The sequence below is a fragment of the Agromyces sp. H66 genome (genome assembly GCF_004959775.1).
GTDB lineage: Bacteria > Actinomycetota > Actinomycetes > Actinomycetales > Microbacteriaceae > Agromyces.
Window position 1 is genome coordinate 504,942 of record NZ_SJZG01000001.1, and the last position, 177,162, is coordinate 682,103.

A 177,162-nucleotide genomic window follows, 5' to 3' on the forward strand; every position below is an offset into this window, starting at 1 on the left:
CGCGGATCGCGCCGCGACCAGACTTCGACTCCACGACGACCGCGTCGATGGCGGCGTCGTCGGCCTTGACGAGGCCGACCACCGAGGTGTGGAAGAGCAGCTCGGCACCGCCGGCCAGCACGAGCTCGTCGGCGGCGATCTTGAGAGCCGAGATGTCGTACGACAGCGCCGCGATGCGGTCGTCGACCGAGAGGTGCGGCCGGTTCAGGCCATCCATCGCGGCCATGCGGTCGAGGAGTTCATCGACGTAGCCGTGCACCGACTGGATGTCGGTGCCATAGTGGCGGGCGTGCATGCCGCAGAACGTGGCGAGCCCGCCCATGGTTCCGGCGCCGCCGAGGAAGCCGTACTTCTCGATCAGCAGGGTGGAGCGCCCGGCCCTCGAGGCCGCGGTCGCCGCGAGCAGGCCGGCCGGCCCTCCGCCGCAGACGACGACGTCGTACTCGCCGATCACCGGCAGGTCACGGGCCGGCTCGTGGACGGTGGCGGTGCTCATCGGGTCCCTTCCGGGGTCGGGGTGGTCACGAGATGCCGCGGCGCTGCTGCGCCGGGTTCGGGATGCCGCGTCTCGGCTCGTTCGCAGAGGCCCGCGCACAGCACCGCGCCGCAGCTCAGGGGCTGCACGAGCTGCTCGTACTGGTCGAGGTAGCCGCCGCCGCTGTCCCGGTCGGCGGGGGGTTCGTACGGCGGACGGGCGGCGAGCTCGGCGGCGTCGACGAGCAGGTCGACCGTGCCGCGCTCGAGATCGATGTCGATGCGGTCGTCGTCGCGCACGAGCCCGAGCGGCGCGCCGGGCGCGGCCGCCTCGGGGGAGACCTCGCCCACGGTCATCCCCTGGTTGACCAGGCCGCTGAATTGGCCGTCGGTGACGAGCGCGACCTTCTGTGCGAGGCCGCGGGCGTGCAGGGCGAAGATGAACGCGCTGGTCATGCCCATGCCGGGCGCTCCCGACACCCCGATGCCGCGGATGACGGCCACGTCGCCCTCCCGCAGACGACCGCTGGCGATGCTCGCGATCGCCTCCTCGCGGTCGGCGAAGACCCGGGCCGGGCCGGTGAACCTGCGCGGCCCCGGGTCGGGCACGGGCCGCTTGGCGACGGCGCCGCCGGGGGCGAGGGTGCCCTTGAGCACGCTGATCGCCGGATCGGTGCCGAAGGGGTCTCGGATGCCTCGGATGACGTCGCCGTCGGCCGGTGCGGCGAGGGAGGCGTTCTCGGCGACGGTTCTGCCGCTGACGGTGAGCTGGTCGCCGTCGAGCAGCGGCAGGAGCTCGCGGATGACGGTGGCTCCGCCGCCGGCGTCCTCGAACTCCTCGGTGAGGCGCGGTCCGTTGGGCCGAACCGAGCACAGCAGCGGAGTCTCGCGGCCGAGCTGCCGGTAGACCTCCCACACGTCGACGTCGAGGCCGGCCTCGACGGCGATCGCCTGCAGGTGCTTGATGGTGTTGATCGAGCCGCCGACGGCGAGCACCGTACGGGCGGCGTTCATCACGGAGCCCTCAGTGATGATGGCACGGGGTCGGATGTCGCGCTCGATGAGGTCGGCGAGGGCGACGGCCGACCGGCGCACGTTGTCCCACATCCGCTCGCTGAGCGCCCGGACCGGCGCGGCGCCCGGCAGGGCCATGCCGATGGCTTCGGCGAGGATGTGCATCGAGTTCGCGGTGGCCAGCCCCGCGCACACGCCCGGACCGAGGATCGCGTCTTCGGCGAGCGTCTCGAGCTCACCGGTCGGCTCCCCGGTGACCGCGGCCTTGGAGGCGAGCAGGAAGATCTCCTCGATGTCGGCTTCACGGCCCTCGGCGAGGCCGCTGTGCTGGTAGCCGCACGGCACGATGATCGTGGGGATGTCGAGGCGTCCGGCCGCCATGAGGTGCGCGGGCGTGGTCTTGTCGCACGAGCTCAGGCAGATCATGGCGTCGAGCTTGGCACCCTCCACGGCCGCCTCGATGTCGTCGACGATGAGGTCGCGGCTCGGCAGGATGTAGCGTCCGGCGCGGCCGGCGCTCGTGACGAAGTCGGACGGCGCCGTCGTGCGGATCTCGAACGGCAGGAGTCCTGCGGCGCGCAGCTCGCCCTTGAGCACGGCCGCGATCTCGTCGAGGTGCGAGTAGCACGCCGCGAGCTCCGACGATGTGTTGACGATGGCCACCTTCGGCTTCGTCCAGTCTGCTTTCGGGATGCCGAGGGCCGTGTAGTGGGCTCGACGTGCGATCGCCAGGGCGGAGGTGGGTGGAAGGTTGCTGCGGAGTTCGGGCATCGTCGTCCTCGTCTTCATCGGCCGCGGGCGGCGGACATCGCTGTGCGCCATCGCGACTCCCAATTGTACGCATTGCGGGCGATATGTCGCAATGCGTAGTCTAGGAAGCTGCGGGCGTGGCCCGCCCACACCGATGTGGGCGACTGCCTCCCCGGCGAGGAGGTGCCCTGTGGTCGATACCCGCCGCGTTCCCGGCACGGGCGTCGCGCCCGAGTTGAACGCCGCCCTCCTGATCGTGCTGTGCGCGATCATGATCCTCAATCCGATCGTCGCCAACATGTACCTGCCCGCGCTCGGGATCATGGCCGACGACCTCAGCACGACGATCGCCGGCATCCAGGTCGCCCTGACGGCCTTCCTGGTCGGAGTGGCCGTCGGGCAGCTCGTCGTCGGCGCGCTCTCCGACGCGCTCGGCCGGCGCCGCATCGTCGTGATCGGGTTCGCCGTGCTCACCGCCGCGGGCGTCCTCGTCGCCGCAGCGCCGAACCTGGAGCTGCTGGTGGTGGGCAGGGTCTTCCAGGGACTCGGCGCCTCCGCCGGCGTGGTCGTGATCCGCGCCATCATCGCCGACGTGGGCGTCGGCCCGCAGGTCGCGCGGGCCTACAGCCTGCTCACGGGCACGCTCGCCATCGGGCCGCTCGTCGCCTCGTTCCTCGGCACCCTGCTCCTCGAGGTCGGCGGCTGGCGGCTCATCCTCGTCGGCATCACGGTCATCAGCGCGCTCTTCCTGCTGCTCGCGGTCTGGCGGGTGCCCGAGACGCTCGCACCCGCACGCCGGGCGTCGCTGCACCCCCGAAGGATGGCCGCGAGCTACGGCCGGCTGCTCACGGACCCCGCGTACCTCGGCAACGCCCTGACCATGGCCTTCGCCCTCGGCGGCATCATGGCGCACGTGAGCTCCTCGTCGTTCGTCGCGCAGGACGTGCTCGGGGCGGACGTGTGGGGATTCTGGGGCATGTTCACGGTCTACGGACTGTCGGTGCTCGTGGGCGGGATGGTCAACGCGCCGCTCTCGGCACGCTTCGGGCCGGCGCGGGTGCAGGCCGTCGAGCTGGCGATCGCGATCGCGAGCTCGGCGGCGCTCATGGTGCTGAGCGCGGGCGGATGGTTGGGCGTCGGGTCGTACCTGCCCCTCATCGCGCTCGCCTGCGGGAGCGCGACGGGGATCATGGCCAACGCGACCACCCTGACGCTGGCCAGGGCCGCGTTCGCAGCGGGATCCGGCGCGGCGCTCATGGGGAGCATCCAGTTCGCCACCGGTGCGGTCGCCTCGCCGATCGGCGGGCTCTGGGGGCCGTACACTGCCGTGCCGATGGCGGCCACGATGCTCGCGTGCTTCGCCCTGAGCCTCGCGGCACGCCTCTTCGCCCGGTACTGGGAGCGTCGCCTGTCCACGTCTCCGCGCTGACCCGATCGCCGCGCCGGAATCAGGCGCGCGCCGGCGACTCCGCGCCCTCCCGGATGCTCGGGTTGCGCAGCATCATCCACGACGGGTACCGCACGATCTTCGCTTCGATGACGAGCGGGCGGTCGCGCGGGCGCTCCAGCCAGGCGGTCACCGGAGCGAGGTCGTCGAACCCACGCACGGTGACGGCGTCGCAGCCGAAGCCGCGAGCGATGGCGGCGAGGTCGGTCTCGGGGAACCGCACCGTGTCGAGGTGCGCGGTGTCGCGCTGGAAGAGGTTCACCTCGGCGCCGTACGCCTCGTCGTTGAAGACGACGACGACCATGCCGAGGCCGAGCCGCACGGCCGTATCGAGTTCGACGAGCGACATCATGAACGCGCCGTCGCCCGTGCCGACGACCGCCAGGCGGTTCGGCTGGGCGACGCCGGCGCCGATTCCCGCCGCGAGCCCCATGCCGATCGCCTGGAAGGAGAGCGGGATGCAGTACCCCCGCTGCGCGTCGAGTGCGTTGACGAGGGCCTGCGCGTCGATGCGCCCCGGTTCGACGTGCGCCTCGAACGGCTGGTCCTTCCAGTGGCGCGCGGCCCGCACCCGCTCGCGCATCTCGTGTCGGCGGTAGCCGGTGCGGGGGCCGGTGCCGTCGAGTGCATCGGATGCCGCAGCTGCAACCAGCGCCGCATCGCCCGGCACCGCCACGTCGACCCGACGATGCAGGCCGATCGCCTCCTCGCGGTCGTCGACCTGCGCTACCGTCGCACGCTCGAGGAGCGCGCCGTTGCGGGTCGTCCACGTGTTGAACGCGACGCCGAAGCCCACGATCACGTCGGCGTCGGCGATGAGCCGCGCCGCGGCCTCGGTCGAGAAGCCGCCCATGACGTCGAGCGCCCACTCGTCGCCGACGAAGAGCCCACGGGCCGCCGCCGAGGTGGCGAGCAGCGCGCCGCTCGCCGCGGCGAGCCGGCGCAGTTCCGCCTTCGCGCCCCTGGCGCCGCGGCCGCCGACGATCACTGGTCGCTCCGCGCTCGCGAGGAGGTCGACGAGTCGGGCGATCTCGTCGGCGTCGGGCACGCGCGGCATCCGCTCACCGACAGCGGGAACGGACGCGGCATCCCACTCGATGAGCTCGTCCTGCACGTCCACCGGCATCGACAGCACGACCGTGCGGCGCTCGTGCAGGGCCAGGCGGAACGCCTCGGCGGTGTCGGCGACCGCGGTCGCGGCCGAGCGGACCCGGGCGGGCGTCGCGCCGATCGCGAGCACCGCGGCATCCTGGTCGATGTGGAAGTTCGACGTCGTGTCGCCGGCGGCGGTGTCGCCGGCCAGCACGAGGATCGGCGTGTGGCACTTCGCGGCCTCGGTGATGCCCGTGAGCGCGTTGGTGAGCCCGCAGCCCTGATGCACCGAGACGATCGAGACCCGGCCGGTCGCGCGGCTGAACGCGTCGGCCATGGTCGCGGCGCCCATCTCGTGCCGACTGGCGGTGAACGGCACGCCCGCGGCGATCGCCGCGTTGGTGGCGTGGAAGTTGCCGCTGCCGACCACCCCGAAGATGTGTGCAGCGCCGAGCGCGGCGACCGTGCGTCCGATCGCGTCGGCGACCGTGATGCGTGCTCCCATGTCGTGCAGACCTCCTCGTCCGTCGCCGGCGGCAGGTGCGCGGCGTGCGCCGTGCGCGGCGGTGCAGCACGTTACCGGCGCGCGGTGTCCGGTGGAAGGAGCTGTTCAGTGAGTGGAACGGGTCGGAAGGGCGGTCGAATCCGGATCGGGCCGAGAGCCGAGTGCAGTGACCGCCCGGCGGACCGCGTCGGCGGGTGAGATCTCGCGCTCTGCCGTGGCCCACCAGGTGAGCGCGGTCATGATGGCCGCCTGCGCGGCGGCGGCCGTGCTCTGCGTCAGGAGGTCGTCGGTGGTCGCGCCGGTGCGCGCGGCGACGAACTCCGAGATCTGGCGTCGCCATTCCCGGAACGGCCCGGAATTGTTGGAGTGGAGCTCGGGCGTGGTCGCGATGAGGCGGAGCCGGGCGCGGTCGGTCTCGGGATCACCGCTCCCGTCGGCGATCGTCCGCACGATCGCCTCGGCGAGCGCGGGCATCAGCGGCAGGCCGGGGTCGGCCCGCTCGAGGTTGCGGTGGAGCTCCTGGAACGACGAGTCGATGGCGCCCCACACGATCGACGCCTTCGTCGGGTAGTACCGCTGCAGGGTGCGACCGCTGACGCCGAGCTCCGCCGCGATGTGCTCCATGGGGGCGGCGAAGCCGAGTCGGTCGAGTACCGCGATCGCGCGCCGATCGAGCTCCGCCGGCTCGAGGCTGGGGGGTCGCCCTCGTCGGGCCTGGGCCTTCGTCACGCCGCCACTGTACTCGGGTCGGTCCGACTCGGGTATGATTTCTGACGTAGGACGACAAAAATCGACCGAGGACAAGGAAGTCTGGATGTCTGAGACCAATGAGTACGACGTCATCATCGTGGGTTATGGGGACGCGGGAGCGGCCGCGGCGATCGAAGCCGCCGGCAACGGGGCACGGGTACTCGTGCTCGATCGCAGCTACGGCGGAGGTGCGAGCGCGCTGAGCGGCGGGGTCGTCTACGCGGGCGGTGGCACGAGGTACCAGAAGCAGGCCGGATACGAGGACACCGTCGAGAACCTCTACCGCTACCTGAAGCTCGAGGTGGAAGGTGCGGTCGACGACGAGACCCTTCGACGCTTCTGCGAGCAGAGCCCGGGCATGATCCCATGGCTCGAGGAGCAGGGGGCGACGTTCGCGAGCTCGCTCGCCCCGTACAAGACCTCGTACCCGACGGATGCCCACTACCTCTACTTCTCGGGCAACGAGAAGGCGTGGCCGTACACCGAGCATGCCGAACCGGCGCCGCGGGGGCATCGAACGGTCGCCAAGGGTCTTGCCTCGGGCAAGGTGCTGTGGCAGGCGCTCGCCGGGGCCGCGGCACGCAAGGGGGTCACCTTCGTACCGCTCGCGAACGTGAGCGAACTGCTCGTCGAGGATGGCGCCGTCGTCGGCGTGAAGTACCGAGTCCTCGAGGCAGACCACCCGAACGCCGCACGGCACCGGCGGCTCACCAGATCGAGCGCCAAGCTCGGCAACTGGTCGCCCGACCTCGTGAAGGGGACCGTATCGAAGATCAACCGCCTGTGGGAGGAGGGTGCCGTCGAGCGGGAAGCCCGCGCGAGCGCGGTCGTCCTCGCCGCGGGCGGCTTCATCTACAACCCCGACTGGGTTGCGCAGTACGCACCCGAGTTCACCGAGATCTCTCCGCTGGGCACCCCGGGCGACGACGGCGCCGGCATCCGCCTGGGAATGGAGGCCGGGGGCACCGTCGACCGGATGGGCCGGATCACCGCCTGGCGCTTCCTGTCTCCGCCGAGCGCGTGGATCGAGGGCGTCACCGTGGGCCTCGACGGTCGGCGGATCGCGAACGAGGACCTGTACGGCGCCACCCACGGCGACGTGCTGATGCGAGAGTTCGGCGGCAAGGGCTGGGCGGTCTACGACTCGGACACCTGGAAGGAGGCCCGCAGCCAGTTCTGGAGCCAGACCCCGCTGCTCAGCAAGCTGCAGGCCGCGTACCTGATGACGGTCGGCCATACGAAGGCCCGCACGCTCGACGCGCTCGCCGCGAAGATCGGTGTCGACCCGGCTGGGCTGCGCGCCACCGTCGAGGCGTACAACCGCGGGCTCGCGGACGGAAGCGGAGACCCGGCGCACAAGCAACCCGACGTGTCGATGCCGGTGGCCAAGGCGCCGTTCTACGCCTTCGACATCTCTGTCGACGCCTCCCCGTTCTATCCCATCCCGGGTCTCACGCTCGGTGGTCTCGTCGTCGACGGCGAGACCGGCGGGGTCGCGCGCGAGGACGGCAGCGTCATCCCGGGCCTGTACGCGGCGGGCCGCACCGCGGTCGGGGTGTGTTCGAACAGCTACCTGAGCGGACTCTCCCTCGCCGACTGCATCTTCAGTGGCCGGCGCGCGGGGCGCGACGCCGCGGTCACGGCGAAGCGGGGCGCTCTCGAGCAGGCGTGACGGGGTCCTCGGAGGGCTGCGCCGAGCGGATGCGCCCGCCGTCGCCTCGAGTCCGACTGCCGTGCTGCGTGGCGATCGTCAAGGGGGCGCGGCAGGAGCGGGTCGCGACCTATTCTGGGCGCAATCATCCGGCGATGATCGCCGGACGCAGACCGACGGAGGCGCGGTGGGCAAGGCGACGGGCGGTCGACGCTCTGGATCCATCCGACGGTGCCCCTCCACTTCAAGTACGCGGGCGGGCGCCAGCCGTCCATCAACCGCGCGTGGATCGACCTCCTGATGAGCTCCGCCAACTCCCCGAGTGGTTTGCACCTCATGCCCGAGCCCGAAGACACCGGCACGGGCGGAGAGCGGGAGCCATGAAGCGCATCGGGATCGTCTACGGCGGACGAGAGTTCTCGATCGGCCAGGAGGGCTTCGACCGGCTGAAGTCGGAGATCGAGGCGGCGCACCGCGACGGTCGCGCGGTCTGGATCCGCGTGAACCACGGCGAGGGGAGGCCGCAACCGGCCGACCTCCTCGTCGGGCCCGGCATCCCCATCGCGCTCCTGCCCATCCCCGACGAACCGCCGACCCCGGCCGACCGGGCCGACGACTCGGCCGACCACCGCGCGGATCTCGATTCGGCCTCGATCGACGGCTCCGGGCCCGGCGCCGACGCGGCGACCCCGGCAGGCTAGACCTCGTCCGTCCAGTCGTACCCGACTGGTCCCTCGGCGTCGGGAACGCCGTGGTTCGTCACGGGGTGCATAGGCGCCAGCTCGGCGGTCAACGCCCGCAGCCGCTCCACGAGTTGCTCATCCCGGATCTCGTCGTCCTCGTCCGTGTCGACGCGCTCGGTCACGATCTGGCTCGCGGGACCGACGAGGAAGTTCACCACGCCCTGTCGGCCGTCCTCCGGATGACGGACCGGGATCTCGATCGCGCCCGTCGTGCCGCGGCGGCCAAGGGCGGCCGCGTAGGACACGAGGGCCTTCGCGATGTCGGTACCCGTGAGGAACTGGTCGCCGGCGTAGTAGATGCGCTCCATACTCCACGACTAATCGCTGGGCCCGTTCCGATCAATCCCTTGACTCGGAGCGGAGGATGGAGTCGCCCCGTCGCGCGGTCGCCCCGTCGCGCGGTCGCCCGGCGTCATCCGGTCGCGAGCGGCGCCCGTGCGCACGGCTCCGACGATAGGCTTCCGGGCATGACGGATCGACTGCGCTGGGGCATCCTGGCCACGGGCGGCATCGCCCGACTGTTCACGAACGACCTCAAGCTCAACGGCTTCACGGTGCAGGCGGTGGGGTCTCGGTCGCGCGAGGGTGCCCAGGCGTTCGCGGAGAAGTTCGACATCCCGACCGCGCACGACAGCTACGAGGCGCTCGTCGCCGACCCCGAGGTCGACGTGATCTACGTCTCGACCCCGCACCCCCTGCACGCCGCGAATGCCCGCCTCGCGCTCGAGGCGGGCAAGCACGTGCTCGTGGAGAAGCCGTTCACCGTGAACGCCCGCGAGGCGCAGGAGCTGGCCGACCTCGCCGCCGAACGCGGCCTCCTCATCCTCGAGGCCATGTGGACGCGGTACCTGCCGCACATGGTGCGCATCCGCGAGATCATCGCCGACGGCATGCTCGGCGAACTGCGCTCGCTCATCGCCGACCACACGCAACTGCTCCCAGACGACCCCGAGCACCGCATCAATGCACTCGAACTCGGCGGCGGCGCGCTGCTCGACCTCGGGATCTACCCGATCTCGTTCGCGTGGGACCTGTTCGGCGCACCGCTCACGATCCAGACGACCGCGACGTTCAAGACCACGGGCGCCGACGCCCAGGTCGCCACGATCTTCGGATACGACGGCGACCGGCTCGCCACGACCCTCTCCGCGAGCCACACGCTCGGGCCGAACACCGCCAGCGTGCTCGGCACTCGCGGCCGCATCGAGATCGATCGGGTCTGGTACACGCCGACGATCTTCCGCGTGATCGGGATCGACGGCTCCGTGCACGAGGAGTACCGTTCCGAGGTGACCGGCCGCGGCATGCACTTCCAGGCGGAGGCCGTCGAGCGGCTGGTCGCCGAGGGGAACCTCACCGGCGACGTGCTGCCGATCGACGAGACCGTCGCGATCATGGGCACGCTCGACGCGATCCGCGAGCAGATCGGGCTCCGCTACCCCGGCGAGTGATTCCGTCGCATGGATGTCGCTGCACTCGCACGCCGGCTCGTGGCGATCGACGCCGCCAATCCGTCGCTCGTGCCCGGCGCTGCCGGCGAGCGCGAGATCGCCGAGTTCGTGGCCGAGTGGCTCGCCGCTCGAGCGTTCGACGTGCGGCTCGTCGGGTCCGATCCGGCCAGGGCGAGTGTGCTCGCCCGGCGACGGGGGACCGGGGGCGGAGGCACGCTCCTGTTGGCCGGGCACCTCGACACGGTGGGCGGCGCCGGGTCTGGAAGCGGGGTGGCAGGTGACGTGGCGATCCCCGATGACCGAATCGTCGGCCGCGGCGCCTACGACATGGCCGGCGGACTCGCCGCGGCCATGGTCGCGGCGGCCTCGGCGCCCGATGATCTTGCGGGCGACGTGGTGCTGGCGTTCGCGGCCGACGAGGAGTTCGGTTCGATCGGCATGGAGGAGCTGCTGGCCGCGCTCGACGAGGACGCCGCGATGCCAGGGGCCCGCAGCCCGCGCCCTGACGCGGCCATCGTGCTGGAGCCCACCGATCTCGAGGTGACGCTCGCGCACCGCGGATTCGCGTGGTATCGGGTCGAGTACGAGGGCCTCGCCGCCCACGGGTCGCAGCCTCGGCTCGGCGTCGACGCGATCGACCGAGCGCTCGACGGTCTCGTCGCGTTGCGTGCGTTGGCGGCCGGGCTCGACGCTCGAGCGCGGCATCCGTTGCTCGGTTCCGGCAGCGTGCGGGTCGCCACCATCGAGGGCGGCACGGATGCTGCGACCGTCGCCGACCGGTGCGTGCTCGTCGTCGAGCGCCGCACGCTGCCGGGCGATCCCGACCCCGGTGCGGAGCTGGAACGTGTCCTCGCCCCGTCCCGTCCGGCGCGCATCATCCCACTCGTCGCCCGTCCGGCGATGGAGGCCGACGCGGATGCGCCGATCGCGCGGGCGGTGCTCGCCGCGGTCGAACGAGTCACGGGTGCGCCGGCCGTGCGCCGAGGCGATCCGTGGTGGACCGACGCGGGACTCATCGCGGATGCGGGCATCCCGGTCGTGCTCGTCGGCCCGAGCGGGGGCGGCGCGCACGCCGACGAGGAGTGGGTGTCGGTGCCGTCGCTCGTCGCCCTCGTGCGGGTGCTCGACGGCGTCATCGCCGAGGTGTGCCGAGCGAGCGCCGATCCAGGCTCTGGGGGATCCTCAGGAACCGCCCGAGGCCGCCGCGTATGATTCCCGGGTGATCGACGAGACGCCGTTCCCCGAGCGGCCCGAAGGGGCCGCGGGCGAGCCCACGACGTCCGGCGACCCCGTGAACCCGGCGAGCGCCGCCGCGAAACGAGGGCTCGCGGCATCCGTCGTCGCCTTCGCTCGCACGCACCGGCTCGCGGTCGCGGCCACCGGCGGCGTGCTCGCGCTCGCGCTGCTCGGCACCGGCGCGCTCGCCGCGGGGGCCGCCGTCAACGCCCCGCGCGACACCGTCGCCGCGACGACGTCGACGCCCACGCCCGCTGCCGAGCCGGCGCGGCCGGCGCCCGCGGCCGCAGCGACGCCGAGCCGCATCCGCACCTGCTCGGTCGCCGATCGCGCCGCCGACGGACGCCTCGCGAACCTGCAGGCGCAGGTCGTGAACGCGGCGACCGGCGAGGTGCTCTACGATCGCGGCGGCACCACCGCCTCCCGCACCGCCAGCGTCATGAAGGTGCTCACCTCGGCCGCCGCGCTCTCGGTGCTCGGACCCGAGTACCGCGCGGCGACGACGGTGGTGAAGGGGGCGGAGCCCGGATCGGTCGTGCTCGTGGGCGGCGGCGACGTCACCCTGAGCCGCACCCCCAGCGGCACCGAGACGGTGTACCCGGGTGCCGCCCACCTCGACGAACTCGCGACCCAGGTGCGCGACGCGTGGGACGCCGATCCGGCGAACCCGCCGCTCACGAAGCTCGTGCTCGACCCCTCGTACTTCGGCGGCGACGAGTGGGAACCGAGCTGGGACCTCGTCGAGCGCGAGTACGGGTACATGTCGAACATCACCGCGCTGCAGGTCGACGGGGACCGCGACGATCCGTTCGCGAACACCTCGTGGCGCAGCGGCGACCCGATCGGCCGGGCCGGCGACGCGTTCGCGGCCGAGCTCGGCGGCATCTCCGTGATCGAGCGCGGCACCGCACCGGCGGACGCCGCCCAGCTCGGCCAGGTGTTCTCGCCGACGGTCGCGCAGCTCGTCGACAAGGCGCTCGTCGTCTCAGACAACACGGTCGCCGAGATGCTCGCGCGGCTGGTGGCGATCGAGACGGGCGCGGGAAACACGTTCGGCGCGATCAACCAGGGCGTGCTGCAGGGGCTCGCGGCGTACGGCCTCGACACGACCGGCATCACCGTGGTCGACGGGTCGGGACTCAGCGACGACAACGCCGTGCCGCCGTCGTACCTCACCCAGCTGTTCGTGAAGATCAACGCCCGCGAGGGCCACCTCGGCGTCATCATGGACGGGCTGCCCGTGTCGGGACAGCGCGGCTCGCTGTCGTACAGCGATCGCTTCGCCGGCGACAACGGCGTGGCCCACGGCGCCGTTTCGGCGAAGACCGGCTGGATCGAGACGGGCTACACGCTCGCGGGCGTGGTGCGCGCACAGGACGGGGCGACCCTCACGTTCGCGATCTACGCCCTGGGCGACGTCTCGGATGACACCAAGCAGGCCATCGACACGCTCACGACCGGCTTCTTCCTCTGCGGTGACAACCTCTCGAACCAGTGACCGCGACCGCCGTCGAGTGACCGCGCCGGCGCGGGCTGGAAGAATGGGAGCACGACGGCACGCGACCGCGTGACCGGCGCGTGAACGACGAGCGAAGGAGCACACCATGACCCGGGCGCTGTTCATCATCGACGTGCAGAACGACTTCACCGAGGGGGGTGCGCTCGGCGTCGACGGGGGAGCGGCGGTGGCCGCCGGGGTGACCGAGTTCCTCGGCCGGCATCGTGACGACTACAGCGTGGTCGTGGCATCCCGCGACTGGCACTCGAGCGAGAACGACAACGGCGGTCACTTCGCCCTCGGCGACATGGACCCCGACTTCGTGGACTCGTGGCCGCCGCACTGCGTCGAGGGCACCGAGGGTGCGGAGTACCACCCCGCGCTCGATACCGGCCTCGTCGACGTGCACATCCGGAAGGGGCAGGGCGTGCCCGCGTACTCGATCTTCGAGGGCACGGATGACGCGGGGAGCACGGTGAGCGAACTGCTCACGTCGCGCGGCATCACCGACGTCGACGTCGTCGGACTCGCGACCGACTACTGCGTGCGGGCGAGCGCGCTCGACGCCCTCGAGCACGGGCAGCACGTGCGCGTGTTCACCGACCTCGTGGCCGGGGTCGCGTCCGAGACCTCCGACGCGGCGCTCGCCGAACTCGGGCACGCGGGCGCCGTCATCACCGAGTCGGGCGCGCTCGAGAGGCGCGAGGCGTGAACCGCGCCGCAGCCGCCTCGCCGACGCTGCACGCGGAGTCGCCCGACGGCGTACTCATCGCCTACCGGGTGCACGAGGAGGGCGACTCGGATGCCTCGCTGCCGCCCATGCTGCTCGTGCACGGGTTCGCCTCCGACTCGCGGGTCACCTGGGAGGGCACCGGCTGGGTGCGTGCGCTGCTCGACGCGGATCGGACGGTCATCACCGTCGACCTGCGCGGTCACGGCGAGAGCGACAAGCCGACGGACGCCGACTCGTACACGCCCGAGCGCCAGGGCGCCGATCTCGTCGCGGTGCTCGACTCGGCCGGGGCGTCGCGCGTCGACGTCGTCGGCTACTCCATGGGCAACCGGGTCGTCTCGGGCCTGGCCGAGCTCGCGCCCGAGCGCGTCCGCCGCGTCGTGATCGGCGGGGCGGGGCCGCGGGAGTGGTTCGCCACCTGGGACCTCGACGAGGCCCGGCGCGTGCTGCTGCGCGGCGAGCCCTCGAGCGACCCGCAACTCGAGCAGGTGCTGCGGCCGGCGATCGCGGCGGGCGCCGACCGCCAGGCGCTGATGGCCTGCATCGAGGGGGTGCGGGGAGCCCCACTGTCGATCCCGGGGAGCACCCCCACCCTCTTCGTCGCCGGCGAGCAGGATCCGGTTCCCGAGGGGGTGCAGGAACTCGCGCTCGAATGGGACAGCGACCTGGTCACGATCCCGGGCCGCGACCACGTGTCCACGCTCACGTCGCGCGCGTTCAAGGACTCGGCGATCGCGTTCCTGGCTGCGGCGTCGGCGTCCCACGACTGAGGGTTCGACGGCCGCTCAGCCGCCGGGTCGCGCAACTGAGGTGATCCCGCTGCCCGAGGTCGCTCGCGCCCGAAGCGACCTCGGCAGCCGCGATCCCCTCAGTTGCGTCGAGAGTTGGTCGCGGGCACTCGGGGTGGAGGCGTCGGGCCGCGTGGGAGAGCTGCCTCAGAGCCCCAGGCGGCGGAAGATCCGCTTCACCCACCCGGGCAGTCGGCGCCCGACCACGCGTCGCCACAGGTGGCCGGTGAGGCGGGCCTTCGCCAGGGGGCCGAGGCTGCTCCTGCGGATCTCGGCGATGCCCGACCTCCGCAGCGCCAGCAGCTGCGTCTCGTCGTGCGGCCAGCGCTTCGAGAGACTCCCCGCCGTGTAGTACTTCTCGCAGAGCAGTTCGGGCACGCGCACGAACTCGCCGATGAGCGAGAGCCCGAGGAGCCAGGTCCAGTCTGCGGAGTACTCGCCCTGCTCGTTCGGATGGATGCCGCCCACCGCCCGGTAGGCCGATGACCGGAAGAGGCCGCGATTGGGCACCCACCAGTTGCCGGGGCGGCGAACCATCACCCGGCCGCGCTCGACGCTCGACCGGAGCCCCTCGAGTTCGTCGAACACGTGCAGGCGGCCCGGTCCGCCGACCTCGTGCACGTTCATGTCGCTGAACGCCAGCACGGCGCGATCGTTCGCGAGCAGCGCCTCCGCGAGCCGCTCGACGTACGTCGGGGCGACGACGTCGTCGTGGAACGCGAAGAACATGAGCCCCCCGCGGGCGCGGGCCATCAGGTCGTTCGAGTTGCCCAGCCACCCGAGATTGGACTCGCGTTCGACGATCCGGACGTTCGGGTGCTGCTCCGCGAACCGTCGCACGATGTCGAGGGTGTCGTCGGTCGAGCGGTCGTCGCCGATGAGGATCTCGAGGTTCGACCAGGTCTGGGCGGCGAGGCTGTCGAGCGTCCGCTGGATGAACCGGGAGCCGTTGTAGGTCGGCACCAGTGCCGTCACCAGCGGGCTCGAGTCGCGGGCGTCCATGGTTCTCCGTCCTCCGGGTCGACTGGTGTTCAGCCGGCGATCTCGTCGGCGAGCGCCCGGGCGAGCCACGGTGCCGTCGAGTACTTGCCGGTGTCGATCGAGAAGTAGGCGCCGCGTCGCGCCACTCCGTACCGGTCGCGGCGGTGCAGCCCCGAGCCCGGGTCGTCGAGCGACCCTCGGCCGCGGGCGTAGACGAAGCCCCCGTGCACGATCGTGGACTCGGCATCGTCGAACACCCGCCCCGTCCACGGCATGACGTGCTCGAGCGCGGAGCGGACGCGGGCGACGAACGCGTCGGCCTCGGCGCCGCGCGGGGTGCGCGGCGCGACCAACTCGAGATCCGAGCTCTCGGCTTGGAGCCCCACGGGGTACCACGAGAGGTAGAAGTCGCGGCCGTTGTAGTTCTTGACGTCGCCGAACGGACCGGTCGCGACGATCGCACTCGGCAGGTCGAGCTCCCTGCGCGTGCGGACGAACACGCACAGGCGGTGGCGGTGGGTCCACGGCGGCTCCGGCGCCAGGCCGGCCGTGACGTCGATGGGCAGCCGCCCTCCCCACAGGGCGTTCACCACGAGGTCGAAGGGCTCCTCGTACCCGTCGGAACCGCGCACGCGCCAGCGTCCGTCGACCGCCTCCACCGGTTCCGCCGCCGTCACCCGAGTGCTCATCCTGAGCTCCACGCCCGGTTCGGATGCCGCGGCGCCGGCCAATCGGGCCGCGAACCACCGCGTGTCGACCGATCGCTCGGGCACCCGGAAGCCGGCCACGATGTCGGCACCCGAGAGGGCGCGCAGCTCGTCGGAGCCGAGTTCGGTCGCCCGCGCATTTGAGACGTCCACGAGATAGCGGGAGGCATCGGGATGCTCCCGGATCAGCTCGCTGACCGCGGCGAAGCGCTCCCGCAGCTGCTCGGGCGAGGCCACCGAGTCGCGGTGGATGAGGTAGACGTCGTCGGTGGTGGTCGTGTGACCGGCGAGGTCGCCGCCGATGAGTTCGCGAGCGAGCTCGGCGAACCGCAGGCTGCCGGGGAGGATGTGCTGCGCGGTCGCGAGCGTGGGGTCGGCGCCGTACAGGTAGCCGAGGTGGATCTTGCCCTCGTTCCATCGGCTCGTGGCGGCCATCGGCGCCGACTCCTGGTCGATGAGCGTCACGTCGAGACCGCGGCGGGCGAGTCCGATCGCCACGGCGCTGCCCATGATGCCGGCCCCCAGGACGGCGACTCGACGATCCCTCATGAGGCGATCACGTCGGCGGCGTCGGCGGCGTCGGAGGCGTCGGAGGCGTCGGCGCCGTCGACGTACTCGGCGGCGTCATACGGTCCGTCGGCGAAGACGATGAGCGTCGAATGGTCGTCGAGGTAGACCTGCTGCGCCCAGACACCCGCTTCCACCAGTACGGCCGGGCACTCCTCGTCGAGCCTGATGGTGGCGTTCTCGCCGCGATGGCTGACGTGGACGTCGATCGCGCCGCTCGCCCGGAAGAGCACCTGGCGCACACGGCGATGGGCGTGACCGCCTCGCACCATGCCCTGCGGGGCGCTCACCACGAAGGTGCGCGCAACGCTGAATCGCGCGTCGTCGAACGTCACGGGCGTGAGCGAACCCCGCTCGTCGCGGAAGCAGTCGAGTTCGAGGACTCGCACCATTCCGTCGAGGAGCGGGGTCCGTTCGGTCGGCATGGTCAGCACTGTAGCCTGCCCGCGGTCTCGGGGGCAGCGGTCGGGAGGCGCGATGCGCGCCTCCCGACGGAGGGTCAGAGCTGGTGGCCGAGCTTGTACTCGCCCTGCTTCCACTCCGGCATCGAGGACTCGCCCTCCTCGGGGCGCGTGTAGGAGAACCCGTCGGCACCGATGGTCACGGCCATCTCGCTGGCGTCGGTGCGGGCGACGACCTCCTTCGGGTTGCCGTCGAGGTCGAGCACGAGCGAGGCCTCGGTGTACCACGAGGGCACGACCGGGTTGCCCCACCAGTCACGGCGCTGGTTGTCGTGCACGTCCCACGTGACGACGGGGTTGTCGGGGTCGCCCGTGTAGTAGTCCTGCGTGTAGATCTCGACGCGGTGGCCGTCGGGGTCGCGCAGGTAGAGGTAGAACGCGTTCGAGACGCCGTGGCGCCCGGGACCGCGCTCGATGCGGTCGCTCTGGCGCAGCGCGCCGAGCTTGTCGCAGATCGCGAGGATGTTGTGCTTCTCGTGCGTCGAGAACGCGACGTGGTGCATGCGGGGGCCGTCGCCGCCGGTCATGGCCGTGTCGTGCACGGTCGGCTTGCGGCGCATCCACGCGGCGTACACGGTGCCCTCGTCGTCCTGGATGTCCTCGGTGACGCGGAAGCCGAGGTCCTGCATGAACTTCGTCGCGCGCGGCACGTCGGGGGTGACCTGGTTGAAGTGGTCGAGGCGCACGAGTGCGCCCGGAGTGTAGAGGTCGTAGCGCCACGCGAGGCGCTCGACGTGCTCGACGTCGTGGAAGAACTCGTAGGGGAAGCCCAGCGGGTCCTCCACGCGCACCGACTCGCCGATGCCCTTGGTGAAGCCCTCGGCGCGACGCTCGACGCGGCATCCGAGCTCCTCGTAGAAGGCCACGGCCCTGTCGAGGTCCTCCGGCGTGCGCACGCGGTAGGAGAACGCGGCCACGGCGGCGACCGGCCCCTTGCGCAGCACGAGGTTGTGGTGGATGAACTCCTCGAGCGACCGGAGGTAGACGACGTTCTCGTCCTCCTCGGTCACGGTGAGGCCGAGCACGTCGACGTAGAACTCGCGCGAGCGAGCCAGGTCGGTGACGACGAGCTCCATGTACGCGCAGCGCAGGATGTCGGGGGCGGGCGCCGACGGCGTCGGGATCGGGTTGTCGGTGTGGATCGGAGCCTCCTGCGAAACGTAGAAGCCCGAAGAGGTGAGGGTCTTGTCTTCCTTGGCGGTCATGTCAGCGTCCTTGCCTGGTATCGGTTGTCAGTGAACGGATGTCTCGGGCCGGCGCTCAGCGCGGGTCCGGGTCGTCGAGGTCGGTCTCGTCGTGGTGCTCCTGCTTGCCGAACGTGGGGTTGTGCACGGCACCGAGCGTGATGTGCACCGCCTGCTGGTCGGTGTAGAAGTCGATCGAGCGGTAGCCGCCCTCATGGCCGAGGCCCGAGGCCTTGACGCCGCCGAACGGCGTGCGGAGGTCGCGGACGTTGTTCGAGTTGAGCCACACCATGCCGGCCTCGACCGCCTGCGAGAAGTTGTGCGCACGCTTGAGGTCGTTGGTCCAGATGTAGGCGGCGAGCCCGTACTTCACGCCGTTCGCGAGCTCGAGCGCCTCCTCCTCGGAGTCGAAGGGCGTGATCGCGACGACCGGCCCGAAGATCTCCTCCTGGAAGATGCGGGCGTCCTTCGGGACATCCGCGAACACCGTCGGCGCGACGTAGTTGCCCGTCGGGAAGCCCTCGGGCCGGCCGCCGCCGGCGACGAGTCGGCCCTCGGTCTTGCCGATCTCGACGTAGCTCATGACCTTCTCGTAGTGCTCGGGGTGCACGAGCGCGCCGACCTCGGTCTTCGGGTCGTGCGGGTCGCCCACGATGACGCGCTTGGCCTGTGCGGCGTACCGCTCGACGAACTCGTCGTAGATGGCACGCTCGACGAGGATGCGGCTTCCGGCCGTGCAGCGCTCGCCGTTCAGCGAGAACACGCCGAAGATGGTCGCGTCAACGGCCGCGTCGAGGTCGGCGTCGGCGAAGACGACGGCCGGGCTCTTGCCGCCGAGCTCCATCGAGAGGCCCTTGAGGTAGGGCGCGGCGTTGCCGAAGATGATCTGCCCGGTTCGGCTCTCGCCGGTGAAGGAGATGAGCGGGACATCCGGATGCTTCACCAGCGCGTCGCCCGCCTCCTCGCCGAGGCCGTTGACGAGGTTGAAGACGCCCTTCGGGAGGCCCGCCTCCTCGAAGATGCCGGCCCACAGCGACGCCGACAACGGTGTGAACTCAGCCGGCTTCAGCACGACCGTGTTGCCGGTGGCGAGGGCCGGACCGAGCTTCCACGACTCGAGCATGAACGGCGTGTTCCACGGCGTGATCAGGCCGGCGACGCCGATCGGCTTGCGGTTCACGTAGTTGATCTGGCGGCCGGGCACCTTGTACGTGTCGTCGGCCTGCGCGACGATCAGGTCGGCGAAGAACCGGAAGTTCTCGGCGGCCCGGCGGGCCTGCCCGAGCGCCTGGGTGATCGGCAGGCCCGAGTCGAACGACTCCAGCTCGGCGAGCTGCGCGTCGCGCGACTCGACGAGGTCGGCGATCCGGTGCAGCACGCGCGAACGCTCGCGCGGCAGCATCCGCGGCCACGGGCCCTCCGTGAAGGCGCGCTTCGCGGCGGCCACGGCGCGATCGATGTCGGCCTTCTGGCCGGCGGCCGCCTGCACGTACGTCTCGTTCGACACGGGGTCGAGCACGTCGAACGTCTCGCCGCCGATCGAGTCGACGGACTCGCCGTCGATGTAGTGACGGATGCGGTCGGGGAGCCCCTCGGGGATGTGATGCGTCATGTCTTCCTCGTTCGATGGGTCAGTCGGTGGTGGAGGCGAGCGCCGGTTCGGCGGTCGCGGATGCCGCCGGGGAGGGATGCTTGTGCTCGGCGGTGAACGCGAGCACCGCGTCGAGGGTGGCGGTGCGGTGCGCACGCGCCGCGAGTTCGATCTCGAGCGGCTCGGCGCCCGACTCGATGAGCTCGACGATGTGCTCGTGCTCGGCCACGGACTCGGCGGCGCGTCCGGGCACGAAGCTGAACGACGTGTCGCGCAGCAGCTTCAGCCGGCTCCAGCCGCGATGCACGAGGTCGAGGATGTGCGGGTTCGGGCACGCCTCGTAGAGCGCCGCGTGGAACTCGATGTTCAGCGCGGTGAAGCGGTGGGGGTCGAAGTCGTCGAGCAGCCGCCGCATCCGCTCGTTGATGCGTCGGGCGTCCTGCAGCTGCTCAGCGGTGAGGTACGGCGCCGAGAGCGAGGTGGCCGCACCCTCGACGATCGAGAGCGTCTGCATGGTGTGCAGGTACTCGGTCTCCTTGATGAGCGCGACCTGGGCGCCCACGTTGCGCTCGAACGTGACGTATCCCTCGGCCTCGAGGCGGCGGATCGCCTCGCGCACGGGAACGACCGAGACGTCGAGCTCGCGCGCGATCTGGCCGAGCACGAGCCGGTAGCCCGGCACGAACCGGCCGTCGTCGATGCGCTCGCGGAGGTAGTCGTAGGCCTGCTGCGACTTGCTCGTGGCGGTCATGAGTTCCGCCCCTGCGCCTGCTCGTAGCGGGCCCGCCACTCGGCGTTCATGGGGAACAGCCCGTCGACGGATGCCCCGGACGCGACCTGGTCGGCAACCCAGGCGTCCTCCCGCTCCTGCGTCTCCGCCTCGGCGAGCACCTCCTCGACGAGGGCGGGCGGGATCACGATGACGCCGTCGCCGTCGCCCACGATGACATCACCGGGCTGCACGGCGGCGCCGCCGCACGCGACCGTCACGTCGGTCTCCCACGGAACGTGCCGCCGGCCGAGCACCGAGGGGTGGGCGCCCTGCGAGAACACGGGGATCTCGAAGCCGCGCACGGCGTCGAAGTCCCGCACGCCGCCGTCGGTCACGATGCCGGCGGCGCCGCGCACCTGGGCGCGGAGCGCGAGCACGTCGCCCACGGTGCCGGTGCCGCGCTCGCCGCGTGCCTCGACCACGAGCACCTCGCCGGGCAGCACGGTGTCGAACGCCCGCTTCTGCGCGTTGAACCCGCCGCCGTGGGACGCGAAGAGATCGGGGCGGAAGGGGATGAACCGCAGCGTCTTCGCGCGGCCGACGAGGCGGTCGCCGTCGTGGTTCGCCGAGACGCCCTCGATGAAGATGTCGTGATAGCCGCGCTTGCGGAGCGCGACCGAGAGCGTCGCGACGCCGACGCCGGCGAGGCGTTCGCGCAGGTCGTCGGTGAGCTCGAATCCGGGTTCGGCGGCGGGCAGGCCCGCGGCCTCTCGCGAGCCCCACGCCTCCTCGCGCTGCAGGTCGTCGACCGCCGGCTTCGTGCCGAAGTCGCCGAACGACACGGTGCCCTCGGTGATGGTGGTCACGAGCCGGCCGCTCGACGGCGTGCCCGGGGCATCCGGTGCGTCCACCTCGACCTCGACGACGTCGCCGGGCACGACGACCGACGAGCCTGCCGGCGTGCCGGTGAGGATGACGTCGCCGGTCTCGAGGGTCATCAGCTGCGAGAGGTCGGCGATCAACTGGCCGAACGGGAACAGCAGCGTGTCGCTGGTGTCGTCCTGCACGAGTGCGCCGTTGACCCACGTGCGCACGCGCAGGCCCGCCGGGTCGACGGCTGCTGCGGGGATCGCGCGCGGTCCGAGGGGCGTGAAGCCGTCGCCGCCCTTCGAGCGCACGTTCGAGCCCTTGTCGGCCGCCCGCAGGTCGTAGAGGCCGAAGTCGTTGGCGGCGGTGACGGATGCCACGTGCGTCCAGCCGTCGTCGGGGGAGACGCGCCGCGCGGGCTCGCCGATGACGAGCGCGATCTCGCCCTCGAAGGCGAGCAGTTCGGTGCCGGCGGGGCGCTCGAGGGTGCCGCCGGTGGCGGCGACCGATGACGACGGCTTCAGGAAGTAGCTCGGTGCGGCGGGCGTGCGGCCGCGTTGCGCCGCGCGCGACCGGTAGTTGAGGTGCACGGCGATGATCTTGCCGGGGGTGGCGATCTCGTCGGTGGTCATTGACGTCCTCGTCTCGTTGTATCCGAAATCATATACGATCCTGCACGGGTGGGGAAGCGCCGGCTCAGTAGCTCGCGCGCGGCGCGGTGGCGGGCCCAGCCGCACCGCCGTCCGCACCATCGCCGCGCCGGGCGATGAAGCGATCGGCGAGCGCCTCGGAGGCCCTGGCCAGCATCGCGACATCCGCTCCGACGAGCACGAAGGCGGTGCCGGCATCGAGGTACCGGTCGGCGACCGCGGGCGCGAAGGCGTTCACGCCGGCGGGCTTGCCGGCGGCCGCGGCCGCGCGGATGCAGTGCTCGACGGCGGCCACGACGTCGGGATGCTCCTGTTGGCCGAGGAACCCCATCGAGGCCGCGAGGTCCGACGGGCCGACGAAGATCGCGTCGACGCCGTCGACCGCGAGGATCTCCTCGACGTGCTCGACCGCGGCCACGGACTCGATCTGCACCGTGAGCGAGATCGTGCCCGAGGCATCCGCCAGGTAGTCGGGCACCCGGTTCCAGCGCGACGCACGCGCGAGCGCACTGCCCACGCCGCGCACGCCGGCCGGCGGGTAGCGCACGGCGCGCACCATCTCGGCGGCGTGCTCGGCCGAGTCGACCATGGGCACGAGCAGGTTCTGCACGCCGAGATCGAGGTACTGCTTGATCGTCACCACGTCGCCGTACGGCGGGCGCACGAGCGGCGTGGCCGGGTAGGCGGCCACCGCCTGGAGCTGGGCGAGGATCGACTCGAGCGAGTTGGGGGAGTGCTCGCCGTCGATGAGCAGCCAGTCCAGGCCGCTGCCCGCGGTGATCTCGGCGATGAGCGGGCTGCCGGAGCACACCCACATGCCGATGAGGGGACGGTCGGATGTCGCGAGCCGCTCGCCGAACGTCGGCGGCAGGGTCAATCGAATCGGCATGTGATCGCCCCCAGCTGTCCGTAGTCGGCGTGCACCGTGTCGCCCCGCTCGACCCACATGGGCCGCGTGAACGACCCCGCGAGGATGATCTCGCCGGCGCCGAGCGACTGCCCGTGCTGCGCGAGCTTGTTCGCGAGCCACGCGACGCCCATCGCGGGGTGGCCGAGCACCGCGGCCGCGACGCCGGACTCCTCGATGGTCTGGTTGCGATAGAGGAGGGCGGAGACCCAGCGGAGGTCGACGGCGTCGACCTTCACGGGATTGCCGCCGACGACCATGGCGCCCATGGCCGCGTTGTCGGAGATGGTGTCGACGATCGTGCGCCCGGCCATCTCGATGTGCGAGTTCAGGATCTCGAGCGCGGGCACGACGTAGGCGGTGGCGTCGAGCACGTCGAAGATGGTGGTGTCGGGCCCGGCGAGCGGCTTCGCGAGCACGAACGCGAGCTCGACCTCGATGCGCACGTTCGAGAACCGGTCGAACTCGACGGTGGCGCCCGACTCGATGACCATGTCGTCGAAGATCACGCCGTAGTCGGGTTCGGTGATGCCCGTGGCGACCTGCATGACCTTCGAGGTGAGGCCGATCTTGCGGCCCACGAGGCGCGCGCCCCGCGCGGCGCGGCGCTCCGCCCAGAGCTGCTGCACGGCGTAGGCATCCTCGACCGTCATCTCGGGGTGCCGGGCCGTGAGCAGGGGGACGATGGATCGATCCCGATCGGCGGCGACGAGTTCGTCGGCGATCGCGGCGATGCGTGCTGGTTCGAGCAAGCGTTGGCTCCACTTCGTTGTCGAGGACTCGCCTCGATCGTATTCGATCTGGTCGTCAGATGTGGTATCTGAAATCATATATAATGATGCTCGCGCTCATCCGGACCTGCGATGAGCGGTCCCCGACAGCGACACGACAGAGGAGTCGACGCGCCATGACGACGACGTCCACCACCGCACCATCAACCGAAGCCAGGCAACGCGAACTCCGTCGCGTCGCCTTCGCGACCGTGATCGGCACCACCATCGAGTGGTACGACTTCTTCCTGTACGCGAGCGCCGCCGGACTCGTCTTCGGTGCGCTCTTCTTCGCCCCGGCCGGCCCCGAGTTCGCGACCATCCTCTCGTTCGCGACGGTCGGCGTGAGCTTCCTCTTCCGCCCGCTCGGCGCGTTTCTCGCCGGGCACTTCGGCGACAAGATCGGCCGCAAGGCGATGCTCGTCGTCACGCTCATCCTGATGGGCGCCGCGACCACCCTCATCGGCGTCCTGCCCACGTACCAGCAGATCGGCATGGCCGCGCCCATGCTGCTCGTCCTGCTCCGCATCCTGCAGGGCCTGTCGACCGGTGGCGAGTGGGGCGGCGCCGTGCTCATGGCCGTCGAGCACGCCCCCGACGGCAAGCGCGGGCGCTACGGCGCGTTCCCCCAGATCGGCGTGCCGATCGGCCTGCTCCTGGCCTCGGGGGTGCTCGCGCTCATGACCGGCGTCGTCTCGCCCGGCGACGCGTTCCTCGAGTGGGGCTGGCGCATCCCGTTCCTGCTGAGCTTCGTGCTCATCATCGTCGGCATCATCGTGCGCCGCGCGGTCGACGAGAGCCCGGTCTTCAAGGAGATCTCCGAGAAGAAGGAGAAGGCGAAGACCCCGATCCTCACCCTGTTCCGCAAGCACTGGCTGCTGGTCGTGCTCGCAGCGCTCACCTTCGCCGGCAACAACGCCGCCGGCTACATGACCACGGGCGGATACCTGCAGAACTACGCCACGACGCCGATCGCCGACGGCGGGCACGTCGGCATGGAGCGCACGCCCGTGCTCCTCGCCGTCGCCGGGGCATCGGTGGTGTGGCTCATCGTGACGTTCGCCGCGGGCGTGGTCTCCGACCGCATCGGCCGGCGCAACACCTACGTCATCGGCTGGATCGCCTTCCTCGCGACCGTGTTCCTGCTCTTCCCGCTGGCCGACACCGGCAACCCGTGGCTCCTCTTCCTCGGCGTCTCCCTGTTCGCCATCGGCAACGGCTTCACCTACGGCCAGCAGGCCGCGTACTTCACCGAGCTGTTCCCGGCCTCGATCCGGTACTCGGGCGTCTCGATCACCTACGCGATCGGCGCCATCATCGGCGGCGCCTTCGCGCCCACCATCGCGGCGTGGCTCGTGCAGTCCACCGGCACCGCGACCTCGGTCGCGTTCTACATCGCCGGAATCATGGTGGTCGCCTTCGCCGCGACCCTGCTGCTCCGCGACCGCACGGGCATCCCGCTCGGTCCCGACCACGAAGCGGAGCAGTCGGTGCGGCACTTCGCCTGGCAGAAGTAGGGTCCAGCGCCGACCCGATGCGGGGGCGGATGTCGCGAGCACGCGACATCCGCCCCCGCGTCGTATCCGCGGCTCGGCAGTCAGCGGCCGCGATTGACCGCGATCACCTCGTGCTGATAGGGCGCGATGACCCGCCCCGAGATGCGGCAGTCGAGCAGCAGGAACCGGCGCTCGGCGACCGGCTCGGCCGCCCAGGACGCGAGCCGGTCGAGGTCGGCGAGTTCGCGCACCACCACGCCCTCGGCACCGACGGCGTTCGCGAGCCCCGCGAAGTCGACCTCGGGGATGAGCATGGGCTCCTCGGCGTATCCCTTGAGCCCGTAGAGGTTCACCTCGGCGCCGTAGGCCGCGTCGTTCCACACCACGGCGATGCCGCGACCGGCGGCCGTGCGCACGGCGCTCTCGAGGTCGGCGAGCGCCATCAGGCCCCCACCGTCGCCCGTCGTGAGCACGATGGCCGCGTCGGGCTTCGCGGCGGCCGCGCCCGGCACGCTCGGCAGCCCGAGCCCGATGGACTGGAACGCGGTGCCGACCATGAGCATCCGGTCGGGCGCCGCCACCGGCCAGTACATGTTCGCCCACCCGATGAAGTGCCCGCCGTCGGAGACGACGACGCGGTCCTCGGGCAGCAGTTCGCCGAGGCGGGCCGCGACGCGGCGTGGGTCGAGGCGACCGTCGGGGGCGACGTCGTCACCCGGGTGGAGCCGGCGCAGTGGGGCGAAGTCGACGGACTCGCGCCATCCGCTGGGCGCGGCGCCGGTGCGCTCGAGCCGGTCGGCGATCCCGGATGCCGCGAGTCGCGCGTCGCCGGCCACGAAGTCGGTGACCGCGGGGTTCGTCGCCTCGGGGGCCAGATCGACCTGCACGACCCGCGTACCCGGCGCGAACAGCTGCCCGAACCGCGTCGTGAACTGGTTGAGTCCGGCGCCGAAGACGACCGCGACATCCGCCTCGTGCACGAGCGCCATCGCGTCCTCCTGGCCGAACCCTCCGGTGACGCCGAGATCGAAGCCCCGGTCGGGGAAGATCCCGCGCGCGAGCGCGGTCGAGGCCGTGACCGCGCCGGTCAGCCCGGCGAGCCGGGCGAGCGCGTCGCCCGCGCCCGCGAGCCAGGCGCCGCGACCGGCGAGGAGGAACGGTCGGCGGGCGACGGCGAGCAACTCCGCGACCGCATCGAGGCGGGCCGAGTCGGGCTCCAGCGGCGCAAGCAACGTCACCGTACGCAGTTCGTCGGCCGACGGGAGCTCACCGGCGTCGGCCGTGGCGAGGTCGTACGGAACGGCGAGCACGACGGGGGTTCGGTGGGCGAGCGCGTGCTCGATCGCCCGCACGGTCGTGGCCGCGGCATCCTCGCGCCCCGCCGTGAGCGTCGGCACGCCCGCGGCGGCGGCCATGGCCGCCTGGTCGACGTCCCAGGGGCGGACACCCGTCGTGGGCGCGTCGCCGACGACGAGCACGACCGGGATCCGTGCCTGGGCCGACTCGGCGAGCGCGGTCAACGAGTTGGTGAATCCGGCGCCGTACGTCGCGGTCGCCGCCGCGAGCCGGCCCGAGGCGCGGTAGTGCGCGTCGGCGGCCACCACGCCGCCGGCCTCGTGGCGGAGCGCGGTGTACCGGGCCGAGGTGCGGTCGAGGGCGTCGAGGAGGGCGGCGTTGCCGTTGCCCATGACGCCGAAGACGTGGTCGACGTGGGCGGAGAGGGCGTGCGCGACATGCGCGGAGACCGAGGCCATGGAAGTCCTTCGAGACGGTGACGGAGCTGGGGAATCCGTGTGTGTCTCGCTCGAGCCCGCTCGTGGCGGTTCGGCTTCGTGCCCATTTTTCGAGCACCGGCGCTCACGGCGCCTGGACATCACGATTCTACCGGCTCCACCGGCGACGGCGGCCGGGTCGAGGACTCCCACCCCGTCCCGGCCGCCGTCGGCGATCGCCCGATCAGCCGTTGACGACCTGCGGAACGCCCAGCGCCTTCAGCCCCTCGACCCCGAACTCGAGGCCGTACCCCGACTGCTTCGCGCCGCCGAACGGCACCATCGGGTGCACGCCGCCGTGCGAGTTGATCCACACCGTGCCTGCCTCGATGCGCGCGGCGACCTCGCGCGCGCGGTCGCGGTCGCTCGACCTCGTCGACGCCGACGCCCATTGGCACGTTGCCCGCCACCTCGACGAGCGCGTCGCACACGGCGTCGTAGACGTCGTCGTGCACGTACAGGCGCTTGAGGGCGGCGCAGGTCTGCCCCGTGTTGATGAACGCGCCCCAGAAGACGCCCTCGGCGATCGCCTTCGGGTCGACGTCGGGCAGCACGATGCCGGCGTCGTTGCCGTCGAGCTCGAGGGTGAGTCGCTTGACGGTGTCGGCGGAGCTGCGGATGATCGCCTTGCCCGTCGCCGTCGACCCGGTGAACATCACCTTGCCGACGTCGGGGTGGCTCGAGAGGGCGGCTCCGACATCCCGCCCGCCCGAGCGGGATCGAGGATCTCGCGGCGCTCGCCGTCCTGGGGCGTGATCTCGTCGAGAAGACGCGCGTAGGTCTCCTCGAGGACTGGGGTCAGGCTGTCCATAGCTCCTCCGCGTTGAGTCTGGGACTCCAACGCCAGGCAGCCGTGCGACAGCCCACTTGCCCGTCGGCGCGGGGGGCTTGACCCACCGCGCACGAACCGGGATCGATCGCGTCAGACTCGACGGCTGCCCGTCAGCATCCGCACCAGCCACACGATGACCGCGATGACCAGCAGGACGATGCCGACCCACAGGAGGAAGTTGAGCGACTCGACGAACCCGCCCGTGAAGAGCAGGATGACGGCGATGATGGCGACGATGATCAGGAGGATGTTCACGGATCTTCCCTTCGACGGATGGTCCTTCGTTCCACGGGTTCGCGGAGTGCGACCATGGGGCCACTCGACCACCGAACGCCACGTCTGTCCAGCCGCTTGCGCGGCGGTCGCAGGTCCGCTATGCGGGCGCGATCGTCCAGAATGGACCGGTGAAGACGATCCAGCTCCGCAGGTACACCCTCGTCGACGGCGCGTACGACGCATTCGTCGAGTGGTGGCACGAGGCGATGCCGGCCGTCCGGCCCCCTGCCGGGTTCACGATCGAGTTCGCCTACGGGCTGCGCGAGTCGAACGAGTTCGTGTGGGCCGTGAGCGTGGCGGGCGACCGCGACGAGTTCCGGCGGCTCGAGGAGGCGTACCTGGCCTCGGACGCCCGTGCGGCTGTGTTCGAGGGCGTGCCGCAGCGGGTCGTGCGCTCCGACGTCGGCTTCGTCGACGACATCGCGGCGTAGTCTCAGCCGAGTTCGGCGTCAGCTGAGCTCGGCACGGATGCCGCGCGCCGCCTGTGCCAGGCGTGCCCCGATCTCGTCGGGCCGGGTCGTGAGGCCGATGTAGACGACGGCGAGGGCGGCGAGCGGCTGGCCGGGCACCGCGAGCGGCACGGCGACCGACGACATGCCGGGGATGACCTCGTCGCGGCTGACCGCATAGCCCTGCTCGTGCGCCTCGGTGATGCGGTCGTCGCCGAGATCGGGCCGCACGTCCGCGGGAAGGGCGCGGCGACGCTGCTCGCGTGTGAGGAGCGTCTGGATCGCGACGCCGGGAGCGCCGACCGCGAGCGAGTGCCGAGTGCCCGGCCGTTGGGCGACGGTGGCGTGCGCATGACGCGGCTCGACGCTCACGAGGGTGACGACCTCGCCGTGGTCGAGGATGCCGACGAAGGCCGTCATGCCGAGTTCGTTCGCGACCGCCGTGAGCTCTGGGAGCGCGGCGGACTGCAGGTCTCTCGAAACACTCCTGGCGAGCGCCGCGAGGCGCGCCCCGAGCTCGATGCTGCCCGCGGCGGTGCGCCCGACGAGGCCGTGGTCCTCGAGCGTGCGCAACAGCCGGTAGACGATCGAGCGGTGCACGCCAAGGGCGGTGGCGAGTTCCGCGATGGTGAGCGGACCGTCGGCCTCCGCCAGCACCTCGAGCACCCGGATGCCCCGGGAGAGCGTCTGCGAGTGCGGCGCCTTCTCGCGCTCGGCCGACGTCTCGGCATCCGCTCGATCGGCGGCGGTCATCGGAGCCCTTCGGTGCTCAATAGTCGAACTGGAATTTCGATAATAGAATGGCCCGAGCATGGCCCGCAACCGCGCATGACGCCGAGGGCATGAGCATTCCGTAGAATCGAAGCATCCCCCACCACGACGAGGCCGACGCCAGGCGCGCTCGGTCGAGGAGGAACCACGTGACCCACGAGTTCGACGCCCGACGCGAGGAATGGATCGCCCGAGAGGAGCTCGCCGAGCGGATGATCCCGCTCATCGGCGGACTCTATCGAGATCACGGGGTGGTGACCTCGATCCACGGCCGGCGACTCATCAACCGCTCGGCGATCGAACTGTTGAAAGCGCACCGCTTCGCGCGTCAGGCCGGCGACGAGGAGCTGCCGCTCGCCGACACCATGCGCGTGCTCGAGGCCCTGCGCGAGCTCGGACCCGGACCGGCGTCGGTCGACGTGGCCCGTCTCGTGGCGCGCTTCCGCGCATCGGGTGAGCAGGCGCCGCTGGTCGACTTCCTGCGCAGCGAGCTCGCTCCCGTCCTCGTCGACCCCGAGGCCGAGCCCGCGCGGGGCACCGACGTCGTGCTCTACGGCTTCGGCCGCATCGGACGGCTGCTCGCGCGCATCCTCATCGCGCACGCCGGCCACGGGCAGGGCCTGCGCCTGCGCGCCATCGTGGTGCGCAAGGGCGCCGAGAACGACCTGGTGAAGCGCGCGAGCCTGCTGCGCCGCGACTCGGTGCACGGCCCGTTCGCCGGCACGATCGAGGTCGACGAGGAGGCGAACACCATCCTCGCCAACGGCACCCTCATCCAGGTCATCTACTCGAACGACCCGGCCTCGATCGACTACACGCAGTACGGCATCGAGGACGCCATCGTCGTCGACAACACCGGCCGCTGGCGCGACGAGGAAGGGCTCAGCCAGCACCTGCGCTCGACGGGCGTGGCGCGCGTGCTCCTCACGGCACCCGGCAAGGGCGCCCTGAAGAACATCGTGCACGGCATCAACCACACCGACATCTCGCCCGACGACCGCATCCTCTCGGCGGCGTCGTGCACGACGAACGCCATCACGCCGGTGCTCAAAGCGGTGAACGACGCGTACGGAGTCGTACGGGGGCACGTCGAGACCGTGCACTCGTACACCAACGACCAGAACCTCATCGACAACTTCCACAAGGGCGACCGCCGCGGGCGCTCGGCCGCGCTCAACATGGTCATCACCGAGACGGGTGCCGCCAAGGCCGTCGCCAAGGCGCTGCCGGAGCTCGCCGGGAAGCTCACCGGATCGTCCATCCGGGTGCCCACGCCCGACGTGTCGCTCGCGATCCTGAACCTGCAGCTCGAGCGCCCCACGTCGAAGGCCGAGCTCAACCGCTACCTCCGTCAGGTGTCGCTCACCTCGCCGTTGCGCCAGGAGATCGACTACATCGAGTCGCCCGAGGTCGTCTCCACCGACTTCGTCGGCTCGAACCGCGCCGGCATCGTCGACGGCCTCGCGACCATCGCCGACGGCACCGACGCCGTGCTCTACGTCTGGTACGACAACGAGTACGGCTACAGCTGCCAGGTCGTGCGCGTCATCGAGGCGATGGCCGGGACGCACCCGGTGGTGCTGCCCGAGCGCGAGCCGGTCGTGCTCGAGCGCTCGGTGGAGCCGGTCACCGCCGGCTGAGCCCGCGCGGGCTCGTCGCTCCGCCTAGGCTGGAACACATGAGCACCGAAGCCGTCATCGTCGACGTGATCCGGACGCCCGTCGGGCGCGGCAAGCCCGGAGGCATCCTCTCGGGTATCCATCCCGTCGACCTGCTCGCGGGCGTCCTCGACGCCCTCGTGTCCCGCAACGACCTCGATCCGGCGCTGATCGATGACGTCATCGGCGGATGCGTCAGCCAGATCGGCGAGCAGAGCTACAACATCACGCGCAACGCCGTGCTCGCTGCTGGCTTCCCCGAGACGGTGCCCGGCACGACCATCGACCGCCAGTGCGGGTCGAGCCAGCAGGCGGCGACGTTCGCGGCCCAGGCCGTGCTCGCCGGGCACGCCGACATCGTCATCGCGTGCGGGGTGGAGTCGATGAGCCGCGTGCCGCTCGGCTCGAGCGCCGCCGGCGCCGACCCGTACGGCTCCCGCCTGCGCACCCGGTACCCCGACGGACTCGTCAACCAGGGGGTCTCCGCCGAGCTCATCGCCGCGAAGTGGGGCTTCTCGCGCGAGGAGCTCGACGCGTTCTCGGCTCGTTCGCATCAGCTCGCCGCGGCGGCGGGGGAGTCGGGCGCGTTCGCGACCGAGCTCGTGCCCGTGCCCGGCGTCGACTCGCTGGTCGACGAGACCGTGCGACCCGCCACGACGGTGGAGTCGCTCGCGGGCCTCAATCCCGCCTTCCGCACCGACGCGGTCGCCGAGCGGTTCCCCGAGATCGACTGGCGGATCACGCCCGGCAATTCGTCACCGCTCACCGACGGGGCATCCGCCGCACTGATCATGAGCGCCGAGGCCGCCGCGAAGCTCGATCTCAGGCCCCGGGCCCGGTTCCGGTCGTTCTCGGTCGTCGGGAGCGACCCGCTGTACATGCTCACGGGCGTCATCCCGGCGACCGAGAAGGCGCTCGCACGCGCGGGGCTCGTGCATGCCGACATCGACGCGTACGAGGTCAACGAGGCGTTCGCGTCGGTGCCGCTCGCGTGGCTTCGGGAGACCGGAGCGGATGCCGCGAAGCTCAACCCGCGCGGCGGTGCCATCGCCCTCGGTCACGCGCTCGGCTCGAGCGGCACCCGCCTGCTCACGACCCTCGTGAACCACCTCGAGGCCACGGGCGGTCGACTCGGCCTGCAGACGATGTGCGAGGGCGGCGGCATGGCCAACGCCACCGTCATCGAGCGGCTCTGACCGACTCCCGGCCAGCCGTCTCCGAATGATGGCGTTCGCCGCCGAGTGATACCGGCGGCACGGTCCAACCCGGTTCGAACGTCATCATTCGGCGGCGAACGTCGTCACTCGGCGAACCAGATCGCACCACGAAAGGACACACCAGATGGAACTCGACGGCACCTCCGCGATCGTGACCGGCGGGGCATCCGGCCTCGGCAAGGCCACCGCTCGCGCACTCATCGACGGCGGGGCATCCGTCGTGCTCGTCGACCTGCCCGGCCCCCGGGGCGAGGAGGCCGCGGCCGAGCTCGGCGAGCGCGCGAGCTTCGTCGGGGCGGATGTCGCGGACGAGGCGCAGGTGCGGGCCGCCGTGGACGCCGCATCCGCGATCGCGCCGCTCCGCGTCGCCGTGAACTGCGCCGGCATCGTCACCGCGAACCGCACGGTCGGGCGCGACGGGCCGGCGCCGCTCGACGCGTTCGAGCGCACGATCCGGGTGAACCTCATCGGCACGTTCAACGTGATCCGGCTCGCCGCGACCGCCATGGCCGCGACCGAGCCGGTGTCGGCGGGCGTGCCGGGCGGCCCGTCCACGGCCGAGCGCGGAGTCATCGTCAATACCGCATCGGTCGCCGCGTTCGACGGCCAGATCGGCCAGGCGGCCTACTCGGCGTCGAAGGGCGGCGTCGTGGGCATGACGCTGCCGATCGCGCGCGACCTGTCGAAGCTCCTCATCCGCGTCGTCACGATCGCGCCCGGCATCTTCGAGACGCCCATGATGGCGGGAATGCCCGACGACGTTCGCGCGTCGCTCGAGGCGCAGGTGCCGCACCCGTCGCGTCTCGGTCACCCCACCGAGTACGCGGCGCTGGTGCGCTCGATCATCGCGAACCCGATGCTGAACGGCGAGACGATCCGGCTCGACGGTGCGATCCGCATGCAGCCGAAGTAGGAGACGCGCTGCGCGTCGCTATCCGACCACCGAGGCCACGGGCATGCTGCGGTTGGCGGCGGCCTTGCGGAACCCGTCGATGATGTCCCAGACGGCGATGCCGACGAACACGAACGTGAGGATGACGACCACGGGCCCGCCGCTCGGCCACGGCCATGAGATCGCGTCGAGGAACTCGGGGGCGAGCAGTCGCCCGCTGAGGAAGAGCCAGACCGCCGGAACCGTGAAGGCGGCGTTCAGCAGCACGTTGACGCCGGCCATCGTCCACGTCCAGCCGCGGAGGTAGATGACCACGGCGAAGGCCACCTCGAGGGCGAGGAGGACCAGGAAGTAGGGGATCCAGAACGACCACAGGTCCGGATCCAGCACGGGGATCGGGAGGCGCTCGCCGTCGACGAAGATCGCCCCGGCCTGCTGCCACACGATGGCCCCCGCGAAGATCGCGAGGAACACGACCGAGCCGATGAGGTCGCCGAGTCGGCCCGCCCTGGCGTCGTCGCGTACCTGTGGGAGTTGCTCGGGCGTCCACGTGGCGACCGGCATCGCGGTGGCGCTGCGTTCGGCGATCGCGAAGACGAGCGTCGTCCAGAAGCCGACGTGCACCGCCACCGAGAGTGCGACGGTGATCGGCTCGGCGATGATCTCGCCGATCGGAGCGCCCGAGAGCACCTGTCCCAGCAGAACGCCGACCGCTGAGAGGGGTACCAGGATGACGAGCAGAAGCTTCACGAGGCGCCACCACGCCGCGAAGTAGCGAGGCCCGATGAGGTGCAGCGGCCGGTCCACGTAACGGGCGGCGAGCTGCCACGGGTCGCCCAGCTCGACGAGTGCGGCGTGCTCGGCGTCGGCCGCGGCGGCGCCGCGCGCGATGTGCGCATCGATCGCGTCGCCGATGCGCTCGCGCAACTCGCGTTGGAACTCGGGTCGCTGCGCCTCGGGGACGCTGCGTGCGGCGGCCCAGACATAGCGGTCGGTGAGGCTGGCGGTCATGATTCGTCTCCGGTCGTGAGTCGGGTGAGGGCGTCGTCGAGGCGTCGCCAGTCGGCGGTGAGTTCGGCGGCGAGCGCCTCGCCGGCCGGACTCGTGCGATAGAACTTGCGCGGGCGGGATTCGTCGGTGTTCCACTCGCTGGTGAGCAGGCCCTGCTTCTCGAGCCGGCGCAGTAGCGGGTAGAGCGTGTTCGCGTCCACGGTGATGCCGCGCGCGTTGAGCGACTCGAGCAGCGCGTACCCGTAGTCGGCCGTGCGCAGGCGCACGAGGCAGGCGAGCACGACGGTGCCACGACGCAGCTCCTGGAGGTGCCCGATGGTGAGGTCGTCGTCCTGCATGCTCCACACGATACTGTGTGATGCACACTATCGCAACCGTCACGTCATCGTGCGTGCACGGCACCCTCGGGGCCGAAACGCCGAATGGCGGGATCAGTGGTCGGCGTGCGCCTCGAGGAACTCGTAGACCTCGGCGTCGTCGACGCCCGGGAACGTGCCCGACGGCAGCGGCGAGAGCACGTGCGCATGCAGGCGGGCGCTCGGCCACGCCTTCCCGGCCCAGCGCTCGGCGAGACCGTCGGGCGCCCGACGGCAGCAAGCCTCGTCGGGACACGTCGAGACGGCGCGCACGGTCGTCTCGCGCCCGCGGAACCACTTGGCCTGGTTGAACGGCACGCCGACCGTGATCGAGAACTCCGCGGCATCCGTGCGTCCGGTCTGCGTGGCGTCCCAGAAGGTGCCCGCCGGGGTGTCGGTGTACTGGTAGTTCTCCGTCGTGCGGTTGGTGTGCTCGAACGCCCGTCGGGCGCTCCACTGCTTGCACACCCACTGGCCCTCGATCGATCCCGTGACGTCGGTCGGCAGCGGCAGGCCGTCGTTCTCGTAGCCCTTCAGCAGCGCGCCGTCACCGGCCACCCGCAGGAAGTGCACGGTCATGTCGAGCTGGCTCGTCGCCAGGTTCGTGAAGCGCAGTGCCGCGGCCTCGTGCGTCACGCCGAACGCGTCCCGGAAGTCCTCGATGGCGAGCCGCTTCTCCTTCTTCGCGGCCTGCAGGAACGCGACGGACGCCTCCTGCGGCATCAGGCAGGCGGCGGCGAAGTAGTTGATCTCCAACCGCTGCCAGAGGAATTCGTCGTAGCTGGCCGGCGGCGTGTGCCCGAGGAGCCGATGCGCCATGGCCTGCAGGGCCATGGACCGCAGGCCGTGGCCGCCGGGGATCGACGCCGGCGGCAGGTAGATGCGACCGTTGGCGAGGTCGGTGATGGAGCGCGTCGAGTCGGGCAGGTCGTTGACGTAGATGAGCTGGAAGCCGAGCCGCTCGGCCATGACGCTCACCTCGCGGTGCGTGAGGGCGCCCGTGCGGTGGCCGGACGCGCGCACCTGCTCCTCGGCGAGCAGTTCGATGTCGGGCAGGTAGTTGGCCCGCTCGCGCATGCGCTCGCGCAGGTCGGTGTTCGCGCGCCGCGCCTCCTCGGGGGTCGCGATGGCCTCGCTCGCGCGCCGTTGCAGCTCGCGATGCAGGCCGACGATGGCCTCGAGCGACTCGTCGCTGATGCCGCGGCCCGGTCGGATCGGCGGAAGGCCGAGGCTCGCGTACAGCGGGCTCGACTGCGCGCGCCCGAGTTCGAGCTCGAGGGCGGCGCGCCGGCTCGGCGCCTCCCGCGCGAGGAGCTCGGCCAGCTCGACGTCGAGGGCGAGGGCGAGGGCGTCGAGGGTGGAGAGCTTGGGTTCGCGCTTGCCGTTCTCGATGAGCGAGAGCTGGCTGCCCGCGAGCCCCACCATCTCGCCGACCTGGTCGAGCGTGAGTCCGCGCTCGCCGCGGAAGTGACGGATGCGCTGGCCCAGGATGGCCAGGTCGGGGGTGCCTGCCTTCATGGCTTAAGGATAGCGAAAGATTCTTGGTTCTTAACACGCGCTCGGGTCGAACAACCGCGTGAAGGAGGCGCATCCTTGAAGTACCGAGGTGAACAGCGACCGACGGTCGACCACATGAAAGGGACGAAGATGACGATCTCAGACTTCTCGATCGGCACCGACGCATCCGCTGCGGCCGGCGGTACCCGACGCGGCACCACGGATCCCGACCTGATCGCCTGGGTCAACGAGATCGCGGCGCTGACCAAGCCCGACGAGATCGTCTGGTGCGACGGCTCCCAGCAGGAGGCCGACCTCATCACCAAGCAGATGCTCGCCGAGGGCAAGCTCATCAAGCTGAACCCCGAGTGGCGGCCGAACAGCTTCCTGGCGCGCACCGACCCGGGCGACGTCGCGCGCGTCGAAGACCGCACGTTCATCTGCTCGACGTACGAGGAGGACGCCGGACCCACGAACAACTGGCGCGACCCGCACGCGATGCGCGAGGAGCTCACGCACGTGTTCGACGGTTCGATGAAGGGCCGCACGATGTACGTCGTGCCGTTCTCGATGGGTCCCCTCGGCGGCCACATCTCGCAGCTCGGCGTCGAGATCACCGACTCGCCCTACGTCGTGCTCTCCATGGGCATCATGACCCGCATGGGCGACGCGGTGTACCGCCTCATCGAGGCGGGAGAGCCGTGGGTGCACACCGTGCACTCGGTCGGCTACCCGCTCGTCGACGGCGTCGGCCACCGACGCGCCGACGTCGAGTGGCCCTGCAACGAGACGAAGTACATCGTGCAGTTCCCCGACTCCCGCGAGATCTGGTCGTACGGCTCCGGATACGGCGGCAACGCCCTGCTCGCGAAGAAGTCGTTCGCGCTGCGCATCGCATCGGTCATGGCGCGCGACGAGGGCTGGCTCGCCGAGCACATGCTCCTCATCAAGATCACCTCGCCCGAGGGCCGGGCCTACCACGTGGCCGCGGCGTTCCCGTCGGCGTGCGGCAAGACGAACCTCGCGATGCTGCGCCCGACCATCCCCGGCTGGAAGGTCGAGACGATCGGCGACGACATCGCCTGGATGCGCCCCGGCGACGACGGCCGCCTCTACGCCATCAACCCCGAGGCGGGCTTCTTCGGCGTCGCGCCCGGCACCGGCGAGAGCACCAACCCGACCGCCGTGCAGACGCTCTGGGGAAACACGATCTTCACCAACGTCGCGCTCCGCGACGACGGCGACGTCTGGTGGGAGGGTCTCACCGACGAGGTGCCCGAGCACCTCGTCGACTGGCAGGGCAACGACTGGACGCCGGCATCCGGACGTCCGGCGGCGCACCCCAACTCACGGTTCACGGTCGCGGCGGCCCAGTGCCCGCAGATCGCCGACGACTGGGAGGCGCACGACGGCGTGCCGATCGACGCCATCCTGTTCGGCGGCCGTCGCGCGACGAACGTGCCGCTGGTCGCCGAAGCGCGCAGCTGGAAGCACGGCGTGTTCATGGGCGCGACGATCTCGTCGGAGCAGACCGCGGCCGCCGAGGGCACGGTGGGCGAGCTCCGCCGCGACCCGTTCGCGATGCTCCCCTTCTGCGGCTACAACATGGCCGACTACTGGGGCCACTGGGTCAAGATGGGCCGCATCCTCGGCGAGAAGGCGCCGAAGATCTACCAGGTGAACTGGTTCCGCAAGGGTCACGACGGCTCGTTCCTGTGGCCCGGGTTCGGCGAGAACTCGCGCGTGCTCGAGTGGATCGTGCGCCGCGTCGAGGGTGCCGCCGAGGCCGTCGAGACGCCCATCGGCCTGCTGCCCGCGCCCGGCTCGCTCGACATCGACGGGCTCGACCTCGCCGACGACACGGTCGAGCAGCTGTTCGAGGTCGACCACGAGACGTGGCTGGCCGAGTGCGACCTCACCGAGGAGTACTTCGCCCAGTTCGGCGACCGCGTCCCGGCGGCGCTGAACGCCGAGCTCGCGAGCCTGCGCTACCACCTGCAGCACCAGGGCGACTAGCGCCATCCGAGGTGCGCCCCGAGCGGGCGCACCTCGGCATGTCGACGACGGATGCCGCGAGCCGGCGTGCACGGGAAGGTGCGCCGGCTCGCGGCATCCGTCGTTCCGCGGCATCCGTCGCTCCCGTCTCCGGCAGGTCGCACCGCGCCGAGCGCGTCGCGGCGCTAGCCTGTGCCCCGAGGAGGCGGCATGGATTTCGGCGAGATCATCGAGCGGGTCGGCGAGATCATCGACGTCGTCGGCGTCGTGGCGATCGTCGTCGGGGTGGTCTATGCGACAGCAGACGCGGCATTCCGCGGCCTCCGGCGGCGGAGTCCCGTGTACACGCGCTTCCGCCGGGTGCTGGGTCGCGCGATCCTCCTCGGCCTCGAGCTGCTCGTCGCCGCCGACATCATCAAGACCGTCGCGGTGACCCCGACCCTCGAGTCGGTCGTCGTGCTCGGCATCATCGTGCTCATCCGCACGTTCCTGAGCTTCTCGCTCGAGCTCGAGATCACGGGACGCTGGCCGTGGCAGAAGCGCATCGTCGACGACGGCGATGACATGGCGCGAACCGCCGCCGCCCGGGCCGACACCGCCTGATTCAGCCGGCCGCGTCGGGAGCGCTCGACCCGCCCAGCCGCCAGGAACCCACGATGCGGCCGTGGTGCGACGTCTCGGGCGGACGCAGCCTGACGAGGGCGAGGGTGTCGAGCGTCAGCCGGTCGCCCTGGCGCACGCGGCCGTGCTGCTTGGCGGTGATGTGCGGGCGGTAGTCCTCGCGGATGTGGCCGAGATCGACGGCCCGGTCACGGAGCGCGGCCGCCGAGACGGCGCGCAGCGCGAGGAGGGCGCGGCCGTCGTCTCGCACGAGTGACACGAGGATGTTCTTCCGCGGGCCGAACATCGCGTCCTCGCCGATGTCGACGGGGATCGCCTGCGCGCCGGCCGCGACCGGGGCGAGCGCGGCGTTCAGCGTCTCGACCTCGACGTCGGTCTCGAACGGCTCGACGAGCGTGAGGTGCAGCGGCCACTGCGCCACGGTGAACTCGTCGTTCACGACGAGCGGCTCGAGCGGCAGCACGAGGACGAAGCGCGCCATCCCGCGAGTCTAGCCGCGCTCCGTCGGTGTACGCGGGGTGCGGGGCCGGCTCAGACGAGCAGCTGGTGCGCCGCGAGGTCGCGGTACAGGGGAACGGATGCCACGAGCTCGCCGTGCGTGCCGTCGCCGATGACCCGGCCGGCGTCGACGACGAAGATCCGGTCGGAGTCGACGACCGTCGAGAGGCGATGCGCGATGACGATGAGCGTGCGCCCCGCCGACACGGCGTCGATGGCCTCGCGCATCATGCGCTCGTTGACCCCGTCGAGCGACGAGGTCGACTCGTCGAGGAGCAGGATCGGGGGCGCGGCGAGGAGCGCTCGGGCGATCGCGAGGCGCTGACGCTCGCCGCCCGAGAGCATGATGCCGTCCTCGCCGACCGCCGCGTCGAGGCCCGCCGGGTCGCGGTCGAGCACGCCGCCGAGGTTCACGGCACGCAGCACCTGCTCGCACTGCGCGTCGGTCGCGTCGGGGCTGCCGAGTCTCAGGTTGTCGCGCAGCGAGCCGGCGAGCACGGGCGCGTCCTGCTCGACGTAGCCGATCTGGGCGCGCAACTCGGTGCGGTCGAGCGAGCGCAGGTCGAGGCCGCCCATGCGCACCGCGCCGACCGAGGGGTCGTAGAACCGCTCGATGAGGGCGAGGATCGTCGACTTGCCGGCACCCGACGGGCCCACGAGCGCGACGCGCTGCCCGCGGGGCACCCGGAACGAGACGCCGCGCAGCACGGGCTGGCGCTCCGTGACGTTCGGCTCGGGGAGATGCTCGTCGGCGGAGTCGTTGTCGGGGTCGGCCGGGTCCTGGCGGGTCGTCGCATAGGCGAAGTGCACGTCGTCGAACTCGATGGCCGGGGCATCCGGGAGCACGCCGGCGTTCGCCTCGCCGACCACGAGCGCGAGCGGGGCGAGCTCGCGATCGTGCGCGTCCTCGTCGGGCAGGTCGAGGATCTCCTGGATGCGGCCGAGCGCGCCGAGCGCCTGGTTGACCGAGGTGATCGCCCCGAACGCCTGGCCGAGCGGCAGGATCATCATGAACAGGAACAGGATGAACGCGACGAGGTTCGCGACCGTGATGGCGCCGCTCGCCACCCGGAAGCCGCCGACGCCGAGCACCACGAGGAACGACACCTGCATCGCGATGCCCGCGATGGGCACGATGAGGGCCGAGATCTTCGCGACCTTGACGCCCATCTCCCACGCGCCCTCGGCCTCGCCCTCGACCGCGCGGATCTCGCGCTCGGTGGCGCCGGCGGCACGGATCGTGCGCACCGAGCTGATCGCGCGCTCCACGGCCGCGGCGACGTCGCCGATCTTCTCCTGCGCCCGGTGCGACGCCTCGCGCACGCGTCGAGAGAGGAGGGTCACGGTGGTGATGGCGATCGCCACGACGAGCACCGTGAGCCCGAGCAGCACGGGGTCGATGATGAGCATCGCGATGAGCGCGCCGACGAACGTGACGGTGCCGCCGATCGCCTCGACGAGACCCTGGGTGAGCACGGCGCGCAGCATCGTCGTGTCGCTGCCGACCCGCGAGACGAGGTCGCCCGTGCGACGCGTGTCGAATTCGGCGATCGGCAGGCGCAGGAGCTTGGCCACGAGTCGCTTGCGGCTCGAGAGCACGACGCCCTCGCCCGTGCGCTGCAGCAGGTAGTGCTGGTAGCCCGAGATGACGCCGCTCACGACGACGAGGGCGATGAGCCCCCACACGATCCAGCCGAGCGGCTCGGCGGCTTCGACGATCGAGATGACCTGGCTGACGAGCAGCGGCTGGGCGAGGCTCGCGAGCGCGCCGACGACCGAGAGCCCGGCGACCCAGACGAGCACCGGGCGATGCTCGAAGATGAACGGCAGCAGCTGCCCGAAGGTGGCGCGTGGTCCGGTGCCGGTGTCGCGCCGCGCGAAGGGGCTGCGTCGTCCGCGGGTGGTGGTCTCGCTCATGTCCTCTTCCTGTCCGCGCGGTGAGCGGCGCGGTCGCAAGCCGTCGAAGGGATGCCGCATCCGCTCGGATGCCGCGCCGTCGCCGCCTTGCAGCATACGTGTCCCGGCTGCGACGAAGATGTGGCCGGCTACCCCCGGCCGTACTTCTTGTGCACCGCCTGCTTCGACACCTCGAGCGCGAGCGCGATGATCTGCCAGCTGGCGCCGGCGGCGCGAGCGCGCCGGACGGCCACCGCCTCGGCCCGGTCGAGCTCGCGATTGACCTCGATGCGGGCATGGTGCAGGTCGCGCAGCGCCCGATTCGGGTCGTCGCCGTCGGCCGCGGCGATCGCGGTGCGAAGGGTTCCGTCGTCCAGGTCGTCAACCGTAGTTGACGTAGGTCGAGCCGTCAACCCACGTTGACGAGGCGCGACGGGTGCGTCACGCGGACCCCGTGTCGCCGAGGACCTGCCAGCCGAGGCGCCCGGCAGCCGCGCGGTCGAACGTCACCGTCTCGGCGACGCCGAAGAGCTCCATCGTGCCCTCGATGAGCGCATCCGCGAAGTCCGCGCCGTCCTCGGCGAGGGTGAGCGCGCGCACGACGCTCTCGCCGTCGTCGAACTCGAGCACCTCGGTCCCGACGAGCGCACGGATGACCGTGAGGCATGCCGCACGCGGCATCCGGACCGATCGCGCGAGCACCCAATAGGTCTCGACGAGAGACACCTGGGTGATGAAACCGGGCGTCTCGCCGGTCAGGTCCCGGAACAGGCGCTTGGCCACGGGCGACTGGATCGGGTCGTCGTCGAGAACCGCACGCAGGATCACGTTCGTATCGATTCCGACCAGCCGTGTGTCGGAACCGATCACGCCATGCCCCTCAGTCCGCTCTCGGCGCCGCCCTCCGCGATGGCGTCGTTGATCTCCTCGATCGTCATCGGCTTGCGCCGGGGATCATGCAGGAGGCCGATGAAGTCCTCGACGGTTCCCGTCCGTGCGACGATTCGGTACTGCCCATTCGGGAGCTTGACGAACATGACCTTCGAGCCTGCGGTGAGGTGGAGGTCATCCCTGACCTCCTTGGGCACGGTGATCTGACCTTTGCTGGTCATCGTGGCGACGGGCACTCCAGAATCCTTTCGATATCCATTCCAGATTACCGTATGGCGGACCGTAAGGATATGCGCGCGCTACCGCGACCTGGCTCCCGGGCTCGTGAGCACGGATGCCGCGCTCGCATGTCCGGCCCGGCACGCCGCCGCGACATCCGCCCCCTGCAGGGTGGCCGCGAGGAACCCGGCCGCGAACGCGTCGCCCGCACCCGTGGTGTCGCGGATGCCCGCAACGGGCGGCACGTCCACGCGAGTTGCGAGCCGGCCGCCCGTGATCACGTCGGTCGGCAGCGGCCCGTGCTTCACGACGACGGTGGGGGCGACGGATGCCGCGAGGGCACCGCCGCCCGCGAGGCCGAGGAGCGCCGCCTCGTCCTCGTTCGCGAACACTACGTCGGGGGCGAACGCGCGGACGAGTTCGAGCGCGGCCTCGACGCCGAGGCCCGAGATGAGGCCCGTCGAGGAGGCGTCGAGCGAGGTGCGCGCGCCCGCGTCGCGGGCGATCGCCGCGAGCCGCAGGAGCTCGCCGCGCATCGGCTCCCGCTCGAATCCGTAGGCAGGCGCGTGCAGCCAGGCGACGCCGTCGAGCCAGGCGGGGTCCACTCCGACGAGCTCGGCGGAGGCTCCGCGGTCGGGGAACATCGTGCGCTCGCCCCCGGCGTCGACGAGGAGGACGATCGTGCCGGTGCGGCCCTCGCGCTGCACGCGCACGTCGACGCCGTGCGACGCGAGCTCGGCGACGAGCGCGTCGCCCGCGGCATCCGCGCCCACCCGCCCGATGAACCCGGTCGGCACGAGCCCGGCCGCGAGCGCCGCGACGTTCGCCGCGCTTCCGCCGCGCGACCGGAACACCTGCGCGGCCGTGTCGGTCGCGGTGCGCACGGGCTCGCCCGCCCAGACGACGATGTCCTCGACGAGGTCGCCGACGACCGCGAGCACGCCGGGTGCGGCCCCTGAGCTCGTCGAAGGGGCTGCGTGGCTCGCCTCGACGGGCTCAGCGAACGGCGAGCGCTCAGCGCGCGGCGACGGCACGTGCGATCTCCGCCCCGAGCGCGACGTTGCCTCGGTACACCTCGAGGTTGACCTCGAGGCTGCGCCCGCCGGTGGCGCGCTGCACGAAGTCGAGCAGGAAGGGCGTCGTGTCGTGCCCCGTGATGCCGGCATCGGATGCCGCGGCCAGCGCCTCGGCGAGCACGCGGTCGTGGAAGGCGGGGTCGAGCTGCTCCGCCTCGGCGACCGGGTTCGCCACGAGCACCGCGGCGGTCAGGCCGAGTTCGTCCCGGGCATGCGCCAGCGCCGCGGCCTCCGTGGGGTTCTCGATGCGGTAGTCGAGGGAGAAGCCCGAATCGGCCACGTAGAAGCCGGGGTAGCGGTTCGTGCGATAGCCAACGACCGGGATGTTGAGCGTCTCGAGGCGTTCGAGGGTGGCGCCGATGTCGAGGATCGACTTCACGCCCGCGCTCACCAGCGTGATGGGCGTCGTCGCGAGCGTGGTGAGGTCGGCCGACTCGTCGAACGTCTCGCCGGCGCCGCGGTGCACGCCGCCGAGGCCGCCCGTCGACATGACCCGGATGCCGGCGCGGTGCGCGAGCCACGCGGTCGCCGCGACCGTCGTGCCGCCGTCGAGCCCCTTGGCCCGGGCGATCGGCAGGTCGCGCACGCTCACCTTGACGACGGCGTCGGCCGTGCAGAGCCGTTCGATCTCGGCGCGGCCCAGGCCCACCGTGGCGACGCCGTCGATGACGCCGATGGTCGCGGGCAGCACGCCGGCCGATCGCACCTGCTCCTCGGACTCGAGGCCGACCTCGAGGTTGCGGGGGCTCGGCAGGCCGTGGCTCAGGATGGTCGACTCGAGGGCGAGCACCGGGGCGCCGGCTCGGAGCGCGTCGCGAACCTCGTCGGCGATGCGGATGCCGGGTGGGGGAGTCTGCATGCTGTCAGCGTACGAGGTCCCGGCGTCGGTCGGACCGACTGTACGGATGTCGGTGCCCGGGTCTATCGTGGTGGCTTGTGCCGGAACCAGTGATCGTCGCCCAGGGACTCGTCAAGCGCTACGGTGCCTTCGCCGCGGTCGACGGCATCTCGTTCGAGGTCGCGCCGGGCGAGTCGTTCGGGCTGCTCGGCCCCAACGGTGCGGGCAAGTCGACCACGATGCGCATGGTGGGAGCGGTCTCATCCCGAAGCGGCGGGGAACTGAAGATCCTCGGGCTCGATCCCGACCGGCACGGTCCCGACATCCGCTCGCAGCTCGGCGTGGTGCCGCAGGCCGACAACCTCGACACCGAGTTGCGCGTGCGCGAGAACCTCCTGGTGTACGGACGCTACTTCGGCCTGCCCCGCCGCGTCGTCGCCGAGCGGGCCGATGAGCTCCTCTCCTTCGCCCAGCTGGAGGACCGGGCCGCCGCGAAGGTCGACGCGCTGTCGGGCGGCATGAAGCGTCGCCTCACCATCGCGCGGGCGCTGATCAACGACCCGCGCATCCTGCTGCTCGACGAGCCGACGACCGGGCTCGACCCGCAGGCCCGCCACATCCTGTGGGACCGGCTGTTCCGGCTCAAGGAGCAGGGCAAGACCCTCGTGCTCACCACGCACTACATGGACGAGGCCGAGCAGCTCTGCGACCGCATCGTCGTGGTCGACAAGGGCAGCATCATGGCGGAGGGCACGCCGGCGGAGCTGATCCGCCGGTACTCGTCGCGCGAGGTGCTCGAACTGCGTTTCGGCTCCGACCGCAACCACGAGGTCGCGCAGGCCCTGCAGGGGCGGGGCGACCGCATCGAGGTGCTGCCCGACCGCATCCTCGTCTACACCGCCGACGGGGAGCAGGAGCTCGAGCGCGTCTCCGAGGCGGGTCTGCATCCGATCACGAGCCTGGTGCGCCGATCGAGCCTGGAGGACGTGTTCCTCCGCCTCACCGGACGGAGCCTGATCGAATGAGCGATCCCCGCTGGTCGAAAAGCGGCGACGTCGCGTCTCGAGACCGCTCCGCGGCATCCGCCTACGCGACCGATGACGCGCGCCTCGCGCTCGCCGCCGGCGCGCGTCCTCGGCGGTTCGGCGCCTGGTACGTGGCCGAGCACCGGCTGCGCGTCATGTGGTCGTACGCGCAGACGATCATCTCCACCGGGTTCGGCGAGCCGCTCGTCTACCTCTACGCGATGGGCGTCGGCCTCGCCACGCTCGTCGATCGCAACCTCGACGCCGGCGGCGTCGGCTACCTCGTCTTCGTGGCCCCCGCCCTGCTCTGCAGCGCCGGACTCACCGCCGCGATGATCGAGTTCTCGTACCCCGTGATGGTCGGCTACAAGTGGAATCCCACGTTCAGCGGCATGCACGCGGGGCCGATCCGTCCCGGTCAGATCGTCGACGGCCTCGTGATCTCGGTCGTCATCCGCCTCGCGGCGACGATGGTCGTCTACTACGCCTTCATGGTGCTCTTCGGCGCCGTGCCGTCGCCGACCGGGTGGATCGCGATCCCCGTCGCGGTCCTCACTGGCATGGCGTTCGGCACGTTGCTCATGGCGTACGCCTCGACCATCCGAGAGGACACCGGCCAGCTGGCCATGGTCCAGCGGCTCGTGGTGCTGCCGCTCACGCTGTTCTCGGGCACCTTCTTCCCGCTCACGCAGCTGCCGTGGTTCCTGCAGTGGATCGGCTGGATCTCGCCCCTCTGGCACGGCACGGAACTGTCCAGGGTGGCGACGTTCGGATACGCGGAGCCGATCTGGCTCACCGCCGTGCACGTGGTCGTCCTCGTCGCCATGACCGCGGTCGGATGGCTCTGGTCGCGGCGCATCGCGGTGCGGAGGCTGACCGCATGACCCTCGTCGATCACGCGGCCGAGCACCGCACCGGCCGGGGTGGCGTCGCAGCCCTCTACGCCGGCAACGCCAGGGCCGTGATGTACCGCGGCTGGCGTGCCACCCGCTCCACGAACTGGCTCGTGATGATGAGCGGACTGTTCGAGCCGATCTTCTACCTGCTCTCGCTCGGCGTCGGGCTCGGCGCGCTCGTCGGCACGGTCACGGTCGACGGCCGGGAGGTCGAGTACGCGGCGTACATCGCGCCGGCCCTGCTCGCGGTCGCGGCGATGAACGGCGCGATCTACGACTCCACGTGGAACGTGTTCTTCAAGATCCGCTTCGCCAAGCTCTACGAGGGCATGCTCGCCACCTCGCTCGGACCGCTCGACGTGGCACTCGGCGAGATCTCGCTCGCGCTGCTGCGCGGCGGACTCTACGCGGCGGGCTTCATGGTCGTCATGCAGGCGCTCGGACTCGCCCTGTCGTGGTGGGCGCTGCTCGCCATCCCCGCGGTGCTGCTCATCGCCTTCGGGTTCGCGAGCTTCGGCATGGCGGTCACGAGCTACATGAAGTCGTTCCAGCAGATGGACTGGATCAACTTCGTGCTGCTGCCGATGTTCCTGTTCTCGGCGACCTTCTACCCGCTCTCGGTCTACCCCGAGTGGCTGCAGGTCGTGATCCAGGCGTTGCCGCTCTGGCACGGCGTCGAACTCGTGCGCGGACTCACCACGGGCGCCGTGGATCCGGGGATGCTGTGGCACGTGCTGTACTACGCGGTGATGATCGCGGTCGGACTGGTGTTCACGACGAAGCGGTTGCGGGCGCTCTTCCTCGATTGAGCCGCGCGCCCCGTCAGTCCACCATGTCGTCGGGCGGAAGCACCCCGGCATCCTCGAGGAGGATGCGCTCGGGCGGGCGGGCGTACCAGCGCCCGTCGGGGTCGTCGTGCGCCGCGACCTCCAGCAGCCCAGGCCGGGCCGCCTCCCAGTGCGCCCGCGATTCCCAGACGGCGATGGCCACGATGCGGTCGCCGCCGTCCTCGCGCCACGGGCCGATCTGCACCAGCCCCGGCGTGCCGAGCGCAGCGAGGCGCACCCGGTTCATCGCGTCGAGCACCTCCTGCTCCGAGCCCGGATTCGGCACGAGGAACGACATCTCGATGAACATGGGCCCACCGTAGCGAGTGTTTCCGCGTGTGACGACCCCACGCGGCATCCATGATCCCCGGCGTATCGTGGCGGCATCGAAGATTGCCGCGATGACCTCGCGCAATCGAGGAGATCCCGCCGATCGAGGTCGATCTCGCTCGATCGGACCTCGTTCGTCGGGATCTCCTCAGTTGCAGCGGGCGGATGCCGCGATCAGCGCCAGGCGACCGCCACGATGACGTTGGCGAGCGTGAGCCCGCCGACGGCCCACAGCGCCCAGCTCGGCGCCGGGTTCTTCTTGCGGTAGACGAAGACGAGCACGGTGATGATGACCGCGATCACGAGCTTGACCGCGATCTTCCAGTTGTTCACGTCGTAGAGGTCGCCCATCTCGATGGTCGCCACCAGCAGCAGGCCGGTGATCAGCTGCGTCAGCGCCCCGTCGATCATGGCCCGCACCACGGTGCCCTTGCCCTGCCCGATCGATTTCACCTGTACCAGGAATCCGCCGAGCAGCATGGCGAGGCCGACGAAGTGCAGGATGACGAGGATGATGCGCAGGATTTCCATGGTTCGAGCCTAGGAGCCCGGCGACCCTCGGCGCCACCGGAGCACGCTCGCTGCCGCGGAAACCAACCGAAAGTCGGATGGGCTCAGCGCGCGAGCGACCGGATGGCGCGCACCGTGGCGATCACGGCCTCCGCGGCCTCGCGGCCCTTGTCCTCCTTCGACCCGGGGAGCCCCGCCCGGTCGAGTCCCTGCTGCTCGTCGTCGAGGGTGAGCACGCCGAAGCCCACGGGCTTGCCGGTGTCGAGGGCGACGCGCGTGAGTCCGTCGGTGGCGGCCGACGAGACGTACTCGAAGTGCGGGGTCCCACCGCGGATGATGACGCCGAGCGCGACCACCGCGTCCGCGCCGAGGTCGAGCGCGGCCTTCGCGACCACGGGCAGCTCGAAGCTGCCGGGCACGCGCACGAGCTCGAAGGCGGCGCCGGATGCCTCGAGCGTGCGCGTCGCGCCGTCGATGAGCCCGTTCGTGATCTCCTCGTGCCAACTGCCGGCGACGATCACGACCCTCAGGCCGGTGCCGTCGACGTCGAGTTCGGGGGATCCCTGTCCACTCATGATGCGTGTCCTTCCAGGAGGGCCTCAGCCGCGGCATCCGTCAGCTGCTGGTCGTCGATCGTGTGTCCCATGCGGTGTCGCTTCGTGTCGAGGTACGCCGCGTTGCCCGCGCCGACGCCGACGACGAGCGGCAGGCGCTCGACCACCCGGATGCCCCGCGCCTCGAGCTGGCGGACCTTCTCGGGGTTGTTGGTGAGCAGGCGCACGCGGTCGATGCCGAGGTCGGCGAGGATCGCCGTCGCCGCGCCGTAGTCGCGCGCGTCGATCGGCAGGCCGAGCGCGAGGTTCGCATCGAGGGTGTCGAGGCCGTCCTCCTGCAGGCGGTACGCGCGCAGCTTGTTGATGAGGCCGATGCCGCGGCCCTCGTGGCCGCGAAGGTACACGACGACGCCGCCGCGCTCCTCGATCGCATCGAGCGCGGCGTCGAGCTGCGGGCCGCACTCGCACTTCAACGAACCGAACGCCTCACCGGTCAGGCACTCGGAGTGCACTCGCACGACGGCGCCCTCGGGGTCGCGCGACGGGTCGCCGGAGACGATCGCCACGTGGTCGGCGCCGGTTCCGCGGTCGCGGTACGCGCGCACGCGGAAGACGCCGTGCTCGGTGGGCAGCGAGGTCTCGACCTCGAAGGCGACGCGCGACGACTCGGGCACCACCATGCGCTCGCCGGTTCCGAGGTCGTAGCCGGCGTGCCACTCGTACATCCATTCGATGAGCGCCGCGACCGTGGTCACCGGCAGCCCGTCGCGTGCGCCGAGTTCGAGGAGCCCGGGCAGGCGCATCATCTCGCCGTCGTCCTGCACCAACTCGCCGATGACGGCCACGGGCTCCAGCCCGGCGAGCCGCATGAGGTCGACGGCCGCCTCGGTGTGCCCCGCGCGCTGGCGCACGCCGCCGTCGACGGCGCGGAGGGGCAGCACGTGCCCCGGCCGGATGAGCATCTCGGGCGTCGATGCGGGGTCGGCCAGGACGCGCAGCGTGTGCGCGCGGTCGGCGGCGCTGATGCCGGTCGACACGCGATCGGCCGCGTCGACCGAGATGGTGTAGGCCGTGCCGCGGATGTCCTCGTTGCGTTCCGTCATGAGCGGCAGCTCGAGTCGGTCGGCGACGGCGTTCGGCATCGGCGCGCACAGGTAGCCGCTCGTGTGGCGGATCATCCAGGCGAGCCACTCCTGGGTGGCGAACTCCGCGGCCATGATGGCGTCGCCCTCGTTCTCGCGGGCCTCGTCGTCGGCGACGATCACGGGTTTGCCCGCACGCAGCGCGTCGAGCACGTCGGGGATGCTGGCGAGGCTCATGCGAGGCTCCCGGTCGAAATGGGCGCCGGTTCGGCGAGCGACGAGGGCAGCGTGCGATGCGCGTCGAGGCGCAGCATCCGCTCGACGTGACGCGCGAGGATGTCGGTCTCGATGTTCACGCGATCGCCGACCTCGACCCGGCCGAGCGTGGTCGCGGTGAGGGTCTCGGGGATGAGCGACACCTCGAACCACGAGCCGTCGGGCTCGTCGCCGAGGTCGCTCACCGTCAGCGAGACGCCGTCGACCGCGATCGAGCCCTTGTCGACGACGAGCGGCGCGTGCGCCTCGTCGAGGGAGAAGCGGATGACGCGCCACGCCTCGCCGGGGCGGATCTCGAGCACCCTCGCGGTGCCGTCGATGTGCCCCTGCACGATGTGCCCGCCGAGGCGGTCGCCCACGAGCGCGGCGCGCTCGAGGTTCACGGGCCGACCCTCCTGCACGTCGTCGAGGGTCGACATGGCGAGCGTCTGGGCCATGACGTCGGCCGTGAACGATTCGTCGTCGGAGTCCACCACGGTGAGGCACACTCCCGACACGGAGATGGAGTCGCCGTGCCGCGCGCCTTCCACGGCCTTCGGTCCGCGAACGGTGAGTCGCGCCGCATCGGCGCTGCGCTCGACGCGCGTGACCGTGCCGAGCTCCTCGATGATTCCGGTGAACATGTCAGTTCCCTTCTCTGACGCTGGTCGAGGCGCGCGAGGTGCCCTCGGAGTCGGTGGTCGTGTCGGCCGGGGGCCGGGTCTGGACCGGGTGGGCGACGACGAGCAGGTCGTCGCCGAGCCGCTCGACGGCGGCGAAGTGGAAGTGCCGGGCCTCGGCGATGGTCGTCACGCCGAGGTCGCCGACCGCGACACGCGGGCCGCCGAGCAGCACCGGCGCCACGTAGACGAGGAGCTCGTCGACGAGCCCGGCCGCGAGGAACGCGCTCGCGAGCGTGGGGCCGCCCTCGACGAAGAGCGAGCGGATGCCGCGGCGCTGGAGTTCGAGCAGGTCGCTCGCGAGGTCGGCGCCTCGCATGGTGATCGGCGCATGCGGGTGCCGGGTGATCGCGGCGCCGGCCGGGAGCGGTCGCCGCCCGAAGACGACCGGAACGGGCTGCGCGTCGAGGAGTTCGCCGGCCGGCGTGCGGGCCGTGAGCGACGGGTCGTCGGCGAGCACGGTGCCGGTGCCCACGGCGATCGCGTCGACCGCGGCCCGGCGGCGGTGCACGTCGGCGCGGGCGGCGGGCCCGGTGATCCAGCGGCTCGTCCCGTCGGATGCCGCGGCGCGGCCGTCGAGGCTCGCCGCCCACTTGACGGTGACGTGGGGGCGGCGGTGGCGGGTGGCGAACAACCAGTCGTCGAGGAATGCCTCGACCTCATCGACGAGCACGCCAGCGGCCACCTCGATGCCCGCCGACCGGAGGCGGTCGGCCCCGCCCGCGGAGCGGTCGCCCGGGTCCGCGACGGCATAGACGACTCGTGCGATGCCGGCGTCGATGAGGGCGACCGCGCACGGCCCGGTGCGCCCCGTGTGATTGCACGGCTCGAGGGTCACGACGGCGGTCGCGCCCTGGGCGGCGCCGGGGGCGAGCTTCGACAGCGCGTCCACCTCGGCGTGCGCCGTGCCCGCGCCTCGATGCCATCCCTCGGCGAGCACGTCGCCATGAGCGGAGAGGATGACGCAGCCGACGCGCGGGTTCACGCCCCTGGCCGGTCCGCGGGTGGCGAGCTCCAGCGCACGGCGCATGGCAGCGGCATCCGCCATGGTCCGCTCGTCGGTGATCATCCTCGTGCCGTTCTCTCAGGCTCCGGGGATGCATCGGCGATGCCGATGACGTCGACGACGCAGTGCGCCGCCGACACGTGCCGCCTCCCATCCGGACTTTCACCGTCGGTACCGGAATTCCACCGGTTCAACCGTTCGCCCGAGACCATTCGGCCTCGCGCTCGCGGCTCGCGGACTGTCACCGCCGGTTCGGACTTACACCGACCCCGGAGCACGTTGTCGTGTCGATTCTATGTCAACGCGACGACGTCCGACGTATTCCCCGGGTCGAGGCCCGCCGTTCCGGGGTCGTGGCGGCCGTACGGTGAACGATCCCGACGTCGACGGCCCGACGCGTCAGCGGCACTGTGCGGCCGCGGCGATCTGCGCGTCCGACGGCCGGCCGTACGCCTCGATGCCCGCACCCGGCAGGTCGTATCCAATGCCGATCGCCCAGGCCGTGGCCCACGTCTCGTGGTCGCCGCTGAAGGGATCGGCCGTGAAGATGGCGTAGCACTCGTCGCGGAGGACCTGCGTGTGGCCGACCTCGTGCACCACGACCGCCTTCGCGTTCTCGTCGGAGTACCAGTCCCGCTCGATGCTCTCGGTCAGCGAGATGAGGCCCCAGCCGACGCCGTCGGGCTTGAACTCGGCGGTTCCCGAGTACCAGACGTCGCTGGAGCGGCCGGCGACCTCGTAGGCCCAGGCGAACTCGAGTTCGACGCCCGACGCGATCGATCGCGCGAACGACTCGATCTCGGCTCGCACGGGGTGGGCGTTCCGGCGCTCCTCCTCCGCGGCGTGCGATGCGCGGACGTCCGCGATGGCGGTGGCGAGCGCGGTGAAGCGGTCGGCGTCGCCCGACGATGTGGTCGGCGAGTGGCGGAGGCCGTCGAGCGCCGCCTCGGCCGCGTGCCGGAAGCGATAGGTCGCCGAGGGGCTCGCGTCGAGGGCGACGGTCGCGAGTTCCTCGGTGCCCGAGATCAGCGTCTCGGACGCCTCCGCGAGCGCGCCGGTTCCGTCCGCGACGCGATCGACCGCCGCCTCGAATCGCTCCGCGGCCGCGTGGCGCGACGGGACGAGTTCGAGGAGGCGCCAGAGGTCGGCGTATCGCTCCCAGGCGGGGGCCGGCGTCGCCGGGTCGCCGAGCTCCACGATGCCGGCGGGGCCGGCGGGGGAATCCGCGAGGATGCCCCGGGCCGACTCGATGCGCTCGGCCAGGGCCTCTCGATCTTCGGGCCGGACCAGGTCGCCGGTGGCCATGCCCAAGAGGTACTCCGCGCGCGCGATGGCGGCGTCACCGCGATCGGCCGTCGCCTCGTAGTCGGCGCGCGCCTCGTCGAAGCGTCCGTCGGCGGCCGTCCAGGTCGGCCAGGCCTGTGCGTGCGCTGTCGTGGCGACGACGTGATGGCCGGCCAGCCCGAACGCGAACAGGCCGGCGAGCGCGGCGACCGCGACGACGCCGCCGTGGCGGCGTCGGGCGACGGGGCGTGCGGATGCGTCGGACGGGCGCATGGGATCCTCTCGTGCTCGGACGACCGGGATTCACGTTACCCGCCGGCGCCGGGGCGCTCGATCACGATCTCGTCGCGGAGCGTCGCGGCAGGTACGGTGAGACGACGGGCCGGGCGCATGGGGGTGCGTTCCGGCCCGTTCCCGGCTCCGCCCGCCCTCAGGACCAGCGCGCGCCGAGCAGGTCCGCGAGCTCGCCGAGTCCACGCACCTCGAGCACGCCGGCCGCACGAGCCGCCGCGGCATCCTCGGGCGAGGGGGACTCGCCGCGACGGTTCAGCCACACGCCGACCAGGCCCGCGTTCGCGGCACCCACGGCATCGGTGTGCAGGCGGTCGCCGACGTAGGCCGCGGCCGAGACCGGAGCCGTCGCACGGAACCGGTCGAGTGCGACGGCGAAGATCGCCGAGTCGGGCTTGGCGACGCCGACCGCCCCGGAGGCGACCACGTGCTCCACGCGGCCTCCGAGCGCGAGCCGGGCGATCTTCGCCGACTGGTACTCGAGCTCGCCGTTGGTGATGATGCCGAAACGGACGCCGGGCAGCCGGGCGGCGAGCGCGTCGAGTGCCGGGGCGACGTCGTCGTGCAGCGCCCACGATTCGCGGTAGCGCTCGAAGTACTCGGCGAACCACCGGCTGGCGCCGTGCTCGTCGAGTTCCTCGCCGAAGAGCCGGGCGAACTCGGCCGCGCGAGCCCGGCGCTGGCCCTCGAACGTGAGCGCACCCGCGAGGTACGCGAGGTAGTGCTCCTCCTCGAGCTCGTGCCATCGGCGCATCGCGTCGGACTCGTCGCCGCGATACGCGCGGGCGCGCATGTGCAGCACGATGCCGGCGGCGACCGCCTCGCGGTGCGCCATCAACGTGTCGTCGAGGTCGAACAGCACCACGGGTCGGCTCGTCGGTGCCACCGGCTCGGGCTCCGAGGGCGGGGTCACGCGGCGGCCCCGAGCACGGCGTCCCAGCTCGCGTGCGCAGCCGGATCGACGGATGCCTCACGCACCGCGTACCACGCGGGCAACGTGACCGTGCCGTCGCGCGTGGGCACCGTGGCATCCGCAGGTTCGATCCGCCGGAACCCCACCGCCCTGGCGACCCTCGCGGATGCGACGTTGCCTTCCACGGCACGCCAGAGGACCGTCGTGGCGCCGCGGATGCCGCCATCGAGCGTCCAGTCGACGACCGCCGTCGCGGCTTCGCTCATGAGCCCCTCGCCGCGATGCTCGGCGCCCATCCAGAAGCCGAGCTCGTGCTGGGTGTCGCGCACGCTGATCACTCCGAGGAGGGGACCGCCCTCGACCCGACGGAGCGCCCAGGTGAGCTCCGTGCCGCTCGCCCAGGACTCGGGCACGTGCTCGCTGAGGAACGCACGGGCGTCGGCCCGTGTGTACGGCCACGGCGTCGTGAGGTACCGCTCGAACAACGGGTCCTGGCAGTACCGGGTCACCAGCTCGGCGTCGGCCGGCACGGGCAGGTCGAGCACGAGTCGCGTCGTGCGGATGCCGACGGGTCGCACGTCAGCCCCGGCGAACGAAACCGACGCGGTCGTACACCGTGCGGAGCATCCGCTCGGCCCGCTCGGATGCGCGCCCGGCGCCGATCGCGAGCAGGCGGTCGAGCTCGGCCGGGTCCTCCATGAGCTCGAGCGTGCGCGCCCGGATGGGCGCGACGCGCTCGACGACGGCGTCGGCCACGTCCTTCTTGAAGTCGCCGTAGCCGCGGCCCTCGTACTCGGTCTCGAGCTCGGGGATGGTGCGGCCGGTGACGGCGGCGAGGATGTCGAGGAGGTTCGAGATGCCGGGCTTCTCGGCCGGGTCGTAGCGCACCTCGCGCCCGGTGTCGGTGACCGCGCTGCGGAACTTCTTCGCGGTGACCGCTGGGTCGTCGAGGAGCTTCACGAGACCGGCCTCGGACGCCGCCGACTTCGACATCTTCGCGGTGGGCTCCTGCAGGTCGTAGATGCGGGCCGACTCCTTCGGGATGAGCGCCTCGGGCACGATGAACGTGTCGCCGAACCGGGTGTTGAATCGGTGCGCCAGGTCGCGGGTGAGCTCGAGGTGCTGGCGCTGGTCGTCGCCGACGGGCACCAGCTGCGTGCCGTACAGCAGGATGTCGGCGGCCATCAGCACGGGGTAGGTGAACAGGCCGACCGTGGTGCCCTCGGCGCCCTGCTTCGCCGACTTGTCCTTGAACTGGGTCATGCGGCTCGCCTCGCCGAAGCCCGTGATCGAGCCGAGCACCCAGGCGAGCTCGGTGTGCGCCGGCACGTGGGACTGCACGAACAGGGTGGTCCGTTCGACGTCGACGCCGGCGGCCAGGTACTGCGCGGCCGTGCGGCGCGTGCTCTCGTGCAGGGCCTTCGGGTCCTGGGGCACCGTGATGGCGTGCAGGTCGACGACGCAGTAGATGGGGTCGGCCTCGTCCTGCAGGGCGACCCAGTTCACGAGCGCGCCGAGGTAGTTGCCGAGGTGCAGCGAGTCGCTCGAGGGCTGCATGCCCGAGAAGACGACGGGGCGGTTGGGAGTGTCCATTCGGTGGGGTTCCTTGTCAGCGGGGGAGTCAGATGGCGTAGTCGACGACCACGGGAGCGTGGTCGGACCATCGCGAGTCGTAGGTGGCGGCGCGGTCGACCGCGTACGCGACGGCGGCGTCGGCGAGCGTCGGCGTGGCGAGCTGGTAGTCGATGCGCCAGCCGGTGTCGTTGTCGAACGCCTTGCCGCGCCACGACCACCACGAGTACGGCCCGTCGACCTCGCCCGCGAACCGGCGGCCGACATCGATCCAGCCGAGCCCGCCGCCCCGGTTGTAGCCGTCGTCGCCCTCGGCGCCGAGGAAGCGGTCGAAGTAGGCGCGCTCGTCGGGCAGGAAGCCGGCCCGCTTCACGTTGCCCTTCCAGTTGCGGATGTCGAGCGTGCGGTGACCGACGTTGAGGTCGCCGACGACGAGGGCGAGCTCGGAGTGGGCGGCCAGCTCGGGCAGCCGCGCCTCCATCGCGTCGAGGAACCGGTACTTCTCCACCTGCTTCTGGGTGTCGGCCTCACCCGAGTGCACGTAGGCGCTCACGACCGTGACCACGCGGTCGCCGACCTCGTAGTCGGCCTCGAGCCAGCGGCCCGCGGTGTCGAAGTCGGCGGCGCCGAACTCGATGCGGTGGATGCTCGCGCGGTTGCGGCTCGCGATCGCGACGCCCGCGCGGCCCTTCGCCGTCGCCGGATCGTGCAGGATGTCCCACTCCTCGCCGAGGAGCGACTGCAGGTCTTCGGTCGTCGCCCGCACCTCCTGCATGGCGAGGATGTCGACGTCGCGCCCGGCCAGCCACTCGCCCATGCCCCGTCGGAATGCGGCGCGCACCCCGTTCACGTTGACGCTGGCGACACGGAGGGGTTTCGCGGGGGGCATGACTCCGATCCTACGGGAGCCGTCCGACGTCGCTTCCCGTCGGGCCGGCCGCGGACGCCTCGGCGCGGGCGAGTTCCGCCTCGGCCCGGGCGAGGTGTCGGCGGGCCAGGGGCCGACCGAACCAGTTCGCCTCGGCGAGCTCCCGCCGAGCCTCTCGCACGCGCACGCCGGCGGCGGTGACGAGGGCGCGCTGCTCCTTCGCCCGCTGCTCGGCGATGAGCTGCTCGGAGGTGACCTGCCGGAGCGTCTCGTGGTTGTCGGCGGCCTCCACCGCGATCCAGCTCGCGGCCACGAGCATCACGATGCTCGTGAGCCGGAACCAGAGGAGGAGCGCGATGAAGACCGCGAAGGTGGCGAGCAGCGGATTGCTGCTCGTCTCCGATACGAGGAATCCGCTGAGGAACTGCAGCACGGAGATCGCCGCGGATCCGAGCAGGGAGCCGACCCACATGCGGCGCCAGGGCATCGCCGCGCCCGACAGGAACCGGAACAGCACCGCGAGCGCGAGCGTGTCGATGACGAAGACCACGAGGACCGCGCCCGACTGCAGGAGGCCGGCCTGCCATCCTCGGTCGCCCGCGAGGCCGATCAGGTTGAGGAGCCAGCCGAAGAACGACGTCGCCACGACGGACAGCACGGTGGCGACGAGGATGATCGTGCCGAACGCGAGCCCCGCGAGCAGATCGCGCGCCTTGAGGTAGAGGTAGGCACGGTTGTCCTTCGGGAGTCCGAAGATGCTTCGCACCGCCATCCGCGAGAGCGTGATCCACGCGATCGCGGTCCAGATCAAGCCGGCGAGCGCGACCGCGCCCGTCCAGCCGAACAGGCTCGTGCTCGTGGAGGCGATCGCGGTGAGCTCGTCGGTCGAGATCACGCCGTGCTCGCCGATGAGGCCGGGCGCGTAGGTGTTGAGGAGCAGGACGAACGCCTCGAGGGTCCTCTCGTTGCCGGTGAGCCAGATGCCGGCGACGGCGAACACCACGTAGACGGCCGCGAAGATCGCGAACAGGGCTTGGTAGCTCATGCCCGCCGACAGGAGGAACCCGTTGCGGGCGAGGAAGTGACGCCACACCCGCACGGGGAACAGCGCCAGCGTCTTGTTCGTGAGCGTGGTGACCCGTTCGATCGGCTCCTCGAGCCGGTCACGGATCCGATGGCGGTCGCTCACGCCCTCAGACTAACGAGGCCGCGGGCAACGCCCGCGGCCTCGTGCATGTCGAGTGGTCGACGCGTCACGGCCTGCCGCGCATGATCGCCTGCTTCACCTCGGCGATCGCCTTCGTCACCTCGATGCCACGCGGGCACGCCTCGGTGCAGTTGAAGGTGGTGCGGCAGCGCCACACGCCCTCCTTGTCGTTCAGGATGTCGAGGCGCACGTTCGCGGCGTCGTCGCGGTCGTCGAAGATGAACCGGTGCGCATTCACGATGGCCGCGGGGCCGAAGTACTGGCCGTCGGTCCAGAACACGGGGCACGACGAGGTGCACGCCGCGCACAGGATGCACTTCGTGGTGTCATCGAAGATCTCGCGCTTGGCGATCGACTGGATGCGCTCCTTGCCGGCTTCGGGCCGCGAGTTCGCGATGAGGAACGGCTGCACCTCGCGGTAGCTCGCGAAGAACGGCTCCATGTCGACGATGAGGTCCTTCTCGAGGGGGAGGCCCTTGATCGCCTCGACGTAGATGGGCTTCGAGATGTCGAGGTCCTTGATCAGCGTCTTGCAGGCGAGGCGGTTGCGACCGTTGATGCGCATGGCGTCGGAGCCGCAGATGCCGTGCGCGCACGAACGGCGGAACGTCAGCGAGCCGTCCTGCTCCCACTTGATCTTGTGCAGGGCGTCGAGCACGCGGTCGGTCGCGTACATCTCGACGTCGAAGTCCTGCCAGCGCGGCTCGGTGTCGACGTCGGGGTCGAACCGGCGGATCAGGAAGGTGACGGTGAACGACTGGATCGCGGCATCCGTCGACGTGGTCTCGAGCGTGGCGGTGGACACGTCAGTACTTCCTTTCCATCGGCTGGTAGCGGGTGACGGTCACGGGTTTCCAATCGAGCCGGATGTGGTCGTCGGCGAGCGAGGACTGCGGGTCGCCCGAGAGATAGGCCATGGTGTGCCGCATGTACTGCTCGTCGTCGCGGTTGGGGAAGTCGTCGCGCATGTGCCCGCCCCGGCTCTCCTTGCGGTTGCGCGCCGAGAACACCACGACCTCGGCGAGGTCGAGGAGGAATCCGAGCTCGACGGCCTCGAGCAGGTCGGTGTTGAAGCGCTTGCCCTTGTCCTGGACGGCGACGTTGCGGTAGCGCTCGCGGAGGCGCGCGATGACCTCGGTGACGTGGGCGAGGGACTCGTCGGTGCGGAACACCTGGGCGTTCTTGTCCATCTCGTCCTGCAGTTCCTTGCGGATCGCGGCGATCCGCTCGGTGCCGTTCGAGTTGCGGAGCTCGTCGAGCATGCGCCGCACCGCACCGGCCGGGTCGTCGGGCAGCGGCGTGAAGTCGACGCCCTTGGCGTATTCGACCGCGTTGCGGCCCGCCCGCTTGCCGAACACGTTGATGTCGAGCAGCGAGTTGGTGCCGAGGCGGTTGGAGCCGTGCACCGAGACGCACGCGCACTCGCCGGCCGCGTAGAGCCCGGGCACGACGGTCGTGTTGTCGCGGAGCACCTCGGCGGCGACGTTGGTGGGGATGCCGCCCATGGCGTAGTGCGCGGTCGGCATGACCGGCACCGGCTCGTACACCGGGTCGACGCCGAGGTAGGTGCGGGCGAACTCGGTGATGTCGGGCAGCTTCGTCTCGAGCACCTCGGCGCCGAGGTGCGTGCAGTCGAGGAGGACGTAGTCCTTGTGAGGACCGGCGCCACGCCCCTCGGCGACCTCCTGCTGCATGCAGCGGCTCACGATGTCACGCGGGGCGAGGTCCTTGATGGTGGGCGCGTACCGCTCCATGAAGCGCTCGCCGCTCGCGTTGCGCAGGATGGCGCCCTCGCCGCGCGCGCCCTCGGTGAGCAGGATGCCGAGGCCCGCGAGGCCGGTCGGGTGGAACTGGAAGAACTCCATGTCCTCGAGCGGAAGGCCCTTGCGCCAGACGATGCCGACGCCGTCGCCGGTGAGGGTGTGGGCGTTCGAGGTGGTCTTGAAGATCTTGCCGAAGCCGCCGGTCGCGAAGATGATCGCCTTCGCCTGGAACACGTGCAGTTCGCCCGTGGCGAGCTCGTAGGCGACGACGCCCGAGGGCTGCTGGACGCCGTCGACCTCGCTCATGACGAGGTCGAGCGCGTAGAACTCGTTGTAGAACTCGATGCCGAGCTTCACGCAGTTCTGGAAGAGGGTCTGCAGGATCATGTGGCCGGTGCGGTCGGCCGCGTAGCACGCGCGTCGCACCGGCGCCTTGCCATGGTCGCGCGTGTGGCCGCCGAAGCGGCGCTGGTCGATCTTGCCCTCGGGCGTGCGGTTGAACGGCAGGCCCATGTTCTCGAGGTCGATGACCGCGTCGATGGCCTCCCTGGCGAGGATCTCGGCCGCGTCCTGGTCGACGAGGTAGTCGCCGCCCTTGACCGTGTCGAAGGTGTGCCACTCCCAGGTGTCCTCCTCGACGTTCGCGAGGGCGGCGGCCATGCCGCCCTGCGCGGCGCCCGTGTGCGAGCGGGTCGGGTACAGCTTCGAGATCACCGCGGTCCGCGCACCGGGCCTGGCCTCGATCGCCGCGCGCATCCCGGCGCCGCCGGCGCCGACGATGACGACGTCGTACTGGTGGTGGTGGACACCGTCGACGACCTTCGTCTCGACGGGGGCGCTCTCAGGATTCACGTTTCTCCTAGACGGCGGGGCAGAACGAGGGAAGCAGGTCGGCAGGGGCGCCGGCGGGGCAGGGGTCGAAGGTGAACACGACGAGCGTGCCGAGCACGATGAGCACCACCGCGGCGGCCAGGAGCGCGCCCTTCAGCACCTTCTGCACGACGCCGGGGCTCGTGTAGTCGTTGACGAGCGTGCGCATGCCGTTGGCGCCGTGGATGAGGGCGAGCCAGAGCATCAGCACGTCCCACCACTGCCAGAACGGGTCGGCCCACTTGCCGCCCACGAATCCGAAGTCGATGGCCTTCACGCCCTCGCCGACCATGAGGTTCACGAAGAGGTGGCCGAAGATGAGCACGATGAGCACGACGCCGGAGGCGCGCATGTAGATCCAGCCCCACTTCTCCCAGTTCATGCCGCGCCGGGGGGCGGGGCGCACCGGGCTGCGAGGCGCTTCGATGGCAGTCATGTCGCAGGCCTCCTCTAGTGGCTGAAGACGTTGATCAGGTGGCGGGGCACGAAGGCGAGCATCGTGACGATCCAGAGGGCGATGACGACGTAGAACAGCACGCGCTGGTGCCGCGTCGCCCAGGTCCAGAAGTCGACCAGGATGATCCGCAGGCCGTTGAAGGCGTGGAAGACGATGGCACCCACGAGCGCGACCTCGCCGAGGCCCATGATGGGCGTCTGGTAGGTGCCGATCACCGCGTTGTACGCCTCGGGGCTCACCCGCACGAGGGCCGTGTCGAGCACGTGCACCAGGAGGAAGAAGAAGATCGCGACACCGGTGATCCGGTGCAGCACCCACGACCACATTCCCTCGCGGCCGCGATACAGCGTGCCGCCCGGCTTCTGCTTCGCCGGCTTGGCGGGTGCGGTCAGGGTTCCTGCCGAGTTCTCTGGCATGAACAACCCTCCCTGGCTGTGTGAGATGGCCCGTGACATGCGGGCGCGACGGGCCGGAAGCCCGGTTCAGAGTCTAGTCCCGCGTCGCGAGCGGCGTTGCGGCGGGGCGCCCGACTCTCTCGACGTCGAGATATCTCGGTGAGGATGCCCCGAGCGGCACGCACATCGTCGGAACCGAGTCGGTGCATGGCCGCTATCCTCGAACGCATGTCCGACGCACCCCTCCCGCTCGACGGCTTCTACGCCGTCATCCCAGCCGGCGGCGTCGGCTCACGGCTCTGGCCGCTGTCCCGCGCCGACGCGCCCAAGTTCCTGCATGACCTCACCGGGTCGGGCCAGACGCTGCTCAAGGACACGTGGGACCGACTCGCGCCCATCGCCGGCGAGCAGCGCATCATGATCGTGACCGGCCGGGCGCACCGGGCCGCCGTCGAGCGGCAGCTCCCGGACCTCGCCGACGCCAACATCGTGCTCGAGTCGGAGCCGCGCGACTCCACGGCGGCGATCGGCCTGGCCGCCGCCATCCTCGAGCGGCGCGAGCCGGGGGTCGTGATCGGCTCGTTCGCCGCAGACCACGTGATCTCGGGCGAGGCCCTGTTCCGCTCGGCGGTCGTCGACGCGGTCGCCGCCGCGCGGGCCGGCTACATCGTGACCATCGGCATCACGCCCACCGAGCCCGCCGTCGGCTTCGGCTACATCGAGTGCGGCGGCCCGGTCGCCGTGCCCGGGGCCAAGCTCGTCGAAAAGGTGGCGGACTTCGTCGAGAAGCCCGACCTCGAGTCGGCGCGGCGCTACCTCGAGGGCGGTCGCCACCTCTGGAACGCCGGCATGTTCATCGCGAAGGCCTCGACCCTGCTCGACGAGCTCGCGCGCACGAAGCCCGACCTGCATGCGGGCCTCGTCGAGCTCGCCGCGGCGTGGGACGACCCGGCCACCCGCGGACCTGCGGTCGACCGCATCTGGCCGAAGCTCGAGAAGATCGCCATCGACTACTCGATCGCGGAGCCCGCCGCTGAGGAGGGGCGACTCGCCGTCGTCCGCGGCCACTTCCAGTGGGACGACGTGGGCGACTTCGCATCCCTCGCCAAGCTCAACACGGCGGGCCGGTCGGGCGAGCTCGCGATCCTCGGCGAGCACGCCCGCGTCCTGGCCGACGCGTCGAGCGGCATCGTCGTGAGCCGGTCGAATCGGGTGATCAGCCTGATCGGCGTGCACGATATCGTCGTGGTGGACACGCCCGACGCACTCCTCGTGACCACGAGCGAGCACGCCCAGCGGGTCAAGGCGGTCGTCGACGCCCTCCGGCTCGGCGGATCGAACGACGTGCTCTGAGCACGCGAGAGGAAGGGGCAGCGGATGTCGGTGCGTCGATGGGTCGGCCTCGGGGCGACGGTGGTCGCGGCATCCGTGGCCCTGGCGGCGTGCGCCCCCGCGCCCGAGTCCGGCGGTGAGGATGCCGCGAGCGAGTCGTGCGTGCGGATGGTCACGAACTCGGGCGGTCTCGAGGACCGCTCGTTCAACCAGGCGAGCTGGGAGGGCCTGCAGCGCGCCGAGGCCGAGCACGACATCGACGCGGAGGCGATCGTCTCGACAGGCGAGACCGACCTGGCGCCGAACGTGCAGCAGGCGGTCGACTCGGGCTGCGAGCTCATCGTGACGGTCGGCTGGGAGCTCGCCGACGCCACGCTCACGCAGGCGGAGGCCAACCCCGACCTCGCCTTCGCCATCGTCGACGAGACCGTCGACGCCCAGAACGTCAAGCCGGTCGTGTTCGACACCGCGCAGGCGTCGTTCCTCGCGGGCTACCTCGCCGCGGGCGTGTCGAAGACCGGCGTCGTGGCGACGTTCGGCGGGGGCAACCAGCCGCCGGTGACCCTCTTCATGGACGGCTACGTCGACGGCGTCGCGGAGTACAACCGGGCGCACGGCACGGCGGTGCGCGTCCTCGGCTGGGACAAGGCCGCGCAGGACGGCGCGTTCACGGGCGACTTCGAGGACATCAACAAGGGCAAGGCGCTCTCCGAGAGCCTCATCGACCAGGGGGCGGACGTGATCCTTCCGGTCGCCGGCCAGGTCGGTGAGGGCGCGACGTCGGCCGCGCTCGAGCGCGGCGGCGTCTCGGTGATCTGGGTCGACAGCGACGGCTACGAGTCGCTCGCGGCGGAGTTCCGGCCGGTGCTGCTCACGAGCGTGCTGAAGAACACGCAGGACGCCATGGTCGAGATCGTCGGAGCCGTGCTCGACGACACCTTCACGAGCGAGCCCTACGTCGGCACGCTCGAGAACGGCGGCGTCGAGATCGCGCCGTACCACGACCTGGCGCCGCTCGTGAGCGCCGAGCTCGACGCCGAGATCGATGAGCTGCGCGGGCGGATCATCTCGGGCGACCTCGTCGTGGAGTCCCCGAGCGCGCCCTGATCGACGGTCGCCCGGCGATGACCGGGCTTTTCTGCTCATATGAGCAGAATGTCGCGTCTTCATAACCATTGCGTGTCCGCCGCCCCGGGGGCCTGAGCGCTCGGCGCAACATTCGGTAACGTGACTGCACGAGTCCCACGGAGGTTGGGGCCGAAGTCTTTGGAGGACACAGTGAAGATCACGACCAGGAAGGCCGCCCTCAGCGGCCTTGCCATCTTCGGCGCAGCCGTGCTGCTCGCCGGCTGCGCATCCGCTCCCGAGGACACCGACGGCGGCGATGGGGGCGAGGCCATCGACTTCCTGCCCTGCATGGTCTCCGACGCGGGCGGCTTCGACGACAAGTCCTTCAACCAGTTGAGCTTCGAGGGCCTGCAGCAGGCGGCCGAGGAACTCGGCGTCGACACGATCGAGGTCGAGTCGCAGTCCGAGACCGACTACGCGCCGAACCTCACGAGCCTCGTCGACCAGGGCTGCGACCTCATCGTCACCGTCGGCTTCGCGCTCTCGGCCGCGACGGTCGAGTCGGCCCTGGCGAACCCCGACATCGAGTACGTCATCATCGACGACGCCGCCGACAACGACTTCGACGGCACCATCGACGCCGAGAACATCAAGCCGATCCTCTTCGACACCGCGCAGGCGGCGTTCCTCGCCGGCTACGCGGCGGCCGACTTCACGACCACCAACACGGTCGGCACCTTCGGCGGCATGAACTTCCCGACCGTCTCGATCTTCATGGACGGCTTCAAGCAGGGCGTCGACCACTACAACACGGAGAAGGGCAAGGGCGTCACGGTCCTCGGCTGGGACGGCACCGACGGCCTGTTCACCGGTGGCTTCGAGGCCAACGACACGGCCCGCCAGACCGCGCAGAGCCTGATCGACCAGAACGTCGACGTGCTCCTGCCCGTCGGTGGCCCGATCTACCAGTCGGCCGCCGCCGCCATCCGCGAGGCCGGCCGTGACATCGCCATGATCGGCGTGGACGCCGACTTCACCGAGACCGACCCGTCGGTCGCCGACCTGATGCTGACCTCGATCCTCAAGGGCATCGACGTCGGTACCTACGAGGCGGTCCTCGCCGCGGGCGAGGGCAACTTCGACCCGACGCCGTTCATCGGCACGCTCGAGAACGAAGGCGTCGGCATCGCACCGTTCCACGACTACGAGTCGCTGGTCTCCGACACGCTGCAGGGCGAGCTCGACGACCTGAAGGCCGCGATCATCGCGGGCGACATCGAGGTGACGTCCTACCTCGCCGGATAACCCTTCGGCAGGCTCAGGGACCATTTCAATCGGGGAGGTCGGCGGTCGCCGGCCTCCCCGATCCGCGTCCGGACGCGCACCGGTGCGCTCACGCCAACATCTGAGCGCGCGCCATCCGGGCCGTTCAACATTCGCGCAGCATCTCCAACGGATGCAGCCATCTCAGTAGGATCGGGGACATGAAGCTCGAACTTCGCGGCATCACGAAGCGATTCGGCAGCCTGGTCGCCAACGACCACATCGACCTCACCGTGGAGGCCGGCGAGATCCACGCCCTCCTCGGCGAGAACGGTGCCGGCAAGTCGACGCTCATGAACGTGCTCTACGGCCTCTACCAGGCCGACGAGGGCGAGGTGCTCCTCGACGGCGAGGTGCAGCACTTCCAGGGTCCCGGCGATGCGATGGCGGCGGGCATCGGCATGGTGCATCAGCACTTCATGCTCATCCCGGTGTTCACGGTCGCCGAGAACGTCATGCTGGGCCACGAGTCGACGAAGGCCGGCGGTGTGCTCGACCTCGCGGCCGCACGTGAGAAGGTCGATGAGATCTCCCGGCGGTTCGGGTTCCACGTCGATCCCGACGCGGTCGTCGAAGACCTGCCGGTCGGCCTCCAGCAGCGCGTCGAGATCATCAAGGCGCTCTCCCGCGATGCCCGCGTGCTCGTGTTCGACGAGCCGACCGCGGTGCTCACGCCGCAGGAGACCGATGAGCTGATGGGCATGATGCGCCAACTGAAGGAGACGGGCACCTCGATCGTCTTCATCACGCACAAGCTCCGCGAGGTCCGCGAGGTGGCCGACCGCATCACGGTCATCCGCCTGGGCAAGGTCGTGGGCGAGGCTGCGCCGACGGCCTCCAATGCCGAGTTGGCATCCATGATGGTCGGACGCGCGGTCGAACTCACGGTGCACAAGGACGAGCCGAAGCTCGGCGATGAGGCCCTCGTGGTCGACCATCTCAGCGTCATCGACCATCTCGGCCATCTCGTCGTGAACGACCTGAGCTTCACCGTTCGGCGGGGCGAGATCCTCGCCGTCGCCGGCGTGCAGGGCAACGGGCAGACCGAGCTCACCGAGGCGCTCCTCGGCCTGCATCCGCGGGTGCAGGGCTCGGTCACGCTCGACGGGCAGGAGCTCGTCGGCTCGAGCGTGCGCAGGATCCTCGACGCGGGCGTCGGGTTCGTTCCCGAGGACCGCACCGAGGACGGCCTCGTCGGCGAGTTCACGATCGCCGAGAACCTGATGCTCGACCGGAGCTCGGGTCCGCCGTTCGTCCGCGCGGGCAACCTGCAGCGCGGCGCGCTCGCCGAGTTCGCGCGCGAGAAGGTGGAGGAGTTCGACATCCGCACGCAGGGCATCGACGAGTGGGCGAACCGGCTGTCGGGCGGCAACCAGCAGAAGGTGGTGCTCGCCCGCGAACTGAGCCGCGAGCTGCGCCTCCTCGTCGCGGCGCAGCCGACGCGCGGCGTCGACGTCGGCTCGATCGAGTTCATCCACAAGCGCATCGTCGCGGCGCGCGACTCGGGGGTCCCCGTGGTCGTGGTCTCGACCGAACTCGACGAGGTCGCCGCCCTCGCCGACCGGATCATGGTGATGTATCGCGGGCGCATCGTCGGCATCGTGCCGGGCGACACGCCGCGCGAGGTGCTCGGCCTGATGATGGCCGGGGAAACCCCCGCAGAAGGAGCCGCCGCATGAGCGACCCCACCGAGCCGCGGGGCGACGCCCCCGGCGTGAACGAGCCCGACGCCGACGTCGCCCTCGAGGAGTCCGTGGCCGCGTCGCCCGACAAGGGCACGGCCGCACAGGACGCCGAGGCCGCCGGATCCGGCCCCGGCCCCAGGGCGGCGGGCGGAGCCGACGTGCCGCCGCCGTCGAAGTGGCACACGATGCTCAACCAGATCGCCACCGGCAACGCGATCATCTCGGTCTTGGCGGTGCTGCTGGCACTGATCGTCGGTGCGATCATGATCGCGTTCACCGACGAGCGGGTCCAGGAGACGATCGGCTACTTCTTCGCGCGGCCGGGTGACACCTTCGCGGCCATCTGGGATTCGGTCGCCGGCGCGTACTCGGCCCTGTTCCAGGGTGCGATCTACAACTTCCGGCGCGACACGTTCGCCGCCGGCATCCGGCCGCTCACCGAGACGCTGACGTTCGCGACGCCGCTGATCGCCGGCGGCCTCGGCGTCACGCTCGCGTTCCGTGTCGGCATGTTCAACATCGGCGGTCGCGGCCAGATGCTGATCGCGGCATCCGTCGCCGGCTGGATCGCGTTCGGCTTCGACCTGCCGTGGGGCATCCACATGCTCGTCGCCCTCGTCGGCGGCCTCGTCGGCGGTGCGCTCTGGGCCGGCATCGCGGGTGTCCTGAAGGCTCGCACCGGTGCGCATGAGGTCATCGTGACCATCATGCTGAACTACGTCGCGTTCTACCTGGTCTCGTGGATGCTGCGAACCCCCGGCCTGCTGCAGGCGCCCGGGTCGTCGAACCCGAAGACGCCGCCCATGAAGGAGACGGCGATCTTCCCCGAACTGCTCGGGCCGCAGTACAACCTCCACTTCGGCTTCGTGCTCGCGGTGCTCGCGACCCTCGTCGTGTGGTGGATCCTCAACCGGTCCAGCCTCGGGTTCAAGTTCCGCGCTGTCGGCATCAACCCGAACGCCGCGCGCGTGGCCGGCATCGACGTGAAGGGCGTGTACGTCTGGGCGATGCTCATCGCCGGCGCCCTGCTCGGCCTCGCGGGTGTCAGCCAGGTGCTCGGCACCGTCACCAGCGGATTCACGGCCGGCATCGACGCGGGTATCGGCTTCGACGCGATCACCGTGGCGCTCCTCGGCCGATCCACGCCGTGGGGCACGTTCATCGCCGGCATCCTGTTCGGCGCATTCAAGGCCGGCGGCTTCTCGATGCAGGCCGCCGAGGGCGTGCCGATCGAGATCGTGCTCGTCGTGCAGTCGCTCATCGTCCTGTTCATCGCGGCGCCGCCGCTCGTGCGCACGATCTTCGGGTTGCCCGATCCCGAGCGCAAGAAGAAGCGAGCACGCAAGAAGGCCATGAAGGAGGTGGCGGCGAAGTGAGCACCACCGCCGACCAGCGGCCCATCGCGCCGCAACCCGCCGCACTCGACACGACCACCGTGACGAGCTGGAAGGCGCCGATCGCCCTCGGCGTCTTCACCCTCCTCGGCCTCGCGCTCGCGGTGTTCGCGCCGCGACCGGGCGATACCACGTACCGGCTCTCGCTGGCGAGGGACGTCATCCAACTGCCCGAGCTCGTCGTGCCGACGATGCCCGCGCTGTGGTCCGTCATCGTGCTGCTCGCCCTCGCGACCGCGTACTCGGCCTACCTCGTCAGCCGGAAGCGCCGGGTGCCGCTGTGGCTCATCGTGGTCTTCGCGCTCCTGGCGGTCTTCGGCTTCCTCACCTGGGCCGGAGCCGGGGCATCCCTCCCCATGATCGGCCTCCTGTTCGGGTCGCTGAGCCTCGCCGTGCCGCTCATCTTCGGTTCGCTCGCCGGCGTCATCGGCGAACGATCGGGCGTCGTCAACATCGCGATCGAGGGCCAGCTGCTCGCCGGCGCGTTCACCGCCGCGGTCGTCGCTTCGGTGACCGGCCAGCCGCTGCTCGGGCTCGTCGCGGCCATGGTCGCGGGAATGCTCGTCGGCATGGTGCTCGCCGCGTTCGCGATCAAGTACTTCGTCGACCAGATCATCGTCGGTGTCGTGCTCAACGTGCTCGTCGTCGGCCTCACGAGCTTCTTCTTCTCGCAGGTTCTCGCACCGAACGCGGCCATCCTGAACACCCCGCCCCGGTTCGATCGCCTCCCGATCCCGATCCTCAGCGAGATCCCGATCATCGGACCGGTGCTGTTCCGCCAGACCCTCGTCGTGTACCTGATGTACATCGCGGTCGCGCTCGTCTGGTTCGGGCTCTTCAAGACCAGGTGGGGCCTGCGGACCCGCGCGGTCGGCGAGCACCCGCAGGCGGCCGACACCGTCGGCATCAACGTCAACCGCACGCGGTTCTGGAACGTCGCCCTCGCGGGCGCGATCGCCGGCCTCGGCGGCACGTTCTTCACGATCGGGTCGGGCATCGCGTTCAACCGCGAGATGACCGCGGGCGCGGGCTTCATCGCCCTCGCGGCCGTCATCTTCGGCCAATGGGACCCGATCAAGGCGACCCTCGCCGCGCTCCTGTTCGGCTTCGCCTCGAACCTGCAGAACACGCTCTCGGTGATCGGCTCGCCCGTGCCCAGCGAGTTCATGCTCATGCTGCCGTACGTCGTGACGATCTTCGCCGTCGCCGGGTTCGTCGGGAAGTCCCGCGCACCCGCGGCCGACGGCAAGCCGTACATCAAGTCCTGATCGGCGACGGACGTCTCCGATCTACCACGAACCGACTCATCCTGAACGGGGGAGCACCATGACCGCAACGGATGCGATCGACTGGGACTCGCTGCGCGAACGTGCGCGCGAGGCGATGGCGAAGGCCTACGTGCCGTACTCCGAGTTCCCCGTCGGCGCTGCCGCGATCGTCGACGACGGCCGCGTCGTCAGCGGCTGCAACGTGGAGAACGCGTCGTACGGGGTGACGCTCTGCGCCGAGTGCGGGCTCGTCTCGGCGCTCATCATGTCGGGCGGCGGCAAGCTCGTCGCCTTCACGTGCGTCGACGGCCACGGGGCCACGCTGATGCCCTGCGGCCGCTGCCGGCAGCTGCTCTACGAGCACTCCGCCGAGGGGATGCTCCTCGAGACGGTGTCGGGCCTGAAGACCATCGACCAGGTGCTTCCCGACGCCTTCGGCCCGCGCCAGCTCGCGGAGTTCCACGGGGCTCGGTCGTGACCGCCGTCGAGCGATTCGACGCCGTCGACCTGATCCGCGCCAAGCGCGACGGCCATGAGCTCGAGACCGCGGAGATCGACTGGCTGATCGACGCGTACACCCGGGGCTACGTCGCCGACGAGCAGATGTCGGCCATGACGATGGCGATCTTCCTCAACGGCATGACGCGCCGTGAGATCCGCGACCTGACCATGGCCATGATCGCCTCGGGCGAGCGCATGGACTTCTCGAAGCTCGGCAAGCCGACGACCGACAAGCACTCCACCGGCGGCGTCGGCGACAAGATCACACTCCCGCTCATGCCGCTCGTCGCGACCTTCGGCGTCGCGGTGCCGCAGCTCTCGGGCCGCGGCCTCGGCCACACCGGCGGCACGCTCGACAAGCTCGAGTCGATCCCCGGATGGCGCGCCGACCTCACGAACGACGAGATGTTCGCGCAGCTGCGAGACGTCGGCGGCGTCATCTGCGCCGCCGGTTCGGGGCTCGCGCCGGCCGACAAGAAGCTGTACGCGTTGCGCGACATCACGGGAACCGTCGAGGCGATCCCGCTCATCGCCTCGTCGATCATGTCGAAGAAGATCGCCGAGGGCACCGGAGCGCTGGTGCTCGACGTGAAGTTCGGTTCGGGGGCGTTCCTCCAGGACATCGAACGCTCTCGGGAGCTGGCCCGCACGATGGTCGAGCTCGGCGAGGACGCCGGCGTCGCGACATCCGCCCTCCTCACGAACATGAACGTGCCGCTCGGGCGCACCATCGGCAACGCGAACGAGGTGCGGGAGTCGGTCGAGGTGCTCGCCGGCGGGGGGCCGTCCGATGTCCGCGCGCTCACGGTCGCGCTCGCCCGGGAGATGCTGGAGCTCGCCGGCGTGCACGACGCCGATGTCGAGTCCGCGCTCGACGACGGCTGCGCGATGGACACCTGGCGCCGGGCCATCTCCGCGCAGGGGGGAGACCCCGACGCGGCACTGCCGATCGCCCGGGAGCGGCACGTCGTGACCGCCGACCGCGACGGCGTGCTCGTGGCCCAGCAGGCGCTGCCGTTCGGCATCGCCGCGTGGCGTCTCGGTGCCGGGCGCGCCCGCAAGCAGGATCCCGTGCAGCACGCCGCCGGCATCGACCTGCACGCGAAGCCGGGCGACGCGGTGCGGAAGGGCGAGCCGCTCTTCACCCTGCACGCCGACGAACCCGAGCGCTTCGCCCGTGCGCTCGAGGCCGTCGAGGGTGCGTATCGCATCGGCGACGCCGGCGACCCGATCGAGGACGGCGGCCCACTCATCGCCGACCGCATCGGCCGATGACGTCGCCGCCGGCGCTCGCTCGCCGATCACGGATGGCGCGCGGCGTGGCTTCGAGAATGCCGAGACTTCGCGGCGGGCGCGCCGCTATCGTTGAGTCGTGAACACGATTCCGACGGAGTATCGCCTCGAGGGCGACGGCACGAGCATCCAGGAGCTGCCGAAGATCTCGCTGCACGACCACCTCGATGGCGGTCTGCGTCCGCAGACCCTCCTCGAGCTCGCCGACGAGCTCGGGCTCGAGCTGCCCGCGTCCGACGCCGAGGGGCTCGGGGCCTGGTTCTCGGAGCAGTCCAACTCCGGCTCCCTCGTCGAGTACCTGAAGACGTTCGACCTCACGACCGCCGTCATGCAGACGCGCGAGGGCCTCACGCGCGTCGCACGCGAGTTCGTGCAGGACCTCACGGCCGACGGCGTGATCTACGGCGAGATCCGGTGGGCGCCCGAGCAGCACCTCGCACGCGGGCTCTCGCTCGACGAGGTCGTCGAGGCCGTGCAGGCCGGCATCGAGCAGGGCATCGACGACGCGCGTCACCAGGGCCGCGGCATCCGTGCCGGACAGCTCGTCACGGCCATGCGCCACCACGACCGCGGACTCGAGATCGCCGAGCTCGCGGTTCGCCACCGCGACCGCGGCGTCGTCGGCTTCGACATCGCAGGTCCCGAGGCGGGGTTCCTGCCCAGCCGCCACCGCACCGCGTTCGACTTCCTCGCCGGGCAGTTCGTTCCGGTCACGGTGCACGCGGGCGAGGCCGATGGGCTCGACTCGATCCGCAGCGCGCTGTTCGACGGCCGGGCGCTCCGGCTCGGCCACGGGGTGCGGATCGCCGAGGACCTCACCATCGAGCGGCAGGACGACGAGAACACGTACGTGTCGCTCGGGCCGGTGGCGCAGTGGATCCGCGACCGCGAGATCGCCCTCGAGCTGAGCCCCTCCTCGAACCTGCAGACCGGTGCCATCGCGGCGTGGGGCGACGAGCTCGTCGACCACCCGTTCGACCTGCTCTACCAGCTCGGCTTCCGGGTGACGGTGAACACCGACAACCGCCTGCAGAGCGGCACCAGCCTCACGCGCGAGCTCGCCCTGTTGAGCGATGCGTTTGGATACGACCTCGAGGACTTCGAGACGTTCCAGCTGAATGCCGCCGCGGCATCCTTCCTGCCGCTCGACGATCGGGAAGAGCTCGTCGAACTCATCCAGGACGGCTTCGACCGAGCCTGAACGCCCCCACCGGTCTTCCCCTCTCCGCCGCCCCGATCGGACCAGCATGACCCCGCTCCCGCCGCTTCCCGACACCGCCGTGGTGCTCGGCGCGCAGGTCTCCGACTGGCGCGCCGCCGTGCGCGAGGCGGGCCGGGCGCTCGCCCGCTCGGGCGCCGCCCGGGTGGAGTACGCCGATCGCATGATCGCCGTGATCGAGGAGTTCGGCGCCTACGTGGTCATCGCCCCCGGGCTGGCGCTCGCGCACGCGCGACCCGGTCCCGACGTCCGTCGCGAGGGACTCGCGGTGGTCACGCTGGCCGACCCGGTGGCGTTCGGCCATCCGCACAACGACCCGGTGCGGGTCGTCATAGGTCTCGCCGCCTCCAGTGCGGAGGAGCATGTGGCTTCGGTCGCGCAGCTCGCGAATGCGTTCAACGACCAGCGCATCGTCGGTCGCATCGCCCGCGCCGCCTCGCCAGCCGAGGTGCGCGACCTGCTGGGCCTCGCGGCGCCCGCCGTCGACGGCGCGGTCGGCGCATGAGGATCGTCGCCGTCTGCGGGGTCGGCATCGGCACCTCGGCGATCCTGCAGGTGAACGCCGAGCGTGCGCTGTCCCGGCTCGGGCTCACGGCCGACGTCAGCGCGAGCGACCTCGCGAACGTGGCGGATGCCGCGGCCGACGCCCAGGTGATCCTCACGTCGACCGAACTCGCCGACGCGGTACGCGCGGCCATCGGCCGCAGCTACGCCGAGATCATCGAGGTCGTCAACTACTTCGACGTGGAGGAGATCGCGGGCAAGCTCGAGGCGTCGCTCGGCTGAGGTTGAGGCCGCTCGCGACCGCCGCGCTCGCGCCTCAACCCGCGATGAGCTCGCGCATGCCGGCCTCGATGCGGGCGACCGCGTCGGTTGCCGCCGCGCGACGCTCGGCGACCGAGCCCTCGGTGCCGACCGCGTCGATGTAGACCTTGAGCTTCGGCTCGGTCCCGCTCGGACGCACCATGACGCGACCGCCGCCCTCGAGCACGATGCGCAGCACGTCCGACGGAGGAAGCGCCCCGAACCCGTCGACGAGATCCTCGATCCGCTCCACCCGGATGCCGTCGACGGCGGCGGGCGGCTCGGCGCGCAGGCGTGCCATGATCTCGCCGATGCGAGAGAGGTCGGTGACGCGCAGTGAGATCTGCGCGGAGGCGTGGCATCCGAACCGCTCGATGAACTCGTCGAGATGGTCGGCGACCGTCTTCCCGGCCGCCTTCAGGTCGGCGGCGAGCGAGAGGAACGCGAGCGCGGCCGAGATGCCGTCCTTGTCGCGCACGGTCTCGGGGTTCACGAGATAGCCGAGTGCCTCCTCGAAGCCGAACACGAGCCCCGGTGCGCGTGAGATCCACTTGAATCCCGTGAGGGTGGCCTGGAAGTCCAGGCCGTACGCCTTCGCGACGGCCTCGAGGCCCGGCGACGACACGATCGAGCAGGCGAGCGTGCCGTTCGGCCCGCCCTCGCCGGGAGCCGCCGCGGCGGCGCGTCGCGCCGCCCGCCAGCCGAGGAGCAGGCCCACCTCGTTGCCGGTGAGACGGCGGTAGCCCTCGGTCGACGCCGCGTCGGGGATCGCGACGGCGAGCCGGTCGGCGTCGGGGTCGTTCGCGATGACGAGCTCCGCATCGGCCTCGCGGGCGCGCGCGAAGCTGAGATCCATCGCACCGGGCTCCTCGGGGTTCGGGAACGCGACGGTCGGGAACGCGGGATCGGGCGAGATCTGGTCGTCGACGACGGCGGGCGCGTCGAAGCCGGCGACCGCGAGCACGCGGGCGGTCGTCTCCCATCCGACGCCGTGCATGGCCGTGTACACCACGCGAGGCTGCGCCGACGGGGCGTCGGCGACGAGCGCGGTCTGACGCACGTACTCGTCGATGACCGATTCGGGCGCGGTCTCGAACTCGCCACGGGGCAGTTCGGGCACCGTCGTCGACTCGGCGACGCGGAGGATGTGCGCGGCGATCTCGGCGTCGGCGGGAGCCACGATCTGCGAGCCGTGGTCGGCGCCGCCGAGGTAGACCTTGTAGCCGTTGTCGTTCGGCGGGTTGTGCGATGCGGTGACCATGACGCCCGCCGAGGTGTCGAGGTGGCGCACCGCGAAGGCGAGCACGGGCGTCGGCAGCATCTGCGGCAGAAGCACGGCACGCACGCCGGCGCCCGCCATGATCGCCGCCGAGTCTCGGGCGAACACGGCCGAGTTCTTGCGGCCGTCGTAGCCGACCACGACCGACGGCGTCGTGCCCGGCTCGGCGTGCTCGAGGAGGTAGGCGGCGAGCCCCGCCGCGGCCTGCGACACGAGCACCCGGTTCATCCGGTTCGGGCCCGCGGCGATCTCGCCGCGAAGGCCCGCGGTGCCGAACGCGAGACGCGTGTCGAATCGGTCGGCGAGGTCGGCGGATGCCGCGGGGTCGCCCGAGCGGGCGGTTTCCACGATCGCCGAGAGCTCGGCGCGGGTCTCGGGGTCGGGGTCTTGCGCGATCCATGCCTCGGCGAGGGCGAGGCGCTCGGCGTCGACGGGGTTCAGCTGCGACATCCGGTGCCTCCTAGAGTTCTCCGACGATCTTCGCGAGCAGGGCCGAGATCACGGGCTCGGCGGCGCGGCCGGCCTCGAGCACCTCCTCGTGGCTGAGCGGGGTCTGCTGGATGCCGGCGGCGAGGTTGGTCACGAGCGACATGCCGAGCACCTCCATGCCGGCCTGGCGCGCCGCGATCGCCTCGAGCGCGGTGGACATGCCCACGATGTGGCCGCCGATGGTCTTGGCCATCTGCACCTCGGCCGGGGTCTCGTAGTGCGGGCCGCGGAACTGCACGTACACGCCCTCGTCGAGGCTCGGGTCGATCGAATGGGCGAGGTCGCGCAGTCGCTTCGAGTACAGGTCCGTGAGGTCGACGAACGTGGCGCCCTCGAGCGGCGAGGCGGCGGTGAGGTTGATGTGGTCGCTGATGAGCACGGGCGTGCCGGGAGTCCAGTGCTCCTTGATGCCGCCGGCGCCGTTGGTGAGGATCATCGTCGTCGCCCCGGCGGCGGCCGCGGTGCGCACCGAGTGCACCACGCGGCGAACACCGTGTCCCTCGTAGAAGTGGGTGCGAGCACCGATGACGAGCGCGCGCTTGCCGCTCGGCAGGGCGACCGACCGGAGCGTGCCGCCGTGGCCCTCGAGCGCGGGCGCCGAGAAGCCGGGCACCTCCGTGGCCGGGAACGTGTGCGTCGTCTCGCCGATGAGGTCGGCGGCCCGGGCCCAGCCGCTGCCGAGGGTGAGTGCGAGATCGTGATGGGCGACGCCCGTGAGCTCGGCGATCTTCGCGGCGGCCTCGGCGGCGATGGCGAAGGGATCGGCGGCGGGGTCGTCGAGAGGGTTCGCAGCATGCATCCCACCACTCTAATGAGCGGGCGGATGCCGCGGCGGCGGGTGCTCGTGTGCGGGCGTCCGGCGGGGATGCGACAGAATGTGAGCATGGCCTACGAGTTCGAGCGCACGCAACGCATCGCCGTCCTCGGGGGTGGTCCGGGCGGGTACGAGGCCGCACTCGCGGGCGCGCAGCTCGGCGCCGAGGTCACCCTCGTCGAGCGGGCGGGCGTCGGCGGCTCGGCGGTGCTCACCGACGTGGTGCCGTCGAAGTCGCTCATCGCGACCGCCGAGGCGTCGAACGCGGTCAAGGAGGCCGCCGACCTCGGCGTGCAGTTCTACGCCAGGGGCGCCGGCGACAAGGCGGTGAAGCCCGATGTCGCGATCAACCTGGCCGCCGTCAACAAGCGGCTCCTCGGACTCGCCGCCCAGCAATCGGAGGACATGCGGTCGAACCTGATCGACGCGGGCGTGCGCCTCGTGCAGGGGGAGGGGCGGCTCGACGGCTCGAACGCCATCATCGTGTCGACGGCCAAGGGCGGCACCGACTTCGATCGCATCGAGGCCGACACGCTCGTGCTCTCGGTCGGCGCGACCCCGCGGGTGCTGCCGACCGCCGTGCCCGACGGCGAGCGGATCCTCACGTGGAAGCAGGTGTACGACCTCCCCGAGATCCCCGAGCACCTCATCGTCGTCGGGTCGGGTGTCACGGGCGCGGAGTTCGCCTCGGCGTATCGGGCCCTCGGCGCGAAGGTCACGCTCATCTCGAGCCGCGACCAGGTGCTGCCCGGCGAGGATGCGGACGCGGCATCCGTCATCGAGAAGGTCTTCAAGCGCAACGGCATGAAGGTGATGAGCAAGTCGCGTGCGGCGTCGGTGGTGCGCGACGGCGACTCGGTCGTGGCCACCCTCTCGGACGGCCGGGAGGTGCGCGGCAGCCACTGCCTGATGGCGGTCGGCTCGGTCCCGAACACGCGCGACATCGGCCTCGAGGAGGCCGGCGTGCAGCTGTCGGACAGCGGGCACATCCGCGTGAACCGCGTCGCGCGCACGTCGATGCCGAACATCTACGCGGCCGGCGACTGCACCACCTACGTCCCCCTCGCGTCGGTCGCGTCGATGCAGGGACGCACGGCGGTGTTCCACGCGATGGGTGACATCGTGAATCCGCCCGAGGAGCGCAACATCACCTCGAACATCTTCACCCAGCCCGAGATCGCGACCGTCGGCTGGACGCAGAAGGACATCGAGGAGGGCGTGGTGCCCGGCGTCATCTACAAGCTGCCACTCGCCTCGAACCCGCGGGCGAAGATGATGGAGATCCGTGACGGCTTCGTGAAGCTCTTCGCGTCGAACGGCTCGGGCGCGATCATCGGCGGCGTCATCGTGGCGCCGAAGGCGTCGGAGCTCATCTTCCCGCTCGCGCTGGCGATCGAGCACCGCCTCACCGTCGACCAGTTCGCCGAGGCGTTCCCCGTGTACCCGTCGCTCACGGGTTCGCTGACGGATGCCGCGCGCGCCATGCACATCGTGCGCTGACCTCGGGGGCCTGCGCTGGGGCCGGTCGCCCGCTCGGTCGGCTTCGCCGGCCGTGCGGCGACGCGTATGACGCCGCCGCCCACGACCTGCTCAGAATTCAGGAACTGGCGGCTGGTGCCCGTCGCTTTCGTGCACAGAATTCAGGTACCCGCCGCGCGGAAGGCGCGGTCGCTCGCTGGAATCACCGGCTGATCACGCGCGACACGTGGTTGCGTCCTGAATAATGAACGCGGCGATCGGATGTCGCGGGGTTGCCCTCCAGAATTCTGGGCATCGAGTTCTCCTCCACATGGTGGGAATCGGGGAGGGCGCTCACCGGCGGCGATTCCGACGCCCACGCGGGCGTCGACTCGTTCGATGATCCCGGAATGTCACGTCTTCCTGAGGTCCTCGATGAGTTGTCCAGTATTCAGGAACCCGAGTTCCGGGGCATCCGCACGGTTGTGCAGAATTCAGGCAGGGATGCACGGAGCACGGGTTCAGCTCGCGCGAACGCTGCGGAATGACGAACACGAGGTCGGGTGCTCCTGAATTCTGCGACCGTGGGACGGCGGGCGCTCCTGAATTCTGGACGTGGGAGGTGGCGCCGCGTGCGGCGGATCCGCGCGGTGACGCGCCCGCTACGCGTCGTTGATGGCGAGCAGCAGGTGCCCGCTCGAGACGGTCGAGCCGGCCTCGGCGTTCACGAGGCCGATCACGCCGTCTTTATGGGCGACGATGGGCTGCTCCATCTTCATGGCCTCGAGCACGAGCACGAGGTCGCCCTTGACGACCTTGTCGCCCTCGGCGACGGCCACCTTCACGACGGTCGCCTGCATGGGCGCCTTCACGGCGTCGCCCGTCGCGGTGTCGACCGCGTGGTGCAGGGCGCGGCGACGCGGCGCGGGGCCCGCCGTGTGGTTGCCGGATGCCCCGCCGACGAGCCGCTTCGGCAGCGTCACCTCGATGCGGCGGCCGCCCACCTCGACGACGACCCCGGTGCGGGCTGCCGGACCGCTCGTCTCGGCGATCTCGCCCGTCCACGGCTCGAGGCCGTTGTCGTACTCGGTCTCGATCCAGCGCGTGTACACCGAGAAGGGCTCGTCGCCGTCGGGCGCGAACGCCGGGTTCCGCACGATGTCCCGGTGGAACGGCAGCACGGTCGGCAGCCCCGCGATCTCGAACTCGTCGAGCGCGCGGCGGGCCCGCTCGAGCGCATCGCGACGCGTCGAACCGGTCACGATGAGCTTCGCGAGGAGCGAGTCGAACGCGCCCGAGATCTCGTCGCCGGTGGTCACGCCGGAATCGATGCGGATGCCGGGGCCACCCGGGAAGCGCAGCTGGTGCACCGGACCGGGGGCCGGCAGGAAGCCCCGCCCCGGGTCCTCCCCGTTGATGCGGAACTCGATCGAGTGCCCCGTGGTCACGGGGTCGGGGTAGTCGAGCACGCCGCCCTCGGCGAGTCGGAACTGCTCGCGCACGAGGTCGAGGCCCGTGACCTCCTCGGAGACCGGGTGCTCGACCTGGAGTCGCGTGTTCACCTCGAGGAACGAGACCGTGCCGTCCTGGCCGACGAGGAACTCGCACGTTCCCGCGCCGACGTAGCCCACCTCGCGCAGGATCGCCTTGGACGCGTCGTAGAGCAGGCGGTTCTGCTCCTCGGTGAGGAAGGGCGCGGGCGCCTCCTCGACGAGCTTCTGGTGCCGCCGCTGCAACGAGCAGTCGCGCGTGGAGACGACGACCACGTTGCCGTGCTCGTCGGCGAGGCACTGGGTCTCGACGTGCCGGGGCTTGTCGAGGTACTTCTCGACGAAGCACTCGCCGCGGCCGAAGGCGGCGACCGCCTCGCGGGTCGCCGAGTCGAAGAGCTCCGGCACCTCGTCGCGGGTGCGGGCGACCTTGAGGCCGCGGCCGCCGCCGCCGAAGGCGGCCTTGATCGCCACCGGCAGGCCGTGCACGTCGACGAAGTCGAGCACCTCCGAGGCATCCGCCACCGGGTTCAGGGTGCCCGGCGCGAGCGGGGCGCCGACCTTCTCGGCGACGTGACGGGCCGAGACCTTGTCGCCGAGGCGCTCGATGGCCTCGGGGGAGGGTCCGATCCAGATGAGGCCGGCGTCGATGACGGCGCGGGCGAAGTCGGCGTTCTCGGCGAGGAAGCCGTAACCGGGGTGCACGGCGTCGGCGCCGGAGCGGCGCGCGACCGAGAGCAGCTTGTCGACCACCAGGTAGGTCTCGGCGCTCGTGGAGCCGTCGAGCGCGTACGCCTCGTCGGCGAGCTTCGCGTGCCGGGCGTCGCGGTCCTGGTCGGCGTACACCGCGACCGACCCGATCCCGGCGTCGCGGGCGGCGCGGATGACGCGTACGGCGATCTCTCCACGGTTGGCGATGAGGACCTTGGTGATGCGCGGCATAATGCTCCAGCCTATTGGGATGCCGCGACCGCCCTTTGGGATGCATCCACAAAAAAGACCCGCGACCCTTGCGGACGCCGACAATGGCTTCGGCGGTCGGGGTGTCCCCTCAGCGCCGGTTCCAGAGCGAGGGCCAGTCCACGCCGAGCTCCCGCACGAGGTCGCGGAGGGTCGACAGCGAGAGACCCACGACGGTCGACGGGTCGCCCTCGACGCGGCGGATGAACGGCCCGCCCAGGCTGTCGATCGTGAAGGCGCCCGCGACGAGCAGCGGCTCCTCGGTCGCGATGTAGGCGTCGATCTCGGCCTCGTCGAGCGCGGCGAAGCGCACGGTCGCGACATCCGGACGCCCGACCGCGCCCCGCGCGACCCCGCCGCGGTGATCGATGAGCCAGTGGCCCGACCAGAGATCGCCGTGTCCGCCGTTCTGGGCGAGCCAGCGCGCCTTCGCGACGTCGGGCCGGTACGGCTTGCCGTGCAGCTCGCCGCCGGTGAGGAACGCCGAATCGCCGCCGAGGACGAGTCCGTCGATGGGTTCGCCGTCGACGGTCGCGCCGACGATCGCCTCGGCCTTCGCGCGGGCGAGCAGCTGCACCAGGTCGGCGGGCGCGAGCGGGCCGGATGCCGCCTCCCGAGCCGCGACGAGCGCCTCCTCGTCGACGCCGGGGGCGATCGCGACCGGCTCGATCCCCGCCGCCCGGAGCGTCTGCAGGCGGGCGGGGGAGGTCGACGCGAGGTAGAGGCGCATCCTCCCATCCTGCCGTCTGCCGTGCGGGCTGTGGAATGCTCGAAGCATGGCTGAGCCCCGTCGACCCCGCCGCCCCGAAGCACGGAGGCGCGGGGCGACCCGCGGTCCGGCGCGGAAGGCGCCCGCACCCCGGCCGCAGGAGGCCGCCGACGGGCCCGTCATCGAGCTCGAGGTCGAGCGCGTCGCCCACGGCGGCGTCTTCGTCGCCCACCACGAGGGCCGCGTCGTGTTCGTCGCCGACGCCGTCCCCGGCGAGCGGGTGGTCGCGCGGGTCACCGACCGGCAGCACGACCGGTACTGGCGGGCCGAGACGCTCGAGGTGCTGCGCGCGTCGCCCGACCGGCGGCCGCACGTCTGGCCCGAGGCATCCGTCGACCGGCCACCCGGGCAGCGCGCGGGCGGCGCCGAGCTCGGGCACATCCGGACGGAACGCCAGCGCGACCTCAAGGCCGAGGTGCTGCGCGACGCGCTCGCGCGCATGGGCGGGGTGGAGGTCGATACCCCCGTGCGTCCCGTCGATGCGTCGCTCGCGCCGGGGGCGTCGCTCGAGCTCGGCACCGGCTGGCGCACGCGCGTGCGGCTGCACGTGGCGGACGACGGCACGGTCGGCCCCTACGCGGCCCGCAGCCACACGGTCGTCCCCGTGGCATCCGTGCCGCTCGCCGTGCCCGAGCTCGCCGCGATCGCGCCGCTGGCCGAGCGATTCCCCGGAGCGCGGGCGATCGACCTCCTGGCGCCGAGCGTGGGCGACCCCGAGGTCGTGGTCGTCACGGGCGAGCGGATGCCGCGAGCCGCCCGCCCGAGGATCGAGGAGCGCGTCGGCGACCGACGGTTCCGCCTCGACCGCGACGGATTCTGGCAGGTGCACCGCGGCGCGGCGGCCACGCTGACGCGTGCCGTGCAGGAGCTCGTCGACCCCGACCTGTTCGATCCGCGCGCCGCGAACCTCGACCTGTACGGCGGCGTGGGCCTGCTGGCGGCCGCGATCGGCGACCGGTTCGGCGACGCCGTGCGCATCACGTCGGTCGAGTCCGACGTGCGCGCGACGGAGCACGCGGGCGCGAACCTGGCGGACTGGGTCGGCGCCCGGGCGGTCACCGCCCGGGTGGACCGCTTCCTCGACGACCTGGCCGCCGAGCCGGGAGCGGGCGGCGGCCCGACCGAGCGCGCCCGGCTCCGGGGGGCGACGGTCGTACTCGACCCGCCCCGATCGGGCGCCGGACGCCACGTCGTCGATCGGCTCGCCGAGCTGGGCCCGCGCCAGCTCGTCTACGTCGCGTGCGACCCGGTGGCGCTCGCGCGCGACGTCGGGCTGCTGGGCGAACGCGGCTACGAGCTCGTGGAGGTGCGGGCGTTCGACCTGTTCCCGAACACGCACCACGTCGAGGCCGTGGCGAGACTCACCGCTATCGTGTGACTGACGGAAGGGGGACACGTGTCGGGAGCTGACGGGACGGACGCCGCCGCGACCGTGGCGATCGTCGACGATCACGAGGCCGTGCGCCTCGGGTTGCGCGCGGCCTGCCGTGACGCCGGCTACGAGGTCGTGGCCGAGACGGCCGACGTGCCCGAACTGCTCGAGGCGCTCGGGGGGTCGTCCTGCGATGTCGTCGTGCTCGACCTGTCGCTCGGCGACGGTTCCTCCGTCACCGAGAACGTGCGCGCCGTGCTCGACACGGGCAGTGCCGTGCTCGTGCACAGCATCGCCGACCGCGTCGCCGCGGTGCGGGAGGCACTCGCGGCCGGAGCCGCCGGCGTCATCCCGAAGGACTCGCCCATGGCGACCGTGATCGCCGCGATCGCCACGGTCGCGAAGGGCGAGGTGCTGAACAACGTGGAGTGGGCGAGCGCGATCGAGGCCGATCGCGAGTTCGCCAAGGCGCAACTCGGCCGCCGCGAACGCGACGTGCTGCACCTCTACGCGTCGGGGCTGCCGCTCAAGCTCGTCGCCATGCAGCTGGGCATCGCGCATTCGACGGCGCGTGAGTACCTCGATCGCATCAGGGCGAAGTACATCGAGGTCGGACGCCCGGCGCCCACGAAGGTCGACCTCCTGCGAAGGGCGGTGGAGGACGGCATCCTGCCGGGTCTCGACGGCGAAGGCGGGGATGCCCGCCGCTGAGTGGCGGGTCCCGCGGCTCAGCACGAAGCGAGCCGCCGTCACCCGCGCGCAGGTCGAGACGGTCACGGGTCGCGCACTCGGGTTGTTCGGCCTGGTGTTCGGTGCGCAGACCATGCCGGTCGCGATGGAGCAGTCGTCGGCGCTCGTCGACGGCGCGGGCGCGGCGTTGATGGCGATCCTCTACGGCGCGCTGGTGGTGCTCGCCGTCGCGAGCGTCGCGAAGGTCGCCGTGCGCGGCGCGGCGCTCACGTTCGCCGTGCTGTACGCGGTCGCCCTCGCGGCGTGGCCGTTCCTCGTGGAGGATCCGGCCGTGCTCCACGGCGGGACGCCGTGGCTCTACTACATCTGCACCGTCGCGACGACCGCCGCCGTCGTGGCCGTGCCCGCCCCGGTGGCCACGGCGTACACCATCGTCGTGCCCGCCACGTACGGCGTCATCAGGCTGCTGCCCGCGGGCGGTGGCGCGGTGCCGCTGCTCGCCGTGCTCGACGCGATGTACGCGGTGATCCTGGGCGTCGTGGTGCTCATCATCGTCACGATGCTGCGCCAGGCCGCGGAAGCCGTGGACGGCGCGCAGGAGGCGGCCCTGCAGCGCTACGACGTCGCCGCACGCCAGCATGCCACCGAGAGCGAGCGTGTGAAGGTCGACGCGCTCGTGCACGACAGCGTGCTCACGACCCTCCTCTCGGCCGCGGCGGCGGACTCGCCCGACGAGCGGGAACTCGCGGCGCGGATGGCGCGCGACGCGATCAAGCGGCTCGACGAGGCCGGCGCCTCGGGCCCGCGGGCGCTGGAACGGGTCGGGTTGCCCGTGCTCGTGCGGCGCCTGCGGGCGGCGCTCACGACGTTCGCCGCACCGTTCACCGTGCGAGTCGTGAACGCCGGCGGCGTGGAGCTTCCCGTGGAGGCGGTCGACGCGCTCTACTCGGCGGCGGTGCAGGCGATGGTCAACAGCATGCAGCACGCCGACGAGCCCGGGCGCGGCACGCGGCGGGAGCTGCGCATCCGCGGCGTGCGTGCGGGCGGGTGCGTCATCGAGATCGCCGACAACGGCGTCGGCTTCGACCGTCACGACGTGCCGGTGGAGCGCCTCGGGTTGCGGGTCTCGATCGAGGAGCGCATGGCCAATGCGGGCGGCGGCGCCGAGATCGAGTCGACCCCCGGGCACGGCACGACGATCACGGTCGCGTGGCCCGCCGGAGCGCTGGGGGGCGACGCATGATCGGCGTGCCCCGGTGGCTCCTCCTCGTGCTGGGGGCGCTCTTCTCGACGTACCACGTGGTGCTGGGGATCTACTCGCTCGACGTGCCGAGCTCCCCGTGGCCGACCGTCGTGGCACTCGCGCTCTACTCGATCGCGACGATCGCGAGCCTGTGGCCGGTCGAGCGGCTGCGCATGCCCGACTGGCTCGCGGCGTTCGACCTGGCCGTCTGCATCGTGCTGCCCCTGCTCGTGACGAGCCAGCTCGACGCCGACGCCGACAACGGGTACGCGACGTGGTACGTCGCGGCCGTCGGCACCCTCATGACGATCGCCGCGGCCAGGCGCCAGCTCACCGCCGCCTGGCTCGGCGTCGTCGCGCTCGCCGTGCAGAGCGTGGCGTGGGCCGGGCCGCTCTCGCTCGGCACGATCGGCGTCATCGGCAGCATCGTGTGGGTCGGCATCGCGCACATGCTGACGTCGGCGCTCACGGCTGCGGCGCGCGAGACGCGTCGCTACGCGCAGGCCGAGCGGGAGGCGGCGGCGTGGCAGGCCGCGCAGGACGCGCACCTGTTCGAGGGGCGCATGCGACTCGCGCAGACGAACCGCATCGCCGCCCCGATGCTGCGTCGCATCGCCGACCGGGGCGGCGCGCTCACCGAGGCGCAACGCCAGGAGTGCCGCCTGCTCGAGGCGGCCATCCGCGACGAGATCCGGGGGCGGATGCTGCTCACCGACGCCGTGCGCACCGAGGTGCAGCGCGCTCGCGAGCGCGGCACCATCGTCATGCTCCTCGACGAGGGCGGCATCGACGACCTCGACGAACCGACGCGCGACCGCGTGCTGTCCCGCCTGGCCGAGGCGGTCGCGGACTCGAAGGCGGATCGGATCATCGCGCGCACGGCCGCCGAGGGATCGCCCGTCGCGGTGACGGTCGTGGGACTTCGCGAGCCCGAGGGCGACGGCCTGCCGTCCGATGACACCGACGAGCTCGAGGTCGAGTTCTGGCTGGAGATCCCCCGGACATGAAGGTGGGGGACCGATCGATGATCGGCCCCCCAACAAGCCCGAGCCACGGCGACAACCCGAATATCGCCCTGACTCGCCCCCAACGGTCACCGGTTACCCGACCGGTGACGGTGGCGACTCCTGCGGAGTCTGCAGTACCCATCCTGACGTACCGTCCAGCGTCGCGCAGTCGTCATTTCGGGGGACATCCGTGGTCCCCCTCCACTATGGCCATCGCGGAGAGACGAGTGTTCTTCACGTAACTCGGGGGACAGGCGGTGCGAAACGGGGGACACGCCCGGCGCTCAGCGCAGGGACCGGCTCCAGCTTCCCGGCCCCACGGTGATGGGCGAGCGCAGCGCGTGGCCGCTCTGCACCCACGGGTGCCGGGGCGGTTCCTCGACGGATGCCTCGACGGACTGCTCATCCATCGCCGCGAGGATCACGGCGGTCACCGCGGCGGCCTCCTCGTGGCTCACGCCGCGCGTGATGAAGCGGAGGTCGGCGGCGCGAGCGTCGGCCTCGGGGTCTGTCGGGGTCCCGTTGTTCCCGGAGGGGTTCGTGTCGTCCATGGTCGCCCTACAGGGGGATGTTCCCGTGCTTCTTCGGCGGCAGGCTCGCCCGCTTGGTGCGGAGTGCGCGCAGCGCCTTGGTCACGGCGACGCGCGTGGCGGCCGGTTCGATGACGCCGTCGAGCTCGCCCCGCTCGGCGGCGAGGAACGGCGACGCGACGTTGTAGGTGTACTCGTTGGCGAGCTTCGTGCGCACCGCCGCGACATCCTCGCCGGCCTCCTCGGCGCGCTTGATCTCACCGCGGTAGAGGATGTTGACGGCGCCCTGGCCGCCCATCACCGCGATCTCGGCGGTCGGCCAGGCGAGGTTGATGTCGGCGCCGAGCTGCTTGGAGCCCATCACGATGTAGGCGCCGCCGTAGGCCTTGCGCGTGATCACCGTGACGAGCGGCACCGTCGCCTCGGCGTAGGCGTAGAGCAGCTTCGCGCCGCGACGGATGACGCCCGTCCACTCCTGGTCGGTGCCGGGCAGGTAGCCGGGCACGTCGACGAGCGTGAGGATCGGGATCGAGAACGCGTCGCAGAACCGCACGAAGCGCGACGCCTTCTCGCCGGCGGCGATGTTGAGCGTGCCCGCCATCTGGCTGGGCTGGTTCGCGATGATCCCGACGGAGCGACCCTCGACGCGCGCGAAGCCGATCACGATGTTCGGCGCGAACAGCGGCTGCACCTCGAGGAAGTCGCCGTGGTCGACGATGCCCTCGATCACGGTGTGCATGTCGTACGGCTGGTTCGGCGAGTCGGGGATGATCGCGTTGAGCCGGCGGTCGTCGTCGGTGATCTCGAGCTCGACCTCGGCGTCGTACACCGGGGCATCCGTCATGTTGTTGTCGGGAAGGAACGCCACGAGCGTGCGCGCGTAGTCGAGGGCGTCGGACTCATCGCTCGCGAGGTAGTGCGCCACGCCCGAGATCGTGTTGTGCGTGAGTGCGCCGCCGAGCTCCTCCATGCCGACGTCCTCGCCCGTGACGGTCTTGATGACGTCGGGGCCGGTGACGAACATCTGGCTCGTCTTGTCGACCATGATCACGAAGTCGGTGAGCGCGGGGGAGTACACCGCACCGCCCGCGGCCGGGCCGCACACGATCGAGATCTGTGGGATGACGCCGGAGGCCTGCGTGTTGCGGCGGAAGATCTCGCCGTACTTGCCGAGCGCGACCACACCCTCCTGGATGCGCGCGCCACCCGAGTCGAGGATGCCGATGATGGGCACGCCCGTCTTCAGGGCGAGCTCCATGACCTTGATGATCTTCTCGCCGGCGACCTCGCCGAGCGAGCCCCCGAAGATCGTGAAGTCCTGCGAGTACACGGCCACCTGGCGGCCGTGGATGGTGCCGGTGCCCGTGACCACGGCGTCGCCGTACGGGCGCTTGGCGTCCATGCCGAACGCATGCGTGCGGTGCCGCACGAACTCGTCGAGCTCGACGAACGAGCCCGGATCGAGGAGCTCGGCGATGCGCTCCCGCGCCGTCATCTTGCCCTTGGCGTGCTGCTTCTCGATGGCCGCCTCGCCCGATGCGGTCACGGCCTCGTGATAGCGCTGCTTGAGGTCGGCGAGCTTGCCGGCGGTCGTGGAGAGGTCTGGGCCGTCAGTCGCTTCGGTCACGCCGTTCACTCTACCGGCGAGCCTTGCGCCAACTTCGTTGAGGGATTCCTACAAATCCCGCCGCCGACGTGGTGCCTTCCACCGACGCACGGAACTGGGAGACTGTCGGCATGGACCTCCCGCTGAGCCGCGCCGCGGTGCCGCGCCTGGAATTCGTCGCGAGCACCGGTTCGACCAACGACGACCTGCGCGAGGCCGCCACCGGGCCCGAGGCGGCGGCGTGGCCGCACGGATCGGTCATCGTCACCGACGACCAGACCCGCGGCCGCGGACGCATGGGGCGCACCTGGCTCGCCCCGACGGGCAAGACCCTCGCGATCTCGGTGCTTCTGCGGCCCGAGCTTCCGGGTGGGGCGTCGTTGCCGCCCGAGGCGTACGGGTGGATCCCGCTGATGGCCGGGGCCGCCATGACGGAGGCCGTTCGCCGGGCCGTCGACGCCGCGGCATCCGCGAAGGCCGATCTCGAGGACGACGACGACACGGGCGGCGTCGAGGTCGTGCTGAAGTGGCCCAACGACGTGCTCGTCTCGGGCTACAAGATCTGCGGCATCCTCTCGGAACTGCTGCCGGTCGCCGAGCCCGTCGCTGAGCCCGTCGAAGCGGCCCCGTCGACGGGCTCCCGTCGTCAGGCTCGGGGACCGTCGGTCGTGGTGGGCGCCGGCCTCAACCTGACACTCGACGAGCACGACCTGCCGACGCTCACGTCGACCTCGCTCCTGCTCGCCACGGGCGTGCGACCCGACGCGGACGCGGTGCTCTCGGACTACCTCTCGGGCTTCCTCGGACTCGTGCGCGCGTTCGCGGAGCACGGCGGGGACGCCGAGGCGAGCGGGATCGCCGACCGGGTCGCGACCCTCTGCGGCACGCTGGGCTCCGAGGTGCGGGTGGAGCTGCCCGGCGATCGCGAGCTCATCGGCGTGGCCGAGCGCATCGACCGGGACGGTCGCCTCGTGGTGCGCGACCGGAACGGCGAGGCCCAGTCTGTCGCCGCGGGCGACGTCACGCACCTGCGGTATTAATGGGCGTATGAGCCCAGCTGCGAGCCAGGATGCCCCGCGGCCCGCGGCATCCGCTGAGCGGGTCGTCGCCCGGCTGCGGCGGCACGCCCGCGTGCTCATCCTGCCGGCCCTGCTGCTGATCGTCGTGGCCGGCGCCTCCGCCTACGCGGTCGTCGTGGTCGCCGAGTGGTGGCAGCGGCTCGCCGTGGTCGGCATCGCCCTGCTCGTCGTGGTCACCGGATGCCTCGTGCCGTTCCTCGCGTGGCTCACGCGTCGCACCACGATCACGACGCGTCGCATCATCCTTCGCCGCGGCGTGTTCGTGCGCGTCCGGCAGGAACTGCTCCATGCCCGCGGCTACGACGTGATGGTGCGCCGCACCTGGGCGCAGCGCGCGTTCGGCTCGGGCGACGTGCGCATCGACACCGGTCACGAGCATCCGGTCGTGCTCCACGACGTGCCGAACCCGAACCTCGTGCAGTCGGCCCTGCACGAGCTCATGGAGCACGAGCACGGCCGGATCGCCGACCAGCGACGGGCCGAGCCGTCCATCGCCGACGGGGACACCTACGTGTGGGGCGCGCGCTGAGCGTCCCGTGAGGTGCCGCGGCATCCACTCGGAGCGCGTAACGTAGAAGTTCGGTCTCGTGCGCCCCCGGCGCGAGCCGAGCGATGAAGGGTTCCACGTGGCCGACGAATGCATCCACGGTTTCGACGACGGCCTCTGCGCCATCTGCTTCCCCCCGCCTGAGCCCGAGCCGAAGAAGGTGGTCGCCCCGCCACGCCCGAGCCGCTCCACCGGACCGCGGTCGTCTCGGCCCGCCCGGCAGGCGGCGCGGGTCGCCGGAGCCGCGAGCGCGCGGACGCTCCACGAGGCGCCGGTCGACCCCAAGACCGTTCGCATCTACCACGTCACGCACGTCGACAACCTCGCATCGATCCTCGGCGAGGGCGCGCTCCTCGCCGATCGCGCGGGTGCCGAGCCCGTCGTCGACGTGTCCGCGCCGTCGGCGCGCGAGTTCCGCCGCTCCGCCCCGGTGCCCGGCGGCGACGCGGTGGTCGCCGACTACGTCCCGTTCCTCCTCTCCACCGACGCGCACGTGTGGAACGCCGTGCGCACCGGCACCCCCGACCCCCGGCTCGCGGTCGACGCGGTCGAGCGCCAGCCCGCCGACCACGTCATCCTGGTGAGCTCGGTGGCGAGTGCCGTGGGGGCGCGCACCGAGGTCCAGGGCGCGGTCGCCGTCACCGACGCGGATGCCGCGGCCGGCGGCGTCGACGCGGCATCCGCGTGGCCCGACGTGCTCCGCATGCTGCAGCGGCTCCACCGCGACGACGAGGGGTCGCGTCTGCGCTCGGCCGAGTTCCTCGTGCACGAGTCGTTGCCGCTCGAGCGGGTGCTGCTCATCGCGGTCGGCAACGACCGGGTGCGAGACCGGGTGCGCGCCGCGCTCGACGCGGTCGGTCTCAGGACGCGGGTGGCGGTGTATCCGCCGTGGTTCCAGCCGACCCCCGACGAGCCGGGGGAGTAGCGGCCGGGACATCCGACCGGCGAGCCTCGGGCTCCTCGATCGGCTCGGGCTCCTCGAAGAGGGAGCGCTGCGCCTCCTCGACGCGGTCGAGGTTCGAGAGTCCGTCGGCGCGGTGGTGCCCGTAGACCCAGAAGCGGTACAGGAGGAACCGGAACGCCGTGCCGAGCGCGAGCCCCACCACGTTGGTCGCGATGTTGTCGGCGACGAGGCTCGTGTAGCCCAGCACGTGGTGGCTCACCCAGAGGCAGAGCAGGGCGATCGCCATGCCGCCGAGCGAGACGACGACGTACTCGGCGAACTCGCGCACGTAGTTGCGGCGACGGTGCCGGCGGAACGTCCAATAGCGGTTGCCCAGCCAGTTGAAGACGATCGCGACGCTCGTGGAGATCGTCTTCGCGCCGATCGCCGACTGCGCCCAATGCCCTTCGCCGAAGACCCCGAGCCGGAGCAGGTTGAACAGCGTCACGTCGATGACCAGGCCGACCAGACCCACGATGCCGAATTTCACGGCGTACGCGAGCAGCCCGTGCCAGATCCGGGCGAGCACCCTGCCGGCTGCGATGGTCACCGGCACATCCTATGCCGCGGGGTCCCGCCTAGACTGAACGGGGCGTCCGTCGGGGCGCAGACGGCTTCAGGCGGACGGAGGGCACGGGTGCGGGTCGGAGTGATCGGCGGCGGGCAGCTCGCACGGATGATGATCCCAGCGGCGATCGAGCTCGGAGTCGACCTCCGGGTGCTCGCCGAGACCGAGGGCATGTCGGCGGCGCTCGCCGCGCAGCGGGTCGGCGACTACACGGACGCCGAGACCGTGCTCGCGTTCGCGCGTGAGGTCGACGTCGTGACGTTCGACCACGAACACGTGCCGCAGGACGTGCTGCACGCGATGATCGACGCGGGCGTGACGGTGCGCCCCGGTCCCGAGGCGCTCAAGGTCGCGCAGGACAAGCTGCTCATGCGCCGACGCCTGTCGGAGCTGGGCCTCCCGGTGCCCGACTGGGCGCGCGTCGAGTCGGCGGCCGAGCTCGACGACTTCATCGCCGAGCACGGCGGCGCGGCGGTCGTGAAGACCCCGCGCGGGGGCTACGACGGCAAGGGCGTGCGCATGGTGCGCTCCGCGGCCGAGGTCGGCGAGTGGTTCGCGACCATCGCGGAGGACGGCCGCGGCGGGGCGCTCCTCGTCGAGGAACTCGTCGACTTCCGTCGTGAGTTGGCCCAGGTGGTGGCGCGCCGCCCGTCGGGCGAGGTGGCGGCGTGGCCCGTCGTCGAGACCGTGCAGGTCGGCGGAATCTGCAGCGAGGTCATCGCACCCGCACCGCGATCGGCCGGGCGGCTCGCGGATGTCGCGGCCGACGTCGCGATCTCGATCGCCGAGGGCCTCGACGTCACGGGCGTGCTCGCCGTCGAGTTGTTCGAGACGAGCGACGACCGTATCCTCGTGAACGAGCTCGCGATGCGTCCGCACAACAGCGGCCACTGGTCGATGGACGGGTCGACGACCAGCCAGTTCGAGCAGCACCTCCGCGCCGTGCTCGACCTGCCGCTCGGCGGCACCGGATGCCACGCCGACTGGGCCGTGATGGTGAACATCCTCGGCGGCCCCGAGGAGGGCACCCTCGCCGAGCGCTACGACGAGGCACTCGCGGGACATCCGACCGTGAAGCTGCACAACTACGGCAAGGAGCCCCGCCCCGGCCGCAAGGTGGGACACGTCACGGCCATCGGCGACGACCTCGACGACGTCGTGTACGAGGCGCGGGCCGCGGCGGCGGTGTTCCAGGACTGATCTGCAGCTGCTCGCGGGCGGCCTCCTCGATCCGCGGGCGCTGCGCGCCCTCCCGGCTTCTCACAGGGCCCGGCCCTAAGATCGTCGGGTGACCGAAGCAACCACCCCGCTCGTCGGCGTCGTCATGGGATCGGACTCCGACTGGAACGTCATGCGCGAGGCATCCGAACTGCTCGACGAGTTCGGCGTCGCGCACGAGGTCGAGGTCGTCTCCGCGCACCGCACGCCCGAGAAGATGATCGCCTACGGCAAGCAGGCGGCCGACCGCGGCCTCAAGGTGATCATCGCCGGGGCCGGCGGCGCCGCGCACCTGCCCGGCATGCTCGCCTCGGTCACGACGCTGCCCGTCGTGGGCGTGCCCGTGCCGCTGTCGCGGCTCGACGGGCTCGATTCATTGCTCTCCATCGTGCAGATGCCCGCCGGCGTGCCCGTCGCGACGGTCTCGATCGGCGGCGCGAAGAACGCCGGGCTCATCGCCGTCAAGATCCTCGCGACATCGGATGCCGCGCTGAGCTCCGCGCTCGCCGACTACGCCACCGCCCTCGCCGACCTGGTCGAGGAGAAGAACGAGCGCCTCAAGTCGAACCGATGAGCCTCGCCGCCAGCCCGATCCGCTTCCCCGACGCCACCTCGCGCCCGCTCATGACGCGCCGCGCCTGGTGGCTCGTCGTGCTCAACCTCCTCATCCCGGGCTCCGCGCAGGTGCTCGCGGGCGACCGCCGGCTGGGTCGCTTCGGCCTGGGCGCCACGCTCACGCTCTGGACCCTGGCGATCGTGGCGTTCGTCGTGTGGCTGCTCTGGCCCGCGGTGGTCTACACGGTGATCTCGACGACCGTCACGCTGTGGGTGATCGCCGCCGTGCTCGTGTTCTACGCGGTGCTCTGGGTGATCCTGACGCTCGACACGCTGCGGCTGGTGCGGTTCGTGAAGACCACGCCGTCGGCCCGGGCCTGGGTCGCCGCGTTCGCGGTCGTCGTGATGGCGACCGTGTCGGGCACGGCCGCCTACGGCGCCTACCTCGCCACTGCGGCGAGCGGCTTCCTCTCGTCGGTGTTCGTCGCGGGTCCGAGCGAGCCGCCGATCGACGGGCGCTACAACATCCTGCTGCTCGGTGGCGACTCGGGTCCCGATCGGGAGGGCATGCGTCCCGACAGCATGCGGGTGATCAGCGTCGATGCCGAGACCGGTCAGGCGGTGACGATCGGACTGCCCCGCGACCTGGAGTACGTGCCGTTCCCTGACGGTTCGCCGCTCGCCGCGGCATACCCCGAGGGCTACGGCGCGATCGACGGCTGCGAGGTCGATGTCTGCCAGCTGAACTCGATCTACACCGAGGTGGAGCTGAAGAGTCCCGAGATGTACCCGAACGCGGTCGCCGAGGGAAGCGAGCCCGGTATCGAGGGCATGCGCGACGCAGCCGAGGGCGTGACGGGCCTGGAGATCCAGTACTACGTGCTCATCGACATGCAGGGATTCGAGCAGCTGATCGACGCGCTCGGCGGCGTCGACATCAATGTGGAGACCCCCATCCCGATCGGCGGCGACGAGAACAACGAGAACGTCGACAGCTGGATCGAGCCCGGCCAGCACCACCTGAACGGCTACCACGCACTGTGGTACGGCCGCGCCAGGTACGGGGTGGCCGGCGGCGACTACGAACGCATGGAGCGGCAGCGCATCCTGCAGGAGGCGATCCTCCAGCAGTTCACGCCCGTCAACGTGCTGACCAAGTTCCAGGAGGTCGCCTCCGCGGGTGCCGACACCGTGAAGACCGACATCCCCCAGTCGATGCTGGGCTACTTCGTGGACCTCGCCTCGAAGACGAGGGAGCTGCCGGTCACGTCCGTCGACCTCGTGCCCGAGAACGGCGTCGATCCGACGGAGCCCGATTGGGCGTACATCCGCTCGCTCATCGACGGCGCGCTCGTGCCGCCGACGGAGGCTCCCGCCGAGGGCTGAGGCGCGGGGCCGTCGGCGCGGCCGACGTGCCGCGTCAGATCTCGGCGTGCAACTGCCAGACGCGCTGGCCGGCCTCGAGCCAGCTGAACGCCTTCGCCCGGTCGGTGCCCGACACCGAGAGCCGATCGGCGAGGGCGTCGTTCTCGACGACGGAGGTGACGGCCGCGGCGAGGCGGTTGACGTATCCGACGGTGCCGACGGGCACCGTGAGACCGGCGTCGGCCGACACCTCGACGTAGGCCGGGGCGTCGGAGTGGATCACCGGTACGCCGAGGCTGAACGCCTCGATGATCGAGGTGCCGGCGCCGTCGTCGTGGCTCGGCGCGACGAACGCGGTCGCCGCCGACAGGACCGTCGCGAGGTCGGCGGGATCGTCCACCTGGAGGGCGCGCACCCGCGCGGGAGGCACGCCCGCCTCCTCGGCGGCGTTGGCGAGGTGCACCTCGCCCCACGACTCCGGCCCCAGCACGATCACCCGGATGTCGGGGACCCCGGGGCGGCCGAGGGCCTCGAGCAGGTCGACGATGCCCGTTCGGGGTTCCAGCGTGCCCGCGGTGAGGAGGTAGTCGGAGGGGAGGCCGAGGCGGCGGGCGCGGTCGGCTGCGTCGGCGGGAAGGTGGAGGCCGGGCCGGGGCGCCGTGCCGATCACGCGCACGCGGTCGCCGAAGTCGGCCACCGTCGAGAGCCGTTCGGCCAGGGCATGGGTCGGGACCACGATCGCGTCGGCGTGCTTGCGTGCGCGCTTCATCATCGCTCGATGCCACGCGGCCGTCGTCGCGGTGAGCGACTCGGGGTGCGTCCAGGGGAGGAGGTCGTGGACGGTGACGACGACCTGGTCGCCCGCGGCGTGGTCATGGCGGCGCAACGGCGCGAAGAGGCTCGGCGCGTGGATCATGCCCGGGCCGGGAGAGGTCGTGAGCCCGAGCTGCCAGGCCGCGGCGAGTTCGCGCCTCGCGAGCGAGGTCTTGTAGATGCCGGAGAGCCCCGGGAACATCTGGAGCACGCGGTCGTAGTCCTCTGGGAGGGAGGACGAGACGATGCCCTCGACCTGGCAGCCCGGGGGAGTGCTCTCGATGACGGCGCTCGTGAGGGCCTGCGTGTAGATGCCCAGCGGACCCGGTACCGGAGCGACGACCTGGTCGACGATCATCCGGAGGGTCGTGGGCATGTTGCTCCTTCGTGCGAGGTGGGGCTCGGCAACCGAACCAATCTACCGTCGGCTCGCCCCGAATCAGGCGGAAAACGACCACCTGTGGAGGGAGCCGCCTCGCGGACAGGGCAAGATGGTGTGGTCCCCGTCACCGATTCCGAGAGCCGATGAGTCCGTCACCTGTGCGCCCCCGCGTCGTCGCCGTCGTCGTCGCGTACAACCGACGAGACCTCCTCGCCGAGGTCCTGCACGCGCTCGCCGCCCAGCGGGCTCCCCTCGCCCGGGTCGTCGTCGTCGACAACGCGTCGACGGATGACTCGGCCGACGTCGCCCGCTCGGCCGGCCGACTCGTCGACCTGGTGTCCCTGCCGAGGAACACCGGCGGCGCCGGCGGCTTCGCCGCCGGCATGGCGGTCGCGCTCGACCGGCACGACCCCGACTGGCTCTGGCTCATGGACGATGACACGGTGCCGGAGCCCGGCGCGCTCGAGGCGCTGCTGGCCGCCGTCGACGGCACCGACCTCGTGGCGGCCGGATCCAGGGTCGTGTGGACCGACGGCACCGAGCATCCGATGAACACGCCTCGCCCGAAGCCGTTCGCCTCGCGGCGTGAGCGTGCCGCCGCGGCGAGGGCCGGAGGCATCCCGATCAGGAGCACCTCGTTCGTGTCGATGCTGGTTCGTGCCGATGTCGTGCGCGAGGTGGGCCTCCCCATCGCCGACTACTTCATCTGGAACGACGATTTCGAGTACTCCACGAGGGTGCTCCGCGGCCGACGAGGGGTGCACGTGCCGGCATCCGTGGTCGTGCACAAGACGAAGGTGCTGGGCTCCACCGACGCCGACCCGGGACCCCGGTTCTACTACGAGGTGCGCAACAAGCTCTGGATGTTCCGGCGTTCGACGAGCCTCAGCCCGTTCGAGAAGGTCGTCTACGGCGGGTCCAGCGTGCGCCGCTGGGTGCGGACCTTCCTTCGCTCCGCCGACCGCGACGTGCTGCGCGACGGATGGCGGCGCGGACGGCGCGACGGCATGCGCACGAGGCCGCGACCGAACGCGATGTCGCTCGCCGACCTCGGGGAGGCGGCCGACGCGGTGGCCCGGGTGGAGGCATGATGGGCGAGCCGTTCACGCTCCTCATGCCCGTCTATCGCGGAGACGACGCGGCCCACTTCACGAAGGCGTTCTCGTCGAGCGTGACCGCTCAGTCCAGGCGCCCCGACCAGGTCGTGCTCGTGCAGGACGGCCCGGTGCCCCCGCAGCTGGACGACGCGATCCGGGCCGCCGTCGAGGGGTCGGTCGTGCCCGTCTTGCATCACCGGATCCCCGAGAACGTGGGGTTGGCGGAGGCGCTCACGCAGGGCCTGTCGCTCAGCGACCACGACATCGTCGCTCGCATGGATGCCGACGACATCTCGCTTCCCGAGCGGTTCGCGAAGCAGGTCCCGCTCATCGAGGGCGGGCTCGACCTCGTCGGCACCGGCATGCTCGAGTTCCTCGACGACGTCGGCTCGATCGTGGGCCAGCGCGTGCCGCGCACCGAGCAGGCCGACATCGTGCGGTACGCGAGATTCCACGATCCGTTCAGCCATCCGACCGTCGTGTACCGGCGTGCCGCGGTGGAACGCGCGGGCGGCTACCAGCCGCTCGGGCTCATGGAGGACTACTGGCTCTTCGCGCGGATGATCGACAGCGGCGCCAGGGTCGGCAATCTCGCGGAACCCCTCGTCATGTACCGGGTCGGCGCGGGGGCCTACGCGCGGCGCGGGGGGAGCGCGCAATGGCGCAGCGAGCTGCGGTTGCAGCGGGCCATGCGGGACATCCGCTTCACGACCCGGGCGGAGTACGTTCGCAACGTCGTCGTGCGGGGCCTGTACCGGTTCGTGCCGGAGCGGCTGCGCAAGGTCGCGTATCGGCGGCTGGTCGCCGGTGGGCCGACCCCGAAGGCGGAGGCGAACCCGTGACCGTGCTCGTGACCGGCGGCGCCGGGTACATCGGCGCCCACGTCGTGCGCCTGCTCGTCGAGCGCGGAACCCGGGTCGTGGTGGTCGACGACGTCTCGACCGGTGCGCGCGACCGGGTGAGCGGAGCCCCGCTCGAGGCCCTCGACCTCACGGATGTGCGGGCGGCCGACCGACTGGTGGACATCGCAGAGAGGCACGACGTGGATGCGATCATCCACCTCGCCGCCAAGAAGCAGGTCGGCGAATCGATGCTGCGGCCGACGTGGTACTACCGGCAGAACGTCGGCGGGCTGGCCAACGTGCTCGACGCGGTCGAGCGCGCCGGCATCGAGCGATTCGTGTTCTCGTCGTCGGCCGCGGTCTACGGCGCGCCCGATCGGGCGGTGGTCGACGAGACGGTCGACACCGCGCCGATCAACCCCTACGGCGAGACGAAGCTCATCGGCGAATGGATGCTGCGCGACGTGACCCGCGTCTGCGGGCTGCGAGCCGTGAGCCTCCGCTACTTCAACGTCGCCGGAGCAGGCTGGCCCGAGTTGGGTGACCCGAAGGCGCTCAACCTCGTCACGATCGTGCTCGACCGCATGGAGCGCGGTGAGCGTCCGATCGTCTTCGGCCGCGATTTCGACACCCCCGACGGCACCGGGATCCGCGACTACGTGCACGTGCTCGACCTCGCCGAGGCGCACCTCGCCGCACTCGATCACCTCCGTCACGATGGCCCCGGCTTCGACGTGTTCAACGTCGGGACCGGCGCGTCGGCGTCGGTGCTCGAGGTGATCGGCCAGATCGAGCTGGCGAGCGGGCGTCGACTGCAGGCCGAGTTCGTCGAGCGGCGGGAGGGGGATCCCGCCGCGCTGATCGCGGATCCCACGCGGATCAACGCCGAGCTCGGTTGGCGCGGTCGCAGGAACCTCCCCGAGGTCGTGGCGTCGGCATGGCAGGCGCACCGGTATCGGATCGATCGGGACCGAGCCGCTGGCGCCCGGGCGTGACGAGGCGAGCGGCTACACTTTACGGCGTGCTGTCCCCCCGCGTCCCTGAAGCCTCGACCGAAACGATCCTGACGCGCGGTCGAGCCGCATGAGCTGGCTCGAACTCGTCCCGGCCGTGCTCGTCGCGATCGGCTGGCTCGCCGTGCCCGGCATCGCGGCACTGTGGCTGATCGGGGTCCGGGGCCTGCCGCTCGCCGCGGGCGCCGGCGCGGTCTCGGTGGCCTTCATCGGCGGTGTGGCGATCCTCTTCGGCATGCTCGGCGTGCCGTGGAATCCGCTCACCGTCTTGGCGGCTGTCGTGGCGGCCGCAGCGGTGCTGGGCGTCATCCGTCTGCTTCTGCGTCGACGGTGGCCGTTCTCGCCGCCGCAGCGTGAAGCCGGCGCGGTCCCGGCGTGGACGACCATCGGCGCGTGGGCGCTTGCCGCCGTCGTCATCTCGGTGCAGTTGGCCATCGGGATCGGCGGGCCGGATGCGATCTCGCAGACGTTCGACAACGGGTTCCACCTGAACGCGGTGCGTCACATCCTCGACACGGGGAACGCGTCGACCTTCGCCATCAGCGGCGTCATCAACGGCAGTGGCGCGTACCCCGCGGCCTGGCACGACCTCACGTCGCTCGTGGTCATGAGCAGCGGTGCGGGCATCCCGGCCGCCGCGAACGCCGTGAGCATCGCGGTCTCGGCGTTCGTGTGGCCGGGCGCGGTGCTCCTGCTCGCGCGCGTGCTGTTCCCCAAGCGCCGAGCCGCCGTCTGGATCTCGGCGGTGCTCAGTGCGGGATTGCCGTGGTTCCCGCTCCTCATGCTCACGTTCGGCGTGCTGTTCCCGTTCTTCCTGGCCGTCGCCTTCCTGCCGCTGGCATTCGGGCTCATCGTCTCGCTCCTGCGCAAGGGTTCGTCGCTCGGGGAGCCGGTCGCGGCCAGGCTGGTGATGCTGGTGAGCACGGTGGCGGCGATGGCGCTCGCGCAGCCCGCGGTGGCGCTGGGACTCCTCGCGTTCGCGTTGCCGGTCGGGGTCTCGGCGGTGGTCGACCTCGTGCGGCGTGCGCCCGGTGTCGGCCGGAGGGCGGCGATCATCGTGGGCGCGGTCGTGGCCATCGGCGTGATCGCGTTCGTCTGGCGTCGTGTGGGTGCGATCGGATTCAACGCTCCGTGGGGCCAGCAGGTGGAGGCGTGGGAGGGCGTCTTCGAGGTGCTCCTCTACTTCGTCGAGGGGGATCCGCCCACGGTCGCGTTCGCGATCCTGGTGCTCGTCGGCCTGATCGTCACGACGATGCGACCCGGACGCAGGTGGATGGCCGGCACCTGGCTCGTCGGCGCCGGGCTCCTCTTCGTCGCGGAGGTGATCCCGCACTCGGATCTCCGCAACCTCACGATCGGCCTCTTCTACAAGGACCCGCCCCGCCTGGCGACCCTCTTCATGGTGATGAGCCTGCCGGTCGCCATCGCCGGGGCGCTCTTCGCCTGGAAGCAGGTGCAGCGTCTCGTCGCCCGACTGCGACCCGAGGCGGGCTCGCGCGTCGGCCTCGTCGCCGGGGCGATCGGCGTCGCCCTGCTGTTGGTCGCGCTGCAGGGCGTGGCCATGCGCGCGGCCATCGACCATGCTCGTGCCGCCTACCGGATGAGTGCGACCTCGCCCATCCTGACATTCGACGAGCTCGCCCTTATCGAGCGACTCCCCGCGACGACCGGGCTCGAGGGTCGCGCCGCCGGCAATCCTTGGACGGGCAGCAACCTCGCGTACGCGCTCGCCGGACAGCCGGTGCTCAACCCGCACTTCAATGCGCCGTGGCAGCCCGAGATCGCCCTGCTGAACCACGAACTCAACGAGGCGGCCTCGAGTCCCGAGGTCTGCGATGCGGTGCGCGCGCTCGACGTCAGGTGGGTGCTCGACTTCGGCTCGTACTTTCGGGACGCTGCCGACGAACTGTCGTTCGACAGCACGGCCGGCTACGAGGGCCTGCTCGACCTCGAGGAGGCACCCGGCTTCGTCGAGGTCGACCGCGAGGGTGGGGCCGTGCTCTACCGCGTGGATGCCTGCAACTGACGGATGGCGTCGCTCCGGACGACCGCAACGCGGCTCGCCGGACAGCGATGGTCCCCACATGACACTTGCGACGTAGCATGTCGCGGGGGATGAGCACGTGTTGGGGGTTCCATGCGACAGAAGGTGTTGCGGGTGACCGCGACGCTCGCGGCGGCGGCCTTGGTGGGAACGCTGCTGGCCGCTTCCGCCATGGGCGATGGAGCTGAGCGGGCCGAGGCGGCGAACGGAGCGGACTTCGATCCCGGCATGATCATGTCCGATGAGGTCTTCTACAACTCGGCGACGATGGGGGTCGACGATATCCAGGCATTCCTCAACGCGCGAGTGCCGACCTGCAGCGCGGGGTACACGTGCCTGAAGGACTACTGGCAGACGACGAGCAGCCAGCCGGCTCGCGCGGAGGGGTGCGCACCGTATGCAGGCCAGTGGGAGTCCGCGGCACGCATCATCTACAAGGTCGCAGTCGCGTGCGGCATCAACCCGCAGGCGCTCGTCGTGCTTCTCGAGAAGGAGCAGGGGCTCGTTTCCGATTCGTCTCCGGGCACGTATCAGTATCGGTCGGCCACCGGCTATGGATGCCCCGACACCGCGGATTGCGACGCGAACTACTACGGCTTCTTCAACCAGGTCTACAACGCGGCCTGGCAGTTCAAGAAGTATCGGGCGAATCCCTCGATCCGGGCGTACCAGGCGGGCCGGCTCAACACGATCCTCTGGCATCCGAACACCGCATGCGGTTCGTCGCAGGTGTACATCCAGAACCAGGCGACAGCCGGCCTCTACATCTACACGCCGTATCGGCCGAACGCGGCCGCCCTGAAGAACCTCTACGGTACCGGCGACGCCTGTTCGAGCTACGGCAATCGGAACTTCTGGCGTATGTTCACGGACTGGTTCGGGCCGACGACCGCACCGGCGGCCCCGCCCGCAGCGCCCCTGGATTCCGTGCCGCTCCTCTATGCGTTCGAACCGGACGGGGACCTTCACGTGTATCCGGGCGATGGCCGTGGTGGCTGGAGACCGCCGATGCAGAGCGGAGTGGGCTGGACCTCCATGCGACTGGTCACCGGTGCCGGAGACCTCGATGGGGACGGGCACCGAGATCTCCTGGCCATCGACGGGGACGGCGTGCTCTGGAACTACCCGACCAACGGGTTGGGAGGCTTCAACGACCGAATCAGAGTCGGTGACGGGTTCGGTGCGGTCACGGCCGTGGTCGGCGCGGGCGACTTCAACACGGATGGCACGCAGGACTTCTTCGTACGGGCATCCGATGGATCGCTGGTGCTGCATGCGAACAACGGAACCGGCCAGTTCACTGCGAGGCGCGTCGGAATCGGTTGGGGAGCCTTCACCAGCCTCACCGGCGGGATCGACGTCGACGGGGACGACTTCGTGGATCTTGTGGCGCGTGCCCCGAGCGGCGATCTCTGGTTGTACCCGGGTGACGGTCGCGCCGGCTGGGGTCCAGCGACGCGCGTCGGACATGGCTGGAACATGATGGCCGGCATCGTCTCACCCGGGGACTTCGACGGCGACGGGATCGACGACCTGCTCGCACGTACCGTGAGCGGCGAGATGTGGCTGTACACGGGCACCGGCAGGGCTGGGTGGCTCGCACCGCGGCTGGTGGGTTCCGGGTGGTCGTCGATGGTCTCGGTTGCAGGACCTGGTCGACCGGCGACCGCGCCCGTGCCGCTCACCGGGGGCTTGGGCGATGTCACCGGAAACGGGAGTGGCGACGTCCTTGCCCGCGCGAGCGACGGGGCGTTGTGGCTCTATCCCACAGACGGCCGCGGCAGTTGGCTGACACCGTCACGATTGGCCGAGGGGTGGTCGGCGATGACCGCGATCTTCCCGGGCGGTGACTTCGACCGGAACGGTCGACGGGACGTCTTCGCACGCGATGGCGCAGGAGATCTTTGGCGCTATGAAGTGGACGGTTCGGGTCGCCTCACGACAGGCATCAAGTCCGGCATCGGGTGGGGTTCATTCACCGCGCTCGTCGGAGGCCTCGATGCGGACAACGATCGCCGATCGGATGTGCTCGCGCGGGATGCCGCCGGTCGGCTCTGGTTCTATCCCGGGAACGGCGCAGGGGGGTTCGGGAACCCGCAGCAGATCGGGTCCGGCTGGGCGGGCATGACCCGGATCATCAGCCCTGGTGATTTCGACGGCGACGGCCTCAGCGATCTCATCGCCATTTCCTCGAGCGGCGACGCGCTGCTCTATGCGGGAAACGGTGCCAAGGGTTTCGCGGCGGCGCGGAAGATCGGTCACGGGTGGGGCGCCATGGAGCTCGTGTTCAGCCCCGGCGACTTCGATGGCGATCTCCATCCCGATGTGGTGGCGCGCGGCCCGGATGGTGCGCTGTGGCTCTACCCGGGCGATGGTGCGGGCGGTTGGAAGCTGCCGAAGCAGATCGGATCGGGCTGGGGCTCGATGAACGTGATCGACTGAGGGCGTGATCCGAGTGTCGCCTCGGACGCAACTCGATCATGTCGACCGGGCGACGGTCTCCGAGCGTCAGTGAGCCGCGTCGTCGTTCGAAGTCCCCTCATGCGGCCGGTGGATCGACGCCGAATCCTCGGTCGCGGCCTGAGCCAGCGTGATCTGGCGCGCGAGCAATGTCAGTTTCCGGTTCGTGGCCACGTTCCGGCGGTATGTCGTGGCCACGAAGACGAGGAACGCGAGGACGAGCGCGTACAGGAGCAGGTCCGCCCCCCGACCGACACCGATGAGGTTCGCGAGCCAGCTCAGCCACTGAGGGAAGAGAATCGACAGTATCGCCACGATCACGAAGGCCGCCATGAACAGCCGGCGGAGTGCGAGGTGGCTGTCGCCCCCGGTCGGGCGCGCGAGGAAGAGGCCGACGGTGATGACGCCGACGACGAGCAGGAGCTGGATCCACATGACGTTCATCGCACCAACAGGTCCACGAGGATGTTGACCGAGTTCAGGACCGACTGGCCCTTCGCCCTCGAGTAGTCCGTGTAGAGGAGTTCCACGGGGTATTCCCTCCAGGGCAGCTTGGTGCGCCCGAGCTTCAGCACGATCTCGGTGGCGTGCGCCATGCGATCCTGCTCCAGATGGATCGCACGCGCGGCATCCGCCCTGATGACGCGGAGCCCGTTGTGCGCATCGGTCAGCCGAAGTCCGGTGGTGAGATTCGTGACCCAGACCACGGTCTTCAACATCACCCGCTTCAGCCAGCCGGGATCGGTGCGATCATCGAGGAAGCGCGACCCGAACACGATGGCGAGATCCTGGCTCTTCGCGAGGTCGAGCATCTCCAGTGCATCCTCGACGCGGTGCTGTCCATCCGCGTCGAAGGTCACGATGTAGTCCGCCTCGTTGCGTCCGACGACGTACTCGAAACCCGTCTGCAACGCCGCACCCTGCCCGAGGTTGATGGGGTGACGCAGCACTCGAGCTCCGGCCGCTTCCGCGGATGCCGCGCTCCCATCGGCGCTTCCATCGTCGATGCAGACGATGTGATCGAAGTAGGCCGCGAGCTCGCCGACGACGCGCGCGATGACCGAAATCTCGTTGTAGAGCGGGATGACGACCCATGTGTCCGCGGCGTGCCGGCGGGGGTCGGTCGCCGGCTCCGGCGCGGGTACCTGCATCTGACCATTGTTGCAGAACGCGATAAGCTTGCCGACAGTGCCCGGATCCACCCCACCTTCCACCCCGACCGCCAGGAGCCCGCTTGTGACGACAATTCCCGGTGTCCGGATCGCGGATTCGGCCGACGTCGCCGGCGCCGCCCGAATCGGAGAGGGCAGCTCCATCTGGCACCTCGCCCAGGTTCGGGAGCACGCCGTCCTCGGCAGGAACTGCATCGTCGGGCGAGGCGCCTACGTCGGCACCGGCGTGGTCATGGGCGACAACTGCAAGATTCAGAATTACGCCCTGGTATACGAACCTGCGGTGCTCGCCGACGGGGTCTTCATCGGCCCGGCAGTCGTGCTGACGAACGACACGTACCCGCGTGCGGTCAATCCCGATGGGTCCCTGAAGAGTGCGCACGACTGGAAGCCGGTGGGCGTGACGATCGGGCCGGGCGCTTCCGTCGGCGCTCGTGCGGTCTGCGTGGCGCCGGTCTCGATCGGCGCGTGGGCCACGATCGCGGCCGGTGCGGTCGTGACGAGAGACGTGCCGGACCATGCGCTGATGGCCGGTGTGCCGGCGCGCAGGCTTGGTTGGGTGGGCAAGTCCGGCCAGCCGCTCGTTCGGAGGGACGACGAGTGGGTATGCCCGGAGACCGGCGCGCGCTATCGGGAGACCGACGGACAGCTTGAGGAGCTGGAGGAAGCATGACAGACCGTTTCATCCCCGCGGCGAAGCCGATCATCGGCGATGAGGAGCGAGAAGCCGTCGACCGTGTGCTGCGGTCCGGGATGGTCGCACAGGGTCCAGAGGTCGCCGAGTTCGAACGCGAGTTCGCGGCGTCGCTCGTCGAGGGGCGTACGAGTGTCGCCGTGAACTCCGGTACCTCGGGCCTGCATCTCGGATTGCTCGCTGCGGGTGTGGGTGCCGGCGATGAGGTCATCGTGCCCTCGTTCACGTTCGCAGCCACCGGCAACTCCGTCGCGCTGACGGGCGCGACGCCCGTGTTCGCGGACATCGAACCTGATTACTTCACCCTCGACCCCGACGCCGTCGAGGCGGCGATCACCCCTCGCATCAAGGGGATCATGCCCGTGCACCTCTACGGCCACCCGGCGCTCATGGGTCGGCTGCGGGGCGTGGCCGATGCGCACGGTATCGCGCTCTACGAGGATGCCGCGCAGGCACACGGTGCCGAAATCGACGGACATCGCGTGGGAACGTTCGGCGCGTTCGCGATGTTCAGTCTCTACCCGACGAAGAACATGACCAGCGGCGAGGGCGGCATGGTCGCCTGCGCCGACGAGGGCATCGCCCGGGCGGTGAGATTGCTGCGGAATCAGGGGATGGAACGCCAGTACGAGAACGAGGTCATCGGGTTCAACAACCGGATGACCGACATCCACGCCGCCATCGGTCGCGTGCAGCTTCGCAAGGTTGACGCGTGGACGGAGACGCGTCGTGCCAACGCCGCATTCTTCGACGAGCACTTGAACGGTGTCGTGGTCCCGCCCGTCGCACCCGGCGCCCGACACGTGTACCACCAGTACACGATTCGCGTGCCCGAGGACCGCGACGGTTTCGTGGCAGCGCTCCGCGACGAGTACGAGATCGGGTCGGGCGTCTACTACCCGATCCCGAATCATCGGCTTCCCTCGCTTGCCGGATTCGCCCCCGGGCTCGATCTGCCCGAGACGGAGCGAGCCGCCCGGGAGGTGGTTTCGCTCCCGGTGCATCCGTCGCTGTCGGCGGGTGACCGCGAGCGCATCGTCGACGCCGTCAACACCCTCGCGAAGGCGGGTTCGTGATGTCGGAACTGCGCGCCGGGCTGCTCGGCGTCGGCGCCATGGGTCGACACCACGCGCGCGTGCTTCGCGAGGTGGAGGGCGTCGAACTCGTTGCGATCGCCGATCCCGGCGGAGACCCGCATGGGGTGGCCGGCGGGCTCGACGTGCTGCCCGACCTCGACGCTCTCCTCGACGTCGGCATCGACATGGCCGTCGTCGCCGTACCGACGCAGTTCCACGAGGATGCTGCGCTCAAGCTCGCAGCGGCGGGCGTGCACGTGCTCGTGGAGAAGCCCATCGCCCATTCGATCGAGGCGGGCGAGCGGATGGTCGAGGCGTTCTCCGAACGCGGTCTCGTGGGCGCCGTCGGCCACGTCGAACGCTTCAACCCGGCATTGCAGGAGCTGCGCCGTCGTCTCGCCTCGGGAGACCTGGGCGAGGTCTACCAGATCGCGACCCGCCGGCAGAGCAACTTCCCGGCGCGCATCGCCGATGTCGGCGTGGCCAAGGACCTCGCCTCGCATGACATCGACCTCACCGCATGGGTCGCGCAGAGCGAGTACGCGTCGGTGTTCGCGCAGACGACCTTCAAGAGCGGTCGCAACCACGAGGACATGATCGCCGTCACCGGGCGGCTCACGAACGACGTCATCGTCAGTCACCTCGTGAACTGGCTGAGTCCCATGAAGGAGCGCGTCACCGTGGTCTCCGGCGACCGCGGCGCGTACGTCGCCGATACGGCGACGGGTGACCTGACCTTCTTCGCCAACGGCACGATCCCGCTGGAGTGGGAGTCGGTTTCGACCTTCCGTGGTGTCTCCGAGGGCGACGTGACCCGCTACTCGTTCGCGAAGCGCGAGCCGCTTCGCGTCGAGCACGAGGCATTCCGTGACGCGGTGCTCGGAAGTCCGAGCGACATCGTGTCGCTCCAGCAGGGCCTGCGCACGCTGGTCGTGGTCGAGGGCGCCCTCGAGTCCGCTCGCAGTGGGCTCCCGATCCGCTTCTCATGATCCGGGTCGTGCTGGTCACGCGGATCTTCGCACCCGAGGCCGCGGCGGCGTCGTTCCGTCTGGACGCGCTCGCCACGGCGCTCGGATCGGCGGTGGGGCCGGTCACCGTGCTGACCGCCGTCGCGCCCCCGGGGCTCCGCACCAGGTTCGTCCCTGCCCGCAAGGGCGTGGAGGTCCGACGTGCCCCCGTGCTTCGCGACCGCTCGGGCTACGTGCGGGGGTACTTGCAGTACCTCAGCTTCGACGTGCCCGCATTCTTCCGGCTGCTGTTCGCGGGCCGCGCCGACGTGGTGGTCGTCGAGCCGCCCCCCACCACCGGACTGTCGGTGCGTGTCGCCTGTGGCCTGCGCCGCATCCCGTACGTGTACTACGCAGCGGACATCTGGTCGGATGCGACGGAGTCCACTGGGGCGCCCGCGCTGGTCGCCCGCATGGTCCGCTGGGTGGAGCGGCGTGCCCTCGTGGGCGCTCGAGCAGTGATCGCAGTGAGCGACGGTGTGCGGGATCGGGTACTCGAGCTGGCTCCCGGCGCCGAAGTCGCGGTGGTGACGAACGGGATCGACGCAACGGTGTTCGCGCCCGACGGTGAACGCATCGAACCGGCGCCCTGGGCGGTCTACGCGGGCACCGCGAGCGAATGGCAGGGCGCCGATGTGTTCGTTCGCGCGATGCCCGCGGTGCTCGCGCAGTTCCCCGACGCGCGAATCGCATTCATCGGCCAGGGGAGCGCATGGGAGGCCCTGCGCGCCCTTGCGGAACGCCTCGCGCCGCACGCCGTCGAATTCCACGACACCCTCCCGCCCGAGATCGCGGCCCGTTACCTGCGATCTTCGCGGGCAGGGCTGGTCAGCCTCGTACCCGGCCAGGGATACGACTTCGCCATCCCGACGAAGATCTTCGCCACCGCCGCGGCCGGCACGCCCGTCATCTTCGCCGGTGTCGGCCCGTCACGCGACGTCATCGCACGCGGTGGGCTCGGAGTGGCGGTCGACCATGACGCCGACGCCGTTGCGGCCGCGATGATCGAACTGTTCCGGGCGGCCGACGATGGCGGCCGCGAAATGCGAGCGGCGTGGGTCGCGGCGAACGCGTCGAGCGCATCCAGAGCGCGGGATGCCGCGGAGGTCGTGCGTCGTGCGGCGAAGGGCGGGCGATCATGACCGAGCGACTGCTCATCCTCTCGTTCTCGCCGATCGCGAACGACGCGCGCGTGCTCAAGCAGGTCGAGGCGTTCCGAGACGAGTACGAGGTGACCACGTGCGGGTACGGCGACGCACCCGACGGAGTGGCCCGTCACATCCGGATCCCCGACGACGTGCTGCACAATGTCCTGAACGACCGATACATCCGGACGCGCGCGTACCGTCTGGCCTACTGGACGCTCTGGTCGGTCGCCTGGGTGCGCAGGCATGTGCCGCGGCGGACCTTCGACATCGTCCTCGCCAACGACGTCGAGGCCGTTCCGATCGCCCTTGCGCTGAAGCCCGCGAAGGGCGTGCACGCCGACCTGCACGAGTACTCGCCGCTGGTGAACGAGCATTGGCAGGGATGGCGGGAGAAGATCACACCCTATGTGGAATGGCTCTGCCGCCGATACGTCACGAGGGCATCGTCGTGGTCGACCGTCAGTGGTGGTCTCGCCCGGGAGTACGAACGCAACTTCGGATTCCGCGCGGAACTGGTCACGAACGCTGCTCCGTACCAAGAGGCGGTTCCCACCCCGGTCGCCGACCCCGTGCGGCTCGTGCATTCGGGCGCCGCACTCGGAGAGCGCAGGATCGAGGACATGATCGACGGGGTCATCAGATCGCGTTCGGGCTGCACCCTCGACCTGTATCTGACGCCCAACCAGCCCGCGTACGTCGACGAGTTGAAACGCCAGGCGGACGGTTCAGGCGGTCGCGTGCGAATGCTGGACCCCGTTCCCTATGCCGACCTGGCCGCAACCCTTCGCGGCTACGATGTGGGTCTCTCGGTGATCCCGCCGACCACGTTCAACAGCGCCTGGGCGCTCCCCAACAAGATCTTCGACTACGTGCAGGCGCGCCTCGGCGTGATCGTCGGCCCCTCTCCGGAGATGTCCGACACGGTCGAGCGTTTCGGCATCGGCGTTGCGACCGCCGGCTTCACGCCGGAGGACCTTGCGGCCACCCTCGACGCCATGACGGCCCAGGACGTCTCGGCGTGGAAGCGGGCATCGCACGCGAATGCGAGAACGCTTTCCGCGGAGTCGCAGGTCGCCGTGTGGAAGCGCGCGATCGCGGCGCTCGCCGCGACGTGAGATTCGCCCCGGCTGCCGGTCATCCGGCCGATGATAAGGTCAGTCCCCGATGAAGCTCCTCTGGAACACCCTGCGCGACCTCCTCCCGCTGCTCCCTGCGGGCGCCCGACGGTTCTTCGTCGTGTACATCGTCATCACGAGTGCGCTCACGCTGCTGGACGTCGGCGCCATGGCACTGCTGGCACTCATCATCTCGCCCATCGTCACGGGTGCGCCGATCAATCTCCCGGTCATCGGCGAACTGCCGTCCTCGGCTGCGCCGGCTCTCGTCCTAGTCGCGTGCATCCTCATCATTCTGAAGAGCGCGCTCTCCGTCGGCCTCCATTGGGTCGCGACCCGCCGGTTCGCCCGCTACGAACTGCAGATCGGGCAGCGACTGTTCAGCGCGTACATCCACTCGTCGTGGGAGGAGCGCTCGAAGCGCAGCGTCGCGGAGATCACGCGCATCGCCGACGCCGGGATCGCGAACACCGTGCAGGGATTCATCCTCCCTCTTGCGCTCATCCCCGGCAGTCTGCTCACCTTCGTGCTCATCCTCGTGGTGCTCATCGTGGCGCAGCCGCTCACCGCCGTCATCGCCCTGCTCTACCTCGGTCTCATCGCGTTCATCGTCAACAACTTCGTGACCAAGCGCGCGCTCGTCGCGGGACGGGTCAACCGCGACGCGAGCTACCGTGTCGCGAGGTTCATGACCGAGATGGTCGAGGCGCTCAAGGAGATCACCCTCCGGAACAGGCTCGAACAGGTGATGGGCGTCGTGACCGTGGAGCGCCACCGAGCGGTCAAGGCGCGCGCGAACGGATCGTTCCTCAGCATCATCCCGAAATACGCGTTCGAGGCGGCGCTCGTCGGCGGGTTCCTCCTCGTCGGCGGCACGGCGTTCATCTTCGCCGGCCCCGAGCAGGCCATCGTCTCGGTGGCCCTCTTCGCGATCACGGGCTTCCGCCTGATCCCCGCGATCAACGGCGTGCAGAGCAGCATCGTCGCCTCGACCGCGAGCATCCCGAGCGCACAGGACGTCATCGGCGACATCCGCCGTGCCGAGGCGGACGTCGATGCCACCGATACCGGTCGGGACCGTCGAGCACTGCCCGCCGAGCCGGCAGTGCTCTCGCTGCGTGATGTGCATTTCCAATACCCGGGTAGCGGCGAGCCGGTGCTGCGCGGCGTCGACATCGACATCCCGTTCGGGAGCTCCCTCGGCATCGTCGGCCCGTCGGGCGCCGGGAAGTCGACCCTGATCGACATCCTGCTCGGCCTCAGCACGCCCACGAGCGGGAGCCTGACCATCGACGGGATGCCGCTGGTCGACGTGCTCCGCGCCTGGCGGGGGCGCGTCGGGTACGTCCCGCAGAAGGTCGCGTTGTTCGACGGTTCGATCGCCCAGAACGTCGCCCTGACGTGGGACGACGATTTCGACCCCGACCGCGTGACGAAAGCGATCGAGATGGCCCAGTTGGCCGGGATGGTGGCGCAGCGGGCCGACGGCATCCACTCCAGGATCGGCGAGCGCGGCTACGCCCTCTCGGGCGGCCAGCAGCAGCGACTCGGCATCGCGCGCGCCCTGTACGCCGACCCGCTGGTCCTCGTGCTCGACGAGGCCACGAGCTCGCTCGACACGAAGACCGAGGACGATGTCTCGCGAGCGATCCGCGGTCTGCAGGGAGAGCTCACGATCGTGTCTGTGGCGCATCGACTCTCGACGATCAAGGACTACGACCGGATCTGCTACCTCGACGACGGCATCGTGCTCGGACTCGACTCGTTCTACGAGCTCGCGCACGCGCTCCCGGCGTTCGGGGAGCAGGTCGCCCTCGCTGGGCTCGCCCGTCCCGGGACCGTACGGTGAACCCGGTCGTCGACCTCATCATCGCCGCGCACGATCCCGGACGACGCGTCGATCGTGCCGTGTCATCCGTCCTCGACGGCACGGCGACGCGTGTTCGGGTCACCGTCGTGGCGCACGGGATCGACGCGACGGCGTTCGACGCGCAATTGGCTCCGTTCCTCCACGACGAGCGTCTACGCGTCGTCGAGTTCTCCGACGGCGCCCACTCACCGGCCGGGCCGTTCCAGCACGGCCTCGATCTTGCCGACGCTGAGTTCGTGTCGATCATGGGATCGGACGACTTCCTCGAACCAGGTGCGGTCGACGCGTGGACCGCACATGCGACGCACCATGGGACGGACTACCTGATCGCCGGTCTCCGCGACCAGGATGGTGCCGTCTGGCGGGATCCGCTCACACGTCCGCTGCGCCGGAACAGACTCGATCCCGTCCGGGACCGACTGAATTACCGGGCGGCCCCGCTGGGGCTCATCCGTCGCGAGTATCTCGCCCGCGTCGGGATCGGGTTGACCCGGGGACTCGCCACAGGGGAGGACATCGAACTCGGACTCGCGCTCCTGAACCTCGGCGGTCGCATCGACGTCGCCGACCGCCCCTCGTACGTCATCGGGGGCGACGCGCCGCAGCGGGTCACGCTCCTCGGCCGCTCCGCAGCGGCGGAGTCGGAAGCGCTCCTGCTCCTCGCGGAGCGAGCATGGATCACTCGGCTCGATCCCGGCCGTCGCCGGGCGGTCGCGATCAAGCTCTGGCGAATGAACGTCGTGCCCGCGATGCTCATCCGTCCGGAGCCCACCGATTGGTCGGGCCGCGACCTCGACGCGCTCGCGACGGTCGCCGACTGGTTGCAGGACCTCTCACCCGAAGCGCTCCGCTCGCTCTCGCGGACCGAGGCCGCGCTCGCCGATGCCGCGGCACGCCGCGACGCGTCGGCCGTGGCCGAGGCCGTTGCGTTCGCCAGGCAGGCGAGCCGAGCCGACCGCACGCTCACCCGGCGCCTGGCCGACGCATTCGGCAGTGACACGATTCTGCGCCGCGTCGTTCGTCTCCGTATGGGTCGCTGAGGCAAGGCCACTGAACGAAGGAATGAGCGCACCATGGGCATCCTGAACCGCGTCGCGAGTCTTCCTCGCGGTGTCGTCGATCGGATGCTGCGCGACCGCACGCGCCTCCCGTCGTGGCTGAACCGACTGATCGACCACGTCGCCGACCACCCCGACGGACTCCTCGGGCGCATCGCCGCTCGCTCGCTCGGGTCATTCCGCCCCGACGACGTTCCCGCGCCCACCGCGGCGCCGGAGACGGCGACGAGGGTCTACATCGGTCCGACCAACTACGCCGCGCAGGGCTGGCTCTGGGCGCGCGCCCTCGACCGCGCGCCCGGCGACGTGGGCGCGAGGAACATGGCGGTCGACGTCCCCGGCGGATTCTCGTTCCCCGCGGACACCGAGGTCCCCGTCCCCGTCTACACGCGGTCCCGGGAATGGCAGGAGGCGGAGCTCGCCGCCGTCTCCCGATTCACCCACGTGCTCTTCGAGGCCGAGCGCGCGCTCTTCGGGCGGCTGTTCTCGCGTGACATCGCCGAGGAGGAGCGGATTCTGCGAACGAGGGGGCTGTCCACCGCCTTCATGTGCCACGGCTCGGACATCCGCCTTCCGAGTGCGCATCTCGCGTTCACGCCATGGTCGCCGTTCGCCGATGCGGGCACCTACACCGACAAGCTCGAGCGCGACGCGCGACGCAATCGCGCCGTCCTCGACTCGGCGGCCCGGCCGACGTTCGTGTCCACGCCCGATCTGCTCGTGGACGTGCCGTACGCGGCATGGTGCCCCGTCGTCGTCGACCTCGAGCGGTGGCGTGAGCCCGAGTTGACCGGCACGCGGTCCCGCCCGATCGTCGTGCACGTGCCGAGCAAGTCCCACATCAAGGGCACTCACCTGATCGAGCCGGCCATGCGCGCGCTGCACGAGGACGGTGTCATCGAATTCCGCTCGATCAGCGGGATTCCTTCGGCGCAGATGCCGGAGATCTACCGGAATGCCGACCTCGTGCTCGACCAGTTCCGGCTCGGTTCGTACGGCGTCGCCGCCTGCGAGGCGATGGCTGCAGGACGTGTCGTGCTCGGCCATGTCGTCGACCAGGTGAGGGACACAGTCCGGCGAGAGACCGGCCACGACCTGCCGATCGTCGAGGCGACACCCGACACCATCGGCGACGTGGTCGCGGGCCTCGTGGACGATCGCGATCGCATGCGCGCCGCAGCGGCATCCGGCGTCGCCTTCGTCGGCGAGGTCCACGACGGACGCACGAGCGCCCGCGTGCTCCTGGAGGATTGGATCACCGCATCGTGAGACCACCGTCGCTGCTCGAGCTGTGGCGCCGACTGCCGTCCTGGATCCAGGACCCGCTGTCGGTCGCGATCGCGTGGGCCCGCGGCGAGCGGGTACCGCCGCCGCCGCGCCCGAAGAGCCGACCCATCAGGCTCATGATCGCTCCGGCGAACTACGCCGGACAGGGCTACCGGTGGGCGCGGGCCGTCGAGGAGAACCCCGAGATCGCCGCCATGAACATGGTGTACGACTCGATCAACCCGTTCGGGTATCCCGTGGACTATCCGGTACCCGGGCGCATCGCCGGTCATTCGCGGAAGTGGCAGAAGGCGCAGCTGCGTGCGCTCGCCGAGCACTTCACGCACATGCTGATCGAGGCAGAGATGCAGCCGCTCGGTAGCCTCCTCGGCGGCGACGTGCTCGAGCAGGCGCGCGCGATCCAGCGCTCGGGCGTGCGCGTGGCGATGCTGTGCCACGGCTCGGACATCAGGCTCCCATCCCGGCACGCGGCATCCGACCCGTGGTCGCCCTTCCACAACGACGACTGGGTGCCGGTCGCCAAGCTCGAGGAGGTCGTGCTCGGCAATCTCGCGGTGCTCGACGCCCTCGAAGTCCCCACGTTCGTGTCGACACCGGGCCTCATGCTCGATGTGCCGACCGCGCACCTGCTGCCCGTCGTGATCGACGTCGGGATGTGGCATCCGCTCGAACCGGTGCTCGAACGAGCGCGACCGCGCGTGCTGCATGTGCCGTCGAACCCGCTCGTGAAGGGCACCGCCGAGATCGCGCCGGTGCTCGAGCGGCTCGACAGCGAGGGTGTCATCGAGTACGTCACGGTGAGTGGCGTCGACCACGCGAGCATGCCCGACATCTACGGTTCGGCCGACCTCGTACTCGACCAGTTCCGCCTGGGCGACTACGGTGTCGCCGCGTGCGAGGCGATGGCCGCCGGCCGCGTGGTCGTCTCGCACGTGAGCGACCACGCCCGCGGGACGGTCCTCGATGAGACCGGGCACGAGCTGCCCATCGTGGAGGCGAACCTGGACAACCTCGAGACGGTGATCCGCGACGTCCTCGGGAACCGGGAACGGTACCGCGCGGTCGCGGCGACGGGGCCGGTCTTCGTCTCGGCGGTGCACGATGGTCGGATGTCTCGCCGCGTGCTCGAGGAGCGTTTCCTGCTCTCCTGACCGCGGTCCGACCCCGCTTCGGACGACTCGGTCAGCGCCGCCGTCGGGGGAGATCGATCAGGGCCGCAGCCGAGGCTGCGCTGAAGCGGAGCGGACCCTCGCGGTGCAGCCACGAGCCGAGCTCGCGCGTCGTCAGAGACGCGGCGGCGACTCGCCGCCGGCGGCGACGTTCGGCGGCGAGCAGTGACTCGACCGGCACATCGGGATCGAGGATCGCGTCGAGCAGGTTCCGATCAGCACGCGACAGCGCACGCTCGACCCCGCCGCCTGCGGCGATCACCGCAGCCGCGCGGGCCGCGAGGGCTGAACGTTCCCCGACCGTCCAGCGGTCGACCTCGGGCCGGTTGCGCACCGCGCCGAACAGGTTGATCCGGATCAGCTTCACGGCGACCGCCGAGCGTTGCGCGGGCGACATCCGCACGAACTGTTCGGAATCGATGACCGCGGAGAGATACGCGAACTCGTCGTCGATGGCCATCGCCGCGTGCGTGACGCGGTCTCGAGCATCGGCGTGGGCGAGGTACGGCGGCCCCGTGCGGTCGAGCGAGATCGGATGCCCCGAGAACCACACCGTCGTGACATACGGGATGTCCTCACCGCTGGCCAGCCCGGTCGGGAACCGCAGATCCGCGAAGTGGGCGCGCGAGATGAGCCCGAGCGGGGCACTGCGATAGCTCAACCGATCGCGGACGGGGTCGAGGTGCCGCCGGCGCAGGGGGCGAGCGGGGGGAGTCGGCACCGCGGGACCCCCTGCGTGGCGCAGGCGCGCGATCACGCCGGCGGCCCGATCTCGGCGGGCAATGCGCAGCCATGAGTCCACGGCGCCCGGCGCGAACTCGTCGTCCGACCCGAGAACGGACGTGAAGGACCCCGTCGCCTCCTCGAGGCCGAGGTTGAACGGTCCCGACGGGCTGCGGATCCCGTCGTCGAGATGCAGGATGCGTATGTCGTCGCGGTGCACCAGCGTGCCGAGTCGTGCCGCGATGCCCTCGGGATCGGTGTTGTGCGCGACGACCGTGATGCGAACGCGTGCGTGCTCGTTCACCAACGCGGAGGCCACGGCCCGCTCGACGGGCCGCTGCGGCGTGTGCACGGCGACGATCACGTCGACGTCGGGAGCTCGGGTGCTCACGCCGCCGTCACCACTCGCATGATCTCAACGCTAGCAGGACGCCGGCTCCCGGCCCGGCTGCTCCGGGGCGGCCCGATACACTGGGGCACCGTGAAGATCCTCAGCGTCGTCGGCGCGCGCCCCCAGTTCGTGAAGCTCGCCCCGATCGCGAGGGCTGCGGCATCCGCCGGCGTGGAGCACACGATCGTGCACACCGGCCAGCACTACGACCCGATGCTGTCCGACGTGTTCTTCTCCGAACTCGGCATCTCGGCGCCCGACGTGCACCTCGGGGTCGGCTCGGGGTCGCACGGGGTGCAGACGGGCGCGATGCTGGGTGCGCTCGACGCGGTCTTCGACGAGCACCGGCCCGATTGGGTGCTCGTGTACGGCGACACCAACTCCACGCTCGCCGCCGCGCTCTCGGCCGTGAAGCTGCACCTGCCGGTGGCGCACCTGGAGGCCGGGCTCAGATCGTTCAACAGGCGGATGCCGGAAGAGCACAACCGCGTGCTCACCGACCACGCCGCGGACCTCCTGCTCGCCCCGACCGCGACCGCCGTGGAGCATCTCCGCGACGAGGGCCTCGCCGAGCGCACCGTTCTCGTGGGCGACGTGATGACGGACGTGCTGTATCAGGTGCGCGACGCCATCGGCGACACGCCCTCCGCGTTGATCGACCGGTTGGGGCTGGAACCACACGGGTACTACTTGGCCACGATCCACCGGGCGGACAACACCGACGAGGCCGACCGCCTCCGCGACATCGTGGCCGGCCTCGCGGCCTGCGACCGGCCGGTCGTGCTGCTCGCCCACCCGCGTCTGGTCGCCAAGGCAGCGGAGCACGGGATCACGCTGTCCTCGGGCGCGCTCGTCGAGCACCCGCCGTTGGCGTATGCGGACCTCCTTTCCGCCGCTATGGGCAGCCGCGGCGTCATCACCGACTCGGGCGGCCTGCAGAAGGAAGCGTTTCTGCTCAGGGTTCCATGCACGACGGTGCGCACCGAGACGGAATGGGTCGAAACCGTCGACCTCGGGTGGAACGTGCTCGTGCCCGAAGCCCGGCGGATCCCGGCCGCGGCGGCGCGTCCTACGCCGTCACCGACCGATGTGACCCCGTACGGTGACGGACGCGCTGCCGAGCGCGTGATCCGAGAGTTGCTCGACCGCGCCTGAGCGCCCGACGAGTCGGCGAGCCCGACGCCTCACTCGGGGAGGTCGGCGTGCTCCCGTGCGCGGCGCGCATCGACCTTGGCCTGCTGCCAGCGACGGAGGCGGCGCTCGAGAGGCTTCTCGACCCAGAGGTGGAGGGCCGCGGCGGCAGCGGTCGCGACCACGAGCAACGCTGCAGTCCAGCCGAGGTTCGCCCACCGCGTCGGCTGCTGCCCGAACAGCTCGAGCGCCGTGTAGATGAGCGTGGCGTGGATGAGGTAGAAGGCGAAGGACCACTCGCCGAGCGCCACGATCGGTCGCGCCGTCATCCAACCGGCTCGGCCCCTGAGCTCGCGGGAGGCGGTGGCCACGATCAATGCCCCGCAGAGCACGGTCACGATCTCGCTCGAGTAGGGGGAGACCACGACCTCGACCGGCCGGAACGGCGCGAAGCCCTCGGCGCCGACGATCACCACGAAATAGGCCAGGATCGCCGCGAACGGGATCGCCGGGTGCCAGCGCGGCCGCCAACCTTGGCGGAACGCCCACGCGAGGAGCATGCCGAGCGCGAACTCGTTGAGACGGAGCACCGGCCAAGGCAGCGTCGCAAGCCAGCTGGTCGGGGCGAGCTGGATCACGACCCTGGTCGCCGTGGCGAAGGCCACGACGCCGAGCGCTCCCCACAGCGCCGCGCGCTTGGAGAAGCGACGCACCACGGCGGCCACGAACGGATGCACCGCGTAGAAGAACATCTCCGCGGTGAGGGTCCACGCGGCAGGGTTGCCTGAGAAGAGGATCGCAGGGTCCCGCGACCAGCCCTGGAGGAGGAACACCGAGAGCAGCAGGACACCGATCGAGAACGGCTTCACCCACCACTCCGACGGGTCGGGATCGAAGCTGTAGAACACCGGGATCGCGAGGAGCAGCGTGACGAAGTGAAGCGGGTAGATGCGAGCGAAGCGCCGCCAGTAGAACGTGCTCTTCGGCGTGCCCGCTCGCATCGACCACGTGAGCACGAATCCCGAGAGCACGAAGAAGAACGTCACGCCGAAGTGCCCGAACTGGAGGAAGCCCGAGACGACCCCCGGAAGCGGCGCGAAGACGAGGATGTGATACCCGAAGACGACGAACGCCGCCCACCAGCGGAGGCCGGTGATCGCGTCGAGTCGCGCGGCTTGCGCGGACGGGGCAGGCTGGGTCACGAGCGCCCAGTCTACCGGTGACCATGGGAGATACTCCGTCGCGCCGTCGGCCCATCCGGGCGCACTTAGACTTGCACGGTGCGTATCGCAGTCATAGCCCTCGGCAAGATCGGCCTCCCCCTCGCAGCACAGTTCGCGGAACGCGGGCACGAGGTGACGGGCGTCGACGTGAACTCCGACCTCGTCGCTCAGGTGAACGACGGCCACGAGCCGTTCCCGGGTGAAGCCGGCCTGCAGGAACGCCTCGATCGGCTGGTTCCGAGCGGTCGCCTTCGGGCGACCACGGACTATGCCCAGGCGGTGCCCGAGGCGGACGCCGTGGTCGTGGTGGTGCCGCTCGTCGTCGACAACGAGACGTGGGAGCCCGACTTCGGCTGGATGGACGCCGCGACCCGGTCCCTCGCCCAGCACCTCACGCCGGGCACGCTCGTGTCCTATGAGACCACCCTCCCGGTGGGCACGACTCGCACGCGATGGAAGCCCATGCTCGAAGTAGGCTCCGGTCTCGTGGAGGGCGAGGACTTCGACCTCGTGTTCTCGCCCGAACGAGTGCTGAGCGGGCGCATCTTCGCCGACCTGCGCCGATACCCGAAGCTCATCGGCGCGCTCGGCGACCGCGGCGCCGCCCGTGCGCGCGAGTTCTACGAGGCCGTGCTCGAGTTCGACCATCGCGACGATCTCCCCCGTGCGAACGGGGTGTGGGACCTCGGCAGCGCAGAGGCGGCTGAGTTCGCCAAGCTCGCCGAGACCACCTACCGCGACGTGAACATCGGCCTCGCGAACGAGTTCGCCCTGTTCGCTGACCAGGTGGGCGTCGACGTCTACGGCATCATCGAGGCCTGCAACTCGCAACCGTACAGCCACATCCACCGCCCTGGCATCGCCGTCGGCGGACACTGCATCCCGGTCTACCCCCGCCTCTACCTCGCGACCGACCCCGACGCCGACATCGTGCGCACCGCCCGGATCCTCAACGCGGCGATGCCGTCTCGTACCGTGGCGCAGGCGGCATCCATACTCGGCGACCTCGACGGGCTCACCTCCGTGGTGCTCGGCGCCGCCTATCGAGGCGGCGTCAAGGAGACCGCGTTCTCCGGGGTGTTCTCGACCGTCGAAGCCCTCCGCGAACGCGGCGCACGGGTGCTCGTGCACGATCCCCTCTACTCCGATGACGAACTGCGGGCGCTCGGGTGGGAGCCGTACCGGCCGGGCGACGCCGTGGACCTCGCGGTCCTCCAGGCGGACCACGCCGAATACCGCTCGCTCACGCCGGCCGACCTGCCCGGCGTGCGCCTCCTCGTCGATGGCCGCAATGTCACCGACGCCGCGTTGTGGAAGGGCGTGCCGAGGCTGCTCGTCGGCGGTGGCGGGGTACGTTGAGCCCGTCCCTCCGCGGCATCGCCGGCCGGTTGGCCGCCCGGCTGCCGGAACCGGTGCAGATGCGCCTGAACCCGCGAAAGTACGGGTTCAGGGAGACGGATGTCCCCGCGCCCGTGCAGGCGCCCGACACGCCGATACGGCTCTACATCGCACCCGTGAACTTCGCCGGACAGGGATACGAGTGGGCTCGGGCGGCCGAGCGGGTACCCGGCGTCGGAGCGGTCGACATGCAGTACCGCAACGCCGACGACCTCGGATTCCCGAGCGACTACGCGCTTCCGACCATCGTCTTCAGCAGATCGCGGCGATGGCAGCGGGCTCAGTTCGAGGCGGTCGCACGCGGATTCACCCACGTGATCATCGAGGCGGAGCGTCCGATCTTCGGAACGCTCTTCGACGGCGATGTCGACCTCGAGGTGGCGGCGCTTCGCGACCATGGCGTCAGTGTGGCGATGCTCTCGCATGGCAGCGACCTCAGACTCCCGAGCCGCCATCGGCAGATCGACCGATGGTCGCCGTTCGTCGATGAGGACTGGGATCTCGTCGACATCCTCGAGGAGCAGTCGGCAGGGCATCTCCGACTGCTCGGGCGGCTCGGCGCTCCGGTGTTCGTCTCCACGCCCGACCTGCTCCTCGACTGGCCCACCGCCACGTGGCTCCCGCTCGTGGTGCCCCCCGAGCCGTGGCGCGGCGGCCCTGAGCCGCTCGCCCGGGACGTGCCGATCGTCGTCCATGCGCCGAGCAACGCCAGGATCAAGGGGTCCGCCCTCATCGACGGGACCATGCAGTCGCTACACGATCGTGGTCTCGTGGAGTACCGCCGAATCGAGCGGGTCACCGCGTCGGAGATGCCTGCGCTGTATCGGGATGCGGATGTCGTCCTCGAGCAGTTCCGGATCGGCACGTACTCGCGGGCGGCGGTCGAGGCGATGTGCGCCGGTCGGGTGGTCGTAGCGCATGTTCATGACCAGGTCCGTGAGCACGTCCGCACGGCGACCGGTTTGGATGCTCCCGTGGTCGAGGCGACGCCGGATTCTCTCGAGCGGCTCATACGCGACCTGCTCGATCGACGTGCCCACTACCGGGAGGTCGCCCGAGCCGGCGTCGAGTTCGCCGCCGCAGTGCATGACGGCCGATTGTCTGCGGAGGTGCTGCGCCCCTTCCTCCTCGGCGACGCGCGGTGACGCCCGTCAGGGGCGCCGGTCGCGGCGAGGCTCGGCGAACCGGCGCCCCGACTCGCGCCGAGCCGGACTCGACGGCTGACACGGCGCGACCCGGTCGTTAGTGTGGATCGCGGATCCCTACATCCGCTTGACGACGCCACGGCCCGACGCCGTGGGCGTCGGGTGGGGGAGCGCGCGACTTGGGGGTTGCACCGGTGAAGAAGCTCATGGTCGGACTCGTCGCCGGACTCCTCGTGGGATCCACGCTCGTGGTTCCCGCGTATGCGGCGAACGAGGGTGCCGACACGGTCGACGAGTCGTCGCAGTATGCGGCGCACCTGCACGAGCAGGCGGATTCGGCGGATGACCCGGTACCCGGTGACGCCGCGGGCGAAGCGGCGGCCGAGCGACGCGCCGAGGAGGACCAGGCGATCGCCGAGGCGCGGTCCGCCGACGGCACGATCGGCGCCGCGGTTGCGGGAAGCGACTTCACGGCGGGCAACCTCATCGCCGACGCGAACTTCTACGACAAGGCCGCGATGTCGGAGAGCCAGATCCAGGCCTTCCTGGTCAAGATGGTCGGCAGCTGCGCCAATTCGCTGTGCCTCGCGAACTACACGACCACCACGCCCGATCGCACGTGGAGCTACGGCACCTGTGCGCCGTACGATGGCGCAGCCAACGAGTCAGCGGCCCGCATCATCTACAAGGTGCAGGTGGCGTGCGGCCTCAGCGCGAAGGTGATCCTCGTCACGCTGCAGAAGGAGCAGTCGCTGCTCACGAACCCGGCGCCGTCGACCGGCACCATGCAGAAGGCGATGGGCTACGCATGTCCGGATAGCGCGCCCTGCGACTCGACGTACTACGGGTTCTTCAACCAGGTGTTCGCCGCGGCACGCCAGCTCACCTGGTACGGCAACCCCTCCGGCTCGTTCACCTGGCTGAAGGTCGGACAGGCGAACCACATCCTCTATCACCCCGATGCCGATCGTTGCGGCGGCTCGAACGTGATGATCGTGAACAAGGCGACGGCGGCGCTCTACTACTACACGCCGTACCAGCCGAACAGCGCGGCGCTCGCGAACCTCTACGGCACGGGCGACTCGTGCTCCGCCTACGGCAACCGCAACTTCTGGCGCATGTACCGGGATTGGTTCGGCGACCCGCGCACGGTCGTGGCGCTCTCGATGAAGCGACTGGCCGGCGCGGATCGCTACGAGACGGCGGCCAAGATATCGCTGGACACCCATCCCACTCCCGGGGTTCCCGTCGCGTACGTCGCCTCGGGCGCCGATTTCGCCGATGCCCTCGCAGCGGCGCCGGCCGCGGCGCTCCTCGGCGGGCCGATGCTGCTCGTGGCACGGGACGCGATCCCCGGCGTGACCCTGACCGAGCTCAAGCGACTCGCGCCGCAGCGGATCCTCATCGCGGGTGGCGAGGGCGTGGTCGGGGCATCCGTGATGGAGATGCTCCAGCAGATCGCCCCGACGGAACGGGTCGGCGGCGCGGACCGCTACGAGACATCGCGCACCATCGTGGCGAAGGAATTCGGAGCGACGAAGGTCGCCTACCTGGCGACCGGACGCGACTTCCCCGACGGGCTGAGTGCCGGGGCGGTGGCCGGGGGCATCGGGGCCCCGGTGGTGCTCGTCGACGGGCAGGCGGGCAGCGTCGACGCCGAAACGATCGCACTGCTCACGAGCAAGGGCGTCACCGAGGTGCGAATCGCCGGAGGCATCGGCGCGGTCTCGTCGGGCATCCAGTCGAGCCTTGCCGCGTTCACGGTCACGCGATACGCAGGCGCCGATCGCTACGAGACCAGCGTGGCGATCAATGCGGCGGCGTTCACGACGAGCACGAACGCGTTCGTCGCCACCGGACTCGACTTCCCCGACGCGCTCACCGGGTCGGTCGCCGCGGGCGCTGCGCACGATCCGCTCTATCTCGGCAGACCGACCTGCGTGCCCGGCGTGGTCCGCAGTGCGGCACTCGGCCAGGGCGTCACCTCGGTGACGCTGCTCGGCGGTGACAGCGTGCTGGAGGATGCGGTCGGCCGTCTTCAGCCCTGCTGACGGCTCGTCCGCCTCACGGCTCGAGCGATGGCTCGATGCCGTCGACGGGTCCGTCCGCGGGGCGGCCGGGCAGACGCTCCGGATGCCGGAACACGGTGCGTAGTGCGAACAGCTGCACCCCGAGCACCGCGATCTCCGAGATCGCGAGTCCCCATGCGAGGCCGACGACGCCGAACCACAGCGTGAGCGGGATCATCAGCGCGGTCCCGACGATCGCCCCGACGATGGTGCTGCGGGCGAGCACCTTGGCGAGGCCGAGCGCGGTCAGGCACGCGAACCCGGTGAGCTGGGAGGCGAGGAGGGCCGCGAGGTTCACTGCCATGGCGGCGGCGAGCGCCCACGGCAGCACCAGTGCGCCTCCGGAGAGGAGTCCGCTCACCCATGGGCTCAGCAGTCCGAAGGCGAGCCCGCCGGCGACGGCGAGCACCAACGCGAGGAGGGTGACCCGGCGCGCTCGCGTGAGCAGCCGCTCGATCTCGGGAGCGGGGACGTAGCCCTGCGCCACCTGCACCACGGGCCTGGTCGCGTAGAGCGAGAGGCGTACCATCCGCTCGGCGAGCGCGTACACGGCGGTGGCGCTCGGGATGAAGATCTGCACGATGACCACGGGCACGTTGACGTAGAGCGACGCCGTTGCAGCCATCGTCACGGGTGCAGACTGGCCGCGGAGATTTCGGGCGGCGCGCACCGGTGAGAGGGTGAACGCCCACCCCCCGTGGCGGCGGAGGATGTCGGCCCCCGAGACGACCGCGGCGATGATGACGCCCAGCAGCTGGAGTCCGGCGAACCAGCGTGCGTCACCGGTCCCCACGAGCACGAGGGCGCCGGCGACCGTCCCTGCGACGCGGGGCATGGAATCGAGCAGCAGGAACCGCATCGGACTTTTCTCGCCGACGTAGAACCATCCCGAGCCGAGCGACACGAGGATGCCGCTCGTCACCGTGAGGGCGGCGAGCCAGGGGTCGCCGCGCGAGAGCGCGATGGCGAGCGGGATCGCGACGATGAGCACGGCGGCGTTGAGCCAGACCCGGCTGAGCACCGAGTCGAAGAAGTAGCGGCCGCGCGCCGAGACGGGCCGACCGGCCACGTCGGTCGGTCCGGTCACGCCCCACCCGAAGGCGGCGATGACGAACGCGAAGCCGGCCACGGCCTGGGACACGGCGATGGTGGTCCACGCGGTCTCGCCCGCGGCGATGATCACGGCCGGGATCACCGCGATGCTCACGAGGCCGCTCACGATCACGGAGAGGCCGTACCCGCCCGTGGCGCGGAACAGCCGTCTGGAGCCGATCACCCTTGATGCCTCCCACTCACCGCGGCCGCGCCGCCGCCGGAACCCGGCGCAACTGTACCGGAAAGACGAGGGTTTCCATCACGCAGTTGCCGTTCGCGTCAGCGTGCCGAGAGCGCGCCGGCCGAGACCGCGGCCTCGAGAGCCTCGTTCCACCCCCGAATTGGGGAGAGGCCCGCATCGAGCCATGCTCCGTGATCGAGCACGGAGTACGCGGGCCGAGGCGCCGGCCGCACGAACGCGGAGCTGTCGGTGGGCGTGATCCGGTCGGGGTCGAGGCCGGATGCCGCGAGCACGGCCCGCGCGAACCCGTACCAGGTCGTCTCGCCCGAACTGGTGCCGTGGTAGACGCCGGCCGGGGCGTCGGCGTCGATGAGCGACACGATCGCGTGCGCGAGGTCGAGCGTCCAGGTCGGCTGGCCTCGCTGGTCGTCGACGACCGACCACGTGTCCTTCGTGGCCGCGAGCGCGAGCATGGTGCGGGCGAAGTTCGGGCCGTGCGCGCCGTACAGCCACGCGGTTCGCACGATGTAGGAGCGGTCGGGCAGGAGCTGCTCGACGAACTCCTCGCCCGCCGCCTTCGTGCGTCCGTAGGCCGAGATCGGATGCCGCGGCGCGTCCTCCGGGTACGGAGAAGTCGCTCGGCCGTCGAAGACATAGTCGGTCGACACCTGCACCAGTCGCGCACCGTGACGAGCGGCCGCGGCGGCGAGGTTGCGCGCGCCGGTCGCGTTGACGGCGAATGCGGTCGTCTCGTCGGACTCGGCCTCGTCGACCCTCGTGTACGCGGCCGCGTTGATGATGACGTCGTGGCCGGCGGCGGCCTCGAGCACGGCGGCTTCGTCGGTGACATCGAGGTCGGCACGCCCCGCCGCGGTCACCTCGCGGTCGCGGAGCGCCGAGCGCAGGTCGGTGCCGAGCATGCCCCCAGCGCCGACGACCAGGGTCCGTGCTGCGGCCGTCACCCCAGCGCCGCCCGGGCCTTGAGCGGTTCCCACCATGAGCGGTGATCGCGGTACCACTGCACGACGTCGGCGAGTCCCTGTTCGAAGGGGACGAGCGGCCGGTAGCCGAGCTCCGCCTCGACCTTCGAGATGTCCACGGAGTAGCGCAGGTCGTGGCCCTTGCGGTCCTCGACGTGGTCGACGTAGCTCCAGTCACGACCGGTCGCGGCGAGGAGCATCTCGGTGAGCTCGCGGTTGCTGAGTTCCGTGCCGCCGCCGATGTTGTAGATCTCGCCTGCGCGCCCGCGCGTGAAGACGGCTGCGATCCCGCGGGTGTGGTCGTCGACGTGCAGCCAGTCGCGGATGTTCGCCCCGTCGCCGTAGAGCGGCACGTGCTCGCCGTCGATCAGGTTGGTGACGAACAGCGGGATGACCTTCTCGGGGAAGTGGTACGGGCCGTAGTTGTTGGAGCACCGTGTGATCGACACGTCGAGGCCGTGGGTGCGATGGTAGGCGCGGGCGAGCAGGTCGCTTCCGGCCTTCGACGCGGAGTACGGCGAGTTCGGCTCGAGAATGTGATCCTCACGCCACGAACCCTCGCTGATCGAGCCGTACACCTCGTCGGTCGAGACGTGCACGAATCGGGGCACGCCGGCACGCACGGCCGCGTCGAGCAGCCGTTGCGTGCCGCCGACGTTCGTGTCGACGAAGATCGACGCATCGCGCACGGAGCGGTCGACGTGGCTCTCGGCGGCGAAGTGCACGACGCCGTCGAGACCCGGGAAGAGCTCGTCGAGCAGGGCGGAGTCGCGGATGTCGCCGTGCACGAACGTGTACCGGGGTGAGCCGGCGACCGGGGCGAGATTCTCGAGATTGCCCGAGTAGGTCAGCGCGTCGAGCACCACGAGGTCGGCGCCTTCGAGACCCTCGTAGGTGTCCTCGAGCACCCGGCGCACGAAGTTCGAGCCGATGAACCCGGCGCCGCCGGTCACGAGGATCTTCAAGGGCATCGATGGTTCCGTTTCTCGAGGGGGATGCGGACGCGAGTCTACCGGGAGCCGATTGGTACGCTGCTCTGATGCAGATCCGTGAACTCGCGATTCCCGACGCGTACGAGCTCACGCCCAGGCAGTTCGCCGACGACCGCGGGCTCTTCCTCGAGTGGTACCGCTTCGACGTGCTCGAGCAGGCGATCGGCCACTCGCTCGACCTCAAGCAGGCGAACCTCTCGGTCTCCCGCCGCGGGGTGCTGCGCGGCATCCACTTCGCGGCGATCCCCGGCCAGGCGAAGCTCGTCACGGCCGCGGCGGGCGCGGTGCTCGACTTCGTCGTCGACATCCGGCTGGGCTCGCCCACGTTCGGCCGGTGGGACACGGTGCTGCTCGACTCCGCCGATCGCCGGGTGGTCTACCTGGCCGAGGGCCTCGGGCACGCGTTCGTCGCCCTCACCGACGACGCCACGGTCACCTACCTCGTCAACGACGTGTTCCGGCCCGACCGGGAGTTCGGCGTGAACCCCCTCGACCCCGCGATCGGCCTCGAGATCCCGCACGAGGCAGGTGAGCCGATCCTCTCGCCGAAGGATGCCGCGGCCCCGAGCCTCGCCGAGGCCGAGCGGCTGGGCACCCTTCCCGCCTGGGATGACGCCCGCCAGCTGTACGCCTCGCTCGCGGCTGGAGCCTGACATGCGTGGAATCATCCTTGCGGGCGGCACCGGCACCCGGCTGTGGCCGATCACCAAGGGCATCTCGAAGCAGCTCATGCCCATCTTCGACAAGCCGATGGTCTACTACCCGCTGTCGACCCTCATGATGGCGGACATCCGCGAGATCCTCGTGATCACGACGCCCGAGTACCACGACCAGTTCCGGGCGCTCCTCGGCGACGGCTCCTCGCTCGGCATCCGCCTCGAGTACGCCGTGCAGCCGTCGCCCGACGGGCTGGCGCAGGCGTTCCTCATCGGCGAGGACTTCATCGGCGACGAGTCGGTCGCGCTGGTGCTCGGCGACAACATCTTCCACGGTGCGGGGCTCGGCACCTCCCTGCGCCGGAACACGACCATCGACGGCGCGCGGATCTTCGCGTACCACGTGAGCAACCCGGGCGACTACGGCGTCGTCGAGTTCGACCACGAGTTCCGGGCCGTCTCGATCGAGGAGAAGCCGCGGCATCCGAAGAGCAACTACGCGGTGCCCGGACTCTACTTCTACGAGAACTCGGTCGTCGAGGTCGCCAAGGGCATCCGGCCCAGCGCACGTGGCGAGCTGGAGATCACGGCCGTGAACGAGCATTACCTCGCCGAGGGGCGGCTCCAGGTGCAGGTCCTCGACCGTGGAACCGCATGGCTCGACACCGGCACGTTCGAGTCGATGATGCAGGCCAGCGATTACGTGCGCGTGATCGAGGAGCGACAGGGCTTCAAGATCGGATGCATCGAAGAGGTCGCCTGGCGCGCCGGCTGGATCGACGACGCCCGCCTCGCCGCGCTCGCCGCGCCGCTCGCCAAGAGCGGCTACGGCGACTACCTCACGCGGCTCATCGCCGAGCGCTGAGCGTCGCCGACCGCGGGTTCAGGTGCGGACGGCTACAATCGACCCTTGGCTCGCCAGCCGCATCCGTCGGCTCCGATCGAAGCGTCGAGCCGATCACAGGAAGAGGACTGGTACATGGCGGACGTGGATCTCGTAGTCGTCGGATCCGGATTCTTCGGACTGACGGTGGCAGAACGCGCCGCACGAGACCTCGGTCGCCGCGTCCTCGTGATCGACCGGCGCGACCACATCGGCGGCAACGCGTACAGCGCGCCCGAGCCGCAGACCGGCATCGAGGTGCACCGGTACGGCGCGCACCTCTTCCACACGTCGAACCCGTCGGTGTGGGAGTACGTCAATCGGTTCACCACGTTCACCGACTACGTGCACCGCGTGTACACGACGCATCGCGGCGAGGTGTACCCTCTGCCCATCAACCTGGGCACCCTGAACCAGTTCTTCCGTTCTGCGCACGGTCCCGCGGCTGCACGCGAGCTCGTCGCGTCACAGGCCGCGGAGGTGGATGCCGCGTCGGTGCAGAACCTCGAGGAGAAGGCGATCTCGCTGATCGGACGCCCGCTGTACGAGGCGTTCATCCGCGACTACACGGCGAAGCAGTGGCAGACCGACCCGAAGGAGCTGCCGGCCGAGGTCATCAGCCGGCTCCCGGTGCGGTACACGTACGACAACCGCTACTTCAACGACACCAACGAGGGCCTGCCGACCGACGGCTACACCGCCTGGATCGAGCGCATGGCAGACCACCCGAACATCGAGGTTCGCCTGTCGACGGACTTCTTCGACGAGACGCAGCCGGTGAACCGGGCCGCCGTCGTGGGCAACGTGCCCGTCGTCTATACGGGCCCCGTCGACCGCTACTTCGACTACGCCGAGGGCGAGCTCTCGTGGCGCACGCTCGACTTCGAGCAGGAGGTGCTCGACGTCGGCGACTTCCAGGGCACCTCCGTCATGAACTACGCCGACCTCGACGTGCCGTACACGCGCATCCACGAGTTCCGCCACTTCCACCCCGAGCGGGAGTATCCCGCCGACCGCACGGTCATCATGCGCGAGTTCTCCCGGTTCGCCACCCGGGGCGACGAACCCTACTACCCCGTCAACACCCCCGAGGACCGCGCCCGGCTGCTCGCATACCGGGAGCTCGCCAAGGGCGAGCCCGACGTGCTCTTCGGCGGCCGTCTCGGCACCTACCAGTACCTCGACATGCACATGGCGATCGGCTCGGCGCTGTCGATGTACGAGAACAAGCTGAAGCCCGCCCTCGGCTGAGTGCCGACCGATCACCGAGGACTCACAGATGACTGACTCGACCACGGACGAGCACGGGACCATCCTGCAGCGGGTGGTCTTCCCGGTGCACGGCGACCCGCAGGCGTTGCCGCTGTACCTGGATGCCGAGACGTGGAGCGGCGTCGACCGGTCGGATGAGGGCGTCGAGGTGCTCGCGCGCGCCCGCGGGCTCGACGTCGGCGACGGTGGGCGCCGGCCGCTGCGGCTCTCGTCGTACACCGGCCTCACGCTCCTCGACGGGCGTCGCGGGCTCACCGTGCCCGGGGGCCGGTCGATCTCGCTGGCGACCTATTTCAGCGCGTTCCCGGCGAGCTACTGGAACACCTGGACGACGCTCGACGGCGTCGTGCTGCGCGTGTCGACCCGCGGCCCGGGACGCGTGATCGTCTTCCGGTCCAACGCTCGCGGCGTCGTGCAGCAGGTCGACGGCGTGGAGGTGTCGGGCGAGGCGACGACCGAGTTCGAGTTGCCGTTCTCGTCGTTCATCGACGGCGGCTGGCTCTGGTTCGACCTCGTCGCCGGCGACGATCCGTTCTCCCTCGTCGAGGCGGACTGGCTCGCCCCGCGTGGCGCGGCGCCCCGCGTGCCAGGCACGGCCACCGTGTCGATCACGACCCTGAACCGCGGCGACTACTGCACCCGGCTCCTTCGGGAGATCGGCGACGACGCCGCCGCGGTCGCCCTGCTCGACCGCGTGCTCGTCGTCGACCAGGGCTCCGAGCGGATCGTCGAGAACGCGGGCTTCGCCGCGGCCGAGCAGAGCCTCGGCGGGCGCCTGCAGGTCATCGAGCAGGCGAACCTCGGCGGCTCGGGCGGCTTCTCCCGCGGCATGCTCGAGACGGTCCGCGACGGACGCTCGGACTACATCCTGCTGCTCGACGACGACGTCGAGATCGAGCCCGAGAGCGTTCGCCGTGCGGTCACCTTCGCCAACTACTGCAACCGCCCGACCATCGTCGGCGGCCACATGCTCGACATGTACGACAAGTCGAAGCTGCACGCGTATGCCGAGGGAATCCGCTGGAGCCCGTTCATGTGGGGCCCGTTCACGCCCGACCGGCATGACTTCACCGACTCGAACCTGCGCCAGACGAAGTGGATGCACCGACGGTTCGACGTCGACTACAACGGATGGTGGATGTCGCTCATCCCCGTCGAGACGATCCGCACGATCGGCCTCTCGTTGCCGGTGTTCATCAAGTGGGACGACGCGGAGTACTCGCTCCGTGCCCGCGAGCACGGGTACGCGACGGTGAGCCTTCCGGGCGCGGCGGTATGGCACGTCTCGTGGGTCGACAAGGACGACTCGCACGACTGGCAGGCGTTCTTCCACGCCCGCAACCGTCTCGTCGCGGCACTGCTGCACTCACCCATGAAGCGCGGGGGCAAGCTCTGGCGTGCCAACCTCGCGAGCGACGTCAAGAACCTGCTCACGATGGACTACTACACGGTCGCCATGAAGCACGAGGCCATCCGCAGCGTGTTCGACGGTCCCGAGCAGCTCCACACCGACATGGTCGACCGGCTCGCACGGGTCCGCGCGCTCGGTGCGGACTTCACCGAGGCGAAGGTCATGCGCGTCGCCGAGGACCTGCCCAGGTTCCCGGCGCGCGAGATCCGCAGCGTGGCGACCGGGATGGTCGACCCCGGGCCCACGGGCGTCGCCTTCGTGCGGTGGATGCTCCGCACGATATGGCGGCACGCCGTGCGCCAGCCGGTCGGGACGGATGCGCCGCGCGCGCACCTCTCCTACCAGGACGCCCGCTGGTTCCAGGTGCCCGAGCACGACAGCCTGCTCATCACGAATGCCGAGGGCTCGGGCGTCACCTGGCATGTGCGCGACCGGCGCCGGTTCCGGCGCATGCTCATCGATTCGATCCGGCTGAACCTGCGCTACCGTCGGCAGTGGGATGCACTCCGTCGCCGGTACCGCGCGGCGCTGCCCGACATCACGTCGCTCGAGACCTGGGCGCGGTCGCTCGGACGGGACGAGTGACCGGCTGGGAGGCCGCGCTGCCGGCGGCGTTGGCAGCACTCGCGCTGCTCGTCGTTCCCGGCGCCGCCGTCTCCGTCGCGTTCGGGTTGCGCGGCGTCATGCTCGTGGGCGTCGTCCCGCTCGCATCCGTGTCGGTGATCGGCCTTGCGACGCTCGCCAATCACGTGCTGCCGTTCCAGTGGGGCGTGATCCCGGTGGTCGTCGCGACGCTCGTGCTCACGGCACTCGTGGTCGCGGTTCGGTGGCTGCTCCGCACGCGCTGGCAGACCACGCTCGTCCCGGTCGGTCGCGCCGGGGCCTGGATCGCCGGGGCCGCGATCCTCGTCGCGTTCACGCTCATCGCGGTCCGGTTCGCGGCCATCTTCGGCGCGCCCGATCACATCTCGCAGACGTTCGACAACGTGTTCCACCTGAATGCGGTGCGATACATCATGGACGTCGGCGATGCGTCGCCGCTGCGCCTCGGCAGCCTCACCTACGACCTCGACGGCGTGCCGTCGTTCTACCCGGGCACGTGGCATGCGCTCGTGGCGGTCGTCGCCGAGCTGTCCGCGGCATCCGTGCCGGTGGCCGTGAACGCCACGAACATCGTCATCGGCGGCCTCGTCTGGCCGGCCGGAGCCGTGCTCCTTTCTCGGGTCGCGTTCGGGCCGCGCGTCTTCCCGGTGCTCGCGACCGGCGTCCTCGCCGCCGCGTTCGGGGCGTTCCCGTACCTCATGATCCAGTTCGGCGTGCTGTACCCGAACCTGCTCTCGATCGCGCTGCTGCCGGGTGCGCTCGCGGCGGCGGCGCTCGCCGCGGGCCTGGGCACCGAGTCCGAGCTCGGCGCGGTGCCGCGATGGATGCTCCTCGTCGTGGTCATCCCGGGTCTCGCACTCGCGCATCCGAGCACGCTCGTCGCATTCGTCGGCTTCGCCGTGCCGATCGCGCTGGTGGGGCTCTTCCGGCACGTGCGTGCGCTCAGGGCCGAGCACGCGCCGCGCTCCCGATACTGGCGAGCCGCGGCCCTGGCCACGCTCGGGTTCGTCGCCGGCGCGGCGCTGTTCCTCGTCGCGCGGCCGCCGAGGGGCGCCGCGTTCTGGGGCCCGTGGGCAGATCCCCTCGCCGGTGCCTGGGCCGCCCTCACCTCGAGTCCCATGAACACGGCCGTCGACTGGTCGATCGTGGTGCTGACGGCGCTGGGCATCGTCGGCATCATCGTGACCCGTCGCAACCTCTGGCTGCTCGGGATGTTCGCGATCGGCCTCATCCTGTACGTCCTCGCGGTGAGCGCGCCGTCGGGACTCTTCCGGTACCTGATGGTCGGCACCTGGTACAACGACACCAATCGACTCGCGGCGCTCCTGCCCGTCGTCGCGCTGCCGGTGGCGGTCGCGGGCGGCGTGTGGCTGCTCGACCTGATCCGCACCGCCCTCACACGCCTCGGGCCGTCGAGCCCCGAGCGGCGCCGCGTAGCTTCCGTCGCGGCCGTCGCGGCCGTCCTGCTGGTCGTCATCGGCGTCCTCACCCAGACGGGACCGCAACTCGACCAGCGCACCCGGTGGGCCCAGCGGCTCTACGTGCTCGCCCCCGACTCGCCGCTGCTGTCGAGCGACGAGGCCGCGCTGCTCGACCGCGTCGACGACGTGGTACCCGAGGATGTCGTCGTCGCCGGCAGCCCGTGGACCGGAGCCTCGCTCGTGTACGCGATCTCCGATCGTCGGCCGCTGCTCCCCGCGATCTTCGGCGACCGTCGAGGCCCGACGGTCGTGCTCATGGAGTCCCTGCGCGATGCGGGCGACGATCCCGAGGTGTGCGATGCCCTGCGCGAGGCGAACGTCGGCTTCGTACTCGACTTCGGCGCGCGCGAGGTGCACCCCGGCGAGCATCCGATCGCGGGCTTCGCCGACCTCGAGGCATCCGACGCCGTGCGACTGGTCGACCAGGAGGGCGAAGCGCGCCTCTACGAGGTGACCGCATGCCGATAGGCGGTCGTCGTCGCACCGGGGGAGTCACGTCGATCCTGGTGGCGACCGCCGTCGCCGGCGGCTCGGGATACCTCGCCACCGCGATCGTCGGCGCGACCCGCCCTCCGACCGACTACGCCGCGTTCGGCGTGTTCTGGGCGACCATCTACCTCGTGATCGCGGTGCTCTCGGGCATCCAGCAGGAGGTGACCCGCGCGACGGCGCCGGTGGAGCCGGGCACGCAGGCCAGGAGTCACCTCGCGTTCCGCTTCGGGGCGGCCACCGCACTCGTGACCGCCGTGGCGCTCGCGGCCGGCGCCGTGTTCTGGGCCGCTCCGGTGTTCGGCGCCGACGGCGCGGACCTCGTGCCGCCCATCGTGCTGGGCGCCGCCGGATACGTCGTCGTCGCCGTGATCAGCGGCACGCTCTCGGGGCTCCGCGCGTGGACGGCCGTCGCGTTCATGATCGGCGTCGACGGGGTGCTCCGCCTCGCCGCGATCCTCACGGTGCTCGCGGTGGGCGGCGACGTGGTCGCGCTCGCGTGGGCGATCGCCGTGCCGTTCCCGCTCACCCCGCTCGTGCTGTGGTGGTTCTTCCGGCGGGCGGTCGTCGGCCGCTCGACCCTCGACGTCGGGGCGAAGACCCTCGTCTGGAACTCCGCCCGCACCGTCGCGGCCTCGGTCGCCATCGGTGCCCTCGTCAGCGGGTACCCGTTGCTGCTCAAGCTCGCGCGTCCCGACGCTCCCGACGCGGAGCTCGGCTCGGTGATCTTCGCCGTCAATCTCGTGCGCGCCCCGCTCGTCATCGTCGTGCTGGCGCTGCAGGGTTACCTCGTCGTCGCGTTCCGCACCGCGGGGCCGCGTTCGTGGCGGCTGTTCGGCCGGATCGCCGCCGCACTCGCCGGGGCGACCGTGGTGCTGGCCGCGGCGGCCGGCCTGGCCGGGCCGCCGATCCTCGAGGCCTGGTGGCCCGAGTACGTGCTGAGCGACTGGTTCCTCGCCGCGCTCGTGGCGAGCTCGGGGCTGCTCGGGCTGTTGTGCGTGAGCGGTCCGCTCGTGCTCGCGCGCGCCGAGCACGGCATCTACACGACCGGTTGGGTCGTCGCGGCGCTGACGACGCTCGCCTGCCTCATCGCCGTGCCCGGCGGTCTGGCCATGGCGATGATCGTGTCGTTGGTCGCCGGGCCGGTGGTCGGCGTCGCCGCGCATCTCGCCGGGCTCGCCGTGCGGCGTCGGCAGGCGAGGGCAGCGGATGCCGCGGAGGCCGACACGCAGCCCTAGTCGGTCTTGGGCCGATCGGGCCGCGCCGACGGCTCCTCGGTCTGCTCGAGGCGCCGCTCCAGGGACTCGACGCGCAGGCGCAGCAGCGACAGTTCCTCGGCGAGCGTCTGCGACTCGGCCTCGAGGGTCGTGAGTTCGGAGCTGTGCTGGAGGCCGACGAGGAAGAGCACGGCCGCACTCAGGAAGAAGACGAGGTTGGTCGGCACCTCGACGCCGATGAGCTGGGCCGCCCACCCCAGCAGCTGCGGGAAGATGCCGACGACGAGTGCGATGATGCCCGCGGCCAGCCACCACACGGCGTGCCGTTCGCGGAGGCGGCGTTGACGCAGCATCTCGATCACGACGATCAGCACGAAGAGCGCGGCGACGATGCCGAGGATGTAGGTCGCGAGGCTCATGGGGCCGTCACCATCGATTCGTGCAGGGGGACGGGCGGCCGCATGAGGGCGAAGAGCAGGGCGATCATCGCGCGCCCCAGGTACGCCGCGGCCTTGAACGGGTCGTGCGACGGCGTGCCGCCCGCGCGCGGGCGCATCGCCACGGGGATCTGGCGCACGCGGCATCCGGCCCGCACCGCGATCACGAGGGACTCGATGGTGTCGCCGAGGTATTCCGACGGGTAGTGGTCGGCGAAGAGCCGAACGGCGCGCGGTCCGCTCGCGCGGAACCCCGAGGTAGTGTCGGTGAGCGTCGTTCCCGAGAGCCGGCTGAGGATGGAGCTCAGCATCCGCATCGCCCACCGACGCGGGCCCTTCACGGTGTAGTCGCCCTCGCCCGCGAACCGCGCGCCGAGCACGATGTCGGCCTCGCCGAGCGCCTCGACGAGCGCGGCGACGCCGGCCGGGTCGTGCTGGCCGTCGGCGTCGACCTGCACCACGTTGTCGTAGCCGTGCTCGATGGCGTAGTTGAACCCGAGCCGCATGGCGCCGCCGACCCCGACGTTGAACGGAAGGCGGGCGACGCGCGCGCCGGCCGCCCGGGCCTCGGCAGCCGTGGCATCCGTCGATCCGTCGTCGACGACCAGGCACGCGGCAGCGGGGACCTTCGCGAGCACCTCGCGGACCACCGCGCCCACCGAGGCCTCCTCGTTGAGCGCGGGCATCACGACGAGCGTGCGAGCGAGCTCCGAGGTCATGGCACCCATCCTAAACGGCGGGGCGGCGGGTCCCGGACGGGGCCGGGACCGTGCCCGGGTATACTCGATGCGCGCCGCGGGGCCCCGGAATCGGAAAGGGCCGACCTCCATTTCCGTCCCGCCCGTTCTTGTCGCCGCCGGTGCGACGCACACCCGAGGAGAGGCCGTTCATGTGTCGATGCGCCGCTCCGCGCCCCGTCGGGGCGGCGTCGCTCGGGGCAGCGTCCCTCGGGGGAGCGCCGTGAGCGTCCGTCCGGCACCCGCCGACGACCGCGTGCGGTCGGCGGCCGGTCTCGACTTCCGCGCCGCCATGCGCGGTCGGTCCAACGCCCTCGGCGTGCTCCGGCTCGTGCTCGCCTCGGCGGTGATCGTCTCGCACGCGTTCCCGCTCGGCGGGTGGGGCGACGACCCGTTCTTCAGCTGGAGCCACGGACAGGAGAACCTCGGCGGGGTCGCCGTGCTCGGATTCTTCGCGATCAGCGGCTACCTCATCACGAAGAGCGGCGTGAACTCGGGCGTGGTCCCGTTCCTGTGGCGCCGGGTGCTGCGCATCTTCCCCGCGTTCTGGGCGGTGCTCCTCGTCGGCATCCTCGTCGTGGGCCCCATCGCGTGGTTCGCCGAGGGCCGCACGCTCGACGGCTACGCGAGCCGCTGGCCGGGCGGGCCGCTCTGGTACTTCATCGGCAACATGACCCTCGTCATCAACCAGTGGGGCATCCACGACATCTTCGTGGAGTCGACGCCGTACGGGCAGGCGGTGGGCTACAGCGTCTTCAACGGATCGCTCTGGACGCTCGCCTACGAGTTCGGCTGCTACCTGATGATCGGCGCACTCGTGCTCTTCGGGCTCCTGCGCCGCGCGCCGTTCGTGGTGCCGCTGCTCACCGGCGTGTTCCTCGTGCTGCAGGGACTGCGGTTCCTCGCGCCCGAGGTGTTCGCCCTCCTGCCCGGCTGGTTCGGCGACCCGCTGGCCGTGAACCTCTCGCTCGCGTTCCTGTGGGGGGCCGTGATCGCGGTCTATTCGCATCGGGTACGGGTGTCGGATGTCGCGGGCGTGATCTCGATCGCGGTGGCCGCGGCGAGCTACGCCACCTACGGGTTCGGCTTCGTCGGCCTGCCCGCGCTCGCCTACGCGCTGCTCTGGGCGGCCGTGCGCCTGCCCGAGCGCGTCAAGCGCATCGGCAGTCGCAACGACTACTCGTACGGCATCTACCTGTACGGCTTCCTCGTGCAGCAGTTGTTCGCCTCGTTCGGCTGGCACGCGCTGGGTTACGTGCCGTACGTGCTCATCAGCCTCGCCGCCGCCACCGCGTTCGCCATGGCGAGCTGGCACCTGCTCGAGAAGCCGGCGCTGTCGCTCAAGGACCGCGGCCCCGGTCGCGGCGTCGCCTACTGGGTGGATCGAGCCCGAAATCGTGAGCGGAAGGCGACCCTGCCGGCCGCGGGAAAGGAATCTGCATGACCCGGCAACAGCTCGGCACGGTGCTCGTCACCGGCGGCGCGGGATTCATCGGCTGCGCGCTCTCGGAGCGACTCGCGCCCGACGCCGCGCGCTGGGTGGTCGTCGACTCGCTGCACCCGCAGGTGCACGCCACGCAGTCACGGCCCGCGGCGCTCGCCGACGCGGCCGAGCTCGTGGTCGGCGACGTCACCGAGCCCGAACTGTGGGACCGCGTCCTGGCGGATGTGCGGCCCGACCTCGTCATCCATCTGGCGGCCGAGACGGGCACCGCGCAGTCGCTGTCGGAGGCCAGCCGGCACGCGCGCGTGAACGTCGTGGGCACCACGGAGCTGCTCGACGGGCTCGGGCGTGCCGGCATCGTGCCGAGCGGGTTCCTGCTCTCGAGCAGCCGCGCGGTATACGGCGAGGGAAGCTGGCAGCGCGCCGACGGCACGTCGTTCGTGCCGGGGCAGCGCTCGCACGCCCAGTTCGAGCGCGGGCAATGGGACTTCGAGGGCGCGACGCCGCTGACGAGTTCGGTCGCGTCGACCTGGCCGACGCCGACGAGCGTGTACGGCGCCACGAAGCTCGCCCAGGAGCACATCCTCTCGGCGTGGGTCGACGCGCACGACTCGGCGCTCGGCATCCTGCGGCTGCAGAACGTCTACGGCCCCGGCCAGTCGCTCATCAACTCCTACACGGGCATCGTGTCGCTCTTCTCGCAGTGGGCCGCCGAGGGTCGGTCGATCCCGGTGTACGAAGACGGCCGCATCACGCGCGACTTCGTCTACATCGACGACGTCGCCGACGCGTTCACGGCGCTCGCCGGCCGGATGCCGCGGGCGGGCGTGGTGCGGTACGACGTGGGTTCGGGCGTCGCCACCACGATCCTCGAGATCGCCGGGCACATCGCCGACTACCACGGCGCACCGGCACCGCACGTGACCGGCCAGTACCGCGACGGCGATGTCCGGCACGCGGCCTGCGACATCCGGCCCACCATCGAGGCGCTCGGATGGGAGCCGCAGTGGTCGGTCGAACGCGGCGTCGCCGGACTCCAGGAGTGGATCGCCGCACAGGCGAGCTGAGCCGCCGCCCCGGGCGGACGGGGCGGACGGCACTCAGGCGGGGTCGAGTCCGCCGAAGACGTGGCGGAGCAGCCGCCGGCGCCCGACGGACTTGCCGGGCCCGATGGCCTTCGGCAGGTCGGCGAGCGCATGCAGCCGCGACGAGAGGTGCCAGCGCGCCGCGCGCGCGGCACGATTCCAGCCCATGGCGCGCAGGTCGCGGTCGGCCTCGGCGAAGACCGTGCGCTCCTGGGCGAACTTCGAGCCGTCGGGCCCCGTGACGGCCGAGACGCTCTCGGCGTGACGTCGGTACCGGAAGACGACCTCGTCGTCGACGACCACGCTGCCGCCGTCGGTGACGAGGTCGAGCACCATGGCGATGTCCTGGGTCACGTCGAGGTCGGCGCGGAACTCGTGCCGACGAAGGCGCTCGACGTTCCAGACGAGCGACGGGAAGTAGAACCACGCGGCGCGCACGAGGCTGAGGGCGGCGGCTTCGCCGGAGATCTCGAGGGGCCGGGCGCCCCGCGGCATGTAGCGGCGCTTCACGCGATCGGCGAGCGGGTGGTACACCTGGCCGTCGGCGTCGATGACCTCGACGCCCGGCTGGATGACCGCGGCATGCGGGAACCGGGCGGTGAGCTCCTTCACGCGACGCACGTAACCGGGCCGCATGATGTCGTCGCAGCCCATGATGACGGCGAACTCGGTCTGCATGAGGCCCACGCACTTGCGGTAGTTGCGGCTCGGCCGCAGGTTCTCCTCGTTGCGCAGGTAGGTGATGCGGTCGTCGCCGAGGCCGACGAGCCATTCGCCCGCGCTCAGGTCGGGATAGACGTCGTCGACGACCACCAGCCGCCAGTCGGGGTCGTCCTGCGCCAGCACGCTCTGCACGGCCAGCTTGAAGTGGTCGACGCGGCCGTAGAACGGCATCATGATGTCGAGGGTCACGCGGGTCCTTGGTTCTCGGGGGCGAAGCCGGTTCGTGGATGCTCTGCACACCCGACCGGGGCCCGAACCATGGTGTCATAGAATCCAATGGCTATGAATCCGGTCGATACTCGCCCAGGTCGGCCGGTGCGAGTCGCCATGGTCGCCATGAACCTGGTGCCCGGCGGCATGGGCGGCACCGAGACGTACGCCACGAACCTCGCCCGCCTGCTCGCGCAGCGCGACGACGTCGACCTCCGCACGATCGTGCCCGGGAACGCCCGCGGCGTGCTCCACTCCGACGACGAGCGGTCCGTCGGCTTCGTGCGGGCCGGGCACTCCACCGCCCTGCGGCTCGCGTCGCTCGCGGCATCCACGCTCGGGGCGCCCTTCATCAGGCGACGGATGTCGGGCGCCGACGTCGTGCACTACCCGTTCACGTCGTTCACGCCGGCGCCGCCGGCGGGCATGCCGTTCGTGACGACGCTGCACGACGTGCAGCATCTCGACCTTCCCGAGCTGTTCGGACCCCGCGACTTCGCCTACCGGGAGCGCTTCTACCACGAGGGCGCCCGGCGCGCGCGCCTCGTCATCACGATCAGCGAGTTCGCCAAGCGCGCGATCGTCGATCACCTCGGCATCGCCGACGATCGGGTGCGGGTCATCCCGCTCGGGGTCGATCACGAGCGGTTCACTCCGGCCACGGGGCCCCGCGGCGACTTCGTGCTCTACCCCGCGAGAGGGTGGCCGCACAAGAACCATGCGCGCCTCATCGAGGCCATGTCGCGGCTCCGCGAGCGCCGCCCGGGGTTGCGGCTCGTGCTCACGGGCGGCGCGCTCGACGGGCTGGGCGCGTTGCCCGAGTGGGTCGAGCGGCGGGGCCTCGTCAACGTCGACGAACTCACCGACCTGTACCGCACGGCATCGGCGCTCGTGTATCCGAGCCTGTACGAGGGGTTCGGCCTGCCGCCGCTCGAGGCGATGGCGTCGGGCTGTCCCGTCGCGGCGTCGCGTGAGGGGTCCATTCCCGAGGTCTGCGGCGACGCGGCCGTGCTCTTCGACCCGCACGATCCCGAGGCGATCGCACGCGGCATCGAGGAGGCGATCGACGGCGCCGACCGGCTCGTGACGCTCGGGATCGAGCATGCACGGCGGTTCACCTGGGAGCGATGCGCGTCGCAGCACATCGCCGCGTACCGCGATGCCGTCGGCGACTGACCCCCGAACGAGGGGGTTAGCGGCTGTCGGCCGGAACTTGGGGCAACATGGTACGCGGGGAAGCGACGGAGGTGGCGTGTGACGGTGCGGATCGAGCGCCGCGGTGTCTCTCTGACGTCCGCGGACGCCTCGGTCCACCGGGTCATCTCCGTACACATCGACGGCCGGAGCGTCTGGTCGGCCGCAACGGCCGACGCCGTACCGGTCGCGGGAGACCGTCGCCTGCTCGCCTGGCCGCGGTCCATCGTGCCGCGGCTGCGCGGCGTCGCGCGATTCGCCGTGGTCGCCCAGCCGAGCGGAACGGTGCTCGCCCGCCGCCGCCTCCGCTTCGGCGCGGCGATCGGTCGGATCGATCTGCACGACGGCCACGGACGCTCACTCTCGGTCAACAAATGGGGGTACCTGACTCCCGCGTTCGGTACGAGCGAAGAGGCGACCCGCCGGCGTGCGGTCGACAGCGCGCGTCGGGTCATCGACACCCTCCACGAGCTCGGGCATCCGGCGTTCATCGTGGGCGGTACCCTGCTCGGGGCGGTGCGGAACGGCGGACTCCTCGCCAACGACGACGATATCGACCTCGCGTACCTGAGCGATCTCGAGCATCCCGCGGACCTCGCGCTCGAGAGCTTCGCGATCGAGCGGGGGCTCGCTACGTCGGGCTTCTGGACGATTCGGCACAGTGCAGCCCACCTGCAGGTGGTGTTCCGCTTCCCCGACGGCACAGTCGACCACTACGTCGACATCTTCACGGCGTTCTTCCGCGACGGCGAGTTCTTCGAGCCGATCCACATGCAGGCGTCGCTCGAGCGCTCCGCGATCCTGCCGCGCGGCACGGCCACCTTCGAGGGCGAGTCATTCCCGGCGCCGGCCGACCCAGAGGCCTGGCTCGCGGCCTGCTACGGCGCCGACTGGCGGGTGCCCGACCCGTCCTTCCGATTCCGTACCCCCGTGCGCACGACTCGCCGCTTCCTCAACTGGTTCGGCGAGCAGCACCGCTTCCGCGATCTGTGGGTCTCCCACTACGACAAGGTCGCCACGGCGGACGCGCCGAGCGTGCAGGCCGTCCGGTTCGAGCAGTCGCTGCCGCGCGAGGCGCTCGTCCTCGAGCTGGGATGCGGCGACGGCGCCGACGCGCGGTACTTCGCCCGACGCGGACATCGGGTGATCGCGGTCGACTTCGCGTGGAACGCGATCGAGCGGGCAGCGAGGGACGCCCCCGACTCGATCGACTTCCGCGTGGTCAACCTGTCGGACCGCCGTGACACTCTCGGGCTCGCGATCGAGCTCCGGGCCCGCGCAGAACCCGTGTACGTGTTCGCGCAGTTCACGCTCGACGCCCTCGTCGATGAGGACCGCATCTCGACGCTCGAGTTCATAGCGCTGGTGCTGCGAAACGGGGGCTTCGCCGTGAACACGAGCTACGCCGAGATGTCGGACCGATACCGTCCGGGCGACCCACGCACATGGCACGTTCCACCGCGCGCACTCATGGGGTTTGCGACCGGTGCACGCCTGGCTGTGCGCATTCTGCACACGGACGTGGTGCCGCGCCGCGGTGGGTCGCGCATCCAGATCGAGTCCATGCTGACCGGAAGGGAAACCGTCTCGACGAGCGGGGAACCGGGGTCGAACTCAGAGGAGTCGGAATGATCATGATGAATCGACTGAAGAAGGGCGCGGTGCGCTGGGGATGGCGCGTCTCACCTGAGACCATGGCGGCCGTCGAGCAGCTGCACGCCTATCGCGCGGAAGTGGCGGAGCTCCGACGCGCGGTCGCCGAGCTTCGACGTGAGATCGACGAGAGCCGGCGCGACAGCCTTCGGGTGGCCGAGCTGACGGATCTCGTCGTCGAACGACTCGCCGCGGCCGAGCGCACGGGCGGCCGGCCCGACGTCGCGCCGCACGGTGAGGAGTCGGCTACCGCTTCGACGCCTTGAGCGCCGCGATCGCCTCGTCGACGGGGCCGTCGAAGATCTTGCGGCCACGCTTGATCACGATGCCCCGGTCGCAGATCTCCGAGATCATGCCGAGGTCGTGGCTCACGATGAACAGGGTCTTGTCGCTCGCGACGAGCTCGTGGATCTTGGCGTTGCACTTCTCCCGGAACGGGGCGTCGCCGACCGCGAGCACCTCGTCGACGAGCAGGATGTCGAACTGGGTGTGGATCGCGACCGAGAACGCGAGGCGCACGAACATGCCCGAAGAGTAGTGCTTCACCTCGGTGTCGATGAATTCGCCGATCTCCGAGAACTCGACGATCTCGTCGAACTTCGCGTCGATCTCCTCCTTGCTCATGCCGAGGATCGCCGCGTTGAGGTAGACGTTCTCGCGCCCGCTGAGGTCGGGGTGGAACCCGGCACCGACCTCGATCAGGCCGGCCACCCGGCCGCGGGTCAGCACGGTGCCGGCATCGGGCCGGAGCACGCCGGAGACGAGTTTCAGCAGCGTCGACTTGCCCGAGCCGTTGTAGCCGAGCAGGCCCACCGCCTCGCCCTCGCCGACGGTGATGTCGAGGCCCTCGAGCGCTTCGAACGTCGAGGCCGTCTGCTTCTTGCGGAGCCAGGCGACGAAGGTCTCCTTGAAGGAGTGCGTGTGCCGCAGCCGATACGTCTTGCGGACGCCCTCGATGATGATGCGGGGCGCCTCGGCCTCAGAGGTCTTGGGCAAAACGCCCCTCCAGTCTCCTGAAGACGAACTGACCCACGAGCAGCGTCACGATGGAGATGGCGAGCGCGAGCCCCGCGAGCCCCCAGAGGTTCTCGGGTCGTTCGGCCGGGCCGGCGATGGTCGGATACCAGAACGCCGAGTGGAAGAGCTCCACCGCGGCGGTCAGCGGATTGGCCATGTAGAGGTCGAAGAGCCACGTCGGCACCTTGTCGCGCACCATCGTGAACGAGTAGAGCACGGGGGAGGTCCAGGTCGCGAACAGCAGGATGAGCTCGACGAGGTTCTGCGAGTCGCGGAACGAGACGTTCACCGAGCCGAACAACATGCCGAGCCCGGTGGCGAGCAACAGCACGATCAGCATCGCGAGGAGTGCGCCGGCCAGGTGCAGCACCGTCGGCACCCAGCCGACGACGAGGCAGACGACGATGAGGATGCTGAGCTGCGGCAGGAAGTGCACGAACGCGATGAACACGTCGGCGATCGGGAACAGCTCGCGCGGCAGGTAGATCTTCTTGACGAGCGCCTTGTTGTTCACGATCGACTTCGTGGCGTTGCCGAACGCCTCGTTGAACAGGTTGACGACGACGATGCCCGAGAACAGGTAGACGGGGAAGGCATCGATCCCGCGGTTCAGGTTGAGGAAGACGCCCATCACGAGGTAGTAGATCAGGAACTGCGCCGCGGGCTTGACGTACGACCAGGCCCAGCCGAGCACCGACCCGTGGTACCGCGTGAGGATTCCCTTGCGCACGAGCAGCCGCAGCAGGTAGCGGTACGAGAACACGTCGAGCACGCCGCGGCCGACGCCGGGTACGGCGAACGCCGAGCGGTCGGGAAGGCCGTACTGGGACATCCCGTCGATTCTAAAGGCCTCCGGCATCGTGATCCGCGCCACGCACGCTCAGCGCTGCGGCAGCGTCGCACGGCCCGTGCCCGACGCCAGCGCGTCGCGCCAGCTCATGTCGCGTGCCGCCTTCACCGCGCAGACGACGAGCAGCATCCAGCCGCCCTCGACGAGCGCGAAGCTCTCGGTGAACGAGGTCACCGCGATGACGACGAGGATGAGGGCGGGCCACAGGTAGACGACGCTGCGCCGGCCCGAGGCGAGCAGCCAGGACCGCACGAGGGCGACGCCCACGAGAGCGACGAAGGCGAGCGCGCCGATCACCCCGACTTGGAAGTACGCGTCGATGTAGGCGCTCAGCGCCGAACTGTGTGCGCGACCAGTGGCGAGTTCGATCCACGTGTACGGCGCGGCATCCGGCCAGGACCCGACCCAGCCCCAGCCCTGCAGCGGATTCAGGTTCAGGTAGCGCGACAGCTCGCGCCACACATCGATGCGCACGTCGAACTCGCCGCGCGCGTCGAGGAACTCGATGATGCGGACCCGGAACACCCAGCCGGTGACCAGCACGATGACGGATGCCGCGAGCAGGGCGATCTGCCAGCGCCAGCGTGTCGCCGGTGCGACCCGGCGCAAGGCGTAGAGCGCCGCCAGCGCGAGGAGCGACGCCCCGAGCGCCACCCAGGTCGTCGGCGACCCGGAGAGCACGATGCTGCCGGCGGCGAGCACGACCGAGCCGATGGCGACGCCACGACGCACGATGTGCGTGCGCCACTCCACGATGAACGTGAGCAGCGCGATGAGGGCGACGAAGCCGAGCAGGTTGCGGGAGCCGAACAGGCCCTGGATGGGGCCGAGCGAGGCGATGTCGCCCTTGATTCCGAGGAACGCGATCGGCAGGTCGAGCAGCACGCCCGAGAGCACCTCGAGCGCGATCGAGACCCCGAGCAGCACGCGCATGACGTCGCCGAAGGCGCGCACGATCTGGATGGTGTCGCGCATGAGCGCGACGTACACGCCGAGGAATGCGAACGCGACGAGGTAGAGCACGCGCGTGGCGGTGATGCCGGGGGCGTTGCTCCAGAGCACCGACGCGGCAGCCCAGCCGACGAATACCAGGATCGTGATCGGGAGGATGCCGTACCACTCGACGGCCCGCCAGCGGGCGACGAGGGAGACGGCGGTCAGGGCGAGCAGGCCGGCCAGGGCAGCGAGCAGGCCCGGCCAGCCGATCAGGCTTCGCAGTGCGTGGGTCGAGAAGGCCAGGCCCACGGACAGGAGCGTCAGCGCCTGCGCGAATCGTGCGGACCCGACGAAGTCGCGAAGTGCTTTCGCGATCACCGGGCGCCCTCGGGAGGCCGGCGGGACGCGGGCACGGGCGGCAGTTCGGCCGGCAGCGGCTCGGACTCCCACTGCCGCCGCTTCGTGGACCAGGCGATCGCGATGAGCAGCAGCCAGCCGCCCTCGATGAGGATCCGGCTCTCGGCGAGGCTCTGGCCGACGAGGGCGACCAGCAGCAGGAGCGGCACGAGCGCCGCCGCCGAGTACGGACGCGGTCGCCCCGAGGCATCCACGGGGCGGTCGACGGCCAGGAACCACGACCGCCACAGCGCGCCGATCACGATGGAAGCGAACGCCACGAGGCCGAGGATGCCGAGCTGCATCCACACGTCGAACCAGGCGTTGTGCGCCTGCAGGTAGGTCACGCCCTTGCGCACGGCGAGGTCGTCGAACGGCTCCACCCACGGCGCCCAGTAGCTCACCCAGCCCCACCCGAACCACGGCCGCTCGAAGGCCAATCCGATGACCGCGCCCCAGATGTCGAAACGCCCGGTGACGTCCTCGGACTTGCCGAAGACGGTCAGCAGCGGGCGCCAGAACACCGAGGTGAGCGTGACGGATGCCACGACCACACCGGCCGCAGCCCAGTACACGCCGCGCCGCCGATCGGGTCCCACCCGGCGTGCCCAGATCGCGAACGCCAGCGCGACGAGCACGATCACGGCCACGAGGATGACGGTGGCCGAGCGCGTGAGCACGAACACCAGGCCGGCGACGACGAGCCATCCGATGCCCTGCGCCCTCCGGACGCTGCGGGCGGCGAGCAGTGCTCCGAAGACGATGAGCCCGAGCAGGGCGATCATGCCGAGCAGGTTGCGGCTCGCGACGATCCCCTCGATGGGGCCGCCCTCGAAGAGGAGGCCGCGCGACCAGTAGAACGCCATGGGCAGCTTCTCGCCGTCGGGCTCGAAGTCGGGGAAGAACGGCAGCACCGGTGCGCGCACGAAGATCGCGATCACGAGCTCGAAGAGGAGCGAGAGGCTCAGGATCCACTTGATCGCGCCGCCGAGGGCACGGACGAACCGGCTCCACGGGAGGCACAACGTGAGTGCGACGGCGACCGCGGCCGTCACGAGGGTCGATGCGACACCGAGCGCGGAAGCGCCCGGGTAGAACGACCACGAAATCGAGAGTGCGGCGATGAGCAGGAACGCGAGCGTCGACTTCGGCGCGCGCCGCCAGCTCCACCGCGGCCGCACGGCGAGCACCAGGGCGACCGTGCCCACGACCACGAGGGCGGCGACGATGCCGAAGCCCCACCACCCCAGGAGGTTGCGCCAGAACTGGCCGGCGAGCGCGGTGAACAGGGCGAACGTCGTGAACACGCCGATCAGGGCTGCGCGTCGGCCGGTGCTCATGGCACCAAGGCTATCGCGGCGCCGTCTCGGGATGGCCGACGCGAACGTCGATCACCTGGCCCGTGAAATCCGAGTCGAGCACCCGGAGCGATGCGGCGGCGACCGTGTCGGGGTCGAGCAGGGTGGTATGCGGCTCCTCGCCGAACGCGGCCGCACGCATGGGTGTGCGCGTTCGCTGCGGATTCAGGCAGTTCACGCTGATCCCGTCCTGTGCCCACTCGTCGGCGAGTGCCTGGGTGAGATTGACCACTCCGGCCTTCGTGGCCGAGTACAGGCCGTAGCCGGCGCGGCCCCGCGTATAGGAGCTCGACGTGAAGAACAGGAGATGACCGCCGGATGCGGCCAGGTAGGGATGCGCCTCCTGGGCGACCTCGGCGGGGGCGAGGAGGTTGACCTCGATGGTCTGCCGCAGTCGCGCCTTGGGGGTGCGCACCAACTGCGCGATCGAGAGCATCCCGGCGGTGAGCACGACGGCGTCGATGGGGCCGTCCTTGGCGGCGGCTCGAAGGGCGGCTCGGATACTCCTGCGTGAAGTCACGTCCGTACGGGTCGTGCTGCGGCTGAACGCATGCACGCGGGCGCCGGCACGGCGGGCCTTCTCGACGATGCTCGCGCCGATGCCGTACGACCCGCCGAGGACCACGATCGACCGGCCGGTGAGGTCGATGGGCGGGGCATCCGGTGCGTTCACGGCCTCGGACTGCAGCTGGAAGATCTTGTCGGCGATGTGCAGGTCGAGTGGCTCGGTGACCTTCATGTTCTGGGCAGTGCCCTGCACGACCTTGATCGGCACGTCGGGCAGGTATGTGAAGACGACGCCGCAGTCGTCGGTTGCCGCGAACCCGGGATCATCGGCGGCGATCTCGTATGCCCGGCGGATGACCGAGAGCCGGAATCCCTGCGGCGTCTGCCCGCGACGCAGGGTCGATCGCGGCGGGATACCGGTGATGACCGAATCTCGGTCCACCTCGATGATGGTGTCGGCCGAGGGGATCGCCGTGTCGACGGCATCGAACTCGTCGAGCGCGGCGACGCACTCGTCGATGATCCGGTCGTCGACGAACGGACGCACGGCATCGTGCAGCAGGACCTTGCAGTCCTCGTCGCCGAGCGCCTCCAGGGCCAGTCTCGTGGAGTCGTTGCGGGTTTCGCCGCCGGGCAGGATGTCGAGCAGCTTGGTGAACCGTCCACTCGCCTTGAGGGGATCGAGCTCGTGGATCGCCGCGGCATTCATCATCACGAGCACCGCGTCGATGTTCGGATTCCGGTCGAGGCGTTCGAGGGTGTGTTCGACGATCGCCTTGCCGGCGATGCGGATGAGCTGCTTCGGCAAGCCCAGACCGACGCGGGTGCCGACGCCGCCGGCGAGCACGATCGCGACCGTGCGGTCGGAATTCGGAGTTGGCACGCGCTCCACGCTAACGTCCGGAACCGGCCAGGGCTGCGTCGATGCGCTCGACGACGGTGTCGATCGTCGACGCTGTGTACGTGGCGGTGACATGATGCTCATCTCGGTACACGATCACGCCGCCGATCGTCGCCGGGCAGACATCGTCGTGACAGTAAAGGTCGACGGTCGGAACGATGGCGACGTCACCGTTCACCGCGGCGGCGGCCGCATACCGGTCGACGATCGCGAGACCGTCGACCCTGGTGACGTCGCAATCCCCTGATCTCAGTGACGCCTCGGTCGCCGCGAGGATGCAATCTCGCCCGGCCTGGCCGATTCTGGGATTGTCTTCGAGGACGAGCACGCGGGCGCCCGTCTGCTGAAGTGATTCCCAATTCAATGCGATCGATCGGATCTCGTCGGCGGTGGCGCTCGCCGAGCCGCGTCCGCCGGCGAAGATCACGAGATCGTATCCGACGCCGAAGAGGCGATCCTCGGTCTGCAGCAGTCGTGTTGCGCAGCGCGGTGAGAGGCTGGAGTCGCTCGCACGCACGGCCGCCCAAACGCAGCCGTTCCCCACCATCACGTCGAGCGTCCAGCCCAGTTCATCGACGCGATCTGCGAGACCGGGTGAGAACATCGCCGCGTGCGAGTTTCCGATCAGGGCGACCCGCGTGCCGCCCGAGCCGAACGTGCACGTTCGCAGAACGTCGGAGTCCGACGGCGTGTAGCAGGCATAGGCTCCACCGGTGTCGCTCAGGAGTGCTGCTCGATCGGGGACGAGCGGAAGCGTCTCGACGATGTCATCGCAGTCGCCCGCATGGTCGGTCGCGCCGACGCCGAAGCAGTGTCCCGCCGCGGCGGCGATTGTGGTCGACTCCATCGATGCCTCGGCTGCCAGTCGTTCGGCCTGCACCAGACCTGCGCCAGCGCTCGCGCTGATCGCAACCCATGAGGCGATGAGCACCGAGGCGATCGACGCTCGAGCACGCTGCGAGTGCCATCCCCCGGTCACGCGCCGCTCGACGGCGTAGTGCGTGAGGATCGCGAGGACGATGGCCGCCGCGATCATCACGGAGCCGGCGAGCCAGCCGGGCTGGGCCTGCTCGCCGCGAAGGTAGCGGTACCCCACCAGGACGGGCCAGTGCCAGAGGTAGATACCGAACGCCATTCCGCCGAGCCAGACAAAGGGGCGCAGAGCAAGCACGCGGGTGGCGGCCCATGCTCGCTCGTTCGAGCGGGACGAGATGAGCAGGAGAGCGGCGCAGGCGACGGGCCACAGCGCCGCTGTGCCGGGGAACGCCCCACCGACCGGGAGGACGATGCCACACGTGACGAGGCCGACGAGACCGACCCACGACGCAATCGCCGCAGGCGTTCCCCGAAGCACGATGCGAGAGCCGGCCAGGGCGATGAGCGCACCGACGCCGAATTCCCAAAGCCTTGTCGTCGTGCTGAAGTACGCTGCGGGTTGTTGCGCGGCGGTGTGCCACAGTGACCACACGAACGAAGACACGGCGACCGCAGCGATGAGAATGGCGAAGACGACGCGGAACGACGACCTCAAGCGACGCGCTGCCCACCACGCACCGACTGCGACGAGCAACCAGATGACGTAGAACTGGCCTTGGAGCGACATCGCCCAGAAATGCTGGACCGGGGTGTGCGGGTCCTGGGCGTTCAGATAGTCGACGGCGTTGATCGAGAGGAACCAGTTCTCTAGGTAGAGGGCCGACGCCAGCGTCTCCGCGAAGTTCCGTGGCCGAAGCGGTTCGGGCGCGATCGTCACCGTCATGGCGAGCACGGCCAACAGGACCAGGGCGGCACCGGGCCAGATCCGCCGTGCGAGTCGACCGAGATAGGCAACTGGCGCAATTCGGTCGTTCCGACGGATATGGCCGGCGAGCGTCAGCGTGATCAGGAACCCTGTGATGACGAAGAAGACGTCGACGCCACCCGAGACTCGGTTGAACCAGATGTGGTAGCTCGCGACGAGGAGTGCGGCGACGGTACGGAGTCCCTCGATCTCCAGTCGGCGCTGGTCACCACGGGGGGTTGCCCCCATGGTTGCCGACCCCGAAATCAGTTGAGACACGAGAACGGAGTCTAACCCCTGCCTCCAGATCGCCTGGGGCGGCGGCTCACCTACAAGGGTGAGCGCATTGTGTGCCGACTGTCTCACGAGTCCCATTCGTCCTCGCCTGACGGGGGTTCTTCGTGCGCAGCCAAGATCTTCGCCTGGCGATGTATTGATCCACGAGTCCGCGACCGTTGTGCGCTGCATCCGGACCGAGTCGGGTCGCGAGTTCGGGGACGCCCAATCGGTCGATGACCTGGGCAGCGGCAGCGAGTGCGTTCACCTCCGATTCGGCGTCAGCTCGCATTGCCCCGGAGGCGATGGGGTCGAGAACCGCCTCGGAGAGAAGAGCCACCGCCATGCGTCGGCACACCGGGTCTGCGGGGTCCAGGAGATTCGTAGCGCGAATCGCGAGGTCCGCCCGGGAGGCAACTGATCGATCGTCATCGTCGAACGGGTTGTGTCCGGATCCCACGGCGGACCAGTATCGGCTCAGTCCCGACCCAGCGACGAAATCGATGGCAGATCTGACCAGGTCGCGAATTTCAGTGCTCGGCGAGAGGCGGGCACGAACAGAACGAGCGGTGAACCGTTCGAACGCGAGGAGGGTCGCCCGGTCCGCCATGCGGTCGAACGACCGCGCGCGCGACCACCATTGCCGGCAGAAGTTGACGAAGTGGTAATCGCGCAGGTCAGTCGATGCGAGCTGGGACACGGTGTCGAGAACGAGTTCTGACTGCGACATCCAGTCCACGAGCGTGGTTGCTCGGAGGTAATCGGTCGAGATCGCGCCCTCGTGGCGTCGATGGCGATACACCACCCGTGGTACAACGCTGATTCGGCGTGCGGCGAGGGATGCTCGCGCGGAGAAGACGAGGTCCTCGCAGTGGACGCCGGTCGGGAACCGAAGGCGAACCTCATCGAGGAGTCTGCGTCGGTAGAGCTTGTTCCAGACGACATGATCTGCAAGGAACTCGGGTGCCGATTCCAAGTCGGCCACAGCAACGCCCGAACGATGGAGCTGGGACCGTTGCGTCCAGTACACGGTGGTTGTCCCGTCGGGTGTGGTGTCCTCACCGATCCCCGCCACGATGTCGACATCGTTCGTCATCGCAGCATTGCAGAGGATGTCGAGCGCATCCACGGTGATGATGTCATCCGAGTCCAGAAAGAACACGTATTCCCCGACAGACGCGTCCAACCCGGCGTTGCGCGCGGCACCAGGGCCGCCGTGCGGAATGACGACCACGCGGAACCTTCCCTCGACGTCTGCGTACCCCCTCGCGATCGACTCCGACTCGTCCGCGGTGCCATCGATGACGACAACCGCCTCCCAGGATGGGTAGGTGAGGGCCCGAACCGAATCGAGGCATTCGGGAAGCCATTTCGCCGATCGATGCGACGGGATGATGATCGAAACGAGCTGTTGCGGGTCGGGTGCGATGCTCATCAGGACCTGGTCGGATGCGCGGGGAGTGTGGTCGGCAATGTGGCTCAGTATACGGTTCAGACTGCGGCCTGCTCCCGGTGCCCACGGGCGAGGAGGTCGGTTGGCAGTCTGGTGCCGGCGATGGTGTGGCCACGCCGGAGTTGCAGGTTCGGCCATGTGACCGGCTACGCTTACCATTCAGGTCCAGACTCGAGAGCTCGACCGCGTTACCTGAGGCCCGTATGACGTCCGAAACCCGAATGCGGGCAAGCACAGAGTTGCCCGAAGCTCGCGACGACCTACCCCCCCGAGCGGCGTTCCGCATCGACGTCGAGGGGCTCAGGGCGGTCACCGCACTCCTCGTCGCAGGTTTCCACATCTGGGGCAGCAAGGTTTCGGGCGGTGTCGATGTCTTCTTCGTCGTTTCGGGATACTTCATCACTCTGACGCTGCTCGGCCATATCCGTCGCTATGGCACGGTACGCGTCAGGGCCTACCTGGCCAGGCTCGCCCAGCGGCTCGCACCGATGACGTTGATGGTGCTCACCGCGACGATGCTGATCACGTGGTTCGTGCTCGGCCGAGGCGCCAGGGGGTCGACGTTCGAGCAGGTCATCGCGTCCCTCCTGTCTCTTGAGAACGTCTTTCTGGCCTTCCAGTCGATCGACTACCTGGGCCAGACTGAGCCCAAATCGCCCGTCCAGCAATTCTGGGCGATGTCGGTGCAGGGGCAGTTCTACCTCATCTGGCTGGTCGTTGTGATCGCTGCCGTCAGCCTGGCACGACGATACGGCCTCGACATTCGGCGCTCAGTCGGAATCCTCGTCGCGGTTCTTGCGGTGACTTCGTTCGCATGGTCGATGCACCAGACGTCGAATGATCAGGCATTCGCATACTTCAGCCCCCTCACCCGGGTCTGGGAGTTCGGAATCGGTGCCGGAGTAGCGCTCGTGCTGCCGCGAGTCGTGATCGATCGCCGCGTACGGATCGGCATGGCGTGGCTCGGGCTTGCAGGGGTGATCACCTGTGCCGCGTTCATGCCCGTGGAGTCCGCCTTCCCCGGGGCGGCCGCGCTCTGGCCGACCCTTTCAGCGGCGCTCATCCTCCTATCGGGTCAGAAGGGTGACTCGCTTGCGGCGAACGCGATGCTGAACCAGCGGGTTCTTGTCTGGATGGGGAGCTTCGCGTTCGCCATCTACCTGTGGCACTGGCCACTCCTGATCGCCGCTCGCTGGCTCCTCGGCCAAGAACACCTCGGTTGGAAGTCCGGACTCGTCGTGATCCTCGCTGCGATCCTGCTCGCCTGGGTGACATCGAAATGGCTGGAGCGACCGGTTATGCAAGCGTCACGGTCCGGCCACGTGGGTGTTCGGAGAAGAGCCAACCTCCTGCTCGTCGTCGCGTTCACGATCGTGCTGGTGGCGGCCGTTGCGTCATTGGTCTCGGTCCGGACGGTCGAGGCCGTCGAGCGTGACGAAGTTGCGGTGATGGCCGGTGAAGGTCTCGACTGCTTCGGGGCGCGTGCCGTGCTGGCGGGCGATCCCGCGTGCCGGGCCCCTGAACTCGGCGAACAGGTCGTGCCGCTCGGCTCCCCAGCGGACGATCTGCAGCTCCCCGAACTGGAATGCGCCGTGAAGCGGTACCACGCCGATGCTCGAATGTGCGCATACGGCGCCATCGGTGCCGACACCAGAATCGGACTTGTCGGCAACTCCCACGCAATCGCCTGGTTTCCGGCACTTGAGCGGATCGCACTCGAGCAGGGCTGGGAACTTCGCGTCTGGTACAAGAACGGGTGCCAGTTCGCATCACCGCAGCGAATCGGCACTGAACCATGGCTTGCGGATGAATGCGCTGAGTGGGTTCAGAACGTGCAGGCTGACATTTTGGCAGGGCCGAGCCTCACCTGGATTATGACGTCAGCGCATGGAGCGAGCGCGTGGGCCGGCCCTGATGGAGAGGCGTCTTCCGAAGCTGCCAGAGCCGCCCTGAGTAAGGCGTGGACACCGCTGATCGACGCAGGCACGGACGTCGTCGTCGTTCGTGACTACCCGAAATCGAGCGACGAGAATCTGGCGTGCGTCGAACGACGTGGCGTGGACGCGGTCGACGAGTGCGCCCGCGCGCGCGCGGATGTGCTCAGCGACCACGATGAGATGTTCCTGCAGGCGTCTGCGCTGGCCGGTGCTCACGGTATCGACCTCACCGATGCCATCTGCGACTCGGACCGATGTTGGACGGTCGCCGGACACGTCAAGGTCTATCGGGACCGATCGCACCTGTCGAACACGTTCGCGGCCTCCACATCGGGACTCATGGCGGATCGCCTGCGCGAGCAGGGGCTCATCGGCGCATCTGAGGCGAACGGCTGAGACGCGTCAGGTATCGAGCCGACGGATGACCCGGGCGGGCGTCCCTCCGACGAGCATGTCGTCGGGAACGTCCGCGGCCACCACCGCTCCGGCGGCGATGACCGCTCCGGACCCGATGGTCACACCGCCGACGACGATCGCGCCAGCGCCGATCCAAGTACCGTCGCCGACGACGATCGGGTCGTGCCGCACCGCGCCGGCCCGCTTGGAGTGGCCTGCGATCGCATGAGTGTCGCTGATCAGACGTACGAACGGGCCGAGGTTCACGCGGTCGCCGATAGTGCAGTTCGGCCGAATATACACGTCCCTGTTGATGAAGACCTCACTGCCGATATTGATCGGGCCGAGCAGTTCCCCGCCCCGGTAGATGGTGGTCCGGTCGCCGATGGTGATCTCTCCGAGCAGTTCCACGCGGGAGTCGATCCGGCAGTCGATGCCGATGCTAGGGGTCATCGGCCAATTCTGGCGCAAGTCTGATCCCCGCTGCGGACAGTTACGATTGCCTGTCGTGCGCAATCTGCAACGAGTTCTCGTGTTCCCCGCTTGGAGAGACAATCCTTACCTCAACCTCATGAGCCTCGCGCCGAGGGCCTCGGGGAGAAGGTTCGAGGGGGTCGCCGCACCGGCTTCACTGTACCGGGCGGCACACCAACTAGCTGCCGGCGATGTTCTCCACGTCCATTGGACCGCTCCACTCGTGCAGCGCGAGGCAAGCGAAGCGGAGGCCCGCGCCGCGCTCGCCGACTTCGCTGCGCTCTTGGAACGTCTCCGATCGGGCGGAGTCAAGCTCATCTGGACTGTCCACAACCAGCTTCCACACGAGCTCGAGTACCGGGACGTCGAGATCGAACTCACCCGCTTGCTTGCGCGCTCGTCTGATGCGATCCATGTCATGGCCCCGGCCACCGTCGACGTGCTCCGGCCGATCTGCGAACTGCCGACCGAGCGAGTGCATGTCATCCCGCATCCGAGCTTCGTCGGTGTATACGGCGCACCGGTCGCAAGGGAAGAGGCCCGACGTCGACTCGGCGCTGATCTCGATCGGCCCGCGGTCCTCTTCCTGGGCCAGATGCGGCCGTATAAGGGTCTGGATGTGCTCCTCGCCGCGATGGCGTTGTTGGCCGAGCGCGGTGACGCGCCAACGCTCCTTCTCGCCGGTTCGGCGGATGAGGAAGCGAGGCTTGCCATCGGCGCAGCGCTCCCTGACTCGGTGACTGTCGTCTCGCACTACGGGTACGTCCACGACGACGAGATCGCGACTTGGTTCGGCGCCGCTGATCTGGCGGTGTTCCCGTATCGCAGCATCCTCAACTCGGGGAGCGTGCATCTGGCTTCCGCGTTCGAAGTGCCGGTCGTACTACCGGGGGAACCGCACCTCACGACGCAGTTCGCAAGCGAGGAGTGGGTTCACCACTTCGACACGCTTCGCCCCGTGGAGTCGCTCGCCCGGAGCATAACCGTCGCGCTCGAGGCTCGACCGCCGAGGTCATCGTTCGACGAGTTCAACCGGCGGATGTCGCCTTGGGCCATCTCAAGGCAATATGACGCGCTGCTCGGCCGGCTCGCGATGACGGAGAGGGACGAAGTCGTTGCCCAAGGAGGCGACCTGCTTTCCTCGCCGCGCGACTGATCCAGTGTCTCCGGCGCGCGAGTTCGAGAGTGTCTCGGCGACGGATCACGGTGAAATGGTCGAAGCGACTGTAGTCGGGCAGGCTGGCGCGAAGCCGCGCGGTGTGAAGGCGGTGACCCTCTCGTTCGCGAAGCGCGACGATCAATTTCAGCCCGGCCGGAAGTGACCGCCGCCTGAACGCGGCGACGTACCTCCCTTCGGCCCTCGTGAGATGATCGGGATCGAAGATCCGACCGGACCGGGGCTCGAACAATACAGGGCTGAGTGATGGTGAAGCTCGGGATGTCTCGAGGAAGATCTCGATGCTCTTGCCCGATGAAAACTTGACAATGGTGGGCGCAACGGTGCGCGCTTCCTCGAATCGTGCGAGCAACTGCGGATCGTCCGAGGCGACTCCTGGCGCCAGTTCGACCGCGTCGTGCAGAACGTCAGGATCTTGACGGGAGGCGAGCAGGGCGAGCTCGACTGCGTCGTTGTCGGATTCCGCGGACCCCGACAGCACTGCGGTGGCGAGGACTTCGGCGACCAAGCGGGCGAGCCAAGGTTCCTCTCGCAACATTTCGCGGCCGGCCGAAGACTGGGCGCGAAGGAACGTGATCCAGTCCTGAAGCTCAGCACCGATCGGCTGTCGCGGTCCCGTCGTGATGCGTGCAAGGGCCGCCGCAGCCTGGATCGATCCGTCGACGGTGAGTGCGAAGAGGATACGCTTGGCATTCGGCTGGACGCGGCGGGTGCGCTCCACCCGGTCGAGGAGTCGTCGGAGCGCGTCGATGACCTCGACATCCCGCGATCCGATGTTCGACATTGAGCGCAGGAACTTCGTGAGGTGGACCCACCCGTCTCGATCGTGGACCAGTGATTCGTAAGCTCTTGCGAGCGTCGTGGAACCGGCAGCCGCGATGAGTTCCGCGCAGGTCAGCTCCTGTTCCAAATAACTCGCGAACGCGGTGGCGGAGTCCGACTTCGCGGTCATGGAACTTGTGCCCTGGCGCTCGCGATAGAGGTAGACGACTTCTTGCACCATGTCGACGGTGCCGGCTCGAAGGTAGGCCGTGGTCATCGGAACGATGTCGTTCGACCGTGGGACGTCCGGGAACACGAGGTCGAGCGAATCCCAGAAGGAGCGGCGGAACGCCTTGTTCCAGCATGCGCGGCCGTAGAGCAGCGAAGGTGCTTCGGCGACGCTGAATCGCTGCCGGGCCTGCTGATAGGCAGGCCAGTTCGCAGTCGGGCGCCAGGTGTCGTTCGGGGAGAACTTCAGGTAGTCGCCGAACGCGATGTCCGATCCAGAAGCCTCCAGGCTTTCGACCAGCGCCCGGTATGCACCGTCGGGAACCAGGTCGTCGCCGTCGCAGAAGATGAGATAGCGCCCTCGCGCATGTTCGATCCCCGTATTGCGTGCGGATCCGCCGCCACGCACCGTCGCCTCGATGAGCCGAACCCGCGGATCTGCATCGGCCACCTCGCGAACCACGGCAACCGTGTCGTCGGTCGAGTGGTCGTCGACGACGATGACCTCCATGTGATCGATGTCTTGAGAGAGCACCGACCCGAGCGTCTCTCGGACCCATGACCGCACATTGTGGGTCGGAATGACGACCGAGAGGACAGGGGTCTCCGTTTCAGAATGCATCCGCATGATTGTACGTCGGGCCGGACCGTGGTCCGTCCTGAGGTACCGTGAAGCGGGCCGAGCGAGGGGAACCACGAATGGGCAGGCGACGAGTGTGGCTCGGTGAGGCGCGCACGGCCCTGTCCAAGGCTCTCGCTCCGATCCGCATGCTCGTGGGTCGGCAACTGGCCGCCCGAGTTCCCGACGACTCAAGGGGAACCGGATGGGTGGATGTGATCATGCCGGTCAGGGACGTCGAGAGATATGTCGACACGAGCATCCGATCCGTGCTCGCCCAGGGTCATTGGCGTGTGCGACTCATCGTGCTCGACGACGCTTCGCGGGACGCGACTGTGGCACGGGTCTCTCGTTGGGCCCGGCGCGACTCGCGTGTGAAGCTCCTGCGCGTCGATTTCTCGGACCCGAATGCATCCCGGAACTTCGGCATCCAACACGCAACGGGGGAGTACCTGACGTTTCTGGACGGGGACGACGTGCTCCTCGCCGGCGCCTACCGCGACCTCGTCGGCAGCCTCGAACGCAGCGGGTCGGACTTCGCGGTCGGATGCTACGACCGGTTCACGGGGCGGCGCCGTACACCCGCCGCGTTCTGGATCGACGAGGCGCATGCGACCGATCGGCTCGGTGTGAGCCTCGAGGCGTATCCGTCGATCCTCGTGAACGCCGTGCAGTGGACGAAGCTCTACCGCACGGAGTTCTGGAAGCGCGCGGAACTTCGGTTCCCCGAGGGAGGGCATTTCCAGGACCAGCTCGTCAGCGCCCGGGCCTACGCGCGGGCGAGGGCGTTCGACGTGCTCGCTCGGAAGACGGTGTCGTGGCGCATCCGCGACGACGGCAGCTCGATGACGCAGCAGGGCGTGCGCCCGCACCAGGTGCGCGACCGATTCGCGACGGCGCTCGGCGCCCTCGACGTGCTCGAAGTCGAGGCCGGCGAAGGGGTTCGCCGGGCGCGGCTCGCGCAGTACCTCTCCAACGACGCGGCCATCGCGACATCCGAACTGCCCGGGATGAGCGAAGAGGCATTCGCGGCACTGCGCGATGGTCTGGCCGTGCTCGCACCCGACGTCGATGACCCCGTTTGGCAGGACGTGCCCGCCGAATCGAAGGTGCTCTACGAACTGGTGTTGCGGGGAGATCGTGCTCGCGCGCGTGCGTACATCGAGCGGGGAGGGCTCGATCTGCTGCGGCATCCGCTCACCGAGATCGACGGCGTGGCGTACGTCGAGCTGCCCTTCTGGGGCGACCCGGACGCGGCGATACCGATTGCTCGTTTCAGGGCTGCGCCGAGGGAGCTCCGGGCGTTCGCGGATCGAGGCCGGCCGCGGCCGTGACGAAGGGGAAGTGGTGTCGCGCTTGTGGCGATGCGGTTGCTCGCCGCCCGGGAGCTTGCGGCGACGCCGGCCGGCCACGAACCCGTTGGTAGCGTTGTCGCAGCGTCTGGGAAGGGACCATCCGGCATGTTCGTAGCGATCGACAACACTCCCCGCGACTACGCGTGGGGGTCCACGAGTGCGATCGCGCAGTTCCGGGGACTGCCGCCGTCGGGCAGGCCTGAGGCCGAGCTCTGGCTGGGGGCGCACCCCGGTTCGCCCGCGAAGGTCGTCGACGAGGCATCCGTCGGCCATGCCGACCTGGCGGACTGGATCGCCGCCGAACCCGAGCGCGCGCTCGGCCCCGAGCTCGCGGCGCATGGCGCCCGACTGCCGTTCCTCCTGAAGCTGCTCGCCGCGGCGGGGCCGCTGTCGCTGCAGGCCCACCCCACGACCGAGCAGGCGCGGGCGGGATTCGCGCGCGAGGAGGCCGACGGCGTGCCCATCGACGCGTACGACCGCAACTACCGCGACCAGCACCACAAGCCCGAGCTCATCGTCGCCCTCAGTGAGACCTTCGACGCGCTGTCGGGGTTCCGCCCGCTCGATGAGGTGCGCGGTGTGCTCGAGGTGCTCAGAGCAGCGGATGCCGCGTCCGCATCGCCCGAGTCCGGCGCCCTCGACCTGCTCGAGGCGCACCTGACCGGCGCCGATCCGCTGCGCGACACCGTCGAGTGGCTGCTCCGCGACGGTCGGGGTGGTGACACGGGGGAGGCCTCGTGGGTCGTCGAGCGGGTGACGGCGCTCGCGGCATCCGACGAAGCACGACGTTCCCCGTACGCGCTGTCGTTCGAGACGGTGCGTTCGCTGGCCGAGACGTATCCCGGCGACCCGGGCGTCGTGATCTCGCTGCTGCTCAACCGGGTGCGGCTGCACCGCGGGGAGGCGTTGTACCTCGCGGCAGGCAACATCCACGCCTACCTCGACGGCCTCGGCATCGAACTCATGGCCGAGAGCGACAACGTGCTGCGCGGCGGACTCACGCCCAAGCACATCGACGTCACGGAGCTCGTCGACGTGCTCGACTTCACGCCGCTCGACGCGCCGCGACTGGCGCCCGAGCCGGTCGGGCGGGGCGTCGTCGCGTTCCGTCCCGATGTGCCCGACTTCGTGCTATACCGGGCGGAAGCGAGGGCGGATGCCGCGCGGGTCGCGATCGACGGCCCCGCAATCGTGGTCGCCGAGGGTGGCGCGCTGCAGATACGGGGCGACATCGGCGCTGCGAGCCTCGGGCGCGGTGCGGCGGTCTACGTGACGCCCGAGGAGCGCGAACTCGTGATCACCGGCGACGGGATCGCGTGGGTCGCGACGACGGGCGCCGGCGCGGCCTGAGCGCGGAGCGCTGCTACACGACGAGGAGCACGATTCCGACAGCCAGGAGCGTGGCCGCGAGTACCGCGATGACGGCAACCTGCCGCCGTCCGGGGTTCGTGTGCTTCAGGGCGATGGCGAGTGGTCCGATGGGCTTGATGGGCATGCTTGCTCCTCTGGTCGGATTGATTGACGGGACCGTGCGCAGGGCGCCGAAGGCCACGCCCGATGGGGCGATGTCGGCCTCTGCCGCGCCTTCCAAGTCGGCGAGCCACTGTTCGCGGTGGCGCGCGCGGCTCTCAGCATCGACGAGAAACGACGCCACGAAGATCACCAGCCGCCAGATCCTGTTCATGCCAGGCGCCCGTCTGTTCGGGGAGCAGTGCGACTGCGCAAAGCTCGCTGGATGTCGCGTTCGGCGAGCAACTCGACAGCGGCACTCGCACCCTCGGAGGTGAACTCGTACAGGCGGCGACGGGGTCCAGGCCGGGCGTCGTCGTGCTCCCACTCGGACGTGACCCACCCGGCCCGTTCCAGACGTTCCAGCACCGGGTACACCGTGCCCGGAGCACGACCGGACTCCTTGATCACCTGCAACCCCCACACGTTGCTGCCACCGGCGCGCAAGGCGCGAAGCACATCAACGGTGGCGTCTGTGACACGCGATAGCGGCTCCATGGGCATTATTCTATCTATATCGAGATAGCGCGCAACGAGCGCAAGCCACCGGATGCTTCTGGGTCTGCTGCGTGAGGAGGTGACATCCGGGGTTGGCTCGCTCTCGGTGGGCGGACTGGAGGGATGTCACCTTGCCCGGGGCGTGGCTGCGGCGTCCGTCAACTGTAATCCGCTGGTCGCGCCCAGACGGCTCAGCCGGCCGCCCGCACACCGAACAGCCGCCGGTACTGGGTGGGCGTGGTCTGCAGCACGTTGAGGAAGTGGTGCCGCATGACGGCGGCGGCGCCGAAGCCGGTCTCGCGGGCGATCTCTTCGAGGGTGAGGGATGTCTCCTCGAGCAGTTGCTGGGCGCGCAGCAGTCGCTGGCGGTTGAGCCATGCGTTGGGCGTGGTGTCGGTCTCGGCGCGGAACCGGCGCGCGAACGTGCGCGGCGACATGAGGGTCCCGCACCCTGAGCGCCGAGGTCGAGTACACGGTCGATGGGCAGACCGCGAAGCTCACCTACCCGGCTGTGAAGGATGCTGCCGGGAAGACGATCCTCGGCGCGGAGACCGTGACCACGGTCTACGACGCCGCGTCGTCGATGCCGTCGTGGATGAGCGGCGGCTTCGGGTGGGGCACGTATGTCGCGGCATCCCGGTTCGCTGCCGACGGCCGCCCGTTGCTGGCCGATCTCGGGAACACGTACGGCGCTGTCGTGTCGTACCGGTACGAGGATGGCACGAAGCGGTTGTCTGGGATCAGCCTGGACCGCGAACGCATCAACGGCACCGAACTCGACCTGCGCTACACGTACGACCAGGCCGGGAATGTCACGAGCATCACGGATGCCCCGACCAGGCCCAGATCTCATCGGTGCGGCATCGCAGGACAACCAGTGCTTCGGCTATGACGGTCTCGCCCGCCTGCAGACCGCGTGGACGGCCGGCGACGGCGACTGCACCCGGGCGCCGTCCGCTGTTGGGATGGGTGGTGCGGCGCCGTACTGGACGAACTACACGTACGACGTCCTCGGCAACCGCACGAAGCAGACCACGACCACCGCTGACGGCACCGCGACCACGACGACGTACGCGCACGGCGCGGGCGCGGCGGGCCCGCACGCGGTCACGAGCGCCACCGTGGCGGGTGTGCCCACGACGTACGGGTACGACACGGCCGGGAACCGCACCAGCGTCGAGGCCGGCGGGGTGACCACGGGATACACGTGGGATGCCGAGGGCGAACTCATCACGGCCGGTGACACGTCGAACGTGTACGACGCCGACGGGAACCGGATCGTCCGCACCGATCCCACCGGGACGACCGTGTACGCGGGCGGGCAAGAGATCCATATCTCATTGACCGGGACAGTGAAGGCCACCAGGTACTACGGGTTCGCCGGCGGGACGGTCGCGGTGCGCACCGACCGGGGCCTCGGCGACGGGGTGACATCGTTGGTTACCGACCATCACGGCACCCCGGTCGCCGCGATCCCGAACGGCGGCCACCCCACCACCACCCCGATCAACCGGCTCTACACCGACCCCTTCGGCGCCACCCGCGGCACCTCGAACGCCTCGACAATCCCAGGCGATAGCCAGTTCCTCGGGAAGACCCGTGACGAGGCGACCGGGCTCACCCAGGTCGGCGCCCGCTACTACGACGAAGCCGTGGGCGGGTTCATCAGCATCGACCCGATCCTCGACCTCAACGACCCGCAACAGTGGAACGCATACGCCTACGCCGGCAACAGTCCCATTAGGGGCCGTCTCCCAAGTCGCCCGCTTGTAAGGTCCAAGTGTGAGTGCGTTCGACCCTGAAGAGGATCTTGGCCACGATCTTGGCTTCCGCCTGCTGTGGAACACCCCAGTCACCTTGTTCTATCGACCACATGTCTTGGAGGAGACGTCTGCGTGGCTCGCAGAGCACGGATATCAGATCACCGTTCTGGACGCGTCGTCCTGGTCTGCCGAGGCGGATCTTCATCGGGATGTCGCTCAGGCACTGAGTTTCCCTGATTATTACGGCCACAACCTCGACGCGCTGAACGATTGCTTGCGTGACGTTGTAAGCCAAGGGTATGGGTGGAATCCCCACGCAACAGGCCTTGTGTTGGTGTTCACCGGATATGACGCGTTCGCCGCGAGACGCCCGCGGCCCGCGCAGGTCGTTCTTGACCTCCTCGCGAAGCATTCTCGTGTCGCGGCGTTGCTCGGACGGAGGATGATCTGCCTGGTGCAGAGCAACGACCCCCGAATCAGCTTCGATGCGGTCGGGGCCGATCCCGTACTTTGGAACGACGCAGAGTGGCTGAACCCGAGTCGTCCCTCGAACTCATCCACGATGCGCTCTTGACCGCGCCAGTCGACCGCTCACGTCGGATGTTGGCGTCAGAGCCAGGCGGGGATCGCGGCGAGGACGACGCCGCCGCGGAAGATGACCGCGTGCCGGTCATACCGCGTGGCAAGGCCCCGCCGTTCCTTCATGAGGTTGAACGCACACTCGACCGTGTGCCGGCGTTTGTACGTGTCCCGGTCGTAGCTGACTGGGCGGCCGCCGGCTGAGCCGCGGCGGCGCCGGTTGGCTTGCTGGTCGCGCTTCTCTGGGATCACCGCCTGGATTCGGCGTCGGCGCAATTCAGCGCGGATCGCTCGGGATGAGTACGCCCGATCCGCCAACACCGCCGCCGGTTTGGTGCGGGGCCGACCGACGTCTGGGCGGAACACCCGCACATGGTCCAGGAGAGGCAGGAACAAAGGCGAGTCCGCCCCCTGCCCGGGACCGACGAGGATCGCAAGGGGGCGCCGTCGCCCGTCGACGACGTGATGGATCTTCGTGGACAGGCCACCACGGGACCGTCCGACGGCGTGATCGGGCGGTTCGGTGCGGGGATTCTTGTGATTCGACAGATCCCCCTGTGACACGCGGGAACCGGGTCGCGTGCTGGTGAGCACGGACGATCGTGGAGTCCACGCAGACCACCCAGTCGATGTCACCGACAGTGTCCGCAGCGGTCAACAGGGTCGCGAGGATCCGGTCCCAGGTGCCATCCACCGAGAACCGCCGGTGCCGCTTCCACACCGTCTGCCACGGCCCGAACCGCTCCGTCAGGTCCCGCCACGGCAGGCCCGTCCGGTACCGGAAGATGATCCCCTCGACCACCTGACGGTGATCACGCCACGGACGACTCCGACGCAGGTGGTACCGTGCGAGAAGGCGGCGCATTCCAGAACAAGATTCACAGTATCTCCCCTAACCATGGCTGGTATCAGGATGCTGTCGACTGGGGTGAACGATGGTTAGTGACGAACGGGTATCCGAAGTGAATCCGACCCCCAATATGCGCGTCCTTCAGCCCTCAAGACGGGCTCCAAGACCAGGTGACGTATTCGTGTTTCAGCTCCCTGACGAATCATTCCGAATCGGAATGGTCGTGAGGACTGATGCGCGTTGGACGCGAGCAGCTGGAGCCAAACCGGCGGTCCTCATCTACATCTTCGACTACGCTGCTGCTTCTCCCGACGACATACCGAAGGATGCACTACGGCCCGATCGGTTGCTCGTTCGGCCGATCCTGACGAACCGACTCCCGTGGACGCGCGGATACTTCCGGAACGTCGAGAACATCTCGGGAGATGAGGTCGAACTTCTTCCCATGCACTGCTTCTCTGATGAAGCAGTGACCGGGGCGTTCTTCGATGAGATGAGCAATCGGATCTCTAAACCCGTGGGCCCTGTCGGCGAGTACGGTCTTCAGAGCTTTCGCACCATCGACGACATTGTCAGCGACGCAGTCGGCATCCCTCGTGCCGCCGCGGACTGATCGCGATATGGGGCTCTTCGTCACAAAGTGGGGGCGAGGTTGGAAGGATCCGGATCGAGGTCGAATTCTGATTCGGCCTGGGTTTTGTTCCTATCGGTGTCCTTGTCCGGCGGGCGCCGGCTGGGCTGACTCCTGGTCAGCGCAATACGCCTGCTCGACCCCGATCGGGGTGCGCAGGTCGAGCTCGCCGTGCAGTCGCTGGTTGTTCCACCACCACACGTACTCAAGCGTCGCTTGGTGCCCCAATCTTCGGGCAGTCCGGCTCATCACGTGTGTTGCATCCATCTATGAGCGACGCACTCGCCAACGTACCCACGCGGTTCCAGAAGATGCGCATCTTCGGACAGTGCGCTGAGATCGAATGTATGAACACGGCTCTCAATCAAGGAAGGGGCGTCGCGGGGTGCGGTGATCGATACCCGCGCCGTGGGCGCGACGCCGCCCGGGCGTGGTCTAATGAAAGCCCCTTGCAGTGTCTGCAAGTCTGTGATGAATCAGTTCGGGGTGAAGCCCCGATGACACGCCTAAGGGATGTTCTGATCAGCGCGTACTTTCGAGGTTTTCGCGAAAGTGAGATCGAAGCCCACCGTCTCGTCGCGATGGCAATCATCGACGCGGCGCTCGGCGTCGAGTCGATGGGCACAGCCCCGATCGATATCCTTCGTCAAGCGAAATCGGCGTTGGCAGCTGGGCCCCTATCCGCGGACGCCGCTGATGGCTACTCGGATCAACTCCACGCCTACCTCGTCGAGAAGAACGGCCAGGCGGTGGTCCAGAAAGATCGGGAGGACAAGGCGATCCGCGCGGCTTTCGAGGCATTCCATTCCTCCGTTGATTACAGTGGGGTGGAAGGTATGGCGGTCGAGACTGAGTCGCTATTAACGGGTGAAGCCGGCGACATTCTCTGACTGAGCCGCCCCGGCGTGTTCGGAGACTTGATTTCTTGGAAGGGTCGTCTTTTCGCCGCGCCCCAGCGTCTATCGGTGCGAGCTTCGTGAGCCCATCGGTGCGAGGGGCGCAGAGAGTGCGCTCGTGAGGTACCGGGGTGATCAGACGCGATGACCGTGGGAGCCGCGATGCTGGGCCTCACAACATGCACGTTGTATAGCGCAAGTGTTGTAGACTGGGGCCGATGTGGACAGGGGTCTGTCCGATGAACGGTGTTTCTGGGTCGGCGGTCATTAGTTGATGCGGCCTTCGAAGGCGATCGCGAACGCGTTCAGTGCCGGCTTCCATCTCGTGGCCCAGCGTGCCCTGCCGCGCCCGGTCGGGTCAAGTGAGCGGGTCACGAGGTAGAGGCACTTCAGTGCGGCCGCGTCGTTGGGGAAGTGACCGCGCGCCCTGACGGCGCGGCGGTAGCGGGCGTTGAGCGACTCGATCGCATTGGTCGAGCACACGATCCGACGGATCTCGACGTCCCAGTCCAGGAACGGCACGAACTCACTCCACACGGATTGCCAGAGCTTCGTGATCGCCGGGTAGCGGCCGCCCCACTTCTCGTCGAACTCCGCGAACCGGGCCTGCGCAGCGGCCTCGGTCGGTGCCGTGTACACCGGCCGGAGGTCTTTGCCGAGCTCTTCCCAGTCCGCGCGGGACGCGAAGCGGAACGTGCCCCGGATCAAATGGATGATGCAGGTCTGCACGATCGCGAGCGGCCAGGCCGTGTTGATCGATTCCGGCAGACCCTTCAGCCCGTCGCAGACGGCGATGCAGACGTCCTCGACGCCGCGGTTCTTGATCTCGGTCAGCACGCCGAGCCAGAACTTCGCGCCCTCGCCGCCGTCGCCGGCCCAGATGCCGAGGATGTCGCGTTCACCGTTCACGGTGACGCCGACGGCGATGTAGAACGGCTTGTTCCGCACCTGCCCGTCGCGGACCTTCACGACGAGGGCGTCGATGAACACCACCGGGTACACGCGGTCCAGCGGCCGGTTCATCCACTCGGTCATCTCGTCGACGACCTTGTCCGTGATCCGACTGATCGTGTCCTTCGACACGCTCGCGCCGTACACGTCGTCGAAGTGCGCCGCGACCTCCCCGGTCGTCAACCCGCGCGCCGTCAGCGACAGCACGATCTCGTCGACCCCGTCCAGGCGGCGTTGCCGCTTCTTCACGATCTGCGGCTCGAACGAGCCCGCCCGGTCCCGCGGCACGTCGATCTGCACCGGCCCCACCTCGGTGAGCACGGTCTTCGACCTTGTGCCGTTGCGGACATTGCCACCCGCGGCCGGCTGGTGCTTGTCGCGGCCGAGATGCTCGCTCATCTCGACCTCGAGCGCGGACTCCAGCACCCGCTTCGTCAACCCGTTCAGCAGCCCATCCGGGCCGATCAGATCGACCCCTGCTCCTTCGCCTGCCTGAGCAGCTGCTCCGCGAGCTGCTGCTCATCGATGATCTCTCCCGTCACGGGATCGATCATCTCGGTCGTGTCCATCACGGCCTGTTCCTTCCGGTCAGGCCGACCCAGAAACACCGAAAATCAGACAGTCCCGATCAGAAACGGTCGACCCGCCGGTCACTGGCTCGTCGTCTGGAAGTGCTGGGTGGTGGCAGCAGGCGAGCTCCGCAGGCTTGTTCGCGTCGGAGGTGCTGTGGCAGTTGACGCTGAACAACACGGCGGACGTCGTCAACGCGCTGGCTTCGCTCGGCAACGCCATTCTCAGCCATCCAGAGGAGGTCACCGCGCTGCTGCTCGGCCTGCTCGGCATCCTCGGCGGGGTCGGCGGAACTGCGGGCGGTGGCGCGGTGTGCCTCAGCGGCGTCGGCTGCCTCGCTGGTGGTCCCGCCGCCGCAGCATCTGTCGCGCTCGTGGCTGCCGGAGCTACCGCGGTAGGCATTGCCGGCTCGAGCCTGATCCAGCACGCCCAAACCGACAGCAGCATGCAGGTCATGAACCGCAACTCAGCTGGCGGAAACGGCGGTGCGGCCGAGGGGAACGGCCTATCGGCTTCGGAACAGAGGGTTCTGAAGTCCCTTGAGGATCAGCGTGACTCCCATGTCGCCAAGCTTGATGCCTATCGCGCGAATCCTGATGCCTACGACAACAGGGGCCTTCTCGAGAATGCCGCAACTCCAGAGATTCGCGAGTCGATCATCAGCGGTCGAATTAATCATCTTGAGAAGGAGATACGCGGATTTCAACAGCAGATCGACCAACTACGTGGAAGAAGATAGTGCTGTGGAGATATCAATCGAACTGCTGCGTAGGGCTAGCACGCTGCTATTGGATCACCTCGAGGAGATCGGCGGCGATGTTGTGGAGGTCGACGAGGACTACTTCTGGAGCGTCGCGCCCGAGCAGTTGTATTCGCTCTACGAGAAGCCAACCGAGCACACGGTTGGATCCCTGAGTGATTCGCTTGAAAACGTAACTGAGATCGCGGACGGCACGCGCGCAACAATCTCCTACGGCTTGGTTTGGCTCGCCGATATTCTGGGCGCGGTTGGCCGCAACGTCGTACGGTGAAGAACCCCGCCAGGTTTGAGTAGTCCACCGCGGAGGTAGTCGACCGGGTCGCCGACGACGTAGTTGACATCGATCGAACGAACCTGATCGATGAGCAACTTGGTCGGGCGGTCATCGATCGCAATTCGGTCGGTGAACGGAGCGTCCCGCCGAGGTCGAGGTGGGGACGACGGTGCCAACCGACAAGTGAGCCGCCCCGGCGTGTTCGGAGACCTGATTTCTTGGAAGGGTCGTCTTTTCGCCGCGCCCCAGCGTGTATCGGTGCGAGCTCCGTGAGCCCGTCGTTGAGACGGGCGCAGAGGGTGCCCTCCTCCCGTCCGGGTTTATCAGACGTGATGATCCTGAGGACCCGCGATGCTGTGGCACAACATGCACGTTGTATAGCGCAAGCGTTGTAGACTGGGGTCGATGTGGACAGTGGATGTCGAGTTCGTCGAGGAGTGGTTGACCTCGCTGGATGAGTCGTCCTATGAACAGGTCGTCGCGGCGTTGGAGTTGCTTGCCGAGCATGGTCCGCACTTGGGTCGTCCGCTGGTGGATTCGGTCGTCGGCTCTCGTCATCGGAACATGAAGGAGTTGCGGCCGGGCTCGAGCGGTCGATCCGAGTTGCGGGTGCTGTTCGCGTTCGATCCGCAACGGCAGGCGATCCTGTTGGTCGCCGGTGATAAGGCCGGCAACTGGAAGAAGTGGTACACGAAGAACATTCCTGTCGCAGACGATCGGTTCGACGATCACCTGGAACGGCGGGGGAGGACATGATGACCAAGGGTCTTGATGAACTGCTGCGGCAGCGCCCGGTTGACCGCGCCCGGGTCGATGCGCAGAAGAAGCGCATGCTGGACGAAGTTCGCGCGTATCGGCTTCGGGAACTCCGCGAGGCATCCGAGTTGACGCAGGTCGAACTCGCGGAGCGGTTGCAGGTGAGTCAGAACCGGGTCTCTCGAATCGAGCACGGCGATATCGAACGCGCCCAGGTCGACACACTGCGCCGCTACGTCGAGGCTGTCGGCGGGCACCTCCGCATCGAAGTCGAACTCGGAGACGAACGCATCCAGATCGCGTGAACACGGGCCGGCGGGCCCGATTGATCACCAAGGTTCAGGCTCCGCGTTGATGTTTTCGTCCTTCAACGAGTCAGCGTCGGCGCGGAACCGTTCCAACCAGCGTTCATGATCGAGCACACGCGGCGCCCGGCGCAGTGCATCGGATGTGCTCTCGCCGGGCTCCGCCGCCTCGCGGAGGACGCACTCTGATTCGGACTGCGCTTTGTTCCGGTCGGTATCCCTGTTTCGCTCGCAATCAAATATGATGGTGGTGTCATATTCGGAAGGCGGTGGTCATCATGACGACGTCATCGACGCTCGTTCGCGCCGCGCGAAAGAGCCGGCACCTCACCCAGTCGAGGCTTGCAGAGCTGACCGGTATCGATCAGGCGAGCGTCTCGCACCACGAGCGGGGGAGGGATGCCGCGTTCAGCACCGTTGACCGGTTGCTCGCCGGTACCGGGCACCGACTGTACGCCGCTCCGACGCGTCGGGATGACGCTGCGACCGCGGCGGCCGCGATCCGCGGTTATCTTCATGCCAAGGATCCGGATCGAGCGCTGCGTGCGCTGCTTCAGTTGAACGACGATCTCAACGCCGAGCATGGTCTCGTCCGAGGCATCCTCGCGCTGGCTGAACCGGAGCCCACAGGGGACCGGGTGTGGGATGCAGCGATCGCCGCGCTCGTGGCCTGGCGACTGAACCAGGAACGGATTCCACTGCCCGCCTGGGTGGACGACCCCGATCGGGTGGCGGGCGAACCTACGGTCTTCAGGGTCGACCCTGCCGACCCCGCGCCCGGGCGTGACGACGTCCCGGACGAGTTCGCTGAGCGTGGCGTGCTTGCTTGGGCCGACACATTCGCGAGCGTCTGATGCCGGGCACTGCGCTCGACCGGGATGAGATCATCACCGGTCTCCGAGACCTCGTCGCCGAGCTTCGCGCCGCCGGCGAGGTCGCAGGCATCCGACTGGTTGGCGGAGCAGCGCTCGCCCTGCGCTACTTCGACCGAGGAACCACACAGGATCTGGATGCGCTGCACGCACACCCGGGCTCTGACGAGTCGGTCGCCGCAGCCGCCGAGCGGGTTGCCAACCGGCACGGTTGGGATCCGCACTGGCTGAACTTCGAGGTGAACAACGCCGACGCGATCCCGACTCTCGGCCGCGCGGTGGAGTGGGACACGATCTACGACAAGCACGGCATCATCATCCAGGTCGCGTCGAAGGAAGCGATGCTCGCGATGAAGCTCCGCGCGAACAGACCCGGTCGCGATACTCGCGACATTCGGCTCCTGCTCGCGCTCTGCGAGATCCGCACGCTCGAGGACGCGGAGGAACTCTACGAGGAGTTCTACCCAGGCGACCTACTCCCCGACCGCGCAGCGCGAATGGTCACCGCCATCCTCGCCGGGGAACCGACATCAACGCCGCCCTCGCCTGGCCGGATCGAGATATGAGGGGGCTGCTGCAAGGATAGGTAACCGCCGCGACCCGGTCAGCCGGCCGCCCGCACGCCGAACAGCCGCCGGTACTGGGTGGGAGTGGTCTGCAGCACCTTGAGGAAGTGGTGCCGCATGACGGCGGCCGCGCCGAAGCCGGTCTCGCGGGCGATCTCCTCGAGGGTGAGGGATGTCTCCTCGAGCAGTTGCTGGGCACGCAGCAGCCGCTGGCGGTTGAGCCACGCGTTGGGCGTGGTGCCGGTCTCGGCGCGGAACCGCCTCGCGAACGTGCGCGGCGACATGAGGGCCTTGCGGGCGAGCAGGTCGACGGTGAGGTCCTGGTCGAGGTGCTCGAGCATCCACTCGGTGACCTTCGCGAACGAGTCGCTGCCGCGGTCGGGCACGGGCGTCTGGATGAACTGCGACTGCCCGCCGTCGCGCTGCGGCGGCACGACCATGCGGCGCGCCACGATGTTCGCCGCGCTCGCGCCGAGTTCGGTGCGCACGATGTGCAGCGCCGCGTCGATGCCCGCGGCCGTGCCGGCGCCGGTGACGACCTTGCCGTCTTGCACGAAGAGCACGTCGGGGTCGACCTCGGTGTTGGGGAACAGGCGTGCCATCTTGTCGGTGTACATCCAGTGGGTGGTCGCCCGCCGGCCGTCGAGCACCCCGGCATAGCCCAGGGTGAACGCGCCCGAGCACACCGAGAGCACCCAGGCGCCGCGGTCGACGGCGTGCCGGATCACGTCGAGCACCCGCTCGTCGGCGGGCGATCCGACCAGCGAGGCCGGCACCGCGACGAGATCGGCCTCGTACGCGAAGTCGAGGCCCTCGTTCACGACGACGTCGAATCCGAGCTTCGTCGAGATCGGACCGGGGTCGGCGGCGACGACGTGGAAGTCGAAGGTGGGCCCGCCGTGCTCCCGGCGGTCGATGCCGAAGACCTCGCAGATCACGCCGAACTCGAACGGCGCCATCTGGGGCAAGGCGATGCAGGCGATGGTCTGGAGCACGGGATCCTCCGAATGGCAGAAAATAATCGTTCTGCTGTCACTCTGCCACTATCGGCAGGATGTCGCAAGGAGTAGAATTTCTGCCATGACCACCATCGTCTTCCTCGTCATCGCGGGCCTCGCCGTGTGGGGCGTGCTCGCCACCGTGCTACGCCTCGAGGGCGACGGCTACGGACGGCCCGAGATCCGCGACCGCAACCGGCACGCGGAGAACCTGCCGACCCGCGTCGTCTGAGCGCACCCCGGGCCGGAGGCATCCGTCAGCTCGTACCCGCGCCCCTCACTACGATCGAGTGAGCGCGGGGACCGGCCCCACGTGGAGGGCGGGAACATGAGCTGGATGGTCACCGGAGGCGCCGGATACATCGGCGCGCACGTCGTGCGGGCGTTCGCCGATCAGGGCATCGACACGGTCGTCGTCGACGATCTCTCGAGCGGCCGGCACGCGTTCCTCCCTCCGGCCACGCCGTTCGTGCACGGCACGATCCTCGACGGAGCGCAGCTCGAGGCCACCATGAAGCGCTTCAACGTGCAGGGCGTCGTGCACCTCGCCGGCTTCAAGTACGCGGGCGTCTCGGTCAGCCGGCCGTTGCACACCTACCGGCAGAACGTCACCGGCACGGCGACGCTGCTCGCCGCCATGGAGGCCACGGGGGTCGACCGCATCGTGTTCTCGTCGAGCGCCGCCGTGTACGGCACGCCCGACGTCGACCTCGTCACGGAGGACACGGAGCGGCATCCCGAGTCACCGTACGGCGAGTCCAAGCTCATCGGCGAGTGGCTGCTCGCCGACCAGGCGCGCGCGACCGGCCTGCGGCACACCAGTCTGCGCTACTTCAACGTCGTCGGCTCGGGATCGGCCGAGGTCTACGACGCGAGCCCCCACAACCTCTTCCCACTCGTCTTCGACGCGCTGCTCGAAGGTCGCACTCCCCGGATCAACGGCGGCGACTACCCGACGCCCGACGGCACGTGCGTGCGCGACTACATCCACGTGGCCGACCTCGCCGCAGCGCACGTCGTGGCGGCCTGGCGGCTCGACGCCGGCGACTCCCTCGAGCCCGTGTACAACCTCGGATCGGGCGACGGCGTCTCGGTGGGGGAGATCATGCGCGCCGTCGCGGCCGTCACCGGCATCGAATTCGCGCCCGAGATCGGCCCGCGGCGCCCCGGCGACCCGGCCCGCATCGTCGCGTCGGGCGAGCTCGCCGCACGCGACCTCGACTGGCGGATGCGGCACACGCTCGCCGAGATGGTCGACAGCGCCTGGGAGGCCCGCCGCGCGGCATCCGTCGACTGATCCGCCGTCGACGAACTCGACCGCCGGGAGATTCGCGCCCTGCCAGGGTGGCCCCCGCACTGGGGGATGACATTTCGCCCAGCCGAGAATGTAACGTCTGCGGAACACCGTCGGCGTGTCGCGCCCGGGTTGAAGCCTCGATTGCCGCTTGAGGGTTTACGATCTGCGACTTGACTCTCACGAATTACACCGGTGTAATTGGTCATGACACACCCTCTGGGTGGTCGGTACAACTGGGTGGGAGACGATATGGGCAATCCTGAATATCGTTCTGGAGTACCTGACGATTGGTTCGTCGATCCGGTGAGACTCGGCGTTCCGGGGGTTCGTCCGGGGGCAGACGACGAGAATCCGTTGGCATGGCAGAGCGACGCGTTATGTGCACAGACCGATCCCGAGGCGTTCTTCCCTGAAAAGGGCGGTTCGACTCGCGACGCGAAGAAGATCTGCACCGGATGCGAAGTGCGCGGCGAGTGCCTGGAGTACGCACTCGCGAACGACGAGCGTTTCGGCATCTGGGGCGGGCTCTCCGAGCGCGAGCGCCGCAAGCTCCGCAAACGCGCCGTGTGACGTCGACCCGGTGCGGGCGATGGCCCGCACCGGGCGGCGGCGCGCGCGCCAGGCGTCCGTTGCGTGATCATGAGGTCACGTCGCGGGCGCCTGTTTCATGGCGCGCCCGGCTCGGTTCCGGATGCCGCGACGAGGGCCGCTTAGGCTGACCCCGATGTTCCCCAGAGTCACCGCCGTCCTCGTCGTGCGTCACGGCGGCGACCACCTCGCCGGCACCCTCGACGGCATCCGATCGCAGGTGCGGACGCCCGACGCGCTCGTCGTCGTCCTCGCCGCAGCCGACGCCCAGGCACGCGAGCAGGCCGCGGCGGCCGGGGCGACGCACGTCGTCGAACTGCAGGAACCGCTGAGCTTCGGCGAGGCCGTGCGTGCGGGCGAGCGGGTACTCGACGCTCCCGAGTCCGACGCCGACGCGCTCTGGCTTCTCGCCGAGGATTCCGCACCCGAGGCCGACGCGCTCGCCGCCCTCGTCGCCGCCCTCGAGACCGCGAGGTCCGTGGCCGTTGCGGGGCCGAAGCTCATGGAGTGGGACGAACCCGAACGGATCGCAGGGATGGGCCGAACGCTGACGCGCCTCGGCCGCAGCGTTCCCATCGTCGCCGGCGAGCTCGACCAGGGCCAGCACGACCGCCTCAGCGACGTGCTCGGACTCGACCCCGCCGCCATGCTCGTGCGCCACACCGTGTGGCGCGCGCTCGACGGCTTCGATCCCGCGCTGCCGACGGTCGACGACGCGCTCGACCTCGGCGTGCGCGCGCGCCTCGCCGGGCACCGCATCGCCGTCGTCCCGGAGGCGCGGGTGCGATTCGCCGCCGACGGCGTGGCCGGCCCCGAGGGAGACGGCCGCGGTCGCGCCGTGCGGCGGCGTGCCCGGGCGGCGCGGGCGGCCGAACTGCACCGCAGGCTCGTCTACGCGCACGCGGCGCTCGTGCCGCTGCACTGGCTCAGCTTCCTCCCGCTCGCGCTGTTGCGTTCGATCCGACACCTGCTCGTCAAGCGGCCTGGAGCCATCGCCGGGGAGTTCGCCGCCGCCCTCGTCACGATGTTCTCGGCGAGGCGCGTCGCCCGTGCACGTCGAGTGCTCGCGAGGTCGCGCACGACCGGCTGGTCGTCGATCGCACCGCTGCGGATGCAGCCCGACGAGGTGCGCCGGCGACGTCAGGCGGCGGCCGAGGCGCGTCGCGCCCGGGCTCGTGGGCGTACCGACGAGCTGCAGTTCCTGGGCGCGGGCGGCGGCTGGGTGCTGCTCGCCACGAGCGCCGCCTCGATCGGCCTGTTCTCGTGGCTCATCGGGGCGACGGGCGTGGGCGGCGGCGGGCTTCTGCCACTCTCGGGATTCGCCGAACTCTGGCGCAACGCCGCCTACGGATGGCGCGACATCGGCACCGGCTTCGCGGGCGCCGCCGACCCGTTCGCGGCCGTGCTGGCCGTGCTCGGCTCCCTGACGTTCTGGTCGCCATCGTTCGCCGTCGTGCTGCTCTGGCTCGTCGCGCTCCCCGCCGCGGCGATGGGCGTGTGGTTCGCGGCATCCCGACTCACCGAGCGCGGCTCGGTCCGTGCCCTCGCGGCCATCGCCTGGGCCGCGGCGCCGATGTTCCTCGCCGCGCTCGCCGACGGACGCCCGGGCGCCGTTCTCGCCCATGTGCTCCTCGGCTGGCTCGTGTTCGCCGTGCTCGGCGCGGCGACGTCGTGGGCCGCGGCCGCGACGGCGTCGCTGCTGTTCGCGGCGGTCGTCGCCGCGGCGCCGAGCCTCACGCCGGCGCTCGTCGTCGGCTGGGTCGTCGCCCTCGCCGTGAGCGGCCGTGCCGCCGTGCGACTCGCCGGTCTCCCGATCCCCGCGCTCGCCCTCGCGCTGCCGCTCGTGATCGAGCAGGTCGGTCGCGGCACGCCGTTGGGCCTCCTCGCCGACCCCGGCGTGCCGGTCGGCGGGACGACCCCGACCGCGTGGCAGCTCGCGCTCGGCCTGCCCGGCGGCGGATGGGGCGGATGGGAGGAGCTCGTGCGCGCGGTGACGCCGCTCGACCCCCGCATCGTGGCATCCGTGCTCGTCGCACCGCTCGTGCTCACCGCGCTCGCGGCGGTGTTCTCGCCCCACCTCCGACGCGCCCTGCTCGCACTCGGCACGGTCCTCGCCGGATTCGCCACCGCCATCGCGGCGACGCACGTCTCGGTCGCGAGCGTCGGCCTCGAGGTCGTGCCCCTCTGGTCGGGCGCCGGTCTCAGCCTCGCGTGGCTCGGGCTCATCCTCGCGGCCGTCGTCGCACTCGACGCCCTGCGCCGCGGCGCCGCCGTGATCGCAGGTACAGTCGCGCTGGTCGCGATCGTCGCGGTCGCGCCGTCGGTCGTGGCGATCGCGACCGGCGCCGTGCCGCTCGCGCCCGCGGGCGAGCGCAGCCTGCCGGCGTACGTGGTCGCCCAGGCCGAGGCGGATCCGCGGGTCACGACGCTCGTGATGGAACCCGAGCGGGACGGCGGCATCCGGGCCACCCTCGAGCACGGCACCGGAGCCACGCTCGACGACCAGTCCACCCTCGACCAGACGCGCACCGAGCTCACCGCCGACGAGGAGGAACTCGCGACGATCGCCGGCAACCTCGCCTCGCGCAGCGGGTTCGACCCCGAGGCCGCGGTACGCGAGTTCGGCGTCGCGTTCGTGCTGCTCGTGCCCGCGACCGACGACGCGCGGGAACCGACGCAGGCCGAGACGCGTGCCCGCACCGCGCTCGACGGCAACGCGTCGCTCGTCGCCGTCGGCGAGACCGACTTCGGCACCCTGTGGCGGTTCGCCGCAGCCGAGCAGGATGCCGCGGCCGCACGCATCCCAGCCGGCGCGGGCGGCTGGCTCTCGGCCGTCATCACCACCGTGCAGCTCGTCGTGATCGGCGCGACACTGCTCCTGTCGATCCCCACCGGGGCCGGACGCGAGCCCGATCGCCGTCCGGTGCGGCGCCGCCCGCGCCGCCGCTTCCTGCCGCCGCGGCCCGCTGCGCGTGGGGCCGAGGAGGCGCCGGTCGAGGCATCCGTCGACCGCACCCACCCGACCGCCGACGCGCCGGAAGGAGACGACGATGGCCGTTGACCGGAAGCTCCTGCGCATCGGCGCTCGCGCACTCGCGTTCGTCGCGGCCGCCGCGCTCGCCGTCGGCACCGTCGCGGCAGCCGCGCTCGTGCCGTGGCCCGAGCACCGCGCCGAGGTGCCGTCGCTCGAGGTGCAGCCCGCGGAGAGTCGGCAGCTGCGAGTCTGCCCCGGACCCCTGCTCGCCCTCGGCGAGGACCCGACGGCCGCGACCACCGCGTCGTCCGTCGGTTCCGCCGACCTGGTGACCGCGACCGAGCCGTCGGGCGTCGCCCTCGAGGAGGTGCCGCTCGAGGCGCCGGGCAACCCGCGCGCCGCCGAGGACGGCTCGCCCGTCGCGATCGCCGCGGAGCCCGGTGGCGTCGACGCGGGCATGCTCGCGGGCGCGCAGTCGCAGACGGTCGAGAGCGAGAACCTGTCGGGATTCACCGCGGCGGCGTGCGGCGAGGCCGTCGCCGAGTCATGGCTAGTAGCCGGGTCGACGAGTCTCGGCCGCAGCGGGCTCGTGCTCCTCTCGAACCCGTCGGCCGTCGCCGCGACCGTGGACGTGCGCGTGATCGGCGAGACCGGAGCCGTCGAGGCTCCGTCGGCGCTCGGGATAATCGTGCCGCCCGGCACGCAGCGCGTGCTCTCGCTCGCCGGCCTCGCGCCGAACCTCACGTCGCCCGTCGTGCACGTCACGGCGACCGGCGGCGGGATCGCGGCGAGCCTCGAGCACTCGGTCGTCGTCGGCCTCGCGCCCGCCGGCATCGAGCTCACGGGCGCCACGGCCGCCCCGTCGACGCGCCAGGTGATCCCGGGGTTCCTCGTGCCGCAATCGGGTGGCGTCGAGGCGACCGAGGACCACGCCGACGGCGACGAACACCCCGCCGTGCGCCTGCTCGCACCCGGTGACGCGACCGCCGAGGTCTCGATCGGCGTCGTCCCCGAGTCGGGGTCGGGCGGCACCACGATCGAGGCGACGCTGCAGCCGGGCCAGGTCGTCGACGTGCCGCTCGGCGTGCTCGACGCGGGCGCCTACACGATCCGCATCGAGTCGGACGCCCCGGTCGTCGCCGCCGCACGCGCCACGGTGGGGGCGACCACCGGACAGACGGATGCCTCGGCGCCCGGCGACCTCGCCTGGACCGTCGCCACGGCGCCGCTCCTCGATGCGGCCGTCGTCGCGGTGCCGCCCGGGCCGTCGCCGACGCTGCACCTCGTGAATCCCGACGCCGACGCCGCGGCCGAGGTCACGGTCGCGAGCAACGGATCGGAGCGCACCGTCACGGTGCCCGCGGCGGGCGCCGCGTCGGTGCAACTCGAGGGCGGGGCGTCCGTCGTGCTCCGCGGCACCGAGGGGCTGTACGCGACGGTGTCGTTCGCGGGCGACGACCAGCTGGCGTCGTTCGGCGTGCAGCCGCCCGGCCCGCTCGACTCGCCGATCCGGGTGTACCCGCGCTGACGCGACGCCCGGGCGCGGGCGACGCGTCGCGCCTCAGAGGTGCCGATAGCGGCCCGGCGCGAGCTCCCACGGGTCCTTGTCGAGGAGCTCGGCGACCGCCCGGAACACGCAGCTCTCGATCAGGAGCTTCTCGTCGCGGTCCTCGCCCTCCTGCAACCGCAGGAAGCGCACGATGGGCAGCCGGTAGAACGTGATGCGGCGCTCGTCGTGCCAGACCTTCCATCGGTCGATGTGGTCGCCGTGGATCGCCTCGGCCGGAGCCTGCGCCACCTCGAACACGACGCCCTCGAGTTCGGGCCAGAGGCCGCGCAGGTAGGCCGCGGTGGTCGCGATCGTGAAGTCGAACTCGTCGAGGCGGGTGCGGAGCGGTTCGAGGTGCGGACCGGTCACGGCCGAGCGGATGCCGCGGCCGTGCCGGTCTCGCGCGAGTCGACGCGGAGAACGTGGTGTCGCGACACGACGGGATCGAGGCATGCCTTCCATCGTAATGTCCGCTGCCGTCGCTACTCTGGTGAAGCCATGAGACGTTGTTCGCGCACCGCATGCGCCGCCGAGGCGGTCGCGACGCTGACGTTCGACTATGCCGACTCGATGGCCGTGCTCGGCCCGCTCGCCATCACGCGCGAGCCGCACGGCTACGACCTGTGCGCGCGCCACGCCGAGCGCACCTCGGCACCGGTGGGCTGGCAGGTGGTGCGGCACGTCTCACTCGGTGAGGTAGGTTTCAAGGCGTGAATTCTGCTGCACCATCCGAGGCTCGCGCGCGCCTCGACGCCATCGTGAAGGCCTACGACGTCCGCGGCATCGTGGGGGAGGGTCTCACCGTCGCGACGGTCGAAGCGCTCGGTGCGGCGTTCGTCGACGAGGTCGGAGCGGCGGGCGGCCGCATCGTGGTCGGCCACGACATGCGCGATTCGTCTCCCGGCTTCGCGACCGCCTTCGCGCGCGGTGCGACGCGACGCGGCGCCGACGTCGTGGCCATCGGCCTCTGCTCCACCGACGAGACCTACTTCGCCTCGGGTTCGATGAACGCGCCGGCGGCCATGTTCACCGCGAGCCACAACCCCGCCGCCTACAACGGCATCAAGTTCTCGCGCGCGGGCGCCCAAGGCATCTCGCTCGACACCGGGCTCGCCGCCATCCGCGACCGGGCCGCCGACCACCTCGAGCAGGGCATCGCGGATGCCCCGACCACGGGTTCGGTCGTCGAGGTCGACGTGCTCCACGACTACGCGGCCCACCTCCGCTCACTCGTCGACCTCAGCGGCATCCGACCGCTCAAGATCGTCGTCGACGCCGGCAACGGCATGGGCGGCCTCACGGTGCCGGCCGTGCTCGGCGAGGCCGCCGGCCTGCCCGCGCTGCCCCTCGAGATCGTGCCGCTGTACTTCGAGCTCGACGGCACGTTCCCGAACCACGAGGCGAACCCGCTCGAGCCCGCCAACCTCGTCGACCTGCAGCGCGCCGTCGTCGAGCACGGCGCCGACCTCGGGCTCGCCTTCGACGGCGACGCCGACCGCTGCTTCGTCGTCGACGAACGGGGCGAGGCGGTCACCCCGTCGGCGATCGCCGCGATCGTGGCGCTGCGCGAGATCGCGCGCGTGCGCGCCGCGGGCGAGCACGATGTCGTCGTGATCCACAACCTCATCACCTCGCGCATCGTGCCCGAGGTGATCGAGGAGGCCGGGGCGCTCGCGGTGCGCACCCGCGTGGGCCACTCGCTCATCAAGGACCGCATGGCGGAGACCGGCGCGGTCTTCGGCGGCGAGCACTCGGCGCACTACTACTTCCGCGACTTCTGGGGCGCCGACAACGGCATGCTCGCGGCCATGCACGTGCTCGCCGAGCTGGGGGCGCAGGAGGCCCCGCTCTCCGAGTTCGCGGCACGGTTCGACCCCTACGCGCTCTCGGGCGAGATCAACTCGACCGTCTCCGACGTGCCCGCGGCGTACACGCGCATCGTCGAGGCGTTCACCGGCCGCGCCGACTTCGACGAGCTCGACGGACTCACGGTCACGGGCATCACCGCGGGCGACGAGCCGTTCTGGTGGTTCAACGTGC

Annotated in this window: 164 protein-coding genes, 5 pseudogenes and 1 riboswitch (1 of these 170 cut by a window edge); of the genes and pseudogenes, 91 read left to right on the top strand and 78 right to left on the bottom strand. The window is 70.1% G+C overall.

Features of this window, described 5'->3' with window-relative positions; genetic code table 11:
• Together EZM51_RS02430 and EZM51_RS02435 are read right to left on the bottom strand one after the other, a co-directional pair.
• Positions 1–496, bottom strand: the beginning of a protein-coding gene (locus EZM51_RS02430) for an FAD-dependent oxidoreductase (protein WP_136706621.1). Its footprint begins 872 nt before the window's first position; the window shows 496 of its 1,368 coding nt (coding positions 1–496); its start codon is at positions 494–496; its stop codon lies beyond the left edge, outside the window.
• Positions 493–2,259 carry a dihydroxy-acid dehydratase gene (locus EZM51_RS02435; RefSeq protein ID WP_211195791.1) on the bottom strand — a complete coding sequence of 589 codons (1,767 nt, stop codon included), beginning with the start codon at positions 2,257–2,259 and terminating at the stop codon, positions 493–495. Before EZM51_RS02435 ends, EZM51_RS02430 begins: the two co-directional genes overlap by 4 nt.
• A gap of 169 nt (positions 2,260–2,428) precedes the next feature.
• On the opposite strand from EZM51_RS02435, the gene EZM51_RS02440 reads away from it, so the two are divergent.
• Entirely contained in the window at positions 2,429–3,667 is a 1,239-nt protein-coding gene (locus tag EZM51_RS02440; protein WP_169053755.1) for a Bcr/CflA family efflux MFS transporter, read from the top strand.
• A gap of 19 nt (positions 3,668–3,686) precedes the next feature.
• On the opposite strand, the gene EZM51_RS02445 is transcribed toward EZM51_RS02440, so the two are convergent.
• Positions 3,687–5,282 carry a thiamine pyrophosphate-binding protein gene (locus tag EZM51_RS02445; RefSeq protein WP_211195792.1) on the bottom strand — a complete coding sequence of 532 codons (1,596 nt, stop codon included), beginning with the start codon at positions 5,280–5,282 and terminating at the stop codon, positions 3,687–3,689.
• 105 nt (positions 5,283–5,387) lie between these two features.
• The gene (locus EZM51_RS02450) at positions 5,388–6,011 is read right to left on the bottom strand and encodes a hypothetical protein (protein WP_136706623.1); all 624 of its coding nucleotides are present in this window, start codon (positions 6,009–6,011) and stop codon (positions 5,388–5,390) included.
• A gap of 85 nt (positions 6,012–6,096) precedes the next feature.
• Between EZM51_RS02450 and EZM51_RS02455 the strand changes: the two genes are divergently transcribed.
• Positions 6,097–7,704 (top strand): FAD-binding protein, encoded by a 1,608-nt coding sequence (locus EZM51_RS02455; protein WP_136706624.1) that lies wholly within the window; start codon positions 6,097–6,099, stop codon positions 7,702–7,704.
• A 359-nt stretch (positions 7,705–8,063) separates the two neighbouring features.
• Entirely contained in the window at positions 8,064–8,384 is a 321-nt protein-coding gene (locus EZM51_RS20775; RefSeq protein WP_211195793.1) for a hypothetical protein, read from the top strand.
• Here EZM51_RS20775 and EZM51_RS02465 read toward each other — a convergent pair.
• Complete coding sequence (locus EZM51_RS02465; protein ID WP_136706625.1) at positions 8,381–8,734, bottom strand: hypothetical protein; 354 nt, start codon at positions 8,732–8,734, stop codon at positions 8,381–8,383. The genes EZM51_RS20775 and EZM51_RS02465 overlap by 4 nt on opposite strands.
• A gap of 159 nt (positions 8,735–8,893) precedes the next feature.
• On the opposite strand from EZM51_RS02465, the gene EZM51_RS02470 reads away from it, so the two are divergent.
• From EZM51_RS02470 to EZM51_RS02490, 5 genes are all read left to right on the top strand, one after another.
• A complete protein-coding gene (locus EZM51_RS02470; protein WP_136706626.1) occupies positions 8,894–9,877 on the top strand; it encodes a Gfo/Idh/MocA family oxidoreductase in 984 nt (327 codons plus the stop codon).
• A gap of 9 nt (positions 9,878–9,886) precedes the next feature.
• Positions 9,887–11,089: a M20/M25/M40 family metallo-hydrolase gene (locus EZM51_RS02475; protein WP_136706627.1), complete on the top strand. Its 1,203-nt coding sequence runs from the start codon at positions 9,887–9,889 to the stop codon at positions 11,087–11,089.
• Between the two features lie 7 nt (positions 11,090–11,096).
• The gene (locus EZM51_RS02480; RefSeq protein WP_169053756.1) at positions 11,097–12,611 is read left to right on the top strand and encodes a D-alanyl-D-alanine carboxypeptidase; all 1,515 of its coding nucleotides are present in this window, start codon (positions 11,097–11,099) and stop codon (positions 12,609–12,611) included.
• Positions 12,612–12,717: 106 nt separating this feature from the next.
• Positions 12,718–13,323, top strand: coding sequence for an isochorismatase family protein (locus EZM51_RS02485; protein WP_136706629.1), 606 nt, complete (start codon positions 12,718–12,720; stop codon positions 13,321–13,323).
• Entirely contained in the window at positions 13,320–14,114 is a 795-nt protein-coding gene (locus tag EZM51_RS02490) for an alpha/beta hydrolase (RefSeq protein ID WP_136706630.1), read from the top strand. The genes EZM51_RS02485 and EZM51_RS02490 overlap by 4 nt, the downstream gene beginning before the upstream one ends.
• 165 nt (positions 14,115–14,279) lie before the next feature.
• On the opposite strand, the gene EZM51_RS02495 is transcribed toward EZM51_RS02490, so the two are convergent.
• From EZM51_RS02495 to hpaH, 9 genes are all read right to left on the bottom strand, one after another.
• Positions 14,280–15,134 (bottom strand): glycosyltransferase family 2 protein, encoded by an 855-nt coding sequence (locus EZM51_RS02495; protein WP_136706631.1) that lies wholly within the window; start codon positions 15,132–15,134, stop codon positions 14,280–14,282.
• A 29-nt stretch (positions 15,135–15,163) separates the two neighbouring features.
• Positions 15,164–16,369 (bottom strand): FAD-dependent oxidoreductase, encoded by a 1,206-nt coding sequence (locus EZM51_RS02500; protein ID WP_136706632.1) that lies wholly within the window; start codon positions 16,367–16,369, stop codon positions 15,164–15,166.
• Positions 16,366–16,812: an FdtA/QdtA family cupin domain-containing protein gene (locus tag EZM51_RS02505; RefSeq protein ID WP_136706633.1), complete on the bottom strand. Its 447-nt coding sequence runs from the start codon at positions 16,810–16,812 to the stop codon at positions 16,366–16,368. Before EZM51_RS02505 ends, EZM51_RS02500 begins: the two co-directional genes overlap by 4 nt.
• 74 nt (positions 16,813–16,886) lie before the next feature.
• On the bottom strand, positions 16,887–18,053 hold the full coding sequence (gene hpaD, locus EZM51_RS02510) for a 3,4-dihydroxyphenylacetate 2,3-dioxygenase (RefSeq protein WP_136706634.1): 1,167 nt from the start codon (positions 18,051–18,053) through the stop codon (positions 16,887–16,889).
• Positions 18,054–18,108: 55 nt separating this feature from the next.
• A complete protein-coding gene (hpaE, locus tag EZM51_RS02515; protein ID WP_136706635.1) occupies positions 18,109–19,644 on the bottom strand; it encodes a 5-carboxymethyl-2-hydroxymuconate semialdehyde dehydrogenase in 1,536 nt (511 codons plus the stop codon).
• A gap of 19 nt (positions 19,645–19,663) precedes the next feature.
• Positions 19,664–20,374, bottom strand: a complete 711-nt coding sequence (locus EZM51_RS02520) for a GntR family transcriptional regulator (protein WP_136706636.1) — start codon at positions 20,372–20,374, stop codon at positions 19,664–19,666.
• Entirely contained in the window at positions 20,371–21,834 is a 1,464-nt protein-coding gene (locus EZM51_RS02525) for a fumarylacetoacetate hydrolase family protein (RefSeq protein ID WP_136706637.1), read from the bottom strand. Before EZM51_RS02525 ends, EZM51_RS02520 begins: the two co-directional genes overlap by 4 nt.
• Positions 21,835–21,898: 64 nt before the next feature.
• The gene (locus EZM51_RS02530) at positions 21,899–22,741 is read right to left on the bottom strand and encodes an HpcH/HpaI aldolase/citrate lyase family protein (protein WP_136706638.1); all 843 of its coding nucleotides are present in this window, start codon (positions 22,739–22,741) and stop codon (positions 21,899–21,901) included.
• Entirely contained in the window at positions 22,726–23,511 is a 786-nt protein-coding gene (gene hpaH / locus EZM51_RS02535; RefSeq protein WP_136706639.1) for a 2-oxo-hept-4-ene-1,7-dioate hydratase, read from the bottom strand. Before hpaH ends, EZM51_RS02530 begins: the two co-directional genes overlap by 16 nt.
• A 155-nt stretch (positions 23,512–23,666) precedes the next feature.
• Between hpaH and EZM51_RS02540 the strand changes: the two genes are divergently transcribed.
• On the top strand, positions 23,667–25,046 hold the full coding sequence (locus EZM51_RS02540) for an MFS transporter (RefSeq protein WP_136706640.1): 1,380 nt from the start codon (positions 23,667–23,669) through the stop codon (positions 25,044–25,046).
• Between the two features lie 80 nt (positions 25,047–25,126).
• Here EZM51_RS02540 and EZM51_RS02545 read toward each other — a convergent pair whose 3' ends face one another.
• The 3 genes and pseudogenes from EZM51_RS02545 to EZM51_RS20435 form a co-directional block, all read right to left on the bottom strand.
• Positions 25,127–26,779: a thiamine pyrophosphate-binding protein gene (locus EZM51_RS02545; protein ID WP_136706641.1), complete on the bottom strand. Its 1,653-nt coding sequence runs from the start codon at positions 26,777–26,779 to the stop codon at positions 25,127–25,129.
• 202 nt (positions 26,780–26,981) lie between these two features.
• Positions 26,982–27,510, bottom strand: a pseudogene (locus EZM51_RS02550) (aldehyde dehydrogenase family protein); the annotation flags it as partial.
• Between the two features lie 209 nt (positions 27,511–27,719).
• Positions 27,720–27,884, bottom strand: coding sequence for a hypothetical protein (locus EZM51_RS20435; protein ID WP_169053757.1), 165 nt, complete (start codon positions 27,882–27,884; stop codon positions 27,720–27,722).
• A 149-nt stretch (positions 27,885–28,033) separates the two neighbouring features.
• On the opposite strand from EZM51_RS20435, the gene EZM51_RS02555 reads away from it, so the two are divergent.
• Positions 28,034–28,336, top strand: coding sequence for a hypothetical protein (locus EZM51_RS02555; RefSeq protein WP_136706642.1), 303 nt, complete (start codon positions 28,034–28,036; stop codon positions 28,334–28,336).
• Positions 28,337–28,354: 18 nt separating this feature from the next.
• Here EZM51_RS02555 and EZM51_RS02560 read toward each other — a convergent pair whose 3' ends face one another.
• The gene (locus tag EZM51_RS02560; protein ID WP_136706643.1) at positions 28,355–29,107 is read right to left on the bottom strand and encodes an IclR family transcriptional regulator; all 753 of its coding nucleotides are present in this window, start codon (positions 29,105–29,107) and stop codon (positions 28,355–28,357) included.
• Between the two features lie 167 nt (positions 29,108–29,274).
• Here EZM51_RS02560 and EZM51_RS02565 point away from each other — a divergent pair, with 167 nt between their 5' ends.
• The 3 genes from EZM51_RS02565 (at position 29,275) to EZM51_RS02575 (ending at position 32,913) form a co-directional block, all read left to right on the top strand.
• A complete protein-coding gene (locus tag EZM51_RS02565) occupies positions 29,275–30,765 on the top strand; it encodes a glyceraldehyde-3-phosphate dehydrogenase (protein WP_136706644.1) in 1,491 nt (496 codons plus the stop codon).
• A gap of 38 nt (positions 30,766–30,803) precedes the next feature.
• On the top strand, positions 30,804–31,979 hold the full coding sequence (locus EZM51_RS02570; protein WP_136706645.1) for a thiolase family protein: 1,176 nt from the start codon (positions 30,804–30,806) through the stop codon (positions 31,977–31,979).
• Between the two features lie 145 nt (positions 31,980–32,124).
• Positions 32,125–32,913: a 3-hydroxyacyl-CoA dehydrogenase gene (locus tag EZM51_RS02575; protein WP_136706646.1), complete on the top strand. Its 789-nt coding sequence runs from the start codon at positions 32,125–32,127 to the stop codon at positions 32,911–32,913.
• Between the two features lie 18 nt (positions 32,914–32,931).
• Here the strand turns inward: EZM51_RS02575 and EZM51_RS02580 are convergent, their stop codons facing one another.
• The 3 genes from EZM51_RS02580 to EZM51_RS02590 form a co-directional block, all read right to left on the bottom strand.
• Positions 32,932–33,903, bottom strand: a complete 972-nt coding sequence (locus EZM51_RS02580) for a permease prefix domain 1-containing protein (protein ID WP_136706647.1) — start codon at positions 33,901–33,903, stop codon at positions 32,932–32,934.
• Entirely contained in the window at positions 33,900–34,241 is a 342-nt protein-coding gene (locus EZM51_RS02585) for a helix-turn-helix transcriptional regulator (RefSeq protein WP_136706648.1), read from the bottom strand. The genes EZM51_RS02580 and EZM51_RS02585 overlap by 4 nt, the downstream gene beginning before the upstream one ends.
• A 93-nt stretch (positions 34,242–34,334) precedes the next feature.
• Complete coding sequence (locus EZM51_RS02590; protein WP_136706649.1) at positions 34,335–35,777, bottom strand: helix-turn-helix transcriptional regulator; 1,443 nt, start codon at positions 35,775–35,777, stop codon at positions 34,335–34,337.
• Between the two features lie 129 nt (positions 35,778–35,906).
• On the opposite strand from EZM51_RS02590, the gene EZM51_RS02595 reads away from it, so the two are divergent.
• The gene (locus EZM51_RS02595) at positions 35,907–37,772 is read left to right on the top strand and encodes a phosphoenolpyruvate carboxykinase (GTP) (RefSeq protein WP_136706650.1); all 1,866 of its coding nucleotides are present in this window, start codon (positions 35,907–35,909) and stop codon (positions 37,770–37,772) included.
• A gap of 189 nt (positions 37,773–37,961) precedes the next feature.
• A complete protein-coding gene (locus tag EZM51_RS02600) occupies positions 37,962–38,354 on the top strand; it encodes a DUF1622 domain-containing protein (RefSeq protein WP_136706651.1) in 393 nt (130 codons plus the stop codon).
• A 1-nt stretch (position 38,355) separates the two neighbouring features.
• On the opposite strand, the gene EZM51_RS02605 is transcribed toward EZM51_RS02600, so the two are convergent.
• From EZM51_RS02605 to EZM51_RS02635, 7 genes are all read right to left on the bottom strand, one after another.
• On the bottom strand, positions 38,356–38,853 hold the full coding sequence (locus EZM51_RS02605) for a 2'-5' RNA ligase family protein (RefSeq protein ID WP_136706652.1): 498 nt from the start codon (positions 38,851–38,853) through the stop codon (positions 38,356–38,358).
• 50 nt (positions 38,854–38,903) lie between these two features.
• Positions 38,904–40,787 (bottom strand): ABC transporter ATP-binding protein, encoded by a 1,884-nt coding sequence (locus EZM51_RS02610; RefSeq protein WP_136706653.1) that lies wholly within the window; start codon positions 40,785–40,787, stop codon positions 38,904–38,906.
• Between the two features lie 128 nt (positions 40,788–40,915).
• Complete coding sequence (locus EZM51_RS02615) at positions 40,916–41,179, bottom strand: hypothetical protein (protein WP_349236053.1); 264 nt, start codon at positions 41,177–41,179, stop codon at positions 40,916–40,918.
• A 28-nt stretch (positions 41,180–41,207) separates the two neighbouring features.
• A complete protein-coding gene (locus EZM51_RS02620; protein WP_211195794.1) occupies positions 41,208–41,636 on the bottom strand; it encodes a type II toxin-antitoxin system VapC family toxin in 429 nt (142 codons plus the stop codon).
• Complete coding sequence (locus EZM51_RS02625) at positions 41,633–41,893, bottom strand: AbrB/MazE/SpoVT family DNA-binding domain-containing protein (RefSeq protein ID WP_248305421.1); 261 nt, start codon at positions 41,891–41,893, stop codon at positions 41,633–41,635. The genes EZM51_RS02620 and EZM51_RS02625 overlap by 4 nt, the downstream gene beginning before the upstream one ends.
• A gap of 63 nt (positions 41,894–41,956) precedes the next feature.
• The gene (locus EZM51_RS02630; RefSeq protein WP_248305422.1) at positions 41,957–42,910 is read right to left on the bottom strand and encodes a PfkB family carbohydrate kinase; all 954 of its coding nucleotides are present in this window, start codon (positions 42,908–42,910) and stop codon (positions 41,957–41,959) included.
• A complete protein-coding gene (locus EZM51_RS02635; protein ID WP_136706654.1) occupies positions 42,891–43,811 on the bottom strand; it encodes a pseudouridine-5'-phosphate glycosidase in 921 nt (306 codons plus the stop codon). The genes EZM51_RS02630 and EZM51_RS02635 overlap by 20 nt, the downstream gene beginning before the upstream one ends.
• A 77-nt stretch (positions 43,812–43,888) precedes the next feature.
• Here EZM51_RS02635 and EZM51_RS02640 point away from each other — a divergent pair, with 77 nt between their 5' ends.
• From EZM51_RS02640 to EZM51_RS02650, 3 genes are read left to right on the top strand one after another with little or no spacing between them, the layout of a single operon-like run.
• On the top strand, positions 43,889–44,815 hold the full coding sequence (locus EZM51_RS02640) for an ATP-binding cassette domain-containing protein (protein WP_136706655.1): 927 nt from the start codon (positions 43,889–43,891) through the stop codon (positions 44,813–44,815).
• A complete protein-coding gene (locus tag EZM51_RS02645; protein ID WP_136706656.1) occupies positions 44,812–45,699 on the top strand; it encodes an ABC transporter permease in 888 nt (295 codons plus the stop codon). Before EZM51_RS02640 ends, EZM51_RS02645 begins: the two co-directional genes overlap by 4 nt.
• Positions 45,696–46,520 (top strand): ABC transporter permease, encoded by an 825-nt coding sequence (locus EZM51_RS02650; protein WP_136706657.1) that lies wholly within the window; start codon positions 45,696–45,698, stop codon positions 46,518–46,520. The genes EZM51_RS02645 and EZM51_RS02650 overlap by 4 nt, the downstream gene beginning before the upstream one ends.
• 13 nt (positions 46,521–46,533) lie before the next feature.
• Here the strand turns inward: EZM51_RS02650 and EZM51_RS02655 are convergent, their stop codons facing one another.
• The 16 genes from EZM51_RS02655 to sdhC all read right to left on the bottom strand — a co-directional run bounded on the left by EZM51_RS02655 (position 46,534) and on the right by sdhC (position 60,596).
• Entirely contained in the window at positions 46,534–46,848 is a 315-nt protein-coding gene (locus EZM51_RS02655; RefSeq protein ID WP_169053758.1) for an antibiotic biosynthesis monooxygenase, read from the bottom strand.
• Positions 46,849–47,042: 194 nt separating this feature from the next.
• A complete protein-coding gene (locus tag EZM51_RS02660) occupies positions 47,043–47,399 on the bottom strand; it encodes a hypothetical protein (protein WP_136706659.1) in 357 nt (118 codons plus the stop codon).
• An 83-nt stretch (positions 47,400–47,482) separates the two neighbouring features.
• Positions 47,483–47,953 (bottom strand): 6,7-dimethyl-8-ribityllumazine synthase, encoded by a 471-nt coding sequence (ribH, locus tag EZM51_RS02665; protein ID WP_136706660.1) that lies wholly within the window; start codon positions 47,951–47,953, stop codon positions 47,483–47,485.
• Positions 47,950–49,251: a GTP cyclohydrolase II gene (gene ribA, locus EZM51_RS02670; RefSeq protein ID WP_136706661.1), complete on the bottom strand. Its 1,302-nt coding sequence runs from the start codon at positions 49,249–49,251 to the stop codon at positions 47,950–47,952. The genes ribH and ribA overlap by 4 nt, the downstream gene beginning before the upstream one ends.
• On the bottom strand, positions 49,248–49,913 hold the full coding sequence (locus tag EZM51_RS02675; protein WP_136706662.1) for a riboflavin synthase: 666 nt from the start codon (positions 49,911–49,913) through the stop codon (positions 49,248–49,250). The genes ribA and EZM51_RS02675 overlap by 4 nt, the downstream gene beginning before the upstream one ends.
• Position 49,914: 1 nt before the next feature.
• Complete coding sequence (gene ribD / locus EZM51_RS02680; protein ID WP_136706663.1) at positions 49,915–50,997, bottom strand: bifunctional diaminohydroxyphosphoribosylaminopyrimidine deaminase/5-amino-6-(5-phosphoribosylamino)uracil reductase RibD; 1,083 nt, start codon at positions 50,995–50,997, stop codon at positions 49,915–49,917.
• Positions 50,998–51,091: 94 nt separating this feature from the next.
• Positions 51,092–51,237: riboswitch (FMN riboswitch) on the bottom strand.
• 117 nt (positions 51,238–51,354) lie between these two features.
• Positions 51,355–52,512, bottom strand: coding sequence for a hypothetical protein (locus EZM51_RS02685; protein ID WP_136706664.1), 1,158 nt, complete (start codon positions 52,510–52,512; stop codon positions 51,355–51,357).
• Between the two features lie 157 nt (positions 52,513–52,669).
• On the bottom strand, positions 52,670–53,443 hold the full coding sequence (locus EZM51_RS02690) for an HAD family hydrolase (protein ID WP_248305423.1): 774 nt from the start codon (positions 53,441–53,443) through the stop codon (positions 52,670–52,672).
• Entirely contained in the window at positions 53,440–54,021 is a 582-nt protein-coding gene (locus EZM51_RS02695; protein ID WP_136706665.1) for a GNAT family N-acetyltransferase, read from the bottom strand. Before EZM51_RS02695 ends, EZM51_RS02690 begins: the two co-directional genes overlap by 4 nt.
• Position 54,022: 1 nt before the next feature.
• Positions 54,023–55,036 (bottom strand): tryptophan--tRNA ligase, encoded by a 1,014-nt coding sequence (gene trpS / locus EZM51_RS02700; protein ID WP_136706666.1) that lies wholly within the window; start codon positions 55,034–55,036, stop codon positions 54,023–54,025.
• A gap of 28 nt (positions 55,037–55,064) precedes the next feature.
• Positions 55,065–55,904, bottom strand: a complete 840-nt coding sequence (locus tag EZM51_RS02705) for an exodeoxyribonuclease III (protein ID WP_136706667.1) — start codon at positions 55,902–55,904, stop codon at positions 55,065–55,067.
• A 10-nt stretch (positions 55,905–55,914) separates the two neighbouring features.
• Complete coding sequence (locus EZM51_RS02710; RefSeq protein WP_136706668.1) at positions 55,915–57,072, bottom strand: YihY/virulence factor BrkB family protein; 1,158 nt, start codon at positions 57,070–57,072, stop codon at positions 55,915–55,917.
• A gap of 64 nt (positions 57,073–57,136) precedes the next feature.
• On the bottom strand, positions 57,137–57,895 hold the full coding sequence (locus EZM51_RS02715; RefSeq protein ID WP_136706669.1) for a succinate dehydrogenase iron-sulfur subunit: 759 nt from the start codon (positions 57,893–57,895) through the stop codon (positions 57,137–57,139).
• Between the two features lies 1 nt (position 57,896).
• Positions 57,897–59,705: a succinate dehydrogenase flavoprotein subunit gene (gene sdhA / locus EZM51_RS02720; protein WP_136706670.1), complete on the bottom strand. Its 1,809-nt coding sequence runs from the start codon at positions 59,703–59,705 to the stop codon at positions 57,897–57,899.
• Positions 59,706–59,712: 7 nt separating this feature from the next.
• Positions 59,713–60,159, bottom strand: a complete 447-nt coding sequence (locus EZM51_RS02725) for a succinate dehydrogenase hydrophobic membrane anchor subunit (RefSeq protein ID WP_136706671.1) — start codon at positions 60,157–60,159, stop codon at positions 59,713–59,715.
• A gap of 14 nt (positions 60,160–60,173) precedes the next feature.
• A complete protein-coding gene (gene sdhC, locus EZM51_RS02730) occupies positions 60,174–60,596 on the bottom strand; it encodes a succinate dehydrogenase, cytochrome b556 subunit (protein WP_136706672.1) in 423 nt (140 codons plus the stop codon).
• 207 nt (positions 60,597–60,803) lie between these two features.
• Between sdhC and EZM51_RS02735 the strand changes: the two genes are divergently transcribed.
• From EZM51_RS02735 to EZM51_RS02785, 11 genes are all read left to right on the top strand, one after another.
• Positions 60,804–61,928, top strand: a complete 1,125-nt coding sequence (locus EZM51_RS02735; RefSeq protein ID WP_136706673.1) for a mannose-1-phosphate guanylyltransferase — start codon at positions 60,804–60,806, stop codon at positions 61,926–61,928.
• A gap of 24 nt (positions 61,929–61,952) precedes the next feature.
• Positions 61,953–63,014 (top strand): BMP family ABC transporter substrate-binding protein, encoded by a 1,062-nt coding sequence (locus EZM51_RS02740; protein ID WP_136706674.1) that lies wholly within the window; start codon positions 61,953–61,955, stop codon positions 63,012–63,014.
• Between the two features lie 171 nt (positions 63,015–63,185).
• Positions 63,186–64,280, top strand: a complete 1,095-nt coding sequence (locus EZM51_RS02745; RefSeq protein WP_136706675.1) for a BMP family ABC transporter substrate-binding protein — start codon at positions 63,186–63,188, stop codon at positions 64,278–64,280.
• Positions 64,281–64,459: 179 nt separating this feature from the next.
• Positions 64,460–65,977 (top strand): ABC transporter ATP-binding protein, encoded by a 1,518-nt coding sequence (locus tag EZM51_RS02750; RefSeq protein WP_136706676.1) that lies wholly within the window; start codon positions 64,460–64,462, stop codon positions 65,975–65,977.
• A complete protein-coding gene (locus EZM51_RS02755; protein ID WP_136706677.1) occupies positions 65,974–67,359 on the top strand; it encodes an ABC transporter permease in 1,386 nt (461 codons plus the stop codon). Before EZM51_RS02750 ends, EZM51_RS02755 begins: the two co-directional genes overlap by 4 nt.
• A complete protein-coding gene (locus EZM51_RS02760) occupies positions 67,356–68,645 on the top strand; it encodes an ABC transporter permease (protein ID WP_136706678.1) in 1,290 nt (429 codons plus the stop codon). Before EZM51_RS02755 ends, EZM51_RS02760 begins: the two co-directional genes overlap by 4 nt.
• A 58-nt stretch (positions 68,646–68,703) precedes the next feature.
• A complete protein-coding gene (locus tag EZM51_RS02765; RefSeq protein ID WP_136706679.1) occupies positions 68,704–69,123 on the top strand; it encodes a cytidine deaminase in 420 nt (139 codons plus the stop codon).
• The gene (locus EZM51_RS02770) at positions 69,120–70,421 is read left to right on the top strand and encodes a thymidine phosphorylase (protein ID WP_136706680.1); all 1,302 of its coding nucleotides are present in this window, start codon (positions 69,120–69,122) and stop codon (positions 70,419–70,421) included. Before EZM51_RS02765 ends, EZM51_RS02770 begins: the two co-directional genes overlap by 4 nt.
• 97 nt (positions 70,422–70,518) lie before the next feature.
• Positions 70,519–71,640, top strand: coding sequence for an adenosine deaminase (locus EZM51_RS02775; RefSeq protein ID WP_248305424.1), 1,122 nt, complete (start codon positions 70,519–70,521; stop codon positions 71,638–71,640).
• A 46-nt stretch (positions 71,641–71,686) separates the two neighbouring features.
• Positions 71,687–72,163: a PTS sugar transporter subunit IIA gene (locus EZM51_RS02780; protein WP_136706681.1), complete on the top strand. Its 477-nt coding sequence runs from the start codon at positions 71,687–71,689 to the stop codon at positions 72,161–72,163.
• Complete coding sequence (locus tag EZM51_RS02785) at positions 72,160–72,444, top strand: PTS sugar transporter subunit IIB (protein WP_136706682.1); 285 nt, start codon at positions 72,160–72,162, stop codon at positions 72,442–72,444. Before EZM51_RS02780 ends, EZM51_RS02785 begins: the two co-directional genes overlap by 4 nt.
• Positions 72,445–72,478: 34 nt before the next feature.
• Here EZM51_RS02785 and EZM51_RS02790 read toward each other — a convergent pair whose 3' ends face one another.
• Together EZM51_RS02790 and EZM51_RS02795 are read right to left on the bottom strand one after the other, a co-directional pair.
• Complete coding sequence (locus tag EZM51_RS02790; protein WP_136706683.1) at positions 72,479–74,191, bottom strand: phospho-sugar mutase; 1,713 nt, start codon at positions 74,189–74,191, stop codon at positions 72,479–72,481.
• Between the two features lie 10 nt (positions 74,192–74,201).
• Positions 74,202–75,029, bottom strand: a complete 828-nt coding sequence (locus EZM51_RS02795; protein ID WP_136706684.1) for a purine-nucleoside phosphorylase — start codon at positions 75,027–75,029, stop codon at positions 74,202–74,204.
• Between the two features lie 84 nt (positions 75,030–75,113).
• Between EZM51_RS02795 and EZM51_RS02800 the strand changes: the two genes are divergently transcribed.
• Positions 75,114–76,544, top strand: coding sequence for an NAD(P)H-quinone dehydrogenase (locus EZM51_RS02800; RefSeq protein ID WP_136706685.1), 1,431 nt, complete (start codon positions 75,114–75,116; stop codon positions 76,542–76,544).
• A gap of 620 nt (positions 76,545–77,164) precedes the next feature.
• Here the strand turns inward: EZM51_RS02800 and EZM51_RS02805 are convergent.
• Positions 77,165–78,934, bottom strand: a complete 1,770-nt coding sequence (locus EZM51_RS02805) for a biotin carboxylase N-terminal domain-containing protein (protein ID WP_136706686.1) — start codon at positions 78,932–78,934, stop codon at positions 77,165–77,167.
• A 109-nt stretch (positions 78,935–79,043) separates the two neighbouring features.
• Entirely contained in the window at positions 79,044–79,682 is a 639-nt protein-coding gene (locus tag EZM51_RS02810; protein ID WP_136706687.1) for a nucleoside triphosphate pyrophosphatase, read from the bottom strand.
• Between the two features lie 46 nt (positions 79,683–79,728).
• On the opposite strand from EZM51_RS02810, the gene EZM51_RS02815 reads away from it, so the two are divergent.
• The 4 genes from EZM51_RS02815 to EZM51_RS02830 are packed head-to-tail and all read left to right on the top strand — an operon-like array spanning position 79,729 to position 84,033.
• Positions 79,729–81,099: a TRAM domain-containing protein gene (locus EZM51_RS02815; protein WP_136706688.1), complete on the top strand. Its 1,371-nt coding sequence runs from the start codon at positions 79,729–79,731 to the stop codon at positions 81,097–81,099.
• 18 nt (positions 81,100–81,117) lie between these two features.
• Positions 81,118–81,804: a response regulator transcription factor gene (locus EZM51_RS02820; protein ID WP_248305425.1), complete on the top strand. Its 687-nt coding sequence runs from the start codon at positions 81,118–81,120 to the stop codon at positions 81,802–81,804.
• The gene (locus EZM51_RS02825; protein ID WP_136706690.1) at positions 81,791–83,026 is read left to right on the top strand and encodes an ATP-binding protein; all 1,236 of its coding nucleotides are present in this window, start codon (positions 81,791–81,793) and stop codon (positions 83,024–83,026) included. The genes EZM51_RS02820 and EZM51_RS02825 overlap by 14 nt, the downstream gene beginning before the upstream one ends.
• Positions 83,023–84,033, top strand: a complete 1,011-nt coding sequence (locus tag EZM51_RS02830; RefSeq protein ID WP_136706691.1) for a hypothetical protein — start codon at positions 83,023–83,025, stop codon at positions 84,031–84,033. Before EZM51_RS02825 ends, EZM51_RS02830 begins: the two co-directional genes overlap by 4 nt.
• A gap of 284 nt (positions 84,034–84,317) precedes the next feature.
• Here the strand turns inward: EZM51_RS02830 and EZM51_RS02835 are convergent, their stop codons facing one another.
• Both EZM51_RS02835 and EZM51_RS02840 read right to left on the bottom strand, forming a co-directional pair.
• Positions 84,318–84,584, bottom strand: a complete 267-nt coding sequence (locus EZM51_RS02835; protein ID WP_136706692.1) for an acyl-CoA carboxylase subunit epsilon — start codon at positions 84,582–84,584, stop codon at positions 84,318–84,320.
• Positions 84,585–84,591: 7 nt separating this feature from the next.
• Entirely contained in the window at positions 84,592–86,190 is a 1,599-nt protein-coding gene (locus tag EZM51_RS02840) for an acyl-CoA carboxylase subunit beta (RefSeq protein ID WP_136706693.1), read from the bottom strand.
• A 110-nt stretch (positions 86,191–86,300) separates the two neighbouring features.
• Between EZM51_RS02840 and EZM51_RS02845 the strand changes: the two genes are divergently transcribed.
• The 3 genes from EZM51_RS02845 (at position 86,301) to EZM51_RS02855 (ending at position 88,720) form a co-directional block, all read left to right on the top strand.
• The gene (locus tag EZM51_RS02845) at positions 86,301–87,209 is read left to right on the top strand and encodes a biotin--[acetyl-CoA-carboxylase] ligase (RefSeq protein WP_136706694.1); all 909 of its coding nucleotides are present in this window, start codon (positions 86,301–86,303) and stop codon (positions 87,207–87,209) included.
• A 7-nt stretch (positions 87,210–87,216) separates the two neighbouring features.
• Positions 87,217–87,777 (top strand): PH domain-containing protein, encoded by a 561-nt coding sequence (locus tag EZM51_RS02850; RefSeq protein WP_136706695.1) that lies wholly within the window; start codon positions 87,217–87,219, stop codon positions 87,775–87,777.
• A gap of 97 nt (positions 87,778–87,874) precedes the next feature.
• Positions 87,875–88,720, top strand: coding sequence for a DarT ssDNA thymidine ADP-ribosyltransferase family protein (locus EZM51_RS02855; protein WP_169053759.1), 846 nt, complete (start codon positions 87,875–87,877; stop codon positions 88,718–88,720).
• Here the strand turns inward: EZM51_RS02855 and EZM51_RS02860 are convergent.
• Complete coding sequence (locus tag EZM51_RS02860) at positions 88,656–89,288, bottom strand: GtrA family protein (protein WP_248305426.1); 633 nt, start codon at positions 89,286–89,288, stop codon at positions 88,656–88,658. The genes EZM51_RS02855 and EZM51_RS02860 overlap by 65 nt on opposite strands.
• An 87-nt stretch (positions 89,289–89,375) precedes the next feature.
• On the opposite strand from EZM51_RS02860, the gene EZM51_RS02865 reads away from it, so the two are divergent.
• From EZM51_RS02865 to EZM51_RS02875, 3 genes are all read left to right on the top strand, one after another.
• A complete protein-coding gene (locus EZM51_RS02865) occupies positions 89,376–90,506 on the top strand; it encodes a 5-(carboxyamino)imidazole ribonucleotide synthase (protein WP_211195807.1) in 1,131 nt (376 codons plus the stop codon).
• A gap of 124 nt (positions 90,507–90,630) precedes the next feature.
• Positions 90,631–91,098 (top strand): 5-(carboxyamino)imidazole ribonucleotide mutase, encoded by a 468-nt coding sequence (gene purE, locus EZM51_RS02870; protein ID WP_136706826.1) that lies wholly within the window; start codon positions 90,631–90,633, stop codon positions 91,096–91,098.
• The gene (locus EZM51_RS02875) at positions 91,095–92,465 is read left to right on the top strand and encodes an LCP family protein (protein WP_136706697.1); all 1,371 of its coding nucleotides are present in this window, start codon (positions 91,095–91,097) and stop codon (positions 92,463–92,465) included. Before purE ends, EZM51_RS02875 begins: the two co-directional genes overlap by 4 nt.
• A 34-nt stretch (positions 92,466–92,499) precedes the next feature.
• Here EZM51_RS02875 and EZM51_RS02880 read toward each other — a convergent pair whose 3' ends face one another.
• Positions 92,500–93,633 carry a glycosyltransferase family 1 protein gene (locus EZM51_RS02880; protein ID WP_136706698.1) on the bottom strand — a complete coding sequence of 378 codons (1,134 nt, stop codon included), beginning with the start codon at positions 93,631–93,633 and terminating at the stop codon, positions 92,500–92,502.
• 149 nt (positions 93,634–93,782) lie between these two features.
• On the opposite strand from EZM51_RS02880, the gene EZM51_RS20440 reads away from it, so the two are divergent.
• The 5 genes from EZM51_RS20440 to EZM51_RS02900 all read left to right on the top strand — a co-directional run bounded on the left by EZM51_RS20440 (position 93,783) and on the right by EZM51_RS02900 (position 101,077).
• Complete coding sequence (locus EZM51_RS20440) at positions 93,783–94,730, top strand: glycosyltransferase (protein ID WP_169053760.1); 948 nt, start codon at positions 93,783–93,785, stop codon at positions 94,728–94,730.
• The gene (locus EZM51_RS20445) at positions 94,730–95,578 is read left to right on the top strand and encodes a glycosyltransferase (RefSeq protein ID WP_349236054.1); all 849 of its coding nucleotides are present in this window, start codon (positions 94,730–94,732) and stop codon (positions 95,576–95,578) included. The genes EZM51_RS20440 and EZM51_RS20445 overlap by 1 nt, the downstream gene beginning before the upstream one ends.
• The gene (gene galE, locus EZM51_RS02890; RefSeq protein WP_136706699.1) at positions 95,575–96,573 is read left to right on the top strand and encodes a UDP-glucose 4-epimerase GalE; all 999 of its coding nucleotides are present in this window, start codon (positions 95,575–95,577) and stop codon (positions 96,571–96,573) included. The genes EZM51_RS20445 and galE (EZM51_RS02890) overlap by 4 nt, the downstream gene beginning before the upstream one ends.
• Before the next feature lie 88 nt (positions 96,574–96,661).
• Positions 96,662–98,617: a DUF6541 family protein gene (locus EZM51_RS02895; RefSeq protein ID WP_136706700.1), complete on the top strand. Its 1,956-nt coding sequence runs from the start codon at positions 96,662–96,664 to the stop codon at positions 98,615–98,617.
• Between the two features lie 132 nt (positions 98,618–98,749).
• On the top strand, positions 98,750–101,077 hold the full coding sequence (locus tag EZM51_RS02900) for an FG-GAP-like repeat-containing protein (protein WP_136706701.1): 2,328 nt from the start codon (positions 98,750–98,752) through the stop codon (positions 101,075–101,077).
• 66 nt (positions 101,078–101,143) lie between these two features.
• On the opposite strand, the gene EZM51_RS02905 is transcribed toward EZM51_RS02900, so the two are convergent.
• Both EZM51_RS02905 and EZM51_RS02910 read right to left on the bottom strand, forming a co-directional pair.
• Positions 101,144–101,530 (bottom strand): DUF2304 domain-containing protein, encoded by a 387-nt coding sequence (locus tag EZM51_RS02905; protein ID WP_136706702.1) that lies wholly within the window; start codon positions 101,528–101,530, stop codon positions 101,144–101,146.
• Between the two features lie 5 nt (positions 101,531–101,535).
• Positions 101,536–102,246, bottom strand: coding sequence for a glycosyltransferase family 2 protein (locus EZM51_RS02910; protein ID WP_136706703.1), 711 nt, complete (start codon positions 102,244–102,246; stop codon positions 101,536–101,538).
• Between the two features lie 85 nt (positions 102,247–102,331).
• Here EZM51_RS02910 and EZM51_RS02915 point away from each other — a divergent pair, with 85 nt between their 5' ends.
• The 9 genes from EZM51_RS02915 to EZM51_RS02955 are packed head-to-tail and all read left to right on the top strand — an operon-like array spanning position 102,332 to position 112,673.
• The gene (locus EZM51_RS02915; protein ID WP_136706704.1) at positions 102,332–102,940 is read left to right on the top strand and encodes an acyltransferase; all 609 of its coding nucleotides are present in this window, start codon (positions 102,332–102,334) and stop codon (positions 102,938–102,940) included.
• Entirely contained in the window at positions 102,937–104,037 is a 1,101-nt protein-coding gene (locus EZM51_RS02920; RefSeq protein WP_136706705.1) for a DegT/DnrJ/EryC1/StrS family aminotransferase, read from the top strand. Before EZM51_RS02915 ends, EZM51_RS02920 begins: the two co-directional genes overlap by 4 nt.
• Entirely contained in the window at positions 104,037–105,026 is a 990-nt protein-coding gene (locus tag EZM51_RS02925) for a Gfo/Idh/MocA family oxidoreductase (protein WP_136706706.1), read from the top strand. The genes EZM51_RS02920 and EZM51_RS02925 overlap by 1 nt, the downstream gene beginning before the upstream one ends.
• An 8-nt stretch (positions 105,027–105,034) precedes the next feature.
• Positions 105,035–106,186: a glycosyltransferase family 4 protein gene (locus tag EZM51_RS02930; protein WP_248305427.1), complete on the top strand. Its 1,152-nt coding sequence runs from the start codon at positions 105,035–105,037 to the stop codon at positions 106,184–106,186.
• Positions 106,183–107,307, top strand: a complete 1,125-nt coding sequence (locus EZM51_RS02935; RefSeq protein WP_136706708.1) for a glycosyltransferase — start codon at positions 106,183–106,185, stop codon at positions 107,305–107,307. Before EZM51_RS02930 ends, EZM51_RS02935 begins: the two co-directional genes overlap by 4 nt.
• A gap of 49 nt (positions 107,308–107,356) precedes the next feature.
• Positions 107,357–109,156, top strand: coding sequence for an ABC transporter ATP-binding protein (locus tag EZM51_RS02940; RefSeq protein ID WP_136706709.1), 1,800 nt, complete (start codon positions 107,357–107,359; stop codon positions 109,154–109,156).
• Positions 109,153–110,217, top strand: coding sequence for a glycosyltransferase family 2 protein (locus EZM51_RS20450; RefSeq protein ID WP_169053762.1), 1,065 nt, complete (start codon positions 109,153–109,155; stop codon positions 110,215–110,217). The genes EZM51_RS02940 and EZM51_RS20450 overlap by 4 nt, the downstream gene beginning before the upstream one ends.
• 33 nt (positions 110,218–110,250) lie before the next feature.
• Positions 110,251–111,504 (top strand): glycosyltransferase family 4 protein, encoded by a 1,254-nt coding sequence (locus tag EZM51_RS02950; RefSeq protein WP_136706710.1) that lies wholly within the window; start codon positions 110,251–110,253, stop codon positions 111,502–111,504.
• Positions 111,501–112,673: a glycosyltransferase family 4 protein gene (locus EZM51_RS02955; RefSeq protein WP_136706711.1), complete on the top strand. Its 1,173-nt coding sequence runs from the start codon at positions 111,501–111,503 to the stop codon at positions 112,671–112,673. Before EZM51_RS02950 ends, EZM51_RS02955 begins: the two co-directional genes overlap by 4 nt.
• Before the next feature lie 31 nt (positions 112,674–112,704).
• Here the strand turns inward: EZM51_RS02955 and EZM51_RS02960 are convergent, their stop codons facing one another.
• The gene (locus tag EZM51_RS02960; RefSeq protein WP_136706712.1) at positions 112,705–113,805 is read right to left on the bottom strand and encodes a glycosyltransferase family A protein; all 1,101 of its coding nucleotides are present in this window, start codon (positions 113,803–113,805) and stop codon (positions 112,705–112,707) included.
• A gap of 90 nt (positions 113,806–113,895) precedes the next feature.
• Here EZM51_RS02960 and wecB point away from each other — a divergent pair, with 90 nt between their 5' ends.
• A complete protein-coding gene (wecB, locus tag EZM51_RS02965; protein ID WP_136706713.1) occupies positions 113,896–114,960 on the top strand; it encodes a UDP-N-acetylglucosamine 2-epimerase (non-hydrolyzing) in 1,065 nt (354 codons plus the stop codon).
• A gap of 29 nt (positions 114,961–114,989) precedes the next feature.
• Here the strand turns inward: wecB and EZM51_RS02970 are convergent, their stop codons facing one another.
• The gene (locus EZM51_RS02970; RefSeq protein WP_136706714.1) at positions 114,990–116,138 is read right to left on the bottom strand and encodes an acyltransferase; all 1,149 of its coding nucleotides are present in this window, start codon (positions 116,136–116,138) and stop codon (positions 114,990–114,992) included.
• Positions 116,139–116,216: 78 nt separating this feature from the next.
• Here EZM51_RS02970 and EZM51_RS02975 point away from each other — a divergent pair, with 78 nt between their 5' ends.
• From EZM51_RS02975 to EZM51_RS02985, 3 genes are all read left to right on the top strand, one after another.
• Positions 116,217–117,518 carry a nucleotide sugar dehydrogenase gene (locus EZM51_RS02975; protein WP_136706715.1) on the top strand — a complete coding sequence of 434 codons (1,302 nt, stop codon included), beginning with the start codon at positions 116,217–116,219 and terminating at the stop codon, positions 117,516–117,518.
• The gene (locus EZM51_RS02980) at positions 117,515–118,702 is read left to right on the top strand and encodes a glycosyltransferase family 4 protein (RefSeq protein WP_136706716.1); all 1,188 of its coding nucleotides are present in this window, start codon (positions 117,515–117,517) and stop codon (positions 118,700–118,702) included. The genes EZM51_RS02975 and EZM51_RS02980 overlap by 4 nt, the downstream gene beginning before the upstream one ends.
• Positions 118,703–118,896: 194 nt before the next feature.
• Positions 118,897–120,753, top strand: coding sequence for a cell wall-binding repeat-containing protein (locus EZM51_RS02985; protein ID WP_136706717.1), 1,857 nt, complete (start codon positions 118,897–118,899; stop codon positions 120,751–120,753).
• A gap of 13 nt (positions 120,754–120,766) precedes the next feature.
• Here the strand turns inward: EZM51_RS02985 and EZM51_RS02990 are convergent, their stop codons facing one another.
• The 3 genes from EZM51_RS02990 to rfbB form a co-directional block, all read right to left on the bottom strand.
• The gene (locus EZM51_RS02990) at positions 120,767–122,047 is read right to left on the bottom strand and encodes a polysaccharide biosynthesis C-terminal domain-containing protein (RefSeq protein ID WP_136706718.1); all 1,281 of its coding nucleotides are present in this window, start codon (positions 122,045–122,047) and stop codon (positions 120,767–120,769) included.
• Between the two features lie 98 nt (positions 122,048–122,145).
• Complete coding sequence (gene rfbD, locus EZM51_RS02995; protein ID WP_282568123.1) at positions 122,146–123,009, bottom strand: dTDP-4-dehydrorhamnose reductase; 864 nt, start codon at positions 123,007–123,009, stop codon at positions 122,146–122,148.
• Entirely contained in the window at positions 123,006–123,992 is a 987-nt protein-coding gene (rfbB, locus tag EZM51_RS03000; RefSeq protein WP_136706827.1) for a dTDP-glucose 4,6-dehydratase, read from the bottom strand. Before rfbB ends, rfbD begins: the two co-directional genes overlap by 4 nt.
• Positions 123,993–124,066: 74 nt before the next feature.
• Here rfbB and rfbC point away from each other — a divergent pair, with 74 nt between their 5' ends.
• The 6 genes from rfbC to EZM51_RS03030 all read left to right on the top strand — a co-directional run bounded on the left by rfbC (position 124,067) and on the right by EZM51_RS03030 (position 132,052).
• Positions 124,067–124,672: a dTDP-4-dehydrorhamnose 3,5-epimerase gene (gene rfbC, locus EZM51_RS03005; protein WP_136706720.1), complete on the top strand. Its 606-nt coding sequence runs from the start codon at positions 124,067–124,069 to the stop codon at positions 124,670–124,672.
• A 1-nt stretch (position 124,673) separates the two neighbouring features.
• The gene (gene rfbA, locus EZM51_RS03010; protein ID WP_136706721.1) at positions 124,674–125,540 is read left to right on the top strand and encodes a glucose-1-phosphate thymidylyltransferase RfbA; all 867 of its coding nucleotides are present in this window, start codon (positions 124,674–124,676) and stop codon (positions 125,538–125,540) included.
• 114 nt (positions 125,541–125,654) lie between these two features.
• Positions 125,655–126,809, top strand: a complete 1,155-nt coding sequence (gene glf, locus EZM51_RS03015) for a UDP-galactopyranose mutase (RefSeq protein WP_136706722.1) — start codon at positions 125,655–125,657, stop codon at positions 126,807–126,809.
• 28 nt (positions 126,810–126,837) lie between these two features.
• Positions 126,838–128,826, top strand: a complete 1,989-nt coding sequence (locus EZM51_RS03020) for a glycosyltransferase (protein WP_136706723.1) — start codon at positions 126,838–126,840, stop codon at positions 128,824–128,826.
• Complete coding sequence (locus tag EZM51_RS03025; protein WP_136706724.1) at positions 128,823–130,793, top strand: DUF6541 family protein; 1,971 nt, start codon at positions 128,823–128,825, stop codon at positions 130,791–130,793. The genes EZM51_RS03020 and EZM51_RS03025 overlap by 4 nt, the downstream gene beginning before the upstream one ends.
• Positions 130,784–132,052 (top strand): hypothetical protein, encoded by a 1,269-nt coding sequence (locus tag EZM51_RS03030; protein WP_136706725.1) that lies wholly within the window; start codon positions 130,784–130,786, stop codon positions 132,050–132,052. The genes EZM51_RS03025 and EZM51_RS03030 overlap by 10 nt, the downstream gene beginning before the upstream one ends.
• On the opposite strand, the gene EZM51_RS03035 is transcribed toward EZM51_RS03030, so the two are convergent.
• Together EZM51_RS03035 and EZM51_RS03040 are read right to left on the bottom strand one after the other, a co-directional pair.
• On the bottom strand, positions 132,049–132,450 hold the full coding sequence (locus EZM51_RS03035) for a DUF2304 domain-containing protein (RefSeq protein WP_136706726.1): 402 nt from the start codon (positions 132,448–132,450) through the stop codon (positions 132,049–132,051). The two genes, EZM51_RS03030 and EZM51_RS03035, sit on opposite strands and share 4 nt — an antisense overlap.
• A complete protein-coding gene (locus EZM51_RS03040) occupies positions 132,447–133,187 on the bottom strand; it encodes a glycosyltransferase family 2 protein (protein ID WP_136706727.1) in 741 nt (246 codons plus the stop codon). Before EZM51_RS03040 ends, EZM51_RS03035 begins: the two co-directional genes overlap by 4 nt.
• A gap of 241 nt (positions 133,188–133,428) precedes the next feature.
• Here EZM51_RS03040 and EZM51_RS03045 point away from each other — a divergent pair, with 241 nt between their 5' ends.
• Together EZM51_RS03045 and EZM51_RS03050 are read left to right on the top strand one after the other, a co-directional pair.
• Complete coding sequence (locus EZM51_RS03045; RefSeq protein ID WP_169053763.1) at positions 133,429–134,649, top strand: acyltransferase; 1,221 nt, start codon at positions 133,429–133,431, stop codon at positions 134,647–134,649.
• Entirely contained in the window at positions 134,646–135,716 is a 1,071-nt protein-coding gene (locus EZM51_RS03050; RefSeq protein ID WP_136706729.1) for an NAD-dependent epimerase/dehydratase family protein, read from the top strand. The genes EZM51_RS03045 and EZM51_RS03050 overlap by 4 nt, the downstream gene beginning before the upstream one ends.
• A 33-nt stretch (positions 135,717–135,749) precedes the next feature.
• Here the strand turns inward: EZM51_RS03050 and EZM51_RS03055 are convergent, their stop codons facing one another.
• On the bottom strand, positions 135,750–136,646 hold the full coding sequence (locus EZM51_RS03055; RefSeq protein WP_211195796.1) for a glycosyltransferase: 897 nt from the start codon (positions 136,644–136,646) through the stop codon (positions 135,750–135,752).
• 138 nt (positions 136,647–136,784) lie between these two features.
• Here EZM51_RS03055 and EZM51_RS03060 point away from each other — a divergent pair, with 138 nt between their 5' ends.
• From EZM51_RS03060 to EZM51_RS03070, 3 genes are all read left to right on the top strand, one after another.
• Complete coding sequence (locus EZM51_RS03060) at positions 136,785–137,843, top strand: glycosyltransferase family 1 protein (protein ID WP_169053764.1); 1,059 nt, start codon at positions 136,785–136,787, stop codon at positions 137,841–137,843.
• A 78-nt stretch (positions 137,844–137,921) separates the two neighbouring features.
• Positions 137,922–139,493: a class I SAM-dependent methyltransferase gene (locus EZM51_RS03065; protein WP_136706731.1), complete on the top strand. Its 1,572-nt coding sequence runs from the start codon at positions 137,922–137,924 to the stop codon at positions 139,491–139,493.
• Positions 139,494–139,495: 2 nt separating this feature from the next.
• Positions 139,496–139,780, top strand: a complete 285-nt coding sequence (locus EZM51_RS03070; RefSeq protein WP_136706732.1) for a DUF6752 domain-containing protein — start codon at positions 139,496–139,498, stop codon at positions 139,778–139,780.
• Here EZM51_RS03070 and EZM51_RS03075 read toward each other — a convergent pair.
• Genes EZM51_RS03075 through EZM51_RS03105 form a run of 7 tightly spaced genes read right to left on the bottom strand, consistent with a single transcriptional unit; the run spans position 139,761 to position 148,970 of the window.
• A complete protein-coding gene (locus tag EZM51_RS03075) occupies positions 139,761–140,510 on the bottom strand; it encodes an ABC transporter ATP-binding protein (protein ID WP_136706733.1) in 750 nt (249 codons plus the stop codon). The genes EZM51_RS03070 and EZM51_RS03075 overlap by 20 nt on opposite strands.
• A complete protein-coding gene (locus EZM51_RS03080; RefSeq protein WP_136706734.1) occupies positions 140,494–141,363 on the bottom strand; it encodes an ABC transporter permease in 870 nt (289 codons plus the stop codon). The genes EZM51_RS03075 and EZM51_RS03080 overlap by 17 nt, the downstream gene beginning before the upstream one ends.
• Positions 141,364–141,411: 48 nt before the next feature.
• On the bottom strand, positions 141,412–142,695 hold the full coding sequence (locus EZM51_RS03085) for an O-antigen ligase family protein (RefSeq protein ID WP_248305428.1): 1,284 nt from the start codon (positions 142,693–142,695) through the stop codon (positions 141,412–141,414).
• Positions 142,692–144,053 carry an O-antigen ligase family protein gene (locus EZM51_RS03090; RefSeq protein WP_136706735.1) on the bottom strand — a complete coding sequence of 454 codons (1,362 nt, stop codon included), beginning with the start codon at positions 144,051–144,053 and terminating at the stop codon, positions 142,692–142,694. Before EZM51_RS03090 ends, EZM51_RS03085 begins: the two co-directional genes overlap by 4 nt.
• A gap of 10 nt (positions 144,054–144,063) precedes the next feature.
• Complete coding sequence (locus EZM51_RS03095; RefSeq protein ID WP_248305429.1) at positions 144,064–145,461, bottom strand: bifunctional cytidylyltransferase/SDR family oxidoreductase; 1,398 nt, start codon at positions 145,459–145,461, stop codon at positions 144,064–144,066.
• Positions 145,462–145,471: 10 nt separating this feature from the next.
• The gene (locus EZM51_RS03100; RefSeq protein ID WP_169053765.1) at positions 145,472–147,625 is read right to left on the bottom strand and encodes an acyltransferase family protein; all 2,154 of its coding nucleotides are present in this window, start codon (positions 147,623–147,625) and stop codon (positions 145,472–145,474) included.
• Positions 147,585–148,970 carry a glycosyltransferase gene (locus tag EZM51_RS03105; protein ID WP_169053766.1) on the bottom strand — a complete coding sequence of 462 codons (1,386 nt, stop codon included), beginning with the start codon at positions 148,968–148,970 and terminating at the stop codon, positions 147,585–147,587. Before EZM51_RS03105 ends, EZM51_RS03100 begins: the two co-directional genes overlap by 41 nt.
• Positions 148,971–149,191: 221 nt before the next feature.
• Between EZM51_RS03105 and EZM51_RS03110 the strand changes: the two genes are divergently transcribed.
• Positions 149,192–151,321, top strand: a complete 2,130-nt coding sequence (locus EZM51_RS03110) for an acyltransferase family protein (RefSeq protein WP_169053767.1) — start codon at positions 149,192–149,194, stop codon at positions 151,319–151,321.
• A gap of 6 nt (positions 151,322–151,327) precedes the next feature.
• Here the strand turns inward: EZM51_RS03110 and EZM51_RS03115 are convergent, their stop codons facing one another.
• The gene (locus tag EZM51_RS03115) at positions 151,328–151,732 is read right to left on the bottom strand and encodes a DapH/DapD/GlmU-related protein (RefSeq protein WP_169053768.1); all 405 of its coding nucleotides are present in this window, start codon (positions 151,730–151,732) and stop codon (positions 151,328–151,330) included.
• A 160-nt stretch (positions 151,733–151,892) separates the two neighbouring features.
• On the opposite strand from EZM51_RS03115, the pseudogene EZM51_RS03120 reads away from it, so the two are divergent.
• A pseudogene (locus tag EZM51_RS03120) lies at positions 151,893–152,771 on the top strand (glycosyltransferase); the annotation flags it as partial.
• A gap of 52 nt (positions 152,772–152,823) precedes the next feature.
• Here the strand turns inward: EZM51_RS03120 and EZM51_RS21000 are convergent.
• Positions 152,824–154,584 (bottom strand): glycosyltransferase family 2 protein, encoded by a 1,761-nt coding sequence (locus EZM51_RS21000; protein ID WP_248305430.1) that lies wholly within the window; start codon positions 154,582–154,584, stop codon positions 152,824–152,826.
• Between the two features lie 218 nt (positions 154,585–154,802).
• Here EZM51_RS21000 and EZM51_RS03130 point away from each other — a divergent pair, with 218 nt between their 5' ends.
• Together EZM51_RS03130 and manA are read left to right on the top strand one after the other, a co-directional pair.
• Positions 154,803–155,915, top strand: coding sequence for a glycosyltransferase family 2 protein (locus EZM51_RS03130; RefSeq protein WP_169053770.1), 1,113 nt, complete (start codon positions 154,803–154,805; stop codon positions 155,913–155,915).
• Positions 155,916–156,041: 126 nt separating this feature from the next.
• Entirely contained in the window at positions 156,042–157,286 is a 1,245-nt protein-coding gene (gene manA / locus EZM51_RS03135) for a mannose-6-phosphate isomerase, class I (RefSeq protein WP_136706744.1), read from the top strand.
• 13 nt (positions 157,287–157,299) lie between these two features.
• On the opposite strand, the gene EZM51_RS03140 is transcribed toward manA, so the two are convergent.
• The 3 genes and pseudogenes from EZM51_RS03140 to EZM51_RS03150 all read right to left on the bottom strand — a co-directional run.
• On the bottom strand, positions 157,300–157,620 hold the full coding sequence (locus EZM51_RS03140) for a hypothetical protein (protein ID WP_136706745.1): 321 nt from the start codon (positions 157,618–157,620) through the stop codon (positions 157,300–157,302).
• Positions 157,617–157,943, bottom strand: coding sequence for a helix-turn-helix transcriptional regulator (locus EZM51_RS03145; protein ID WP_136706746.1), 327 nt, complete (start codon positions 157,941–157,943; stop codon positions 157,617–157,619). Before EZM51_RS03145 ends, EZM51_RS03140 begins: the two co-directional genes overlap by 4 nt.
• Positions 157,944–158,134: 191 nt before the next feature.
• A pseudogene (locus EZM51_RS03150) lies at positions 158,135–158,380 on the bottom strand (helix-turn-helix domain-containing protein); the annotation flags it as partial.
• Positions 158,381–158,454: 74 nt separating this feature from the next.
• Between EZM51_RS03150 and EZM51_RS03155 the strand changes: the two are divergent.
• From EZM51_RS03155 to EZM51_RS03165, 3 genes are read left to right on the top strand one after another with little or no spacing between them, the layout of a single operon-like run.
• On the top strand, positions 158,455–158,835 hold the full coding sequence (locus EZM51_RS03155; RefSeq protein WP_136706748.1) for a hypothetical protein: 381 nt from the start codon (positions 158,455–158,457) through the stop codon (positions 158,833–158,835).
• A complete protein-coding gene (locus EZM51_RS03160) occupies positions 158,771–159,745 on the top strand; it encodes an RHS repeat-associated core domain-containing protein (RefSeq protein ID WP_169053771.1) in 975 nt (324 codons plus the stop codon). The genes EZM51_RS03155 and EZM51_RS03160 overlap by 65 nt, the downstream gene beginning before the upstream one ends.
• Positions 159,726–160,280 carry a barstar family protein gene (locus tag EZM51_RS03165; RefSeq protein ID WP_136706750.1) on the top strand — a complete coding sequence of 185 codons (555 nt, stop codon included), beginning with the start codon at positions 159,726–159,728 and terminating at the stop codon, positions 160,278–160,280. Before EZM51_RS03160 ends, EZM51_RS03165 begins: the two co-directional genes overlap by 20 nt.
• A gap of 35 nt (positions 160,281–160,315) precedes the next feature.
• Here the strand turns inward: EZM51_RS03165 and EZM51_RS03170 are convergent.
• Positions 160,316–161,120: pseudogene (locus EZM51_RS03170) on the bottom strand (IS5 family transposase); the annotation flags it as partial.
• 145 nt (positions 161,121–161,265) lie between these two features.
• On the opposite strand from EZM51_RS03170, the gene EZM51_RS03180 reads away from it, so the two are divergent.
• Together EZM51_RS03180 and EZM51_RS03185 are read left to right on the top strand one after the other, a co-directional pair.
• Positions 161,266–161,748 (top strand): Imm26 family immunity protein, encoded by a 483-nt coding sequence (locus EZM51_RS03180; RefSeq protein WP_282568127.1) that lies wholly within the window; start codon positions 161,266–161,268, stop codon positions 161,746–161,748.
• Between the two features lie 287 nt (positions 161,749–162,035).
• Positions 162,036–162,656 carry a hypothetical protein gene (locus EZM51_RS03185; protein ID WP_136706754.1) on the top strand — a complete coding sequence of 207 codons (621 nt, stop codon included), beginning with the start codon at positions 162,036–162,038 and terminating at the stop codon, positions 162,654–162,656.
• Positions 162,657–162,929: 273 nt separating this feature from the next.
• Here EZM51_RS03185 and EZM51_RS03190 read toward each other — a convergent pair.
• Positions 162,930–164,182: pseudogene (locus tag EZM51_RS03190) on the bottom strand (IS256 family transposase).
• A gap of 164 nt (positions 164,183–164,346) precedes the next feature.
• Here EZM51_RS03190 and EZM51_RS03195 point away from each other — a divergent pair.
• The 6 genes from EZM51_RS03195 (at position 164,347) to EZM51_RS03230 (ending at position 167,716) form a co-directional block, all read left to right on the top strand.
• Positions 164,347–164,922 carry a hypothetical protein gene (locus EZM51_RS03195; protein ID WP_169053773.1) on the top strand — a complete coding sequence of 192 codons (576 nt, stop codon included), beginning with the start codon at positions 164,347–164,349 and terminating at the stop codon, positions 164,920–164,922.
• A gap of 4 nt (positions 164,923–164,926) precedes the next feature.
• On the top strand, positions 164,927–165,214 hold the full coding sequence (locus EZM51_RS03200) for a hypothetical protein (protein WP_136706756.1): 288 nt from the start codon (positions 164,927–164,929) through the stop codon (positions 165,212–165,214).
• Positions 165,215–165,622: 408 nt separating this feature from the next.
• Entirely contained in the window at positions 165,623–165,973 is a 351-nt protein-coding gene (locus tag EZM51_RS03210) for a type II toxin-antitoxin system RelE/ParE family toxin (protein WP_136706758.1), read from the top strand.
• Positions 165,970–166,278, top strand: a complete 309-nt coding sequence (locus tag EZM51_RS03215; RefSeq protein ID WP_248305432.1) for a helix-turn-helix domain-containing protein — start codon at positions 165,970–165,972, stop codon at positions 166,276–166,278. The genes EZM51_RS03210 and EZM51_RS03215 overlap by 4 nt, the downstream gene beginning before the upstream one ends.
• Before the next feature lie 278 nt (positions 166,279–166,556).
• Positions 166,557–167,132 (top strand): helix-turn-helix transcriptional regulator, encoded by a 576-nt coding sequence (locus tag EZM51_RS03225; RefSeq protein WP_136706759.1) that lies wholly within the window; start codon positions 166,557–166,559, stop codon positions 167,130–167,132.
• Entirely contained in the window at positions 167,132–167,716 is a 585-nt protein-coding gene (locus EZM51_RS03230; RefSeq protein WP_136706760.1) for a hypothetical protein, read from the top strand. Before EZM51_RS03225 ends, EZM51_RS03230 begins: the two co-directional genes overlap by 1 nt.
• A 38-nt stretch (positions 167,717–167,754) precedes the next feature.
• Here the strand turns inward: EZM51_RS03230 and EZM51_RS03235 are convergent, their stop codons facing one another.
• Complete coding sequence (locus EZM51_RS03235; protein ID WP_136706761.1) at positions 167,755–168,711, bottom strand: helix-turn-helix domain-containing protein; 957 nt, start codon at positions 168,709–168,711, stop codon at positions 167,755–167,757.
• A gap of 85 nt (positions 168,712–168,796) precedes the next feature.
• On the opposite strand from EZM51_RS03235, the gene EZM51_RS20455 reads away from it, so the two are divergent.
• From EZM51_RS20455 to EZM51_RS03255, 5 genes are all read left to right on the top strand, one after another.
• Positions 168,797–168,946: a hypothetical protein gene (locus EZM51_RS20455; protein ID WP_169053774.1), complete on the top strand. Its 150-nt coding sequence runs from the start codon at positions 168,797–168,799 to the stop codon at positions 168,944–168,946.
• 96 nt (positions 168,947–169,042) lie between these two features.
• On the top strand, positions 169,043–170,011 hold the full coding sequence (galE, locus tag EZM51_RS03240; RefSeq protein WP_136706762.1) for a UDP-glucose 4-epimerase GalE: 969 nt from the start codon (positions 169,043–169,045) through the stop codon (positions 170,009–170,011).
• A gap of 249 nt (positions 170,012–170,260) precedes the next feature.
• Entirely contained in the window at positions 170,261–170,581 is a 321-nt protein-coding gene (locus tag EZM51_RS03245; RefSeq protein WP_136706763.1) for a WhiB family transcriptional regulator, read from the top strand.
• Between the two features lie 154 nt (positions 170,582–170,735).
• Positions 170,736–173,660 (top strand): glycosyltransferase, encoded by a 2,925-nt coding sequence (locus tag EZM51_RS03250; protein ID WP_169053775.1) that lies wholly within the window; start codon positions 170,736–170,738, stop codon positions 173,658–173,660.
• A complete protein-coding gene (locus EZM51_RS03255) occupies positions 173,650–175,101 on the top strand; it encodes a DUF5719 family protein (protein ID WP_136706765.1) in 1,452 nt (483 codons plus the stop codon). The genes EZM51_RS03250 and EZM51_RS03255 overlap by 11 nt, the downstream gene beginning before the upstream one ends.
• A gap of 33 nt (positions 175,102–175,134) precedes the next feature.
• On the opposite strand, the gene EZM51_RS03260 is transcribed toward EZM51_RS03255, so the two are convergent.
• Positions 175,135–175,575, bottom strand: coding sequence for a hypothetical protein (locus tag EZM51_RS03260; RefSeq protein ID WP_136706766.1), 441 nt, complete (start codon positions 175,573–175,575; stop codon positions 175,135–175,137).
• Positions 175,576–175,620: 45 nt separating this feature from the next.
• Here EZM51_RS03260 and EZM51_RS03265 point away from each other — a divergent pair, with 45 nt between their 5' ends.
• A complete protein-coding gene (locus EZM51_RS03265; protein ID WP_136706767.1) occupies positions 175,621–175,836 on the top strand; it encodes a DUF3499 family protein in 216 nt (71 codons plus the stop codon).
• Positions 175,833–177,162: phosphomannomutase/phosphoglucomutase (locus EZM51_RS03270; protein ID WP_136706768.1), on the top strand; the 1,330-nt coding region annotated here is incomplete at its 3' end. The genes EZM51_RS03265 and EZM51_RS03270, both read left to right, overlap by 4 nt.

What these genes read in the sequence shown, in the direction of transcription:
- EZM51_RS02950 (WP_136706710.1), top strand. Translation starts at nt 110,251, where the DNA reads ATGGGCATCCTGAACCGCGTCGCGAGTCTTCCTCGCGGTGTCGTCGAT.
- EZM51_RS02785 (WP_136706682.1), top strand. Translation starts at nt 72,160, where the DNA reads ATGAGGATCGTCGCCGTCTGCGGGGTCGGCATCGGCACCTCGGCGATC.
- EZM51_RS02475 (WP_136706627.1), top strand. Translation starts at nt 9,887, where the DNA reads ATGGATGTCGCTGCACTCGCACGCCGGCTCGTGGCGATCGACGCCGCC.
- EZM51_RS02685 (WP_136706664.1), bottom strand. Translation starts at nt 52,512, where the DNA reads ATGCGCCCGTCCGACGCATCCGCACGCCCCGTCGCCCGACGCCGCCAC.
- ribA (WP_136706661.1), bottom strand. Translation starts at nt 49,251, where the DNA reads ATGAGCCTCGCCAGCATCCCCGACGTGCTCGACGCGCTGCGTGCGGGC.
- EZM51_RS03140 (WP_136706745.1), bottom strand. Translation starts at nt 157,620, where the DNA reads ATGAACAGGATCTGGCGGCTGGTGATCTTCGTGGCGTCGTTTCTCGTC.
- EZM51_RS02790 (WP_136706683.1), bottom strand. Translation starts at nt 74,191, where the DNA reads ATGTCGCAGCTGAACCCCGTCGACGCCGAGCGCCTCGCCCTCGCCGAG.
- EZM51_RS20455 (WP_169053774.1), top strand. Translation starts at nt 168,797, where the DNA reads ATGACCACCATCGTCTTCCTCGTCATCGCGGGCCTCGCCGTGTGGGGC.
- EZM51_RS02605 (WP_136706652.1), bottom strand. Translation starts at nt 38,853, where the DNA reads ATGGCGCGCTTCGTCCTCGTGCTGCCGCTCGAGCCGCTCGTCGTGAAC.
- EZM51_RS02825 (WP_136706690.1), top strand. Translation starts at nt 81,791, where the DNA reads ATGCCCGCCGCTGAGTGGCGGGTCCCGCGGCTCAGCACGAAGCGAGCC.
- EZM51_RS02465 (WP_136706625.1), bottom strand. Translation starts at nt 8,734, where the DNA reads ATGGAGCGCATCTACTACGCCGGCGACCAGTTCCTCACGGGTACCGAC.
- EZM51_RS02740 (WP_136706674.1), top strand. Translation starts at nt 61,953, where the DNA reads ATGTCGGTGCGTCGATGGGTCGGCCTCGGGGCGACGGTGGTCGCGGCA.
- EZM51_RS02910 (WP_136706703.1), bottom strand. Translation starts at nt 102,246, where the DNA reads ATGCAGGTACCCGCGCCGGAGCCGGCGACCGACCCCCGCCGGCACGCC.
- EZM51_RS03210 (WP_136706758.1), top strand. Translation starts at nt 165,623, where the DNA reads ATGTGGACAGTGGATGTCGAGTTCGTCGAGGAGTGGTTGACCTCGCTG.
- EZM51_RS02755 (WP_136706677.1), top strand. Translation starts at nt 65,974, where the DNA reads ATGAGCGACCCCACCGAGCCGCGGGGCGACGCCCCCGGCGTGAACGAG.
- galE (WP_136706762.1), top strand. Translation starts at nt 169,043, where the DNA reads ATGAGCTGGATGGTCACCGGAGGCGCCGGATACATCGGCGCGCACGTC.
- EZM51_RS02495 (WP_136706631.1), bottom strand. Translation starts at nt 15,134, where the DNA reads ATGGACGCCCGCGACTCGAGCCCGCTGGTGACGGCACTGGTGCCGACC.
- EZM51_RS02655 (WP_169053758.1), bottom strand. Translation starts at nt 46,848, where the DNA reads ATGTTCATCGAGATGTCGTTCCTCGTGCCGAATCCGGGCTCGGAGCAG.
- EZM51_RS02580 (WP_136706647.1), bottom strand. Translation starts at nt 33,903, where the DNA reads ATGACCGCCAGCCTCACCGACCGCTATGTCTGGGCCGCCGCACGCAGC.
- ribH (WP_136706660.1), bottom strand. Translation starts at nt 47,953, where the DNA reads ATGAGTGGACAGGGATCCCCCGAACTCGACGTCGACGGCACCGGCCTG.
- EZM51_RS03265 (WP_136706767.1), top strand. Translation starts at nt 175,621, where the DNA reads ATGAGACGTTGTTCGCGCACCGCATGCGCCGCCGAGGCGGTCGCGACG.
- EZM51_RS03070 (WP_136706732.1), top strand. Translation starts at nt 139,496, where the DNA reads ATGATGAATCGACTGAAGAAGGGCGCGGTGCGCTGGGGATGGCGCGTC.
- EZM51_RS02735 (WP_136706673.1), top strand. Translation starts at nt 60,804, where the DNA reads ATGTCCGACGCACCCCTCCCGCTCGACGGCTTCTACGCCGTCATCCCA.
- EZM51_RS02805 (WP_136706686.1), bottom strand. Translation starts at nt 78,934, where the DNA reads ATGCCGCGCATCACCAAGGTCCTCATCGCCAACCGTGGAGAGATCGCC.
- EZM51_RS03255 (WP_136706765.1), top strand. Translation starts at nt 173,650, where the DNA reads ATGGCCGTTGACCGGAAGCTCCTGCGCATCGGCGCTCGCGCACTCGCG.
- EZM51_RS02575 (WP_136706646.1), top strand. Translation starts at nt 32,125, where the DNA reads ATGGAACTCGACGGCACCTCCGCGATCGTGACCGGCGGGGCATCCGGC.
- EZM51_RS02560 (WP_136706643.1), bottom strand. Translation starts at nt 29,107, where the DNA reads ATGACCGCCGCCGATCGAGCGGATGCCGAGACGTCGGCCGAGCGCGAG.
- EZM51_RS02445 (WP_211195792.1), bottom strand. Translation starts at nt 5,282, where the DNA reads ATGGGAGCACGCATCACGGTCGCCGACGCGATCGGACGCACGGTCGCC.
- trpS (WP_136706666.1), bottom strand. Translation starts at nt 55,036, where the DNA reads ATGGACACTCCCAACCGCCCCGTCGTCTTCTCGGGCATGCAGCCCTCG.
- EZM51_RS02610 (WP_136706653.1), bottom strand. Translation starts at nt 40,787, where the DNA reads ATGAGCGAGACCACCACCCGCGGACGACGCAGCCCCTTCGCGCGGCGC.
- EZM51_RS02435 (WP_211195791.1), bottom strand. Translation starts at nt 2,259, where the DNA reads ATGCCCGAACTCCGCAGCAACCTTCCACCCACCTCCGCCCTGGCGATC.
- EZM51_RS02505 (WP_136706633.1), bottom strand. Translation starts at nt 16,812, where the DNA reads ATGCCGACCGAACGGACCCCGCTCCTCGACGGAATGGTGCGAGTCCTC.
- sdhC (WP_136706672.1), bottom strand. Translation starts at nt 60,596, where the DNA reads ATGCCAGAGAACTCGGCAGGAACCCTGACCGCACCCGCCAAGCCGGCG.
- EZM51_RS02925 (WP_136706706.1), top strand. Translation starts at nt 104,037, where the DNA reads ATGTCGGAACTGCGCGCCGGGCTGCTCGGCGTCGGCGCCATGGGTCGA.
- EZM51_RS03225 (WP_136706759.1), top strand. Translation starts at nt 166,557, where the DNA reads ATGACGACGTCATCGACGCTCGTTCGCGCCGCGCGAAAGAGCCGGCAC.
- EZM51_RS02835 (WP_136706692.1), bottom strand. Translation starts at nt 84,584, where the DNA reads ATGGACGACACGAACCCCTCCGGGAACAACGGGACCCCGACAGACCCC.
- hpaD (WP_136706634.1), bottom strand. Translation starts at nt 18,053, where the DNA reads ATGACCGCCAAGGAAGACAAGACCCTCACCTCTTCGGGCTTCTACGTT.
- EZM51_RS02850 (WP_136706695.1), top strand. Translation starts at nt 87,217, where the DNA reads ATGAGCCCAGCTGCGAGCCAGGATGCCCCGCGGCCCGCGGCATCCGCT.
- EZM51_RS02795 (WP_136706684.1), bottom strand. Translation starts at nt 75,029, where the DNA reads ATGCATGCTGCGAACCCTCTCGACGACCCCGCCGCCGATCCCTTCGCC.
- EZM51_RS02935 (WP_136706708.1), top strand. Translation starts at nt 106,183, where the DNA reads ATGACCGAGCGACTGCTCATCCTCTCGTTCTCGCCGATCGCGAACGAC.
- EZM51_RS02570 (WP_136706645.1), top strand. Translation starts at nt 30,804, where the DNA reads ATGAGCACCGAAGCCGTCATCGTCGACGTGATCCGGACGCCCGTCGGG.
- EZM51_RS02750 (WP_136706676.1), top strand. Translation starts at nt 64,460, where the DNA reads ATGAAGCTCGAACTTCGCGGCATCACGAAGCGATTCGGCAGCCTGGTC.
- EZM51_RS03245 (WP_136706763.1), top strand. Translation starts at nt 170,261, where the DNA reads ATGGGCAATCCTGAATATCGTTCTGGAGTACCTGACGATTGGTTCGTC.
- EZM51_RS03110 (WP_169053767.1), top strand. Translation starts at nt 149,192, where the DNA reads ATGACGTCCGAAACCCGAATGCGGGCAAGCACAGAGTTGCCCGAAGCT.
- EZM51_RS02540 (WP_136706640.1), top strand. Translation starts at nt 23,667, where the DNA reads ATGACGACGACGTCCACCACCGCACCATCAACCGAAGCCAGGCAACGC.
- EZM51_RS02500 (WP_136706632.1), bottom strand. Translation starts at nt 16,369, where the DNA reads ATGAGGGATCGTCGAGTCGCCGTCCTGGGGGCCGGCATCATGGGCAGC.
- EZM51_RS03260 (WP_136706766.1), bottom strand. Translation starts at nt 175,575, where the DNA reads ATGCCTCGATCCCGTCGTGTCGCGACACCACGTTCTCCGCGTCGACTC.
- EZM51_RS02635 (WP_136706654.1), bottom strand. Translation starts at nt 43,811, where the DNA reads ATGCAGACTCCCCCACCCGGCATCCGCATCGCCGACGAGGTTCGCGAC.
- EZM51_RS02675 (WP_136706662.1), bottom strand. Translation starts at nt 49,913, where the DNA reads ATGTTCACCGGAATCATCGAGGAGCTCGGCACGGTCACGCGCGTCGAG.
- EZM51_RS02645 (WP_136706656.1), top strand. Translation starts at nt 44,812, where the DNA reads ATGAGCGATCCCCGCTGGTCGAAAAGCGGCGACGTCGCGTCTCGAGAC.
- EZM51_RS02815 (WP_136706688.1), top strand. Translation starts at nt 79,729, where the DNA reads ATGGCTGAGCCCCGTCGACCCCGCCGCCCCGAAGCACGGAGGCGCGGG.
- EZM51_RS03160 (WP_169053771.1), top strand. Translation starts at nt 158,771, where the DNA reads ATGCCCCGACCAGGCCCAGATCTCATCGGTGCGGCATCGCAGGACAAC.
- EZM51_RS03060 (WP_169053764.1), top strand. Translation starts at nt 136,785, where the DNA reads ATGGTCGCCATGAACCTGGTGCCCGGCGGCATGGGCGGCACCGAGACG.
- EZM51_RS02810 (WP_136706687.1), bottom strand. Translation starts at nt 79,682, where the DNA reads ATGCGCCTCTACCTCGCGTCGACCTCCCCCGCCCGCCTGCAGACGCTC.
- EZM51_RS02650 (WP_136706657.1), top strand. Translation starts at nt 45,696, where the DNA reads ATGACCCTCGTCGATCACGCGGCCGAGCACCGCACCGGCCGGGGTGGC.
- EZM51_RS02905 (WP_136706702.1), bottom strand. Translation starts at nt 101,530, where the DNA reads ATGTGGATCCAGCTCCTGCTCGTCGTCGGCGTCATCACCGTCGGCCTC.
- EZM51_RS03180 (WP_282568127.1), top strand. Translation starts at nt 161,266, where the DNA reads ATGCGCGTCCTTCAGCCCTCAAGACGGGCTCCAAGACCAGGTGACGTA.
- EZM51_RS03105 (WP_169053766.1), bottom strand. Translation starts at nt 148,970, where the DNA reads ATGAGCATCGCACCCGACCCGCAACAGCTCGTTTCGATCATCATCCCG.
- EZM51_RS02880 (WP_136706698.1), bottom strand. Translation starts at nt 93,633, where the DNA reads ATGCCCACGACCCTCCGGATGATCGTCGACCAGGTCGTCGCTCCGGTA.
- EZM51_RS02895 (WP_136706700.1), top strand. Translation starts at nt 96,662, where the DNA reads ATGAGCTGGCTCGAACTCGTCCCGGCCGTGCTCGTCGCGATCGGCTGG.
- EZM51_RS02545 (WP_136706641.1), bottom strand. Translation starts at nt 26,779, where the DNA reads ATGGCCTCGGTCTCCGCGCATGTCGCGCACGCCCTCTCCGCCCACGTC.
- EZM51_RS02920 (WP_136706705.1), top strand. Translation starts at nt 102,937, where the DNA reads ATGACAGACCGTTTCATCCCCGCGGCGAAGCCGATCATCGGCGATGAG.
- ribD (WP_136706663.1), bottom strand. Translation starts at nt 50,997, where the DNA reads ATGGCGGATGCCGCTGCCATGCGCCGTGCGCTGGAGCTCGCCACCCGC.
- EZM51_RS03250 (WP_169053775.1), top strand. Translation starts at nt 170,736, where the DNA reads ATGTTCCCCAGAGTCACCGCCGTCCTCGTCGTGCGTCACGGCGGCGAC.
- EZM51_RS02530 (WP_136706638.1), bottom strand. Translation starts at nt 22,741, where the DNA reads ATGCCGATTCGATTGACCCTGCCGCCGACGTTCGGCGAGCGGCTCGCG.
- EZM51_RS02585 (WP_136706648.1), bottom strand. Translation starts at nt 34,241, where the DNA reads ATGCAGGACGACGACCTCACCATCGGGCACCTCCAGGAGCTGCGTCGT.
- EZM51_RS02800 (WP_136706685.1), top strand. Translation starts at nt 75,114, where the DNA reads ATGGCCTACGAGTTCGAGCGCACGCAACGCATCGCCGTCCTCGGGGGT.
- EZM51_RS02600 (WP_136706651.1), top strand. Translation starts at nt 37,962, where the DNA reads ATGGATTTCGGCGAGATCATCGAGCGGGTCGGCGAGATCATCGACGTC.
- manA (WP_136706744.1), top strand. Translation starts at nt 156,042, where the DNA reads ATGTTCGTAGCGATCGACAACACTCCCCGCGACTACGCGTGGGGGTCC.
- EZM51_RS02940 (WP_136706709.1), top strand. Translation starts at nt 107,357, where the DNA reads ATGAAGCTCCTCTGGAACACCCTGCGCGACCTCCTCCCGCTGCTCCCT.
- EZM51_RS02875 (WP_136706697.1), top strand. Translation starts at nt 91,095, where the DNA reads ATGAGCCTCGCCGCCAGCCCGATCCGCTTCCCCGACGCCACCTCGCGC.
- EZM51_RS02470 (WP_136706626.1), top strand. Translation starts at nt 8,894, where the DNA reads ATGACGGATCGACTGCGCTGGGGCATCCTGGCCACGGGCGGCATCGCC.
- hpaE (WP_136706635.1), bottom strand. Translation starts at nt 19,644, where the DNA reads ATGACGCATCACATCCCCGAGGGGCTCCCCGACCGCATCCGTCACTAC.
- glf (WP_136706722.1), top strand. Translation starts at nt 125,655, where the DNA reads ATGGCGGACGTGGATCTCGTAGTCGTCGGATCCGGATTCTTCGGACTG.
- EZM51_RS20440 (WP_169053760.1), top strand. Translation starts at nt 93,783, where the DNA reads ATGAGTCCGTCACCTGTGCGCCCCCGCGTCGTCGCCGTCGTCGTCGCG.
- EZM51_RS03035 (WP_136706726.1), bottom strand. Translation starts at nt 132,450, where the DNA reads ATGAGCCTCGCGACCTACATCCTCGGCATCGTCGCCGCGCTCTTCGTG.
- EZM51_RS20445 (WP_349236054.1), top strand. Translation starts at nt 94,730, where the DNA reads ATGGGCGAGCCGTTCACGCTCCTCATGCCCGTCTATCGCGGAGACGAC.
- EZM51_RS02520 (WP_136706636.1), bottom strand. Translation starts at nt 20,374, where the DNA reads ATGACCGCCACGAGCAAGTCGCAGCAGGCCTACGACTACCTCCGCGAG.
- EZM51_RS03050 (WP_136706729.1), top strand. Translation starts at nt 134,646, where the DNA reads ATGACCCGGCAACAGCTCGGCACGGTGCTCGTCACCGGCGGCGCGGGA.
- EZM51_RS02845 (WP_136706694.1), top strand. Translation starts at nt 86,301, where the DNA reads ATGGACCTCCCGCTGAGCCGCGCCGCGGTGCCGCGCCTGGAATTCGTC.
- EZM51_RS03230 (WP_136706760.1), top strand. Translation starts at nt 167,132, where the DNA reads ATGCCGGGCACTGCGCTCGACCGGGATGAGATCATCACCGGTCTCCGA.
- EZM51_RS03185 (WP_136706754.1), top strand. Translation starts at nt 162,036, where the DNA reads ATGAGCGACGCACTCGCCAACGTACCCACGCGGTTCCAGAAGATGCGC.
- EZM51_RS03090 (WP_136706735.1), bottom strand. Translation starts at nt 144,053, where the DNA reads ATGAGCACCGGCCGACGCGCAGCCCTGATCGGCGTGTTCACGACGTTC.
- EZM51_RS02595 (WP_136706650.1), top strand. Translation starts at nt 35,907, where the DNA reads ATGACGATCTCAGACTTCTCGATCGGCACCGACGCATCCGCTGCGGCC.
- EZM51_RS02525 (WP_136706637.1), bottom strand. Translation starts at nt 21,834, where the DNA reads ATGACCACCGACGAGATCGCCACCCCCGGCAAGATCATCGCCGTGCAC.
- EZM51_RS02660 (WP_136706659.1), bottom strand. Translation starts at nt 47,399, where the DNA reads ATGGAAATCCTGCGCATCATCCTCGTCATCCTGCACTTCGTCGGCCTC.
- EZM51_RS02725 (WP_136706671.1), bottom strand. Translation starts at nt 60,159, where the DNA reads ATGACTGCCATCGAAGCGCCTCGCAGCCCGGTGCGCCCCGCCCCCCGG.
- EZM51_RS02780 (WP_136706681.1), top strand. Translation starts at nt 71,687, where the DNA reads ATGACCCCGCTCCCGCCGCTTCCCGACACCGCCGTGGTGCTCGGCGCG.
- EZM51_RS03215 (WP_248305432.1), top strand. Translation starts at nt 165,970, where the DNA reads ATGATGACCAAGGGTCTTGATGAACTGCTGCGGCAGCGCCCGGTTGAC.
- EZM51_RS20775 (WP_211195793.1), top strand. Translation starts at nt 8,064, where the DNA reads ATGAAGCGCATCGGGATCGTCTACGGCGGACGAGAGTTCTCGATCGGC.
- EZM51_RS03030 (WP_136706725.1), top strand. Translation starts at nt 130,784, where the DNA reads ATGCCGATAGGCGGTCGTCGTCGCACCGGGGGAGTCACGTCGATCCTG.
- EZM51_RS03080 (WP_136706734.1), bottom strand. Translation starts at nt 141,363, where the DNA reads ATGTCCCAGTACGGCCTTCCCGACCGCTCGGCGTTCGCCGTACCCGGC.
- EZM51_RS02590 (WP_136706649.1), bottom strand. Translation starts at nt 35,777, where the DNA reads ATGAAGGCAGGCACCCCCGACCTGGCCATCCTGGGCCAGCGCATCCGT.
- EZM51_RS03020 (WP_136706723.1), top strand. Translation starts at nt 126,838, where the DNA reads ATGACTGACTCGACCACGGACGAGCACGGGACCATCCTGCAGCGGGTG.
- EZM51_RS03040 (WP_136706727.1), bottom strand. Translation starts at nt 133,187, where the DNA reads ATGACCTCGGAGCTCGCTCGCACGCTCGTCGTGATGCCCGCGCTCAAC.
- EZM51_RS03130 (WP_169053770.1), top strand. Translation starts at nt 154,803, where the DNA reads ATGCCGGTCAGGGACGTCGAGAGATATGTCGACACGAGCATCCGATCC.
- EZM51_RS21000 (WP_248305430.1), bottom strand. Translation starts at nt 154,584, where the DNA reads ATGCATTCTGAAACGGAGACCCCTGTCCTCTCGGTCGTCATTCCGACC.
- rfbA (WP_136706721.1), top strand. Translation starts at nt 124,674, where the DNA reads ATGCGTGGAATCATCCTTGCGGGCGGCACCGGCACCCGGCTGTGGCCG.
- EZM51_RS02455 (WP_136706624.1), top strand. Translation starts at nt 6,097, where the DNA reads ATGTCTGAGACCAATGAGTACGACGTCATCATCGTGGGTTATGGGGAC.
- purE (WP_136706826.1), top strand. Translation starts at nt 90,631, where the DNA reads ATGGGATCGGACTCCGACTGGAACGTCATGCGCGAGGCATCCGAACTG.
- EZM51_RS02830 (WP_136706691.1), top strand. Translation starts at nt 83,023, where the DNA reads ATGATCGGCGTGCCCCGGTGGCTCCTCCTCGTGCTGGGGGCGCTCTTC.
- EZM51_RS02485 (WP_136706629.1), top strand. Translation starts at nt 12,718, where the DNA reads ATGACCCGGGCGCTGTTCATCATCGACGTGCAGAACGACTTCACCGAG.
- rfbC (WP_136706720.1), top strand. Translation starts at nt 124,067, where the DNA reads ATGCAGATCCGTGAACTCGCGATTCCCGACGCGTACGAGCTCACGCCC.
- EZM51_RS02705 (WP_136706667.1), bottom strand. Translation starts at nt 55,904, where the DNA reads ATGCCCCCCGCGAAACCCCTCCGTGTCGCCAGCGTCAACGTGAACGGG.
- EZM51_RS02765 (WP_136706679.1), top strand. Translation starts at nt 68,704, where the DNA reads ATGACCGCAACGGATGCGATCGACTGGGACTCGCTGCGCGAACGTGCG.
- EZM51_RS03145 (WP_136706746.1), bottom strand. Translation starts at nt 157,943, where the DNA reads ATGGAGCCGCTATCGCGTGTCACAGACGCCACCGTTGATGTGCTTCGC.